This is a genomic window from Pseudoxanthomonas koreensis (assembly GCF_041890415.1).
Taxonomy (GTDB): Bacteria; Pseudomonadota; Gammaproteobacteria; order Xanthomonadales; family Xanthomonadaceae; genus Pseudoxanthomonas; species Pseudoxanthomonas koreensis_A.
Map to the genome: position 1 here is coordinate 1,460,961 of NZ_CP169056.1, position 225,687 is coordinate 1,686,647.

The 225,687-nt window shown below is 68.4% G+C and carries 198 protein-coding genes, 5 tRNA genes and 3 pseudogenes (2 of these 206 running past the window's edge); 113 read left to right on the forward strand and 93 right to left on the reverse strand.

The genetic code is table 11. The annotated features are described in order from the left end of the window. Nucleotides 1–342, reverse strand: the 5' portion of a protein-coding gene (locus tag ACEJ41_RS06650; RefSeq protein WP_374013994.1) for a cation transporter. Its footprint begins 279 nt before the window's first position; the window shows 342 of its 621 coding nt (coding positions 1–342); it begins with the start codon at nucleotides 340–342; its stop codon lies beyond the left edge, outside the window. An 87-nt stretch (nucleotides 343–429) separates the two neighbouring features. On the opposite strand from ACEJ41_RS06650, the gene ACEJ41_RS06655 reads away from it, so the two are divergent. Further along, nucleotides 430–825 (forward strand): helix-turn-helix domain-containing protein, encoded by a 396-nt coding sequence (locus ACEJ41_RS06655; protein ID WP_374013995.1) that lies wholly within the window; start codon nucleotides 430–432, stop codon nucleotides 823–825. Nucleotides 826–876: 51 nt separating this feature from the next. On the opposite strand, the gene ACEJ41_RS06660 is transcribed toward ACEJ41_RS06655, so the two are convergent. Genes ACEJ41_RS06660 through ACEJ41_RS06680 form a run of 5 tightly spaced genes read right to left on the reverse strand, consistent with a single transcriptional unit; the run spans nucleotide 877 to nucleotide 9,321 of the window. Then, nucleotides 877–3,372, reverse strand: a complete 2,496-nt coding sequence (locus ACEJ41_RS06660) for a heavy metal translocating P-type ATPase (RefSeq protein ID WP_374013996.1) — start codon at nucleotides 3,370–3,372, stop codon at nucleotides 877–879. A gap of 51 nt (nucleotides 3,373–3,423) precedes the next feature. After that, nucleotides 3,424–6,600, reverse strand: coding sequence for an efflux RND transporter permease subunit (locus ACEJ41_RS06665; protein ID WP_374014087.1), 3,177 nt, complete (start codon nucleotides 6,598–6,600; stop codon nucleotides 3,424–3,426). A 22-nt stretch (nucleotides 6,601–6,622) separates the two neighbouring features. Further along, a complete protein-coding gene (locus tag ACEJ41_RS06670; RefSeq protein ID WP_374013997.1) occupies nucleotides 6,623–7,597 on the reverse strand; it encodes an efflux RND transporter periplasmic adaptor subunit in 975 nt (324 codons plus the stop codon). Then, nucleotides 7,594–8,874, reverse strand: a complete 1,281-nt coding sequence (locus tag ACEJ41_RS06675; protein ID WP_374013998.1) for a TolC family protein — start codon at nucleotides 8,872–8,874, stop codon at nucleotides 7,594–7,596. Before ACEJ41_RS06675 ends, ACEJ41_RS06670 begins: the two co-directional genes overlap by 4 nt. A 54-nt stretch (nucleotides 8,875–8,928) precedes the next feature. Then, the gene (locus ACEJ41_RS06680) at nucleotides 8,929–9,321 is read right to left on the reverse strand and encodes a hypothetical protein (RefSeq protein ID WP_374013999.1); all 393 of its coding nucleotides are present in this window, start codon (nucleotides 9,319–9,321) and stop codon (nucleotides 8,929–8,931) included. 131 nt (nucleotides 9,322–9,452) lie between these two features. On the opposite strand from ACEJ41_RS06680, the gene ACEJ41_RS06685 reads away from it, so the two are divergent. The 20 genes from ACEJ41_RS06685 (at nucleotide 9,453) to ACEJ41_RS06780 (ending at nucleotide 30,046) form a co-directional block, all read left to right on the forward strand. Then, on the forward strand, nucleotides 9,453–9,878 hold the full coding sequence (locus tag ACEJ41_RS06685) for a CopL family metal-binding regulatory protein (protein WP_374014000.1): 426 nt from the start codon (nucleotides 9,453–9,455) through the stop codon (nucleotides 9,876–9,878). A 103-nt stretch (nucleotides 9,879–9,981) separates the two neighbouring features. Then, a complete protein-coding gene (locus tag ACEJ41_RS06690) occupies nucleotides 9,982–11,820 on the forward strand; it encodes a copper resistance system multicopper oxidase (RefSeq protein WP_374014001.1) in 1,839 nt (612 codons plus the stop codon). A gap of 5 nt (nucleotides 11,821–11,825) precedes the next feature. After that, entirely contained in the window at nucleotides 11,826–12,989 is a 1,164-nt protein-coding gene (locus ACEJ41_RS06695) for a copper resistance protein B (protein ID WP_374014002.1), read from the forward strand. A gap of 101 nt (nucleotides 12,990–13,090) precedes the next feature. After that, on the forward strand, nucleotides 13,091–13,597 hold the full coding sequence (locus tag ACEJ41_RS06700) for a nuclear transport factor 2 family protein (RefSeq protein WP_374014003.1): 507 nt from the start codon (nucleotides 13,091–13,093) through the stop codon (nucleotides 13,595–13,597). Nucleotides 13,598–13,611: 14 nt separating this feature from the next. Beyond that, nucleotides 13,612–14,136, forward strand: coding sequence for a DUF411 domain-containing protein (locus ACEJ41_RS06705; RefSeq protein ID WP_374014004.1), 525 nt, complete (start codon nucleotides 13,612–13,614; stop codon nucleotides 14,134–14,136). Between the two features lie 70 nt (nucleotides 14,137–14,206). Continuing rightward, the gene (locus ACEJ41_RS06710; RefSeq protein ID WP_374014005.1) at nucleotides 14,207–14,557 is read left to right on the forward strand and encodes a four-helix bundle copper-binding protein; all 351 of its coding nucleotides are present in this window, start codon (nucleotides 14,207–14,209) and stop codon (nucleotides 14,555–14,557) included. Nucleotides 14,558–14,719: 162 nt separating this feature from the next. Further along, complete coding sequence (gene copC / locus ACEJ41_RS06715; protein ID WP_374014006.1) at nucleotides 14,720–15,103, forward strand: copper homeostasis periplasmic binding protein CopC; 384 nt, start codon at nucleotides 14,720–14,722, stop codon at nucleotides 15,101–15,103. Between the two features lie 10 nt (nucleotides 15,104–15,113). Continuing rightward, nucleotides 15,114–16,043, forward strand: coding sequence for a copper homeostasis membrane protein CopD (gene copD / locus ACEJ41_RS06720; protein ID WP_374014008.1), 930 nt, complete (start codon nucleotides 15,114–15,116; stop codon nucleotides 16,041–16,043). 132 nt (nucleotides 16,044–16,175) lie between these two features. Beyond that, nucleotides 16,176–16,574 carry a heavy metal-responsive transcriptional regulator gene (locus ACEJ41_RS06725; RefSeq protein ID WP_024889948.1) on the forward strand — a complete coding sequence of 133 codons (399 nt, stop codon included), beginning with the start codon at nucleotides 16,176–16,178 and terminating at the stop codon, nucleotides 16,572–16,574. Next, nucleotides 16,571–19,024 carry a heavy metal translocating P-type ATPase gene (locus ACEJ41_RS06730; RefSeq protein ID WP_374014009.1) on the forward strand — a complete coding sequence of 818 codons (2,454 nt, stop codon included), beginning with the start codon at nucleotides 16,571–16,573 and terminating at the stop codon, nucleotides 19,022–19,024. Before ACEJ41_RS06725 ends, ACEJ41_RS06730 begins: the two co-directional genes overlap by 4 nt. 588 nt (nucleotides 19,025–19,612) lie before the next feature. Then, nucleotides 19,613–20,935 carry a TolC family protein gene (locus ACEJ41_RS06735; protein ID WP_374014010.1) on the forward strand — a complete coding sequence of 441 codons (1,323 nt, stop codon included), beginning with the start codon at nucleotides 19,613–19,615 and terminating at the stop codon, nucleotides 20,933–20,935. Then, nucleotides 20,932–22,344, forward strand: a complete 1,413-nt coding sequence (locus tag ACEJ41_RS06740; protein ID WP_374014011.1) for an efflux RND transporter periplasmic adaptor subunit — start codon at nucleotides 20,932–20,934, stop codon at nucleotides 22,342–22,344. The genes ACEJ41_RS06735 and ACEJ41_RS06740 overlap by 4 nt, the downstream gene beginning before the upstream one ends. 1 nt (nucleotide 22,345) lies before the next feature. Then, on the forward strand, nucleotides 22,346–25,498 hold the full coding sequence (locus tag ACEJ41_RS06745; protein WP_374014012.1) for an efflux RND transporter permease subunit: 3,153 nt from the start codon (nucleotides 22,346–22,348) through the stop codon (nucleotides 25,496–25,498). A gap of 172 nt (nucleotides 25,499–25,670) precedes the next feature. After that, nucleotides 25,671–26,177, forward strand: a complete 507-nt coding sequence (locus ACEJ41_RS06750) for a MerR family transcriptional regulator (RefSeq protein ID WP_066922005.1) — start codon at nucleotides 25,671–25,673, stop codon at nucleotides 26,175–26,177. Continuing rightward, nucleotides 26,174–26,479, forward strand: coding sequence for a DUF2933 domain-containing protein (locus ACEJ41_RS06755; RefSeq protein WP_374014013.1), 306 nt, complete (start codon nucleotides 26,174–26,176; stop codon nucleotides 26,477–26,479). Before ACEJ41_RS06750 ends, ACEJ41_RS06755 begins: the two co-directional genes overlap by 4 nt. A gap of 1 nt (nucleotide 26,480) precedes the next feature. Next, entirely contained in the window at nucleotides 26,481–27,146 is a 666-nt protein-coding gene (locus tag ACEJ41_RS06760) for an isoprenylcysteine carboxylmethyltransferase family protein (RefSeq protein WP_374014014.1), read from the forward strand. A gap of 80 nt (nucleotides 27,147–27,226) precedes the next feature. Next, entirely contained in the window at nucleotides 27,227–27,646 is a 420-nt protein-coding gene (locus ACEJ41_RS06765; RefSeq protein WP_066922009.1) for a hypothetical protein, read from the forward strand. Between the two features lie 81 nt (nucleotides 27,647–27,727). Then, complete coding sequence (locus ACEJ41_RS06770; protein ID WP_374014015.1) at nucleotides 27,728–29,113, forward strand: MBL fold metallo-hydrolase RNA specificity domain-containing protein; 1,386 nt, start codon at nucleotides 27,728–27,730, stop codon at nucleotides 29,111–29,113. Then, a complete protein-coding gene (locus tag ACEJ41_RS06775; RefSeq protein ID WP_374011543.1) occupies nucleotides 29,110–29,700 on the forward strand; it encodes a hypothetical protein in 591 nt (196 codons plus the stop codon). The genes ACEJ41_RS06770 and ACEJ41_RS06775 overlap by 4 nt, the downstream gene beginning before the upstream one ends. A gap of 46 nt (nucleotides 29,701–29,746) precedes the next feature. Continuing rightward, the gene (locus tag ACEJ41_RS06780) at nucleotides 29,747–30,046 is read left to right on the forward strand and encodes a hypothetical protein (protein ID WP_374011544.1); all 300 of its coding nucleotides are present in this window, start codon (nucleotides 29,747–29,749) and stop codon (nucleotides 30,044–30,046) included. Here ACEJ41_RS06780 and ACEJ41_RS06785 read toward each other — a convergent pair. The 4 genes and pseudogenes from ACEJ41_RS06785 to ACEJ41_RS06800 all read right to left on the reverse strand — a co-directional run bounded on the left by ACEJ41_RS06785 (nucleotide 30,036) and on the right by ACEJ41_RS06800 (nucleotide 33,405). Beyond that, on the reverse strand, nucleotides 30,036–31,148 hold the full coding sequence (locus tag ACEJ41_RS06785) for a hypothetical protein (RefSeq protein WP_374011545.1): 1,113 nt from the start codon (nucleotides 31,146–31,148) through the stop codon (nucleotides 30,036–30,038). The genes ACEJ41_RS06780 and ACEJ41_RS06785 overlap by 11 nt on opposite strands. 44 nt (nucleotides 31,149–31,192) lie before the next feature. Further along, the gene (locus ACEJ41_RS06790; RefSeq protein ID WP_374014088.1) at nucleotides 31,193–31,888 is read right to left on the reverse strand and encodes a carboxymuconolactone decarboxylase family protein; all 696 of its coding nucleotides are present in this window, start codon (nucleotides 31,886–31,888) and stop codon (nucleotides 31,193–31,195) included. Further along, a pseudogene (locus ACEJ41_RS06795) lies at nucleotides 31,877–32,329 on the reverse strand (cupin domain-containing protein); the annotation flags it as partial. The gene ACEJ41_RS06790 and the pseudogene ACEJ41_RS06795, both read right to left, overlap by 12 nt. Beyond that, complete coding sequence (locus ACEJ41_RS06800; protein ID WP_374011546.1) at nucleotides 32,326–33,405, reverse strand: alpha/beta hydrolase; 1,080 nt, start codon at nucleotides 33,403–33,405, stop codon at nucleotides 32,326–32,328. The gene ACEJ41_RS06800 and the pseudogene ACEJ41_RS06795, both read right to left, overlap by 4 nt. Before the next feature lie 102 nt (nucleotides 33,406–33,507). Here ACEJ41_RS06800 and ACEJ41_RS06805 point away from each other — a divergent pair, with 102 nt between their 5' ends. Further along, nucleotides 33,508–34,401 carry a LysR family transcriptional regulator gene (locus ACEJ41_RS06805; RefSeq protein WP_374011547.1) on the forward strand — a complete coding sequence of 298 codons (894 nt, stop codon included), beginning with the start codon at nucleotides 33,508–33,510 and terminating at the stop codon, nucleotides 34,399–34,401. A gap of 191 nt (nucleotides 34,402–34,592) precedes the next feature. On the opposite strand, the gene ACEJ41_RS06810 is transcribed toward ACEJ41_RS06805, so the two are convergent. The 6 genes from ACEJ41_RS06810 to ACEJ41_RS06835 form a co-directional block, all read right to left on the reverse strand. Next, nucleotides 34,593–35,195: an SCE4755 family polysaccharide monooxygenase-like protein gene (locus ACEJ41_RS06810; protein WP_374011548.1), complete on the reverse strand. Its 603-nt coding sequence runs from the start codon at nucleotides 35,193–35,195 to the stop codon at nucleotides 34,593–34,595. A 218-nt stretch (nucleotides 35,196–35,413) separates the two neighbouring features. After that, nucleotides 35,414–35,489 (reverse strand) — tRNA-Ala (locus tag ACEJ41_RS06815). Between the two features lie 50 nt (nucleotides 35,490–35,539). Beyond that, nucleotides 35,540–35,615, reverse strand: a tRNA-Glu gene (locus tag ACEJ41_RS06820). 31 nt (nucleotides 35,616–35,646) lie between these two features. Next, nucleotides 35,647–35,722: transfer RNA gene (locus tag ACEJ41_RS06825), tRNA-Ala, on the reverse strand. A gap of 21 nt (nucleotides 35,723–35,743) precedes the next feature. Further along, nucleotides 35,744–36,529, reverse strand: a complete 786-nt coding sequence (locus tag ACEJ41_RS06830) for a sulfurtransferase (RefSeq protein ID WP_374011549.1) — start codon at nucleotides 36,527–36,529, stop codon at nucleotides 35,744–35,746. 46 nt (nucleotides 36,530–36,575) lie between these two features. Next, nucleotides 36,576–36,920 carry a DUF6164 family protein gene (locus tag ACEJ41_RS06835; RefSeq protein WP_374011550.1) on the reverse strand — a complete coding sequence of 115 codons (345 nt, stop codon included), beginning with the start codon at nucleotides 36,918–36,920 and terminating at the stop codon, nucleotides 36,576–36,578. A 67-nt stretch (nucleotides 36,921–36,987) separates the two neighbouring features. Here ACEJ41_RS06835 and ACEJ41_RS06840 point away from each other — a divergent pair, with 67 nt between their 5' ends. Together ACEJ41_RS06840 and ACEJ41_RS06845 are read left to right on the forward strand one after the other, a co-directional pair. After that, the gene (locus ACEJ41_RS06840; protein ID WP_374011551.1) at nucleotides 36,988–37,446 is read left to right on the forward strand and encodes an FKBP-type peptidyl-prolyl cis-trans isomerase; all 459 of its coding nucleotides are present in this window, start codon (nucleotides 36,988–36,990) and stop codon (nucleotides 37,444–37,446) included. Between the two features lie 31 nt (nucleotides 37,447–37,477). Next, nucleotides 37,478–38,725 (forward strand): TIGR03862 family flavoprotein, encoded by a 1,248-nt coding sequence (locus tag ACEJ41_RS06845; protein WP_374011552.1) that lies wholly within the window; start codon nucleotides 37,478–37,480, stop codon nucleotides 38,723–38,725. Between the two features lie 22 nt (nucleotides 38,726–38,747). Here the strand turns inward: ACEJ41_RS06845 and ACEJ41_RS06850 are convergent, their stop codons facing one another. Beyond that, nucleotides 38,748–39,092, reverse strand: a complete 345-nt coding sequence (locus ACEJ41_RS06850) for a RidA family protein (protein ID WP_374011553.1) — start codon at nucleotides 39,090–39,092, stop codon at nucleotides 38,748–38,750. 142 nt (nucleotides 39,093–39,234) lie between these two features. Here ACEJ41_RS06850 and motA point away from each other — a divergent pair, with 142 nt between their 5' ends. From motA to ACEJ41_RS06870, 4 genes are all read left to right on the forward strand, one after another. Continuing rightward, a complete protein-coding gene (gene motA, locus ACEJ41_RS06855; RefSeq protein ID WP_374011554.1) occupies nucleotides 39,235–40,089 on the forward strand; it encodes a flagellar motor stator protein MotA in 855 nt (284 codons plus the stop codon). Nucleotides 40,090–40,092: 3 nt separating this feature from the next. Further along, nucleotides 40,093–41,085, forward strand: a complete 993-nt coding sequence (gene motB / locus ACEJ41_RS06860; protein WP_374011555.1) for a flagellar motor protein MotB — start codon at nucleotides 40,093–40,095, stop codon at nucleotides 41,083–41,085. Nucleotides 41,086–41,197: 112 nt separating this feature from the next. Then, nucleotides 41,198–41,443 carry an RNA-binding S4 domain-containing protein gene (locus tag ACEJ41_RS06865; protein WP_374011556.1) on the forward strand — a complete coding sequence of 82 codons (246 nt, stop codon included), beginning with the start codon at nucleotides 41,198–41,200 and terminating at the stop codon, nucleotides 41,441–41,443. 91 nt (nucleotides 41,444–41,534) lie between these two features. Next, nucleotides 41,535–42,155: a mechanosensitive ion channel domain-containing protein gene (locus tag ACEJ41_RS06870; protein ID WP_374011557.1), complete on the forward strand. Its 621-nt coding sequence runs from the start codon at nucleotides 41,535–41,537 to the stop codon at nucleotides 42,153–42,155. A 10-nt stretch (nucleotides 42,156–42,165) separates the two neighbouring features. Here ACEJ41_RS06870 and ACEJ41_RS06875 read toward each other — a convergent pair whose 3' ends face one another. The 5 genes from ACEJ41_RS06875 to ACEJ41_RS06895 form a co-directional block, all read right to left on the reverse strand. Next, the gene (locus ACEJ41_RS06875; protein WP_374011558.1) at nucleotides 42,166–42,429 is read right to left on the reverse strand and encodes a DksA/TraR family C4-type zinc finger protein; all 264 of its coding nucleotides are present in this window, start codon (nucleotides 42,427–42,429) and stop codon (nucleotides 42,166–42,168) included. 60 nt (nucleotides 42,430–42,489) lie between these two features. Then, nucleotides 42,490–42,828, reverse strand: coding sequence for a zinc ribbon domain-containing protein YjdM (locus ACEJ41_RS06880; protein ID WP_374011559.1), 339 nt, complete (start codon nucleotides 42,826–42,828; stop codon nucleotides 42,490–42,492). Between the two features lie 129 nt (nucleotides 42,829–42,957). Further along, nucleotides 42,958–43,563 (reverse strand): DUF6151 family protein, encoded by a 606-nt coding sequence (locus ACEJ41_RS06885; RefSeq protein WP_374011560.1) that lies wholly within the window; start codon nucleotides 43,561–43,563, stop codon nucleotides 42,958–42,960. 67 nt (nucleotides 43,564–43,630) lie between these two features. Beyond that, on the reverse strand, nucleotides 43,631–44,617 hold the full coding sequence (locus ACEJ41_RS06890; RefSeq protein WP_374011561.1) for an aldo/keto reductase: 987 nt from the start codon (nucleotides 44,615–44,617) through the stop codon (nucleotides 43,631–43,633). A 244-nt stretch (nucleotides 44,618–44,861) separates the two neighbouring features. Further along, on the reverse strand, nucleotides 44,862–45,629 hold the full coding sequence (locus ACEJ41_RS06895) for an NYN domain-containing protein (protein ID WP_374011562.1): 768 nt from the start codon (nucleotides 45,627–45,629) through the stop codon (nucleotides 44,862–44,864). Nucleotides 45,630–46,027: 398 nt separating this feature from the next. Here ACEJ41_RS06895 and sul2 point away from each other — a divergent pair, with 398 nt between their 5' ends. Further along, nucleotides 46,028–46,843, forward strand: a complete 816-nt coding sequence (gene sul2, locus ACEJ41_RS06900) for a sulfonamide-resistant dihydropteroate synthase Sul2 (protein ID WP_001043260.1) — start codon at nucleotides 46,028–46,030, stop codon at nucleotides 46,841–46,843. A gap of 86 nt (nucleotides 46,844–46,929) precedes the next feature. Further along, nucleotides 46,930–47,232, forward strand: coding sequence for a phosphoglucosamine mutase (locus ACEJ41_RS06905; RefSeq protein ID WP_000251875.1), 303 nt, complete (start codon nucleotides 46,930–46,932; stop codon nucleotides 47,230–47,232). Between the two features lie 175 nt (nucleotides 47,233–47,407). On the opposite strand, the gene ACEJ41_RS06910 is transcribed toward ACEJ41_RS06905, so the two are convergent. The 12 genes from ACEJ41_RS06910 to ndk form a co-directional block, all read right to left on the reverse strand. After that, nucleotides 47,408–48,901: an IS91-like element ISVsa3 family transposase gene (locus ACEJ41_RS06910; protein ID WP_001120888.1), complete on the reverse strand. Its 1,494-nt coding sequence runs from the start codon at nucleotides 48,899–48,901 to the stop codon at nucleotides 47,408–47,410. A 111-nt stretch (nucleotides 48,902–49,012) separates the two neighbouring features. Next, complete coding sequence (guaA, locus tag ACEJ41_RS06915; RefSeq protein WP_374011563.1) at nucleotides 49,013–50,632, reverse strand: glutamine-hydrolyzing GMP synthase; 1,620 nt, start codon at nucleotides 50,630–50,632, stop codon at nucleotides 49,013–49,015. Between the two features lie 65 nt (nucleotides 50,633–50,697). Then, nucleotides 50,698–52,158 (reverse strand): IMP dehydrogenase, encoded by a 1,461-nt coding sequence (gene guaB / locus ACEJ41_RS06920; RefSeq protein ID WP_374011564.1) that lies wholly within the window; start codon nucleotides 52,156–52,158, stop codon nucleotides 50,698–50,700. Between the two features lie 71 nt (nucleotides 52,159–52,229). Further along, nucleotides 52,230–53,093 carry a bifunctional methylenetetrahydrofolate dehydrogenase/methenyltetrahydrofolate cyclohydrolase FolD gene (gene folD, locus ACEJ41_RS06925; protein WP_374011565.1) on the reverse strand — a complete coding sequence of 288 codons (864 nt, stop codon included), beginning with the start codon at nucleotides 53,091–53,093 and terminating at the stop codon, nucleotides 52,230–52,232. A 148-nt stretch (nucleotides 53,094–53,241) separates the two neighbouring features. Further along, complete coding sequence (moeB, locus tag ACEJ41_RS06930; protein WP_374011566.1) at nucleotides 53,242–54,378, reverse strand: molybdopterin-synthase adenylyltransferase MoeB; 1,137 nt, start codon at nucleotides 54,376–54,378, stop codon at nucleotides 53,242–53,244. A 25-nt stretch (nucleotides 54,379–54,403) separates the two neighbouring features. After that, nucleotides 54,404–55,804, reverse strand: coding sequence for a ribosome biogenesis GTPase Der (gene der, locus ACEJ41_RS06935; protein ID WP_374011567.1), 1,401 nt, complete (start codon nucleotides 55,802–55,804; stop codon nucleotides 54,404–54,406). A gap of 24 nt (nucleotides 55,805–55,828) precedes the next feature. Then, nucleotides 55,829–57,025, reverse strand: a complete 1,197-nt coding sequence (gene bamB / locus ACEJ41_RS06940; RefSeq protein ID WP_374011568.1) for an outer membrane protein assembly factor BamB — start codon at nucleotides 57,023–57,025, stop codon at nucleotides 55,829–55,831. A 2-nt stretch (nucleotides 57,026–57,027) separates the two neighbouring features. After that, nucleotides 57,028–57,651 carry a YfgM family protein gene (locus ACEJ41_RS06945; protein WP_374011569.1) on the reverse strand — a complete coding sequence of 208 codons (624 nt, stop codon included), beginning with the start codon at nucleotides 57,649–57,651 and terminating at the stop codon, nucleotides 57,028–57,030. A 69-nt stretch (nucleotides 57,652–57,720) separates the two neighbouring features. Further along, nucleotides 57,721–58,566 carry a RodZ domain-containing protein gene (locus tag ACEJ41_RS06950; protein ID WP_374011570.1) on the reverse strand — a complete coding sequence of 282 codons (846 nt, stop codon included), beginning with the start codon at nucleotides 58,564–58,566 and terminating at the stop codon, nucleotides 57,721–57,723. Next, complete coding sequence (gene pilW / locus ACEJ41_RS06955) at nucleotides 58,563–59,378, reverse strand: type IV pilus biogenesis/stability protein PilW (protein WP_374011571.1); 816 nt, start codon at nucleotides 59,376–59,378, stop codon at nucleotides 58,563–58,565. Before pilW ends, ACEJ41_RS06950 begins: the two co-directional genes overlap by 4 nt. After that, nucleotides 59,365–60,534 (reverse strand): 23S rRNA (adenine(2503)-C(2))-methyltransferase RlmN, encoded by a 1,170-nt coding sequence (rlmN, locus tag ACEJ41_RS06960; RefSeq protein ID WP_374014089.1) that lies wholly within the window; start codon nucleotides 60,532–60,534, stop codon nucleotides 59,365–59,367. Before rlmN ends, pilW begins: the two co-directional genes overlap by 14 nt. A gap of 66 nt (nucleotides 60,535–60,600) precedes the next feature. After that, entirely contained in the window at nucleotides 60,601–61,026 is a 426-nt protein-coding gene (gene ndk / locus ACEJ41_RS06965; RefSeq protein WP_374011572.1) for a nucleoside-diphosphate kinase, read from the reverse strand. 226 nt (nucleotides 61,027–61,252) lie between these two features. On the opposite strand from ndk, the gene ACEJ41_RS06970 reads away from it, so the two are divergent. The 3 genes from ACEJ41_RS06970 to ACEJ41_RS06980 all read left to right on the forward strand — a co-directional run bounded on the left by ACEJ41_RS06970 (nucleotide 61,253) and on the right by ACEJ41_RS06980 (nucleotide 65,580). Next, nucleotides 61,253–61,882: a TetR/AcrR family transcriptional regulator gene (locus ACEJ41_RS06970; RefSeq protein WP_374011573.1), complete on the forward strand. Its 630-nt coding sequence runs from the start codon at nucleotides 61,253–61,255 to the stop codon at nucleotides 61,880–61,882. A gap of 24 nt (nucleotides 61,883–61,906) precedes the next feature. Beyond that, nucleotides 61,907–64,309: a 3-hydroxyacyl-CoA dehydrogenase/enoyl-CoA hydratase family protein gene (locus tag ACEJ41_RS06975; RefSeq protein ID WP_374011574.1), complete on the forward strand. Its 2,403-nt coding sequence runs from the start codon at nucleotides 61,907–61,909 to the stop codon at nucleotides 64,307–64,309. 65 nt (nucleotides 64,310–64,374) lie between these two features. Then, nucleotides 64,375–65,580 carry an acetyl-CoA C-acyltransferase gene (locus tag ACEJ41_RS06980; protein ID WP_374011575.1) on the forward strand — a complete coding sequence of 402 codons (1,206 nt, stop codon included), beginning with the start codon at nucleotides 64,375–64,377 and terminating at the stop codon, nucleotides 65,578–65,580. A 149-nt stretch (nucleotides 65,581–65,729) separates the two neighbouring features. Here the strand turns inward: ACEJ41_RS06980 and galU are convergent, their stop codons facing one another. The 8 genes from galU to cmk form a co-directional block, all read right to left on the reverse strand. Beyond that, nucleotides 65,730–66,635, reverse strand: coding sequence for a UTP--glucose-1-phosphate uridylyltransferase GalU (gene galU, locus ACEJ41_RS06985; protein WP_374011576.1), 906 nt, complete (start codon nucleotides 66,633–66,635; stop codon nucleotides 65,730–65,732). Beyond that, the gene (locus ACEJ41_RS06990; protein WP_374011577.1) at nucleotides 66,635–68,545 is read right to left on the reverse strand and encodes a polysaccharide biosynthesis protein; all 1,911 of its coding nucleotides are present in this window, start codon (nucleotides 68,543–68,545) and stop codon (nucleotides 66,635–66,637) included. The genes galU and ACEJ41_RS06990 overlap by 1 nt, the downstream gene beginning before the upstream one ends. A gap of 18 nt (nucleotides 68,546–68,563) precedes the next feature. Continuing rightward, the gene (locus ACEJ41_RS06995; RefSeq protein WP_374011578.1) at nucleotides 68,564–69,568 is read right to left on the reverse strand and encodes a glycosyltransferase family 4 protein; all 1,005 of its coding nucleotides are present in this window, start codon (nucleotides 69,566–69,568) and stop codon (nucleotides 68,564–68,566) included. Then, complete coding sequence (lapB, locus tag ACEJ41_RS07000; protein WP_374011579.1) at nucleotides 69,568–70,746, reverse strand: lipopolysaccharide assembly protein LapB; 1,179 nt, start codon at nucleotides 70,744–70,746, stop codon at nucleotides 69,568–69,570. The genes ACEJ41_RS06995 and lapB overlap by 1 nt, the downstream gene beginning before the upstream one ends. Before the next feature lie 5 nt (nucleotides 70,747–70,751). Further along, nucleotides 70,752–71,054, reverse strand: coding sequence for a hypothetical protein (locus tag ACEJ41_RS07005; protein ID WP_374011580.1), 303 nt, complete (start codon nucleotides 71,052–71,054; stop codon nucleotides 70,752–70,754). A gap of 67 nt (nucleotides 71,055–71,121) precedes the next feature. Then, nucleotides 71,122–71,436, reverse strand: coding sequence for an integration host factor subunit beta (locus tag ACEJ41_RS07010; protein WP_374011581.1), 315 nt, complete (start codon nucleotides 71,434–71,436; stop codon nucleotides 71,122–71,124). A gap of 80 nt (nucleotides 71,437–71,516) precedes the next feature. Further along, nucleotides 71,517–73,205 (reverse strand): 30S ribosomal protein S1, encoded by a 1,689-nt coding sequence (gene rpsA / locus ACEJ41_RS07015; RefSeq protein WP_374011582.1) that lies wholly within the window; start codon nucleotides 73,203–73,205, stop codon nucleotides 71,517–71,519. 193 nt (nucleotides 73,206–73,398) lie between these two features. Beyond that, complete coding sequence (gene cmk / locus ACEJ41_RS07020; RefSeq protein ID WP_374011583.1) at nucleotides 73,399–74,082, reverse strand: (d)CMP kinase; 684 nt, start codon at nucleotides 74,080–74,082, stop codon at nucleotides 73,399–73,401. Nucleotides 74,083–74,258: 176 nt separating this feature from the next. Between cmk and ykgO the strand changes: the two genes are divergently transcribed. The 20 genes and pseudogenes from ykgO to ACEJ41_RS07120 all read left to right on the forward strand — a co-directional run bounded on the left by ykgO (nucleotide 74,259) and on the right by ACEJ41_RS07120 (nucleotide 94,080). Beyond that, nucleotides 74,259–74,384 carry a type B 50S ribosomal protein L36 gene (gene ykgO / locus ACEJ41_RS07025; protein ID WP_010342887.1) on the forward strand — a complete coding sequence of 42 codons (126 nt, stop codon included), beginning with the start codon at nucleotides 74,259–74,261 and terminating at the stop codon, nucleotides 74,382–74,384. 227 nt (nucleotides 74,385–74,611) lie between these two features. Further along, nucleotides 74,612–74,938, forward strand: a complete 327-nt coding sequence (locus tag ACEJ41_RS07030) for a hypothetical protein (RefSeq protein WP_374011584.1) — start codon at nucleotides 74,612–74,614, stop codon at nucleotides 74,936–74,938. Between the two features lie 114 nt (nucleotides 74,939–75,052). Then, entirely contained in the window at nucleotides 75,053–76,099 is a 1,047-nt protein-coding gene (locus tag ACEJ41_RS07035) for an agmatine/peptidylarginine deiminase (RefSeq protein ID WP_374011585.1), read from the forward strand. A 143-nt stretch (nucleotides 76,100–76,242) separates the two neighbouring features. Continuing rightward, complete coding sequence (locus ACEJ41_RS07040) at nucleotides 76,243–77,127, forward strand: carbon-nitrogen hydrolase (protein ID WP_374011586.1); 885 nt, start codon at nucleotides 76,243–76,245, stop codon at nucleotides 77,125–77,127. Between the two features lie 7 nt (nucleotides 77,128–77,134). After that, a complete protein-coding gene (locus ACEJ41_RS07045) occupies nucleotides 77,135–78,355 on the forward strand; it encodes a TraB/GumN family protein (RefSeq protein WP_374011587.1) in 1,221 nt (406 codons plus the stop codon). 174 nt (nucleotides 78,356–78,529) lie between these two features. Continuing rightward, nucleotides 78,530–79,270: a flagellar motor protein gene (locus tag ACEJ41_RS07050; protein ID WP_374011588.1), complete on the forward strand. Its 741-nt coding sequence runs from the start codon at nucleotides 78,530–78,532 to the stop codon at nucleotides 79,268–79,270. A gap of 12 nt (nucleotides 79,271–79,282) precedes the next feature. Continuing rightward, nucleotides 79,283–80,236: a flagellar motor protein MotD gene (gene motD / locus ACEJ41_RS07055; RefSeq protein WP_374011589.1), complete on the forward strand. Its 954-nt coding sequence runs from the start codon at nucleotides 79,283–79,285 to the stop codon at nucleotides 80,234–80,236. Between the two features lie 15 nt (nucleotides 80,237–80,251). Beyond that, nucleotides 80,252–81,037, forward strand: coding sequence for a ParA family protein (locus ACEJ41_RS07060; protein WP_374011590.1), 786 nt, complete (start codon nucleotides 80,252–80,254; stop codon nucleotides 81,035–81,037). An 83-nt stretch (nucleotides 81,038–81,120) separates the two neighbouring features. Continuing rightward, nucleotides 81,121–81,810, forward strand: a pseudogene (locus ACEJ41_RS07065) (chemotaxis protein CheW); the annotation flags it as partial. A gap of 61 nt (nucleotides 81,811–81,871) precedes the next feature. Then, on the forward strand, nucleotides 81,872–82,183 hold the full coding sequence (locus ACEJ41_RS07070) for a lipid asymmetry maintenance protein MlaB (RefSeq protein WP_374011591.1): 312 nt from the start codon (nucleotides 81,872–81,874) through the stop codon (nucleotides 82,181–82,183). Continuing rightward, nucleotides 82,180–82,545 (forward strand): response regulator, encoded by a 366-nt coding sequence (locus ACEJ41_RS07075; protein WP_374011592.1) that lies wholly within the window; start codon nucleotides 82,180–82,182, stop codon nucleotides 82,543–82,545. The genes ACEJ41_RS07070 and ACEJ41_RS07075 overlap by 4 nt, the downstream gene beginning before the upstream one ends. Before the next feature lie 46 nt (nucleotides 82,546–82,591). Further along, entirely contained in the window at nucleotides 82,592–84,598 is a 2,007-nt protein-coding gene (locus ACEJ41_RS07080; RefSeq protein ID WP_374011593.1) for a chemotaxis protein CheA, read from the forward strand. 215 nt (nucleotides 84,599–84,813) lie between these two features. Continuing rightward, a complete protein-coding gene (locus ACEJ41_RS07085; protein WP_374011594.1) occupies nucleotides 84,814–85,557 on the forward strand; it encodes a flagellar brake protein in 744 nt (247 codons plus the stop codon). 82 nt (nucleotides 85,558–85,639) lie between these two features. Next, nucleotides 85,640–86,119: a chemotaxis protein CheW gene (locus ACEJ41_RS07090; RefSeq protein ID WP_374011595.1), complete on the forward strand. Its 480-nt coding sequence runs from the start codon at nucleotides 85,640–85,642 to the stop codon at nucleotides 86,117–86,119. A 90-nt stretch (nucleotides 86,120–86,209) separates the two neighbouring features. Beyond that, nucleotides 86,210–86,593, forward strand: coding sequence for a hypothetical protein (locus ACEJ41_RS07095; RefSeq protein ID WP_374011596.1), 384 nt, complete (start codon nucleotides 86,210–86,212; stop codon nucleotides 86,591–86,593). A 65-nt stretch (nucleotides 86,594–86,658) separates the two neighbouring features. Then, entirely contained in the window at nucleotides 86,659–89,052 is a 2,394-nt protein-coding gene (locus ACEJ41_RS07100; RefSeq protein WP_374011597.1) for a methyl-accepting chemotaxis protein, read from the forward strand. 155 nt (nucleotides 89,053–89,207) lie between these two features. Continuing rightward, a complete protein-coding gene (locus tag ACEJ41_RS07105; protein ID WP_374011598.1) occupies nucleotides 89,208–91,406 on the forward strand; it encodes a methyl-accepting chemotaxis protein in 2,199 nt (732 codons plus the stop codon). Between the two features lie 159 nt (nucleotides 91,407–91,565). Further along, nucleotides 91,566–92,426 carry a CheR family methyltransferase gene (locus tag ACEJ41_RS07110; RefSeq protein WP_374011599.1) on the forward strand — a complete coding sequence of 287 codons (861 nt, stop codon included), beginning with the start codon at nucleotides 91,566–91,568 and terminating at the stop codon, nucleotides 92,424–92,426. Beyond that, complete coding sequence (gene cheD / locus ACEJ41_RS07115; protein WP_374011600.1) at nucleotides 92,423–93,019, forward strand: chemoreceptor glutamine deamidase CheD; 597 nt, start codon at nucleotides 92,423–92,425, stop codon at nucleotides 93,017–93,019. Before ACEJ41_RS07110 ends, cheD begins: the two co-directional genes overlap by 4 nt. Further along, entirely contained in the window at nucleotides 93,019–94,080 is a 1,062-nt protein-coding gene (locus tag ACEJ41_RS07120) for a chemotaxis response regulator protein-glutamate methylesterase (protein WP_374011601.1), read from the forward strand. Before cheD ends, ACEJ41_RS07120 begins: the two co-directional genes overlap by 1 nt. Before the next feature lie 45 nt (nucleotides 94,081–94,125). On the opposite strand, the gene ACEJ41_RS07125 is transcribed toward ACEJ41_RS07120, so the two are convergent. From ACEJ41_RS07125 to ACEJ41_RS07140, 4 genes are all read right to left on the reverse strand, one after another. After that, a complete protein-coding gene (locus ACEJ41_RS07125) occupies nucleotides 94,126–95,055 on the reverse strand; it encodes a 5'-nucleotidase (protein WP_374011602.1) in 930 nt (309 codons plus the stop codon). A 54-nt stretch (nucleotides 95,056–95,109) separates the two neighbouring features. After that, nucleotides 95,110–95,601, reverse strand: a complete 492-nt coding sequence (locus ACEJ41_RS07130) for a hypothetical protein (RefSeq protein ID WP_374011603.1) — start codon at nucleotides 95,599–95,601, stop codon at nucleotides 95,110–95,112. 93 nt (nucleotides 95,602–95,694) lie between these two features. Then, nucleotides 95,695–96,465 (reverse strand): NAD kinase, encoded by a 771-nt coding sequence (locus ACEJ41_RS07135; protein WP_374011604.1) that lies wholly within the window; start codon nucleotides 96,463–96,465, stop codon nucleotides 95,695–95,697. A gap of 105 nt (nucleotides 96,466–96,570) precedes the next feature. Beyond that, entirely contained in the window at nucleotides 96,571–101,601 is a 5,031-nt protein-coding gene (locus ACEJ41_RS07140; protein WP_374011605.1) for an NAD-glutamate dehydrogenase, read from the reverse strand. Nucleotides 101,602–101,723: 122 nt separating this feature from the next. Between ACEJ41_RS07140 and ACEJ41_RS07145 the strand changes: the two genes are divergently transcribed. The 3 genes from ACEJ41_RS07145 to ACEJ41_RS07155 are packed head-to-tail and all read left to right on the forward strand — an operon-like array spanning nucleotide 101,724 to nucleotide 106,736. Further along, complete coding sequence (locus ACEJ41_RS07145; protein WP_374011606.1) at nucleotides 101,724–102,371, forward strand: TetR/AcrR family transcriptional regulator; 648 nt, start codon at nucleotides 101,724–101,726, stop codon at nucleotides 102,369–102,371. Between the two features lie 33 nt (nucleotides 102,372–102,404). Further along, nucleotides 102,405–103,580 carry an efflux RND transporter periplasmic adaptor subunit gene (locus ACEJ41_RS07150; RefSeq protein WP_374011607.1) on the forward strand — a complete coding sequence of 392 codons (1,176 nt, stop codon included), beginning with the start codon at nucleotides 102,405–102,407 and terminating at the stop codon, nucleotides 103,578–103,580. Between the two features lie 9 nt (nucleotides 103,581–103,589). Further along, nucleotides 103,590–106,736 (forward strand): multidrug efflux RND transporter permease subunit, encoded by a 3,147-nt coding sequence (locus tag ACEJ41_RS07155; RefSeq protein WP_374011608.1) that lies wholly within the window; start codon nucleotides 103,590–103,592, stop codon nucleotides 106,734–106,736. Nucleotides 106,737–107,030: 294 nt separating this feature from the next. On the opposite strand, the gene ACEJ41_RS07160 is transcribed toward ACEJ41_RS07155, so the two are convergent. After that, nucleotides 107,031–107,642 carry a superoxide dismutase gene (locus ACEJ41_RS07160; protein WP_374014090.1) on the reverse strand — a complete coding sequence of 204 codons (612 nt, stop codon included), beginning with the start codon at nucleotides 107,640–107,642 and terminating at the stop codon, nucleotides 107,031–107,033. Between the two features lie 227 nt (nucleotides 107,643–107,869). Between ACEJ41_RS07160 and ACEJ41_RS07165 the strand changes: the two genes are divergently transcribed. Beyond that, the gene (locus ACEJ41_RS07165; protein WP_374011609.1) at nucleotides 107,870–108,334 is read left to right on the forward strand and encodes a ribonuclease domain-containing protein; all 465 of its coding nucleotides are present in this window, start codon (nucleotides 107,870–107,872) and stop codon (nucleotides 108,332–108,334) included. Beyond that, on the forward strand, nucleotides 108,331–108,780 hold the full coding sequence (locus ACEJ41_RS07170; RefSeq protein ID WP_374011610.1) for a barstar family protein: 450 nt from the start codon (nucleotides 108,331–108,333) through the stop codon (nucleotides 108,778–108,780). Before ACEJ41_RS07165 ends, ACEJ41_RS07170 begins: the two co-directional genes overlap by 4 nt. A 100-nt stretch (nucleotides 108,781–108,880) precedes the next feature. Here the strand turns inward: ACEJ41_RS07170 and ACEJ41_RS07175 are convergent, their stop codons facing one another. Beyond that, entirely contained in the window at nucleotides 108,881–110,761 is a 1,881-nt protein-coding gene (locus tag ACEJ41_RS07175; protein WP_374011611.1) for an ATP-binding cassette domain-containing protein, read from the reverse strand. 53 nt (nucleotides 110,762–110,814) lie between these two features. Here ACEJ41_RS07175 and dbpA point away from each other — a divergent pair, with 53 nt between their 5' ends. Beyond that, nucleotides 110,815–112,191, forward strand: a complete 1,377-nt coding sequence (gene dbpA / locus ACEJ41_RS07180; RefSeq protein ID WP_374011612.1) for an ATP-dependent RNA helicase DbpA — start codon at nucleotides 110,815–110,817, stop codon at nucleotides 112,189–112,191. Nucleotides 112,192–112,236: 45 nt separating this feature from the next. Here dbpA and ACEJ41_RS07185 read toward each other — a convergent pair whose 3' ends face one another. From ACEJ41_RS07185 to ACEJ41_RS07205, 5 genes are all read right to left on the reverse strand, one after another. After that, entirely contained in the window at nucleotides 112,237–113,787 is a 1,551-nt protein-coding gene (locus ACEJ41_RS07185) for a YdiU family protein (RefSeq protein WP_374011613.1), read from the reverse strand. Between the two features lie 139 nt (nucleotides 113,788–113,926). Then, nucleotides 113,927–114,136: a cold-shock protein gene (locus ACEJ41_RS07190; RefSeq protein WP_374011614.1), complete on the reverse strand. Its 210-nt coding sequence runs from the start codon at nucleotides 114,134–114,136 to the stop codon at nucleotides 113,927–113,929. Between the two features lie 220 nt (nucleotides 114,137–114,356). After that, complete coding sequence (locus tag ACEJ41_RS07195) at nucleotides 114,357–115,361, reverse strand: LLM class flavin-dependent oxidoreductase (protein WP_374011615.1); 1,005 nt, start codon at nucleotides 115,359–115,361, stop codon at nucleotides 114,357–114,359. Between the two features lie 14 nt (nucleotides 115,362–115,375). Further along, the gene (locus tag ACEJ41_RS07200) at nucleotides 115,376–115,882 is read right to left on the reverse strand and encodes a DUF1249 domain-containing protein (protein WP_374011616.1); all 507 of its coding nucleotides are present in this window, start codon (nucleotides 115,880–115,882) and stop codon (nucleotides 115,376–115,378) included. 97 nt (nucleotides 115,883–115,979) lie between these two features. Then, entirely contained in the window at nucleotides 115,980–116,801 is an 822-nt protein-coding gene (locus ACEJ41_RS07205) for a pyruvate, water dikinase regulatory protein (RefSeq protein ID WP_374011617.1), read from the reverse strand. 139 nt (nucleotides 116,802–116,940) lie between these two features. Here ACEJ41_RS07205 and ppsA point away from each other — a divergent pair, with 139 nt between their 5' ends. After that, complete coding sequence (gene ppsA, locus ACEJ41_RS07210; protein WP_374011618.1) at nucleotides 116,941–119,334, forward strand: phosphoenolpyruvate synthase; 2,394 nt, start codon at nucleotides 116,941–116,943, stop codon at nucleotides 119,332–119,334. A 9-nt stretch (nucleotides 119,335–119,343) separates the two neighbouring features. Here ppsA and orn read toward each other — a convergent pair whose 3' ends face one another. After that, nucleotides 119,344–119,916 carry an oligoribonuclease gene (gene orn / locus ACEJ41_RS07215; RefSeq protein ID WP_374011619.1) on the reverse strand — a complete coding sequence of 191 codons (573 nt, stop codon included), beginning with the start codon at nucleotides 119,914–119,916 and terminating at the stop codon, nucleotides 119,344–119,346. Nucleotides 119,917–120,000: 84 nt separating this feature from the next. On the opposite strand from orn, the gene ACEJ41_RS07220 reads away from it, so the two are divergent. Beyond that, the gene (locus ACEJ41_RS07220; RefSeq protein WP_374011620.1) at nucleotides 120,001–120,459 is read left to right on the forward strand and encodes a DUF2721 domain-containing protein; all 459 of its coding nucleotides are present in this window, start codon (nucleotides 120,001–120,003) and stop codon (nucleotides 120,457–120,459) included. Nucleotides 120,460–120,475: 16 nt separating this feature from the next. Here the strand turns inward: ACEJ41_RS07220 and tadA are convergent, their stop codons facing one another. The 3 genes from tadA to ACEJ41_RS07235 form a co-directional block, all read right to left on the reverse strand. Continuing rightward, nucleotides 120,476–120,925, reverse strand: a complete 450-nt coding sequence (gene tadA / locus ACEJ41_RS07225; protein ID WP_374014091.1) for a tRNA adenosine(34) deaminase TadA — start codon at nucleotides 120,923–120,925, stop codon at nucleotides 120,476–120,478. Nucleotides 120,926–121,032: 107 nt separating this feature from the next. After that, nucleotides 121,033–121,953, reverse strand: coding sequence for an acyltransferase (locus ACEJ41_RS07230; RefSeq protein ID WP_374011621.1), 921 nt, complete (start codon nucleotides 121,951–121,953; stop codon nucleotides 121,033–121,035). Between the two features lie 126 nt (nucleotides 121,954–122,079). Further along, nucleotides 122,080–124,767 carry a glycoside hydrolase family 3 C-terminal domain-containing protein gene (locus ACEJ41_RS07235; protein ID WP_374011622.1) on the reverse strand — a complete coding sequence of 896 codons (2,688 nt, stop codon included), beginning with the start codon at nucleotides 124,765–124,767 and terminating at the stop codon, nucleotides 122,080–122,082. Between the two features lie 266 nt (nucleotides 124,768–125,033). Here ACEJ41_RS07235 and ACEJ41_RS07240 point away from each other — a divergent pair, with 266 nt between their 5' ends. The 6 genes from ACEJ41_RS07240 to ACEJ41_RS07265 all read left to right on the forward strand — a co-directional run bounded on the left by ACEJ41_RS07240 (nucleotide 125,034) and on the right by ACEJ41_RS07265 (nucleotide 130,580). Continuing rightward, nucleotides 125,034–125,993 carry an alpha/beta hydrolase gene (locus ACEJ41_RS07240; RefSeq protein ID WP_374011623.1) on the forward strand — a complete coding sequence of 320 codons (960 nt, stop codon included), beginning with the start codon at nucleotides 125,034–125,036 and terminating at the stop codon, nucleotides 125,991–125,993. Nucleotides 125,994–126,190: 197 nt separating this feature from the next. After that, complete coding sequence (locus ACEJ41_RS07245; protein ID WP_374011624.1) at nucleotides 126,191–126,322, forward strand: hypothetical protein; 132 nt, start codon at nucleotides 126,191–126,193, stop codon at nucleotides 126,320–126,322. A gap of 152 nt (nucleotides 126,323–126,474) precedes the next feature. Further along, on the forward strand, nucleotides 126,475–127,752 hold the full coding sequence (locus tag ACEJ41_RS07250) for an efflux RND transporter periplasmic adaptor subunit (protein ID WP_374011625.1): 1,278 nt from the start codon (nucleotides 126,475–126,477) through the stop codon (nucleotides 127,750–127,752). A gap of 3 nt (nucleotides 127,753–127,755) precedes the next feature. Further along, complete coding sequence (locus ACEJ41_RS07255; RefSeq protein WP_374011626.1) at nucleotides 127,756–128,955, forward strand: ABC transporter permease; 1,200 nt, start codon at nucleotides 127,756–127,758, stop codon at nucleotides 128,953–128,955. After that, nucleotides 128,948–129,673, forward strand: a complete 726-nt coding sequence (locus ACEJ41_RS07260; protein WP_374011627.1) for an ABC transporter ATP-binding protein — start codon at nucleotides 128,948–128,950, stop codon at nucleotides 129,671–129,673. Before ACEJ41_RS07255 ends, ACEJ41_RS07260 begins: the two co-directional genes overlap by 8 nt. 232 nt (nucleotides 129,674–129,905) lie before the next feature. Further along, on the forward strand, nucleotides 129,906–130,580 hold the full coding sequence (locus ACEJ41_RS07265; RefSeq protein WP_374011628.1) for a methyltransferase: 675 nt from the start codon (nucleotides 129,906–129,908) through the stop codon (nucleotides 130,578–130,580). Between the two features lie 272 nt (nucleotides 130,581–130,852). Here the strand turns inward: ACEJ41_RS07265 and ACEJ41_RS07270 are convergent. Both ACEJ41_RS07270 and ACEJ41_RS07275 read right to left on the reverse strand, forming a co-directional pair. Continuing rightward, nucleotides 130,853–131,788: pseudogene (locus ACEJ41_RS07270) on the reverse strand (SulP family inorganic anion transporter); the annotation flags it as partial. 765 nt (nucleotides 131,789–132,553) lie between these two features. Next, nucleotides 132,554–132,853, reverse strand: a complete 300-nt coding sequence (locus ACEJ41_RS07275) for a hypothetical protein (RefSeq protein ID WP_374011629.1) — start codon at nucleotides 132,851–132,853, stop codon at nucleotides 132,554–132,556. A gap of 156 nt (nucleotides 132,854–133,009) precedes the next feature. Between ACEJ41_RS07275 and ACEJ41_RS07280 the strand changes: the two genes are divergently transcribed. Continuing rightward, a complete protein-coding gene (locus ACEJ41_RS07280) occupies nucleotides 133,010–133,543 on the forward strand; it encodes a hemerythrin domain-containing protein (RefSeq protein WP_374011630.1) in 534 nt (177 codons plus the stop codon). An 18-nt stretch (nucleotides 133,544–133,561) separates the two neighbouring features. Here ACEJ41_RS07280 and ACEJ41_RS07285 read toward each other — a convergent pair whose 3' ends face one another. From ACEJ41_RS07285 to ACEJ41_RS07310, 6 genes are all read right to left on the reverse strand, one after another. Continuing rightward, nucleotides 133,562–135,028: a SulP family inorganic anion transporter gene (locus ACEJ41_RS07285; RefSeq protein WP_374011631.1), complete on the reverse strand. Its 1,467-nt coding sequence runs from the start codon at nucleotides 135,026–135,028 to the stop codon at nucleotides 133,562–133,564. A 198-nt stretch (nucleotides 135,029–135,226) separates the two neighbouring features. After that, nucleotides 135,227–136,297 carry an HDOD domain-containing protein gene (locus tag ACEJ41_RS07290; RefSeq protein WP_374011632.1) on the reverse strand — a complete coding sequence of 357 codons (1,071 nt, stop codon included), beginning with the start codon at nucleotides 136,295–136,297 and terminating at the stop codon, nucleotides 135,227–135,229. A 109-nt stretch (nucleotides 136,298–136,406) separates the two neighbouring features. Beyond that, nucleotides 136,407–136,922 carry a hypothetical protein gene (locus ACEJ41_RS07295; protein WP_374011633.1) on the reverse strand — a complete coding sequence of 172 codons (516 nt, stop codon included), beginning with the start codon at nucleotides 136,920–136,922 and terminating at the stop codon, nucleotides 136,407–136,409. Between the two features lie 25 nt (nucleotides 136,923–136,947). Further along, nucleotides 136,948–137,418, reverse strand: coding sequence for a DUF1456 family protein (locus ACEJ41_RS07300; RefSeq protein ID WP_374011634.1), 471 nt, complete (start codon nucleotides 137,416–137,418; stop codon nucleotides 136,948–136,950). Between the two features lie 67 nt (nucleotides 137,419–137,485). Beyond that, nucleotides 137,486–137,854 (reverse strand): YajD family HNH nuclease, encoded by a 369-nt coding sequence (locus ACEJ41_RS07305; protein WP_374011635.1) that lies wholly within the window; start codon nucleotides 137,852–137,854, stop codon nucleotides 137,486–137,488. Nucleotides 137,855–137,956: 102 nt separating this feature from the next. Next, nucleotides 137,957–139,198, reverse strand: coding sequence for an amidohydrolase (locus tag ACEJ41_RS07310; RefSeq protein ID WP_374011636.1), 1,242 nt, complete (start codon nucleotides 139,196–139,198; stop codon nucleotides 137,957–137,959). A 201-nt stretch (nucleotides 139,199–139,399) separates the two neighbouring features. On the opposite strand from ACEJ41_RS07310, the gene ACEJ41_RS07315 reads away from it, so the two are divergent. The 4 genes from ACEJ41_RS07315 to ACEJ41_RS07330 all read left to right on the forward strand — a co-directional run bounded on the left by ACEJ41_RS07315 (nucleotide 139,400) and on the right by ACEJ41_RS07330 (nucleotide 143,371). Then, nucleotides 139,400–140,296, forward strand: coding sequence for an acetoin reductase (locus ACEJ41_RS07315; RefSeq protein WP_374011637.1), 897 nt, complete (start codon nucleotides 139,400–139,402; stop codon nucleotides 140,294–140,296). A 336-nt stretch (nucleotides 140,297–140,632) separates the two neighbouring features. Next, entirely contained in the window at nucleotides 140,633–141,784 is a 1,152-nt protein-coding gene (locus tag ACEJ41_RS07320; RefSeq protein WP_374011638.1) for an SPFH domain-containing protein, read from the forward strand. Between the two features lie 19 nt (nucleotides 141,785–141,803). Beyond that, a complete protein-coding gene (locus ACEJ41_RS07325) occupies nucleotides 141,804–143,123 on the forward strand; it encodes a TFIIB-type zinc ribbon-containing protein (RefSeq protein ID WP_374011639.1) in 1,320 nt (439 codons plus the stop codon). After that, nucleotides 143,123–143,371, forward strand: a complete 249-nt coding sequence (locus ACEJ41_RS07330) for a hypothetical protein (protein ID WP_374011640.1) — start codon at nucleotides 143,123–143,125, stop codon at nucleotides 143,369–143,371. Before ACEJ41_RS07325 ends, ACEJ41_RS07330 begins: the two co-directional genes overlap by 1 nt. Before the next feature lie 116 nt (nucleotides 143,372–143,487). Here the strand turns inward: ACEJ41_RS07330 and ACEJ41_RS07335 are convergent, their stop codons facing one another. The 3 genes from ACEJ41_RS07335 to ACEJ41_RS07345 all read right to left on the reverse strand — a co-directional run bounded on the left by ACEJ41_RS07335 (nucleotide 143,488) and on the right by ACEJ41_RS07345 (nucleotide 146,737). Further along, nucleotides 143,488–144,021 carry a hypothetical protein gene (locus tag ACEJ41_RS07335; protein ID WP_374011641.1) on the reverse strand — a complete coding sequence of 178 codons (534 nt, stop codon included), beginning with the start codon at nucleotides 144,019–144,021 and terminating at the stop codon, nucleotides 143,488–143,490. A gap of 133 nt (nucleotides 144,022–144,154) precedes the next feature. Continuing rightward, nucleotides 144,155–145,186, reverse strand: coding sequence for a helix-turn-helix domain-containing protein (locus ACEJ41_RS07340; protein WP_374011642.1), 1,032 nt, complete (start codon nucleotides 145,184–145,186; stop codon nucleotides 144,155–144,157). 39 nt (nucleotides 145,187–145,225) lie between these two features. Continuing rightward, on the reverse strand, nucleotides 145,226–146,737 hold the full coding sequence (locus tag ACEJ41_RS07345; RefSeq protein ID WP_374011643.1) for an amino acid permease: 1,512 nt from the start codon (nucleotides 146,735–146,737) through the stop codon (nucleotides 145,226–145,228). 299 nt (nucleotides 146,738–147,036) lie between these two features. Between ACEJ41_RS07345 and ACEJ41_RS07350 the strand changes: the two genes are divergently transcribed. Both ACEJ41_RS07350 and ACEJ41_RS07355 read left to right on the forward strand, forming a co-directional pair. Then, a complete protein-coding gene (locus ACEJ41_RS07350; RefSeq protein ID WP_374011644.1) occupies nucleotides 147,037–148,137 on the forward strand; it encodes a Glu/Leu/Phe/Val dehydrogenase in 1,101 nt (366 codons plus the stop codon). Between the two features lie 145 nt (nucleotides 148,138–148,282). Further along, nucleotides 148,283–149,440 carry an acyl-CoA dehydrogenase family protein gene (locus ACEJ41_RS07355; RefSeq protein WP_374011645.1) on the forward strand — a complete coding sequence of 386 codons (1,158 nt, stop codon included), beginning with the start codon at nucleotides 148,283–148,285 and terminating at the stop codon, nucleotides 149,438–149,440. A 99-nt stretch (nucleotides 149,441–149,539) separates the two neighbouring features. Here ACEJ41_RS07355 and ACEJ41_RS07360 read toward each other — a convergent pair whose 3' ends face one another. Then, a complete protein-coding gene (locus ACEJ41_RS07360) occupies nucleotides 149,540–149,881 on the reverse strand; it encodes a hypothetical protein (protein WP_374011646.1) in 342 nt (113 codons plus the stop codon). Between the two features lie 125 nt (nucleotides 149,882–150,006). Beyond that, a complete protein-coding gene (locus ACEJ41_RS07365) occupies nucleotides 150,007–151,182 on the reverse strand; it encodes an acetyl-CoA C-acyltransferase (protein WP_374011647.1) in 1,176 nt (391 codons plus the stop codon). A gap of 170 nt (nucleotides 151,183–151,352) precedes the next feature. Here ACEJ41_RS07365 and ACEJ41_RS07370 point away from each other — a divergent pair, with 170 nt between their 5' ends. Further along, a complete protein-coding gene (locus ACEJ41_RS07370; protein WP_374011648.1) occupies nucleotides 151,353–154,328 on the forward strand; it encodes a S8 family serine peptidase in 2,976 nt (991 codons plus the stop codon). A gap of 357 nt (nucleotides 154,329–154,685) precedes the next feature. On the opposite strand, the gene ACEJ41_RS07375 is transcribed toward ACEJ41_RS07370, so the two are convergent. From ACEJ41_RS07375 to ACEJ41_RS07385, 3 genes are all read right to left on the reverse strand, one after another. Then, the gene (locus ACEJ41_RS07375; protein WP_374011649.1) at nucleotides 154,686–154,931 is read right to left on the reverse strand and encodes a GNAT family N-acetyltransferase; all 246 of its coding nucleotides are present in this window, start codon (nucleotides 154,929–154,931) and stop codon (nucleotides 154,686–154,688) included. A 182-nt stretch (nucleotides 154,932–155,113) separates the two neighbouring features. After that, nucleotides 155,114–157,012, reverse strand: coding sequence for an ATP-binding protein (locus tag ACEJ41_RS07380; RefSeq protein WP_374011650.1), 1,899 nt, complete (start codon nucleotides 157,010–157,012; stop codon nucleotides 155,114–155,116). Then, nucleotides 157,009–158,190, reverse strand: coding sequence for an SIR2 family protein (locus ACEJ41_RS07385; RefSeq protein WP_374011651.1), 1,182 nt, complete (start codon nucleotides 158,188–158,190; stop codon nucleotides 157,009–157,011). Before ACEJ41_RS07385 ends, ACEJ41_RS07380 begins: the two co-directional genes overlap by 4 nt. 304 nt (nucleotides 158,191–158,494) lie before the next feature. Here ACEJ41_RS07385 and ACEJ41_RS07390 point away from each other — a divergent pair, with 304 nt between their 5' ends. After that, a complete protein-coding gene (locus tag ACEJ41_RS07390) occupies nucleotides 158,495–159,406 on the forward strand; it encodes a hypothetical protein (protein ID WP_374011652.1) in 912 nt (303 codons plus the stop codon). A gap of 160 nt (nucleotides 159,407–159,566) precedes the next feature. On the opposite strand, the gene acnB is transcribed toward ACEJ41_RS07390, so the two are convergent. From acnB to ACEJ41_RS07405, 3 genes are all read right to left on the reverse strand, one after another. Then, nucleotides 159,567–162,173, reverse strand: coding sequence for a bifunctional aconitate hydratase 2/2-methylisocitrate dehydratase (gene acnB, locus ACEJ41_RS07395; protein WP_374011653.1), 2,607 nt, complete (start codon nucleotides 162,171–162,173; stop codon nucleotides 159,567–159,569). Between the two features lie 80 nt (nucleotides 162,174–162,253). Next, on the reverse strand, nucleotides 162,254–162,652 hold the full coding sequence (locus ACEJ41_RS07400) for a type II toxin-antitoxin system VapC family toxin (RefSeq protein WP_374011654.1): 399 nt from the start codon (nucleotides 162,650–162,652) through the stop codon (nucleotides 162,254–162,256). Further along, a complete protein-coding gene (locus tag ACEJ41_RS07405; RefSeq protein WP_374011655.1) occupies nucleotides 162,649–162,849 on the reverse strand; it encodes an AbrB/MazE/SpoVT family DNA-binding domain-containing protein in 201 nt (66 codons plus the stop codon). The genes ACEJ41_RS07400 and ACEJ41_RS07405 overlap by 4 nt, the downstream gene beginning before the upstream one ends. A gap of 211 nt (nucleotides 162,850–163,060) precedes the next feature. On the opposite strand from ACEJ41_RS07405, the gene acnA reads away from it, so the two are divergent. Then, entirely contained in the window at nucleotides 163,061–165,841 is a 2,781-nt protein-coding gene (gene acnA / locus ACEJ41_RS07410) for an aconitate hydratase AcnA (protein WP_374011656.1), read from the forward strand. Between the two features lie 118 nt (nucleotides 165,842–165,959). Here the strand turns inward: acnA and ACEJ41_RS07415 are convergent, their stop codons facing one another. After that, on the reverse strand, nucleotides 165,960–166,406 hold the full coding sequence (locus ACEJ41_RS07415) for a hypothetical protein (protein ID WP_374011657.1): 447 nt from the start codon (nucleotides 166,404–166,406) through the stop codon (nucleotides 165,960–165,962). 103 nt (nucleotides 166,407–166,509) lie between these two features. On the opposite strand from ACEJ41_RS07415, the gene ACEJ41_RS07420 reads away from it, so the two are divergent. The 11 genes from ACEJ41_RS07420 (at nucleotide 166,510) to ACEJ41_RS07470 (ending at nucleotide 180,755) form a co-directional block, all read left to right on the forward strand. After that, nucleotides 166,510–168,222, forward strand: a complete 1,713-nt coding sequence (locus tag ACEJ41_RS07420; RefSeq protein WP_374011658.1) for a long-chain fatty acid--CoA ligase — start codon at nucleotides 166,510–166,512, stop codon at nucleotides 168,220–168,222. A 76-nt stretch (nucleotides 168,223–168,298) separates the two neighbouring features. Then, nucleotides 168,299–169,669: an adenylosuccinate lyase gene (gene purB, locus ACEJ41_RS07425; protein WP_374011659.1), complete on the forward strand. Its 1,371-nt coding sequence runs from the start codon at nucleotides 168,299–168,301 to the stop codon at nucleotides 169,667–169,669. A gap of 48 nt (nucleotides 169,670–169,717) precedes the next feature. Beyond that, entirely contained in the window at nucleotides 169,718–170,653 is a 936-nt protein-coding gene (bla, locus tag ACEJ41_RS07430; protein ID WP_374011660.1) for a subclass B3 metallo-beta-lactamase, read from the forward strand. Nucleotides 170,654–170,767: 114 nt separating this feature from the next. Continuing rightward, nucleotides 170,768–172,003 (forward strand): JmjC domain-containing protein, encoded by a 1,236-nt coding sequence (locus ACEJ41_RS07435; RefSeq protein ID WP_374011661.1) that lies wholly within the window; start codon nucleotides 170,768–170,770, stop codon nucleotides 172,001–172,003. Then, nucleotides 172,000–172,902 (forward strand): GNAT family N-acetyltransferase, encoded by a 903-nt coding sequence (locus tag ACEJ41_RS07440; RefSeq protein ID WP_374011662.1) that lies wholly within the window; start codon nucleotides 172,000–172,002, stop codon nucleotides 172,900–172,902. The genes ACEJ41_RS07435 and ACEJ41_RS07440 overlap by 4 nt, the downstream gene beginning before the upstream one ends. A gap of 237 nt (nucleotides 172,903–173,139) precedes the next feature. Then, nucleotides 173,140–175,968 carry a 2-oxoglutarate dehydrogenase E1 component gene (locus ACEJ41_RS07445; RefSeq protein ID WP_374011663.1) on the forward strand — a complete coding sequence of 943 codons (2,829 nt, stop codon included), beginning with the start codon at nucleotides 173,140–173,142 and terminating at the stop codon, nucleotides 175,966–175,968. Between the two features lie 39 nt (nucleotides 175,969–176,007). Then, the gene (gene sucB / locus ACEJ41_RS07450; RefSeq protein WP_374011664.1) at nucleotides 176,008–177,210 is read left to right on the forward strand and encodes a dihydrolipoyllysine-residue succinyltransferase; all 1,203 of its coding nucleotides are present in this window, start codon (nucleotides 176,008–176,010) and stop codon (nucleotides 177,208–177,210) included. Nucleotides 177,211–177,372: 162 nt separating this feature from the next. Further along, complete coding sequence (gene lpdA / locus ACEJ41_RS07455; protein ID WP_374011665.1) at nucleotides 177,373–178,824, forward strand: dihydrolipoyl dehydrogenase; 1,452 nt, start codon at nucleotides 177,373–177,375, stop codon at nucleotides 178,822–178,824. A 29-nt stretch (nucleotides 178,825–178,853) separates the two neighbouring features. Further along, nucleotides 178,854–178,997: an MFS transporter gene (locus tag ACEJ41_RS07460; protein WP_374011666.1), complete on the forward strand. Its 144-nt coding sequence runs from the start codon at nucleotides 178,854–178,856 to the stop codon at nucleotides 178,995–178,997. A gap of 84 nt (nucleotides 178,998–179,081) precedes the next feature. Then, nucleotides 179,082–179,675 carry a TIGR00730 family Rossman fold protein gene (locus ACEJ41_RS07465; protein WP_374011667.1) on the forward strand — a complete coding sequence of 198 codons (594 nt, stop codon included), beginning with the start codon at nucleotides 179,082–179,084 and terminating at the stop codon, nucleotides 179,673–179,675. A gap of 81 nt (nucleotides 179,676–179,756) precedes the next feature. Further along, nucleotides 179,757–180,755, forward strand: coding sequence for a YhdH/YhfP family quinone oxidoreductase (locus ACEJ41_RS07470; RefSeq protein ID WP_374011668.1), 999 nt, complete (start codon nucleotides 179,757–179,759; stop codon nucleotides 180,753–180,755). On the opposite strand, the gene ACEJ41_RS07475 is transcribed toward ACEJ41_RS07470, so the two are convergent. Further along, the gene (locus ACEJ41_RS07475) at nucleotides 180,752–181,648 is read right to left on the reverse strand and encodes a family 16 glycosylhydrolase (RefSeq protein WP_374011669.1); all 897 of its coding nucleotides are present in this window, start codon (nucleotides 181,646–181,648) and stop codon (nucleotides 180,752–180,754) included. The two genes, ACEJ41_RS07470 and ACEJ41_RS07475, sit on opposite strands and share 4 nt — an antisense overlap. A gap of 234 nt (nucleotides 181,649–181,882) precedes the next feature. Between ACEJ41_RS07475 and pilH the strand changes: the two genes are divergently transcribed. Continuing rightward, on the forward strand, nucleotides 181,883–182,275 hold the full coding sequence (pilH, locus tag ACEJ41_RS07480) for a twitching motility response regulator PilH (protein ID WP_374011670.1): 393 nt from the start codon (nucleotides 181,883–181,885) through the stop codon (nucleotides 182,273–182,275). A 13-nt stretch (nucleotides 182,276–182,288) separates the two neighbouring features. Here pilH and ACEJ41_RS07485 read toward each other — a convergent pair whose 3' ends face one another. Both ACEJ41_RS07485 and ACEJ41_RS07490 read right to left on the reverse strand, forming a co-directional pair. Then, on the reverse strand, nucleotides 182,289–183,164 hold the full coding sequence (locus ACEJ41_RS07485; protein ID WP_374011671.1) for a DnaJ C-terminal domain-containing protein: 876 nt from the start codon (nucleotides 183,162–183,164) through the stop codon (nucleotides 182,289–182,291). A 134-nt stretch (nucleotides 183,165–183,298) separates the two neighbouring features. Then, entirely contained in the window at nucleotides 183,299–183,745 is a 447-nt protein-coding gene (locus ACEJ41_RS07490) for an Hsp20/alpha crystallin family protein (protein ID WP_374011672.1), read from the reverse strand. A gap of 167 nt (nucleotides 183,746–183,912) precedes the next feature. Here ACEJ41_RS07490 and ACEJ41_RS07495 point away from each other — a divergent pair, with 167 nt between their 5' ends. Then, the gene (locus ACEJ41_RS07495) at nucleotides 183,913–184,392 is read left to right on the forward strand and encodes a peroxiredoxin (protein ID WP_374011673.1); all 480 of its coding nucleotides are present in this window, start codon (nucleotides 183,913–183,915) and stop codon (nucleotides 184,390–184,392) included. Between the two features lie 22 nt (nucleotides 184,393–184,414). On the opposite strand, the gene pbpC is transcribed toward ACEJ41_RS07495, so the two are convergent. Then, nucleotides 184,415–186,835 carry a penicillin-binding protein 1C gene (gene pbpC / locus ACEJ41_RS07500; RefSeq protein WP_374011674.1) on the reverse strand — a complete coding sequence of 807 codons (2,421 nt, stop codon included), beginning with the start codon at nucleotides 186,833–186,835 and terminating at the stop codon, nucleotides 184,415–184,417. Nucleotides 186,836–187,199: 364 nt separating this feature from the next. Then, nucleotides 187,200–188,348: an acyl-CoA dehydrogenase family protein gene (locus ACEJ41_RS07505; protein ID WP_374011675.1), complete on the reverse strand. Its 1,149-nt coding sequence runs from the start codon at nucleotides 188,346–188,348 to the stop codon at nucleotides 187,200–187,202. A gap of 121 nt (nucleotides 188,349–188,469) precedes the next feature. On the opposite strand from ACEJ41_RS07505, the gene ACEJ41_RS07510 reads away from it, so the two are divergent. The 5 genes from ACEJ41_RS07510 (at nucleotide 188,470) to yeiP (ending at nucleotide 194,831) form a co-directional block, all read left to right on the forward strand. Continuing rightward, the gene (locus ACEJ41_RS07510) at nucleotides 188,470–189,399 is read left to right on the forward strand and encodes an ArsR/SmtB family transcription factor (protein ID WP_374011676.1); all 930 of its coding nucleotides are present in this window, start codon (nucleotides 188,470–188,472) and stop codon (nucleotides 189,397–189,399) included. Between the two features lie 47 nt (nucleotides 189,400–189,446). Then, nucleotides 189,447–190,547: a homocysteine S-methyltransferase family protein gene (locus ACEJ41_RS07515; RefSeq protein ID WP_374011677.1), complete on the forward strand. Its 1,101-nt coding sequence runs from the start codon at nucleotides 189,447–189,449 to the stop codon at nucleotides 190,545–190,547. A 37-nt stretch (nucleotides 190,548–190,584) separates the two neighbouring features. Further along, on the forward strand, nucleotides 190,585–193,278 hold the full coding sequence (gene metH / locus ACEJ41_RS07520) for a methionine synthase (RefSeq protein ID WP_374011678.1): 2,694 nt from the start codon (nucleotides 190,585–190,587) through the stop codon (nucleotides 193,276–193,278). Between the two features lie 63 nt (nucleotides 193,279–193,341). Further along, on the forward strand, nucleotides 193,342–194,127 hold the full coding sequence (locus ACEJ41_RS07525) for an SDR family NAD(P)-dependent oxidoreductase (protein ID WP_374011679.1): 786 nt from the start codon (nucleotides 193,342–193,344) through the stop codon (nucleotides 194,125–194,127). Between the two features lie 137 nt (nucleotides 194,128–194,264). Further along, complete coding sequence (gene yeiP, locus ACEJ41_RS07530) at nucleotides 194,265–194,831, forward strand: elongation factor P-like protein YeiP (RefSeq protein ID WP_374011680.1); 567 nt, start codon at nucleotides 194,265–194,267, stop codon at nucleotides 194,829–194,831. A gap of 44 nt (nucleotides 194,832–194,875) precedes the next feature. Here yeiP and ACEJ41_RS07535 read toward each other — a convergent pair whose 3' ends face one another. Continuing rightward, nucleotides 194,876–196,708 carry a DUF4105 domain-containing protein gene (locus ACEJ41_RS07535; protein WP_374011681.1) on the reverse strand — a complete coding sequence of 611 codons (1,833 nt, stop codon included), beginning with the start codon at nucleotides 196,706–196,708 and terminating at the stop codon, nucleotides 194,876–194,878. Then, nucleotides 196,705–197,034 (reverse strand): DUF2388 domain-containing protein, encoded by a 330-nt coding sequence (locus tag ACEJ41_RS07540; protein WP_374014092.1) that lies wholly within the window; start codon nucleotides 197,032–197,034, stop codon nucleotides 196,705–196,707. Before ACEJ41_RS07540 ends, ACEJ41_RS07535 begins: the two co-directional genes overlap by 4 nt. A gap of 300 nt (nucleotides 197,035–197,334) precedes the next feature. On the opposite strand from ACEJ41_RS07540, the gene serA reads away from it, so the two are divergent. The 6 genes from serA (at nucleotide 197,335) to mtnC (ending at nucleotide 203,780) form a co-directional block, all read left to right on the forward strand. Next, nucleotides 197,335–198,576: a phosphoglycerate dehydrogenase gene (gene serA / locus ACEJ41_RS07545; protein ID WP_374011682.1), complete on the forward strand. Its 1,242-nt coding sequence runs from the start codon at nucleotides 197,335–197,337 to the stop codon at nucleotides 198,574–198,576. Nucleotides 198,577–198,823: 247 nt separating this feature from the next. Beyond that, nucleotides 198,824–200,314 carry an amino acid permease gene (locus tag ACEJ41_RS07550; RefSeq protein ID WP_374011683.1) on the forward strand — a complete coding sequence of 497 codons (1,491 nt, stop codon included), beginning with the start codon at nucleotides 198,824–198,826 and terminating at the stop codon, nucleotides 200,312–200,314. A gap of 64 nt (nucleotides 200,315–200,378) precedes the next feature. Beyond that, on the forward strand, nucleotides 200,379–201,680 hold the full coding sequence (locus tag ACEJ41_RS07555; RefSeq protein ID WP_374011684.1) for an amino acid permease: 1,302 nt from the start codon (nucleotides 200,379–200,381) through the stop codon (nucleotides 201,678–201,680). Nucleotides 201,681–201,690: 10 nt separating this feature from the next. Then, entirely contained in the window at nucleotides 201,691–202,338 is a 648-nt protein-coding gene (locus ACEJ41_RS07560; RefSeq protein ID WP_374011685.1) for a methylthioribulose 1-phosphate dehydratase, read from the forward strand. Between the two features lie 121 nt (nucleotides 202,339–202,459). Further along, nucleotides 202,460–203,014, forward strand: coding sequence for an acireductone dioxygenase (locus ACEJ41_RS07565; RefSeq protein ID WP_374011686.1), 555 nt, complete (start codon nucleotides 202,460–202,462; stop codon nucleotides 203,012–203,014). 55 nt (nucleotides 203,015–203,069) lie between these two features. Then, on the forward strand, nucleotides 203,070–203,780 hold the full coding sequence (mtnC, locus tag ACEJ41_RS07570) for an acireductone synthase (protein ID WP_374011687.1): 711 nt from the start codon (nucleotides 203,070–203,072) through the stop codon (nucleotides 203,778–203,780). Between the two features lie 143 nt (nucleotides 203,781–203,923). On the opposite strand, the gene ACEJ41_RS07575 is transcribed toward mtnC, so the two are convergent. After that, nucleotides 203,924–204,748 (reverse strand): glycine zipper 2TM domain-containing protein, encoded by an 825-nt coding sequence (locus tag ACEJ41_RS07575; RefSeq protein WP_374011688.1) that lies wholly within the window; start codon nucleotides 204,746–204,748, stop codon nucleotides 203,924–203,926. A gap of 160 nt (nucleotides 204,749–204,908) precedes the next feature. On the opposite strand from ACEJ41_RS07575, the gene ACEJ41_RS07580 reads away from it, so the two are divergent. Together ACEJ41_RS07580 and ACEJ41_RS07585 are read left to right on the forward strand one after the other, a co-directional pair. Then, entirely contained in the window at nucleotides 204,909–205,142 is a 234-nt protein-coding gene (locus ACEJ41_RS07580) for a DUF6116 family protein (protein ID WP_374011689.1), read from the forward strand. Between the two features lie 6 nt (nucleotides 205,143–205,148). Beyond that, nucleotides 205,149–205,937 carry a TatD family hydrolase gene (locus tag ACEJ41_RS07585; protein ID WP_374011690.1) on the forward strand — a complete coding sequence of 263 codons (789 nt, stop codon included), beginning with the start codon at nucleotides 205,149–205,151 and terminating at the stop codon, nucleotides 205,935–205,937. A gap of 21 nt (nucleotides 205,938–205,958) precedes the next feature. On the opposite strand, the gene ACEJ41_RS07590 is transcribed toward ACEJ41_RS07585, so the two are convergent. From ACEJ41_RS07590 to ACEJ41_RS07610, 5 genes are all read right to left on the reverse strand, one after another. Then, the gene (locus tag ACEJ41_RS07590) at nucleotides 205,959–207,461 is read right to left on the reverse strand and encodes an ATP-binding protein (RefSeq protein WP_374011691.1); all 1,503 of its coding nucleotides are present in this window, start codon (nucleotides 207,459–207,461) and stop codon (nucleotides 205,959–205,961) included. A gap of 3 nt (nucleotides 207,462–207,464) precedes the next feature. Continuing rightward, nucleotides 207,465–207,908, reverse strand: coding sequence for a response regulator (locus tag ACEJ41_RS07595; RefSeq protein ID WP_374011692.1), 444 nt, complete (start codon nucleotides 207,906–207,908; stop codon nucleotides 207,465–207,467). After that, a complete protein-coding gene (locus tag ACEJ41_RS07600) occupies nucleotides 207,905–209,731 on the reverse strand; it encodes an ATP-binding protein (RefSeq protein WP_374011693.1) in 1,827 nt (608 codons plus the stop codon). The genes ACEJ41_RS07595 and ACEJ41_RS07600 overlap by 4 nt, the downstream gene beginning before the upstream one ends. A gap of 149 nt (nucleotides 209,732–209,880) precedes the next feature. Then, nucleotides 209,881–209,955: transfer RNA gene (locus ACEJ41_RS07605), tRNA-Val, on the reverse strand. Nucleotides 209,956–210,049: 94 nt separating this feature from the next. Further along, on the reverse strand, nucleotides 210,050–211,687 hold the full coding sequence (locus ACEJ41_RS07610; protein ID WP_374011694.1) for an FMN-binding glutamate synthase family protein: 1,638 nt from the start codon (nucleotides 211,685–211,687) through the stop codon (nucleotides 210,050–210,052). Nucleotides 211,688–212,211: 524 nt separating this feature from the next. On the opposite strand from ACEJ41_RS07610, the gene ACEJ41_RS07615 reads away from it, so the two are divergent. The 9 genes from ACEJ41_RS07615 (at nucleotide 212,212) to ACEJ41_RS07655 (ending at nucleotide 223,023) form a co-directional block, all read left to right on the forward strand. After that, nucleotides 212,212–213,222, forward strand: a complete 1,011-nt coding sequence (locus tag ACEJ41_RS07615) for a LacI family DNA-binding transcriptional regulator (RefSeq protein WP_374011695.1) — start codon at nucleotides 212,212–212,214, stop codon at nucleotides 213,220–213,222. A gap of 275 nt (nucleotides 213,223–213,497) precedes the next feature. Beyond that, nucleotides 213,498–213,571, forward strand: a tRNA-Cys gene (locus ACEJ41_RS07620). Between the two features lie 195 nt (nucleotides 213,572–213,766). Next, entirely contained in the window at nucleotides 213,767–214,180 is a 414-nt protein-coding gene (locus ACEJ41_RS07625; RefSeq protein WP_374011696.1) for a hypothetical protein, read from the forward strand. 191 nt (nucleotides 214,181–214,371) lie between these two features. Beyond that, nucleotides 214,372–215,979, forward strand: a complete 1,608-nt coding sequence (locus tag ACEJ41_RS07630; RefSeq protein ID WP_374011697.1) for a carboxyl transferase domain-containing protein — start codon at nucleotides 214,372–214,374, stop codon at nucleotides 215,977–215,979. An 18-nt stretch (nucleotides 215,980–215,997) separates the two neighbouring features. Beyond that, on the forward strand, nucleotides 215,998–216,750 hold the full coding sequence (locus ACEJ41_RS07635) for an SDR family oxidoreductase (protein WP_374011698.1): 753 nt from the start codon (nucleotides 215,998–216,000) through the stop codon (nucleotides 216,748–216,750). Between the two features lie 61 nt (nucleotides 216,751–216,811). After that, on the forward strand, nucleotides 216,812–218,128 hold the full coding sequence (locus ACEJ41_RS07640) for a glycosyl hydrolase family 8 (protein ID WP_374011699.1): 1,317 nt from the start codon (nucleotides 216,812–216,814) through the stop codon (nucleotides 218,126–218,128). 53 nt (nucleotides 218,129–218,181) lie between these two features. Further along, nucleotides 218,182–219,735, forward strand: coding sequence for a hypothetical protein (locus ACEJ41_RS07645; protein ID WP_374011700.1), 1,554 nt, complete (start codon nucleotides 218,182–218,184; stop codon nucleotides 219,733–219,735). 100 nt (nucleotides 219,736–219,835) lie between these two features. Then, the gene (locus ACEJ41_RS07650; protein ID WP_374011701.1) at nucleotides 219,836–221,527 is read left to right on the forward strand and encodes an Hsp70 family protein; all 1,692 of its coding nucleotides are present in this window, start codon (nucleotides 219,836–219,838) and stop codon (nucleotides 221,525–221,527) included. Then, nucleotides 221,524–223,023, forward strand: coding sequence for a J domain-containing protein (locus ACEJ41_RS07655; RefSeq protein ID WP_374011702.1), 1,500 nt, complete (start codon nucleotides 221,524–221,526; stop codon nucleotides 223,021–223,023). Before ACEJ41_RS07650 ends, ACEJ41_RS07655 begins: the two co-directional genes overlap by 4 nt. Before the next feature lie 12 nt (nucleotides 223,024–223,035). Here the strand turns inward: ACEJ41_RS07655 and ACEJ41_RS07660 are convergent, their stop codons facing one another. The 3 genes from ACEJ41_RS07660 to ACEJ41_RS07670 are packed head-to-tail and all read right to left on the reverse strand — an operon-like array spanning nucleotide 223,036 to nucleotide 225,458. Then, complete coding sequence (locus ACEJ41_RS07660; RefSeq protein WP_374011703.1) at nucleotides 223,036–223,269, reverse strand: DUF6587 family protein; 234 nt, start codon at nucleotides 223,267–223,269, stop codon at nucleotides 223,036–223,038. A gap of 21 nt (nucleotides 223,270–223,290) precedes the next feature. Further along, a complete protein-coding gene (locus ACEJ41_RS07665) occupies nucleotides 223,291–225,150 on the reverse strand; it encodes a ferrous iron transporter B (RefSeq protein WP_374011704.1) in 1,860 nt (619 codons plus the stop codon). Beyond that, nucleotides 225,147–225,458, reverse strand: a complete 312-nt coding sequence (locus tag ACEJ41_RS07670) for a ferrous iron transport protein A (protein WP_374011705.1) — start codon at nucleotides 225,456–225,458, stop codon at nucleotides 225,147–225,149. The genes ACEJ41_RS07665 and ACEJ41_RS07670 overlap by 4 nt, the downstream gene beginning before the upstream one ends. 148 nt (nucleotides 225,459–225,606) lie before the next feature. On the opposite strand from ACEJ41_RS07670, the gene ACEJ41_RS07675 reads away from it, so the two are divergent. After that, a protein-coding gene (locus tag ACEJ41_RS07675; RefSeq protein WP_374011706.1) for an enoyl-CoA hydratase-related protein crosses the window boundary here: on the forward strand, nucleotides 225,607–225,687 show its 5' portion. Its footprint extends 741 nt past the window's final position; only the first 81 of its 822 coding nucleotides appear in the window; its start codon is at nucleotides 225,607–225,609; the stop codon falls past the right edge of the window.

The following is a 225,687-nucleotide window of genomic DNA, read 5'->3' on the forward strand; positions in this document are numbered from 1 at the left end:
GGCCTCGAAGATCGGGACACCCGGGTGTGCGAGGCGCCAACCGATCTGAGCGGCCACAGCGATTGCTGCTCCCAGGATCAGCAGGCCCTTGACCACTGCAACCGCGGCCTTGGCGCGCAGGCTGGCACCGACCACCGCCAGGCTCAGCAGATAGGTGAGTGCGTCACCGAGGTTGTCGAGGCTGCCAGACAGCAACGAGGACGACCCGCTGTATAGCGCGGCGGTGATCATCATCGCGAAGGTGGCGATATTGATCGCCAAGACGATTATCAGCACCCGTCGCTGTCGCGCCTCCAGCGCGCCGACGTCCATGGCACCACCACAACCACACGAATCAGCCATGAGGATCTTCCGGAAAAGGGAGGACCGATTGCGGTCCACTCGAAGTCAGAGGATGCTAAAGCCTGTAGTCGCTACAGGGTCAAGCCCGTGAAGATCGGAGAGCTCGCAGCCCGCAGCGGATGCCATCCGGAGACAGTCAGGTACTACGAGCGGATCGGTCTGCTGCCTTCCCCGCCCCGCACCTCCGGCGGGTACCGCGATTACGCCCCGGAAGACGTGGCCCGGCTGCGTTTCGTAAGTCGGGGACGCGACTTGGGCTTCTCGCTGGAAGAGATCCGCAGCCTGTTGGGTTTAGCCGACGACGACGGATTGTCTTGCCAGGAGGTCGACCGTCTGGCCCGTGTACATCTGGCCGATATCCACACCCGCCTCGACGATCTGCAACGAATGGCCACTGAGCTTCAGCGGGTGATCGACAGCTGCAGCGGCAGCGAGCGCGGACAATGCACCATCCTCGATACGCTGCGCCGCCCACCGTCGTAGCTCCTGTCCTGACAGGGTCTCGTGTCCCGCGAGAAATCCGGTTCCTGGTTTTCAGGACGCAGCGTGACTACTGCGATCCTTGTAGCCGAGCAACCTGAGGGCGTTGAACACAACCAGCAACGTCGAACCTTCGTGGATCGCGACCGCCGGCCCGATTCCGAGGCCGAATATGGTCGCCGGCACGAGCAGGGCGACGATGCCGAGGCTGACGAACACGTTCTGCCGGATCACGCCGCGGGTATGCCGGCTGAGCCCGACCGCGAACGGCAGGTTGTGCAGATCGTCCGACATCAAGGCAACGTCGGCGGTTTCCAGCGCGACATCGGAGCTGGCTGCGCCCATCGCGATTCCCACGGTCGCGGTGGCCATTGCCGGTGCATCGTTGACGCCGTCTCCGACCATTGCAACCTTGTCCTGCTCCCGCAGCTTGCGGATGGATTCGACCTTGTCCTCCGGCATCAGGTCGCCCCAGGCCTCGTCCAGCCCCACGTCGCGCGCAATTGCATCGGCGACCTTCTGATGATCGCCGGAGATCATGATCATCCGGCCGATGCCTAGATCGCGCAGACGCTGCAGCGCCTCCCGGGCACCGGCGCGTGGTGTGTCGAGCAGGCCGATCGCGCCAAGATCACGCGTGCCACGTCGCACCACCATCGTCGTGCGTCCCGCGTCGCGCAGTTGCGCGATGGACGCAGCAGCCGCGTCACCGAGCGGCGCGATACCCTCAGTCCCGAACAATTCCGCCTTGCCGATCCAGACAGTGTCTTCGCCGAGCGTTGCGGTCACGCCGCGGCCAATGAGGTTCTCCAGGCCGCTGGCAGTTGGAATGGAGGCGCCTCCCAGCCGGTCTCGCCCATCACGCGCGATGGCCGCAGCCAGCGGATGGTCGCTCAGCGACTCCACCGCAACGGCGACCGCCAGCAGCTCTTCTTCCGACACACCATCGACTGGCAAGACGTCAGTGATGCGTGGCCGGCCCTCGGTCAGGGTGCCGGTCTTGTCGAACGCGATGGCATTCAGCGATCCCAGCTCCTCAAGGGGCGCCCCGCCCTTGATCAGCACACCGCCACGCGCTGCACGTGCGATTCCGGAAAGCACTGCACTCGGCGTGGCAATCGCCAGCGCACAGGGGCTGGCGGCCACCAGCACCGCCATCGCGCGATAGAAGCTGTCACGAAACGGCTCGTCCACCACCACCCATGCGAACAGCAGAAGAACGGCCAGCGCCAGCACCGCCGGCACGAAGACGCGCTCGAACTTGTCGGTGAAGCGCTGGGTTGGCGACTGCCGCGTTTCCGCTTCGCTGACCATCTTCACTACTCGCGCGAGCGCCGAGTCAACAGATCGCCGCGTGACCTCCATCTCGATGGCCCCGCTGCCGTTGATGGTGCCCGCGAACAGGCGCGATTCGGAATCGACTCCATCGGGGCGTGCGCGGGACGCAGCCGGATCGTCGACAGGGCGTTTGTCGACCGGAATGCTCTCGCCGGTCACCGGTGCCTGGTCAACGCTCGACGTGCCGAGCACGAGGAACCCATCGGCAGGCACGCGTTCGTTGGGCTTTACGAGCACGACGTCGCCGATGACGAGTTCTTCCACCGGAATCTCCCGTACCTCCCCGGTCCGCCGTACCGTCGCCCTCGCGGGGGCGAGCTCGGCCAGTGCCTCGATCGCGCGCTTGGCGCGCCCCATCGCGTAGTGCTCGAGCGCGTGGCCCAGGCTGAACAGGAACAGCAGCAGCGCGCCCTCAGCCCAGGATCCGAGCGCCGCGGCGCCAGCGGCGGCGACCAGCATGAGCGTGTCGATCGCGAAGCGCTTCATGCGCAGGTTGTCGATCGCCTCGCGCAGCGTGTAGAAGCCGCCGAAAAAATAGGCCACGACGTAGCACGCCAGCGGCAACCATGGCGGCGCACCTGGAGCCAGCCTCTCCATGGCGAAGCCGCCCACCAGGAACGCGCCGCAAAGCAGTGCAAAGATCAGCTCGGAGTTCCGCCCCAGAAGTCCGCCGTGCGCATGCGCGTCCTCGTCCTTGCCATGTACATGTCCGCCACCAGTACGGTGCACATGCTCCACAGTACGGCGATCGTGCTCGACCTCGCCTCCAGTCGGGAAGACGTCCATCCCAGCAAGCACAGCGAGGATGCGCTCCTCGCGAATCTCTGAACGGTCGTACTCGACGTGCACCGTCCCGGCGGCACTGGCTTCAGCTTCCAGGACTCCAGGAAGCGACTTGAGTCGCTCCCCCACAGTTCGCGCGCGTCGCTGGTGCCCAATGCCCTGCACTTCCCACAGAACATGCCCGTAGCGGTCGCTGATGGCTGCGCCGGCACCTTCCACCACTTCGCGGATGCGCGCGACCGACACTGTGTCCGCGTTGTAGTGGATGCAAATCTGAGCGGGCGAACCGCCGTCGCCCGCGCGAACATGCACAGACTCGATGCCGCCACGAGTCGCCAGGTTGTCGATCAATCGTCCGACACAGGCATCCGACTCGTCCGGAACTTGAGGCAGCAGGATCGGCAGGTCGATGCGTAGCTTCTCGGTCATTGTCTTCCAACCTTGAGGTTGTCGCTGCGGGTGTGGCGATTCATGTGCACGTCAGCGGGTCGCCTTTTGCAACCGCACGGCGTCGTTTCGATGCAAAAGGCTGTAGAGCGTGGGCAGCACCACCAGGGTCAGCAAGGTCGATGAAACGATGCCGCCAATGACAACCGTGGCCAGAGGGCGCTGCACCTCTGCACCGGTTCCAACATTGAACGCCATCGGGATAAAGCCAAGCGACGCCACCAACGCGGTCATCAACACGGGCCGCAATCGCCCGAGCGCACCATTGAATACCGCGTCATCCAAGTCATGGCCTTGCTCCTGCAGTTTGCGGATGAAGGCAATCATCACCAGACCGTTGAGCACGGCTACGCCAGACAACGCGATGAAGCCCACCCCCGCGCTGATCGACAGCGGGATGCCGCGCAACGCCAAGGCCACGACCCCACCTGTCAGCGCGAGCGGAACCCCGGTGAACACGATCACGGCATCCTTTGCCGAGCCGAAGGCCATGAACAGCAGGCCGAAGATGAGCACCAGGGTCACCGGGACCACGACCGCGAGGCGGCGACTGGCGGAGATGAGCTGCTCGAACGTACCGCCATAATCGATCCAGTAGCCCGCGGGCACCTCGACCTCCTGCGCGATGCGCTGCTGCAGCTCCGTTACGAAGCCCCCCAGATCCCGATCGCGCACGTTGGCAGTGACCACCACCCGGCGCTTTCCATTCTCGCGGTTGACCTGGTTGGGCCCCAGCAGGTTCTCGACGGTGGCCACCTCGCGCAAGGGAACCGTGCGCGCCGTCCCCCAACCAGGCTCAAGGCTGGAGCGGTCGGCATTGGCACCATCAGACAGCGGGATCGGGAGATCCATGAGTGCTGCCGGGTCGACCCGGATGTGCTCGGGAAGACGCACCACGATGTTGAACCGCCGGTCCCCTTCGAACAGCTGGCTGGCCACCTCGCCGCCGACCGCGGTGGCCACCGTGGCCTGCAGAGTTCCTGGATTCAGGCCAAAACGCGCCAGTGCCGCTTTGTCCGGCACCACGGTCAGCAGCGGCAAACCCGTTGCCTGTTCGGTCTTGACGTCAGCGGCTCCGGTGACCTGCCGGGCGACAGCCTCTACCTTCTCTGCCACGTCGACCAACGTGTCCAGGTCGTCGCCGAACACCTTCACGGCGACGTCGGCGCGGACGCCAGAAATCAACTCGTTGGTCCGCATTTCGATCGGTTGCGTGAACTCGTAGTTGTTGCCTGGAAGCGCCGCCACTGCCTGCTCGATCTCGTCGATGAGCACGTCCTTTGGCTTGCGCGGGTCCGGCCAGTCCTCGCGGAGCTTCATCATCAGGAACGTGTCGGCCACGTTGGGAGGCATCGGATCCGTGGCCACCTCGGCCGTGCCGATCTTGCTGAAGACCCGCTCCACCTCGGGAATCTGCATCAAGCGCTCTTCGACATCGAGTTGCATCTTCACCGACTGCTCCAGGCCGGTTCCCGGAATCCGGATCGCGTGCATGGCGATGTCGCCCTCGTCGAGGTTGGGAATGAACTCGCTGCCAAGACGGGTGGCAAGAAGAACCGACAGCGCCACTAGGGCAAGCGCGCCCCCGAGGACCCATGGACGCCTCCGGAGCGACCAGGCGAGCACGGGTGTATAGCGCCGTCGGGTCCATTGGATCAGGCGGTTCTCCTTTTCTTCGACGCGTCCACCGAGAAAGAGCGCGATCGACGCGGGCACGAAGGTGAGCGACAGGACCATGGCACCGGTCAGAGCCAGCACCACCGTGATTGCCATGGGGTGGAACATCTTCCCTTCGATCCCGGTCAGCGCGAAGATCGGCAGGTAGACGGCAGCGATGATGAACATACCGAACAGGCTTGGGCGGATCACCTCGACAGTGGCGGTCGCGGTGACGTCGTTGCGCTCTTCGCGGGTCATCACGCGACCGAGGCGATGCTGGACTTCGCCGAAGCGGCGCAGGCAGTTTTCGATGATGATCACTGCGCCGTCGACGATGAGGCCGAAATCGATCGCGCCCAGGCTCATCAGGTTTCCGGAGACGCCCCCCCGCACCATTCCGGTAATAGTGAACAGCATGGCCAGTGGGATGACGGCAGCGGTGATGAGCGCAGCGCGAAAGTTCCCAAGCAGTAGGAACAGCACGACGATGACCAGCAAGGCGCCTTCGATGAGGTTCTTGGAGATAGTCTGCATCGTGCGTTCGACCAGCCCGGTGCGGTCGTAGACGGCGGTCGCCGTGACGCCATCGGGGAGGCTTGCGTTGGCATCGCGCAGCTTGGCCGCGGACGCTTGGGCGACAGCGCGGCTGTTGGAGCCCACCAGCATCGAGACCGTACCCAGGACCACCTCTTCGCCATTCTGGGTCGCTGCGCCCGTGCGTAGTTCCGGGCCCTCCCCCACCTCGGCAACGTCCCGCACCCGGATCGGGAGACCATCGCGACGGTCGAGCACGATGTCGCGTATCTCATCGACCGCGCCGACCTGCCCTGGGACCCGGACCAGGTACTGTTGGCCGTTCCGCTCAATGTAGCCGGCGCCAACGTTCTGGTTGTTGGCGGCGACCGCCTCGACGATGTCATGCAGGGTGAATCCGAGGGCGACCAGCCTGGATGGGTCCGGCGTGATGTGGATCTGGCGCTCGAACCCGCCCATCGTATTGACCTCGGTCACGCCCGGCGTGTTTCGCATTTGCGGGCGGACGACCCAGTCCTGGAGCGTCCTCAGATCGGTCGCGGTCCAGGGTGTGCCGTCGGGTTTGCGGGCTTCAGGGGCCGCGTCGACCGTGTACATGAAGATCTCGCCCAGACCGGTCGAGATCGGCCCCATCTGTGGCTCGAGTCCGTCCGGGATCTGCGATCTGATCTGGAGGAGCCGTTCGGCGACCTGCTGGCGGGCGAAGTAAACGTCCGTCCCGTCTTCGAAGACGACCGTGACCTGCGACAGGCCGTAGCGTGACAACGACCGCGTGTAATCAAGCCTTGGCAGGCCAGCCAATGCCGTCTCGATCGGGTAGCTGACCCGCTGTTCGGACTCCAGGGGCGAGTAGCCAGGCGCCTCGGTGTTGATCTGCACCTGGACATTGGTGATGTCGGGCGTGGCGTCGATGGGCAGCCGGGTGAAGCTCCAGATGCCGAGGCCGATCAAGCCCAAGCTCAGCACCAGCATCAGCCAGCGATGCCGGATCGAGAAGCGGACCATGCTTTCCAGCATGCCGGCCTCGTGGACGACGGCGTCAGTGCTCATGCGCCGCGCCCTCCTTGCCGATGTCCGCCTTGAGCAAGTAACTCTGCTCGACTACGACCTCGTCGCCCTGGTTGATGCCCTCACGCACTTCCACCTGTCGGGCATCGCGTACGCCGAGCTGCACCGGTTGCGCCCGATAGCGTTCGCCCTCGCGCACGAAGACCACTTCGGCGCCGTCCATGGTCTGCAGGGCCGCCAATGGCACCAGCAGCGCGACAGGTTGCTGCGCGACCGTGATTCTTGCCTTGACCGCCGAACCCGGACGCCAGAGGCCGTCGGAGTTTTCGATGGTCGCCCTGGCCACAGTGCTCTGGCTGGAGGTGGACATCCCGGGCAGCACGCGTTCAAGCGTTGTCTGCGCCGTTTCGCCATCGCTCATGCGCGTCACCATCACCGGCACGCCTGGCTGGATGTGCTGTGCATCGGCGCCGAAAATGTGAAGGTCGACCCAGAGTTGGGAGAGGTCGGCGACTTCGAACAGGGGCGCGCCGTCTCCGGCCAACGCACCCACTGAGGCAGACCGCGAGGTGACGACGCCGGCAATGGGAGCGGTCACGTTGTAGTTGCTCAAGCTCAGGTTGCTTTCGATGGTGGCCAGAACCTGCCCAGCGCGGACACGGTCACCGACATTGGCCCGGGCCGAGCGGATGGGGCCGGGGAAGCGTGCCGTGACTTGGGCAACGCGCCCCTCCACCGGCGTTAGCAGGCCCTGGACTTCGTGCTCGTCGGCGATGACGCCCGGCCCGGCGGGTTGCGTCTTGATTCCAGTCTTCTCGGCAACCGCAGCCGGAATGACGGTGCTGGGAGATTCCTCGCCCTCGTCGTGGCCATGTCCGCCCTCGCCTTCATCGTGGCCGGCGCCTTCGTCCACATGTGAGACAGCGCCTGAAGCTGGCGCCTCGCCTTGGCAAGCCGCGAGCACGCAAGCAAGGGCGAGAACTGCGAGCAATTGGGGGAACTTCATGGTGTTACTCCTGCTTTGCCTTCAGCGGCTGTGTCGGCGACGAAGGCCTGGCCGGTCAGTCGTTGGATTTCGATCAAGGCACGCTGGGCCTCGAGCGCGGCCCTCAGCTGTTGGATGCGGGCCGCCGTGTGTTCGGCCTGCAAGCTCGCCCATTCCAGATGGCTGGCGGCTCCGGCCCGATATGCCGTAGCAGCCGCCGCTTCCGCCCGGGCAAGACGTGGAAGGACGTCTTCTTCCAGCCGCTGTGTTTCCAGGCGCGCCACTTCGAAGTGCCCATGTGCTTCGGCCAAGGTCGAATAGAGGGACAACCCTGCTGCCTCGCGCTCGATCTCCAGTCCAGCCAGCTCAGCCTGTGCAGCACGAATCCCGGGCTGGGCGCGGCCCCGTGTGCCGAACGGGATGGAAACGCTCCCGACCAGACCGAAATCGTTGTCGTCGGACATGCGACGCACACCGACCTGCCAATTCAGATCTGGGGTTGCCTCGCTGCGAGCAAACTGGAGCCGGGCCTCGCGCACACGCTGCTCGTCGACGAACTGGGCGAGTTCTGGTGTGCGCTGCAGCCAGGCAGCGAGCTCCGCAAAGTCCGCAATTTCGGGCAGCGCCAGGGGGTCTCCTCCTGCGACCTGGAACGTCGGGCTGCGTTCACCCCACAGTGCGGCCAGATGCTGGCGCGCGGCTATTTCGGCTTGCGCAGCGCGAGCCAGTTCGAGCCGCGCACGTGCCGCGGCCGCTTCGGCGGTCAGCACGACGGCCTCAGGCGAGGCTCCGGCCTCGTGACGACGTCGGGCCGCAGTGACGGTGCGGTCCCGCTGGTCAATGTCCATGCGGGCGATGGCGCCTTGGTGCTGCGCCGCCACGACCGCAAGATAGCGTCGGGCGACTTCCGCCAGGAGGTCCAGGCGCCGACCCTCGCGCTCCACCGCCAGGGTGTCGATCCGGCTCTGGGCAAGTACGCGGCGGGCGTCCAGCTTGCCCCCACGCTCCAGCACGGAAGCCAATGTCAGGGTGACCTCTGCGCCTGACACGCCGCTCGCGGCGCCGCTGCCAAGCACGTTCTCGACTTCGACGCCGCCGAACAGCGCGGGACGCAGGGACGCACGATCCAGCTCCGCTTCCAGGGCGTCGCGGCGGGGACCGAACAGCCGAAGTTCGGGATGGGTATCAGCTACGCGCTGGAAAGCGTCGCGTAGGGTCAGGGTGTCGCTCGCGTGCGTGGGAAAGGCCACGGCACAGGCGACGACGAACGCGGCCTTGGCCGCGAATCGAAAACTCATGGGTTGCTCCGAGCTAGGGGGACGACAACGGTCGGCGACTCGCCGACAGAGGGGTCACGCGTAGATCGGAGGCTTGAACGGGCTCGACAAGTGCGCCGACGGCAAAAGGACGGGCTTCGTGGCCATCAACTGACGCGCGGGGGATAGCGGGGGCAGTTGCGCTACCCCGGGCAGCAACGCTGCAGTGAAGCCGCAGCAATGCGCGCAGTGGACGAACATGTGCAGCGTTTCGGACTCCCCTTGACCCTGCTCGCCAGGCACGGCTTGCTCCCCATCGGAGATGCCGGTGCGCAGTTCATGCTGATGGGTCCCGGATGGGTCATGCGCAAGGGCGTGGATCTCGCCCACAGCTGCGATCACGGGCTGCAACAGGAGGCCAAACACTAGCAGCCCCAGGAGCACAGCCTGCGCGGCGATAGACGGCGAACGGAAGCGAAACCGGGACATTGCGCGGAAGCTACCCGATCTACCGCTTGTTACACAATCGCCCAAGGCGTTCCGAGGCTTCCCTGAGATAAGCCAACAGGCGTTGCCGCTGTATTCATCCGGCGTTTACTTCGGGACGTATACTCGGGCGCATGTCTTTCCGCGCGCTCCTGATGCGTCTGTTCCTGATCGTTGCCTTGCTGGCGAACGGTCCGGGCATCGCTGGCGCATCCATGCACATGGAGCACCTGCGCGACTTCGCGGGTCACGTCACCTACGTGACCGCGGCGCCGACAGCAGGCGAGGCCATGGCTGCCTGCCACGGGGCCGCGGCGGCTGCTCCGGTGGCCGATGATCACCATCACCCCCAGGCCGCTGACCAGGCCGGGGCTGTATCGCCGTTGGGCGACTGCTGTGAAGCGGGGAATTGCTGCCCCTGCATGCAGCATTGCTCCGCGGCACTCGTTGGGTCGGCACTCGCCGACTTCACCATCCGGTACCGGCAATCCGCCGAACCGTTCCTGTCGGTGCACGCGTCCGCTGCACTGACCAATCTCTTCCGACCTCCGATCGGCTAAGTGTCGCTATGCGCCTTTCAAGGCGCTGATGGACCCTGTTCGCTGCTCCGCACCGACAGGGTAACGCTCGCCTCGCGAGCCCTCGACCTTTCCCGGAGTTCCCATGTCATCCGATCTTTTCGGCCGCGCCGAGGGGCTGTCCGCCCCGTCGCGCCGCCACTTTGTCCAAGGCCTTGCCGCCGGAGGCGCCGTTGCAGCCCTCGGCCTATGGCCCCGCTCCAGCTGGGCCGTCAAGGCCGAAGGCGTACCCAACGTGCTCTCGGGCACCGACTTCGACCTGACCATCGGCGAGACCCCGATGAACTTCACCGGTGCCACGCGCCCGGCGATCACGGTCAACGGCTCGATTCCGGCGCCGCTGCTGCGCTGGCGCGAAGGCACCACCGTCAACCTGCGGGTCCGCAATGCCCTGCCCCCCGGCTCGATCCATGGCAACCAGACATCGATCCACTGGCACGGCATCCTGCTGCCGGCCAACATGGACGGCGTGCCCGGGCTGAGCTTCGACGGCATCAACCGCGGCGACACCTACCAGTACCGCTTCAACGTCGTGCAGGGCGGAACCTACTGGTACCACAGCCACTCCGGATTCCAGGAGCAGGCCGGCCTGTATGGGCCGCTGGTGATCGAGCCGCTCGAGCCCGAACCCTTCGCCTATGACCGCGACTACGTGGTCATGCTGTCGGACTGGACCGATCTCGATCCGCGCCACCTGTTCGCCAGGCTCAAGAAGCGGTCGGATTTCGACAACTACGCCAAGCAGACGGTCGGCGACTTCTTCGACGACGTGAAGCAGCGCGGCTGGGCCCCCACGGTCGAAGACCGCAAGATGTGGGCGGGCGCGAAGCGGATGACGCCGACCGACCTGTCGGACGTCAATGGCAACACCTACACCTTCCTCATGAACGGCACGACCTCGCTCGGCAACTGGACCGGCCTCTTCCGGTCTGGTGAGAAGGTCCGCCTTCGCTTCATCAACGGATCCGCGATGACGCACTTCGACGTGCGCATCCCGGGTCTGAAGATGACGGTGGTCGCGGCCGACGGCCAGTACGTGCATCCGGTCACGGTCGACGAGTTCCGCATTGCCACCGCCGAGACCTTCGACGTCATCGTCGAACCCACCGGGCAGGATGCGTTCACCATCTTCGCGCAGGACCTGGGGCGCAGCGGCTACATCAGCGGCACCCTCGCCGTCCGGGACGGCTTGCGTGCGCCTGTGCCCGACGTCGGTCCCAAGCCGCTCCTTACCATGGACGACATGGGCCACGGCGGAATGGGCGGCGGCGGTCACGACATGTCCTCGATGTCTAGCTCAATGGCTGGGATGGACCATAGCGGCCACGACATGTCGTCGATGGCCGGAAGCGCAATGGCCGGCGGAAGCATGGCGGGCATGGATCACGGCGCCGGCGGAATGCAGCAGCACCCGGCCACCGAAACCGGCAACCCCCTCGTCGACATGCAGACGATGACACCCGCGCCCAAGCTGGACGATCCGGGCATTGGCCTGCGCGACAACGGCCGACGCGTGCTGACCTACGCCGATCTGCGCAGCACGTTCCGCGACCCGGACGGCCGCGAACCCGGCCGCACGGTCGAGCTGCACCTGACCGGCCACATGGAGCGCTTCGCCTGGTCGTTCGACGGACTGAAGTTCGCCGACGCAGAGCCCCTGCGGCTGAACTATGGGGAGCGCATGCGGATCGTGCTGGTCAATGACACGATGATGTCGCACCCGATCCACCTCCACGGCCTGTGGAGCGACCTCGAGGACGAGTCCGGCAACTTCATGGTGCGCAAGCACACCATCGACATGCCGCCAGGCACCAAGCGCAGCTACCGGGTGCGCGCCGATGCGCTCGGCCGCTGGGCCTACCACTGCCACCTGCTCTACCACATGGAAGCCGGCATGTTCCGCGAAGTGCGGGTGGAGGAATGAACGCCATGACCCTATCCCGCCGCCACCCGCTCACCCTCGGCTTGGCCACCGCACTACTCCTCACTGCTGGTGTCGCGCCGGCGCGGGGCCAGGAGACAGATCACGCCTCGCACCATCCGGCAGCGAAGCCGACTGCCGCACAGTCGCCGGCCAAGCCGATTGACCCACGCCCCAGCGACCATGCGCATCACGCAACCCCGTCACAGCCGCCGGTGGCACCGATGGAACATGGAACGCAGGATCACGGATCCATGGACCACGGAAACATGGACCACGGCGCCATGAAACAGGGGGCGGCGGAGCCTGCCGGCAGCGATCACTCCACGATGGACCATTCCGGAATGGACCACTCCGGAATGGATGGATCGAACATGGACCACTCGGGCATGGACCACGCTTCCATGGGCCACCAGGCAGGTGCCAGCCAGGATCTCCCGGCCACGGCAGAACCACACGAGCCTATTCCTGTCGTCACGCCGGCTGATCGCGCCGCGGCGTTCCAGGACCTCGACGAGCACCTGATGCACGGCGAGTCGATCCACTCCTATTGGGCGCTTGATCGGCTTGAGGTGTGGGACGCGGATGAAGACGGCACCGGTGTGGCTTGGGAAGCGATGGGCTGGGTCGGCTCCGACTTGAACCGGCTCTGGCTGCGCAGCGAGGGCGAGCGCGTTGGTGGATCCACCGAGTCCGCCGACGTGGAGGTCCTGTACGGCCGCGCCATCGCCCGCTGGTGGGATGCGGTCGCCGGTGTCCGCCATGACCTTGGCTTTGGTGGCGGCCCGTCTCGCAGCTATGCGGCGCTCGGCGTGATCGGTCTGGCACCGTACATGTTCGAAGTCTCAGCCACGGCGTACCTGGGCGAGTCCGGTCAGGTCGGGATCGGGGCGGAAGCCGAGTACGAAATGTTGTTCACCAATCGACTGATCGGCCAGTGGCTGGTCGAAGGTGAGGCCTGGAGCAAGGACGATCCCGAGGTCGGAATTGGCAGTGGGCTGAGCACGGTCGAAGCCGGGTTCCGCCTGCGCTACGAGTTCCATCGTCAATTCGCTCCCTATGTCGGGGTGGTGTGGGAGCGTGCCTACGGGGGCACGGCGGACCAACGTCGCGCGCAGTCCGGCGACATTGACGACACCCGGATCGTCGCCGGCGTTCGAATCTGGTTCTGACAGCCACCATGACATTGAAACCCGACACACCCGAAGCGCGCCTGACTGATCGGCGCTTCCGCGGATCAAGCACACCATCACTGATTTCCTGGAATCCATGCATGAAAGCAACAGCAACCTCCTTCACCCTCGCCTTTGCACTGGCCGTCGCGTCGCCCGCGATGGCACAGGCAACACAGTCGCATGCACATCACGCCACCGCGGCATCCGCGGACGTGGACGTCCCAGCCGCCGCAGAGGCCGCGGTCGCCGTAGCGGAGCGCTTCAACACCGCCCTGTCCAGCGGCGACCTGGCCACGGTCGAAGCCCTGCTCGCTGCCGACGTTCTCATCCTCGAGTCCGGAGGTGCAGAACGCAGCCGCGAGGAATACATGGGCCATCACGCAGTCAGCGATGCGGCGTTCCTCAAGGGCGCCCATCGCCAGCTGCTCCGTCAGCGTGCACGAACCGCTGGCGAGTTCGCGTGGGTCGGAACCGAAAGCGAGCTGCACGCCCAGAAGGACGGCAAGCCACTGACCGTCCAGAGCACCGAAACGATGGTGCTGAAGCAGACCGCCGACGGCTGGCGGATCGTCCACATCCACTGGTCCTCGCGGACCAGGCGCTGAGCGGAGAACCGGAAATGAAAGCCTGCAGATTGAACCGACTGGCGTGGGCGGCTTTTGCGGTCGCCGGCCTGGGTGCCTGTACCCAGGCGGCGACACCCGCGCAGTCCACCATCGCGCCCGCTGTACAGGTCGTCCCGGAAACAGCCGACACCACTCCCGCTGCCCTGCCACGCATGACCGTCCACAAGACCCCGACCTGCGGGTGTTGCGGTAGCTGGGTTGACCACGTGCAGAAGGCGGGCTTCACCGTGGATGTGCACGACATGGATGACCTGGGTCCGGTCAAGGAACGGCTGGGTGTCCCCTATGCAAAGGGCTCCTGCCACACGGCCGAGATCGGTGGATACCTCATCGAAGGCCATGTCCCGGCCGCGGACATCAAGCGCCTCCTCGAAGCGAAGCCGGACGCACGCGGCCTGGTCCTGCCGGGAATGCCGCTCGGCTCGCCGGGCATGGAGGTCCCTGCCGGGCGACAACAGCCGTACACGGTCGAGCTGGTCCGTCACGACGGAACCACTGAACCGTTCGCACAGCACTGATCCGGTGCAGGAACAGGGGGCGGTGTTGCGGGCGCGCCGATTCTCGCCCGCAAGGAAGAAGGAGAACCACATGACTCACCATTCCGCCGCACACCGGTCCCAGGCCATGAACGAGTGCATCGACAACTGCACGCAATGCCATGCGATCTGCCTGGAGACCATCAACTACTGCCTGACCAAAGGAGGTGCTCACGCGGCCCCGGAGCACATCGCCCTGTTGGCGACGTGTGCCGATATCTGCGCAACCAGTGCCGACGCGATGCTGCGCGGTGCCAGCGCTCACGACGTGGTTTGCGGTGCCTGCGCGGAGATCTGCCGCCAGTGCGCCGATGCATGCGACGCCATGAACGACCCGGAGATGGCGCGCTGCGCCGAAGTTTGTCGCCGTTGCGCGGAAAGCTGCAGCGCCATGGCGGCTTGACGCGTCGAGGATCCCGCCTGAGCGGCGGGATCCTCATCTCAAATATCAAAAGCCGACCAACCGTGGTTTCGGTGACAGCCCGACACCTAACGCTTGTCGGATCCAACACAGCACGGCGCCGAACGGGGCTTTGCATCACATTCGCAATGAGGATTTATCCCTATGAAATCATCAAACGTCCTTCGGTCCTTCGCGCTCGTCCTCGCGATTGCGGCTGGGCAGTTCTCCCTGCAGATCGCGCACGCCCACGCCGCGCTGCAGCAGTCCACACCGGCGGCAAATGCGGTGGTGGCTTCGCCGGGCCAGATCGATCTCGTGTTCAACGAAACATTGATTCCGCGGGCGTCGCGTCTCAAGTTGCTCATGAAGCACGGCAGTTCCACCATGCCGATCGAGAATTTCACGACCGAGATCGTCAACAACGGCAAGACCCTGCGTGCCAAGTTGCCTGGACCGCTGGCTCCGGGCGTCTATACCGTGGAATACCGCGCCGTCGGCGGTGACAACCACCCCGTGCCGGGCAGCTTCAGCTTCACGGTGCGTTGAGGAGTCGCGAATGTTCGACCTGTCGGCTTATGCACTGAGATTCCTCGAGTACCTGGTTCTCATGGTTCTTTTCGGGGTTCCACTGTTCGGTTGGTACGGGTTGCGACGACCGGCACTCGCCGGCGCTCTGGCCGGGTGGCCATTCATGGGCGTTCTGTTGGTGAGTGCCGCCGTCGGGCTCGTGCTCACCGGGGCCGATGTCGTCTTCAAGACCGCCGACATCATGGGAATGCCGGTGGCGGACGTTGATCGCGGATCGCTTGGCTGGTACCTGCTCGAGACGTCCGCGGGCCGGGCAGCGATGGCGAGAGGCGCGCTGCTCGTCGCCCTGATGTTTGTGCTCGGATGGCATCGTCGCCGCGGGAAGGTGGAACCCGCCTTTCGGCTGGCCGCGACGCTGGCGGGCGGCGCACTTGCTTCGCTGGCATGGAACGGACACGCGGCCGCTGGCGAGGGCGTGGCAGGCGCGGTCCGGCTCGCTGCGGGCCTCGTCCATCTTCTTGCGGCAGGCGGCTGGATCGCAGCGGTCCTGATGTTCCTGGGTATGCTCCTGCGCGGCAAGGAGGCCTCCGACAGCGGGCGTCTGCGATCCACGCATGACTTGCTGCATGGATTTTCGACGCTGGGAACGATTTTCGTTGCTGCGCTCATCGTGTCCGGCATCGCTCACTACGGTGATCTCACGGCGTGGTCATTGTCGACGCTGGTCCAGAGCACCTACGGAAACCTGCTGCTGTTCAAGCTTGCCCTGTTCGGTGGAATGCTGGGCCTGGGAGCGCTGCACCGATGGACGCTGGTGCCGCGCCTGGGACGGGCGCTGGCCAGCGGGGATCCTGCGCAGGAGGTGCACGCCTTGCGACAGAGCGTGGCGGCAGAGGCCGTACTGGCCATCTTGATCCTGATTGTTGTTTCAGTGCTCGGGACGCTCAGTCCTGTGTAGCGGTTGCAATCCATACGGCAGCTCGAGGCTGGCACCGAAGGCAACGGGCATCAGCGCGAGGGCCACCACCACTTGACTCTGGACCATGGTCAAGGGCACACACTCGGAATCTGGTCTAGCGGAGCGCCCACCATGCAGATAGGTCAACTCGCCAAGCGGACACACGTGCCCATCGACACGATCCGCTACTACGAGAGCCACGGCATCCTGCCCGCCCCTGCCCGTCGCAATTCGGGATATCGATCCTACGGCGACGCCGACGTGGCGCGCCTGCATTTCGTGCGTCGCGCCAAGGCGCTCGGCTTCACGCTGCGCGAGATCAGCGAGCTGCTGCAGCTCTCCGGGCGGTCGGGCGAGGACATGGCGGCGGTGCGCGCGTCGGCGGCGGCACGCCTCGCCGACGTCGAGCGCAAGCTGGATGAACTCACACGCATTCGCGATGGGCTACGCCAACTGGTCACTGCCTGCCCGGGTCACGGCGGCATCCAGGACTGCCCGATCCTGGGTGCCTTGTCGAAGGAAGACGCATGAACACGCACACACATCAGCAGGCACACGGACATGGCGGCAGCACTGCCGGGCACGCGCCTGAAGGCGGTCCGCCCTCCGCGCCTCCCGGAACGGTGAAGGATCCGGTCTGCGGCATGAACGTCGATCCGAAGACCTCGCCCCACCACGCCGTAAACGCCGGCACGACGTACCACTTCTGCTCGGCCGGTTGCCGCACGAAGTTCGTTGCCGACCCCGGGAAGTACCTCGCACCTGGGCCGATCGAGCCTGCGGCCGCGGTTCCGGGCGCCATGTACATCTGCCCGATGCATCCCGAAGTCCGCCAGGACCACCCCGGTACCTGCCCGCTCTGCGGCATGGCTCTGGAACCGGAGATGCCCGGGCTTGACGACGAGGAGAACCCGGAGCTCGTCGACTTCAGTCGGCGCTTCTGGTGGACGCTTCCGCTGACGGCGGTGACGCTCGTGCTGGCCATGTTCGGCCAGCACCTCCCACGTGTCGTGCTGGGCGGCGTGCAGATCCTGCCGCTGTCGATCCACGCGCAGACCTGGGTCGAGCTGGTGCTGACCACGCCGGTCGTGCTGTGGGCCGGCTGGCCGTTCTTCGAACGCTGTGTGCAGTCGATCCGCAATCTCCACCCGAACATGTTCACGCTCATCGGGATCGGCGTCGCGGCCGCCTTTGGCTACAGCCTGGTCGCTACCCTGGCACCCGGGCTGTTCCCGGCCTCGTTCAACGAGCACGGCCGCGTCGGCGTGTACTACGAGGCGGCGGCGGTGATCGTTTCGCTGACCCTGCTCGGCCAGATGCTGGAACTGCGGGCGCGCTCGAAAACATCCGCGGCGATCAAGGGCCTGCTCGGCCTGGCGCCGAAGGAAGCCCGGCGGCTCAATCCCGACGGCACCGAGGAGGACATCCCGCTGACCCACGTGCACGTAGGCGACCACCTGCGCGTGCGTCCCGGCGAGAAGGTGCCGGTGGATGGCGAAGTGGTGGAAGGCCGCTCCAGCGTAGACGAGTCGATGCTCACGGGCGAACCGATCCCGGTCGAGAAGACCGCGGGCGACCGGGTTATCGGAGCAACCCAGAACGGTACCGGTGCGCTGGTGATCCGCGCCGCCAGGGTGGGGTCCGATACCGTGCTGTCGCAGATCGTGCAGCTGGTCGCGCAGGCGCAGCGCTCCCGTGCGCCGATGCAGCGGATGGCGGACACCGTCGCGTACTGGTTCGTGCTCGCGGTGCTGGCGATCGCGGTCGCGACCTTTTTCATCTGGGGATTCTTCGGCCCGGACCCGTCCTGGACCTATGCCATCCTGAACGCGGTTTCGGTGCTGATCATCGCCTGCCCCTGCGCGCTGGGCCTGGCGACGCCGATGTCGATCATGGTCGCCACCGGCAAGGCGGCACAGGTGGGCGTGCTGTTCCGCGATGCCGAGGCCATCGAACACATGCGCCGCATCGACACCCTGATCGTCGACAAGACCGGCACGCTCACCGAAGGGCGCCCGGCCTTCAGTGAAGTGGTGGCCTTCGAGGGCTTCGACGCCGACCAGGTGTTGCACCTTGCGGCCAGCCTGGACCAGGGCAGCGAGCACCCGCTGGCCGACGCCATCGTCGCCGAGGCCCGGCGCCGGAACTTCGAGTTCGACCGCGTGGAGGACTTCGACTCGGTGACCGGCATGGGTGTGCGCGGGACCGTGGCGGGCCACGAACTGGCGCTGGGCAATACCGCACTCATGGAGGATCTTCGCGCGAACCCTGGCACGCATGTGGACGTGGCGGAGCGCATGCGCCGCGAGGGTGCGAGCGCCATGTTCCTCGCCGTCGACGGGCGCCTGGCCGGACTGGTCGCGGTCGCCGACCCGATCAAGCCCTCGGCCGCGGCCGCCGTCAACGAGCTGCACGCGGCCGGGCTGCGCATCATCATGGCCACCGGCGACGGGCTCACCACCGCACGCGCCGTGGCCACCGAGCTGGGCCTGGACGAGGTGCATGGCGAGGTCCGCCCGGAGGACAAGGCCGAACTGGTGCAGCGCCTCAAGCGCGAAGGCCGGCGGGTGGCGATGGCGGGCGACGGCATCAACGATGCGCCGGCGCTGGCCGCGGCCGACGTCGGGATCGCCATGGGCACGGGCACCGACGTCGCGATGTCGAGCGCCCAGATCACCCTGGTCAAGGGCGACCTGCGCGGCATCCTGCGCGCACGGAAGATCTCCCAGGCCACCGTGGCCAACATGAAGCAGAACCTCACTTTCGCGTTCATCTATAACGCGCTGGGGGTTCCGGTCGCGGCCGGGGTGCTCTATCCCGCGTTCGGGATCCTGCTGAGCCCGATGGTCGCGGCGCTTGCGATGAGCCTGAGCTCGGTGTCGGTGGTGGCCAATGCGCTTCGCCTGGCCAAGTCGGCCACAGGTCCGGCGACGCCGAAGGCGACCCCACCGGTCCAAGCGCGTGGTCTGGCCCGGGATTGACCTGGGTCAGTTGCATCGGACCGGACAAGGGGTAAGCTCAAGTCATGATCCGCCGTCGCCACCGTAGCTGGTTCCAACGCACCGTCCTCCTGGCGATGGCGGCGCTGCTCTGGTCCCAGTTCGCTTTGGCCGGCCATGGCGAGTGCCTGGATCTCCCAGGTACGCCGGCGGCTTTTGTCGCTGCCGCCAGCGACACCGGTCACGACCATGGCCACGGTTGCGATGCCGAGCTCCCCCCGGCGAGCAAGGCCCTGTGCGACGCGCACTGCACCGAGGGTGACATCTCGGCGGACAGTGGGCGCATCCCTTCGATTCCGCCGCTCCTTGTCGGAGCATGGTTCTCTTGGTTCGCAGTCGCCGAGAGTGGGGATGGTGCGCCGGGTGTCACGTCCACATGGGTGGATTCGCCACCCAGGCCTTCCTGGCACCGCCCAACCGCCCATCCCGCGGCCCTCCTGCTGATCTGATGCCCGAGCGCTGACTGCTCCGCACGCCTGTGCGGTGCTGTGCGTTCGTGCCGTGCGCGTCGCGGCATGTGTTCCTGCCTCGTCCGAACGACCTGCGTCGTGTCGGCCCAAGGACACTGATATGGCATCCCTGTTCGACCGACTGCAGGCCAGGCGCCTGCACCCTCGTCCGCTGTTCCGCCGTCGGCCACCGCTCCGGCACCTGTTTGTATACGTGCTCGCCGGCACCTGGTTAGCACTGGCGCTGCCCGTGGCCGCAACCGAACCCATCCCGGGGCACAGCCTCGAGTCGATCCGCGCCTGGGTTCTCGAACACAACCCCGAGCTGCAGGCCATGGACTTCGAGGCCCAGGCCGCCGAAGCACGGATCCAGCCGGCAGGCGCCCTGCCGGACCCGACCGCCTCCCTTGGATTCCGTGGCCTCGATCCGGACAAGCCCTGGCGCAGCGCCGGTGCCGACCGCGAAGTCGACTACGCGCTGCGCCAGCGCTTCCCGCTCTGGGGCAAGCGTGGCCTGGCGCGGACCGCGGCCAGCCAGGACGCCGTCGCGGCCGGGCTCGCTCGTCTCACCACTTCGCGAGACCTGCTGTCCGATGCCGAGGTGGCCTACGCACGCTACTGGCATGCCGACCAGGCGGTGGCCGTGCTCGATCGCCGCATCGCCCTGCTCCGCCAGGTCGAAGAGATGGCCGGCGTACGCTACGCCCTGGGCCGCGCGGCGCAGCAGGATGCCATCCGCGCCCAGGTCGAGCAGACCAGCCTCCAGCGCGAGCGAATCGAACGCCTCGCGACCAAGCAGGAGGCGGTCGCCACCTTGAACGCGGTGCTGGGGCGCCGGTTCGATGCACCGCTGGCGACTCCCGACGAGGCGCCGCGCCTCGCCGTCCACAGCGCTTCGCTTGCCGAGGCACTGGATGGCGCCGATGCGCATCCCGCGGTGCGCTCGCAGCAGGCCCGTGCCGAGGCGGCGCGCACAAACGTCGAGCTGCAGCGTCGCAACCGCTTTCCCGACATCACCGTGGGCGTCGGTGTGATGCAGCTCGGCAACGGTATCGAGAGCACCGAACTGATGCTGGAGGTGGAGATCCCGTTCCAGCAGCGTGCACGCCGCGAACGCGAGCGCGAATCGCGCCTGCTCGAAGAAGCAGCGCTCGCCCGCAGGGACGCCACGCTGCGGGCCGTGGAGGAACGCGGCGCCTCCGCCTGGTCGCAATGGACCAGCGCACGCGAACGTCGCGAGCTGATCGAGAACACGCTGCTGCCGCAGGCCGACGCCACCTGGCAATCCGCCCTGGCCAGCTACCAGGTCGGCGAAGTCGACTTCGGGACGCTGCTCGAAGCACTCAATGAATGGCAGGGCGCCGACCTCGCACGGGTCGATGCACTGCGTGACGAACTGTTGGGCGCCGCCGCCGTGCGCGCCATCGAAGGAGAGATCCGATGACCCGTGTCCAGACCCTGTCGCTCGCCATCGGCGTCGCACTCGCCGCCCTCGCCGTCGGCTGGATGGCCGGCCGTGCCACGAACCATTCCCCGACCGCGGGCACGTCGGTTGAGGCGCCCGCCGGCGAACGCAAGGTGCTCTATTACCGCAATCCCATGGGCCTGCCCGACACCTCGCCGGTGCCCAAGAAGGACCCGATGGGCATGGACTACGTGCCGGTCTATGCCGACGACGCACCGCCGGCGGAGCCGGGCACGGTGGTGATGCCGCCCGACAAGGTGCAGGCGCTGGGCGTGCGCACCGAAGCGGTCAAGCGCGGCGCCCTGTCCGCCACCGTGCGCACCAGCGGCACGGTCGAAGTCGACGAGACCCGGCAGTACGCGATCGCGCCGCGCTTCGAAGGCTGGGTGGAGCGGCTGTACGCGAACCAGACCGGCATGCGGGTCCGCGCCGGGCAGCCGCTGCTTTCCGTCTACAGCCCGCAGCTGGCCGCGGCGCAGCAGGAATACCGGCTGGCCGACGAGACGGCTCGCAGGCTGGCGGCCTCCGACCCCGCCAGCGCGGCGTCGATGATCCGGCTGCGCGATGCCGCACGCACCCGCCTGCGCAACTGGGAAATCAGCGACGCGCAGCTGGGCAAGACGGGCCTGGTGCTCACCGCACCCGCGGACGCGGTCGTGATCGAGAAGCCGGTGGTCCAGGGCGCGCGATTCGAGCCCGGCGAGACCATCCTGCGCCTGGCCGACCTGTCGACGGTGTGGGTGATCGCCAAGGTGCCGGCAGCGCAGGCCGCGGGCATCCAGCCCGGCCAGCCGGCCCGGTTTGAAACCGTGGCCCTGCCCGGCCAGGTGGCCGAGGGCGAGGTCACCTTCGTGCAGCCCGTCATCGATGCGATGACGCGCACCGTGGACGTGCGCATCGCCCTGCCCAACCCCGCTGGCGACCTGCGGCCGGGACTCTACGGCACCGTGCTGCTCGAGGAGCCGGGGGCCGGGCCGGTCCTGACCGTTCCGCGTTCGGCCGTGCTCGACAGCGGCACGCGCCAGGTGGTGCTGGTCGAGACCGGTCCCGGCCGTTTTGCTCCGCGCGATGTCACCCTGGGTCGGCGCGGCGGTGACCGGATCGAGATCCTCGACGGCTTGGCCGAGGGCGAACAGGTCGTGGTCTCCGCCAACTTCCTGATCGACGCCGAAAGCAACCTGCAGTCGGCACTCGAGGGACTTGAGGGACACGCAGGACACGGGGTGCCCTCGGGCACCGGCGAGGATCCGCAGCCCGGGTCCGGTGATGGCGCCTCCGACCCGCACGCAGGCCATGGTGACGAAGCCGCTGATCCGCACGCGGGTCATTCGATGCCGGCCACCCCGGAGGAGGCTCCGCCCTCCGCCACCGGCCACGAGGGGCACTGACATGCTTGGTCGCCTCATCGAGTGGTCGGTACGCAACGTCTTCCTGGTCCTGGTGATGACGCTGGCAATCGTCGCCGGTGGCATCTATGCGCTGATGAACACGCCGCTGGACGCACAGCCGGACCTGTCGGACGTGCAGGTGATCGTGTTCACCGAGTACCCGGGGCAGGCACCCCAGGTGGTCGAGGACCAGGTCACCTATCCACTGACCAGCGCCTTGCTCGCGACGCCGAAGTCGAAGGACGTCCGCGGGTTCTCGTTCTTCGGCGCCTCCTTCATCTACGTCATCTTCGAGGAAGGCACGGACCTGTACTGGGCGCGCTCGCGCGTGCTCGAAAACCTCAACGTGGCGTCGAAGAACCTGCCGGCCGGCGTGGCACCTGCGCTGGGACCCGATGCCTCGGGCGTGGGCTGGGTCTACCAGTACGTGCTGCAGAGCGACCGCCATTCGCTGGACGAGCTGCGCGCCATGCAGGACTGGTACCTGCGTTACCAGCTCACCACCGCGCCTGGCGTGGCCGAGGTCGCCAGCGTCGGCGGCTTCGTGCGGCAATACTCGATCACCGTCGACCCCGTGCGCCTGCGCGAGTTCGACATCCCGATTTCGCGGGTGTCCGAGGTGATCGCCGCGAGCAACCGCGACGTCGGCGGCCGCGTGATCGAAATGGCCGAGACCGAGTACATGGTCCGGGGACGTGGCTACCTGCGCGGCATCGAGGACATCGAGAGCCTGGTGCTGCGCGCCGAAGGCGGCGCACCGGTGCTGATCGGCGACGTCGCCCGGGTCGAACTGGTGCCCGACGAGCGCCGTGGCATCGCCGACCTGGACGGCGAAGGCGACGTCGTGGCGGGGATCGTCATTGCGCGGTTCGGCGAGAACGCCCTGGCCGTGATCGGCGGGGTAAAGGACAAGATCGCGGAACTTGCACGCGGCTTGCCCGAAGGCGTCAGCGTCCAGGCGGTCTACGACCGGTCAGATCTCATCGTGCGTGCGATCAAGACGCTGCGCACGACCTTGCTCGAGGAGAGCCTGATCGTCGCGCTGGTTTGCCTGCTGTTCCTGTTCCATGCGCGCAGCGCGCTGGTCGCGATCGTCATGCTACCGGTCGGCGTGCTGATCGCAGTCATCGCGATGCGTGCGCTCGGCATGAACTCCAACATCATGAGCTTGGGCGGCATCGCGATCTCGATCGGCGTGATGGTCGATGCGGCGATCGTGATGATCGAGAACGCGCACAAGCACATCGAGCGCTCCGACGGCTCCCGAAGCCGAGCCCAGCTGATCATCGACGCCTGCCGGGAGGTCGGGCCGGCGCTGTTCTTCAGCCTGATGATCATCACCGTCTCGTTCCTTCCGGTGTTCGCCCTGGAGGCGCAGGAAGGCCGCCTGTTCAAGCCGCTGGCCTTCACCAAGACCTTCGCCATGGCCGGTGGTGCGCTGCTTTCGGTGACCTTGGTGCCGGTGCTCATGCTCCTGTTCGTGCGCGGCAAGATCATGCCCGAGCAGAAGAACCCGGTGAACCGGTTCCTGGTCGCGGCCTATCGGCCCGTGATCGACGTCGTGCTGCGGTACCGCATGGCCACGATCGCGATCGCGCTGGTCGCCCTGTTCGCCAGCCTGTGGCCGGCGTCACGCCTGGGCAGCGAGTTCATGCCCACGCTCAACGAGGGCACCCTCCTGTACATGCCAGCGTCGCTGCCGGGCATGTCGGTGACCAAGGCGTCGGAGCTGCTGCAGCAGCAGGACCGGATCATCAAGGGCTTCCCGGAGGTGGAGTCGGTGTTCGGCAAGGCGGGCCGCGCCCTGACCGCCACCGATCCTGCACCTTTGGAGATGTTCGAAACCGTCATCAACCTCAAGCCCGAGGACGAGTGGCGGGACGGCATGACCACCGACAAGTTGATCGCGGAGATGGACGAGGCGCTGAAGTTCCCGGGCGTGGCCAACTCCTGGACGATGCCGATCAAGGCCCGCACCGACATGCTGGCCACCGGCATCCGCACGCCCGTGGGCATCAAGTTGTTCGGCACGGATCTTGAGCAACTCGACGCGCTGGCCACCGAGATCGAAGCCGTTGTGCGCGAAGTGCCGGGGACGACCAGCGCGTTCGCCGAGCGCCTGACCGGCGCCTACTACCTCGACATCACCCCCGACCTTGGCAGCCTGGCCCAGTACGGCGTGACCCTGGGCGAGGTGCAGGACGTGGTGGCGGCCGCGCTGGGCGGCGAGATCGTCACCACCATCCTGCAGGGCCGCGAACGCTTCAGCGCGATCGTGCGCTATCCACGCGAGCTGCGAGACAACCCGCACCGTATCGGCAGCCAAGTCCTGGTGCCCGTGCCCGGCGGCGCGCAGGTGCCCCTCGGCGAGTTGGCGCGGATCGAGGTCAGGAAAGGGGCGCCGAGCATCCGCACCGAGAACGCGATGCTGGCGGCCTACATCTACGTCGATACGCGTCAGAGCGATTTGGGCCGCTACGTGAAGGCGGCGCAGGAAGCGGTCACCGAACAGGTGCAGTTCCCACCGGGCTACTACGTGACCTGGAGCGGTCAATACGAGTACATGCAGCGTGCCGCCGAAAAGATGCGCGTCGTCGTCCCGGTGACGTTGGCGCTGATCTTCCTGCTGCTGTACCTCAACTTCCGCCGCGTCACTGAGTCGTTGATCGTGATGTTGTCGGTGCCGTTCGCGCTGGTCGGCGGTGTGTGGCTGATGTGGCTGCTCAACTACAACGTCAGCGTCGCCGTGATCGTCGGCTTCATCGCGCTGGCCGGCGTCGCCGCGGAAACCGGCGTGGTGATGCTGATCTATCTCGACCACGCGCTGGAGGCTCGCGCCGCGCAGCGCCAAGCCGAAGGCCGCTCGCTGGATGCCGGCGACCTGCGCGAGGCGATCATCGAAGGCGCGGTCGACCGCGTGCGCCCGAAGATGATGACCGTGGTCGCGATCATGGCCGGCCTGCTGCCGATCATGTGGAGCAGCGGCACAGGCTCGGAGGTCATGCGCCGCATCGCCGCGCCGATGGTGGGCGGCATGGTCTCGTCCACGGTGCTGACGCTGGTGGTCATCCCGGCGCTGTACTCGTTGATCAAGCAGCGGCAGCTGGCCAGGAAGCGGCCAACACCTGCTGCGCTGCCGGCGGACGTGTCGTGATGTGGCCGACCTTCAACGCGCCAGGGCAAAGGCGGTCCGCGTGTGCGTTGACCCAAGATTATCGCTGCGGGAGCACTCGATGCCTTGGTGTGGATGGAGGCGTGTCAGCCGAGCTTGACCTGTGTGCGGGACACAGGTCTAGCGTGATCACCATCTTTCCTGGAGCGCGCCAATGATGGGCAAAGACGAAGCAGCGCCGCCGCTGATGACGGTACGCCAGCTGGCACAGCAGGGCGACGTCACGGTGCATGTGGTCCGCAACTATCTGCGGCGCGGCCTCCTACAGGCGGCCACGCACACCGAGGGCGGGTATCAGCTCTTCTCGGCTTCGGAGCTCCAGCGCCTGCACTTCATTCGCACGGCACAGCAGCTTGGTTTCACGCTGGCCGAAATCGAGGAAATCATCCGCCACAGCCTGCAGCGGCATAGTCCCTGCCCGCTTGTGCGGGACATCATCCGGCGCAGGCTTGACGACACCCGCCAACAACTGGACAGGCTGCTCGCCATGCACGAGCGGATGGAGCGTGCCATCCACGCCTGGGCGAAGCTTCCGGACTCCATTCCGACTGGCAATGACGTCTGCGCATTGATCGAAGCCGTTGCCGCGACAGAAGGCGGCAAGTTCGTCAGGTCCACCCCGCGACGCCTTCTCGGACGCCTCACTCAGGATTTGCCATGACTGCCCCCCGCTCTCCAACCACGTCGGGGTCCGGACGTTGGGTCTTCTGGATTTTCCTTGCGCTCGCCGTCTTCTATCTTGGCGTCGAGCATCGCGCCCACCTTGCTGGAACACTCCGCTGGTTGCCATTGGCCATCCTGCTGTTGTGCCCCCTCATGCATGTGTTCATGCACAAAGGACATGGCGGACATGGAGGACATGGACAAGGCGGCAATGCCGTCGACTCATCCAATGGGGGCCATGGCGGCAGCAAGCGGGCGCTGACCGACGAAACGTCCGACACATCGAACGGAGGGCAATGACATGCACGCATCTGACGCTGGCTACGGTCTCTGGCTCCTCGCCGCCATCAACGCCGCCTTCTTCATCTTCTTCGCCTGGAGCTTCTACAAGCCGTTGACGCGGTGGGACTGGCGGGGGTTCGGGATGTTCTCCGCATTCGTCGTGGCCCTGTTCGCGGAAATGTATGGCTTCCCGCTGACGCTGTACGTCCTGGGCGGGTGGCTCAGCGCCAACTATCCGCAGGTCAACTGGCTCAGCCACGACGCCGGCCATCTGCTGGAGATGTGGTTCGGCTGGCGCGCCAATCCGCATTTCGGTCCATTCCACATCGCGAGTTTCGTGTTTATCGGCGGAGGGTTCTGGTTGTTGTCGACCGCCTGGCCCGTGCTGTATCGGGCACAGCGAGAGGGTCGGCTTGCCCGTGAGGGCGTGTATGCGCGCATGCGCCACCCGCAGTACGTTGCCTTCGTGCTGGTGCTGACCGGCTTCCTGCTGCAGTGGCCCACGCTGCTCACGCTCGTCAGCTATCCGGTGCTGGTGTGGGCCTATGCCCGCCTCGCGCGTCGTGAGGAGAGGGATTGTCTGAGCCGCTTCGGCGAGGACTACGTGAGCTATATGCAGGAGGTGCCGGCCTTCATACCGCGACGCCGGCGCGGTCCTGTCCGATCGGCGGGGGAAGCCCGATGAAGGCCGACCGTCGTGTTCCATCCCTTCGTGCTCTAGCAGTCTCGCTGTTTCGCCTCACATCCATGCAAGGAGTCCACACAATGAACAACGTCACACATGCCGCCTGTTTTTCTGGCCCACGCACCAATCCCAATCGCTGGTTCGCCGCGCTGGCGCTGGCGGGCGCCTTCGCCTTCTCCTTCGCACTGCCGGGGGTTGCTTCCGCGGGCGAAGGCGGGTTCCGCCACAACGTGTTGATGCGCGGCCAGGTTCTGGAGACGCAGGACGACACACTGGTGGTCTGCGTCGGCAAGGCCGACGGAGCCCAGGTCGACCAGGTGCTGGATGTGATCCGGCACAAGCGCCGTAACCGCGGTCCTCGGGATATCGGGCCGCGCTTTCGCCGGGAAGCCGTCGGTCAGGTGCGCATCACCGGGCTGTTCGACGACCACTACGCAGACGCTGAAGTGATCTCCGGAACGCCCAAGGTCAATGACATCGTCGAGCTGATTCGACCGTGAGCAAGCCACGCGTCCGGCGCAATCTGCGCCGGACGTGCGCCCGCTGTCCGCCCTCACTTCCTGCCAGAACCGGAGCTCATCATGACCTCGACTTCCCGCCCGACGCTGCAGTTCCTCGGTGCCGCCGGCACCGTCACCGGATCGCGCTACCTGGTCGAGGCCAACGGTCAGCGCGTGCTCGTGGACTGCGGCCTGTTCCAGGGCTACAAGCAATTGCGCGACCGCAACTGGGCTCCGTTTCCCGTCGAGCCGTCATCAATCGACGCGGTGGTCCTGACCCACGCCCACCTGGACCATTCTGGCTACTTGCCCGCACTGGTCAAACAAGGGTTCCGCGGCCGGATCCACTGCACCCATGGCAGCGTGGCCCTGTGCGGCCTGCTGCTTCCCGACAGCGGACACCTGCTCGAAGAGGAGGCCAAGTACGCGGCCCGCAAGGGGTACTCCAAGCACAAGGAACCACGACCGCTTTATACCGAGGATGACGCCCGCCGCAGCCTGAAGCAGCTCAAGGGGCATGACTATGGTCGCGACATCGAGGTCACATCAGGCGTCACGATCCGCTTCCATCCTGCCGGCCACATCCTGGGCGCTGCCCATGTCAGCCTGGACGTCCAGGGCCAGCGCCTGCACTTCAGTGGCGACCTGGGACGGCAGCAAGAGTCGCTGATGAATCCGCCGACGCCCCTGCCCGCCTGTGACGTACTGGTCTGCGAATCCACATATGGCAATCGGGAACACGTTCCGATCGACCAGGAGGCGGAGCTGGCCCCCATCATCCGCCGCGTCGCTGCCCGTGGGGGCGTAATCGTCATTCCGGCCTTTGCCATCGGTCGCGCCCAGGCGCTCATGCTGCATATCGCCCGGTTGCGCGAGCGCAAGGACATCCCTCGCGTGCCGCTCTACCTCAACAGCCCGATGGCAATCAACGCGACCCGGCACTACCACGCCCACCATTCCGAGCACCACGTGTCCGAAGAGGACTGCCAGCGGATGTTCGACGTGGCCACCTTCGTCAACACTGTAGAAGAGTCGAAGGCGCTCAACCGCCAGCGCGGGCCGATGATCATCATCTCGGCCAGCGGCATGATCACCGGCGGGCGCGTGTTGCACCACATCGAGGCGTTCGGCCCCGATGACTGCAACGCGATCCTGCTCGCGGGCTACCAGGCCGGAGGAACACGCGGTGCCGCGCTGGCGGCAGGCAAGCGCACGTTGCGCATGTTCGGCCGCGAGGTCCCCATCCGCGCTGAAGTGGTGCAGCTGGAAGGCTTCTCCGGCCACGCCGACGCCGGGGAGTTGCTGGACTGGATGCGCACCGCGCCGTCCGCGCCGCGCGTGGTGTACCTCACCCATGGCGAGCCCGATGCAGCCGACACACTGCGCGCGCGCGTGCAGCGTGAACTGGGCTGGCGTGCGCGCGTGCCGGAGCACCTGGAGCAAGTCGGATTGGAGGATGCGAGATGACCACGCAGGCCCCGGGCCACACCCGCCTGCGCGTCACCCGTGCCGGCATCGACACCTACCAGCAGCCGGTGGTCTATATGCACCGTGACTGCGAAGTCTGCCGCTCGGAAGGCTTTGCCGCGATGACGCGCGTGAGGCTGGACGTCGGCGCGCGCACGCTGGTGGCGACGCTGAACGTGGTCGTCGACGATCGGCTCGGCCTCGACGAGGTGGCGCTGTCGGAGGCCGCGTGGACGCTCCTCGATCCCATGCGCGATGCCCTCGCCCGGGTGCGGCATGCGGAACCCGCGTCGTCGGCAGGCGCGCTCCGCGCCAAGGTGTTCGGGGCACGGCTGGACGACGCGCAGTACCTCGCCCTGGTGCAGGACGTGATGGAAAGCAGGCTGTCGGACCTGGAGCTTGCCGCTTTCGTCACGGCCAGCGCGGGCGACCGCCTCGACAACGCCGAGACGACCTCGCTGACACGGGCCATGATCGCCGTTGGCCAGCGCCTGGATTGGGGCGATGGGCCGGTGCTGGACAAGCATCGCGTCGGCGGCCTGCAAATCGGCCGGCAAGTCGCGCATCAGCGCCAGCTGTCTTGCTAGTGCTTCAGCCTTGGCCTGCTGGATTTCAGCCTGCCGCTGGGCCTCCATGGCGTTGGCGTTGCTTTGCTCCAGAACGCACGAGTTGCGCTTTCTGGACCGCTGCCTGCTTCTTTTGAAGGTCCGCAAGACGGCTTTGGAACTCCCTGCTCTACTGCCGGGCGCGATCGACTTCGGCATGGGCCCGGTCCTCGGTCGCCTGGATATGCTTCGCCAGTGTTTCCCGTTCGGCCTGGGCAGTGTCTTGGAGCGCCTGCAGGCGTCGATCGGCTGCTTGTCGCGCGGTTTCGGCGTTCGCCGCTTGCTCCAGCGCAACGTCGCGCTGTTGCGCCAATTCGTCAGAACCTAGCGCCGCCATTCTTCGTGCTGATCCAATAGAGAATCAGGTCTGCGATCTGCAGATTGTTGGTGTCCATCATGAGCATGTGACTGTTGCCCCGCAGCCCGGCCTCGGTCGTGGTCATGAGACGTACGTCGCCCCCTGCCGCATCCACGCGCTTCTTGAACTGCTCGCAGTCGTCAAAGCGAGCCTTCCAGTTCGGGGCAGGCAGCCGGGTGTCCGCGGCGAGGTAATCGCCAAACACGATCAGGGTCGGAATCCTTGCCAGGGATTCGATCTCCGCGTCGGAGTGCGTCGCGGCACCGCAAGTGCCGGGTTCGATCATGACGATCGCGCGGATCCCGTGTGGGTCGATGATCGCCGATTTCAGCGGATACGGTCCGGACTGCGAGTGACTGAGCAGGACTGCCCCGTCGAGTTCTCGCGCCAGCGCTGCGAGCGCCTTCCAGTTGGGGTTTGCAGCACGCGAGGCGCCAAGCAGGTCGGGAACGCCTTGCTTGGAGAACTCTGCAGCCGCCTCGACCGGAAACTTCGTCTCCGGGAAGGCACTGTCCGGCTCGGGGCCGATGCGGAAATTGGTCCACGCGCCAAACCGATCACCCAGCCTGAGCACGGCCGGTGGCGCATCCGGCGCGAGATCCTTGGCACGCGCGGAGTTGAAGACCGAGGCATCGAACCCCGAGCGCCCGCGACCGATCTGGTCGACGACGTAGGTGGGATGGCCGTTGCGGACAAAGTACTCGTACCAGCCCATGCGACCGTCCGGCGTTGTGTCGTAGGACTTTCCGGTCAGCGTGGCGCCGTGAACCAGAACTACCGGCACCTTGTCCGCGCCGTCGGCCACCATGTAGTCGACGTACATCTGGTTGATCGTGATCCGGTCTGCAGGACCGAAACCGCCGAGCTCGACGGCCGACCTCTCGACCTGCTCGCCTCCGATGAAGAAGCTGCCGCGCGCCTTGAGAACGAGCGGGCTCTGGGCCGGCTGGACATCATTCAACGCCTGGGCGGCAACGGGGCCCTGCGCGGCTATCGCGCAACCAAGCAGTGCCGTGGCGACCGCCGAACGCAGCGCTCGAGGCGCCCCGCCTCGGGTTGGGGAAGAAGACATGCTTGCACTCCTTGGGTGATGTGATTCGGATCCCGTCATCTGGATCACGGCGTTGCCGGCGGCGCCAGCGCCTGGGCCAGTGCGTCACTGGCGCGCCGGGCTGCCGCCTGGTCGCCGCTTTCGGCCAGCAGCGCGACCAGATGCTGGAGCTGCCCGGCGGACAGCCCGACCCGCAGGCTCGCGCGCATGTGCGACCGCAGCTGTGCCTCGACACCGGGCATGGCCGCCAATGCGCCCACCGTGGCCAGCTCACGACTCTTCCAGTCGAGGTTGTCGCGCTCGAAGATGTCTCCGAACAGGTGGGCCTGCAGGAACTGGTTGATGACGGGCGCAAAGTCCATCACCGGGCCTTCGACTGGCGCCCCGGCGATCCGGGTCTGGTTGGCCTTGCCCGCCGCCAGCAGTGCCTCCCCGGTGGGCACCGCCCGGCCGGGTTCACGGCCCGCCGCGTCCTGGATGCCTCGTTGCCTGCGCTCTTCGACCACGTTCATCAACGTCCCCAGCGCATTGAGGCTGCGCGGAAAGCCGACGTAGGCGTAAAGCTGCACGAGGATCTCCCTTGACTCGCTGACGCTCAGGCCAGCATCGAGACCTCGGCTCAGTGCGCTTTCGAGTCCGGGCATGTCGCTGGTGGCCATGGCGGCTGCGATCAACGGGATCGCCTGCTCCCTGTCGGAGAGCGGTTGGTCGGCAGGCGGATCGAAGGACGCGCCCTGCGGGTCTGCTTCCACCTTTTCCATCCACTGCACGGACTTTCCATCGGGCACGCGGCTGATGGCCAGATGGGTCATGGGCGCGGTCGGCCCGGCACCATGCCAATGCTTGACCCCCGGCGGGCAGATGACCACATCGCCCGGGTGGATCTGCTGGATGGGCTTGCCCCATTCCTGCGTCAGCCCGGACCCGGATACGACCACCAGACGCTGCCCGGCGGGATGGATGTGCCAGGCCGAGCGCGCGCCCGGTTCGAAGGTGACGTACGCGGCCGACACCGGAATGTCGGCATCGGCGACAAAGAGCGGCTCGACGCGGACCGCTCCCGTGAAGCGATCCGACGGACCGAACGCGATTTCCTGTGTTCCGGCCCGGATCACCTGCTGACCGACCGGCGGCTCGTTCGCATCGACGACGCCCGCCAATGAGGCCGCGGCGCAGGCTGAAAGCAGCCAAACCTTCTTCATTCCCGTTCTCCCGATGCGAGCGTTCCGGCGTAGAACGGCGCCAGTTTGCCCATCGCCGATTCCACGTATTCGGGCACCCAGTAGGTCTCGATGTGCGTCGCACCCTCGATCATGAACAGCTCCTTGCGCGTCGTGCCGGTGGCCAGCGGGATTGCCTCTTCGGACATGTACAGGCTGTCGGCCTCGGCGCCCGCGATCATCAGCAGCGGCTGGTCGATCAGCTCCAGCTGATCCGTGGCATCGAAGCGCATCAGGTCGAGCAGACTGCTCATCGTGTATTTGCTGGACGCATTCGGGTGGGCGTGGGTCCGACCGTAGTACATCAGTCCCTGGCGATACAGCTCGAACGGCAGGGCGGCGATCTGTTCATCGGTCAGCTGCACATCGTTGGCATAGGCCACCTGTCCGCCGGCTGCTTCCGCAGCGCGGGCATCGGAGGCCTGGCGGAGGCGCGCCGGGATGGTGTCCAGCTGCGAGTCCATGTAGCCATTCCGGCGCACTCGTCCCGAGTTGAACATGCTCAGGGTGGCCACCGCCTTGAAGCGCTTGTCGGTCTGCGCGGCCTTCAGGGCGTACCCGCCCCCGCCGCAGATGCCGAGCAGGCCCAGGCGGTCGGCATCCACGCCCGGGAAGCCCGAGATGAAGTCGGCCATGCCGTGGATGTCTTCGACCCGATGGGTCGGCGTGTCGATGTAGCGCGGCTCGCCGCCGCTGCCGCCCTGGTAGGCGGCGTCCGCCGCAATCGCGATGTAGCCCCGCTCGGCCAGGCGCTGGGCGTACAGGCCCGCGACCTGTTCCTTGACGCCGCCATTGGGATGCGCCACGACGACGGCGGGGTAGTTCTTTCCGGGATCGTAGCTGGCGGGCAGATAGACATTGGCGGCGATGCGCACGCCATCGAGCTCGTAGTCCACCGGGCGGAGGTTGACCCGGCCCGGGAGGTTCCCGGTGATCGCACCGTCGTAGGCCAGCGTGAACGGATTGGCCCGGTAGTCGGCGGCCCCGGCGTCCTGTGCCGAGACCGCGAACAGCGCTGCCATCACGGCGGCCTTGGTGCGGGTGAGCTTCAGCGGCACGGGGTTTTTCCTCGGCAGTACCTGGCAAGGCGCCATGATCGCCCGAGCTTTGATGCTGAAAAAGTAGTAAAACGAGAATGGGTCTATATCAAGGATTCATCAATGGAGCGGCACGACCTGCCCGACCTCGTGGCGTTCCTGACCGTGGCCGAGGAGCGAAGCTTCACCAGGGCCGCGGCGAAGCTGGGAACGTCGCAATCGTCGGTCAGCCACACCATCCGTCGGCTTGAAAGCCGACTGGGAGTACGACTCCTGATGCGAAGCACACGCAGCGTCTCGCCCACTGTAGCGGGGGAAGAGCTCATCGCGACGCTGAAGCCGGCACTGGCGGACATTGACGCCAAGCTCGGGATGCTGGGGGAGCTGCGGGACAAGCCTGCCGGCACGATTCGAATATCCACCAGTCGCCATGCGGCTCAACGGGTGCTCGTACCGGTCCTCACGGCTCTATTGGCAAAGTTCCCTGACATCCATGTCGAGCTGTCGACCGACGGCACCCTGGTCGACATCGTGGCCGACCGCTTCGACGCCGGCGTGCGCCTGGGCGAGCAGGTCGCCAAGGACATGATCGCGGTGCCGATCAGCCCTGATCTGCGTTTGGCGGTGGTCGGCTCACCCAGCTATTTCGATCGGCACGACAGACCGGCACACCCAGACGACCTCACCACACATCGATGCATCAACCTTCGCATGCCGACGCACGGGGCGATCTACAACTGGGAGTTCTCGCAAGCCGGCCGCGAGCTGCAGGTCCGGGTCGACGGCCAAGTGACTGTGAACGACTCCATCGTGGCGGTGGACGCCGCGATCGGCGGGATGGGCCTTGCCTGCCTGATGGAGGATCTCGTCGCTCCGGCCGTGGCCGATGGCCGTCTGGTCAGGGTGCTGGAGGAATGGTGCGAGCCGTTTGCCGGATACCACCTGTACTACCCGAGCCGACGTCAGCCATCCCAGGCCTTCTCACTGGTCCTCGAGGCACTCAGGTACCGGCCCTGATCAATTCCGCAGGCGACGTCCACGATTACGCCTGCTACCCATGATAAACATCCCTAATTGTGATCTCTCAGTAGGTTGTTCACCGGGCGCAACCACGGCGGCGGAATTGCAGCGGCGCCCGCGACCAGCATTCATCGGTCATCGGCGTAGTGAGCTCACCAATTCCGGAGCCCTCCACGAGGGCTCCGGTCTCACGCGCCCGCGCCAGCGCTTTCGCTGCTCAGCCTCAGGTCGATGCACTGGTAGTAGAGGTCATCGGCATCCTGCGCAGACGGGTCATACGGCGCTTTCCCCTGCTCGGTCATCAGCTGGATGATCTGCAGGGTGCAGTTGTCGCATTCCACATCGGGCAGCTTGACGTCGACCGAGTAGCGCTTGCCGTGCGGTGAATCGTCGTGGCGGCCGAAGTCGTCGATCAGGACGGTGTCGTTGTTGTGGAAATCGTCCTTGCCGCAGTTGGGCTCCCCTGCACTGCAGGTGCGCCCCGCCGGGATGATGCTCGCAGGGTTGACGAAGCCGTCGTCGCCGTCGTTGTCGAATGCGATGCGGTAATAGCCGGGGTGCCCGACGTATTCGATCCATGACACGTTGATCGTCTCGCCGGGCGAGTACGTGTAGACATTGTCGCTGCGGGTGCCGTCAGGGCGGCCGCAGGGTGCGTTCTTGATCTCGCCGGGGCCATAGCGCGAGACGTGGGTATCACTCATGTCCACGCTGAAGTGGGCACTGGCACTTGCCGGGTACATGCCCAGCATGATCAGCAGCAAAGCTGAAATTCCGAGACGCAGGTGCATCGCAAGGCTCCTTGAACCGGTATGGCCTTGCGGCTCCCGGGGGTCCCCGGCAGGTTACCAGCGCCAGCAGCGCGCGTCGTGGTCCAGGCGGCCGAGGCATCGGCGGCCTGGTGGTTGCGGTATGCGGCCGCCAGGTGCGCCGGTCTCTTGCGCGCAGTCGGCAGCGACGACAACGGCGTGTGCGCCGAAGGTGGCTGGCCGGACCGATGACGGGGTGATGGTGGAGCCAGGCGGGATCGAACCGCCGACCTCCTGCATGCCATGCAGGCGCTCTCCCAGCTGAGCTATGGCCCCGGATGTTCCGGAAAGAACCGCCGCGCGATCACCGCGCGGCGTTGCTGGAGTGGCGTCCCCACGGGGATTCGAACCCCGGTCGCTACCGTGAAAGGGTAGTGTCCTAGGCCTCTAGACGATGGGGACTGAATCGTCGCTTCGCCCGGCATTGCCGGATTGGTGGAGCCAGGCGGGATCGAACCGCCGACCTCCTGCATGCCATGCAGGCGCTCTCCCAGCTGAGCTATGGCCCCACGAAGCTGAGGGCGCGAATATTAGCCAGTCGCCCCCGGGCACGCAAGTATTTCGTGTGCCGGTGCGTCGTCGGACAGTGGCTGCAACTGCGGGTCGAGCGCGGTGCGGGCGTCGAACACGAAGCACCGCCCCTCGTAGCCCAGGCCGCCCACCTGTTCGAAATAGCCCAGGATCCCGCCATCCAGTTGCAGCACGTTGTCCATGCCCTGTTGCTGCATCCACAGGGCGGCCTTCTCGCAGCGGATGCCGCCGGTGCAGAAGCTGACCACGGTGGCGTCCTCCAGCGCTGCGCGGTGCGGCGCCAGGGCGTCGGGCAACTGGGTGAACCGGGTGATCGGCAGGGTCAGTGCGCCGGCAAAGGTGCCGTACTCGACCTCCTGCGCATTGCGCGTGTCCAGCATCACCACCGGGCGGCCGGCGTCATCGCGCCCGCCCTGGGCCAGCCAGCGCGCCAGCGTCGGCGGGTCGACGGTCGGGGCGCGCTGCCCGGTGGCCAATGGCGTGGCCTGCGGATGGCGGAAGCTGATGATCTCCGGCTTGAGCTTCACCTTCAGCCGCTCGAATGGCTGGTGCCGGCTGTGGCTGTACTTCACCTGCAGGTCGTCGAATCCGGGGCGCTGGCGCAACTGGGCCAGGACCTCGCGCAGGGCGGGCGCGGCGCCGGCCAGGAACAGGTTAACGCCCTCGCCGGCCACCAGCACCGTGCCAAGCAGTCCGGCCGCAACGGCACGCTGCCGCAGCCAGTCGGCCAGCGCGGGCGGGTCGGCGATTTCCACGAAATGGTAGGCGGCGGCGTTGAGGATCATGCGCACATTGTACGAGCCGCCGGGCCGCGCCCGCGGTTGCAGGGCGTCAACGCAGCAGCAGCCAGGGCAGCACCAGGGTCAGCACGATCAGGGCCAGGATGGCCGCCAGCCGCGACAGCACGAACCATGGCCGCTGCCGCAGCAGGTCCTGGAAGCTGGTCTGGTCACCGGCTGCCTGCGCCTGTTCGCGGCGCTGCTGCTGGTACTCGTCCAGCAGGTGGCGTGCGCGCGGGTAGTCGTCGTTGTCGCGCAGCCACAGGCCGGCGGCCGATATCCCCCACGGCCCCGGGCTGGTCTCGTACCAGTCCAGCGCGTGGGCGGTGAGCAGCGCACGCACCTCGTCGGCTTCGTCGTCGGGTACGTTGCGCAGGTCGAACAGACGCTTGGCCATCGCCGCATCATAGCCCGCGTCCGGGCATGGGTTAACCTTGCGCCCCGCGCCAACGACGTCCCGTGCCATGCATCGCAAGCTCCGCACCCTCGCCTCCCTGCTGGCCTTCGCACTGTGCGCGCTCAGCGCCTGCCAGGCCGATCCGGGCCCGCCGCCGGGCGGCAGCGTGGCGGCACTGGAACTGGTGGAGGTGCACCCGGGCGATCCGGACGGCCCGGTGGCCACGGTCCGCAGCCGGGTCACCGTGCACTACACCGGCTGGCTCTACGACGAGCGCGCGCCCGCAAAGCGTGGCGAGCAGTTCGACAGCTCCCGCGACCGCGGCGAACCCTTCACCTTCGTGCTCGGCGCCGGCCAGGTGATCCGCGGCTGGGATGACGGTGTGCTGGGCATGCATGTCGGCGGCCGGCGCACGCTTCTGGTGCCGTCCGGGCTGGCCTACGGGCGTCGCGGCGCCGGCGGGGTGATTCCACCGCATGCCTCGCTGGTGTTCGACGTGGAGCTGCTGGACGTGCGTCCCGACTGACATGCCCACTGACTCGACTGACATGGCCGCCATGTCCCCTGCCCTCCAGCTACCCGGCCTGGCGGTGGTCGGTGGTGGCCCGGCCGGGCTGATGGCGGCCGAGGCCGCACGCGCAGCCGGTGTGGAAGTGGACCTGTTCGAGGCCAAGGGTTCGGTCGGGCGCAAGTTCCTGATCGCCGGCAAGGGCGGACTCAACCTCACCCATGCCGAGCCGATGCCCGGCTTCGCGCTGCGTTACGGGCCCCGCGCCGAGCCGGTTGCGGCATGGCTGCGCGACTTCGGCCCCGACGAGTTGCGTGCATGGGCACGCGGGCTGGGTGTGGACACCTACATCGGCAGCTCGCGACGGGTATTTCCGCTGGACCGCAAGGCCGCGCCATTGCTGCGCGGCTGGGTACGCCGGCTCAAGGACCAGGGCGTGCGCTTCCATGTACACCACCGCTGGACCGGCTGGGATGGCGACGGCGCGCTGCGCATGGCCACGCCCGACGGCGAGCGCCGCGTGCGCGCGGCCGCATGCGTGCTGGCGCTTGGCGGCGGCAGTTGGCCGCAACTGGGCTCGGATGGCGCCTGGACCGATGCCGTGGCCGCGCGCGGCATCGGGGTGGCACCGCTGGTTCCGGGCAACTGCGGCTTCGACGTGGGCTGGAGCACGCACCTTGCCCAGCGCCATGCGGGCGCACCGCTCAAGCCGGTGGTTGCCCACTGGCGTGATGCCGGGGGCACCGGGCATGCGCTGCAGGGCGAATGCGTGATCACCGCCACCGGCCTGGAAGGCAGCCTGATCTATGCGCTGTCGGTGCCACTGCGCGAGGCCATCGCACGTGACGGCCACGCCCTGCTGTGGCTGGACCTGGTACCGGGCCGCACCCCGGAGCGCCTGCAGCGCGATCTGGCCCGCCCGCGCAACGGGCGCAGCCTGAGCGAGCACTTGCGCCGCCAGGCCAACGTGGACGGAGTCAGGGCCGCGCTGCTGCGCGAGGTGCTGGACGCCGAGGCACTGGTCGACATGGGCAAGGTGGCCGTCGCACTCAAGCGGCTGCCGCTGGTCCTGCAACGGCCGCGCCCCATCGTCGAGGCGATCAGCAGTGGCGGCGGCGTGCGCCTGGAGGCGCTGGACGACGACCTGATGGCCCGTGCCCTGCCCCGCACCTGGTTTGCCGGCGAGATGCTGGACTGGGAGGCGCCCACCGGCGGCTACCTGCTGACGGCCAGCATGGCCAGCGGACTGCGGGCCGGGCGTGCGGCCGCGCGCCAGCTGCTGGCCAGCGGCGGCTGAGCGCAGCCCGGCGCCGGGTGGCTTACGCCGCCGCGGTCACCACGATCTCGACCTTCCACTCCGGCTTGACCAGCCTGGCCTGTGCGGTGGCGCGTGCCGGCGTGTGCCCGGGCACCACCCAGGCTTCCCAGGCCTGGTTCATGCCGTCGAAATCGGCCATGTCGGCCAGGAAGATCTCGGCGCGCAGGATCCGGGACTTGTCCGAACCGGCCTGGGCCAGCAATGCATCGATCGCCGCCAGCACCTGGCGGGTCTGGCCGACGATGTCCTGCGAGGTGTCTTCGGGCACCTGGCCGGCGAGATAGGCCACGCCGTTGTGGACGGCAAGCTCGGACATGCGCGGGCCGACTTCGAAACGCTGGATCATGCGGACGATTCCTTGGGGATGAGGGACCGCCGGACGCGGCGGCGGCGCAGGATACACCCGCCCGGTGCACCTGCGGGAGCGGGCGGGCTCAATTTCCGCCGCGGCGTGCCGATAGCGGAATGACTCCGGGCAACCCATCCCCATGCTCATCCTGATCGGCTTCGTCGTCGTCGTACTCAGTGTGGCCGGCGGTTACGTCATGGCCCACGGCAAGCTCGGCGCGCTGTGGCAGCCCTACGAGTTGCTGATCATCGGCGGCGCCGCCACCGGCGCGTTCCTGGCCGCCAACCCGGCCAAGGTGGTCAAGGCGGTGATGCGCGGCGTGCCCGACCTGTTCCGCGGCGCACGCTACAAGCGCGAGGACTACGTGGACATCCTGTCGATGGTCTACGACATCCTGATCAAGGCGCGCAAGGAAGGGTTGATCGGGATCGAGAAGGACGCCGATGACCCGGGCTCCTCGACCATCTTTACGCGCTATCCGAAGTTGCTGGCCGACCATCACCTGATCGAGTTCACCACCGACTGCCTGCGGCTGATGGTCAGCGGCAACATCGAACCGCACGAGCTGGAGCAACTGCTCGAGATCGAGGTCGAGACCCACCACCAGGAGGCGGCCGAGCCGGCCCATGCGCTGCAGGTGCTGGCCGACTCCCTGCCCGGCTTCGGCATCGTGGCCGCGGTGCTTGGCATCGTCATCACCATGGGCGCCATCGACGGTGAGCCAAGCGAGATCGGCATGCACGTGGCCGGCGCGCTGGTCGGCACCTTCCTCGGTATCCTGCTGGGCTACGGCTTCGTCGGCCCGTTGGCCGCTTCGATGCAGCACCGGGTGCACGCGGAAGGCAAGGCGTTCGAGGTCATCAAGATGGCGCTGGTCTCCAGCCTGCGCGGCTACCCGCCGGCGGTGGCGGTGGAGTTCGCGCGCAAGCTGCTGTTCACCGACGTGCGCCCGGCCTTCGCCGACCTGGAAACCCACCTGCGCGGCAACCGCTGAGCCATGGACAAGCCTGCGCCGATCATCGTCCGCCGGGTCAGGAAGGTCGCAGGCGGCCACCATGGCGGCGCCTGGAAGGTGGCCTACGCCGATTTCGTCACCGCGATGATGGCCTTCTTCCTGGTGATGTGGCTGGTGGGCGTGGCCAGCAAGGAACAGAAGGCGGCGGTATCGGAGTATTTCAACAACCCCAGCGTGGTCGAAGGCCTGGCGGCAATCCCGGGCAGCGGCTCCACCGGGCCGGGCGGAGCCTCCGACCGGCTGATCCCGACCACCAGCGCGCTGTCGGTGCCCGGCGGCATCGGCCCGCGCCCGGGTGACCCCCAACGCGCACGCCAGGCCCGTGCGCCGGTGACCGACACGCTGATCGCGGCCGACGCGCGGATCGAGGACCGGCGCCAGCTGGACGAACTGCGCCACGAGCTGGAGGCGGCCATCGAAAACAGCCAGGCGCTGGCGCCGTTCAAGGACCAGTTGCTGATCGATCTGGCGCCCGAAGGCTTGCGCATCCAGATCGTGGACCGCCTGAGCCGGCCGATGTTCGACCTGGGCAGCTCGCGGATGAAGGATTACACCATCGAGCTGATGCACGAGCTGGGCCTGCTGCTGGCCGACTCGCCGCACCGCATCGCCCTGGCCGGGCATACCGACGAGACCCCGTTCCAGGGCCCGCACGGCTACGGCAACTGGGAGCTGTCCAGCGACCGCGCCAATGCCGCGCGTCGTGCCCTGCTGGAGGGTGGGCTGGGCGAGGAACGGATTGCGCGGGTGGTGGGGCTGGCCGCCTCGATCCCGTTCGACCAGCACGAGCCGCGCGCACCGATCAACCGCCGGATCAGCATCGTGGTGCTCAACCGCGTGGGCAACGGCCCCGATGGCGCCCTGGCATCGCCCATCGCATCCACCAGCGCCGATGCCACCATCACCGCCGCCGCCGCCGCCGCGGTCGCCCCCTCCCGCGGCGCGCTGGGCGACCTGGCCGAATCCAGCCATTGAAGCGCAGCGGCCCGGCAGTGCCGGGCCATGCTGCATCGCACTGTTGCATACTCCCCTGCCGCAAGCCGGCGCCCGCGTGAGCGCCGGCCAGGCCGTCCCACCGAGACCTGCAATGGACGACATGGAATTCGAGCTCGACCGCGATTACGTGGAACTCAACCAACTGCTCAAGCTGGCCGGCTTGTGCGACAGCGGTGGCGCCGGCAAGGCGCTGGTCGCCAGCGGGTGCGTGCACGTGGACGGCGCGCCGGAACTGCGCAAGACGCGCAAGATCCGCGCGGGGGAAACGGTGAGCGTGGATGCGGTGAGCATCCGGGTGGTCGCATCCGGGCAGGCGGCGCCGGAGGCGGCGCAATGACCGCGACGGCCCGCACGGCGGCCATGGCCGGCCGGCCAGCGCCAGGGTTCATCCAGGCCCGCGTCACCACCGCCACCGATCGGATGCGCGCATGAGCTGGCAGGTGCCCGGATGGATGCAGGGCTGGCTGGACACGGTGCTGCCGATCGGCCAGATCCTGCTGGTGCTGCTGGCCGCGTGGCTGCTGCAGCGCCTGGTACGCGGCCTGGTGCGACGGCTGGTGCTGCGGCGCGGCCTGCCGCCGGAAATGGCAACGGTGCTGCGCAGGGTATCGGCCACCCTGGTCGCGATGGCGGCCACCTTGCTGGTACTGGAGCGGCTGGGCGTGTCCGGCACCGTGCTGTGGACCGCGTTCACCAGCTTCGCTGCAGTGGGCGCGGTGGCGTTTTTCGCGGCCTGGAGCGTGTTGTCCAACATCTTCTGCTCGGTGCTGATCTTCACCACCCGGCCGTTCCGCCGCCACGACCATATCGAGATCCTGGAAAACGGCGAGAAGCCCGGCCTGAAGGGCCGGGTCCTGGACCTGAACCTGATCTACACCACCCTGCAGGAAATCGACACCGGCGCGGAAGGCGAAAGCAGCGTGCTGCAGGTGCCCAACAGCCTGTTCTTCCAGCGTGCGGTGCGCCGCTGGCGCGGGCCGGGCGTGCCTTCGCCGTGGCTGGCCGCCGCGCCCGCCGGCGAAACCGCGAGCGCAGAGCCGCCACGCTGAGGCCGCGCGATCAGCGCAGTTGGCTGTCCTTGCTGCCGCGGCGGTTGTAGCCGCTGAAGGAGGCTTGCTCGTCGCGCGCTGCCTGGCAGTCCACGCACAGGCACACCCCCGGCACCGCACGCCGGCGCGCAGCCGGGATCGGCGCATCGCACTCCTCGCAGCGCTCGCGTCCCGGGCCGGCCGGCAGCTGTCGCCGCGCCCGCTCCACCGCATCCTTCACCGTGGCGTCGATCTGCTCGTGGACCGCGTCGTCGCCTGCCCATCCGGTCGCCATTCCGCTTCCTCCGGCGTCAGCCGTGGCTCCGGGCCGGGCCTGTGCCGACCCGCCGCGCGCTCACGCCTTGCGCAGGAACTGGGTCTTGAGCACCAGCCCCTTGATCTTGTCCGAGTTGCCTTCGATGTTCTCCGGGTCACCATCGACCAGGCGGATGTTGCGGATCACCGAGCCTTGCTTGAGCGGAATCGAGGAGCCCTTGACCTTCAGGTCCTTGATCACCACCACGGTGTCGCCGGCAGCCAGCGGGTTGCCGTTGCTGTCCCGCACCACCGCCTCGGCCGCGCCCTGGGCCGCCTCCTGGCCGGTCCATTCATGGCCGCAATCGGCGCACACCTGCACGGCGCCGTCGGGATAGACGTTGGCCTGGCTGCACTGCGGGCACGTGGAATCGCTCATGTCGTGGGAATCTCACTGCGTCGAAACAGCCTTCATTCTAGCCAGCGGCGCCCACGGCCGCCGAGGAGGTGCAACGCAACGTTCAGTTGGCCCCGCCGCGTCGGCCGGGTCACGCCCACCACATGCGCACTATCGGGCGGCGTCGGGGTCGCGTTCGAGCTGTGCACGCTGCTGCATGGACGGCACCTCCGGCGCGCGCGACGGCCGACCGTCCGGATCGAAGAACGGGGCGCCAACGCAACGGCCGCGCAGCCGTGCGACCAGCGCATGCAACCCGATCCTTGCCACCACCCCGGGCAGGCGCAGCCGCGTGGCCCTCACCGGCGCGGTTGCCGAGTCCGGCGCGAACACGATCCGCCCCGGCGGCCCGAGAGTGGCGTCCAGCGCCTGCGCCGGCGCATCCAGGCAGGCCACCGGCACACTGGCGTAGTACATCCGCGCATTGCGCGACATGCTGGCCAGAGGAGTGCGACAGCAGCCGGCGTACCAGCGCAGCAATCCCCGCGGTCCCAGCGACATGCAGGCGAGCTGGTCCACCCCCGCGTCGATGTGCAGTGCACCGGGAGCCATCGCAACGACATCGGTGCCGCCGGCCGCATCCAGCAGGCCGGGCCGGGCAAGGTATCGGGCGTAGGCGCGGCAGTCCCGGCAGTAGCAGGTGGCCCGGGCGTGGATCCCGGCCGGGTCGATCCGGCCCTGCACCTGGCCGCAGCGGCACCTCAAGGCGATCGTCATGGCCCGTCTCCCGGCGGATATTGCGCCGGCCAACGATACCGCGCCGGCCACCGGCGCGGAGGCGCGCTCACCAGCGCTGGTGGACGTGCGGGCGGATCAGGCGCGCATAGACCTCGGCCGCTGCGGCCATGGTCGATTCCGGCAGCGCCGGCAACTGCGCGGCGCCGATGTTGGCCAGCGCCTGCTGCGGAGTGCGCGCGCCCGGGATGACCACGGTGACGGCCTCGTGCATGAGGATCCAGCGCAGTGCCAGCTGGGCCAGGGTGGCACCCTGGGGGACCAGCGGGCGCAGCGCCTCCACCGCTTCCAGGCCAACTTCGTATGGCACGCCGGAGAAGGTCTCGCCCACGTCGAAGGCCTCGCCCTTGCGGTTGAACTGGCGGTGGTCGTCGGCCTGGAAGCGGGTATCGGGACCGAACTTGCCGCTGAGCAGGCCGCTGGCCAGCGGCACCCGTGCGATCACCGCGACCTGCCGGCGCCGGGCCTGCTCGAAGAACAGCTCGGCCGGGCGCAGCCGGAACATGTTGAAGATGATCTGGACGCTGGCCACGGCCGGATATTCGATCGCCTTGAGCGCTTCCTCCACCCGCTCGACGCTGACGCCGTAATGGGCCACCTTGCCGCGCTCGACCAGCCGTTCCATCCGCTCGAACACCTCCGGGTGGTAGTAGGCGTCGGTCGGCGGGCAGTGCAACTGGAGCAGGTCCAGTTGCTCGACCTCCAGGTTGCGCAGGCTGCGGTCGATCCAGTCTTCCAGGTTCTGCGCGCTGTAGCCGTCCACGGTCTGCTGCGGCAGCCGGCGGCCGGCCTTGGTCGCCACGAACGGGCGCGGGCCGCCACGCTCCTTGAGCACGCGCGCGATCAGGCGCTCGGAATGGCCATCGCCATACACATCGGCGGTGTCGATGAAATCCAGGCCGGCATCCAGCGCGGCGTGCAGCGCGGCCACCGATTCCGAATCATCCACCGCGCCCCACGCGGCACCGATCGCCCAGGCGCCGAAACCGATCTGGCTGACATTGCGGCCGGTACGGCCGAAAGGGCTGGAACGCATGAATAAGCCTCGCTCGGGATTCAACCAAGTGCGCGCAAGTTTGGCACAAGCCCATGGGGTTGCGGATAGCCGCCGCACTGCCGTTCCTCCCCCAGCCGAGTAATCGCGGGACGCCGCACGGGCAATGCAACGAGATCCGAACCTTCCATGGACGCGGCCGCGCGATCGCTCTGGCATCCACGACGAATCCCCCGTCGCACCCGCGCCTCGATGGGTGATCGGCTAGCTGAGTCAGAAAGTCATTTCATGCCAAGGAAGGCTTGCCAGTGAGCGGATTCACCGACATCTGCCCGATCCTTTCCTGATTCAGCGTGACCGCCCAATGACCCCCAACCTCCTGATGAAGCGTCAACAGGTCATAGGTGCGCAGCATGTCAAGCATGCCGGAGTGCCCGTATGCCTTCGGCGTGAAGGATGGGTCGGTACGCCGGATGTAGTTGCCGAGCGCACCCAGATCGACCTTCCCCTCGGGCGTATCACCGGCAAGCATGGCTACCGCCCTGACCACGAGCATTGGCCGTTGCTTGACCATCGAGCGCAAGGAATCGGCGGACCTTCCGTTTGCTGTTTCGCTATCGGCAGATTTCGCCACCTCGCCGGGCGCACCATCCGCAGCCGGTTCCCACTCGGAAAAATGGTCGCTGGCATTACGCAATGCTGAAGGCGTCTTGGCCTCTCCAACGATGCAGACCAGAGCCCCACGCTCCCGCAATTTCCGACTCAGGTGTGCGAAATCGGAATCGCTGGTGACAATGCAGAAAGTATCGACGATCTCATCGAACAGCAGCTCCATGGCATCCAGCGCAAGGGCTATATCGGCTGTGTTCTTGCCACTCGCGTACTGATACTGCAGGCAGGGAGTGAACGCGAGCCCGGTCAACTTCTCTTGCCAGCGACCTCCACTCAACGTGCCACTGTTGCCGTACCCGCGCCGCGACACCACTCGCCCGAACTGGGCGACGAAATGCAGCGCATGATCAAGGATGGCTGGCTGCACATTGTCGCAGTCCACCAGAACAGCTATTCGCGACTCACTGGAATCTAACTTCCCAGCCATACCCGCTCCGAATCAATCCATGGAAACCGTCGGATCTCGAGAAGTCTCACTCCCACTCTATTGTAAACAAGACATTTTTATCTTTTATATTCAATGGCTTATTTTCCTGCTAATTGGTAATACCATGAAAAATACCATGCTCAGAAAAGGCTTAACAATATTTTGAAAAATTGCCTACTGAGCGCTGCCGCACAGCTCCATAGGCCGCTTTCCTGGCTTTGCTTCCAGATGTATGCTCTTCTGCTCCTGCAGCTAATGGATCACCGCAAACAGGTTACTCGCCTGGGGATTCCCTTTCGACCCGAGCATCCGTATGAGACTCATGCTCGATTATTATTATTATAGAAGCCCCCATGAATAAATCGCTCATCATTTTCGGCATCGTCAACATAACCTCGGACAGTTTCTCCGATGGAGGCCGGTATCTGGCGCCAGACGCAGCCATTGCGCAGGCGCGTAAGCTGATGGCCGAGGGGGCAGATGTGATCGACCTCGGTCCGGCATCCAGCAATCCCGACGCCGCGCCTGTTTCGTCCGACACAGAAATCGCGCGTATCGCGCCGGTGCTGGACGCGCTCAAGGCAGATGGCATTCCCGTCTCGCTCGACAGTTATCAACCCGCGACGCAAGCCTATGCCTTGTCGCGTGGTGTGGCCTATCTCAATGATATTCGCGGTTTTCCAGACGCTGCGTTCTATCCGCAATTGGCGAAATCATCTGCCAAACTCGTCGTTATGCATTCGGTGCAAGACGGGCAGGCAGATCGGCGCGAGGCACCCGCTGGCGACATCATGGATCACATTGCGGCGTTCTTTGACGCGCGCATCGCGGCGCTGACGGGTGCCGGTATCAAACGCAACCGCCTTGTCCTTGATCCCGGCATGGGGTTTTTTCTGGGGGCTGCTCCCGAAACCTCGCTCTCGGTGCTGGCGCGGTTCGATGAATTGCGGCTGCGCTTCGATTTGCCGGTGCTTCTGTCTGTTTCGCGCAAATCCTTTCTGCGCGCGCTCACAGGCCGTGGTCCGGGGGATGTCGGGGCCGCGACACTCGCTGCAGAGCTTGCCGCCGCCGCAGGTGGAGCTGACTTCATCCGCACACACGAGCCGCGCCCCTTGCGCGACGGGCTGGCGGTATTGGCGGCGCTGAAAGAAACCGCAAGAATTCGTTAACTGCACATTCGGGATATTTCTCTATATTCGCGGTTCAGCAGGCATGTCCCCTTTGAGGGCGACCCGACGACAGGATAATCGACCTTATGGTGCGCAAATATTTCGGCACAGACGGTATTCGTGGCAAAGCCAACGAAGGCGCGATGACGGCGGAAACCGCCTTGCGCGTCGGCATGGCGGCTGGCCGTGTCTTTCGTCGCGGTGACCACCGCCATCGTGTCGTGATCGGCAAGGATACGCGCCTGTCGGGCTATATGCTTGAACCCGCGCTCACAGCCGGTTTCACCTCGATGGGCATGGACGTATTCCTTTTTGGCCCGCTGCCGACAACGTATAGGAAGAATAAACGCCCTTTTCACCCAAGTCCAACAGCTTTGGACCGCAGTTGACTCTTTCGACACCCCTGCGATGCAACCCAATCCGGCTGACGGGGAGCCAGCAACGCTGAAAATTTACCCTCCTCTTTCCCACTAGCGGCTCCTTTTCCGACAACCAGCACGGCGGATCCCTGCCGCGGCGCTGTGAACGCAGCATTTTGATTGGTATCGTTGGCCTTCAGGCTCGTCAGTCAAACAGACCCAGGAGCAGCTCAGCCGGTGGCGCCCGGCTTTCGGGTAACGCCCTGGTCCCGCTGGTTTCGGCTTTGTGCTTCAGGTGATCAAGGATCTGCTTGATCACTATAGGGTCTTCAATGCAGGCGATGACTTTCATGGCGCCGCCGCAGCCGCTGCAGGTCTCGATGTCGATATTGAAAACACGCTTGAGCCGTTGCGCCCATGTCATCGACGCTCGCCGTTGTGCTGGTGTTGCCGGTTCATCAGCCACCCTGACCTTGTTGCCCCTGCCCCGTTTTGCCGGCGTGACCAACGCCCGGTGCCGACTGTTGGGTGCGAACACCCCGTGGAAGCGGGTTAGGTTGACTCTGGGCTTCGGTACCAGGGCGGCCAGCCTTGCAATGAAATCCAATGGTTCGAAAATGACGTGCGTGGTGCCGTCCCGGTACGGCGTCTTGAGCTGGTAGCGCACGTTGCCGCCTCGTGTTAACGACAGCCGCTTCTCGGATACCGCCGGGCGGCTGATGTACCGGCACAGCCGTTCGAGCTTCTTGCGTTCATCGGCCCTGGCCGCCACGCCGGCGTGCAGGCTGGACCCGGCTACCTTGCCAATCCCGTCACCGAACGGATCACCACTGGTCGGCAGAGTTTGCAAAGTGAACACCTTTCGCCCCGCCTGTGAACCGACAGCGATACGGTAAGTGATCGAGTGCCCCAGCAGGGGTGTCATCGGGTCGTCATCCACCGCATCCGAGGCCAGATAGCTGTTTTCGACATCCCGTTCCAGCAGGCCTTGCCGTTCCAGATAGCGACCCACCCGGTGGGCGATGGTGTGCGTCAGCTGGGTGAGCTCTGGGCTGGTCGGCGCCTTGACCCAGCGGAAACGCGCTGAGCCGTGGGATTGCTCGACATACACACCGTCGAGAAACAGCATGTGGAAGTGAACATTCAGATTGAGCGCCGATCCAAAACGCTGGATCAGGGTGACCGCGCCCGTCTTGGCCACTTGGTGGGTATGGCCCGCTTTCTTGACCAGGTGCGTGGCAATGACGCGGTAAACGATGCCCAGCACCCACCCCATGATCTCGGGCCGGCTGGCAAACAGGAAACGCAGCTGAAACGGGAAGCTCAACACCCACTGACGCATGGGTTGTTCAGGCAGTACTTCATCAACCAGCAAGGCGGCACTTTCGGCCATCCGCCGCGCCCCACAGCTCGGGCAGAAACCGCGACGCTTACAGCTGAAAGCGACCAGGTGCTCGGCGTGGCAAGACTCGCAGCGAACCCGTAGAAAGCCATGCTCCAGCCGCCCGCATTGGAGAAATTCTTCAAATTCCCGTTGCACATAGCCCGGCAATTCCTTTCCCTGCTCTGCCATAAGCGCAGCGAATGCCGGGTAATACTCGTCAACGATCTGATAGAGAAGGGTTTGCTCGGGTCGGTGGCTCTGGTAACGACCAGTATCCCGATCCCGGCTGGCCGTCCTGGCCGCCACATGAGGCATGTTCCGCGTCCTTGCAATACTGTGTTTACATACAGTCTATCGCTTAGCGGAAAGTTCTTTTACCCTCAGCCGAAATGCCTGCCGTTGCTAGACATTGCCAGCCAGTGCCCGTCACTCCCACTCGATCGTGGCTGGCGGCTTGCCGCTGATGTCGTAGACCACGCGCGATACGCCGCGCACTTCGTTGATGATGCGGCTGGATACCTTGCCCAGGAAGTCGTACGGCAGGTGTGCCCAGTGCGCGGTCATGAAGTCCACCGTCTCCACCGCGCGCAGCGCGATCACCCACTCGTAGGCACGCGCATCGCCGACCACGCCTACCGACTTGACCGGCAGGAACACGGCGAAGGCCTGCGAGGTCTTGTCGTACAGGTCGGCCTTGCGCAGTTCGTCGATGAAGATGGCGTCGGCACGGGCCAGCAGCTCGGCGTACTCGGCCTTGACCTCGCCCAGGATGCGCACGCCCAGGCCCGGACCCGGGAACGGATGGCGGTAGACCATCTCGCGCGGCAGGCCGAGCTCGACGCCGAGGCGACGCACCTCATCCTTGAACAGCTCGCGCAGCGGCTCGATCAGGCCCAGCTTCATGTGCTCGGGCAGGCCGCCGACATTGTGGTGGCTCTTGATGACGTGGGCCTTGCCGGTCTTGCTGCCGGCCGACTCGATCACGTCCGGATAGATGGTGCCCTGGGCCAGCCAGCGCGCATTGGTCAACCTGGCCGATTCTTCCTCGAAGATCTCCACGAACAGGTTGCCGATGATCTTGCGCTTGGCTTCCGGGTCGGTGACGCCCTGCAGTGCCTTGAAGTAGCGCGCCGCGGCATCGACCCGGACCACTTTCACGCCCAGGCCATGCGTGTCCGAAGCGCCGGCAAAGGTGGCCATCACCTGGTCGCCCTCCTGCCAGCGCAGCAGGCCGGTATCGACGAACACGCAGGTGAGCTGGTCGCCGATGGCCTTGTGCAGCAGCGCTGCCACCACCGAGGAATCCACGCCACCGGACAGCCCCAGGATCACCTCGTCCTGGCCGACCAGCGCACGCACCCGCGCGACCTGGTCCTCGATGATCTGCGCGGGCGTCCACAGCGTGCGGCAGCCGCAGATATCGACCACGAAACGCCGCAGCAGCGCCTGGCCCTGCTTGGTGTGGGTGACTTCCGGATGGAACTGCACGCCATACCAGCGGCGCGCATCGTCGGCGAAGGCGGCAACCGGGATGCGGTCGGTGCGGGCGGTGACGGTGAAGCCCGGCGGCGCGACCGACACGTGGTCGCCGTGGCTCATCCACACGTCCAGCCGCGGCGGTGCACCCGGGTGGTCCTTGAGCCCGTCGAACAGCCGGTCGGCGGCCACCAGTGCCACCGCCGCATGCCCGAACTCGCGCTGGTCGGCCGCTTCGGTTTCGCCGCCAAGCTGCCTGGCCATGGTCTGCATGCCGTAGCAGATGCCCAGGAGCGGCAGGCCGGCGTCGAACACCTCCTGCGGCGCACGCGGCGAGCCCTCGACCGTGGTCGATTCGGGGCCGCCGGACAGGATGATGCCCTTGGGCGCGAAGGCGGCGATGTCGGCCGGGTCGTGGTCCCAGGCCCAGATCTCGCAGTAGACGCCGAGCTCGCGGATCCTGCGGGCGATCAGCTGGGTGTACTGCGCACCGAAATCGAGGATCAGGATCTTGTCGTCGTGCAGCCGGGACGCAGGGTTGCCGTCCACTGATTCGCTATTGCCCGCCATGTCGTTCGCTCTGTTCCCAGCCTTGTGGAACCACCCATCCCCGGTCACGCAGTCGCGCGCGGGCCTCAGCCCATCCGGTAGTTCGGCGGTTCCTTGGTGATCTGCACGTCGTGGACGTGGCTCTCGCGTTGGCCTGCGCCGGTGATCACCACGAACTTCGGCTTGCTGCGCATCTGCTCGATGTCCGCACAGCCCACGTAGCCCATGGTCGCGCGCAGGCCGCCGATCAGCTGGTGGACCACGCCGGCCAGCGGGCCACGCACCGGAACCCTGCCCTCGATGCCTTCCGGCACCAGCTTGTCGGCGTCGGAGGCGTCCTGGAAATAGCGGTCCTTGGAGCCCTTCTCCATCGCACCCAGGCTGCCCATGCCGCGGTAGCTCTTGTAGGTGCGGCCCTGGAACAGCTCCACCTCGCCGGGCGATTCGTCGGTGCCGGCGAACAACCCGCCGATCATCACCGTGGAGGCACCGGCGGCGATGGCCTTGCCGATGTCGCCGGAATAGCGCACGCCGCCATCGGCAATCAGCGGGATACGCTCCTGCAGTGCCTCGGCCACCATGTCGATCGCCGTGATCTGGGGCACGCCCACGCCTGCGACCACGCGGGTGGTGCAGATCGAGCCCGGGCCCACGCCGACCTTCACCGCGTCGGCACCGACGTCGTACAGGGCCAGCGCGGCGTCGCCGGTGACGATGTTGCCGCCCACCACCTGCACATGCGGGAAATTCTTCTTGACCCAGGCCACGCGGTCCACCACCGCCTGCGAATGGCCGTGCGCGGTGTCGACCACCACCACGTCCACGCCGGCGGCCACCAGCGCCTCGACGCGCTGCTCGGTGTCGCCGGCCACGCCCACTGCGGCGCCGACCAGCAACTGCGATGCATTGTCCTTGGCGGCGTTGGGGTTGTCGGTCTTCTTCTGGATGTCCTTGACCGTGATCAGGCCACGCAGCGCGTAGTCGCCGTTGACCACCAGCACCTTCTCGATCCGGTGCTTGTGCAGCAGGCGCAGCACCTCCTCGTCGCTGGCGCCCTCGCCCACCGTCACCAGCCGGTCCTTCTTGGTCATGATGTGCCGGACCGGATCGTCCAACTCGGTCTCGAAGCGCATGTCGCGGCGGGTGACGATGCCGCTGAGCTGGCCAGCCTCGTCCACCACCGGCACGCCGGAGATGTTGCGCGCACGGGTCAGCGCCAGCACCTCGCGGATCGTGGTGTCCGGGCGCACGGTGATCGGGTCGCGGATGACGCCGGACTCGAACTTCTTGACCTTGGCCACCTCGGCCGCCTGCTGCTCGGCGCTCATGTTCTTGTGCATGATGCCGATGCCGCCCAGCTGCGCCAACGCCACGGCGAGGCGGGCCTCGGTGACGGTGTCCATCGCCGCCGAGACGATCGGCAGGTTGATGCGCAGGTCGCGGGTGAACCGGGTCGCCAGGGACACGTCCCGCGGCAGCACGGTGGAATGGGCGGGGACGAGCGAGACGTCGTCGTAGGTGAGTGCTTCGGCCTGGATGCGCAGCATCGGCATACCCGGAGGTGGGGAAGCGCGCCATTATACCCGGGTTCGGGGCGCTCACGCCTGCCCGGTGCCGCTCAGCCGGCCTCCAGGGCCTCGGCCGCCTCCAGCGTGTTCTGCATCAGGGTGGCCACGGTCATCGGGCCGACCCCACCGGGCACCGGGGTGATCCAGCTGGCGCGTTGCGCAGCGGCTTCGTAGCCCACATCGCCCACCAGCCGCCCGTCCTCGGTGCGGTTGATGCCCACATCCACCACCACCGCGCCCGGCTTGACCCACTCGCCCGGCACGATGCCCGGCCGCCCCACCGCCACCACCAGGATGTCGGCGTCGCGCACGCGCGCTTCGAGCACCTCGGCCGGGGTGAACTTGTGGCAGCAGGTCACGGTGCAGCCGGCGATCAGCAGTTCCAGCGCCATCGGCCGGCCGACATGGTTGCTCACCCCGACGATGGTGGCGTTGCGCCCGCGCACCGGGCGGTCGGTGTGCGCCAGCAGGGTGGTCACCCCGCGCGGCGTGCACGGACGCAGGCCGAACTGGCGCAGCACCAGGCGCCCCACGTTCTCCGGGTGGAAGCCGTCCACGTCCTTGCGCGGGTCGATCCGCTGGATCAGCCCGGACGCATCGGGGATGCCCGGCAACGGCAACTGCACCAGGATGCCGTGGATCCTGGGGTCGGCGTTGAGCCGGTCGATCAGGTCGAGGATGTCGGCTTCGGCGGTTCCCGCCGGCAGGTCGTAATCGAAGGCTTCGATGCCGACCTTCTCCGCAGCCAGGCGCTTGTTGCGCACGTACACCGCCGAGGCCGGATCCTCGCCCACCAGCACCACGGCCAGCCCCGGACGCGGGCGCCCGGCGGCGACCCGGGCATCGACCCGGGCCTTGAGTTGATCGAGCAGGGCGTCTGCGACGCGGCGGCCATCGAGGATGCGGGCGGTCATCGGAATGCTTGGGTAGCGGGCACGGGACCGATGCATTGTCCCCGATTCGGCGGTGCCGAGATAGCACGAAGGACTCGTGCATGTGGCCGACGGCGTTGGCGCCGCATGCCGGCGCACGCACCGTGCAGCGACGCGCGCGCCGGCCCGCTCAGCCGGCCGCGCAGAAGCGCACGTAATCGATGTAGCCGGGGAACGGGCGGCCGGGTGCGCACAGCGGGCAATCCGGGTCCGGTGCAAGCCCGGTCTCGCGGAAGTGCATGGCCAGGGCGTCGAACCGCAACAGGCGCCCGGCCAGCGGCTGGCCGATGTCCAGCAGCAGCTTGACCACCTCGTTGGCCTGCAGCAGGCCGACGATGCCCGGCAACAGGCCCAGGACTCCCGCATCGGAACAGTTGGGGGCGAACTGCGGCGGCGGCGGCTCCGGGAACAGGCAGCGGTAGCAGGGGCAGATTCCGCGCTGGCGGCCGGCGTCGAACACGCTGACCTGGCCCTCGAAGCGTTGCACCGCGCCGTAGACCAGCGGCTTGGCCAGCTTCACGCAGGCGTCGTTGAGCAGGTAGCGCAACGGGAAGTTGTCCGAGCCGTCCATGACCACGTCCATGCCGTCCAGCAACGCATCGACGTTGGCCGAGGTGACCCGCTCGGCCACCGTGTCCACCTGCACCCGTGGATTGAGCGCGGCCAGGCGCTCGCGCGCGGAATCGACCTTGGGCGCGCCGATCGACGCTTCGGTGTGCAGGATCTGGCGCTGCAGGTTGCTGCGCTCGACCACGTCGTCGTCCACCAGGCGCAGGTGGCCCACGCCGGCGGCCGCCAGGTAGAAGGCGGCCGGCGAACCCAGCCCGCCCGCGCCCACCAGCAGCACCCGGGAGCGCTCGAGCCTGCGCTGACCCTCCATCCCGACCTGCGGCAGGCGCAGGTGGCGCGAGTAGCGTTCGAGGAAGTCGGCCTGGTCGGCCTCCAGCGCCGGACGCACCAGCGGCAGGCCATCCCCGGCCCAGCGCGAGGTGCCGCCGCTCACTGACAGCACCCGCCCATACCCGGCTGCGCGCAAGGCCTGCGCCGCCAGCAGCGAGCGTTGGCCCAACTGGCAGATCAGCAGGATCTCGGCATCGGCGCCAGGCAGGTGGCGGGCCGGTTCGGCCTCCAGCGCGGCGCGCTCGATGGCCAGCGCACCCTCGGCCTGGCCGGACACGCGCTCGTGCGCCTGGCGGATGTCGATCAGCAGCGCGCCCCGACGCTGGCGCTCGCGCGCCTGGGCCGGCGTGATCTCGAACGTGTCCATGCCGGGATTATCGCCCGCCCGGCGATCACTTGCCGCGCTTGACGTGGCGGATCAGCCGCCGCTTGCGCGCGACCTGGCGCTCGCTCAGCTCGTTCTTCTTGCCTTCGTAGGGGTTGGCACCCTCGCGGAACAGCATCCGCACCGGCGTGCCGACCAGCTTGAAACGCTTGCGGAAGAAATTCTCCAGGTAGCGCCGGTAGGAGTCCGGGAGCGCCTTGAGCCGGGTGCCGTGGATGACGAAGGTCGGCGGGTTCTCGCCACCCGGGTGCACATACCGCAGCTTGGCGGCGTGGCCGCGCACCGACGGCGGCGGGTTGGCCTCCACCGCCATCTCCAGCGCCTTGTTGACCTCGCTGGTCCCGAAGCTGCGGACGGCCGAGGCGTGGGCGCGATGCACGGCCCGGAACAGTTCACGCAGGCCCGAGCCGTGCTTGGCCGAGATCCGCACCGCCTCGGCCCAGGGCACGAAGCCCAGCTTGCGGTCGAGCAGCGCCTCGGCCTGCTGGCGCTGGTAGTCGCTGAGCCCGTCCCACTTGTTCACCGCCACCACCAGCGCGCGGCCGGCGTCGAGCACCGCACCCAGCACGGTGGCGTCCTGGTCGGTCACGCCCTCGGTGGCATCGAGCATCAGCACGGCGACCTGGCAGCGCTCGATCGCCTGCATGGTCTTGACCACGCTGAACTTCTCCACCGCCTCCTCGACCTTGCCGCGGCGGCGGATGCCAGCGGTGTCGACCAGCCGGTACAGGCGGCCGTCGCGTTCCAGGTCTGCGGCGATCGAATCGCGGGTGGTGCCCGGCACCTCCGAGGCGATCATCCGCTCCTCGCCAAGCAGGCGGTTGACCAGGGTCGACTTGCCCACGTTGGGGCGGCCGACGAAGGCCACGCGCAGGCGCTCGGGATCGTTGTCCGGATCCTCGCCGCTGCCCTCCCCGGGCAGGCGCTGCAGGATCTCCTCGTGCAGGTCGTCCAGGCCCTGGCGGTGCGCCGCCGAGACCGTGAGCATCTCGCCGAAGCCGTAGCGGGCGAACTCCGCGCGCACCGCGTCCTCGTTGGTGCCATCGATCTTGTTGATCACCAGCACGGTGGGCCGTGCCAGCTTGCGCAGCCAGGCGAGGATCTCGTCGTCCAGCGAGGAGCTGCCGTCGCGGGCGTCGACCACGAACAGCACCAGGTCGGCCTCGTCCGCCGCCGCCCGCGCCTGGCGCGCGGTGGCACCGGCCAGGCCTTCCTCCTCGCCAGCAATGCCGCCGGTATCCACCAGCAGGAACGGGCGGTCCGGATCCAGCCGGCACACGCCGTAGTGGCGGTCGCGGGTGACCCCGGGCTGGTCATGGACCAGCGCGTCGCGGCTGCGGGTGAACAGGTTGAACAGCGTGGACTTGCCGACGTTGGGTCGGCCCACCAGTGCGACCAGCGGCAGCATTGCGTTCCCCTGCCTGTGCGCCGGTCAGTCCAGGCGGAAGGCGGTGAGCTCGCCTTGCACCGTCTGCACCAGCAGGATGCCATCGGCCACTACCGGCTGCGCCTTGATCGGCTTGCGTCCGGCGCGCGTGCGCGCGGCGAACTGGCCATTGTCCAGGCGCATCCAGTGCAGGTAGCCGTCGAAGTCGCCGACCACGGCGTAATCGCCGTGCACCGCAGGGCCGGTCAGCGAGCGCCGGGCCAGCGCCGGCTGCGACCAGGTTGCGGTGCCGTTGGTCTTGTCCACGGCATACACGCTGCCAGCGGCGGTCGATACCAGCAGGCTGGAGGAGGTCACGCCGATGCCGCCGGCGCCGCCATGGTCGCTTTGCCACAGCGCGCGCCCGGTCGGCCCGTCGATCGCCACGGTGCGGCTCTTGAAGCTGCTGGCATACAGGGTGGTGCCTTCCAGCACCGGCGCGCCGTCGACGTCGGCCATGCGCTCCAGCTCGCTGCGGCCTTCCGGCTGGCCAATGGCGACCTCCCAGATCTGGCGGCCGTCCTGCATGGTCAGCGCGACCAGGGTGCCGTCATCGTTGCCGGAGAACAGCAGGCCCGGGCCGACGGTCAGCGGCGCGTTGCCGCGCACGGTCAGGGTCGGCAGTTCGAACTCGAAGAACCAGCGACGCTCGCCGGTGGCCGCGTCGAAGGCGGTGATGCGGCCATCGTTGCTGCGCACGAAGACCTGGCCCTGGGCCACGGCCGGCGCGGTGATCACCTCGCTGCTGACCTGCGCGCGCCAGCGCTCGGTCCCGTTGGCCGCATCCAGCGCGATCACGTCGCCGCCCAGGCTGCCCACCACCACCAGGCCGTCGCCCGTGCCCGGGCCGCCGGACAGGCGCAGGCGCTCGTCCTTGGCGGTCTTGTGGCTCCACACTTCCTTGCCGGTCTGCAGGTCCAGTGCGAGGACAACGCCTTCGGAGGCGGCCGCATACACACGACCGTCAGCCACTGCCGGACCCTGGCGCGCGCCCATCCGGCGCTCGCCATCGCCCAGGCCGACCGACCACAGCTTCACCGGGCGCAGGGTTGCCTCGAAGTCGACCAGTTCGGCCGGCTCGGCCGCCTTCTTGGCCGCCGCATCCTTGCCCCCAAACCAGCCCTTGATCGTGCTGCAACCGGCCAGGGCCAACACCAGGACGGCCAGGATCGCCGCGCGCTTCATCATCGTGGTACGTCCCATCGTCAGGTCGGCTCCGCCGGGTCGGACACGCGGCCACCGGCATCCTGCAGCTTCAGTTCCAGCCGCCGCCGCGAAGGCGCGGCCACGTCCAGCGCGGTCAGCGCCTTGTTGTATTCCTCGCGCGCCTGCTCGCGCTGGCCGGTCGCCAGCAGCGCGTCGCCGCGCAGTTCGAGCCCGGCGCTGTCGGTCTGGCCATCCAGCAGCTTCAATGCCTCATCGGCCTTGTCGGTGGCAATGAGCAACTGCGCCAGGCGCTGGGTGACCACCGGCTGCAAGGTCGGGTCGGCCTCGACACCGCGCAGGGTGGCGATCGCCTCGTCGGCCTTGCCGGCTTCGACCTGGATCTTGGCCACGCGCAGCGCGGCCAAGGTTGCGTAGGCACCCTGCTGGCCAGCCAGCACGGCACCGGCGTCCGCAGTGCCGGCCTCGGCCTGGCGGATGGCCTGTTCGTAGGTGGCGTGCATCTGGTGGCTCTGGGTGAGCCTGTGCTCGCCCCACCAGCGCCAGCCATAGATCACGGCCAGGCCCAGCAGTACGCCGCCCACCAGGGTAAGCGCGTTGCTGCGCAGCCAGTTGCGGACGCGTTCGCCCTGTTCGTGCTCGTCCAGAAGGTCGTCGATTGCCATGCAAGATCCTGCCCGCGCCGTCGCCGGCGGAGGTCGTATGTAGCGATGGAGTGCCGGGGCGTGGACCGGCTATTGGGCCGGCGCCACTGATCCGTCAGAGGATACCGCAAAGCGGGCCACGTTCGCCCGCTGGTACGGTGTCAGATCGACCTTACTGCCGTCTTGCTGAACGCGTACCGCCGATGCGTTGCCGAGCACGATGCCCGTCACCTCGCCAGCCTTGAAGCTGCGCTCCTGGCCGCTGCGCATCAGCCCCTGCTCCAGGACCCGGCCATTGTCGCCGGTCACCTGCATCCAGCTGTCACCCTCGAACACCAGCGACAGCGCCGGCGACGCAGCCGTGCTCTGGCTGCGGCCCACCGGTGGCGCCAGCGAGGCCACGTAGGGCGAGCGATCGTTGACCCGCGCGGCCACGGGCGGCGCGGGAAGCCTGACCGCTTCGTGCTGCACCTGGTGCGGGGCACCGGCCGACGGCACTGCGTCCAGCGAGGCGGTGGCCGGCTGCTCGGCGAAATGGGTCCGGGTGGCGAACCACACCGGCACGGCGATGGCTGCGGTGATCACCACGTAGACCGCGCGACGGGCGATGCTCTCCATCGCGCGCCGCCACGGCGCCACGTGCGAATGGCTGACCAGTTCCACCGGTGCCACCGGCGCGACCTCGGCCTCCAGCAGCGGCCCCAGGTCCACCTGCAGCAACTTGGCATAACTGCGCAGCTGGCCGCGCACGAAGACCGGGGCGCCGGTGGCCTGGCCCTTGCCGTGTTTCTCCAGCGACTCCACCACCCGCACCGGCATGTGCAGGCGCGCGGCCACGTCCTGCAGGTCCAGTCCGGCGGCCAGCCGTGCTTCGCGCAGCCGCTCCCCACAACCCCGAGCGTCACCGCCGACGTTCGCGTTGGATTCTTGGATCACTGTGGATCTTCCCCGGAATTCGAAGTGACGGATTGCGGAAACTCCGCCCGCAACCGCTGTTGGTATCGGCTGGCGGCCACCCTGTCGCCGAGCCTGTCCTCGATCTTGACCGCGAGTTGTAACACGGATGGGTCGGCGGGTGCAGCCGCCAGCCGGCGCTGGTTGAATGCCCGCGCCTGCAGGTAGCGGCCGTGCTGGAACTCCAGGCGGGCCATGCTGGCCAGCGCATAGGCGTTGGTCGGCTCCAGGGCCAGCGCATGGCCCAGGTCGCGCTGGGCGCGTTCGACCTGGCCGCTGTCCAGGGCGCAGCCGCCGGCATTGGCCAGCGCTGCGGCCGGGGTGGCATAACCCGGCGCGAGCAGGGCCCGGTCGAACCACACCAGCGCCTCGGCGGCATGGCCGTTGGCGCACAGCCAGGCACCGTAGTTGTTGAGGGCGTCACCGCGATCAGGCGCGATCTCCGCGGCGCGGCGGTAACGCTCGCCGGCGGCCTGCGCCTCGCCGCGCGCCGAGTGCACCGCGGCCAGCAGGGAAAGCGCGTCCACGGCCGAGGGGTCCAGCTTGAGCGCCTTCAGCGCCAGCTCCTGCGTCTGGTCCAGTTCGCCAAGGGCATAGCGCTGCGCCGCCCGGGCCTGGAGGTCGGAAACCTGCACCCGGCGTTTGACTTCGGCACTGTCTTCCAGGTGGTAGACCGGCGCGATGCGCTCGCTGCCCCGGAGCTTCGGAGGCTTGATCGTGGCCTGCTGCGCGATGCATGCCGTCAGCAGCAGCACGCAGCATGTCATCAGCAGCGGCAGCTCAAACCGCCGCATGGCCCCCCGCCTGCCCGGGATCGGCCAGGCCACGCCGGAACTCGGCCTGGCGCCGGGTGCGGTCCATAACCTGGCCCTTGAGCTGGCCGCAGGCCGCGTCGATGTCGTCGCCGCGGGTGCGGCGGACCATGGCCAGCACTTGCGAATCGAGCAGGATCTTCTGGAACGCGCGGATCCCCGCCTCGTCGGAACGCTCGTAGCGGGTGCCGGGGAACGGATTGAACGGAATCAGGTTGACCTTGCCCGAATCGCGCGCCTGCACCGCGTTGTCGAACCGGCGCATCAGCGCCGCAAGCTGGCGGGCGTGCTCGGGCTGGTCGTTGATGCCCTTCATCAGGGTGTATTCGAACGTGACCGAATCGCGCTTCCGGTTGGCGCGCAGGTAGCGGGCGCAGGAGTCCATCAACTCGGCGATCGGATACTTCTTGTTGAGCGGGACCAGGGTCTCGCGCAGTTCGTCGGTGGGCGCATGCAGGGACACGGCCAGGGACACGTCGCTCTCGGTCGAGAGCCGGTCGATCATCGGCACCAGGCCGGAGGTGGACAGGGTCACCCGCTTGTTGGCCAGGCCGTAGCCCAGGTCGTCGCGCATCACGCTCATGGCGCGCACGACGTTGTCGAAATTCATCAACGGCTCGCCCATGCCCATCATCACCACGTTGGTGAGGCGGCGCTGCTGGTGCGGCACGTTGCCCAGGTGGCGGGCGGCGACCCAGACCTGGCCGATGATCTCGGCGGTGGTCAGGTTGCGGTTGAAGCCCTGGGTGGCGGTCGAGCAGAACGTGCAGTTCAGCGCACAGCCGACCTGCGAGGACACGCACAGGGTGCCGCGGCCCTTGTCGGGGATGTACACCGCCTCGATGGCGTTCTTGCCATCGTCGCCCATCGCCAGCAGCCACTTGTGGGTGCCATCGCTGGAGGGCTTGTCGAACACGATGTTCGGGACCACGACCTCGGCGTGCTGCTGCAGCTTGGCGCGCAACGCCTTGCCCAGGTCGGTCATCTGCTCGAAGTCGGTGACGTAGCGGTGGTGGATCCACTTCATCACCTGGTGGGCGCGGTAGCGCTTCTCGCCGAGGGTGTCCTCGAAGAAGCGCTCCAGCCCGGTACGGTCCAGGTCAAGCAGGTTCTGGCGGCCGCCCTCCCCGGCAGGCATCGGCCCGCCGGTGAGGGTCACGCTTGGAATCGGCTGCAAACCGGACACGTGCCTGCGTTCCCGGACTCAGCGCGAAACGACGTCGGTGGCGGCAAAGAAGTACGCCACCTCGATGGCGGCGTTCTCCACCGAATCGGAGCCGTGCGCGGCGTTGGCGTCGATCGACTCGGCGAAATCGGCGCGGATGGTGCCCGGCGCGGCGTCCTTCGGGTTGGTGGCACCGAGCAGGTCGCGATGCTTGAGCACGGCGTTCTCGCCTTCCAGCACCTGGATCATCACCGGGCCGGAGATCATGAACTCCACCAGCGCGTTGAAGAACGGGCGCTCGCGATGCACGGCATAGAAGCCCTCGGCCTCGCGGCGCGACAACTGCTTGTACCGGGCGGCCACGACCTTCAGGCCGGCCTTCTCGAAGCGGGAATAGATTTCGCCGATGACGTTCTTGGCGACGGCATCGGGCTTGACGATCGAAAGGGTGCGCTCCAGCGCCATGGGGGCAATCTCTTGTTTCTTGTGGACGGAAGACCATCCCGGACCAGGTGGCCCGGAGACAGGGACAGAAAAACCCACGTCTGGACGCGGGCTTAGCATGGAATGCGTAGCGGGATTCTAGCATGTGGCCGCGCGCCTGCCCGAGCACGCACGATGCTGCACCGCAAAATGACCGGGCCGGATGCCGGGCCTAGAATAAAACAATCGTTTGAATGATTCGGATGGCATGGGCAAGCCGGCACACTTCTCAACCAAGGAGCGGATCTTGGGCGCGGCCGAGGAACTGTTCGCCCAGCATGGCTTCGCCGGCACCTCGCTGCGCCAGGTCACCGGCCTGGCCGCGGTCAACATCGCCGCGGTCAATTACCACTTCGGCTCCAAGGAAAACCTGGTCAACGAGGTGTTCCGCCGGCGCATGGACGTGATGACGGCGCAGCGCCTGCAGCAGCTGGAAACAGCCCTGCACGAGCAGCCCGGGCAACTGGAACCTGTGCTGGCCGCCTTCATCGAGCCCGCACTTGCGCTGGCGCAGGATCGCAATGGCGGCACTGCATTCGTGCGGGTCATCGCCCGCGCCTACGCCGAACACAACGAAAGCCTGCGCAAGTTCCTGTCCGACCACTACGGCCATGTCCTGCGCGAGTTCGGCAAGGCCTTGTCGGCCTGCCTGCCCGGCCTGGACAAGGAAACCTTGTACTGGCGCCTGGACTTCCTGGCCGGGGCGCTGACCTATGCGATGTCCGACTTCGGCCTGATCAAGCGCCCGGCCGGTGCCAGCGAATCCGGCCACCGCGTGCGGGCCGCGCGCGAACTCATCCGCTTTGCCGCAGCGGGCCTTCAGGCCCCGGCAAAATAATTCCAAATCAACAGGTTGCAAAACATGTCCAAGAAAATACTTGTACGTCGTGCCGCGGTTCTCGGTGCCGGTGTCATGGGCGCCCAGATCGCCGCCCACCTGACCAACGCCGGCGTGGACACGGTGCTGTTCGACCTGCCCGCCAAGGATGGTCCGGCCGACGGCGTGGTACTCAAGGCCATCGCCAACCTGGCCAAGCTCAGCCCTGCCCCGCTGGCCAGCAGGTCGCTGGCCCAGGCCATCACCCCGGCCAACTACGACACCGGGCTGGAGCAACTGCGCGGGTGCGACCTGGTGATCGAGGCGATCGCCGAGCGGATGGACTGGAAACAGGACCTGTACCGCAAGATCGCCCCGTTCGTGGCCGACCACGCGGTGCTGGCTTCCAACACCTCCGGCCTGGGCATCAATGCGCTGGCCGCAGTGCTGCCCGAGCAGCTGCGCCACCGCTTCTGCGGCGTGCACTTCTTCAACCCGCCGCGCTACATGCACCTGGCCGAGCTGATCCCCGCCGACACCACCGACGCGGCGGTGCTGGAAGGCCTGGAAACCTTCCTGACCACGCAACTGGGCAAGGGCGTGGTGTACGCAAGGGATACCCCCAACTTCATCGGCAACCGGATCGGCGTGTTCTCGATCCTGTCGGTGATCCACCACACCCACAAGTTCGGTCTGGGCTTCGACGAGGTCGATGCGCTGACCGGCCCGCTGGTCGGGCGGCCCAAGTCGGCCACCTACCGCACCTCCGACGTGGTCGGCCTGGACACCATGGCCCATGTCATCAAGACCATGGCCGACACCCTTCCGGACGACCCGTGGCACCAGTATTTCCAGGCGCCCGACTGGCTGCAGGCACTGATCGCCAAGGGTGCGCTGGGCCAGAAGGCCGGCGCCGGCATCTTCCGCAAGGTCGGCAAGGACATCACCGTGCTGGACCTGGACAAAAGTCTGGCCAGGGATGCGGAGCAATCCGCAGACCCCTACCGCGCCGCCGACCGCAAGGCCGCCGACGAGGTGGTCGGGATCCTCAAGCTGAAGAATCCGGCCGAGAAGTTCGGCAAGCTGCGCGAAAGCCAGCACCCGCAGGCGCAGTTCCTGTGGGCCGCGTTCCGCGACCTGTTCCATTACAGCGCCTACCACCTGGCCGACATCGCCCGTACCGCGCGCGACGTGGACCTGGCCATCCGCTGGGGCTATGGCTGGTCGCTGGGCCCGTTCGAGACCTGGCAGGCCGCCGGCTGGAAGCAGGTGGCGCAGTGGATCGCCGACGACATCGCCGCGGGCAAGGCCATGAGCGATGCGCCGCTGCCGGCCTGGGTGCTGGACGGGCGCGAGGGCGTGCACATGGCGCAGGGCAGCTACAGCCCGGCGGAAAACACGCTGGTGCCGCGCTCGGCACTGCCGGTGTACCAGCGCCAGCGCTTCCCTGATCCGCTGCTGGGCGAGAAGTTCGATCCCGGCACCACGGTCTACGAGAACGAAGGCGTGCGCATGTGGCACGACGGCGACGGCATTGCCGTGGTCTCGTTCAAGACCAAGATGAACACCGTGTCCGACCACGTGCTCGACGGGCTGCAGGAGGCGATCGCCATCGCCGAACGCGACTTCCAGGGCCTGGTCATCTGGCAGCACCGCGATCCCTTCTCCGCCGGTGCCGACCTGGCCGGCGCGCTGGGCCTGCTGCAGGAAGGCAAGGTCGCCCAGTTCGAGGCGATGGTCGCCAACTTCCAGCGCACCAGCCAGCGGATCAAGTACGCGCTGGTGCCGGTGGTGGCGGCGGTGCGTGGCCTGGCCTTGGGCGGCGGTTGCGAATTCCAGATGCACAGCGCCCGCACCGTGGCCCACCTGGAAAGCTACATCGGCCTGGTCGAGGCCGGCGTCGGCCTGTTGCCGGCCGGTGGTGGCCTCAAGGAGCTGGCCGTGCGCGCCGCGCGTGCGGTGGGCCCCGGCGGGGATGTGTTTGCCGAGCTGAAGAAGACCTTCGAGACCGTGGCCATGGCCAAGGTCTCGACCTCGGCCATCGAGGCCCAGGAGCTGGGCCTGATGCGCCCGGACGACAGGATCGTGCTGCACGCCCACGAGCTGCTGCACGTGGCCAAGGCCGAGGCCCGCGCCCTGGCCGAGGGCGGCTACCGCCCACCGCTGCCGGCGCGCAGCATCCAGGTCGCCGGCGACGTCGGCATCGCCACCTTCCGCATGCTGCTGGTCAACATGCTGGAGGGCCGCTTCATCAGCGAGTACGACGACCAGATCGCCACCCGCATCGCCACCGTGGTCTGCGGCGGCCAGGTCGACCGTGGCGCGCTGGTGGACGAGGACTGGCTGCTCGAGCTGGAGCGCCGCCATTTCGTCGAGCTGGCCCAGCAGGACAAGACCCAGGACCGCATCGGCCACATGCTCAAGACGGGCAAGCCCCTGCGCAACTGAGCGCAGCCGACGGCGCGCCAGGCGCGCGCCTGGCGCTGCGCCCACCACAGATTCCGGAGATTCCCATGAGCAAGCAGATCCAGGACGCCTACATCGTTGCCGCCACCCGAACCCCGGTCGGCAAGGCGCCCAAGGGCGTGTTCCGCAACACCCGACCGGACGACATGCTCGCCCACGTGCTCAAGGCCGTGGTCGCGCAGGCGCCGGGCATCGATGTGGGCCGCATCGACGACGCCATCATCGGCTGCGCCATGCCCGAGGGCGAGCAAGGCATGAACGTGGCGCGCATCGGCGTGCTGCTGGCCGGGCTGCCCGACACCATCGCCGCGCAGACCATCAACCGCTTCTGCTCTTCCGGCCTGCAGGCCGTGGCCCTGGCCGCCAATGAGATCCGCCTGGGCAACGCCGAGCTGATGCTGGCCGGCGGCACCGAGTCGATGTCGATGGTGCCGATGATGGGCAACAAGGTCGCGCTGTCGCCGTCGGTGTTCAACGACGACCACGTGGCCATCGCCTATGGCATGGGCATCACCGCCGAGAAGGTGGCCGAGGAGTGGAAGGTCTCGCGCGGCGACCAGGACGCGTTCGCCCTCGCCTCCCACCAGAAGGCGCTTGCGGCCATCGCCGCCGGCGAGTTTGCCGACGAGATCACGCCCTACGAGGTGCTCTCGCACCAGCCCGACCTTGCCGGCAACACCATCCAGCTGAAGAAGCGCCTGGTCGACACCGACGAAGGCCCGCGCCCGGACACCTCGCTGGAAGGCCTGGGCCGGCTGCGCCCGGTATTCCGCAATGGCCAGTTCGGCGGCAGCGTCACCGCCGGCAACTCCTCGCAGATGAGCGATGGCGCCGGTGCGGTGCTGCTGGCCTCGGCGCAGGCGATCAAGGACTACGGGCTGACGCCACTGGCGCGCTTGGTGAGCTTCTCCGTGGCCGGCGTGCGTCCGGAAGTGATGGGCATCGGGCCGATCGCCGCGATCCCCAAGGCGCTCAGGCAGGCCGGCCTGCGCAAGGATCAGCTGGACTGGATCGAGCTCAACGAGGCCTTCGCCGCGCAGGCGCTGGCGGTGATCCGCGACAGCGAACTGGATCCGGCCAAGGTCAATCCGCTCGGCGGCGCGATCGCCCTGGGCCATCCGCTTGGCGCCACCGGCGCGGTCCGCACCGCGACCATCGTCCATGGCCTGCGCCGCCGCCAGCAGAAGTACGGGATGGTGACCATGTGCATTGGTACCGGCATGGGTGCGGCGGGCATCTTCGAAGCACTCTGACGAGCCGGCCATTCCGAAAACCCGAACGGCGCCCGAGGGCGCCGTTCGCGGCTGGACCATGACACCGAGCCTGGCGGGCGCCCTGCCCGGCCAGCGACGGAGCATCGACAGGCGCCGGCATCGCATCCGGCCCCGGAAGCGACACGGCCTCAGCCGTTGTCGGTGACGCCCAGGTCGTCCAGCGCCTTCTGCATGCTGATCCGTGCCGGCGCGCTCAGCTTCTCGTGGTCCAGCGCAAACCGGATGGTCGCCTCGATCAGGCCGATGTGGGTGCCGCAATCGAAGCGGGTGCCACGAAAGCGGTAGGCGTCATACAGGCTGCCCGAGCCCAGCATCGATGCGATCGCGTCGGTGAGCTGGATCTCGCCGCCGGCACCGCGGCCGGTGGATTCAAGCGCGGCGAAGATGCCCGGCGGCAACACGTAGCGGCCCACGACCGCCAGGGTGCTGGGCGCGTCGGCCGGCGCCGGCTTCTCGACCATCGCCTCGATCCGGCCGGCGCGGCCCTCGAACTGGCCGGTGGCGGCGATGCCGTAGCTGGAGGTCTTTTCGCGCGGGACGTCCTGCACCGCGATCACGCCACCGCCGGAACGCTCGGCATGGTCGGCCATCTGCTTGAGCGCACCGTCGTTGCCGCGGTTCCAGATCAGGTCGTCCGGCAGCAGCACCGCGAAGGGCTCGTCGCCGATCACTTCCTTCGCGCACAGCACCGCATGCCCGAGCCCGAGTGCTTCCTGCTGGGTCACGAAGATGGTGCGCACATGCGCCGGCAACGGATTGCGCACCTGCTCGAGCAGGTCCAGCTTGCCGGCACGCTCGAGCTTCTGCTCCAGTTCGTAGGCCTTGTCGAAATAATCGGCCACCGCGTGCTTGTAGCGGTTGGTGATGAACACCAGGGTGTCGCAACCGGCCTCGATGGCCTCGTCCACGGCGTACTGGATCAGCGGCCGGTCGATGATCGGCAGCATCTCCTTGGGTACGGTCTTGGTCGCCGGGAGAAAACGGGTGCCCAGTCCGGCGACGGGGAATACGGCCTTGCGAATCCTCTTGCTCATCAGATCCTTCTGGCCTCTCGGGCCGGAAACGGCACGACGACGGCGCTGGAAACCTGCGGCCGGGTCGCATCCATGGGAGTGAATTCGGGAATGACCTCGCACAGCACCTGGCTCAGCGCGACCTCGTCGTAACGGGCCACGGCATCGCGCATGCGCTCCACGCCGGTGCGCACCAGTTCGGTCGGGCATTGCCGCGGCCCGGCCTCGAGGATCTTGGAGTGCGACGTGGGGCGGTACTGCTCGTCGGCGTAGAACAGCGTCTCGTGCAGCTTCTCGCCCGGGCGCAGGCCGGTGTAGACGATGGCCACGTCGCGGCCCGGCTGCTTGCCGGCCAGGCGGATCATCTGCTCTGCCAGCAGCCGGATCGGCACCGGCTCGCCCATGTCCAGGGTGTAGATCGCCGCGTGCGAGGCCGAGGCGGCAGCCTGCACGATCAGCTGGCAGGCCTCGGGAATGGTCATGAAGTAGCGGCTGACCTCCGGGTCGGTCACCGTCACCGGGCCGCCCTGGCGGATCTGCTCGCGGAACAGCGGCACCACGCTGCCGGCCGAATCGAGCACGTTGCCGAAGCGCACGGTGACATAGCGGGTGCCTTCGACCTTGGCATCCAGCGACTGGGCGATCATCTCGGCAAAGCGCTTGGTCGCGCCCAGCACGTTGGCCGGGTCGACCGCCTTGTCGGTGGAGATGAACACGAAGGTGCCCACGCCCATGTCGCGGCACAGCCCGGCGACCGTCTCGGTGGCAAGCACGTTGTTGCGCACCGCCTCGCGCAGTTGCCGCTCCAGCAGCGGGACCTGCTTGTAGGCGGCGGCATGGAACACGGCGTCGGGCTGGGCCAGGCGCAAGGCATGCGCGGTGACCGCCGGGTCGCCACAATCGCCCAGCACCGCCTCCACCTCCAGGTCGGGGAAGGCGCGCATCAGCTCGGTGTGGATGGTGGTCAGGGCCAGCTCGTCCACCTCCAGCAGCGCGATCTTGCGCGCGCCGTGGCGGGCGCACTGGCGGCACAGCTCCGAACCGATCGAGCCGCCGGCACCGGTGACCATCACCGTGCGGCCGCCCAGCCAGGCGCGGATCAGCTTCCAGTCCGGGGTCACCGGCTTGCGGCCGAGCAGGTCCTCGATCGCCACTTCCTTCAACTCGCCCGGCAGCGCCTGCCCTTCCAGCACGTCGGTCAGGCGCGGCACGGTGCGGAACGGCAGCCCGGTGCGTTCGCAGATGGACACCGCGCGCTGCATCCCGGCCGCGTCCAGCGACGGCATGGCGATGACCAGCATCCCGGCGGCAACTTCGCGGGACACGCACGGCGCGTCTTCCAGGCGCCCGAGGATCGGCAGGCCCTGCAGGAACGACCCCTTGAGCTGCGGTGCATCATCGAGGAAGCCGACCGGCTGGTAGGCACCGGAACGCCGCAGGTCGCGGACCAGGGCCTCGCCAGCGCGGCCGGCACCCATGATCAGCACCCGGCGCACGACGAAGTCGCCGCGGCCCACGTGGTAGTCCTTCCACACCCGGTACAGCAGGCGCGGCACGCCCAGCAGCACGGTCAGGGCCAGTGGATACAGCACCAGCACCGTGCGCGGGACCGACTCGAGCCGGTTGTAGATGGCCAGGCCCAGGACGATGGCGACCAGCCCCAGCAGGCTGGCCTTGAGGATGTTCCACAGGTCCGGGACGCTGGCAAAGCGCCACAGGCCGCGGTACAGGCCCACACGCCAGAACACCAGCGCCTGTGCGATCAGCACGATGGCAAGGCTGGGGGCGAAATCGTTCCAGTCGTAGCGCTCGTGACGGGTGGCGTAGCGCAACACGTGCAGCAGCTGCCAGCCCACCAGGACCATCGTCAGGTCATGGATCACGATTGCGGCGCGGGGGAACAGCGTCGAAAGCTTGTCCCGGGTGTTCATCCTGCGTAGACGTTCCTGTCAATGCGTTGCGGCCCTGCGCAGCAGGAACCACGTGAGGGCTGCCAGCAGCAGCCAGCAAACCGTCGCCACCCCTGCGAGCCACGGTCCAGCCTGATTCGAAGCGAACTGATTCAAGGCAAGCTGATTCAAAACGAGCGCAAGAATACCAGCCACCAGGCTGAACGCGGCGTAGACGAGGGTCACGGCCACATGCCGGTGCCCGGCCCGGACCATGCGCTGGTACAGGTGGGACACGTGCGCAAGCCACCAGCGCTCGCCGGCCAGGACGCGCCCGGCCAGGGTCAATGATGCGTCGACCAGGAACGCCGACAGGGGCAGCAGCACGCATACGGCAGCCACGCCAGCCCCCGGGCGCGCAGCGGCAAGCACCGCAATCACGGCCAGTGCATAGCCCAGCGCGCCACTGCCCACGTCGCCCAGGAAGATGCGTGCGCGCGGGAAATTGAACGGCAGGAAACCCGCGCACCCTGCCACCAGCACCCAGCCCAGCGCACCGGCCTGGGCCGGCGCCAGCAGCGCCAGGGTGCCCCCGGCAAGCAGGGCCTGGGTGGTGGCCAGGCCGTCGATGCCGTCCATGAAGTTCCACACGTTGACCAGCACCGGGACCGCGGCAAAGGCCACCAGCGCCCAGCCCCAGCGGCCATCGATCCCGAACAGGCCCAGCGCCACCACCACCCCGGCCAGGCATTGCACGAGCAGGCGCAGTGCCGGCGAAAGCGGGCGATGGTCGTCGACCCAGCCAATCCCGGCCACCAGGACCAGGCCGACGGCGAAGGCCAGCGCCGCCCGGCCGCCGAGCATGCCGCCGGCAGCCGCCACCGCGCAGCCCAGCAGCAGGGCCACCGCGATGCCCAGGCCACCGCCGCGCGGCGTCGGCAGCACATGGCTGCGTCGTTCGCCGGGCTGGTCGATCAGGCGCCGCCGGCGTGCATAGTGCAGGCTCGCCCAGGTCGCGAGCACGGCGACGGCCCACAGCGCGGGCAGCCAGGTCCAGGCCGGCATCAGACCACCGCGTAGTTGAGCAGCGGCTTGACCGTCCCCCACTCCTTGCAGCTGGGGCACTGCCAGTGGTGGGTGCGGGCGCCGAAGCCGCAGCGGCTGCAGCGGTAGCTCGGGTTGCGCACCAGCAACTGGTCGGTGATGTGCTTGAGGTCGTGCAGGGTGGCGGTGCTGTCGGCGCCAACGGCCAGGGTCAGGTCGATCAGGGCCGCCTCGCCGCGCACCGAGGGCCGGTCCTTGAGCTGGCGGCCCAGGTAATCACGCGCGGCCTGGGTGCCCTCCTGGGCTTCGATGAGGCGGGTCAGCGCCAGCACCGGGGCGATGCCGCGGTAGTGCTCGCTCATCTCGGCCAGGAACGCCCGTGCACCGGCGTTGTCGCCCACCTGCGCGTAGCAGGCCAGCAGGTTGGGCAGCAGCTCGGGCAGGTAGTCCGGGTCGTGGCGGGCGGCGCGCTCGAAGGCGCGGATCGCCGCTTCCGGGTGGCCGTCGTCGGCCTCGATCCGGCCTTCGAGGATGCCGGCGCGCACACTGGTCGCATCGGCCTGGTAAGCGCGCCCGATCGCCGCGCGCGCTGCATCCAGCTGGCTGTTGGCGCGGTGGCGCTCGGCCATCTCGCATTCGAACTGGGCCACCAGCTTGCCCATGGGCTCGCCGGTCACTTCCTCATAGCGGCTAGCGTTGTCGATTGCCCGTTCCCAGTCGCGTTCGGCCTGGTAGATGCCGATCAGGTGCTTGAGTGCCTGCGGAGCGCGCTGGTCGATCCTGGCCAGGTCGGTGAACACGGTCTCGGCGCGGTCCAGCAGGCCGGACTTCATGTAGTCCTCGCCCAGCGCCAGCAGTGCAAGAACCCGCTGCGCGTCACTGAGGTCGTTGCGCTGCACCAGGCCCTGGTGCAGGCGGATGGCGCGGTCGACCTCGCCACGCCGGCGGAACAGGTGGCCCAGCGCGACCTGGGTCTCGAAGGTTTCCTTGTCGAGCTCGGCGATGTGCAGGAACAGCTCGATCGCCTTGTCCGGCTGTTCGTTTAGCAGGTAGTTCAGGCCGCGGAAGTAGGTGCTGGACAGGCGGCTGACCTGGGTGTCGCCATGGCGCTGGCCACCACGCCGGCCCACCACCCAGCCGCTGAGCGCGGCCAGTGGCAGGAACAGGAAGAACCAGAACCACTCGGTCAGGAATTCCATGTGCTTCAGTCACCTTCCCGGTAGGGGACCGGAGGCCGGATGTCGTCGGCCTCGGGCATGGGGGCCGGCGCCGCCGGCACGCGACTTGCGCGGCGCAGGCGCGCATGCAGCGGGATCACCGTGGTTGCCACCACCAGCCCGCCGCCCAGCAACACACCGGCCAGCAAGGCGACCACGATTGCGATGCCCGTGGTGGTGACCACCTCGGTCACGCCGAAATTGAGCAGGATGCGCTGCGAATTGAGCGATCCAACGACCAGCCCGGCGACCAGGAAGGCCAGCAGGACCAGCAGACGAAGAATATTCATGACCCGCTATCTCCCGGGACGGTCGCGCCCAAGCTTAGCCGAGGCGGGGACGGATCGCGGGACGCGATCAGGGGCTTTCCTGCGGTTCGGCCGGCGCGGGCATCACCCCGCTGACCTTCTCGCGCAGTTCCTTGCCCGGCTTGAAGTGCGGCACGTGCTTGCCCGGCAACGCCACCGCCTCGCCGGTCTTGGGGTTGCGGCCCATGCGCGGCGGCCGGTAGTGCAGCGAAAAACTGCCGAATCCACGGATCTCGATGCGCTCGCCGGAGGCAAGCGAGCCAGCCATCATCTCCAGCAGCGACTTGACGGCAAGGTCCACGTCCTCGGCCTTCAGGTGCGACTGGCGGCGTGCCAGGATCTCGATCAGTTCGGACTTGGTCATCGATTGGGCGGGAAGCGGGTACATACGCCGCGGCGGCCCGGGGTTTCCGGGCCGCCGCGGAGCCAATCACACGTACTGCATCACTCCGGCTTGCCGCCCAGCTGCGCACGCAGCAGCGCGCCCAGGCTGGTGGTGCCGGCAGCGGCCTCGGCAGCGGTCTTGTTGTACTCGGCCATCGCCTCGGCGGTTTCCGCCTCGTCCTTGGCCTTGATCGACAGCTGCAGGCTGCGGCCCTTGCGGTCCATGCCCACGAACTTGGCCTCGACGGTGTCGCCGACCTTCAGGTGCTGGCTGGCGTCGTCCACGCGGTCGTAGCTGATGTCGCGCGCGGCCACGTAGCCCTCGATGCCATCGGCCAGGTCGATCGTGGCGCCCTTGGCGTCCACTTCCCGGACCGTGCCCTCGACCTTGGTGCCCTTGGGATGGGCCGCCATGTACTGGCCGAACGGATCCTGCTCCATCTGCTTCAGGCCCAGGCTGATGCGCTCGCGCTCCGGGTCAACTGCAAGCACGACGGCCTCGAGGGTGTCGCCCTTCTTGTAGTTGCGCAGGATGTCCTCGCCAGTGGTGTTCCAGCTGATGTCGGACAGGTGGACCAGGCCATCGATGCCGCCGTCCAGGCCGATGAAGATGCCGAAGTCGGTGATCGACTTGATCTGGCCCGACACCTTGTCGTTCTTCTTGTGGATGGCGGCGAAGGTCTCCCACGGATTGGCGGCGACCTGCTTCATGCCCAGCGAGATGCGGCGACGCTCCTCGTCCACGTCCAGGACCATGACCTCGACCTCGTCACCGACCTGCACCACCTTGGACGGGTTGACGTTCTTGTTGGTCCAGTCCATCTCGGACACGTGCACCAGGCCTTCCACGCCCGGCTCGATCTCGACGAACGCGCCGTAATCGGTGACGTTGGAGACCTTGCCGTACACGCGGCTGTTGGCCGGGTAACGGCGGGCGATGTTGTCCCACGGATCCTCGCCCAGCTGCTTCAGGCCCAGCGAGACGCGGTTGCGCTCGCGGTCGAACTTCAGCACGCGCACTTCCAGCTCGGCGCCCACTTCCACCACCTCGGACGGATGGCGCACGCGCTTCCAGGCCATGTCGGTGATGTGCAGCAGGCCATCGATGCCGCCCAGGTCCACGAACGCGCCGTAGTCGGTGAGGTTCTTGACCACGCCCTTGAGCACGGCGCCCTCGACCAGCTTCTCCATCAGCTGCTCGCGCTCTTCCGAATGCTCGCTCTCGACCACCGCACGGCGGGAGACGACCACGTTGTTGCGCTTGCGATCCAGCTTGATGAGCTTGAACTCGAGCTCCTTGCCCTCCAGGTAGGCCGGGTCGCGCACGGGGCGCACATCGACCAGCGAACCAGGCAGGAAGGCGCGCACGTCCTTGATGTCGACGGTGAAGCCGCCCTTCACCTTGCCGCTGATGCGACCGGTGATGGTTTCGTTCTTCTCCAGGGCTTCTTCCAGCTCGTCCCACACCATCGCGCGCTTGGCCTTCTCGCGCGAGAGCACGGTCTCGCCAAAGCCATTCTCGATGGAGTCCAGGGCGACCTTGACCAGGTCGCCTTCGGCCACGTCGATCTCGCCGGCGTCATTACGGAACTGCTCGATCGGCACGATGCCTTCGGACTTCAGGCCGGCGTTGATCACCACCACGTCGCCGCGGACTTCCACGACGGTACCGGTGACGATGGAGCCAGGCTTCAGCTTGGCCAGGTTGGTCTGGCTTTGTTCGAACAGTTCGGCGAAAGATTCGGTCATTAGGTGAATACTCGGTTGAACACACGGACGGCGAAACACACGGCATCGGCCGCGCCACCGTCCCCCTGTCAGGCCCGTGCAGGCGCCTTGTGTGGTTGGATTGAAAAAACCGCCGAGGACGTCCACGGCGGCGCCTTGGCGCTTGCGCGCCCCTGCATGCGTGGCATCCCGGATTTGCGGCGCTGGACGACGATCAGGCGGTGCGGCCCGGCAACAGGGCCAGTACGCATTCGACGACCGCCTCGATGGACAGGCCGGTGGTATCGATGAGGACGGCGTCATCAGCCGGCCTCAGCGGTGCCACCGCGCGCTGGGCATCGCGGGCGTCGCGGGCAAGGATTTCCCGCAGCAGGTCGGCGAATGTAACCGAAACCCCTTTGTCCTTCAACTGGTTATGTCGCCTGAGGGCACGCTCTTCGGCACTGGCGGTCAGGAACACCTTGGCCGTGGCGTCGGGGAAGATGACCGTGCCCATGTCGCGGCCGTCGGCGACCAGGCCCGGCGCCCGCCGGAAGGCGCGCTGGCGCTCCGTCAGCGCTGCCCGGACCTCGGGAATGGCGGCGATCGCCGAGGCCAGGGCGCCGGTGGTTTCCAGCCGCAGTTCGTCGGTGGCGTCGGTACCGTTGACCAGTACCCGCAGCCCTGCCCCGCCCTCGCCTTCACGGAAATCGATGGAGGTATCGCGGGTGCAGCGCACCAGCGCGGCCGGGTCGGACAGGTCCAGGTCCGCCCAGCTGGCCGCCACCCCGACCGCCCGGTACAGTGCGCCCGAATCCAGGTAGTGCCAGCCCAGGCGCGCGGCCACGATCCGGCTCACGGTACCCTTGCCCGCGCCCGAAGGGCCGTCGATGGTGAGGACGGGGGCGGGAGCAGTCATGGCGTTTCCGGACAGCGTGCGGGGGCCGGATTGTAGCGTGGCGCCTGCCCCGTACCGCAGCCGGCAGCGCAAACGCTTGAAACCACAACGGAATCGCCGCTAGAATGGCGGGCTTGTTTCCGTGCCCCGGCCATTGTGGCCCTGGCTCCCCAACCGTCGTCCTCCCGAGGTGTGTCATGAAAGTCCTGTCCTCCCTGAAGTCGGCGAAGGCCCGTCACCGCGACTGCAAGGTGGTCCGCCGCCGCGGAAAGGTCTTCGTGATCTGCAAGTCCAACCCGCGTTTCAAGGCGCGCCAGCGCTGAGCCCGGTGGCAGGTTCGCCTGCCACGACGCGCAACGGAAGGCCGCAGCGATGCGGCCTTCCGCGTTTCCGGGTGGTGCGCCACCGGCCCGGCGCCGCCTGTGTGCCCTGCGGCAGACGGTGGCCACGGCACGCGTGCCAGCGCATTGCGGCCGGTTCTGCTTACAATCGCCGCCTGAGCACGCACACCACCGCCAGCCGGCGGCGGTCAAACCGGGGAGACACCGCGATGAAGCACCGCCTGTACATCCTGCCGTTGCTGGCCCTGCTGGGCCTGCCCGCCGCCGCCCAGGCCGAGACCCTGCTGGTCGAACGCACCCAGCAGCCCGTGGCCAATGCACCCGCGCGCGGCCTGTCCATGGCCGAGGTGGAGGCCCGCTTCGGCGCCCCGCAGCAGAAGCTGGACCCGCGCGGCGGGCAGAAGCGCCAGTGGCCCACCATCAACCGCTGGGTCTACGCCGACTACGTGGTCTACTTCGAGAAGAGCCGGGTGATCGACGTGGTGGCACACCAGGCCAGCCCCAACGAGATCGGGCCCAAGCCGCCGATCCGCTGAGCGGGCCCGGGCCGGGCCCGGAGCAACCGCCCGCAAGCCCCGCACCCCGGTGCGGGAATCCGATTGAATCGATGAGCCGGGCATGCCCCGGCGTGGCGGAGCCTTTTTGCAAAAATGAACGACAGCCTGCGCTTCCCGGCGGAGTGGGAACCCCAGTCCGCGATCCTGCTTGCGTGGCCGCATGCCGGCACCGATTGGGCCGAGCGCCTGGGCGACGTCGAGGACACCTACATCGCCCTGGTCGCGGCCATCACCCGCTTCCAGCAGGCATGGATCTGCGTGGCCGACGACGACCTGCAGACCTATGCCGAGGCCCGCCTGCGCTCGGCCCGGGTCGACATGTCGAAGGTGCGCTTCATCGCGTTCGACTACGACGACACCTGGCTGCGCGATTCGGGCCCGATCGTGCTGCGCGAGGGCGGCGGCTTGCGCGTGCTGGATTTCCGCTTCACCGCGTGGGGCGGCAAGTTCGAGGCCGGGCGCGACGACCGCCTGGTGGAAGCGCTGGCCGCACAGGGCCTGTTCGGCGCCGCGCCGCGGCAGCGCATCGACTTCGCGCTGGAAGGCGGCGGCATCGAGACCGATGGCGCCGGCACCCTGCTGACCACCTGGCAGTGCCTGCACGAGCGCCACCCGCAGGCCAGCCGCGAGGAACTGGACGCGCAGTTGCGCCAGTGGCTGGCCCAGGACCGGGTGCTGTGGCTGGAGCACGGCGCGCTCGAAGGCGACGACACAGACGCCCACATCGACACCCTGGCGCGTTTTTCCGCCACCGATGCGATCGTCTTCCAGGCCTGCGACGACCCGTCCGACAGCCATTACCCGGGGCTGCAGGCCATGGCGGCCGAACTGGCCAGCCTGCGCACCGCCGACGGCCGGCCGTACCGGCTGTTCCCGCTGCCGTGGCCCGCACCGGTGCTGGACCAGGGCCGACGCCTGGCCGCGTCGTATGCCAACTTCCTGATCGTCAACGGCGCGGTGCTGATGCCGGCCTACGGCGGCACGCCCGACGCGCGACAAACCGATGACCGCGCCGCCGCAGTGCTGGCCCGGGCTTTCCCGGACCGCGAGATCGTGCAGGTGCCCTGCCGCCCGCTGATCTGGCAGAACGGCAGCCTGCACTGCATCACCATGCAACTACCTGCTGGCCTGGGCCGCTGATCGCGCAGCCCGGACGCCACGGGATACGTGCCTGGCACCGGCGGCCGCGGCCTGCATGTCGTGGGCGTTACGCGCGCGTTTCAGGTCCCGTGCGCATGGCCCGGGTTACCATTCCCACATCCACGTTGAACCCACGGAAAGAGATGACCCGCAAGACCCTCTCCGTCGCCCTGGTCCAGGAGCGCAACCACGGCGATGCCGTCGCCAACCTGGCGGTGATCGAGGCGCGCGTGGCCGAGGCTGCGGCGCAGGGCGCGCAATTGGTGCTGCTGCAGGAGCTGCACAACGGCGCCTATTTCTGCCAGCACGAATCGGTGGATGAATTCGACCTGGCCGAGCCGATCCCCGGCCCGAGCACGGCGCGCCTGGGCGCGCTGGCCAGGCAGCACGGCGTGGTCATCGTCGGCTCGCTGTTCGAACGACGCGCGGCCGGCCTGTACCACAACACCGCGGTGGTGCTGGAGAAGGACGGCAGCCTGCTGGGCAAGTACCGCAAGATGCACATCCCCGACGACCCGGGCTTCTACGAGAAGTTCTACTTCACTCCGGGCGACATGGGCTTCACCCCGGTGGACACCTCGGTCGGGCGCCTTGGCGTGCTGGTGTGCTGGGACCAGTGGTACCCGGAAGCGGCGCGCCTGATGGCACTGGCCGGTGCCGAACTGCTGCTCTACCCCACCGCGATCGGCTGGGACCCCGAGGACACGCAGGACGAGAAGGACCGCCAGCGCGACGCCTGGATCCTGAGCCACCGCGGCCACGCCGTGGCCAACGGCCTACCGGTGCTCTCGTGCAACCGGGTGGGCCATGAATCCTCGCCGCTGGGCGCATCGGGCGTCGATTTCTGGGGCCACAGCCACGTGCTCGGCCCGCAGGGCGAGTTCATCGCCCAGACCGGCACCGACCCCACCGTGCTGGTCTGCGACGTCGACCTGGAGCGCAGCGAGCATGTGCGCCGGATCTGGCCGTTCCTGCGCGACCGCCGGATCGACGCCTACGACGGCCTGCTCAAGCGCTACATCGACTGAGCGGCACATGAGCGCAGAAACCTCCGCGGCCCCCGTGGCCGACCCTCTGCACGACCAGCCCCATCGCATCGTCGAGCGCGAAGGCGTGCGCTACACGCTGCTCGGCACGGCCCACATTTCCCGCGCCAGCGTCGAGGCGGTGCGCGCGGCCGTCGCCAGCGGTGCCTATGACGCGGTGGCGGTGGAACTGGACCCCGGCCGGCTGCAGTCACTGACCGATCCGTCCGCGCTGGCGCGGCTGGACATCGTGCGCGTGCTGCGCGAGGGCAAGGCCCACCTGTTCGTGGCCAACCTGGCCCTGTCGGCGTACCAGCGCCGGCTTGCCGAGCAACTGGACGTGGAGCCCGGTGCGGAACTCAAGGCGGCGGTGGCCGATGCGCGCGCGCTCGGCCTGCCGGTACAACTGATCGACCGCGAAGTCGGCCTGACCTTCCGCCGCGCGATGCAGTCGCTGGGCTGGTGGGCACGGGCCAGGACCGGCGCCGGCATCCTGGTGGCCATGTTCGGCGACGAGGACGTGGGCGACGAGGAGATCGAGAAGCTCAAGCAGGGCGACATGCTGGAGGCCAGCTTCGGCGAGTTCGCCTCGCACAGCCCTGCCCTGTACGAAGCGGTGATCGCCGAACGCGACCGCTACATGGCCGCGCGCCTGCGCCAGGAAGCCGGGGCTCCGCGCAACGTGCTGGCGGTGGTGGGCGCCGGCCACCTGGCGGGCCTGGCGCGCCACCTGGCCGAGGACAGTGCGGCCCCGGCCGAACTGCTGCAGGAGCTGGAAACCGTCAGGCAGAAGTCGCGGTTCCCGTGGATGGAGGTGCTGATCGCGGCGTTCCTGCTGGGCGGCTTCGCCTGGGGGTTTGCCAGCGGCGGGTTCGAGGTCGGCGCCGACCTGATGCTGTACTGGGTGCTGTGGACCGGCGGCCTGGGCGCCCTGGGCTGCCTGGTCGCCGGCGGCCATCCGCTGAGCATCCTGGGCGCTTTCGTGTCCTCGCCGTTCACGCCGCTGCACCCGGCGCTGGCGTCGGGCACGGTCAGCGCCTTGATCGAAGCCTGGGTGCGCAAGCCCACCCACGCCGATTTCATGGCCCTGCGCGACGACGTCAACACGTTCAGTGGCTGGTGGCGCAACCGGGTCGCGCGCGTGCTGCTGAACTTCTTCCTGACCTCGCTGGGGACCGCAATCGGGGTGTGGACCGGCGGTGCACGGATGCTTGCACGGCTGTTCGGCTGAACCGCACGCGGGCAATCCCTTCGGCAACGGCCGCAGCGCCGCTGCCGCAGGCGTGCCGGTGATTGCGCGACGCATGCCGCCCAAACCTTGACCTGCGTCTCATCGGCGCGTGGCTGGCAGCCGTCGCCACACCGCCCGCTCAAGTCTTCATGACTGCGCGCCGATACGGACCACATGGACATCCTCAGCCTTGTCGGCCTGCTACTGGCAGTGGTCGCACTGATCGGCGGCAGCATCCTCAAGGGAGCCGGCCTCGGCTCGCTGTGGTCATCGGCCGCATTCGTGATCGTGATCCTGGGGACGATCGCGGCGATCCTGGTGCATACGCCGCCGGCAGTCTTCCGCCGCGCGTTCGGCATCGTGGGCTGGATCCTGCGCCCGCCCGCCGCCGACCGCGAGGCGCTGATGGGGCAGATCATCGAGTGGAGCAACATCGCCCGCCGCCAGGGCCTGCTGGGCCTGGAGCAGCAGGTGTCCGAGCAGGCCGATCCGTTCCTGCGCAAGGGCCTGCAGATGCTGGTGGACGGGGTGGAGCCGGAACAGATCCGGCACATGCTGGAGATCGACCTGGGCAGCCAGGAACACCACGACCTGGCCGCAGCCAAGGTATTCGAGGGCATGGGCATCTACGCGCCCACCCTGGGCATCATCGGCGCGGTGTTCGGCCTGATCGCGGTGATGAAGAACCTGGCCGACCCGAGCAAGCTGGGCCACGGCATCGCCGCGGCGTTTACCGCCACCATCTACGGCATCGCCTCGGCCAACCTGTTCTTCCTGCCCATCGCCGCCAAGCTCAAGAGCGTGATCGCACGCCGCACCGGCGAGCGGGAGATGATCATCGAGGGCCTGATCGCGATCGCCCAGGGCGAAAACCCGCGCAACATCGAATCGAAGCTGGCCGGCTTCCTGCACTGAGGCCCGCAGACGATGGCGCGCAGGAAAAAACACGAAGAGCATCTGAACCACGAGGCCTGGGCCATCCCCTACGCCGACCTGATGACGCTGCTGCTGGCGTTCTTCGTGGTCATGTACGCCATCTCGACCGTCAACGAGGGCAAGTACCGGGTGATGGCCGACGCGCTGACCGCCGCCTTCGGCGGGGCGCCGCGCACGATCAATCCGGTCCAGGTGGGCAACCATCAACTGCAGGGCGCGGACTTCGACCGGCCCTCGCCGATCAAGTCCGGCGCCAAGCAGGGCCCGTCGGCGCCCTCGCCCGCGCCCAATCCCACCCTGCTGCCGGCGCTGGCCTCGCACATGCGCACCGGCACGCCCATGGATGTGACCAGCCGCCAGGCGGTCCAGCGCGCCCAGCGCCAGCTCGGCGACATCGCCGCGCGCCTGGAGGACGCACTGGCGCCGCTGGTGGACGCGCGCCTGATCACGATCAAGCGCGCCGACCTGTGGCTGGAGGTGGAGATCAACAGCGACATCCTGTTCGGCACCGGGTCGGCCTCGCTGGACCTGTCCGCGCGCGCGGTCCTGTCCAAGCTGGCGGGAGTGCTGAGCGACGTGCCCAATCCGGTGCGGGTGGAAGGCTACACCGACAACATCCCGATCAATACCGTGCAGTTCCCGTCCAACTGGGAGCTGTCGGCGTCCCGTGCCGCCAGCGTGGTGCACCTGTTCGTCTCCCAGGGCGTGACCCCGCAGCGCCTGGCCATGGTCGGCTACGGCGAGTACCGTCCACGTGCGGACAACCTCACCCAGGAGGGGCGCAACCGCAACCGCCGGGTCGTGCTGATCGTGCTGGCCAACCCGGACGATGCCACGGCATCGAACACGACGGTCAAGCCACAGGCTTCGACGCCGATATCGGTACAGGGAGCGCCGGCAACCGCCTCGGGCGGGGCCAGCGGACCGGCCAACGCCACCCCCTGAAGGAGGATCCATCCGATGCGTGTGTGGGCGATCGCAAACCAGAAGGGCGGCGTGGGCAAGACCACGACCACGCTCGCCCTCGGCCGCGGGCTGGCCCTGCGCGGCCACCGCGTACTGCTGGTCGACCTGGACCCGCATGCGTCGCTCACCCGCGCCTTCGGCGTCCCCGCCGACCCGCCGCCCGAAGGCGTGCTCGAACTGTTCTCGGCGCCGCCGCAGACCCTGGCAGAACTGGCCCGGCCAGGCGCCATCGAGCACCTGTCCTTTGTCTGCGCGCAGCCGGCCCTGGCCACCCTGGAACGACGCAGCGCCAACCAGCCGGGCCTGGGCCTGGCCCTGAGCCAGGCCCTGACCCGGCACAGCGGCCAGCACGACTACGTGCTGCTGGACTGCTCACCCACCCTGGGCCTGTTGATGATCAACGCGCTGGCCGCGGCCGACCGCGTGATCATCCCCACCCAGACCGAACCGCTTGCACTGCACGGCCTGGCCGGCATGTGCCGGACCGTGGAGATGGTGGAGCGCTCGCGCCAGCGTCCGCTGCCGGCGTCGGTGCTGCCCACCCTGTACGACCGCCGCACCCGCGCCGGCCAGGACGCACTGAAGAAAATGCAGGACGACCACGGCGCGCTGGTCTGGGAAGACGCCATTCCGGTGGACACGCGGATCAGCAACACCGAACTGCTGGTGCAGGCGCCAGGCGAGGACAGCGGCTACCCGGGCCGGGCGCTGTCCGCCTACAAGCGCGCGCTGGAGTGGATCCTGGCCGAGGACCAGCAACTGCTGGAGCGTGCGGCATGAACGCGGTCGCCGCCCTGGACGAATACCTGGACGGCCTGCTCGGTGCCGGCAACCAGGCAGCGGCGCCAGCCCCCTCGCCTGCCCCGGCAGTACCGGCATCCACGCCCGCCCCAGCCGAGCCGGTCGCTGCAGCGGCCGAGGCTGAGGCGCCTGTTCCTGCGGCACCTGTTCCTGCGGCGCCTGTGGCCGCCCCGCCACGGGTGCCGGCACCCCCCCGCGCTGCGGCTCCGGCGCCAAGGCCTGCGCCACCACCGACGCCCGCACCCGCGCCCCGCCCCGCAGCGACCGATGAGGTTGGCGACGACGTCCCTCCCGGATCACACCGTCGCGCCGCCGACCGCAGCTCGCGCTGGCTGCGCCTGCGCTGCGCCAGCCAGGCCTACGGGCTGGAACTGCTGAAGGTGCAGGAAGTGGTGCTGCCCACGCCGCTGCTGCCGCTGCGCGGCACCCAGCGCGAGATGCTCGGAGTGATGAACCTGCGCGGCCAGGTGGTGCCGGTGATGGACCTGGGCATGCACCTGGGCCAGGCCCCGCTGGTGGACACCACCGCCACCCGGATCGTGGTGCTGGAGGAGGATGGCGAAACCCTGGGCCTGCGCGTGTCGGCGGTGGAGGACGTGATCAGCCTGACCGACCCGCAGATCGAACCTCCGGCCACGTCCCGCGGCGGCCGCCTGCACAGCGCGCTGTTCCGCGGCATCGCCCGGCAATCGGCCGAGCTGATGATCCTGCTGGATGCCTCCTGCCTGCTGGCCCCGGCCGACACCGGCTAAAGGTCCGTTGCCGGTGGCCGCTATCCAATCGAACCTCAAATCCAGATCGGGCGGAGATGCGATGAACACCGTGCCCCTTGGCGAAGACCTCGGCATCGAGGCCAGCGCCGGGCTGAAGGACCGCCTGGCGGCGCATTTGGACGAACCTGCACTGGCACTGGATGCCGGTGCGGTTCAGCGGGTACACACCGCCGCGCTGCAGGTGCTGTGCGCGTTCTTCAATTGCCGCGCCAAGCAGGGCCACCGCACCGAACTGGCGGACTGCAGCGACACCCTGCGCGACGCGGCACGCCTGCTCGGGCTGTCCGGCCAGCTCGGGCTGGTCGGGAACCAACCGGACAACATGAAACAACCCGTGGAGAACGCCGCATGAGCGCACGCATTCTGGTAGTGGACGATTCGGCCTCGATGCGCCAGATGGTGTCCTTCGCCCTGACCTCCGCGGGCTTTGCGGTGGAAGAAGCCGAGGATGGCCAGGTTGCACTGGGCCGCGCCCAGGGCGAGCGTTTCAACGCCGTGGTGACCGACGTCAACATGCCGAACATGGACGGGATCTCGCTGATCCGCGCCCTGCGCGGCCTGCCGGACTACAAGTTCACCCCGCTGTTGATGCTCACCACCGAATCGGCCGCCGACAAGAAGGCCGAGGGCCGGGCCGCCGGCGCCACCGGCTGGCTGGTCAAGCCATTCAACCCGGAACAACTGGTCGCCACGGTCCAGAAGGTCCTGGGCTGACCGCCGCCCCGCCCCGCATTCCCGTTTACCGCACGAGCCGCGCCCCATGAGCATGGACCTGCAACGTTTCCACGCCACCTACTTCGAGGAAAGCCGCGAGGGCCTGGACGCGATGGAGGCCGGCTTGCTGGCGCTGGAAGGCGGCAGCCTGGACCCGGAAGTGGTCAACTCGGTGTTCCGCGCCGCGCATTCGATCAAGGGTGGCGCGGCGACCTTCGGGTTCGACAAGATGGCGGCGCTGACCCACGTCCTGGAGACCCTGCTGGACGAGATCCGGGCCGGCAAGCGCGCGCTGGCAGCCAGCGCCCTGGACGCGATGCTGGGCTCGGTGGACGTGCTGCGCGCGCTGCTGGCCGAGGCCGAGCATGGCAAGCCTTCCGATCCGTCCGCGGTGGCCGCCGTCCACGCCCGCCTCGAAGCCGAACTGAACGGCACCGCCGAGGAAGCCGCCGCGCCCGCCAAGGCACCGGCCGAAGCGGAGCCGGAGGGCTGGAGGATCGCGTTCGCGCCGTCGCCCTCGTTGTTCATGAGCGGCAACGACCCGCTGCGCATCCTGCGCGAGCTCGAACACCTGGGCGAGCTGGATGTGGATGCCAGGCTCGATCGCCTGCCCGCCTTCGCCCAGCTCGACCCGCTGGAAGCCTGCATTGCATGGGACATGGGCCTGCGCGCCAAGGTCCCGCGCAGCGCCATCGACGACGTGTTCGCCTGGGTGGTGGACGACTGCGAGCTGGACATCCAGCCGCAGCAGCCCGCCGCGGCCGATGCGGTTGCCGCCGCCGAGGCCGCGGCACCCGCCGCCGGGCCGGGGCCGGCCGCGCCACCGGCAGCCGCGCCGGCCGGGCCGGTCGCCGTCCCCGCCAGCGGCCATGCCGGCGAGGCCGAAAGCTCGATCCGGGTCAGCGTCGACAAGGTCGATGCGCTGATCAACCTGGTCGGCGAACTGGTCATCACCCAGGCCATGCTCAAGCAGGTCAGCGGCGGCATGGACCCGGCCCAGGCCGAGCGCCTGTTCGCCGGCCTGGAGCTGCTGGAGCGCAACACCCGCGACCTGCAGGAAGCGGTGATCGGCGTGCGCATGCTGCCGGTTGACGCGGTGTTCCGCCGCTTCCCGCGCCTGGTGCGCGACCTGTCCAGCCGCCTGGGCAAGCAGGTGCGCCTGCGCACGATCGGCGAGGGCACCGAACTGGACAAGGGCCTGATCGAGAAGATCGCCGATCCGCTGGTGCACCTGGTCCGCAACTCCATCGACCACGGCCTGGAAATGCCGGACGACCGCAAGGCCGCCGGCAAGGACGAGGCCGGCACCATCACCCTGGGCGCCTCGCACCAGGGCGGGCACATCGTGATCGAGGTCGCCGACGACGGCCGCGGGCTCAACCGCGACAAGATCCTGGCCAAGGCCCTCGAACGCGGCCTGCAGGTGCCGGACAACCCCAGCGATGCCCAGGTCTGGGACCTGATCTTCCAGCCCGGCTTCTCCACCGCCGACGCGGTCACCGACCTGTCCGGCCGTGGCGTGGGCATGGACGTGGTGCGCAAGAACATCCAGGCCCTGGGCGGCGAAGTCCAGCTGGAAAGCCGCGACGGCCACGGCACCCGGGTGGTGATCCGGTTGCCGCTGACCCTGGCGATCCTCGATGGCATGGTGGTGTCGGCAGGCGGCGAAGTCGTGATCCTGCCGCTCAGCCACGTGCTCGAGGCGCTGCAGCCACAGCCCGACGACATCCGCACCGTCGCCGGCGAAGGCCGCGTGCTGCGCGTGCGTGGCGAATACCTGCCCATGCTGTCGCTGGCCGACCACTACGGCTACCACGGCGGGCAGCGCGAGTCGCTGGTGGTGGTGGTCGAGGGCGAAGGCCGGAAACTGGCGCTGGAAGTGGAAGAACTGGTGGGCCAGCAGCAGGTGGTGGTCAAGAACCTGGAGCGCAACTACCGCCGGGTGCCGGGCATTTCCGGCGCCACCATCCTCGGCGACGGCCGCGTGGCCCTGATCGTCGACGTGGGCGGGCTGGTGCGGCTGCGCCAGCAGTCCCTGCCGCAAGCCGCCTGAGCCGCCGCGCTCCCTGCATCGCGCAGCCGTGTACCGCAGTCCGGCCCGGGATGGCACCATGGGCTGGCCACGCGCGGCGTTCGCGGTGGCACGGCCCCGTCGGCGCCGATGCGTGCGGTCAACTTCCGCGCTGGCATGCCGATAGGCCCTAGAGGCCCTACCCCGATCCGTTCGCCCTGACGATGCCGGCTGCCCACAAAACCCTGGCGGAACCGATGGAGCTCGAGGATGCACGCTATACGCTGCACGATCCTCGCGAAATCGCGCGTGTATTGCAGGCACTGATCGACAACCGCGCATTGATCAGCGCGTACATCATGCCCGGCGGGCTGCCCTGCCCGACCGCACTGCTGGAGCTGGACGAGAACGGCGTCCTGCTGATCGACGGCAGCCAGCAGGAAGTGCTGAACCAGCGCGTCGCCGACGCCCACCACCTGACCTGCATCTCGCAGCTGGACCGGGTCCGCATCCAGTTCCGGCTGGCCGGCCTGGTCCGGGTCCAGGTGGAAGGCCGCGCCGCCTTTTCCACCCAGATGCCGGACGCGCTGCTCAAGCTGCAGCGGCGCGAGCTGTACCGGCTGGCGCTGATCCCCGGCCCGGTGGTCACCCTGCAACTGGCCCCCACGCCGGCCGAAGTCGAAGCCGGGGCACCGCCGCTGCAGCTGCGGGTGGCCGACCTCAGCGGCGGCGGCCTGGCCTTGTCGGTGCGCGACGAGGACCAATCGCGGTTCCAGCCCCGCGCCGAGCTGGCGGGCTGCCTGCTGCACCTGCCGGACAGCGAACCGATCCCGGTACGCCTGCAGGTGGCCTGGATGGCGCCGCACGAAACCCCTGCCGGCACCAGCCTGCGGGTGGGCTGCCGTTACCTGGACCTGCCCGGCGCCGCCGAGAAGCAGATCCTGCGATACATCTTCCAGGTCGAGCGCCAGCGCAACGCGCGCGAGCGCCGGGCGGTGTAGCCGGCGCCTAAAGTTATGGCCGCGCGGGCCGATGTCCCGGGTAACCACCGCGCCGGGCGCGGTCACTCCCAGGAGCGCGTTCATGAGCAGCACCCCGGCCCCGAACACCGGCGAATACCTCACCTTCACCCTTGGCGACGAGCACTACGGGGTGGACATCCTCAAGGTGCAGGAGATCCGCGGCTACGATTCGGTGACCCGCGTCCCGGATGCGCCCGAGTACATCAAGGGCGTCATCAACCTGCGCGGCACCATCGTGCCGGTGATCGACCTGCGCCTGAAGCTGCGCCTGAAGGACGTGCGCTACGACAGCTTCACCGTGATGATCGTGCTCAACGTGGAAGACCGGGTGGTGGGCATCGTCGTGGACGGCGTGTCCGATGTGGTGCCGCTGGGCGAGGACCAGGTCCGGCCCACGCCCGAGTTCGGAGCCGCGGTCGATACCCGCTTCATCTCGGGCATCGGCACCGTGGACGAGCAGATGCTGATCCTGCTGGACATCGAAACCCTGCTCGACAGCGCCGACCTGGGACCTGAAGCGCTGCTTGAAGTCGCAGCCTGATTTCTAAAGTCCGGGGGCCACGCGCCGATAGCGAAGGTACAGGGCCCTGCAGAGGCCCGAAATCCTCACCGTTGCCATTGGAGTCCCGAGATGAACCCTACTGCCAAGCTGCTGTCCACGGCCGCCGCGCTGCTGGCACTGTCGCCGCTGGCCGTGTCTGCGCAGGAAGCGATCCCCGCCGAGCAGGCGGTACGCCACGTTGGCAAGGACGGCATGGTCTGCGGAAAGGTGGAGAAGACCCGCTACGCGCAGAACTCCGAGGGCGAGCCGACCTTCCTCTACATGGGCGGCAGCTTCCCGCGCCATACCTTCTCGGCACGCATTCCCGGCAGCCAGCGCGACAAGTTCAAGCCCACCCCGGAAGAACTGGAGGGCCGCGACGTGTGCATCATCGGCACCATCAAGCGTGATGCAAGCCGTGCCGAGGTCGAGGTGACCTCGCCATCCAACATCAAGCTGGCCACCCTCAAGTAACCGAACTGCAGTGCCCGGCCGGACAGCTCCGGCCGGCTCCGCCCGAAGCCCAGGGGACTCCCTCCATGCATTGGCTCAACAACATCAAGCTCACCCCCAAGCTCATGCTGGCCTTTGGCGTGGTGCTGGCCTTGATGGTCGTCCAGGGCGTCGGCGCCTACCTCGGCCTGGCCTCGCTCAACCGCTCGACCACGCACCTGGCCGGCAACAGCATCGATACCGTGTCCACCGCCGCCGAGCTGCGGGCCCTGGTCAACGAGTACCGCATCGTCTCCTACCGCGGCCTGGTCCGCGCCAGCGATACGGCCAAGGCCAACGCACGCAAGCGCGCCGTCGAACTGGCCGGTGCCATCGAGGAGGCCAGCGCCTCCTACGACAAGCTGGTGACCACCCCGGCCGAGCGCAAGCTGTACGACGAGTTCGTCGAGGCCTGGGGCCAGACCCACGCCTCCTACGAGTCGGTCAACGAGATGATCGACCTGGAGCTGCCCGACGACGCCCTGGATACCTTCCTGGGCGAGACCCAGGACCTGCACGACAGCACCACCAGCGCGATTGTCGGCCTGGTTGCCGAGGCCGATCGCCAGGCCGCCCAGGCCGGTTCCAACGCGCGCAGCGCCTATGCCTTCTCCGGCACCCTGATCGTGGTCATCATGCTGGCCGGCATCGCCGGCGGCCTGGCCATTGCCTGGTTCCTGGCCGGCAGCGTGGCCCGGGCCACGCGCGACGCGGTGAACGTGGCCAACGACGTGGCCGGCGGCAAGCTGGACAGCACCATCGACAGCAGCCGCGCCGACGAGATCGGCGACCTGCTCAAGGCCATGCAGCGCATGCAGCACGACCTGCGCGAGCGCACCGAGCGCGACCAGGCCGCTGCCAACGAGAACCTGCGCATCCGTACCGCGCTGGAGAGTTCCTCGATCGGCCTGATCATCACCGACCGCGACATGGAAGTGGTCTACACCAACCCGGCGCTGACCCGGATGGTGGAAGGCCATGCCGAAGAGATCACCTCCACCCTGCCCGGGCTGGACCTGGAACAGCCGCTGGCCGGGCAATCGCTGGCGGTGTTCGAACAGGGTGGCGAAGTGGACCCGGCCTTCGTCGCGCAACTGGAGAAGGACGGCCGCGCCCAGCGCGAGATGCGCTACGGCGAAGCCTGCTTTGCCCAGAACGTGTCGGTGATCTTCAACGAGGCCGGCGAGAGCGTGGGCACCGTGTGCGAATGGCGCGACCGCACCGTCGAGGTGCAGGTTGAGCAGGAAGTCGCCCGGATCGTCGCGGCCGCCGCCGCCGGCGACCTGACCGGCCGCGTCGGCACCGACGACAAGCACGGCTTCCTGCTGCAGCTGGCGCAGCAGCTCAATACCCTGCTGGAAGCCAACGAGACCAGCCTGGCCGAGGTGTCCGGCCTGCTGACCGCATTGTCCGAAGGCGACCTGACCACCCGCATGGAAGGCGATTTCGCCGGCGTGTTCGCCCGCATGCGCGACGACGCCAACACCACCGTGGACCAGCTGACCTCCATCGTGTCGCGGATCCAGGCCGCTTCCACCGCCATCAGCACCGCCTCGGTGGAGATTGCCTCGGGCAACAACGACCTGTCGCGCCGCACCGAGCAGCAGGCGGCCAACCTGGAGGAAACCGCAGCCTCGATGGAGGAGCTCACCTCCACCGTCAAGCAGAACGCCGACCACGCGCGCCAGGCCAACCAGCTGGCCGTGGGCGCGGCCGCCGTCGCCTCGCAGGGCGGCCAGGTCGTCGACCAGGTCGTGACCACCATGGCCGACATCCAGGCATCCTCGCGCAAGATCGCCGACATCATCTCGGTCATCGACGGCATCGCCTTCCAGACCAACATCCTGGCACTCAATGCCGCCGTGGAAGCCGCACGCGCCGGCGAACAGGGCCGCGGGTTCGCGGTGGTCGCCACCGAGGTGCGCTCGCTGGCCCAGCGCAGCGCCACGGCGGCCAAGGAGATCAAGGCCCTGATCGAGGACTCCACCAACAAGGTGTCCAATGGCTCGTCGCTGGCCGACCAGGCCGGCAAGACCATGGGCGAGATCGTGGCCTCGGTGCAGCGGGTGACCGACATCATGGCCGAGATCTCGGCCGCCTCGCAGGAACAGGCGTCGGGGATCGAGCAGGTCAACCAGACCATCGTGCAGATGGACGAGACCACCCAGCAGAACGCCGCCCTGGTCGAGGAAGCCTCCGCCGCCGCACGCGCCATGGAGGAACAGGCGGCCGCACTGTCCCAGGAAATCGCGGTGTTCCGCATTGCCGCCGGCACCGCTGCACCGGCAGCGGCACCCGCGCCCAAGGCCGGAGCAGCCACCGCCCCTGCGGTTGCCAAGCGCCCCGTCACGCGCAAGGCCGCGCCTGCCCGCGCCGCCACGCCACGCGCGGCCGAGATCGCAGCCACGGTCATCAACGAGGCGGACTGGGCCGAGTTCTAGCCCCTGGCCCACCACCGCTGCACCGTGCGATGGCCCGGCAACCGCCGGGCCATCGCCGTTTCCGGCATGGCCGCGGGCATCGACGCGGCGTGACCAAAAGATTCCGTGCCGGCAGCCGATAACGGCTTGGCAACCTATCGTCCGGGAACGAATCCATGAATCCAACGCGCGCGATCCACCGGCTGCTCTCGCGGATGCCGATGAAGCGCAAGTTCCTGATGCAGAGCACCTGCGTGGCCGCCGGCATCATCATCCTGGCGGTGGTGGCCGCACGCCTGCAGTACGTGGACCTGAACCAGACCCGCAAGAACGGGGTGAACGGGCGGGTGGAAATGGCGATGAACGTGGTGGAGGACTACGCGCGCCAGGCCGAGGCAGGCGAACTGGACGAGGCCGCCGCGCAGGCAGCCGCGCTGGACGCCCTGGCCCGGATGCAGGCCGCGGGCGGGGTGGACTATTTCTTCGTCACCGACAAGGAACCGCGGATGCTGATGCATCCCTCGCGCCCGGACCTGATCGGCAAACCCATCGCCGACGTGCTCAGCGCCGACGGCAAGCGCATCTTCCCCGAATTCGTGCGCGTGGCGCAGGCGGGCGGTGGCTTCGTCGACTACGCCTGGGCCAAGCCCGGCAAAAACTCGCCCCAGCCCAAGACATCCTATGCCGCGCTGCACGCGCCATGGGGCTGGGTGATCGGCACCGGCGTGTACCTGGACGACACCCGGGCGCAGGCGCTGAAGTTCACCGGCATCATGACCCTGGCTGGCGGCCTGCTGGTGCTGCTGAACATGGCCATCGGCTGGGCCATCGGCGGGGGGATCCTGGATTCGGTCGGGCGTGCGCTGGCCTCCGTGCGTGGCGTCTCCCGCGGCGACCTGAGTGTCCGCACCGGCGAGCACGGCCATGACGAGGTCGGACAGATGCTGCAGGCCACCGACGGCATGGTGCAGATGCTGGAGCGCTTCTCGGCACAGACCCGGCACATGATCGAGCAGCATGCCGGGCCGGACATCGCCCATCGCATGCCCGAGGACTTCCCCGGCATCTATGGCGAACTGGCCGTCGGCATCAACACCATGATGTTCGAGCACCTGGACGCGATCGCCGACGCCACCGACGTCCTCCAGGACTATGCCCGTGGCGACCTGTCGCGCGACGCACGCCGGCTGCCCGGCACCCGGGCCTCGCTGCACGAATCCATGGACGCGGCCAAGGCCAGCCTGCTGGCCATCAACGGCGAGATCAAGCGCCTGGCAGCGGCAGCGGCCAACGGCGATTTCAGCCAACGCGGCGATGCGCAGGCCTTCCAGTACGACTTCAAGGACATGATCCAGGGCCTGAACGCCATGACCGAGGCGTCCGACCGCAGCCTGGCCGGGTTGTCGTCCCTGCTGCGCTCGATCGCCGAAGGCGACCTGACCACACGCATGGAAGGCCAGTTCCACGGCGTGTTCGCCCGCATGCGCGATGACGCCAACACCACCGTGGACCAGCTGACCTCCATCGTGTCGCGGATCCAGGCCGCCTCCACCGCCATCAGCACCGCCTCGGTGGAGATTGCCTCGGGCAACAACGACCTGTCGCGCCGCACCGAGCAGCAGGCGGCCAACCTGGAGGAAACCGCAGCCTCGATGGAGGAGCTCACCTCCACCGTCAAGCAGAACGCCGACCACGCGCGCCAGGCCAACCAGCTGGCCGTGGGCGCGGCCGCCGTCGCCTCGCAGGGCGGCCAGGTCGTCGACCAGGTCGTGACCACCATGGCCGACATCCAGGCGTCCTCGCGCAAGATCGCCGACATCATCTCGGTCATCGACGGCATCGCCTTCCAGACCAACATCCTGGCACTCAATGCCGCCGTGGAAGCCGCACGCGCCGGCGAACAGGGCCGCGGGTTCGCGGTGGTCGCCACCGAGGTGCGCTCGCTGGCCCAGCGCAGCGCCACCGCGGCCAAGGAGATCAAGGCGCTGATCGAGGACTCCACCAACAAGGTGTCCAATGGCTCGTCGCTGGCCGACCAGGCCGGCAAGACCATGGGCGAGATCGTGGCCTCGGTGCAGCGGGTGACCGACATCATGGCCGAGATCTCCACCGCATCGCAGGAGCAGGCGTCTGGGATCGAACAGGTCAACCAGACCATCGCGCAGATGGACGAGACCACCCAGCAGAACGCCGCCCTGGTCGAGGAAGCGTCCGCCGCCGCCCGCACGATGGAGGAACAGGCCACCGAACTGTCCGCGGAGATCGCCGTGTTCCGCATCGCCGCCACCGACGCACCGGCAGCCGCGCACGCGCTGGCCGACGCGCAGGACGATGCGCAGCCCGTGCCGCGCCAGGCCCTGCCCCCGGCGGCCTGAGGTGGGCGCCGCCAGCACCGCCCTGGCTGCCAGGGCCCGAAGCCGGCGGCGGCCGGACGCCGTGCGCGCCACCCTGCACGGGTCAACTTCGCCGGCGCCGCGCCGATATCTGCTGGTGCAGTCTCCCCCGTCCCTTCGTCCCGAGCCCGCCGACCCGAGATGAGCGCCCAACTGCCGCACCCTCCGGACCAGCGCGAATTCACGTTCGCCGAGCGCGATTTCCGCCGGGTCTGCCAGATGATCCACATGCGCGCCGGCATTGCCCTGGCGCCGGCCAAGCGCGACATGGTCTACGGGCGGCTCTCGCGGCGCCTGCGCAGCCTGGGCGTGGACAGCTTCAGCCAGTACCTGGACATGCTCGACGCCGACCCGGACGCGCCGGAGTGGCAGTCGTTCACCAACGCGCTCACCACCAACCTGACCGCGTTTTTCCGCGAACCGCACCATTTCGAGCGCCTGCGCGCGCAACTGACCGCGGTGGGCCGCGGCAAGAGCATCCGCCTGTGGTCGTGCGCGGCCTCCACCGGCGAGGAACCCTATTCGATGGCGATCACTGCCTGCGAGGCCTTCGGCACGCTCACCCCGCCGGTGCGCATCCTGGCAACCGACATCGACACCCAGGTGCTGGCCACCGCCCAGCGCGGGGTCTATCCGCTGGACCGCATCGCCGACCTGGACGATGACCTGCGCCGGCGCTATTTCCAGCGCGGCACCGGGCCCAACGAGGGCCGCTGCCGGGTCAGCCCCGCGCTGCGCGCGCTGGTGGAGTTCCGCCAGCTCAACCTGCAGGAACCGCGTTACGAGGTGGGTGGGACCTTTACCGCGCTGTTCTGCCGGAACGTCATGATCTATTTCGACAAGGCGACGCAGCGCACGATCCTGTCCCGGCTGATCACCCACATGGACGAACACAGCCTGCTCTACACCGGCCATTCGGAGAACTACCTGCACGCGGTCGACCTGATCCAGTCGTGCGGGCGCACCGTGTACCGGCGCCATGGCGCGGCGGTGCGCACATGAGCATTGCCGCACTCGAAGCGGGCGAGATCCTGCGCTACCGCGACCCGCAGTTCCAGGTGCCTGCGGCCAAGCTGCTGCCCACCCAGTACCTGGTCGTGGACGACGGGACCGCGCTGGTCACCGTGCTTGGCTCGTGCGTGGCCGCGTGCATCCGCGACCCGCTGCTCAACATCGGCGGCATGAACCACTTCCTGCTGCCCGAGGGCAACAGCGGCGACGGCGCGCCGGCCCGCTACGGCAGCTACGCGATGGAAGTGCTGATCAACGAACTGCTCAAGCGCGGCGGCAGCCGCAAGCGCCTCGAGGCCAAGGTGTTTGGCGGGGCCAACGTGCTGAAGGGCTTCACCAGCAACCCGGTGGGCACGCGCAATGCCGAGTTCGTGCGCACCTACCTGGATGCCGAGCAGATCCCGGTGATCGCCGAGGACCTGTGCGGCATCCATCCACGCAAGGTCTGGTTCTTCCCCGATACCGGCAAGGTGATGGTGCACCGCCTGCCGCACGCGCATGGCGCCGAAGTGGCCGCTGCCGAGTCCGTCGTGCGTGCACGCCTGTCGCGCAGCCCGGTCAGCGGCGGAGTGGAGCTGTTCTGATGCCGATCAAGGTACTGGTGGTCGACGACTCGGCCGTGGTTCGCCAACTCATGACCGAACTGCTCTCGCGCGACCGCCAGATCGAGGTGGTCGGTACGGCCGCCGACCCGCTGCTGGCGCGCGAGCAGATCAAGCGCCTGAACCCGGACGTGCTGACCCTGGACGTGGAGATGCCACGCATGGACGGCCTGGCATTCCTCGAGAACCTCATGCGCCTGCGGCCGATGCCGGTGGTGATGGTGTCCTCGCTGACCGAACGCGGCGCCGACATCACCCTGCAGGCGCTGGCCCTGGGTGCCGTGGACTTCGTCACCAAGCCCAGGATCGGCGTGGCCCAGGGGCTGCAGGAATACGCCGACGAGATCGTGGCCAAGGTCAAGGCGGCCGCGCGCGCGCGGGTCCAGGCGCTGCCACGGGCGATGCAGCGGCTGGAGCCGAGCCGGACGCCGCCACGGCCGCTGGCCGCGCGCTTCCGCACCACCGACCGGTTGATCGCCATCGGCGCCTCGGCCGGAGGCACCGAGGCCATCCGCGTGGTCCTCGAACAGATGCCGGCGGACGCACCGGCCATCGTCCTCACCCAGCACATCCCGGGCAGCTTCAGCCGTGCCTTCGTCGAGCGCCTGGACCGGCATTCGGCCATGCTGGTACGCGAGGCCAGCGACGGCGAGGCGATCCTGCCTGGCCATGCCTACCTGCCGCCTGCCGACCATCACCTGCGCGTGATCCGCGACGGCGCGCGCTGGCGCTGCCGGATCGACGCCGGCCTGCCGGTCAACCGGCATCGCCCGGCGGTGGACGTGCTGTTCCATTCGGTTGCACGCAGCGCCGGTGCCAACGCGGTGGCCGCGGTGCTGACCGGGATGGGCGACGATGGCGCCCGCGGCCTGCTGGAACTGCGCAACGCCGGGGCGGCAACCCTGGCCCAGGACGAGGCCACCAGCGTGGTCTGGGGCATGCCCGGGGCGGCGGTCAGACTCGGCGCAGCGCAGGAAGTGCTGCCGTTGCATCGCATCCCCGCACGCCTGCTGGAACTGGCCGGCGCGCACGACCCGGCGTAGAGGTAGCGGCCGCGGAGTGCCTGCGGCAGGCCGCCCTGCTCCGGCCTACTCGGGATTGGCGACGCCGTGCGGCACGTGGCCAGCAGCCACGTGGAAGCGCGCACTGTCGATGTTGTGCGCCGAATCGTCGAAGAAGATGTCGGCACCGAACGCGGCCAGGAACGGCCCCTTGGGCCGCCCCCCCAGGAACAGCGCCTCGTCCAGGCGCACGCCCCATTCGCGCAGGGTGCGGATCACCCGTTCGTGCGCCGGCGCCGAGCGCGCGGTGACCAGCGCAGTGCGGATCGGCGCACCCTCGCCCGCCGGGAACGCGGCCTGCAGGTCGTGCAGCGCGGAGAGGAAACCGCGGAACGGCCCGCCCGACAGCGGCTCGCGCGCGCGCTGGCGCTCGTGCAGGCCGAACGCCTCCACCCCCTGCTCGCGCGAGATGCGCTCGCTCTCGTCGCCGAAGATCACCGCATCACCGTCGAAGGCGATGCGCAACTGGTCGCGGTACTCGGTGACCGCATGCGAAGGCAGGATGGTCGCCGCGGCCACGCCGTGCTGCAGCGAGCGGCGCACCGACTCCTGGTTGGCCGACAGGAACAGGTTGGTGCCGAACGGCGCCACGTAGGGCCAGGTCGGCTCGCCGGCGGTGAACACCGCGCGCACGATGCCAAGCCCGTGGTGCTGGATGGAATTGAAGATGCGCAGCCCGGTGTCGGCGGAATTGCGCGACAGCAGGATCACCTCGACCTTGGGCGCATGTGCCGGCAACTGCTGGTTCAGCGCCAGCAGCTTGCGCACCACCGGAAACGCCATGCCCGGCTCCAGCACATGGTCCTCATGCTGGCGCTGGTACTCCAGGTAGGCTTCCAGGCCCTCGCGCTCGAACAGCGCGTGGCTTTCCTCCAGGTCGAACAGGGCACGCGACGTCACCGCGACGGTGAGCACCCGCGGGGCGTTGTCATCGAGCAGGCCGGGCGTCTGCAACATGGGCCGATTATCGCCGTCCCGGGCGGAAAAGGCCCGCGCTGCCGGCCGCCAGCCTCAGCTGCCCGGCGCGGCGACGACCTGCACCATCATCGGCGGCCCGCGCCGCCGGTCCGGGGTCACCGCGCGCACTTCCAGCAGCAGGTTCAGGGCCTGCTGCTGGGCCGGCGTGCCATCCAGCCAGGTGATCAGGTGCTCGGCCTTGCGCCCGCTGGACGGCGAGGTCATCGGCGTGGACGGCACCAGCCCCTCCGGCGCAGAACCCTGGACCAGGCGATATTCGAAGCCGATCTCGTCCAGGTCGAAGCGGCTGCCGCGCGGCCAGCGCAGCTTCACCGACATGAAGCCCATCTGGTCGCAACTGGCACCGCCATTGAGACCGCGGGTGACATCCAGGCTTTCCAGCTCTGGCGCAGGCAGGCTGGGATCGTCCGCCAGTTGCGCGATGCCGGGCTCGAACACCGAAAGATTGCCGCTGAACACGCACGCGGCAGCCGCCTGCTGCGCCGGCCAGACGCAGCAAACCAGAATCAGATACCAGAACTTCACGGGATCCCCCCCTCTACAGCCTTGCCAGTCGTGCGGCCGACGGGCACGCCGCCAGTGGCCGCATGCGCCCCCGTATTGGCGGGCACACCCCCGTCATACCATGAATTGCTCGCTGAGGATACGTTCCTCCAGGTTGTGTTCGGGGTCGAACAGCAGGGTCACGGTGCGGTCGGCCGACTCGCGGATCACCACTTCCACCACGTCGCGGGTCTCGTGCGAATCGGCGGTGACGCTGACCGGGCGCTTGTACGGATCCAGCACTTCGAAGCGGATTTCGGTGTTGGCCTTGAGGATGGCGCCGCGCCAGCGCCGTGGGCGGAATGCCGCGATCGGGGTCAGGGCGATGGTGTGCGAGCCCAGCGGCAGGATCGGCCCATGCGCGGAGAAGTTGTAGGCGGTGCTGCCGGCGGGCGTGGAGACCATCACCCCGTCGCAGATCAGCTCGTCCAACCGGGTCTGGCCGTTGAGGTCGATGCGCACGTGCGCGGCCTGGCGGGTCTGGCGCAGCAGCGAGACCTCGTTGTAGGCCAGTGAGGTGACGCTGCCGCCGGACTCGGTCTGGGCCTGCATTTCCAGCGGCCGCAGCTTGGCCGGCTCGGCCGTGGCGATGCGTTCGAGCAGGTCCTCGTGGTGATGGTGGTTCATCAGGAAGCCGACCGTGCCCAGCTTCATCCCGTACACCGGCTTGCCCAGCGCCCCGTGGCGGTGCAGCGTCTGCAGCATGAAGCCATCGCCGCCCAGCGCGCAGATCACGTCCGCCTGTTCCAGTTCGCACTGGCCGTGGCAGGCGACCAGCTCGGCCAGGGCCTGCTGGGCGTTGGGCGCAGCGCTGGCCAGGAAGGTGATGCAGGGGCGGGGATTCATCGCGGTCTCCATCCGGACGGTGCACGTCCGCCGGGAAGGATACCCGTCCACGCATGCAGATGCCCCCGCGGCCGCCCGGCGTCCATCGCCGCGACAGGGGCCATCTCAGCCCTGTGCCGCCAACTGCCCCAGCTTCTGCACCGCCACCGACAGGGTCGGATAATCCAGGGTCTTCTGCGCCGACAGCTCCGACAGCATGTTCAAGGTGAAGCGCAGGCGCACGTCGTCGCGCTGCAGCCACTGCGCGATCTTGGCGTCCGCATTCGCGCCCGGCTGCGCCATGGCCTGCGCGGCCAGGCTGCGCTGGTGTGCCGCCAGCTCGTCGCGCATCACCCCGCGCGCCACCGCGTGCCAGCGCCCGTCCACCTGCAGCGCGTCGATCTGCTCGAACAGCCACGGCAGCCGCAACGCGTCGCCCAGGCGGAAGTGCACGCGCGACACGTCCACCGGCTTGAGCCGGTGCGCGCGCGCCAGCTCGATGATGTCGAACGCCGGCTCGAGGTAGCGCAGCTCGGACAACTGCCGCGCCAGCGCCGCCGGCAGGCCCTTGTCCTTCCACTCCTGCAGCGAGGCCTCGTAGCCCGGGCGCTGCGCGTCCGGCAGCACCCCGGATGCGGAACGGATGTCGTTGAACGGGTCACGGTAGCGCTCCACCGCCTCGGTGATGCCGGGCACCGGGCCGGGCCGATGCAACAGCCAGCGCACGAACGAGCGCTGCAGGTTCCAGATCACCTGCAACGCGTCGATCTGCGCCGACTCGGGCAGGGTGCCGTCCAGCGCGTCGATCTGCTCCCACAGCCGGCGCGCATCCAGGGTTTCGCGGCTGATGGTGTAGGCCTTGGCCACCTCGGCCGGGCTGCGCCCGGTGTCCTCCTGCATGCGCAGCAGGAAGGTGGCCCCCATGCGGTTGATGGTGGCGTTGGTGACCGCCGTGGCGATGATCTCGCGCTTGAGCGGGTGCTGCTGCATGTACTGCGCGTATTTCTTCTGCAGCGGCGCGGGGAAGTAGCGCTGCAGCTCCCGCGACAGGTACGGATCCTCCGGAATATCCGAGTCCAGCAGTTGCTGGTAGGCCACCAGCTTGGAGTAGGACAGCAGCACCGCCAGTTCCGGCCGCGGCATCCCCTGCCCGCGCGCCTTGCGTGCCGACAGCTCCGCATCGGTCGGCAGGAACTCGATCTGCCGGTCCAGCAGGCCCTGCGCCTCCAGGGTGCGGATGAAGTGCTGTTTGGAGCCCAGCCGGCGCGCGCTCATCCGCTCCATCAGGCTGATGGCCTGGTTCTGGCGGTAGTTGTCCAGCAGCACCAGGCGCGCGACCTCGTCGGTCATCGAGGCCAGCAGGCGGTCGCGCGCCGGGAGCTTGAGCTCGCCCGCGCGCATCGCCGCACCCAGCAGGATCTTGATGTTCACCTCGTGGTCGGAGGTGTCCACGCCGGCGGAGTTGTCGATGAAATCGGTGTTGAGCAGCACGCCGTTGTGCGCCGCCTCGATCCGGCCAAGCTGGGTCATGCCCAGGTTGCCGCCCTCGCCGACGACGCGGCAGCGCAGCTGCCCGCCATCCACGCGCACCGCGTTGTTGGCCCGATCGCCGACATCGGCATGCTGCTCGGATGCGGCCTTCACGTAGGTGCCGATGCCGCCGTTCCACAGCAGGTCCACCGGCGCCCGCAGGATCGCGCTGACCAGCGCGTGCGGCGCCAGCGTGCGCACGTCCTCGTCCAGGCCCAGCGCCGCGCGCACCTGTGGGGTGATGGTGATCGACTTGGCACTGCGCGGGTGCACGCCGCCGCCCTTGCTGATCAGTGCCGGGTCGTAGTCGGCCCAGCTGGATCCGGGCAGCTTGAACAGGCGCTGGCGCTCGGCAAAGGATGCGGCCGCGTCCGGATCCGGATCAAGGAACACGTGGCGGTGGTCGAACGCGGCCAGCAGGCGGACATGGCGCGAGAGCAGCATGCCGTTGCCGAACACGTCACCGGACATGTCGCCGATGCCCACGCAGGTGAACGCTTCGCTCTGGCAGTCGCGCCCGAGGGCGCGGAAGTGGCGCTTGACCGACTCCCACCCGCCGCGCGCGGTGATCCCCATGCCCTTGTGGTCATAGCCGGCCGAACCGCCGGAGGCGAACGCATCGCCCAGCCAGAACCCGTGGGCGATGGCCAGGCCATTGGCGATGTCGGAAAAGCGCGCGGTGCCCTTGTCGGCGGCCACCACCAGGTAGGGATCGTCGCCATCGTGGCGGACCACGTCACGCGGCGGCACGACCATCCCGTCGACGATGTTGTCGGTGATGTCGAGCAGGCCCTGGATGAACAGCCGGTAGCAGGCCACGCCCTCGGCATGCAGCGCTTCGTGATCGGCCGTTGCCGGTGGCCGCTTGACGAAGAAGCCGCCCTTGGCGCCGACCGGCACGATCACCGAGTTCTTCACCATCTGCGCCTTGACCAGGCCCAGCACCTCGGTGCGGAAGTCCTCGCGCCGGTCCGACCAGCGCAACCCGCCGCGGGCAACCGGGCCGAAGCGCAGGTGGGTGCCTTCCACCCGCGGCCCGTAGACGAAGATCTCGCGGTAGGGGCGCGGCCGCGGCAGGTCGGGCACCAGCGCCGGGTCGAACTTGAGGCTGACCGTTTCGGCCGGCTGGCCATCGGCACCGGCCTGGAAATAGCTGGTGCGCAGGGTCGCGTCGATCACTCCGATGAAGCTGCGCAGGATGCGGTCGTCATCCAGGCTGGCCACGCCGTCCAGCAGCTTGTGCAAGGCCTGCCGCACCGCATCGACATGGGCTTGCCGCTCGCCGTCGCGGGTGTCGGCCACGGCCTGCAGGAGACGATGCTCGGCTGCATCGCCACTGCCCAGGGCCAGCAGGCCATCCGCCAGGTGCTGGCGCCCATCGCGCGCCTGCGCGGCGCTCGGGCGCCCGGTGGCAGGCCGGAAACGCGCCTGGAAGAACTCCACCAGCAGGCGCGCCAGCAGCGGATGGCGCCCCAGGGTCTGCTCGACCGCACCCTGCGAAAACGGCACGCCCGTCTGCAGCAGGTACTTCCAGTAGCCGCGCAGCAGCGCGACCTGGCGCCAGTCCAGGCCGGCGCCCAGCACCAGCCGGTTGAGTGCGTCGTTCTCGGCGCGCCCGTGCCACACCGCGGCGAATGCGTCCTCGAACGCCGGCGCCACGGCACCGGCATCACCCTCGCCGACGGTGCGCTCGATCTCGAAGTCCTGGATGTAGACCACCTGGCTGGCGCCGCCCGGCAGCGCGACCTGCAGGCGGTAGGGATGCTCGGAGATCACCCGCAGGCCCATGTTCTCCATCAACGGCATCACGTCGGACAGGGGGATGTCCTCGTTCTGGCGATAGAGTTTCAGGCGCACGCCCGCCGGGCCCTCGTGGGTGACCGGCTGCAGGCTCAGGCGCAGGTCGTCGGGCCCGGTGAGGGCGGCCAGGCGTTCGACGTCGTTGGCCGCCAGTTCCGGCGAGACGTCTTCGATGTAGCCGGCCGGCAATGCCCGCCCGCAGCCGTTGGCCAGGCGCAGGCCTTCGGTTTCGCCATGGCGGGCGATCAGCAACTCGCGCAGGTCGTCGCGCCAGTTGCGCAGCAGGTGGGCCAGGCGCTGCTCCAGCGCCGGGATGTCCACGTGCGCCGGCGCACCGGCGCGCGGGCGCACGACCAGGTGCAACTGCGCCAGCGGCGATTCGCCCAGGACCACGCTTGCATCCACGTGCTCGCCATCGAGCACGTCCTTGAGCAGTGCCTCGATGCGCAGCCGCGCGTCGGTGTTGAAGCGCTCGCGCGGGATATAGACCAGTGCGGAGAAGAAGCGGCCGTAGCGGTCACGGCGCAGGAACAGGCGGCTGCGCACCCGCTCCTGCAGGCCGAGCACGCCGGTGGCGGTACGGAACAGTTCTTCCTGGCTGGACTGGAACAGCTCCTCCCGCGGCAGGGTCTGCACGATATGGCGCAGGGCCTTGCCGCTGTGGCTGTCCGCTGCCAGGCCGGAGCGGCGCATCACGTAGTCGTAGCGCCCGCGCACCAGCGGGATCTCCCACGGCGATGCGCTGTAGGCACTGGAGGTGTACAGCCCCAGGAAGCGCTGCTCGCCGATGATGCGGCCGCCCGCGTCGAACGCGAGTACTCCCAGGTAGTCCATGTAGCCGCTGCGGTGCACGCGCGAACGGGCGTTGGTCCGGGTCAGGATCAGCGGTTCGCCGACCCCGGACTCGTTGAGCGCCTGTGCGGCCAGGTCGCGCACCGGCCGCGGGCTGTTGCTGTCGTTGCCGCGCATCAGGCCCAGGCCCGAGCCCTGCACCGGCACCAGCACGTCCCCGCCCGCCCGGCGCAGCACCCGGTACTCGCGGTAACCGAACAGGATGAAATGGTCGTCGGCGGCCCACTGCAGGAACTGGCGTGCCTCGCTGCGGGCGGCATCGTCCACCGGCAACGGCCGGCTTGCCAGGTCGTCGGCCAGCGCCTGCATGCGCTCGCGCATCGGCTGCCAGTCGGCCACCACCGCGCGCACCTGGGCCAGGACATCGCCGATCCGGCGCTCGATCTGCGCCATCGCCTCGCTCGGCTGGCGGTCAAGCTCGATCAGCATCAACGATTCGGCCTGCCCCTGGCCGACCTTCAGCAGGCGCCCGCCGCGGTCGCGTTGCATCCGCACCAGCGGATGGCCCAGCACGTGCACGCCCACGCCCATGTCGGCCAGGGCCATGCTCACCGAATCGACCAGGAACGGCATGTCGTCGTTGACGATCTGGAGCACGGTGAACGGTGATTCCCACCCATTGGCCTGCCGGTCCGGGTTGAATACCCGGACGTTGGCCGTGCCCGGCTTGCGCCGGCGCGCGAACTCCAGCATGTCCAGGCCGATGGCGGCCCACGCGGCCGGCGCGTGCTGCGGATACTCATCCGCTTCCAGCCGCTGGTAGAACGCCGCCAGGAACTCGCGTGCCTGCGCCTGGCCCGCCGCCGGGACCAGCCTGCGCACAGCAGCCAATACCGGCGCCAGGTCCAGCACCTGCTCGCCCGCGGGCACGGTGGACCCGGTTGCCCGTCCCCCGGCGTCCTTCCGCCCGCGGCTGCCGGAAACGGGACTGGACGCGCGCTTGGCGGGGCGGCCCGCACCGGATCGGGAGTTCATCGCATGCTCGCCGTCAGGAAAGTTGCATCCGATTGTAGTCCGGGGCCAAGCAAAAACCGTGCTGCAGAACGGCAGAATCGCCTCTTCCCAAATAGTGAACTGGACGGTATAGTCCAACCCCGATGCCGCCCCTCCCCACACCCTCCCCCATCGTGCCGGCCCGCGCGCGACGCAAGGATGATGCCCGCCACCGGCGGGTGTGCGACGCCGTGCGCGCCCTGGTGGCCGAGCAGGGCGTGCATGTGAGCATGGATGCGGTGGCCGCGCGCGCCGGCTGCTCGAAGCAGACCCTGTATGCGCGCTACGGCTCCCGGCAGGCGCTGATGGCCCAGGTGGCACTGGACGGCATGGCCCTGGCGCGACTGCCGGCCATGCCCACCGCCCCGACCCTGCGCCCGGCACTGCTGGCCTTCGCCCAGCAGCACCTGGACCACCTGTGCCGGCCGTCCACCATCGGCGCCGCCCGCCTGCTCACTGCCCAGGCGCAGCAGTTTCCGCAGGAAGTGGCCGAGCTGTTCGTCGGCTGGGCCGGCACCCTGCAGGGGCAACTGGCCGCCTGGCTGCAGCAGGCCATGCGCCGCGGCCTGCTGAAACATGACGATCCGCACTGCGCGGCGGAGCTGTTGCTGGGCATGATCGTCGGTCTGGATTTCGATCGGCAGCGGCACCTGGCACCGCACCGCAGCGCACCGTCGGAGCGTGCCCAGTGGGCCAGTTTCGCGGTTGACAGCTTCCTGCGCGCCTTCGCGCCGCCCTGCCCCCTTCCTTGACATAGTCCAACATTGCACCGGAGCCCCTCCCCCATGACCACCCATCGTCACCTGCTCCTGGCCTGCGGCCTGCTGGCCCTGGCGGCCTGCTCGCCGGAACAGCCCCCCGTGCCACAGCCGCCGAAGGTGGGGGTGATCGAGGTGCAGCCGCAGACCGTGCCGCTGCAGCGCGACCTGGTCGGCCGGCTGTCGCCGTACCGCTCCGCCGACGTGCGCGCGCGGATCCCGGGAGTCCTGCTCAAGCGCGTCTATGAGGAAGGCAGCGACGTGAGCGAGGGCCAGGTCCTGTTCCAGATCGACCCGGCACCGATGCAGGCACAACTGGGCATCGCCCAGGGCCAACTGGCCCAGGCCGAGGCCAATTACGCCAACGCCCGCACCGCGGCCGAGCGGGCCCGCCAGCTGGCACCGCAGAAGTTCGTCTCCCAGAACGATCTGGACAACGCCATCGCCGCCGAACGCAGTGCCTCGGCGGCCGCGCAAGCCGCACGCGCCAGCGTGCGCAATGCGCAGATCGACCTGGGTTATGCCCGGGTCACTGCGCCCATCTCCGGCCGCGCCGGCAAGCAGCAGGTGACCGAGGGCGCACTGGTCGGCCAGGGCGAGGCCACCCTGCTGGCCACGGTCGACCAACTCGACCCGCTGTACGCCAATTTCTCCATCAGCTCGACCGAGCTGGAGCGCCTGCGCGGCGCCGCCAACGTGGCCCTGTCCGGCGCGGGCGAATCCACCGTGCAGGTGTTGCTGTCCGGTGGCCGTGCCTATGCCCACACCGGCACCCTGGACTTCTCCGCCACCACGGTGGACCCGTCCACCGGCACCGTCTCGCTGCGCGCAGTGGTGCCCAACCCCGACAAGGCCCTGCTGCCCGGCAGCTTCGTCACCCTGAAAGCCAACCTGGGCGAACTGCACGACGTGTTCCTCGTGCCGCAGCCGGCGGTGCTGCGCGATGCCGGCGGCGCATACCTGTACACGGTCGGCGAGGACGGCAAGGTCGCGCGCAAGCCGCTGACCGCCGAGACCGCCGCCGACGGCCAGTGGCTGGTGACCTCCGGCCTGGACGCGGGCGACCGGGTGATCGTGGCCGGCGTGCAGAAGGTGCAGGAAGGCGCGCAGGTGCGGCCGGCGCCGTGGCAGCCCGAACAGCCGGCCGCCGACGCGCCTGCGCCGGGGCCCGATGCCGGCGCGGACGCGCAGCCGGCCGAGTAAGGACGACCCATGCCCAAGTTCTTCATCAACCACCCGGTCTTCGCCTGGGTCGTGGCGATCCTGATCTCGCTCTCGGGCGTGATCGCGATCCTCGGCCTGGGTGTGGAGTCCTACCCCAACATCGCCCCACCGCAGGTCACCGTCAGCGCCAGCTACCCCGGCGCCAGTGCGGCCACGGTGGAGACGGCGGTCACCCAGGTGATCGAGCAGCAGCTCACCGGCATCGATCACCTGCTCTACTTCAGTTCCTCATCCAGCGCCACCGGCCGGGCCAGCATCACCCTGACCTTCGAGACCGGCACCGACGCCGACATCGCCCAGGTCCAGGTACAGAACAAGGTGGCCCTGGCCACCCCGCGCCTGCCCTCCGAGGTGACCCAGCAGGGCGTGGTGGTGGCCAAGGCCAATGCCGGCTTCCTCATGGTGATCGGCCTGATCTCCGACAACCCGGCGGTGGACCGCAACGCGCTCAACGACCTCAACGGCTCGCGGGTGATCGACCAGGTCTCGCGCATTCCCGGCGTCGGCAGCGTCCAGCAGTTCGGCGCCGAGTACGCGATGAACATCTGGCTCAACCCGGAGAAGCTGCAGGGCTATGGCCTGTCGGCCACCCAGGTGCTGGCCGCGGTGCGCGCCCAGAACGTGCAGTTCGCCGCCGGTTCGGTCGGTGCCGATCCGGCGCCGGAAGGGACCGCCTTCACCGCCACGGTGTCGGCCGAGGGCCGTTTCAGCTCGCCGGAGGAATTCGAGAACATCATCCTGCGCGCCGACGCCGACGGCACCACGGTGCGCCTGAAGGACGTGGCGCGGGTGGCGTTCGGTCCCGGCGCCTACGGCTTCGACACCCAGTTCGACGGCAAGCCGGTGGGCGGCTTCGCGATCCAGTTGCTGCCGGGCGCCAACGCGCTGAACGTGGCCGAGGCCGTGCGCGCGAAGATGAACGAGCTGCAGGCCACCTTCCCGCCGGGGGTGACCTGGATGTCGCCCTACGACAGCACCACCTTCGTGCGCATCTCGATCAAGGAAGTGGTCAAGACCCTGGCCGAGGCCGTGGTCCTGGTGTTCCTGGTGATGCTGATCTTCCTGCAGAACCTGCGCGCCACCATCATCCCCACCCTGGTCATCCCGGTGGCGCTGCTGGGCACGTTCCTGGGGCTGTCGATCATTGGTTTTACGATCAACCAGCTCACCCTGTTCGCGATGGTGCTGTCGATCGGCATCGTGGTGGACGATGCGATCGTGGTGATCGAAAACGTCGAACGGATCATGACCGAGGAAGGCCTGCCGCCCTACGAGGCCACGGTCAAGGCGATGGGCCAGATCACCGGCGCGGTGGTGGCCATCACCGTGGTCCTGGCGGCGGTGTTCATCCCCAGCGCCCTGCAGGGTGGCGCGGCCGGCGAGATCTACAAGCAGTTCGCGCTGACCATTGCCATTGCCATGGCGTTTTCCGCGTTCCTGGCGCTGGGCTTCACCCCGGCGCTGTGTGCGACCTTCCTCAAGCCCAGCCACCACGCCAACTCCAACGTGGTGTTCCGCACCTTCAACAAGTACTACGACCGGGTCAGGCACACCTACGTGGGCCACATCGGCAGTGCCGTCAAGCATGCGCCGCGCTGGATGGCGGTGTTCGCGATGCTGGCGGTGCTGTGCGGATTCCTGTTCACGCGCATGCCCGGCAGCTTCCTGCCCGAGGAAGACCAGGGCTACGCCATGGCGATCGTGCAGTTGCCGCCGGGCGCGACCCTGCAGCGCACCCAGGATGTGTTCGCGCAGATGCACCAGCGCCTGGAGCAGGTGGAAGGCTTCGAGAGCATGATGCAGGTTGCCGGCTTCAGCTTCGTGGGGTCGGGCGAGAACGTGGGCATGGCCTTCATCAAGCTCAAGTCGTGGGAGGACCGCAAGCTCACCGCGCCCGAGTTCATCCAGCAGGCCAACGGCGCCCTGTTTGGAATCAAGGAAGCGTCCATCTTCGTGGTCAACCTGCCGACCGTGCAGGGCCTGGGCCAGTTCGGCGGCTTCGACATGTGGCTGCAGGATCGCACCGGCCAGGGCCAGGAGGCGCTGACCCAGGCCCGCAACACGCTGCTGGGCAAGGCCGCGCAGGATGCTTCGCTGGCCGGTGTGCGCCCCAACGGCCTGGAGGACGCCCCGCAGCTGCAGTTGCATGTGGACCGCGTGCAGGCGCAGTCGATGGGCCTGCAGGTGGGTGACATCTACAACGCGATCGGCCTGATGCTGGCCCCGGTCTATGCCAACGACTTCTTCTACGAGGGACGGATCAAGCGCGTGAACCTGCGCGCCGACGCACCCTACCGGCTGGGATCGGAGTCGCTGGGCAGCTACTACACGCCCGGACCCGATGGCACCGGGATGGTGCCGCTGTCCACCGTGGTCGATACCGAGTGGATCACCAGTGCGCCCTCGCTCAACCGCTACAACGGCTACGCGGCCGTGAACATCGTCGGTTCCCCGGCGCCGGGCGCCAGCTCGGGCCAGGCGATGGCGGGCATGGAGAGGATCGTCATGGATGATCTTCCGGCCGGCTTCGGCTTCGACTGGTCAGGCATGTCCTACCAGGAGATCCTGGCAGGCAACACCGCCACCTTGCTGCTGGTGCTGTCGATCGTGGTGGTGTTCCTGTGCCTGGCCGCGCTGTACGAGAGCTGGTCGATTCCGGTGGCGGTGCTGCTGGTGGTGCCGCTGGGCATGCTCGGGGCGGTGATCTTCAGCATGGCCCGCGGCCTGCCCAACGACATCTTCTTCAAGATCGGCCTGATCACCATCATCGGCCTGGCAGCCAAGAACGCGATCCTGATCGTGGAGTTCGCGGTGGAGCAGCGGCTGGCGGGCAAGACCCTGCGCGAGGCGACCATCGAGGCCGCGCGCCTGCGCTTCCGCCCGATCCTGATGACCTCGTTCGCCTTCATCATGGGCGTGATGCCGATGGCCATTTCCAGTGGCGCCGGCGCCAACTCGCGCCACGCCATCGGCACCGGCGTGATCGGCGGCATGGTATTTGCCACCTTCCTGGGCCTGCTGCTGATCCCGGTGTTCTTCATCGTGGTCAGGCGCATGCTCGGCGACAAGCTGGACGAGCCATCGAAGGAGTACCTGGACCGGCAGCAGCGCGACAACGCCGCCATCCAGCACTGACCGCCATTCCCCTTGCAGGAGCCGGCCTCGCCGGCTCCTGCATGTGGGGGGCGATGAACGTTGGACGGTGCGGTGCGATGCCTGCTGACGGGAAGTCAAGGAGGAGGCTGCGTCCGCAGGGCGCAGCCGGGGGACATGAGCGGCAGCAGGCATCGCGCCGCACCGCCGCGACACCCCCTCCCCCCACTGCTTCCGGCAGCGAGGCCCCGCTCTTTCCCGCTCTTGGAAGAAGAACCAAAAAAAAGCGCCCCGGCAATGCCGGGGCGCCTGGTCATGCCTGAATCCGGGAACCGCTTACTTCACAGCTTCCTGGTAGCGGCGCTCCACCTCGTCCCAGTCGACCACGTTGTAGAACGCGCCGATGTAGTCCGGGCGACGGTTCTGGTACTTGAGGTAATAGGCGTGCTCCCACACGTCCAGGCCCAGGATCGGCGTGTTGCCGTCCATCAGCGGGTTGTCCTGGTTGGCGCTGCTCTCGACCACCACCTTCTTGTCCGCGGTCACGCTCAGCCACGCCCAGCCGCTGCCGAACCGGGTCAGCGCCGCCTTGGTGAAGGCTTCCTTGAACTTGTCGAAACCACCCAGGTCACGATCGATCGCCTTGGCCACGTCGCCCTTCGGCTCGCCACCACCCTTGGGTGACATCACCTTCCAGAACAGGCTGTGGTTGGCATGGCCACCACCGTTGTTGCGCACCGGGCCCTGCAGGTTTTCCGGCAGCGACCTGGTCTTCTTCACCAGCTCGTCCACCGGCAGGTCGGCGAACTCGGTGCCTTCCAGCGCCGCGTTGACGTTGTTGATGTAGGTCTGGTGGTGCTTGGTGTGGTGGATCTTCATCGTTTCCGCATCGATGTGCGGCTCCAGCGCGTCGTATGCATACGGCAACTCGGGGAGGGTATAGGCCACGGTCTTCTCCTTGATGTTCATGCCCGGACGGTTCCGGGGCGGCACTCGCTAGTGTAGGGACGCAGGCCTGCGCAACCAAGATGGTGGCGGGGAATGCTGCGTCCCGGGCCAGGTGCCGCGTGCGGACGGCGAGCATGGCGCGGCGCGGGTTCCAGCAGCGTGAAGCCGGCGCCGGCCGGCATGCGTTCAAGCAGCCGCCGCAGCGCTCGCGCATACTTGACCCATCCATGACGCCCCCTCGCACCAACGCATCGCGCGCCGCGCGCCTGCTCATCACCCTGCTCGTGCTGGCAGCGGCCGCGTGGCTGGTGCGCCAGCAGCTGCCCGCGCCGGCGTTGCAGGCGGGTGCGCCACCGGCCACCCACCAGCAGGAAGCGGCGCCCGCGCGCGCGGCCGGCGCCCTGCCCGCGTTCCTGCCGCCGGAAGCGGCAGCGGTGATCGAACGCATCCACCGCGGTGCACCGCACCCGCACCGCCAGGACGGCAGCGTGTTCGGCAACCGCGAGCGCCGCCTGCCGCAGCAACCACACGGTTACTACCGCGAGTACACCGTGCCTACCCCGGGGCTGTCGCATCGCGGCGCGCGGCGCATCGTCACCGGCGGCCAGCCGCCCGTGCGCTGGTACTACACCGATGACCACTACGACAGCTTCCGCGCCTTCCAGCCCCCACCCATGCAGGCACCGCAATGAGCGAATCGGGATTCGAACTCGGCCTGGATGATCCGGCCGAGGCCGGCCTCTACGAGACCGACGCCGCCAACCTGCCGGCGCTGGCCGTGGCCGCGCGCGATGCCGGGCTGATGGTGCGCAGCATCGACCTGGACGGTTGTCGCGACAAGGCCACCCTGCTGCTGCGCCTGGCCTCGGTGCTGGACCTGCCTGCCGGCTTCGGCCGCAACTGGGATGCTCTGTCCGATGCGCTGCGCGACCTGAGCTGGCTGCCGGCATCGGGCTATGCGCTGCTGCTGGAGGAAGCCGGGCAACTGCGTGCGGCCTGCCCGCGCGAATACGACACGCTGCTGGACGTGCTGCACGAAGCCTCGCAGGGCTGGGCGGCGATGGAGGTGCCGTTCTGGGTGTTCCTGGCGGTCGAGGACGAGGAACACGGGGTGGCCGGATCGGCCCTGCTGCACTGAGCAGCACCGTCACCGCCACTGGCGCAGGGCGACGCGCGCACCGGCCCCTGCACTGGCCCGATACCGCGCCAACCACGGCCCGCGGCCGCCAACCCCCGGCTTAGCCGTCCAGCTCGGCCCAGCGCGCGTAGGCTGCGTCCAGCTCGGCCTGGGCCCCGGTCATGCGCTGGGCGTGTCCAGCCACGGCCGCGGCCTCCTGCTGGTAGAACGCCGGGTCCGACATCGCTTCGGCCATCGCCGCCAGCTCGCCCTCCAGCGCCTCGATCCGCGCCGGCAACTGCTCCAGTTCGCGCGCGTCCTTGTAACTGAGCTTGCGCTTGCCGGCCGGCACGGCGGCGGCCGCTGCAGCTGGTGCCGGCCGCGGGTCTGGCCGCGATACCGACGCCGGTACGGTCGCCGGTGCGCTGCGCTGCCGTTGCCAGTCGGCGTAGCCACCCACGTACTCGCCCACCCGGCCCTCGCCCTCCATCACCAGGGTGGAGGTGACCACGTTGTCGAGGAAGTCGCGGTCATGGCTGACCAGCAGCAGGGTGCCGGCGTAGTCGGCCAGCAGTTCCTCCAGCAGTTCCAGGGTCTCAACGTCCAGGTCGTTGGTCGGCTCGTCCATCACCAGCAGGTTGGATGGCTGCGCGAACAGGCGCGCCAGCAGCAGCCGGTTGCGCTCGCCGCCGGACAGCCGGGTGATCGGTGCGCGGGCGCGCTCGGCGGTGAACAGGAAATCCTGCAGGTAGGACAGCACATGCTTGCGGTTGCCGCCGACCTCGACGAAGTCCTGGCCACCGGCCACGTTTTCCATCGCGCTCCAGTCCTCGCGCAAGGTGGCGCGGTACTGGTCGAAGTACGCCACCTGCAGGCTGGTGCCCAGCTTCACCTCGCCCTGCTGCGGCTGCAACTGGCCAAGCAGCAGCTTGAGCAGAGTGGTCTTGCCGCTGCCGTTGGGGCCGACCAGGCCGATCCGGTCGCCGCGTAATACCGTGGTGGAAAAACCATCCACCATCATCAGCGGGCCGTGCGCGAACACCAGGTCGCGCACCTCGATCACCTTCTTGCCCGAGGTCGTGCCCTGCCCGGCTTCCATGCGCACGTTGCCCGCCAGCTCGCGCCGTTGCGCGCGCTCCACGCGCATGCTCTCGAGCCGGCGCACGCGGCCCTCGTCGCGGGTGCGGCGGGCCTTGATGCCCTGCCGGATCCAGATCTCTTCCTGCGCCAGCAGCTTGTCGAAGCGGGCGTTCTCCTGCGCCTGGGCATGCAGCCGCTCGGCGCGCCGCCGCTGATAGTTGTCCCAGTCGCCCGGCCAGTCGCTCACCTGGCCGCGGTCGATCTCGACGATGCGGGTGGCCAGCGCACGCAGGAAGCGGCGGTCATGGGTGACGAACACCACGCTGCCCTTCCATTCGCGCAGGAACGCCTCCAGCCAGTCGATCGCCTCGATGTCCAGGTGGTTGGTCGGCTCGTCCAGCAGCAACACGTCCGGTGGGCCGACCAGCGCGCGGGCCAGCAGCACGCGTCGTTTCATCCCGCCGGACAGGCGCGCGAAGTCGGCATCGCCATCCAGTTGCAGGCGGCTGAGCACCTCGGCCACGCGCTGGTCCAGGGCCCAGCCGTCGACGCCATCGATGCGCCCCTGCACCCGCGCCAGGGCCGCCGGGTCGAACTCCCGGGCGTGGCTTAGCCGATGGAACTCGGCCAGCCAGGTGCCCAGCTCGCCCAGGCCACCGGCGACCACGTCGAACACGCTGCCGCCGGTGCCTTGCGGTACTTCCTGCTCCAGCCGGGCCACGCGTACCCCGGCCTGGCGCCGCACCTGGCCATCGTCGGGTTGCAATTGGCCGTCCAGCAGCTTGAGCAAGGTGGACTTGCCGGCGCCGTTGCGGCCGATCAGGGCGATGCGTTCGCCCGGCTCGATCGCCAGGGTGGCCTTTTCCAGCAACAAGGGGCCGCCGACGCTGTAGTCGACGTTCTGCAGGGCAATCAGGGGCATGCGTGCATTGTACGGACTCCCCGGCAACCCGCCGCGACCTGCGAGAATGGCGCATGACCGATTTCGCCTCGCTGCCGCTGTCCCCAGCCCTGCGCCCGGGCCTGGATGCCCAGGGCTACACCACCGCCACGCCGATCCAGGCCATGGCACTGCCCACGATCCTCGCCGGTGGCGACCTGATCGCGCAGGCCCCGACCGGCAGCGGCAAGACCGCCGCCTTCGGCCTGGGCCTGCTGCAGCGGCTGGATCCGGCCACCAGCCGCTGCCAGGCGCTGGTGCTGTGCCCCACCCGCGAGCTGGCCGACCAGGTCGGCCAGCAACTGCGGCGCCTGGCCATCGGCATCCCCAACCTCAAGCTGAGCGTGCTCACCGGCGGGGTGGCGCTTGATCCGCAGATCGCATCGCTGCAGGCGCATGACCCGCAGGTGGTGGTGGGCACGCCCGGCCGGGTGCAGGAGCTGGCGCGCAAGCGGGTGCTGCACCTTGGCGCGGTGCGCACCCTGGTCCTGGACGAGGCCGACCGGATGCTGGACATGGGCTTCGAGGAGCCGGTGCGCGAAATCGCCAACCGCTGCCACGGCCAGCGCCAGACCCTGCTGTTCTCGGCCACCTTCCCCGATGCGATCCGCGCACTGGCGCGCCAGCTGTTGCGCGATCCGACCGAGGTGGCCGTGCAAGGCGAGGCCTCCGCGCCGGACATCGAGCAACGCTTCTTCGATGTCGATCCGCAGCACCGGCAGAAGGCCGTGGCCGGGCTGCTGCTGCGCTACCGGCCCGAGTCGGCGGTGGTGTTCTGCAATACCCGCAAGGACGTGGACGAGGTGGCTAGCTCGCTGTGCCAGTTCGGCTTCTCGGCGTTGGCCCTGCACGGGGACATGGAGCAGCGCGACCGCGACGAAGTGCTGCTGCAGCTGGCCAACCGCAGCTGCAACGTACTGGTGGCCAGCGACGTGGCTGCGCGCGGCATCGATGTGGAGGACCTGGCCGTGGTGCTCAATTACGAACTGCCCACCGACGTGGATGCCTACCGCCACCGCATCGGCCGCACCGGCCGCGCCGGGCTCCGCGGGCTGGCGCTGAGCCTGGTGGCCGCGCGCGAGAACGCGCGCGCGCAGATGATCGCCCAGGCCCAGGACCGCCCGCCGTCGCGCGAGGCTTCACCGCTGGCAACCGGCCGCCCGGCGCAACCGGCACAGGCGCTGATGACCACCCTGCGCATCGATGGCGGCAAGACCGACAAGCTGCGCGCCGGTGACATCCTCGGTGCGCTGACCGGCGAGGCGGGATTGCCGGCGGCGGCCATCGGCCGGATCAGCATCCATGCCACCCGCTCCTATGTGGCCATCGCCCGCGAACATGCCGCGCGCGCGCTGTCGCGGCTGGAAGCAGGCAGGATCAAGGGCCGGCGCTTCCGCGTGCGTCCGCTCTGAACCCGGCGGGTCACGGCCCGGCCTGCGCCACCGGCCGGGCCAGGCTCAGGAACTGCACGACAGCATCGAGCACCCGGCGCGGTCGCGCGCCCATTCCGGCCTGCGGCTGGCGAAGTGTTCGCGTCCGGGCTGTTCCTCGCAGGGCCGCCGCATCACCTCCAGCAACTCACCGATGCCGCTGGCATCGCCCGCCTCGGCGCGGTCGATGACTTCCTGCACCAGCCAGTTGCGTGGCACGTAGCAGGGATTGGCCAGTTCCATCCGCGTGCGGCGCTGCGGCAACGCGAGCGGATCATCGGCCAGGCGCGCGGCGTAGCGCTGCAGCCACTGGCCCAGGGCATCGGCAACGCGCCGGTGGGCCGGCGCATCGTAGGACGCAGCGGCGAACGTGTCCGCATCGGCGGCCTGCGGATCAATCCGGCCCAGGGTGCGGAAGAACAGGGTGAAGTCGAACTGGCCATCGCGCAGCAGGCCGAGCAGGTCGGTGAACAGCGCCATGTCCGCGTCCCTGCAGTGAGCCAGGCCCAGCTTGCGCGCAGCCAGGTCGCGCTCGGCCTCATTCCAGGCGCTGGCAAAGCGCTGCAACCCCGCCTCCAGGGGCGCCGGATCGGAGAACAGCGGCGCCAGTGCCTGGGCCAGCCGCGACAGGTTCCAGAACGCGACTTGCGGCTGGGTGCCGTAGCGGTAGCGGCGGCCATGCGCGTCGGTGGTATTGGGCGTCCAGTCCGGGTCGTAGTCCTCGATCCAGCCATAGGGCCCGTAGTCCAGGGTGAGGCCGAGGATGGACATGTTGTCGGTGTTCATCACCCCGTGGACGAAGCCCACCCGCATCCAGCCGGCCACCATCCAGGCGGTGCGCTCGCACACCCGGGCGAACCACTCCGCGTCGCCGGCCGCACCGTGCCCTGCCAGGTCCGGGAAATGGTGGCGCTGCACATGGTCGGTCAGCGCCCGCAGCAGGGCGATGTCGCCGCGCATGGCGGGCAGTTGCCAGCTGCCGAAGCGCAGGAAGCTGGGTGCCATGCGGCATACCACCGCGCCGGGCTCCTCGCCCGGACGGCCGTCGTAGAACATGTCGCGCAGCACCGGCTCGCCGGTGGCCACCAGGGACAGCGCACGCGTGGTCGGGATGCCCAGGTGATGCATCGCCTCGCTGCACAGGAATTCGCGGATCGAGGAGCGCAGCACTGCGCGGCCATCGGCAAACCGCGAGTACGGGGTGCGCCCGGCGCCCTTGAGTTGCAGTTCCCAACGGCCGCCGCTACCGATGGCCTCGCCCAGGGAGATCGCACGGCCATCGCCGAGTTGCCCTGCCCAGTGGCCGAACTGGTGGCCGCCATAGTTGGCCGCCCAAGGCTGCATGCCGGGCAGCACCGCGTTGCCCGCCAGCACCCGGGTGAACAGCGGATCGGCCGCATCGGATGCATCCAGCCCGACCAGCGCCGCCGCTTCCGGCGACCAGGCCAGCAGGCGCGGCGCAGGCGCCGGTTCCGGATCGACCCGTGACCAGGCCGCATCCACCTCGCGCACCCGCGGCCCGGCTTCCGGGTCGCCCGGCAACTCGCGCAGGACCGTGTTGTCGAATTCGATGTGCATGCGGGCAAGGATGCTACCGCCCTGCACCCTGGCGGGACGTCACGGCGGGCGCCATGACCGAAGCGCCACAACGAAAAACGCCGGAGGCTTGCGCCCCCGGCGTTCGTCTACCCGCCGGACCAGCCGGCAGGCGCGCGGATTACAGCGCCTGGACCTGGTCGGCCTGCAGGCCCTTCTGGCCCTGCACGACGACGAAGGAAACCTTCTGGCCTTCGGCCAGCGACTTGAAGCCGGCACCCTGGATGGAACGGAAGTGCACGAACAGGTCGGCACCGCTCTCCGGGGTGATGAAGCCGAAGCCCTTGGCGTCGTTGAACCACTTGACGGTGCCGGTCTGACGATCGGACATAATTGCTAACTCCTCAAAAACAGTCTTGAAATGGAAACCGGCCACGGCTCGTCCGTGGTGGTACTGGATTGCAGGTGTTAGGCAAAGCGGAACGATGCAGCGGATCGTCGGATCGACTCCATCAGGCCACGAACCACGGTGACCCAGGCAACACAGTGGGCGCACAATACCCGTATTCGCGACGGAACGCGAGTACCGGTCATCCGGGGGTAGCGGCCGTTCACTCCGGGGCCGGCAGCCCCCAGGCCTGCGCGGCGATCCGGTAGGAGTCCTTGCGGGCCTGGTGGTCATGCAGGTTGGCCACCACGATCAACTCGTCCGGGCGATGCCGGTCGGCGAAGTCGGCCAGGCCCCTGGCCACCGCCTGCGGCCCGCCCACCACGCTGCAGGCCAGCGCCCGCTCCACCCCGGCCTTCTCCTCCGCGGTCCAGCAGGCCTCGATGTCGTCCACCGGCGGCGGGATCAGCCCGGACCGGCCACGGCGCAGGTTGACGAAGGCCTGCTGCGGGGTGGTGAACAGGCGCCGGGCCTGGGCGTCGGTGTCGGCGGCCACCACGTTCACCGCCAGCATCACGTATGGATGCGGGCACTGCGCCGAGGGCTGGAACTGGCGGTGGTAGAGCAGCAAGGCCTGCTCCATCGCATCCGGGGCGAAGTGCGAGGCAAACGCATACGGCAGCCCCAGCGCGGCAGCCAGTTGCGCACCGAACAGGCTCGAGCCGAGGATCCACACCGGCACCTCCAGCCCAGCCCCCGGCACCGCCCGTACCGCCTGCCCGGGCACCGCCGCGCGGAACCAGGACAGCAGCTCCTGCACATCGTCGGGAAACCGGTCGGCACCTTCGAAGTAGCGCCGCAGGGCGCGTGCGGTGGCCTGGTCGGTGCCGGGCGCACGCCCCACCCCCAGGTCGATGCGGCCCGGATGCAGCGCGGCCAGGGTGCCGAACTGTTCGGCCACCTGCAGCGGCGAATGGTTGGGCAGCATGATCCCGCCTGCACCCACCCGGATCCGGGAGGTGCCCGCGGCCACATGCGCGATCAGCACCGCGGTGGCCGCCGATGCGATGCCCGGCATGTTGTGGTGCTCGGCCAGCCAGAAGCGGCGGTAGCCCAGCGCCTCGACGTGGCGCGCCAGGTCCAGGCAATTGCCCAGCGCGGTGCCGACGTCGCTGCCCTCGCACACCGGGGCCAGGTCCAGGACCGACAACGGGATGGGGGACGTCATCGGGGCCTGCTCCGCTAGGGTTGCAGCGGCAGTTGCTGCGGCTGGGGCAAGCGCACCGGGCCGGCCGGACGCAGGGTGGCCACGCCATGGCCGCAATCGGCCAGGTATTCGAGCCACTTGCCGAGGAAGGTGTTCATGCGCAGGCGGTGGTCCACCAGCTCGGCCGGCGGCGGGAACATGCCCATCACGTCCTGCCAGCGCCGGCCCACGTAGCAGTGGGTAGTCTCCACCTGGCGTGCATCCTGGTACAGGCGCAGGTAGGCCGACGGGTCCGGCTCGCCGGTAAGCGGGTCGAGCAGGTCGTAGGTCAGGCGCAGCTCCAGGGTGTAGCGGTGGCGCTCGAGTACATCCAGCCGCACGCCCAGGCCGTCACCGACCGATGAGACGTGGCTGCCCACCGCCAGCCCGCCCGGGGCGAACAGCCGCACCAGCCGCCCGTGGTTCTCCGCGTACAGCGCCATCAGCCAACCGAAGCGGCCAAGCCTGGGAACGCGGGTGTCGGGAGAGGTGACCTGTTGCATGCAATCGATGCTACACGGTGGCGCACGCCGGTGGCAGCATTGATTCGCGCGCCAATCGCCCATACCTTGGCGGGGTCCGCAGTGCATGGTGGCGCATTCAGAACATCACCCGCTGCAGGCCCAGCACGGACAACACCCGGCTGGCGATCTCCTCGATCGACGCATGGGTGGTGCTCAGCACCGGTACCCGCTCCACGCCGAAGATCGCCTCGGCCGCCTGCACTTCGCGGCGACACGTTTCCAGGCGCGCATAGCGTGAATCCGGCTGCCGCTCCTGGCGGATCTGGTGTAGCCGCTGCGGATCGATGGTCAGCCCGAACAGCTTGCGCCGACATGCCGCCAGCCGCGGCGGCAGGCGCTCGCCGTCCAGGTCGCCATCGGTCAGTGGGTAGTTGGCCGCCTTCAGCCCGTGATGCAGCGCCAGGTACACGCAGGTTGGCGTCTTGCCCGCGCGCGACACCCCCACCAGCACGACATCGGCCTCGGCGTAGTCCAGCCCCACCCCATCGTCGTGGGCCAGGGTGTAGTTCATCGCCTCGATGCGGCGGTGGTAGGCATCGAAGTCGACCATGCCGTGGGCGCGGCCCACGTGCGCCTGGCGCGGCTGGCCCAATGCGTGCTCCAGCGGGCCGATGAATGGCGCGAACACATCCAGCATCAACGCGCCGCTGTCGCCGAGGATGGTACTCAGGCGCGCGTCCACGCACGAATTGACCACGATCGGCTGCACCCCGTACTGCTCGCCGGCCGTGCGGATGCGGGCGGCGGCGGCACGCGCCTTGTCCGGATCATCGACGAAGGCGATGCGGTCGGTGAGGAAACTGAAGCCGCTGAACTGGGTGAGCAGGCTGTGGCCGATGGTCTCGGCGGTGATACCGGTACCATCGGAGACATAGAACACCGGTCGCACCTGGGCCATGTAAGCGCTTCCTGTCGAGGAACGGAATTCACGCGGCTTTCCGGCTTGCGGCGCCGCGCGGGCGCACAGCATCATAGCGGCCCCACACCTCGGGCACGGCTGTCGCCCTGCCGGGCGATGGCTCCCAGGAGCATCGCGCTTGGACCGCAACATCCTGTGGCTGCATGAGCTGCGCCTGGCCGACCTGGCCCGCGTTGGCGGCAAGAACTCCTCCCTCGGCGAGATGATCGGCCACCTCGCCGGCCTCGGGGTATCGGTGCCCGGCGGCTTCGCCACCACCGCCGCGGCGTTCCGCGATTTCATCGCCCACAACCACTTGCACCAGCGCATCCAGGACCGGCTGGCGACGCTGGACGTGGAGGATGTGCCGGCCCTCACCGCCGCCGGCAGGGAGATCCGCGGCTGGGTGACCGCTGCGCCACTGCCGCAACCGTTCGACGCCGCCATCCGTGATGCCTACGCCAGGCTGTGCGCGGACAACGGCGGTGGCCAGGTCGCGGTCGCCGTGCGCTCCTCGGCCACTGCCGAGGACCTGCCGGATGCATCGTTCGCCGGGCAGCAGGAAACCTTCCTCAATGTCATCGGTGCCGACCAGGTGGTGGACAAGGTCAGGGAGGTGTTTGCCAGCCTCTACAACGACCGCGCCATCGCCTACCGCGTGCATCACGGCTTCAGGCACGAGGACGTGTTCCTGTCCGCAGGCGTGCAGCTGATGGTGCGCTCGGACGTGGGTGCCTCCGGCGTGCTGTTCACCCTGGACACCGAGTCCGGCTTCCGTGACGTGGTGTTCATCACTTCCAGCTACGGCCTGGGCGAGATGGTGGTGCAGGGCGCGGTCAACCCGGACGAGTTCTACGTCTACAAGCCCACGCTGAAGCAGGGCAAGCCGGCGATCCTGCGCCGCGCCCTGGGCAGCAAGGCGCTGCGCATGGTCTATTCGTCCACGCCCGGCGAGCGCGTGCGTACCGAGGACACCCCAAACGAGCTGCGCTCGAAGTTCTCCATCACCGACGCCGACGTGCAGGAGCTGTCCAGGCAGGCGCTGGTGATCGAGCAGCATTACGGGCGGCCGATGGACGTGGAATGGGCCAAGGACGGCGTGAGCGGCAAGCTGTTCGTGGTCCAGGCGCGGCCGGAGACGGTGAAATCGCGGGCCAAGGCCACCCAGATCGAACGCTATGCGCTGGAACAGCGTGGCGAGGTGATCGCCGAGGGTCGCGCCATCGGCCAGAAGATCGGCACAGGCGTGGCGCGCGTGGTGCGCTCGCTGCAGGACATGGAGCACGTGCAGCCCGGCGACGTGCTGGTCGCCGACATGACCGACCCGGACTGGGAGCCGGTGATGAAGCGCGCCAGCGCCATCGTCACCAACCGCGGCGGCCGCACCTGCCACGCGGCGATCATCGCCCGCGAGCTGGGCGTGCCGGCGGTGGTCGGCACCGGCAACGCGCTGGAGAAGATCAGCGACGGCCAGGAAGTGACGGTCAGCTGCGCCGAAGGCGACACCGGCTTCATCTACGCCGGCACCCTGCCCTTCGAGCGCACCTCCACCGACCTGGGCAACATGCCCCCGGCGCCGCTGAAGATCATGATGAACGTGGCCAACCCCGAGCGCGCGTTCGACTTCGGCCAGTTGCCCAATGCCGGCATTGGTCTTGCGCGGCTGGAGATGATCATCGCCAGCCACATCGGCGTGCACCCGAAGGCCCTGCTTGAATACGCGAAGCAGGATGCGGAAACGAAGAAGAAGATCGACGCGCGCATCGCCGGCTATTCCGACCCGGTGGGCTTCTACGTCGAGCGCCTGGCCGAGGGCATCGCCACGCTCACCGCCTCGGTCGCGCCGAACCCGGTGATCGTGCGCCTGTCGGATTTCAAGTCCAACGAGTACGCCAACCTGATCGGCGGCCACCGCTACGAGCCGCAGGAAGAGAACCCGATGATCGGCTTCCGCGGCGCAAGCCGCTACGTCGATCCGTCCTTCGCCGACGCGTTCGCGCTGGAATGCCAGGCCGTGCTCAAGGTTCGCAACGAGATGGGCCTGGACAACCTGTGGGTGATGATCCCGTTCGTGCGCACGCTGGACGAGGGCCGCAAGGTCATCGAGGTGCTGCGCCAGAATGGCCTGGTCCAGGGCCCCGGTGCCGATGGAAAGCCGGGCCTGAAGATCATCATGATGTGCGAGGTACCGTCCAACGCGCTGCTGGCCGACGAGTTCCTGGACATCTTCGACGGCTTCTCGATCGGCTCCAACGACCTGACCCAGCTGACCCTGGGCCTGGACCGCGACTCGTCGATCGTGGCCGGCCTGTTCGACGAGCGCGATCCTGCGGTCAAGCGGCTGCTGTCGATGGCCATCCAGGCCGCGCGCGCACGCGGCAAGTACGTGGGCATCTGCGGCCAGGGCCCGTCCGATCACCCGGACCTGGCCGAATGGCTGATGCACGAAGGCATCGAATCGATGTCGTTGAACCCGGATACCGTGGTCGACACCTGGCTGCGGCTGGCGCGCAGCCAGGCGCAGCCGGACTGAGCGGCCCGGCTACGCCGCCGGCGCTGCCAGCGCCGCCAGGTGCCGGCGGTAGAAGCGCAGTTCCTCGATGGAATCGTGCACGTCGCTCAGCGCGGTGTGTGCGGCCTGCTTGTGCACGCCCGCCAGCACCTCCGGCGCCCAGCGCCGTGCCAGCTCCTTGAGCGTGCTCACGTCCAGGTTGCGGTAGTGGAAGTACTTCTCCAGGCGCGGCATCAGCCGGTGCATGAAGCGCCGGTCCTGGCAGATCGAATTGCCGCACATCGGCGAGGCCCCGGCTGGCACCCACTGCTGCAGGAACGCCACGGTCAGCGCCTCTGCCTGGGCAATGCCGACCTGGCTGTCGAGCACGCGCTGCCACAGCCCCGAGCGTCCGTGCTGGTTGCGGTTCCAGTCGTCCATCGCCTCGAGCACCGGCAACGGATGGGCGATCGCCAGTTCCGGGCCCTCGGCGAGGATGTTGAGCTGCGAATCGGTGACCACCGTGGCGATTTCCAGGATCGAATCGGCATCGGTATCCAGGCCGGTCATCTCCAGGTCGATCCAGATCAGGCGGTCCTGCCCGGCCACTGCGCTGCTGCCCATGCTCGATGCTTCTCCTGGCGGTTGCGCGCTTGCCTGGCGCGTGCGGGGTGGCATGATAACGCACGACTTCCGCACTGGCCGCCCATGTACGTCACCGACACCCATGCAGTACTCGCCGCGATGCTGGCCCCGGCGTTCTTCCTGACCGCCACCGCCTCGCTGCTGCTGTCGGCCAACAACCGCCTGGCCCGGATCATCGACCGCGCCCGCACCCTGCTGCGCGAACTGACCCAGATCGAGGACGATGCCGAGCGCGCGCTGTACGAAAAGCGCATCGCCCTGCAGCGCCTGCGCAGCCTGACCATCCTGCGGGTGGGGCAGTTGCTGTACACCGCGATCAGCTTCTTCGTCGGCACCAGCCTGGCAGTGGCGGTGGACACCTTCACCGACCACCGGCTGGGGTCGCTGCCGCTGTGGCTGGCATCCTTCGGCGTGATCGCGATGCTGGCCGCCAGCCTCATGCTGGCGCGCGAGTCGACCCTGGCGGTGACCGCGATCAACGAGGAAATGGACCACCGCCCGATGCAGCGCCGCGCCGGCTAGGCCCGGCCATCGATGCCTACAACGGCGGCTTGCCGCGCTTGGCGCGGAAATAATTGCTGAGCCGGCGCCCGGCTTCCTCGCCCAGCACCCCGCCGCGCACCTGCACCCGGTGGTTGTGGCGCGGATCGGCAACCAGGTCGACCATTCCACCGCAGGCACCGGTCTTGGGGTCGGAAGCGCCATAGACCAGCCGCGCCACGCGTGCATGGATGATGGCCATGGCGCACATCGCGCACGGCTCCAGGGTCACGTACAGGGTGGACCCGAGCAGACGGTGGTTGCCCGCGGCCGCGCCGGCCTGGCGCAACGCCACGATCTCGGCATGCGCGCTGGGATCATGCTCGGCGATGTTGCGGTTCCAGCCCTCGCCCTGCAGCTGCCCGTCCGCGCCCACCAGCACCGCGCCCACCGGGATCTCGTCGAATTCACGCTGGGCCCGCTCGGCCAGCGCGAATGCGTGGCGCATCCAGCGCTCGTCCGGATCGGCCAGTGGATCGGCGCCGGGCGGCGTGCCGGGTACGGGGACGGGCTGGTCGACCATGCTCGTGATTGTTGGGCAGTGCGCAGCCGGCCTCAAGCCGGGCCGGCCGGCGACGATGGCGCCGCACCGCCCTCCAGGATCCGTGCAAGGTCGGCATCCTTTTCGTCCCAGATCCCGTTCATCCATTGCTGGAAGCGGGCCCGGAACGCACGGTCCTCCTGGTAGCGGCCATTGACCATCTCCGCCGGAATCACCCGCTGCCGCACCTGTACCCGCACCTCGGGCACGCGGTTGGCGATCAGGTCGATCATGGTCGGGCGCCCGCCGGGATAGGCGATGGTCACATCCAGCAATGCGTGCAGCCCCTGCCCCATCGCGTCGAGCACGAACGCCACGCCGCCGGACTTGGGCTTGAGCAGGTGCAGGTAGGGCGAGGCCTGGCTGGCGTGCTTGGCATCGGTGAAGCGGGTGCCTTCGACGAAGTTCATCACCGACACCGGCATGTCGCGGAACTTCGCACAGGCACGGCGGATCGCCTCCATGTCACGCTGGCCCAGCTCCGGATTGCGCGCCACCTGGCGGTGGGTGTAGCGGCCCATGAACGGGAAATCCAACGCCCACCAGGCCAGCCCCAGCACCGGCACCCAGAACAGTTGCCGCTTGAGGAAGAAACGCAGCAGCGGGATGCGCCGGTTGAACACCTTCTGCAGGATCAGGATGTCCACCCAGCTCTGGTGGTTGGCCAGGACCAGGTAGTGGCCATCGCGCTGCAGCCCGGCATCCTGTTCGACCGTGACCCGGGTGCCGGTGAAGGCCCCGAGCATCGCGCTGTTGACCGCAATCCAGCTCTCGGCCAACCCGGTCAGCACCGGGTTGCAGGCGCGACGCACCGCGCGCAGCGGCAGCAGCGCCTTGAATACGCCGACTACCAGCAGCGGCAGCGCGTGCACCAGGGTGTTGAGCACGACCAGCGGCAGGATCAGGGCGACGCGCACCCACGACAGGACAGACACCGGCGACCCCAGGCAAAGAAGGTCGCAAAGCCTACCAAAAGCCGGTGCCGATAAAGCACCCGGCTGCTGCAGCAACCCGCCCCGCTGCGCGTCCGGCCGCTGCCTGGACGCGCCGCATCGCCAGCCTCAGCGCTCGATCGGGCGGACCTGGTCGACCTTGAAGCGGGCTTCGCGCCCGGCCACGCCGGTGCCCGGCTGGCCACTGCCCACGAACACGCGGTAGTTGCCCTTCATCACCTGGCGCTCGCCTTCGGCGGTCACCGCGCTCAGGTCACGCGGGTCGAGGTCGAACTCCAGCACGCGGCTCTCGCCCGGGGCCAGGTGCACGCGCTGGAAGCCGCGCAAGGCAATTCGCGGCAGGCCCTTGATGTCGGGGAAATCCAGGTACAGCTGCGCGACCTCGTCACCGGCGCGCTTGCCGGTATTGCGCAGCTCGGTGGTGACCTTGAGGCCCTCGTGGGTGCCACCGGCCGCCGCCGCCAGCTTCAGCGGCGCGTAGGCAAAGCTGGTGTAGCTCAGGCCGTGGCCGAACGGATAGACCGGGGTGCCGGTGAAATAGCGGTAGGTGCGCCCGCGCATGTCGTAATCGTCGAACGACGGCAGGTCGTCCACCGATCGGTAGAAGGTCAGCGGCAGGCGCCCGGCCGGGTTGACGTGGCCGGCGATCACGTTGCCGATCGCCAGGCCGCCGGACTGGCCCGGGTACCAGGCCTCGATGATCGCGGCGGCATGCTGCCGGGCCCAGGCCAGGTTGACCTGGCTGCCATTCATCACCACCACCACCAGCGGCTTGCCGGTGGCCCGGGCCGCCTCCAGCAGTGCCTGCTGGTCGGCCAGCAGGTCCAGGCTGGTCTTGTCGCCGCCCTTGAAGCCGGGCACCTCGACCGGCGCTTCTTCGGCCTCCAGGTCCGAGGTCAGGCCGACCACCGCGACCACCACGTCGCTGTCGGCCGCGGCCGCGCGCATCTGCCCGACCGGGTCGTCGCTCACCCGCTTCCACAGCAGGCCGATGCCGGCCAGCACCCGCGCCTCGGTGACCACCTTGATCGGATAGCGCTTGCCCGCTTCCAGCTGCACAGTCTTCAGGGTGGGCAGGCTGTTCCAGGACGCGCCCTCCAGGTCGACCAGCGGCTTGCCATCAAACTCCATGTGGCCGTTGAAACCACCCAGGCCCAGGCGCCAGGTGCCCGACTCCGGCGCAACCAGGTGCCCGGTCCACTCCACGCGATGGATGTCGTACACCTGCGACAGGTCCAGGCTGCGCGTGTTCACGTCAGGCTCGATGCGGGTGACCACCGGCTTGGCCTGATAGCCCACGCGCGCAAGCCACTTGCCCATTTCGTCCGGGGCAAAGCGGGCCGGCGGCTTGCGCACGGTGTTGTAGTAGCGCGCCACCAGCCCCGGCTCGCCATCGGGCGTGAACAGCGCCGAAGGTGGAACCGGGTCGCCATCGGTATAGGTTTCGCCGAACGGCACGTGGCGCACCTGCGCCTCGGGCATGGCCTGGCGCAGGCCGTCGAGCACCGACACCGGCGGTGCGGACTGCGGCGAGGAATAATTGCCGCGCAGTACGCGGGTGGCATCGGCCAGCGGGCCGACCAGCGCCACCCGGGCCTGCGTACGCAGCGGCAGCACGCCGTTGTTCTTCAGCAGCACCAGGCTCTTTTCGGCCGCCTCCAGCGCCAGCGCCGCATGCTCCGGCGTGCCGATGTCATCGGGCGAGGCGGTGGCGGTGGACAGCGGGCGCAGGCCCGGCAGGTCGCCGGTGCGGTAACGGGCGGCGAACAGCCGCACCAGCGCACGGTCCACGTCGGCCATCGAGAGCAGGCCGCGTGCCAGCGCATCACGGTACGGCTGGGCCAGGCCGGCGGTATCGGTCAGGGTGGCGCCATTGCACTCGCTGTCCACCCCGGCGCGCATCGCCGCGGTCACCGCCGTGGCCGGGTCCGGCGCGTAGTCGTGGTGCTTGCGGATGTCGGTGACCGCGTCGCAATCGGATACCACGTACCCCTGGAACGACCAGGCGTGGCGCAGGTAGTCCTTCAACAGCATGTCGCTGGCGCAGGCCGGCTGGCCGTTGACGCGGTTGTAGGCGCACATGATCGAACCGGCGCCGCCCTCCACCATCGCCGCGCGGAATGCCGGCAGGTAGGTGTCCTCCAGGTCATGCCTGGAGACGTAGACGTTGGCCTCGTGGCGGGTGGACTCCGGGCCGCTGTGCACCGCGTAGTGCTTGGGCGTGGCGACGATGTCGTAGAAGTGCGGGTGGTCGCCCTGCACGCCCTTGACGTAGGCCACGCCCATGCGCGCGGCCAGGAAGGGATCCTCGCCGTAGGTTTCCTGGCCACGGCCCCAGCGCGGGTCGCGGAAGATGTTGATGTTCGGCGACCAGGTGTTGAGGCCGGTACCCATGCGCCCGGTACGGCCGGTCTGGCGTGCCAGTGCATGCAGGCCACGCACCTCGGCGGCGATGACCTGGCCCACGCGACGTACCAGCGCATCGTCGAAGGTGGCGGCCAGGCCGATCGGCTCGGCGAAGTTGGTCGTGGGCAGGGTGCCCATCGCGCCATGCAGCGACTCGGTCCACCAGTTGTAATGCGGCACGCCCAGGCGCGGGATCGCGGGCGCGGCGTTGAGCAACTGGTCCAGCTTCTCGTCGGTGGTCATGCGCGCGACCAGCCGGGTGGCCATGGCCTCGGCTTCCTGCACCGGATCGGTTTGCGCCTGCTCGGCCTGGGCCGCCACCACCGGGATGATGGTGGCCAGCGTGAGTGCCAGCAGGATCGCGCCGCCGCGCCGCAGTGGTTGCTTCATCCCCGTGCTCATGACCGTTCCGATGGTGTGTGGAGGCAAGCGCCGAGGGTATCCGGTCGCGTCGTGGCAAGTGATTCCAAAAGGATTATGCCTCCCATCTATTTTCGGATATCGGTGCGGGCGGCCAATTTTCCTGACGTATGCTCGGCCCGCTCCGCATTCAGGCGCTGCGTACACGGGAAATCGGCATTCATTGCCGCAGCGGGATCCCGAACGTGGCGGCTGCGATGCCCATGCCCTGCGCTTCCCCGAACGGAGAAACACGAATGACCCGGAAGACACGTTTCATGCGCGCATTCGGCCGCGGCACCGCGCCCGTGGCCCTTGCGCTGGCCCTGTTCTGTACCGGCATGGCGCCGGCGTTCGCCCAGAACGACAAGATGACGCCCATCGCCACGCCCGACCAGCCGACCGCGATCGCGCTCGACACCGGTCCGCTGCCGGATGCAAAGAATGCCGAGGCCTGGCACAGCCAGTACGGCAGCGTGTTCGCACGCAACGTGACCGAGGCCACGCTGACCCCGTTCCTGCCCGACCCGGCCAAGGCGACCGGCTCGGCGGTGATCGTCACGCCGGGTGGCGGCTTCCGTTCGCTGTCGATGCAGAACGAAGGCTGGGACGTGGCCAAGGCGCTGGCCGACCGCGGCGTGGCCGCGTTCGTGCTCAAGTACCGTCTCAACCAGACCCCGGCCGACCTGGAGGGCTTCAGCGAGTCGATCCGGCAGATGCTGTCGGGCCCGCGCCCGCCGCGTGACCCGGGTGCGTTCGATGCGGCGAAGATGCTGGCCCCGCAGCTGGCCGACTCGCGTGCCGCCTTCGCCCTGGTGCGCAGCCGGGCCAAGGAGTGGAACGTGGACCCGGATCGCATCGGCATGATCGGCTTCTCCGCCGGCGCCATGCTGACCCTGACCACCGCCCTGCACGGCGAGGAGGCAAAGCCGGCCTTCATCGGCAACGTCTATGGCCCGATCACCACGTCCGAGAATGTCCCGGCCGACGCCCCGCCGATGTTCGTGGCCCTGGCCGCCGACGACGGGCTGTTCAACAACCAGGGCTTCGGCCTGGTCGAAAGCTGGCAGAAGGCCGGCCGCCCGGTGGAGTTCCACTACTACGAGCGTGGTGGCCACGGCTTCGGCATGTACCAGAAGGACACCACCAGCACCGGCTGGTTCGAGGCATGGGTTTCGTGGCTGAAGATGCACGGCATGCTGGACAAGAAGAAGTAAGACACCTTGCCTGGCCCCGCGGCGATCCAGTGATCGCCGCGGGCCTGGCCTGCTGGCGCACTGCCAGCCCTCGGGCCACGACTGGGGCCCTTTGTCGACCCCTCCATCGATACGCGCGCCGGGCCTTGCACCGGGCGAACGATGCGGGCCGGCGCCTGGCTGTTTACACTGGGCATTCCTCCATATGGTGATCCTCCATGGCGAAGCCCAATTATTCGTTCGAAAAGCGACAACGCGAGTTGGCCAAGAAGAAGAAGCAGGACGAGAAGGAAGCCAAGAAGCGCGCCAACCGCGAACCGGCCAAGCCTGACGCACCGCCGCAGGAGTGAGCGCAAGCGCGCCGCCGGCAACATCCCCGATCCCGCAGGATGCCGACGACTGGCTGGCACGACCCCGCTGAAAGACTCCGGACGGCAAGCGTCCGCTCCGGTGGCCAGCGCATCCGCGGCCACGTTGCCGCCTTCACCGTGGCCGGGCGAAGATGAGCCCCTCCCCAAGCCGCGTGCCCACCATGCCCAAGCCCTCGCGGTGGAAATGGATGATCCCGCTGGCGGTTGTTGCACTGGCCCTGTTCGCATGGGCGGTGCTGCACTGGCGCGGCCCGGCCCTGCCCGGTTATGCGATCAGCAGCGGACCATTGGTGCACAACGTCGTGGCCACCGGACGGGTCGCCGCACTCTCGCGCGTACAGGTCGGCGCCGAAATCGCCGGCGTGGTACTGGAACGGCGGGTGATGGAAGGCGACCGGGTCGCGGCCGGCGACCTGCTGGTGGTACTGCGCGCACGTGACCTGGAAGCCCGCCGTGACGAAGCCCGCGCGGCACTGACTGCCCTTCGCCAGGCCGAGCGGCCCGATACGGAAGAACGGCTGCGCCAGGCCAGCGCCCAGTTGGCCCAGGCGCAGCGCGAACACACCCGGCGCCGGGAACTGGGCGAACGCCAGCTGGTGGCACGCGAAAGCGTGGAACAGGCCGCGCAGGCCGTGGTCGCCGCGCGTGCCGCGGCCGAGCAGGCACGGCTGGCGCTGTCCGCGCTGTCCGCCGGTGGCGCACTCGAGGCCCAGGCCATGCAGCGCCTGGACGCCGCCCAGGCCGAGCTCGACCGCGCCCGCATCCACGCGCCGGTGGCCGGCACGGTGCTGATCCGTGCGGTCGAACCCGGCGACACCGTCAGCCCCGGCCAGGTACTGCTGGAAATCGCCCGCGACGCCCCCGGCGAAGTGCTGCTGGCCCTGGACGAGAAGAACCTGGCGCTGCTGGAACAGGGCCAGGCCGCCACCTGCATCGCCGATGCCTATCCGGACCGGCCCTTCGCAGCCGTCGTGCACCACATCGCCCCGGCCATCGACCCGGCGCGCGGCACGGTCGATGTGCGCCTGCGGATCGAGCCGGAGGTGGACTTCGTGCGCGAGGACATGACCGTCACCGCGACCATCCTCACCGGCCAGCGCGAGGACGCGCTGACGGTGGCCAACGATGCCCTGCTCGACGTCGGCGCCGATGGTCGCGCCCGCGTGCTGCGCGTGCGCGGCGGCCGCGTGCACAGCGTGCCGGTGCGGCTGGGCCTGCGCGGCCTGGCCATGAGCGAAGTCCTGCACGGGCTGGCCGCCGGCGACACCGTGGTGGCCGCAGCTGCGCTCGGCGCGGACGGCCTGCCGACCGATGGCGACCGGATCCGCATCCGGCAGCAGCCCGTGCCCGAATCCGGCCACGACGGCCGCGCCGCACGCCACGGCGAGCTGCCGATGCCGCTGGACTGACCGATGTGGATCGAATCCAGCATCGCCCTGCGCTTCCTGCGCCAGGGCCGCGCCCAGACGATGCTGATCCTGGTCGGGATCTCGGTTGGCGTGTCGGTGATCGTGTTCGTCACCGCGCTGATCTCCGGCCTGCAGGCCAACGTCATCGACCGCACGCTCGGCACCCAGGCGCATGTGCGGGTGGAAGCCCCGCGCGAGATCAACCGCATCGCGCCGGCCGCCGACGGCGTGCTGCAACTGGTGCTGGAGGACCCGCGCCCGCAATCGCTGCGCCCGATCGACAACTGGCTTGAGGTCCGCGATGTGCTCGACCGGCTGCCGGGCATCACCGCGGTCTCGCCGCTGGTGTCCGGCCCGGCGTTCGGCCGGCGCGGCGAGGCGGTCGAGTCGGTGGCCCTGGTCGGCATCGACCCGCCGCGCTACCTGCGCGTGATCCCGCTCGACGAACACATCGTCCAAGGACGGCTCAGCGTGGGCTCGGGCAACGCCGTGGTCGGCCGCAAGCTTGCCGAAGACCTGGGCCTGCGCCTGGGCGGCAAGCTGCGCCTGCAGGCCGGCGACGGGCGCGATGCCATCGTCACCGTGGCCGGCATCTTCGAACTGGGCGTGCGCGAGCTCGATTCGCGCTACGTCTACGTCGACCTCAAGCAGGCGCAATCGCTGCTGGCACTGCCCGGCGGCGTCACCGTGATCGACCTCACTGTCGAGGAGCTGTTCGCCGCCGACCGCGTGGCCGCACGGGTGCGCGGCCTGACCGGCCTGCAGGCCGAAAGCTGGATGGAAAGCAATGCGCAGCTGATGAATGCGCTCAGCTCGCAAAGCCTGTCCACGCGCATGATCAGTTTCTTCGTGGCGATGTCGGTGGCGTTGGGCATCGCCAGCGTGCTGGCGGTGAGCGTGGCCCAGCGCATCCGCGAAATCGGCATCCTGCGCGCCATGGGTACACGCCGGCGGCAGATGCTGCAGGTGTTCCTGGTGCAGGGCGCGGTGCTTGGCCTGGCCGGCTCGGGCATCGGCGCACTCGCCGGCCTTGGCCTGGTGGCCGCGTTCAACACCTTCGGGCCCAAGCTGTTCACCATTCCGCTGCCGCCGGCCCTGGTACCGGCGGCGATGGCGATCGCCACCCTGGCCGGCATGGGCGCGGCGCTGGTGCCGGCGTGGCGCGCATCGCGCCTGGACCCGGTGGAGGCCATCCGTGGCTGAAACGCGCGAGGTGCTGCGCCTGGAGGGCGTACGCAAGTCCTACAACGTCGGCCAGCCGACTGAAGTGGAGGTGCTGCACGGCATCGACCTGCACCTGGACAGCGCCGACTTCGCCGCGCTGGTCGGCCCCTCCGGCTCGGGCAAGAGCACCCTGCTCAACCTGATCGGCCTGCTCGACAGCCCCACCGGCGGCGAGCTGTACCTGCGCGGCGAAGCCACCGCGCGCATGGACGACGAGGCACGCACCGCGCTGCGCGGTCGCCACCTGGGCTTCGTGTTCCAGTTCCATCACCTGATCGGCGCGTTCACCGCACTGGAGAACGTGATGATGCCGTGGATGGTCGCCAACGGCCGCCCGACTCCGCAGATCCTGGACACCGCGCGCGGCCTGCTGGCCGACGTTGGCCTGGAAAAGTTCAGCGACCGCCTGCCCGACCAGCTCTCCGGCGGCCAGCAGCAGCGCGTGGCCATTGCCCGCGCCCTGGTCACCCGCCCGGCGTTGCTGCTGGCCGACGAGCCCACCGGCAACCTCGATACCAGAACTGCCGCCGACGTGTTCCAGCTGCTGCGCCGCTTCAACGCCGACTACGGCTGCGCGGTCCTGGTGGTCACCCACGATCCGCGCCTGTCGGACACCTGCGATCGCACCATCACCCTGGTGGACGGCAGCATCGTCTCCGACGAACGCAACGCGGCGCACACCGGCGGCAGGTACTGAATCTCCACGTTGCGGTGGCTCCGGATCCGGGCCGAAACCGGCGCCATCCCGTCGAGCCTGAACATGTTTCCAGCCTGTATTCAGCCTGGCGCATGAGGCGCGGCCGTTTCGCCTAGCATGGCGCTGCGGGCTAGCGCCCGCTTCGCGCGCTCCGGGCGGCAGCCATCGCCCGCATCGATCCCTTTCTTGTGTCGTCGTCCGGCCTTGCCGGGCGGTGCCTTACGGGGGTTCCATGCCAGGCTTCAACACCCGCAACCTCACCGTCCACGTCGGCGGCCATGCGTTCAAGCTGCGCGTCCTCAGCGACCGCCAGCAGTTCGCCGACCCCGATGGCCATGGTGAACGCCTGGGCATTTCGTCGGCGCAATGGAGCCTGTTCGGCCAGTTGTGGCCATCGGGCCAGTTGCTGGCACAGGCCATGGACCGCGCCGACGTGGCCGGCAAGCGCGTGCTGGAAGTCGGCTGCGGCATCGGCCTGGCCAGCCTGGTGCTGCAGCGGCGCGGCGTGGACGTGGTCGCGTCGGACATGCACCCGCTGGCCGAGCCGTTCCTGGCCTACAACGCCGCGCTCAACGCGCTGCCCGCCGTCCACTTCCGGCACCTGCGCTGGGCACAGCCGCTGCCCACCCTAGGCCAGTTCGACCTGCTGATCGCCAGCGACGTGCTGTACGAACGCGGCCATGCCGAGCTGCTCGCCGGCGTGGTCGAGCGCCATGTGCGCGGCACCGGCGAAGTGATGATCACCGACCCTGGCCGCGGCCATAGCGGTGGATTCACCCGGCTGCTCGAGGCCCAGGGATTCGCCCTCACCCACACGCGCTGCGCGATGGACCACGCCGGCCAGGCCGAACACGGCAGCCTGCTGCATTATCGACGCGGCCTGGTGCCCGCCACGGACATGCCATGAAGGTCGGCGCGGGCGCATACTGCCCGCGCCCACTGCAACCGCAGTCAGCGCCGAGGGGCGCGGGAGGATCCAATGGCCAAGGGCCTGAACCAGAAGAAAGAGCAGAAGAAGAAGCCGGCGAAGACCATGAAGGAAAAGCGCGCCGAGAAGCGCGACAAGGGTGCCGCCAAGCCGTTCGCGCCGGCCTGACATGGAGCCACGCCGGCACGCGATTCACGACGCAGCAACGCGCAGGGCCATGCCGGCCCTGCCTTGCCGGAAAGCCGGCCCGCTCAGGCCCGATGCGTGCCCAGTTGCTCGACCAGCGACTCGCTCGCCTCGTTGAGGCCGATCACCTCGACCTGCGCCCCGTGCCGGCGCAGCTTCAGCACCACCCGGTCCAGTGCGGCCACCGCACTGGTATCCCAGAAGTGCGCGCCACGCAGGTCGATCGACACCTTCGGCGGTGTGTGCAGATAGTCGAAGCTGTTGGCAAACTGCACCGCGGACGCGAAGAACACCTGCCCCTGCACGCGATAGCTGCGCACGCCCGGCACGCTGTCGTCGGCGGTGACGGCCAGCAGCGCGCTCACCCGGCGGGTGAACGACAACGCGGTCAGCAGCACGCCGGTCAGCACGCCCATCGCCAGGTCGCGGGTGGCGACGGTGACCACCACCGTGCCCAGCATGATGAGGTTGGCGGTCTTCGGATGGGTGCGGATTTCGCGGAAGCTCTTCCAGTGGAAGGTGCCGATGCTGACCATGATCATCACCGCCACCAGCGCGGCCATCGGGATCAGCGACACCCACTCCGAGGCGTAGACCACCAGCACCAGCAACACCACGCCGGCGACCAGGCACGACAGCCGCCCGCGCCCGCCGGAGCTGACGTTGATCACCGACTGCCCGATCATCGCGCAGCCGGCCATGCCGCCGAAGAAACCGGTGACCACGTTGGCCAAGCCCTGGCCGGCGGATTCGCGGCGGCGGTCGGTGGGCGTGTCGGTCATGTCTTCGACGATCTGCGCGGTCATCAGCGATTCCAGAAGGCCCACCACGGCCAGCGTGGCCGACACCGGCAGCAGGATGCGCAGCGTGTCCCAGTTCCACGGGATATCGGGGACGGAGAACGCGGGCAGGCTGTCGGGCATCTGGCCCATGTCGCCGACGGTGCGGATATCCAGGCCCAGCGCGATCACCGCCACGGTCAGCACCACGATGGCCACCAGCACCTGGCCACCCTGGGCGATGCGCAGCGGCCAATAGGTGAAGCGGTCGCTTTCGTCGCGCGGACCGACGATGTAGCCCGGACGGATGATGCTCACGCGCTGGCCGAACTGCCGCCACGCTTCCGCTTCGCTCAGCGCCTTGAGCGGACCGTAGAGGGCCTCGATGTCGGCGACCAGGGTCTTGCGGGTCTCGGCCATCGCATCCGTGCCGCGATAGGGCGCCAGCGCCGCGTCCTCGGTGATCCCCGGCCTGGCGCCGTCGGCATAGACCGAGATGGTCGAGATGAAGATGTACTGGCCGACCGCGTCCTTCAGCACCGCGCCGGCATCCCGGACCCAGGAAGGCAGCGATGTCGGGTTGTCGATGCACACGTCCCAGCGGCGCCCGCGCAGCGCGCCGAGCTCGCCGCTGTCGCGGTCGCCATGCAGCTGTTCCACCTCGCCGGGCCACTCGGGCGACGGGCGACGCCCGCGGTTGAACAGGGTTACGCGGTGGCCGCGTGCCAGCGCGTACTGCACCTGGAAGGGCCCGGTGAAGCCGGTGCCGCCCAGGATCAGGATGTCGAGCGGCCTGGCCGCATGCGCGACGGGCGTGGCCGCGCGCACGGCAACAGGCATGGCGGCGGAAGCGGCCGCGAGCGCGCCGAACTTGAGCAGGTCGCGGCGTGTGGAAGGCATGGCAGGTCCCGGCAATGGCGTGGTGCCATGCCAGCACCCCCCCGGCGCCGGCGCCCCCTGCCGGAAGTCGCAGTGCATTCCGGCAGGTCAGCCCGGGTCCCGGGCGCGCGCCTGGTCCACCCTGCGGGCACGTTCCCGTAGCAGGCGCCAGGCGTCGTGGAACGCATATACCCCCATGCCTGCGGTACACAGCGCGCCAACCGCGAACAGCGCGCGGCCGAACGCCTGGTTCCAGGCGTCGGGGAGCAGAGGAAGGCCGCCGGTGAGCCGCCCGCCAGACACCACGATGAATATCGCCGTTGCCGCCAGCCCGCAGCAGGCCAGGCCCGCGACGACTGCCGCGGCGACGCTCCGGTTGCGGCGTGGACCCATCCGGATACGGATCATCGAACCTCCGGGCCTGGCGAGACCCGCCATCGCCGGCAATCCTAGACGACCGGTCCGCCCGACGACAAACGTACAGGGTGGCCGGTCCAAGCGATCACGTCGCCACCACGATCGGTGCCGCATCGTCGCGCTGTCCATCCGAAGAAGGAACCGACCATGGCGACGCGCGACATCCTCAAGACCCTCAGGGCCGAGCACGACGAGCTGCGCGGGCTGTTCGAGGAGATGGAATCCACCACCGACCGCGCCGGCAAGAAGCGTGCCGACCTGCTGGCCAGGATCAAGGCCAACCTGTTGCCGCATGCGAAGTGGGAGGAGACCGTGTTCTACCCCATGTTCGCCGAGCGCGCCGACCGCGATGGCCTCAAGACCCACGCCGAAGCGGTGCAGGAACACCGCGCGGTGGAGAAGACCGTGCTGCCGGACGTGCATGCGGCCGACTTCACCACGCCGCAGTTCGCCGGCCGGGTCAAGGTGTTCGGCGAGCTGATCGACCACCACGCCAGCGAGGAGGAGTCCACCATGTTCTCGATGGCGCGCAAGCTGTTCACCCCGAAGGAGCGGGCCGAACTGGACGTGGCCTACGAGGAGTGGAAGGCATCGCCCGCCGCGGCCGGCCTGGCGGCGATGGCCGAGGTCAAGACCGGCGCGAAGGCGGCGGTACGCAAGGTGACCCGCCGCGCGCAATAACGACCGCCGGCACCGGCCCTACTTCGCCGCCACCGGCGCCCGGTGGGTCTCGAGTCGTTCGACCAGCAGCTCGCTGGCCTCGTTGAGCCCGATCACCTCGACGTTCGCGCCGTGGCGGCGCAGCTTCAGCACCACGCGGTCGAGCGCGGCCACCGCGCTGGTATCCCAGAAGTGCGCGTCGCGCAGGTCGATCACCACCTTCGACGGCGCGTGCAGGTAGTCGAAGCTGTTGGCAAACTGCACCGCGGACGCGAAGAACACCTGCCCCTGCACGCGATAGCTGCGCACGCCCGGCACGCTGTCGTCGGCGGTGACGGCCAGCAGCGCGCTCACCCGGCGGGTGAACGACAACGCGGTCAGCAGCACGCCGGTCAGCACGCCCATCGCCAGGTCGCGGGTGGCGACGGTGACCACCACCGTGCCCAGCATGATGAGGTTGGCGGTCTTCGGATGGGTGCGGATTTCGCGGAAGCTCTTCCAGTGGAAGGTGCCGATGCTGACCATGATCATCACCGCCACCAGCGCGGCCATCGGGATCAGCGACACCCACTCCGAGGCGTAGACCACCAGCACCAGCAACACCACGCCGGCGACCAGGCACGACAGCCGTCCGCGCCCGCCGGAGCTGACGTTGATCACCGACTGCCCGATCATCGCGCAGCCGGCCATGCCGCCGAAGAAACCGGTGACCACGTTGGCCAGGCCCTGGCCGGCCGATTCCCGGCGGCGGTCGGTGGGCGTGTCGGTCATGTCCTCGACGATCTGCGCGGTCATCAGCGATTCCAGCAGGCCCACCACCGCCAGCGTGGCCGAGACCGGCAGCAGGATGCGCAGCGTCTCCCAGTTCCACGGGATATCCGGGACGAAGAACGCGGGCAGGCTGTCGGGCATCTGGCCCATGTCGCCGACGGTGCGGATATCCAAGCCCAGCACGATCACGGCCACGGTCAGCACCACGATGGCCACCAGCGCCGAAGGCACGACGCGCGTGAGGCGCGGCAGCAGGTAGATGATGGCCAGGCCCGCGGCGCACACCGCATACACCGTCCACGGCATGCCGATCAGCTCGGGCAGCTGGGCCAGGAAGATCAGGATCGCCAGCGCGTTGACGAAACCGATCACCACCGAGCGCGACACGAAGCGCATCAGCGTGTTGAGCCGCAGCGCGGCGGCCAGCAGCTGCAGCAGGCCGGCCAGGATGGTGGCGGCGAACAGGTACTGCAGGCCGTGGTCGCGCACCAGGTTCACCATCACCAGGGCCATCGCGCCGGTGGCGGCGGAGATCATGCCGGGGCGGCCGCCGGCGATCGAGGTGACCACCGCGATGCAGAACGAGGCATACAGCCCCACCTTGGGATCGACCCCGGCGATGATCGAGAACGCGATCGCCTCGGGAATCAGCGCCAGTGCGACCAGCACGCCCGACAGCACGTCGCCGCGCACGTTGCCCAGCCACTGCTCGCGCAGCGGATAGATTGCAGACATCAGGATCACTCCAGCCACGCCGTGGACGGCGCGCGATTTACGGATGGGAGCAGCATGACCCGCATGACGCCGTGGATGCAGTGCGCACGAACGACGATGCGGCGCCATGGCGGAATCATGCGCAACGCGGGCGTGCGCGAGCCGGCATTCTATTGCAATGCAGCATGACGCTCAACGCGCAGGCGCGCTGGCCATCGGTCAGGCGGTGGCCGGCGCCGGCTCGGCCATGTCGAGCATCTCGTCGGCGGCCTGCATGCGGCTGATGCGCAACGCGCGGCCCAGGCTTCCCAGCGCCTCCCACTGGCTGTCGCCGGCCAGTTCCGCGAGCGCCTGTTGCACCCGCTCCGACAATCCCCACTCGGCCGCGATGGCACGCGCGCAGCGCACCGACCAGGTATCGAGCAGGGACACCAGGGCCTCCGGGTCCGGGCCGCCTCCGCCGTTCCGGCTCCAGCAATCGCGCAGCACCTGCACCACCATTACCGAGCCCAGCCCGTAGAGCAGGGCCAGCAGTTGCGCCGCATGCAGGTCATCGCGGCGCGCCCCCCTGGCCGGACGCATCGCGATGTCCGCCGACAGCAGGGTGTGCTCCCAGAGCAGCGCCGCACAGCGCGCAAACACGCTGCCATCGTCGCTGATCACCGGCTGCAGCAGCGCGGCCATCACGATCTGGCGCAGGCCCTCGGTGCCGAGCATGGTCACCGCCCGCTCCAGGTGCTCGACCGACGCCCCCTGCCGACGGTAGATGGCACTGTTGGCAATGCGCAGCAGGTTGCCGGCCAGCGCCGGGTCCTGGCCCAGGATCGCCGCGATGGAATGGGCATCGGCGTCCGGGTCGTTGATGGCACGGGACAACTGCGGCAACAGGTGCGGGCGCCGTGGCGTATAGCGCGGGTGCGCCCGGATCCCGGCCAGGGTCTGCACTGCGGCCGCCTCTGCGGCGGCGGCGGCGCGCGCACCATCCGATCCTGCAGCCGGCACCGCGGTCATGCCCGCGAGCGTGTGCGCACACAGCCGCTGCAGGATCACCCGCTCCGGCTCCGGCATGGCGCTGTCCAGCGCTGGCGCCAGGTCGTCATCGTCGCCAGGGGTTTCCGGGGCCTCATCGTCATCGGCCGGCAGCACGTCGTCACCGGAACCGGCGTCGGGTGCCGCCATCACGGAGGCGCCCTGCCCGGCATTGCCATCGTGACGCCCGCGTGCGCGCAGCCAGGCAGCGGCGGCCAGCGCCAGCACGGCAGCGGAGAGTGCTATCCACAACGTCGGCATGCGCGTCGTCAACCGGGGTTGCCGGGATCCTTCCCCGGCCGCGGTGCCTATTCAAGCACACATGCGCCGGCCTCGGCCCGGTGCCGCCGCTGCAAGCGGCGCGTCGGCGTCAGGCCCGCCCGCGCTCGCGCGCCAGCCGTTCCTGGGCCAGCCTTTCCCGAGCCAGCTGCAGGCTGGCCTGCCGCAGCAGGCCCGCGGAAGGCTGCTGCGGATCGGGCACGAACACCATGGCCCACAGGTTGCGCATGATCTGCACCGGCGTCACCAGTACGCCCAAGGGCAGGCTCCACCAGCCCAACACCGTGCTGTACACCAGGCCGCGCAGTTGCGCCTTGAACCCGCACCTGCGGCATGAGATCTGGCTGCGGGTGCTGAAGTGGGTGAACACCACGATCGACCACACCCGATAGGACAAGCGCAGTTCCACCGGCCCCCGTCCCTCGCACGCCGGGCACCGGCCGCCGTGGATCTGCAGCGCCTTCAGGCGCACGTCGGCCTTCGGCAGTTGCGTGGAAAGCGGGAAAATCGGCCCGTCCCGGGCGCAGGTGTCGCAACAGTATTGGTAGTCGCCGTCGCGTATGCCACCCGGCAGAATCCAGAAGTTGCAGGCGTGGCAGCGCCTCATGGTCGCTCCTTGCGGTCCATCCGGGTCAAGCAGTGCGCACGCGCAGCGTCAATCCCTTGAGGAACGCCCGCAGCAGCTGGTCGCCGCAGGCGCGGTAGTTCTTGTGCCCCGGCTGCCGGAACAATGCGGAGAGCTCCGGCTTGGATACCGGGAAGCCCGCCTCGGCAAATACCTGGTGCATGTCGTCGTCCTTGAGCTGGAACGCCACCCGCAGCTTCTTCAGCACCAGGTTGTTGGTGATGCGCTTTTCCACCGGCCGCGGCGGCAGGCTCTCGTCCCGGCCGCGCAGGTGCACGATCAGGCCATCCAGGACACGGGCCAGGACCGCGTCGCTGCAAGCCAGGTATCCGGGCTCATCCTCCTTCAACAGGAAGGCGCGCACATCGTCCTTGTCGAGGACGAGTGCCGGGTCGGACAACTGCGCGATCGCGACCACCTTGCTGTCGCCGAGGTCGAGCATGTAGCGGATGCTGCGAAGGACATCGTTGTTGATCATCGACCGGATGCATGACTGACGGAGGCCGCCAAGTCTACCGGCTGGCCAGCGCGCCTGCGCCCTGGCCTCAGCGCTTGCGCTCCAGTAGCGCCTTGAGGTCGGAGAACGGCGTGGCCTTGGCCGCGACCGTCACGTCCTCCGCAGCCAGTGCACTGACCCCCGTGTAATCGACCTGGCGCGAATGCTCGTTGTCATGGCAATACACGCACAGCAGCTCCCAGTTGCTGCCATCGGGCGGGTTGTCGTCGTGGTTGTGGTTGCGGTGGTGGACCGTCAGCTCCTGCAGGTTGGCGCGGGTGAAATCACGGGCGCAACGGCCGCAGGTCCACGGGTACATCTTCAAGGCGCGCTCGCGGTAGCCCTTGGCGCGCTGCTCCTCGCTGCGACGGGCCTCGGCAACGATGCGGTCCAGTCGTGCGTTTTCGGGCGTTGGCATGGTCGCGAAGTCAGATGGGAACGGCGGGAAAAGCGTAGCACCGCCCGGTGCCCGCAACGGCGCCCTGCCCCGGATGGCAGATCACAGGTTGTGGGCCGGGATTCAGGCCGATGGCGCAGCGGCGCACAACCAGGCCGATGCGGCGGTGAGCATGGCCTGCAACCCGGTCTTGAGCGTCGGGTCGAGGACCGGTGCGAAGCGCGGCGAATGGTTGCTCGGGATGTCGCGGATCCTGCCCGCGGCGCGCGCGGCCTCCCAGGTGGCCGGATCGGTGCCCCCCACGAACCAGAACACGGATGGCGCGCCCCAGGCCCGGCCGAACTCGCTGAAATCCTCGCTGGCGGCGGACGGCTGACGCTGGTACGCAGCGTCGCCGAACTGCGCGGAGAAGGCTTCGGCCACCCGCGCCGTCGCCGCCGGGTCGTTGAGGGTGAGCGGATAGCGGCTCAGCGTGGCGAACTCCGGCGGCCGCGGCGCGCCCGAGGCATCGGCCTCGGCACAGCAGATGCGCCGCACCGCCCCGAGTATGTGTTCGCGCACCCCGTCGTCGTAGGTGCGCAGGTTGAGCTTGAGGACCGCCTGCTCGGGGATGATGTTTTCCCGCGTGCCGGCCTGCAGCGAACCCACCGTCAACACGGCGCTGTCGAACGGCGAGACTTCGCGCGCAACGATGGTCTGCAGGCGCAGCACCGTGGAGGCCGCCATCACCACCGGGTCGACCGAGGTGTGCGGCTCGGAACCATGCGAGCCGCGACCGAACAGCGTCACCTGCAAGCTGTCACCAGCCGACAGCATCACGCCGGTCCGGTAGCTGACGGTTCCGGCCGCGCCCACCATCACGTGCTGCCCGAGCACCACGTCGGCACGGGGCAGCCCGGCACCATCCCAGTCGGCAACCATCGCCGCCGCACCCTGGGCCACCTCCTCGCCCGGCTGGAACACCACCACCGCCGTACCGCGCCAGGCATCGCGCGCCTCGGCCAACACCTGCGCCGCGCCCATCAGCCAGGCCATGTGCAGGTCGTGGCCGCAGGAATGCGCTACACCGGGCACCCGGCTGGCATAGGGCAAACCGGTGTCCTCGTCCATCGGCAACGCGTCCATGTCCGCGCGCAGCATCACCGTTGCGCCTTCGCCGTTGCGAAGCACGCCCACCACGCCGGTCAACCCGACCTCACGGGTCACCTCATACCCCAGCTTGCCGATGTAATCGGCCGCGATGCCGGCGCTGCGGTGCTCCTGCATGGACAGCTCTGGATGCCGGTGCAGGTCCCGGTAGATTGCCAGCAGCTCCGGCGCCATTGCGTCAAACCGCGTTTCCAGAGCTTGGGTGAGCGGATTCATGCAGATCCCGGTGAGGCTGGTGGGTGGACCGCGATCATCGTGATGGCCGCAGCATACGTGATGCGGCAGAACTCCATTCATGGCGTGCAGCCATGTCGCCGGCCCCTGGCCAGGGCCCTGTTCGAAGACGGCAGGACAGGCCGGTTTACCGGGTCCGGCGAGCAGCCGGCACCACGTGCGCTTCACCCCGGTCGGCGCACCGTGGATGTCCATTCCGACAAGGACACCCTCATGGCCACCCAGGACCACGCTGCAACCGATGCCCATGGCGGCGCCCGGGCCGGACACCGGGCCGTTTCCAAGGCCAACCGTACCCGCCCCGACACCCGGCGCGTGGCCGTCGTCACCGGCGGTGCCGCCGGCCTGGGCAATGGCATCGCCCACCGCCTGGCCAACGACGGCCTGGCGGTCATGATTTCCGACATCGACGAAGACAAGCTTGCCCAGGCGCGCAAGGCTTTCGCCGCCGCCGGCCACGAGGTGCAGACCTTCAAGGGCGACGTCTCCAGGCGCGAGGACCAGCAGGCGCTGGTGGCCAAGGCGGTCGAGGCGTTCGGACGGCTCGACGTGTTCATCAACAACGCCGGCATCGAGCAGGTCAAGCCGCTGGACGATGTTGGTCCCGACGACCTGGACCTGATCTTCCGCATCAACTGCCACGGCGTGCTCTACGGCATGCAGGCCGCAGCCGCCCAGATGCGCAGGCAGGACGAGGGCATCGGCAAGATCATCAACGCCTGCTCCATCGCCGGGCACGAATCCTACGAGATGCTGGGCATCTACTCCGCCACCAAGCACGTGGTGCGCTCGCTCACCCACACCGGCGCCAAGGAGTACGCCAAGGACGGCATCACCGTGAACGCCTACTGCCCCGGCGTGGCCGGCACCTCGATGTGGGACCGCATCGACGAGGCCATGGGCCGCTACATGGGCACCCGGCCCGGCGAAGCATTCCAGAAATTCTCCGAAGGCATTCTCCTGGGCCGCACCCAGGAACCGGAGGACGTGGCCAACCTGGTGTCCTTCCTTGCCTCCACCGACTCGGACTACATCACCGGCCAGGCCATCATCACCGACGGCGGCATGGTGTTCCGCTAGGGCTGCCTTGATGCCAGCGGGCCTCGGCGACACCGGGCTCCGAGGCCGATGCGGCGAGCTACCGGCTGTATCGCCTGTTCGACTTCCGCCAACGCCCGCGGCTGTTCAGCCTGCCCGGCGCGATTGCAGGGCATTGCCAACTGGATGCGGTCTCGTATCTGGCACGGCTGGCTGGATAGGGCGTCCTGCGCCCGCGCTTGACCCGTCCGCGCCCCACCCCGCCCCGACGTCGGCGGCCGGCCAGGCCACCTGGCCCGGACCGGATGATTGCCGGGATGTATAGTCTGGCGCGCGCAGGGCCGGTACCCCGCTGGCCGCGACGAATGGAGAAGTGTCATGGGTCTTGTGCAGGCGGTGGCGGGTGCGGTGGGTGGCGTGCTGGCCGACCAGTGGAAGGACTTCTACACGGTGCCGGCCGGTCTGCCGGCGACGGCTGCGCTGTTTGCCGCCGTGCCGCATGGCCCCAATGCCGGGCGCGGATCGAACACGCAGGCCTCGTCCAACATCATCACCAACGGGTCGAAGATCGTCGTGCCCGAGGGCTACGGGCTGCTGCTGCTCCAGGACGGCGCCGTCACCGGCTTCGCCGCCGAACCGGGCGGCTACGAGTGGCGCTCGGACGACATCAACTCCAAGTCGGTGTTCGCCGGCGACGGCCTGGTGTCCTCGCTGATCACGCAAAGCTGGGAGCGCTTCAAGTTCGGCGGCCAGCCGGGCGGCCAGCAGCTTGCGTTCTTCGTCTCGCTGAAGGAACTGCCGGACAACCGCTTCGGCACCCAGTCGGAAATCTACTGGGACGATGGCTTTCTCAACACCCAGGTCGGCGCGGTCACGCGCGGCTCGTACACGCTGAAAATCATCGACCCGATCCTGTTCGTGAAGAACTTCGTGCCGGCCAGGTATCTGCAGCCCGGCCAGGTGTTCGATTTCACCGACATCGACAACGCCGCAGCGAGCCAGCTGTTCAATGAGGTGGTCGGGTCGCTGGCGCCGGCCTTCAGCCTGTATACGAACGACCCGGGCAAGGGCAACCGGATCACCAGGCTGCAGCAGGATTCGGTGGGCTTTGCCCAGAGCCTGGCGGCGGCGGTGGAGCACGCCTACCAGTGGAGGTCGGACCGCGGCCTGGCCATCGTCAAGACCGCCATCATTTCCATCGAGTACGACCCGAACACGCGCGAACTGCTCAAGACCGTGCAGCGCGCCGATGCGCTGGCCGGCGCCCGCGGCAACTCCAACCTGCAGGCCAGCGTGGCTGCCGGCGTGCAGTCTGCCGGCGAGACCGGGGGTGCGGCGGGCCTGGTCGGCGTGGGCATGGCGACGGGCATGCTTGGCGGCGTCGGCACCCTGCAGCAGCCAGTGGCACCGGCGGCACCGGCGGCCGATGACCCGATCGCCAAGCTCACCAAGGCCAAGCAGATGCTCGACCTGGGCCTGATCACGCAGGGCGACTACGACGCGCTCAAGACCAAGACCCTGGGCCTGTAAGGCAGGGCGGGCTTCGACGATGTCCCAGCACACGGGCACCCCGCCACCGCCACCGCCGTTGCCGCCGGCCATCGGCCCCGGTTCGCCGCAGGACGTGCCGCCGTCACCCGGGAGTTTCCCGGTGGACCCGGCCACCCTGCCCGGCCCGATCCGCGACGAGATCCTGGCGCCCGACCCGGTCGCCATCGACACCGCCTCCGAGGCGCTCAAGGACGGGCAGAACCACTGCCCGAAATGCGGTGCCACCGACATCCGGCAGCGGCCCGGCACCGACAGGCTGATCTGCCTGTACTGCCGCAATGAATGGCATGGCGAGGGCGTGGAAGAGGCCTTCGGACTCGGCGTGGGCCTCGACGAACTGGAGGGCACCATCATCGCCTCCGGCGCGCAGGCCATCGCGGCCGACGCCGCCAGCCTCATGAGCTTCAAGTGCGCCGGCTGCGGCGCGGAAGTCACCGTGAACACGGAAAGCTCGATGACCGCGCGCTGCCACTGGTGCCGGCACGTGTTCGGCGTGAACGAACAGGTCTCCAACGGCGCCGTGCCCGACGCCGTGTTGCCGTTCCACATCAACAAGCAGGACGCGGTGGCGCGCATCCGCCAGTTCGTGGACAAGCGGCGGATGTTTGCGCTGAAGGCCTTCAAGGAGGAGTTCACGCCCGAGAACGTGGTGGGCGTCTACCTGCCGTACATGATCGTGGACGGCAAGGCCAGTGCAAGCGTGGCCGGCCAGGGCGAGATCGAAACCCGGCGCTACACCCGCGGCAGCGGCGACAAGAAGAAGACCTACTACGACGCCGACGTGTACCAGGTGGAACGGCACGTGGATTTCACCGTGGACGACCTGCCGCTGGAATCCTCGCGCGAACGCGGAACGCTGGACACCAGCGTGAACACCAACAACATCATCAACACCATCCTGCCCTTCGACACCAAGAACGCGGTGAAGTGGAACGCGTCCTACCTGGTGGGCTTCACCTCGGAGAAGCGCGACAGCGACGTCGAGCACCTGCGCCCGCGCCTGGAAGACCAGCTGCTTTCGATCGCCCGGCGCCAGGTCGAGCCGTCGGTGAGCCGTTTCAATCGGGGCGTGCGCTGGGAGGAGGAACGCCTGGACGTGCATGGCACCCGCTGGGTGGCGATGTACCTGCCGGTATGGCTGTACTCCTACCACCAGCCGGGCGCCAACGGCGGCATGCTGCACTACATCGCGGTGAACGGCCGCACCGGCGAAACCATGGGCAGCGTCCCGGTGCAGCAGTGGAAGCTGCTGCTGGCCGCGCTCACCACCGGCACGATCCTGGAGATCGTCGCCCTCATCATCATAGGGATGCAGTAATGGGCGACGACAGTGGACTGTGGCTGCTGGCCCTTGGCCCGGCCGGTGCCGCCGCGCTGTACTGGGCCTTGTACCGGTACTACCGCAATACCGACAAGTCGCATGCCTTCGAGCACGAGACGACCGTGGATGCCAAGCCCGTGACGGGCGCGGAAGGCAAGGTCGGGCAAGTGACGGGGACGCAGGCACCTCGGATCGGCGGCGACAACGTGAAGGCGTACCGGCACAGGGTCAGGCGGGTTGCCTGATCCGATCCGTCGCCGCGGCCGGGCGGGCCGGTACGAAGTGCCGGTGGTACCTGCCGCCAATCCCCCGCCGCCGGGCCACCGGCAGGACCTGCCCGGCAGGCGGGAGACGCCCCGGATCAGCGCAGCGGCGGCGGGCCAACGCGGCCATCGTGGGGCGGCTGGGCAACACCCGGCTGGGCCACGCCGGGCTGCGGAACCCCGGGCTGGCCGGCGCCCGGCTGGGCAACACCCGGCTGGCCATAACCGGGCTGCGCAAAGCCGGGCTGGCCGACGCCGGCCTGGTCACGCGCGCGCGCCTTGACCGACCGGCCGAACCTCGCGATCAGGATCATGTTGAGGAAGTGCATCAGGCCAAGCACCAGCAGGCTGATGCCCACGCGGGAGCCGACCTCGGGCACCAGGTAGACCGTCTCCACCTCCCAGTTGCCCAGCCGGTAGCTGATGAAGCCGAGGTTGACCAGGTAGAAGCCGATGACCAGCAGCCGATTGGTGGAGGTGGCCAGCTCGGTGTCCTGGCCGAAGCTGCGCAGCAGGAAGACCTCGCCATTGCTGGACAGCGCGCGCGCCACCCAGATGGTCATCCCGATGGAAATGGTGAGGTAGAGGGCGTAGGCAAGGTGGGTCATGACGAAGTCTCCGAGTTCAAGCATGGATGTCGCTCCGGGTTGGGAGTGACGCCACGGTGCCCCCGGGTGCCCGTCACGGACCTCCGGAAAGATCATTCCGGAACAGATCGCCTACCGGACCCAAGCAGGATCAATGACTTGTCGATGTCCGGAATGATCATTCCGGAAGGTCGGCCGCGCCCCGGCCAGCCAGCATCCGCTGCCGGTACGCCCCGGGCACCTCGCCCACCTGCTCCTTGAACGCCACGTAGAAGCTGGACTGCGAGTTGAACCCCGAGGCCATGCCCACCGACAGCACCGAGGCGCGCGGCTCCTCCACCAGCATCCGCTGCGCTGTCTCCACCCGGTACCGGCGCACCAGCCGGGGGAAGCCCATGCCGAACTCGGTGTTGACCAGTTCCGACAACTGGTGCGTGCTCAGGCCCAGCAGATCGGCCACGGTGGCAAGGCCCAGGGACTCGGCCCGATGCACCTGGTCGACCTCGAACACATGCCGCAGCCGCGCGGCCATCGCCTCGCGGTCCACCCGGGTGAGCGTGGACTGCGCGTAGGCCACCGCCACCGCCTCGCGCGCCTTCGGCACCAGGTCCGGGACGGCCAGCAGCAGCCAGCCGACCAGGCCGAACCCGGACGTGATCAGGAGGGTGTACGTCCACGCATAGGCATCCCAGCCCACCCCGTAGGGCGCCAGCAGGCCAGTGGCCGCCACCGCCAGCGCCATCACCGCAAACAGCACCAGCACCTTCAGCTCCAGCGCAAACCAGCGCCGCAACGCGCGCAAGCGGTAGACCAGCACGGACAGGTGCACGGCCAAGGCGGTGCCCATGAGCAGCGCCACCGGAATGGCCCATGCCAGCGGCACCACCAGTGCGACCGCCAATACCAGCACCGGCAGCGCCCATTCCAGCCGGCGCCACGCACCCTCCGGACGCAGTACCCCCAGCAACAGCCAGTAGAACCCCAGCGATTGCAGGAACACGACCACCACATAGCGGCGCGCAGGCAGCCCATCACCGGCCTGGGTGGCCATCTCCAGGTGCCCCCACTGGGTCAGCGCAAGGCCCGCCAGCATCACGAAGCCCGCCAGCCGGGCCGGCCACGGCAACGGCGCGCTGCGGTAGCCGGTCGCCAGGGCGCCCGCCAGCAGCAGCGCCATGCCGATCGAGAAGCCCACCATCATCTGCAGCATCGGATCCCCGTCTTTTGCGATCGCGTCGACCAGCAAGCCTTACCCCGCCGGCGATGCCCCTACCCGCGCATGGCGCCGCCCGTAGGCGAAATAGACCGCGGTGCCGACCAGCAGCCACACCACGAACCGGACCCAGGTCAGCGTGGTCAGGTTGAGCATCAGGTAGAAGCACAGCAGCGCCGAGACGATCGGCAGCACCGGCGCAAACGGCACGCGGTAGGCGCGCGGCAGGTCCGGACGGGTGCGTCGCAGCACCACCACCGCCAGGCTCACCAGCACGAACGCCGACAGCGTGCCGATGTTGATCATCTCCTCCAGGATCTCCACCCGGGTGAAGCCCGCCAGCAGCGCCACCGCTGCGCCGGTGATCAGCTGCAGCCGTACCGGCGTCTTGCGCGTGGCCGAGGTGACGCTGAGCCAGCGCGGCAACAGGCCGTCGCGACTCATCGCCAGCAGCACCCGCGACAACCCCATCAGCAGCACCATGATCACCGTGGTCAGGCCGACCAGGATGCCCACCGAGATCACCTGCGCCGCCCAGCCCGCACCCACCGCAACGAAGGCGGTGGCCAGCGACGGGTTCTCGGCTTCGGCCAGCAGCGTGTACGGCACCATGCCGGTGAGCGCGAGCGCCACGCCGATGTACAGCAAGGTCACCAGCGCCAGCCCGCCGAAGATGCCCAGCGGCAGCGTGCGCTGCGGATTCTTGACCTCCTCGGCCGAGGTCGCCACCACGTCGAAGCCGATGAAGGCGAAGAACACCAGCGCCGCACCGGACAGCACCCCGGCCAGGCCGTACTTCGCCGGTGCCGCACCGGTCGCCCAGGACAGCAGCGACTGCCCCCAGACATCCCCCTCGCCACCGCCTGTCGGCACGGCCGGCGGCACGAAGGGCTTGAGGTTGGCCGGATCGAAATAGGTGAACCCCACCACGATCACGAACACCACGATCCCCACCTTGATCAGGGTGAACACGTTGTTGACCCGCGCCGACATCTTGGTGCCCAGGATCAGCAGCGCGGTGAAAACCGCAACGATGACCAGCGGCCCCCAGTCCACGCCAACGCCGAGGACGTCGATGGTTGCGGGTATCTGGATATCGAACAGCGCGAACACCATCGCCAGGTAGATGCCCCAGTACTTGGCGATCACCGCGCCGGCGGTCAGCAGCTCCAGGATCAGGTCCCAGCCGATGATCCAGGCCAGAAACTCGCCCAGGGTGGCGTAGGTGTAGGTGTAGGCGCTGCCGGCAACGGGAATGCTGGAGGCGAACTCCGCGTAGCACATGATCGCCAGCGCGCAGGCCAGCGCCGCCAGCACGAACGACAGCGTGACCGCCGGCCCGGCAAAACTGCCCGCCGCCCGCGCCCCCACCGAAAAGATACCGGCACCGACCGCCACCGCCACGCCGAGGATCATCAGGTCCCAGGCGGTGAGCGACCGCTTGAGTTCACGCCCCGGCTCGGCGGCATCGGCAATGGTCTGCTCGATCGATTTGGTGCGCAACAGGCTGCGCAGCAGGCTGGCCTTGGGGACGGCGGGACGGTGCATTCGGCAACTCGCAGGGGCGACGGGAAGTGCTGCGTGGGCCGAAGGCCACCGACCCAGGCATCGGCGAAGGCTACGCTTGCAACGGGTACTGGAACAATGCCCCGGGCGACACCTGGTTTCCGCGGCCGGCAGAACGGGGCCTTCACATGCCCGGCACGCGGATCGGCAGGGCAGGAGTAGAATGCGCACCGCGACCTGTGCCACCCCCGGCCTGTGTCGCTTTTTTGTCTGCAAACGCCAGCCCGTGCCACCCGACCTTCGCGGCTGGCCCATGCACGCGACACGATGCGGAGCCCGACATGCTTCTTGAAACCCTCACCACGTCCGGCCACGAGCAGGTGGTTTTCTGCAACAACCCCGACGCCGGGCTGAAGGCGATCATCGCCGTGCACAACACCGTGCTGGGCCCGGCGCTGGGAGGGGTGCGCATGCGTCCCTACGTCAACGAGGCCGATGCGGTGCGCGACGTCCTGCGCCTGAGCCGGACGATGACCTACAAGAACGCGCTGGCCGGGCTCAACATCGGCGGCGGCAAGGCGGTGATCCTGGGCAACCCGAAGACGGACAAGACCGAGGCGCTGATGCGCGCTTTCGGCCGCGCGGTGGAGGCGCTGGGCGGGCGCTACATCACCGCCGAGGACGTGGGCACCGACGTCACCGACATGGAGCTGCTGTACCTGGAAACCGAGTACGTGGCCGGCGTGCACCAGGTGCACGGCGGCTCCGGCGACCCTGCCCCGTTCACCGCCTACGGCACCTTGCAGGGGCTGATGGCCTCGCTGCAGCGCAAGTTCGGGCACGAGGAGGTGGGCAAGGTGTCCATCGCGGTGCAGGGCCTGGGCCACATCGGCATGGAGCTGGCCAAGCTGCTCAAGGAGCGCGGCGCCAAGCTGTTCGTGGCCGACCTGGACCCGGCCAAGGTCGAGCGCGCGGTGGCCGAGTTCGGCGCCGAGGCGGTGGGCTGCGAGGAGATCTACGAAGTGGCCGCCGACGTGTTCGCGCCCTGCGCCATGGAAGGCGGCATCGGCGAGGATACCGTGGAACGGCTCAAGGCCAAGGTGGTGTGCGGCTCGGCCAACAACCAGCTTGCCAGCCATGCGGTGGGCGACGAACTGCATCGCCGCGGGATCCTGTATGCGCCGGACTATGCGGTCAATGCCGGCGGGGTGATGAACGTGTCGCTGGAGATCGACGGCTACAACCGCGAGCGGGCCATGCGCCTGATCCGCAGCATCTACCACAACGTTTCGACGATCTACGACCTGTCCGAGCGCGAGGGCATCAGCCCGCAATACGCGGCAGACCGCATCGCCGAGGCGCGCCTGGACGCGATCGGCCGGCTCAAGCTGCCGATGGGTCGCGCCACCCCGCGCATGCGCCACCTGCGCGGCGAGCACTGAGCGCCGCGGGCGACCGCCCCGTGCATGCGCGGCGCGGCGGGGAGACAGCCGGTAGGGCACCCGTCCATTGCTGCACCCGCACGTGTGCCGGGCCGGGCACGCCCCTACACTGAAACAAATGAAACCATCCGGGTGGAGGGACCCGATGCGCACGTTCCAGCTGGGAGAGGACATCGATGCCCTGCGCGAGGCCGTGCACCGCTTCGCCGAGGCCGAGATCGCGCCGCGCGCCGCGCGCATCGACGAGGAAAACGCCTTTCCCCAGGACCTGTGGCCCAAGCTGGGCGAACTGGGGCTGCTCGGGATCACCGTCGCGCCCGAGTACGGCGGCAGCGGCCTGGGCTACCTGGCCCACCTGGTGGCAATGGAGGAGTTGTCGCGCGCATCCGGTTCGGTGGGCCTGAGCTACGGCGCGCACTCCAACCTGTGCGTATCCAACCTCTACCTCAACGGCAACGACGCGCAGCGCGCGCGGTACCTGCCGAAACTGTGCAGCGGCGAATGGAAAGGCGCACTGGCCATGAGCGAGCCGGGCGCAGGCTCGGACGTGGTCGGCTCGATGGCCTGCCGCGCCGAATGGCGCGACGACGCGTGGATCGCCAACGGCAGCAAGATGTGGATCACCAACGGCCCCGAAGCCGACGTGCTGATCGTGTACATGCGCACCGCGGGCCGCGAGGCCGGCAGCCGCTGCATGACCGCCTTCATTGTCGAGCGCGACATGCCCGGGTTCTCCACCGCGCAGAAGCTGGACAAGCTGGGCATGCGCGGCTCCAACACCTGCGAGCTGGTGTTCAAGGACTGCGCGATTCCCGCCGGCAACGTGCTGGGCGAGGTCAACCACGGCGTGCACGTGCTGATGAGCGGGCTCAACACCGAGCGCCTGGTGCTCAGCGGTGGCCCCCTCGGGCTGATGCAGGCGGCGCTGGACATCGCCCTGCCCTACGTGCGCGAGCGGCGCCAGTTCGACGCGCCGGTGGGCAGCTTCGGGCTGATGCAGGGCAAGCTGGCCGATATGTACACCGCGCTGCAATCCTCGCGCGCGTTCGCCTACCAGGTGGCGCGCGATTTCGACGCCCGCCATGCCTCGCGCGCGGCGGCCGCCGCGTGCCTGCTGCATGCCTCCGAGGCCGCGGTGCAGGTGGCGCTGGAGGCGATCCAGGCGCTGGGCGGCAACGGCTACATCAACGAGTTCGCCACCGGGCGCCTGCTGCGCGATGCCAAGCTCTATGCCATCGGCGCGGGTACCAACGAGATCCGGCGCATGCTCATCGGCCGCGAGCTGTTCGAGGGCCGCGGCTGAACCAGGCGGTTGCGGCCGGCCCTGGCGGCCCCGCACCGGGCACAAAAAAGGACCGCCGGTTTCCCGGCGGCCCTTTCAGGTGCAACTGAAGCGGAAGGATTACTCCTTGGCCTCTTCAGCAGCGTCCTTGGCCTGCTCGGCCACGTCCTCGGCAGCCTCGGCGGCGTCGGCGGCAGCGTCGGCGGCAGCGTCGGTCGCGGCGCCAGCGGTAGCGGCAGCAGCGTCGGCGGCGGTGTCGGCAGCCGCAGCAGCGGCGTCGGCGGCAACCTGGGCGGCATCGGCGGTCTCGGCGCCTTCGGCGGCGGCGGCGTCAGCGGCAGCCTGGGCCTCGGTGGCAGCGGCGTCAGCGGAAGCGGCAGCATCCTGCGCCTGATCCTGCTTCGAGCACGCAGCCAGGGCCAGGCCCAGGGCCAGTGCGATCAGCAGCTTGTTGATGCTCATGTTGGGTAATCCTCGTCGTTAAGTTTGGGCAACGCGCCAATGCGCGCCGGCAACATGATGACAAGCCCATAGTCGCTGTCAAGCAGCGATTTGTGGGTATTTCGTAAAAGGGTCGTGAAAAACGATTACAGCACTTCCAGCGCGATGGCCGTGGCTTCGCCGCCGCCAATGCAGAGCGCGGCCACGCCCTTCTTCAGCCCCCGCTTGCGCAAGGCATTGATCAGGGTGACCACCAGGCGGGCGCCGGAAGCACCGATGGGATGGCCCAGGGCACAGGCCCCGCCGTTGACGTTGACCTTGTCGTGCGAGATGCCCAACTCCTTGATCGGGGCCATCGCCACCACCGCGAAGGCCTCGTTGATCTCGAACAGGTCCACCTCTTCCGCCTTCCAGCCCACCTTGTCCAGCAGGCTGGCGATGGCGCCCACCGGCGCGGTGGTGAACCACTCCGGCTGGTGCGCCCAGGTCTGGTGGCCGACGATCCGCGCCAGCGGCTTCAGCCCACGGCGGGCGGCCTCATCGGCCGACAGCAGCACGGTGGCGGCGGCGCCGTCGGAAATGGACGAGGAACTGGCGGCGGTGACCGTGCCGTCCTTCCTGAAGGCCGGACGCAGGGTCGGGATCTTGGCCACGTCGGACTTGCCGGGCTGCTCGTCGCTGGCGAACTCCAGCTCGCCCTTGCGGGTGCTGACCTTGACCGCGGCGATCTCGCCGTCGAATGCGCCGGACGCCTGCGCAGCCTGGGCGCGCTTGACCGACTCGATCGCGAACGCATCCTGGTCCTCGCGGCTGAAGCCGTACTTCTCCACCGTGCTTTCGGCGAACACGCCCATCGACTGGCCGTCATACGGATTGGTCAGGCCGTCCCACGCCATGTGGTCCACCGCCTGGAAGTTGCCGTAGCGGTTGCCGCTGCGCGAGTTGGGGATCATGTGCGGCGCGTTGCTCATGGACTCCATGCCGCCAGCCACCACGACCGTGGCCGATCCGGCCTTGATCAGGTCGTGGCCGAACATGATCGCCTTCATGCCCGAGCCGCACACCTTGTTGATGGTGGTGGCACCGGCAGAGGTGGGCAGCCCTGCGGCCAGCGCGGCCTGGCGCGCGGGCGCCTGGCCCAGGTTGGCCGGCAGCACGCAGCCCATGATGACCTCGGACACGTCCTGGGCGGGAATGCCGGACTGCTCCAGCGCGGCCGCGATGGCGGTGGCGCCCAGGGTCGGCGTGGGCACGCCATTGAACTGGCCCAGGAAGGAACCGATGGCGGTGCGCTTGGCGGCTGCGATGACAATGTCGGACATAAGGTAGGTCTGCCTGCATGGGAGGGGTGCCGGATGCCGGCGTCGGTGGCATTATCGACTCCCGGGAACGGATTGACCAAATGTGGCGGCCAGGTGTGGCGGCCGGCACCTGTGGCAGCCTGCAACGGATAGCGGTACATCACCAACCAAAGGAATGGAGGACGCACCCCATGAAGCGGAAAGCGCTTGCCCTGGCCATTGTCTCGATCCTCGCCACCAGCCTGGCGGCCTGCGGCGGTGGCGGCGGTGGCGGCGGCAACAGCCGGCCCACGCCACCTTCGTCCACGCCGGTGACCGGCGGCGGTCAGACAACCCCGACGCCCACCCCTGCACCGGATCCGGCACCCGAGCCGACACCAGTGCCGGAGCCGACGCCGGACCCGACCCCCGCTCCGCCGCCCGGCCCGGAAAACAAGCAACCGCCAGTCGATGCGCACCTGGCGATGATCCGCGCCGACGTGGCCCAGTCCCTGGGTTACACCGGCAAGGGCGTGACCATCGGCCTGCTCGACAGCGGCGTGCGCCGCAACCATCCCACCCTGGACGGCAGGGTCGATGCCAGCTTCGTCCATATCGGCGCCAACAACGACCTGTCGGTGGACGACAAGGTCGGCCATGGCACCTCCGTGGCCCAGTTGGCCGCCGGCTCCCCGCTCGGCCTGTGGCCGGGCGGTGTGGCCCAGGAGGCACGCATCGTCTCCTCGCGCATCATCGCCGACGACTCGCCGGACGATGACGGCTCGGGCCAGGGCAACCAGGTGACCGAAGGCCAGGGCTACGGCGCCTACTTCAAGCAACTCAACAACGAGCTGGCCGATGCCGGCGCGCGCATCATCAACAATTCCTGGGGCGGGCTGTACTGGACCTCGCCACGGGTCACCCTGGAGTTCGTCGACGCCTACGAGGAGTTTGTCATCGACCGTGGCGGCCTGGTGGTGTTCGCCACCGGCAACGAGGGCCAGGACCCGCGCTATCGCGCCAATCCGGGCGACAACGCCGCGCTTCCCAGCAAGACGTTTGCCGGCGACCTGGAACGCGGCTGGCTGGCCGTGGCCGCACTCAACCCGACCGAGCTCACCCCCACCCTGACCGACTATTCGCAGGCGTGCGGCGTGGCCAAGAACTACTGCCTGACCGCACCGGGCAACGTGATCTACACCGGGCTGGACGCCACCACCGGGGACCCTGCCTACATGTGGGGCACCGGCACATCGTTCGCCGCACCGCTGGTGTCGGGTGCTGCTGCACTGGTGTGGGAGGCCTTCCCCTACTTCGACAACGACCTGGTCCGCCAGACCCTGCTGGGCACCGCCACCGACATCGGCGCACCCGGCCCGGACGAGGAGTTCGGCTATGGCCTGCTCAACGTGGGCAAGGCGGTGGACGGCCCGGCACGGTTCGACTGGGGCAACGTGACGGTCACTTTCGATGACATCGACTCGATCTGGTACAACGATATCGAAGGCGCCGGCGGCCTGACCAAGAATGGCACCGGCAGCCTGGTGCTGGCCGGGCATGGCGGCTATGCAGGCGCCACCACGGTCAACGACGGCGTGTTCGCCGCATTGGCGGGCCTGTCCGGCAACGGGGTCGACATCAAGGACGGCGCCGTTTTCCTGGGCGTGGGCGACATTGCCGGGAACGTGGACAATACCGGCTGGATGATTGCCGGCAACGGCACCGATGGCATGCGCATCCTCGGCAACTTCACGTCCAACGGCTTCCCGTTCAACCAGGACTGGGGAATCGTCTCGGTCTGGCTGGGCGCGCCCCTGCAGGTGGAAGGCCGGGCGAGCCTGGGAAGCCGGGGATCCTCGTACAGGGCCGGCCTCTACATCGAGGGCGTGCGCAAGGGCTACACCGCCACCCGCAAGGAGGTCGTCGTGCACGCCGCCGGCGGCCTGTTCGGCGAGTTCCGTGAGGTGGTGCTGTCCGAGCCGGAGGTCGTGCTGGTGGACTACAGCCTCGACTACGACGCCAACAACGCCTACCTGCTGACCACGCGCGTGGACGTGGCGGTGGCAGCAGCCACCTGGGGCCTGCCGCAGTCCACGCTCGCGGCCGCCGGGCGGATGGAAACGGCGATGCGTGCGATCGACGGGCAACTGTCACTGGCCCAGGCCGGCGACGGGATCGATCCTGCGTTCATCGATGCGGCCGGGCGCTTCCAGCACGCGCCGAACGCCGAAGCGGCGGCCCTGTCCCTGCGCAGCCTTTCCGGGCAGTTGCACGGTGCGGCGGCGGCGATGACCTTCGAGAGCATCGATGCCAGCCGCCGCGCAGCCAGCGGCCGTTTCGACCGCTTGCGCGACGGCAGCCAAGCGGCAGGCAGCTGGGCCACCGATATCACCCGCGATGGCGGGCTCTCGCTGGCCGGCTTCGATGCAGTCGGCATCTCCACCCGTGGCGAGGCGGTCGGCCATGACCTGGCGACCGGGCACAACACGCTGCTGGGCGTGGCGGTGAGCCGCCAGCAGCAGAATGGCTGGGTGTCGGCGCTGGGCGACCGGGTCCAGGGACACCAGTTCGAGAGCCAGCTGTACGCGGGCTGGCTGGACGGCAACCGCTACGTCCAGGGTCGCGTGGGCGTGGGCAAGTTCGACCGGCAGATGCAGCGCAACCTGCGCCTGGGCAACACGATGGACGGAGTGGGCGCGCAGCTGTCGGGCAGCTACTCCACGGTCAATGTCGAGACCGGCCACGGGCTGACCCTGGCCGGCGCCATGCTGACCCCGTACCTGGGCGTGGACCACACCCGGATGCAGGACGACGGATTCCGCGAAGCCGGAGCCGGCGGCCTGGGCCTGCAGGCGGCCGCCCGCGACAGCAGCCGCACCCAGGGCTACATGGGCCTGCGCGGCGAACGCCAGTGGCAGCTCGGCCACGGCGTGGCGCTGTCGGTGGATGCCGGTGGTGAATGGCAGCGCCAGCTGCATTCGGAAGGCGAAATGTTCGACGCCAGCTTCGTCGGCATCGAGCAGTGGCAGCCGCTGTACGGCATCGGCCTGGCCGAACGCAGCCGCCTGTATCACCTGGGCGTTGGCGCATCGCACACCCGCCACCGCCTGCGGATGGGCTACGACCACCGCATCAGCGACCGCTTCAACGACCGCCAGGTGAACCTGCAGTACCGCCTGCAGTTCTGAGCGGGCAGGCCCTGCGGCATGCCGCAGGGCGGCGGCCCGGATGCGGGACGCATCGCATCCGGGCCATCGACGCGGGCTGCAGGACCGGCGGCTTCGGGCCTGCGGCTGATCAGAGCCGGGCGACGTATTTCTTCTCGCCCGCCAGCACGGCCAGCCGCTGCACCCGACCGTCCACCCCCTTCCACGCAAGCCGGTTGCCGGCCGGCGGCAAGGGGCAGGTGGCGTAATCGGTCGAAGAGCCGGTCCCTGTCGATCTCGGTGACGTGGATATCGGCATGGCCTACGGGGTTCTCGCGCAGGAACCGGCGATAGCCCGCCGCAGTCATGGCCAGGGACTTCAACGCAGGCGTCCGGCTTTCAGGCAGGAACCCGCAACGCTCGAATGGCTTTGAGCGAACGCACGTTGTCCGGGTGGATCCGGGCGACGAGCTTCTCGGCGCGCATGCCCAGAAAGGCGATCTTCATGCCCTCGCGGATCGCCGCCGCCCCGAGCCGGCGCCCCCAGTTGTTGCGGTCGCCGATCACCAGGACCATCTCGCACTCCGCTCCGGTCCTGACCAGGCGGACGAAATCCACCCGCGCGTCATGCCGGTCGTAGGCCATGAAAAACCGGCCGCCCTAGTTGAAAAGCGGGGTCAGGATCGGCGACTGCACCCGACTGACGGCTTGGCCGACAAAGACATCCTTCAGGATTTCGTGACTCAGGCTTGATGCTGATTGTGTGAAAACCTTGTGTTATCTCACTCTGCTATCGGTCCGACAGGGATGCCTTTACTACGGCGCCCTCAGAACGGTATTTCACTCTCTTTCGCCTGGGGTAGAGAAGCGCTCACCACTGGTTTCGATTCAGCCATACGATCAGAAACCGTCGAAATTTCAGCGGCACTAAGCCCTGAGCTCGACCACCCCTCGGCAAACGAGACAGTGTTTGATCGCGGGAGCTGCTCTGATTTCAGGTCTCTAATTCGGACTCTGGCGGGGATAGCCGAACCTTCGCCGACAAATAGTGCCTCCTGTTGCGCAAGTGCAGGTAACGCTTTCGTCATGCCAGCCAAGGAGTCAGGTAGGAATCGCGCCACATGGGCCTGGTCCGCAGAATTGGTGAGTCTCAGAACGAGCCAGGTTCCGCATTGAGCGATCACTGTGCTCTCAATATCCGAGGGGCGCTGGCTCACCAACATCAATCCAAGCCCATATTTGCGCCCCTCCCGTGCTATTCGACGAACCGCCGTTTGGGCTGCCGCATACTCGGCCTCCCCTCGGTCTGGGACGTAACGGTGGGCCTCTTCGCAGACAATCAGAACGGGATCGCGGGAACGTTCGCTCTGTGTTTGATAAAGCTTGTACTGGAACAATAGCCTAGCGAGCATCGCTGCCAGAGGTCCAGCGACCTCATTGGGCAAGCCGGATATATCTATTATGCGGATATCCCTCTTATGACCCTCAATCTGGCCCACAAGCTGTTCAATTACTCTGGACAAGGTTGGAGAGGAAGGGCCATGCTCCTCCATCATGAATCTGATTCGCGGATCGAGCTGGAGAACTCTCAACTTGTCCAGAATAGATTTAAACTTGTCTGAGAACTCTGTCGCTGTAACTTGCTCTGTCTTTCCACTCTTTTCTCTTGCTGCTTGAAGGTAGATGATGTGATTCATCACTTCAGTCAGCGAGAAAGGAACCGGCTTATCTCGATCAAAGTTCAGAATCGCTGATTCGGATGCTCCGGCAGTTGGGCGCGGCTCGTCTATTGCCTTTCCGTCAGTAGGTGCCGGTCCACCGTATGAAGTAGGTGCAGATGCAACCAATCCTTTTGTGACCATTCGTGCATGAGTAAGGGCCTTGTATATGACGTTGTGCTGCGAAGTTGCTTCACGCTCGGTCTTTCCAATCACCAAGCCGCGAAACTCTTCCGCAGACATTAGCCAATATGGGAGACGGATCGTCTCTCCCGGAGCATCATCGGTGCCGATTGGATCATAAGCGCGGTAGATCTTTGCCCTGTCTCCAAATGCTGCCCCATATTCGCCATGCGGATCAATAACAATAATTCTCGGCCTGTATTCCTTTTCCTCATTGGGCTGATGGTCAAGTACGCTATGCAGCAATGCAGCAACGGCACCCGACTTGCCGGAGCCTGTCGACCCTAACACTGCGCAGTGCATGCCAAACATCTTGTCTATGTTCGCGCGGCACTTCGTTGAGTCCGCGCCAAGGTACGTGGCGAAAGGGACCAGAGGATCCGCAGTCTCATTGCGCTGCCCCTCGGCAGACTCATAGAGAATTGTCGCCTCTTCTCGCGTCAACAGATAAACCCCTTGCCTCGGGAGGGGGTAGGTGCCCACGCCGCGGCGATAACTGAGCTTATTGAGCGACTGATTCCAACTGCCTTCTGAAAAGAGCTCGACCTCCATTAGGCGCTGATCTGCATCCGGCGGGACGGGAACTCCATCAGCTGCCAACTCTTCGGAGCGCATGCGTAAAAGCGTAACGAAACCAAAAATCAATCTCCGTCCGAAATGAATCTTAACTACGCCTCCAATCTGACCGATCGGGTATACGCGCCCAGCGTAGGTTCTAGTCAACTCTTGGACGTCGCCAGCAAGTTCGACTTTAAGGTTGGTACTTGCGACCTCGACTATGTTGCCGATGCGCAAATCCTGGATTGGTTCAAATACTGTCGTCACAGCGCCCCCGCAGAGCCGTTCATAAGAACTTTGGTTACACCATCAAATGTCCACCAGTGAAGTTCTCCTTCGCTAGGGACCACTTTTGGCGGCCCATTTCCTACGTAGAGCCCCTTATTCGATGCAACATAGACGCGGCTACCCCAAGACGAGGTTCTCCATTCATCCAGACAGCTAGGAATTTTTCCGTCGGCCTCGAAGCAGAAGGCAACAAGAGTCGTTTTGCTGTCTGGACGAGCTAGCGCCATTTCCAGTTCTTGATTGATGTGGTCATCGCCAAAGCTGTACCCGCAAACCGCGATCGTGCTATCCACGCCGGTCATAAGGGCGCGCCGAAAGAGCTCAAATTGAGCGGAGAATGGATCCCGCTGAGCAGCGATGTATTTTGTGGCCTGGGGGTAGATCAGAACCCTCTGCTTGGCCGCAGGGTAGGTATCACCGTACCTGACCTTATAGACGCGGCCGTCGTCATCGTTTAGGTGCCAGTCAATGGAGCCGTGGAGCTTTATGACGTGCGCTGCATAACCAGGCGGCGGATCTCCATCCCCTAAGCGGTATGCCTTATAGGCGACCGCGCCACCCTCAAAACCATCCCAATATTTCGTCCTACTAAGGGAGAGCGCATCCTCTAATAGGGTGTCGTAGTTCGTCGTAAAGAACTTTACTGCGCCTCTGCGCTCATTCAATCCGGCCCGGGCTGATTTAAAGCATGCCGCAACAAATTCGCGATGGGGTCTTACGTCTGTGATCGACTGGCCTTGGGTGCCAATTAGCTCGGGCTTGGCTCCGTCTTTCTCGGCAGCCGCATACCCCCAACGAATAGTGTCAGCAATTGCGTTCACAATTTCGCCATGCACCGAGTCTATGTCAGCGCAGGTTACTGCGCTTCCACCAATGGTAATTTCTTTCGTTTTCGCCCTATCTGCGAGCGCTGCATAGTCGCCAAAGTGGCTAAGCAGGTGCTCAACATGGCACCTATCGTCAATCTCCGATATCACCGTGTTGATCAAGTCGATGTATTTGCTCTTCTGCTCCTTGAGAAGAAACAGAACCCGATCAGTTAGCGGATACATCAATGGGATGTTTGCATTTCTGCTGATGCCCGCGCCTAGCAGCCACGAAATATTCGGAGAGCAAAGGTGTCCGTCGAGTTGCTCAAGAAGATCGGAAGTTTCCACGTGCCATTCCCCTGATTCTTGCCTCTCTTACTGGTGAGGCGTCAGTCTGCCGACAAACCTATTCTAGAAGCATGACGCTTACCTCTAGACCTAAGTACGGTCGCGTCGAGCTTCTTTCTACGGTCAATCCTAGCAAAGGACTGGAGTGACCAAGGATCCGTAGGCACCAACGGCATTATCTTTGTGCACAGCTTGTCGCAACCCAAGTCCTAGGCCATGAGACAAGCGGGGCGTAAGGTCCCGACGGCGATTGACCCCAGAACTAAGGAACCGCAGGAATATGGGTAGCCAGCCTACTTCACCAGTGAACAACGCCGCCGCTATGCCTGATGATGGCGGCTGGGAGCGATGGCGAGCCTTGGCAACCGACGCTTACGCGCGCTTCCACGTCAAGCTCCTTGCCTGTCGGCCGCTCTTTCCCCAGCTGGCGTCTTTCGATTCTGCTGATCGGGCCAACGCAACGCGCGGAACTTTTGCCTGGTGGTGGGGTTCGGACGGAGAGGTGCGAGAGACTATCAATACGATCAATGCTTGGGCCGTCCGACTTCATGAGTGGGGGGCATGGAACTTGGTCATCGACAGTTACGAGAGCGATGACGACAAGTGGGAGGTGCTCTATCACTTCGTTGAGCCGCTCGCCTTCTACTGCATGCTTCAGCCTAGCAGTTTGGCCGACCGCATCACGGTCGCAGCCGAAACGCTCGTGCATCAGGCCAATCGGTTTATCTTCCCCGATCAGCGCGATCACCTGGATCAGGATGACCTTCCTCCGGGTAAAACACTGCGACGCTTGGATCGACGAAAGCAACTAGATCGCCTAGGTAGGCATTGGGCGGAGTTTTGTGCGTTCCGCAAAGCGCTGAATGCTATGGACGGAAAGGACTACCAGAAGACGACTCGCAACTTCCGAAACTTGTCGGCGCACTCCTTCGCGCCAAGACTCATGGTTGGCCAGGTCGTGCGAGCAATCCGTTCCATTGTCCCGAAGACCGAGATGGTGCAGCAACCTTGCGGGGGCTACCTACCCGTAGAAAACCCGACGCAAAAGTGCGTGCAGTATGCAGCGCAAGCCTTACCGCCTCTCGACCTCAATGCCACACGCGCGGCGAACTTGGCCGAGTATCAGAAGGCCCTGACGGCGATGAGGACCTTCTCATCGCTCATCGAAGAACTTTGCGACTGCATGGACGCCGTGCCAAACAAAGGCGCCCCCTGATCCGGTGAGCTGGCGAACATTGATTCTTTTTGAGGAATGGCTGATTCGGGTCGAAACCAGACGCTCGCTCGGCATCTGAAAGCCCTCGCAATCCTCCCGAGCCGAAAACCAGAACGCCCGGCATTGCCGGGCGTTCTGCCTACTACGTTGCCGGCGCCGCTCAGGCCGCCACAGTCTTCGCCACGTCCTGGTATTCCTGGATCTGGTCGAAGTTCATGTAGCGGTAGATCTCTTCGCCCTTCTCGTTGATCACGCCGATGTCGGCCATGTACTCGGCCTTGGTCGGGATCCGGCCCAGGCGGGAGCAGATCGCGGCCAGTTCGGCCGAGCCCAGGTACACGTTGGAGTTGCGGCCCAGGCGGTTGGGGAAGTTGCGGGTGGAGGTGGAGAACACCGTGGCGCCCTCGCGCACCTGGGCCTGGTTGCCCATGCACAGCGAGCAGCCGGGCATTTCCATGCGCGCGCCGGCGGTGCCGAAGGTGCCGTACACGCCTTCCTTGGTCAGTTCGCTGGCGTCCATCTTGGTCGGCGGCGCGACCCACAGGCGCGTGGGGATGTCGCGCTTGCCTTCCAGCAGTTTGGCCGCGGCGCGGAAGTGGCCGATGTTGGTCATGCACGAGCCGATGAAGACTTCATCGATGGTCGCCCCGGCCACGTCGGACAGGGTCTTCACGTCGTCCGGGTCGTTCGGGCAGGCCACGATCGGCTCGTGCACGTCGGCCAGGTCGATCTCGATCACCGCAGCGTACTCGGCGTCGGCGTCGGGTTCGAGCAACTGCGGGCTGGCCAGCCAGGCTTCCATCTTGGCGATGCGGCGGGCCAGCGAGCGGGCGTCGGCGTAGCCTTCGGCGATCATCCACTTCAACAGGGTGATGTTGCTGGTGAGGTATTCGATGATCGGCTCCTTGTCCAGGCGCACGGTGCAGCCGGCGGCGGAGCGCTCGGCCGATGCGTCGGACAGCTCGAACGCCTGCTCCACCTTCAGCTTCGGCAGGCCTTCGATCTCCAGGATGCGGCCGGAGAAGATGTTCTTCTTGCCGGCCTTGGCCACGGTCAGCAGGCCGGCCTTGATCGCGTACAGCGGGATCGCGTTGACCAGGTCGCGCAGGGTCACGCCCGGCTGCATCTGGCCCTTGAAGCGCACCAGCACGCTCTCGGGCATGTCCAGCGGCATGACGCCGGTGGCTGCGGCAAAGGCGACCAGACCGGAACCTGCCGGGAACGAGATGCCCACCGGGAAGCGGGTGTGCGAGTCGCCGCCGGTGCCGACGGTGTCGGGCAGCAGCATGCGGTTGAGCCAGCTGTGGATCACGCCGTCGCCCGGGCGCAGGGAGATGCCGCCGCGGGTGGAGATGAACTCCGGCAGGGTGTGGTGGGTCTTGACGTCCACCGGCTTCGGGTACGCCGCGGTGTGGCAGAACGACTGCATCACCAGGTCGGCGCTGAAGCCCAGGCAGGCCAGGTCCTTGAGCTCGTCGCGGGTCATCGGGCCGGTGGTGTCCTGGGAACCGACCGAGGTCATCTTCGGCTCGCAGTAGGCACCGGGGCGCACGCCCTGCCCTTCAGGCAGGCCGCAGGCGCGGCCAACCATCTTCTGCGCCAGCGAATAGCCCTTGCCGGTATCGGCCGGCTGCTGCGGCTGGCGGAACAGGTCAGTGGCCGGCAGGCCCAGCGACTCGCGCGCCTTGGCGGTCAGGCCGCGACCGATGATCAGCGGGATGCGGCCACCGGCGCGCACTTCGTCGAACAGCACCTCGGACTTGACCTGGAACTGCGCGATCACCACGCCGTCCTTCAGCGCCTTACCCTCGTACGGGCGCAGCTCGACCACGTCGCCGTGGTGCATCTGCGACACGTCCAGCTCGATCGGCAGCGCGCCGGCATCTTCCATGGTGTTGTAGAAGATCGGGGCGATCTTGCCGCCCAGGCACACGCCGCCGGCACGCTTGTTGGGGATGTACGGGATGTCGTCGCCGGTCCACCACAGCACCGAGTTGGTGGCGGACTTGCGCGAGGAACCGGTGCCGACCACGTCGCCGACGTAGGCCACCTGGTGGCCGTCGCGTCCATCGGCACCGTTCTTGAGCGAGAGGATGTCCTGGATCGGCCCGCGCTTGCCGTCTTCCTCGGGCACGAACGGCGCGTCGTCGCGCTTGTTCTTGAGCATCGCCAGGGCATGCAGCGGGATGTCTGGGCGGGTGGTGGCGTCCGGGGCCGGCGACAGGTCGTCGGTATTGGTCTCGCCGGGCACCTTGAACACGGTGATGGTCAGCGATTGCGGCACTTCCGGCTTGCCGGTGAACCACTCGGCATCGGCCCAGCTGTGCAGCACGGCGCGCGCATTGGCATTGCCGGCGCGGGCCTTCTCCTCCACGTCGTGGAAGGCATCGAACACCAGCAGGGTGGTCTTCAGCGCATCGGCGGCGATGGCGCCCAGCTCGGCATCATCCAGCAGCTCGACCAGCGGGGCCACGTTGTAGCCGCCGAGCATGGTGCCCAGCAGTTCGGTGGCGCGCGCGCGGCTGATCAGCGGGTTGGCCTCGCTGCCGAAGGCCAGGGCGGCCAGGTACGACGCCTTGACCTTGGCCGCATCGTCCACGCCGGCGGGCACGCGCTGGCTGAGCAGCTCGACCAGGAACTGTTCCTCGCCGGCCGGCGGGTTCTTCAGCAGTTCGATCAGGTCGGCGGTCTGCTGCGCGTTCAGCGGCAGCGGCGGGATGCCGAGGGCGGCGCGTTCGGCGGCGTGTTGGCGGTAGGCTTCCAGCATGGGGGGGGTCTCCAGGAGAATCGGAAAAAAGGCGGACGAAACAGGGGGAGGCAATTGGGGGCCGGCAAGGAGTGAGCAGGTCAGGCCCTGGGCACGATGAGCTTCAGGCCCTTGAAGTAGTCGCGGTGGAAGGCGGTGTCGAAGGTGACCAGGCCGTCGCACTGGAGCATGGCGTGGGCGCCGACCAGGAAGTCGGCGATCGGGCGCCCGGCCTCGCTGCGCTGCCGGTGGCGGCGCAGCATTTCGCCGGCACGCAGCGCCGACTTGGGCTCCACGGCATTGAAATGCACGCCCATCTCCTCCAGCGCGGCCAGGGCCTCGGCCCCGTCGTGCAGGCTCGCGCTCACTTGGGCCAGGGCCACGTCGCACACCACCACGCGGCCACCGCCCAGGCACTGGCGCAGGCTGGCCTCGACCGCGTCCGCGCGCGGACCGTCGACCAGCAGCTCGACCAGGACAGGTGCTTCGACCGCGATCATCGACGCGGCGTGCCGGTGCCGGCGTCGAGCGCGAACTTGCCGCGCACCCGCGAGATGGCATCGTCCACGTGCTTGCTCAGCACGATGCGGCTGCCGTCCAGCTCGACCTTGAGCACGCTGCCCTTGGTCAGGCCCAGGGCATCGCGCACCGCCTTGGGCAGGGTGATCTGGCCACGCTCGGCGACGGTGGCTTCCATGGGAGCCTCCAGGGGATCGGGTATGCGTAAATGATACATACCTTCCCATGCATACTCAATCCGGCATGGGCAAATGGGGCGACAATGGCGGCCGGACCGCACCGTCCCGCGCAAGTACCGGGCACGCCGGCCTCATCCGCCGCCGTGGATAATGCGGCACCCCCTTCGGCGCCGCCGGGACTGGCGGCGCACCAGCCACAGGAGCCGCCCCATGCGTGATTCCTTCGCCACCCGCAGCCGCCTGGACGTCGGCGGCAAGACCTACACCTACGCCAGCCTGCCCAGGCTGGCCGAGCGCCTCGATCCCGGCGCCGGGCCCGGGCAAGGGCTGGCCCGCCTGCCCTACTCGATGAAGATCCTGCTGGAGAACCTGCTGCGCAACGAGGACGGGGTGAGCGTGCTGCCCGCGCATATCGAGGCGGTGGCCAAGTGGGACCCGGGCGCCGAGTCGGACACTGAAATCGCCTTCATGCCCGCGCGCGTGGTCCTGCAGGATTTCACCGGCGTGCCCTGCGTGGTCGACCTGGCGGCGATGCGCGATGCGGTGGTCAAGCTGGGCGGCCGGCCGGAGCAGATCAACCCGCAGATCCCCTCGGAGCTGGTGATCGACCATTCGGTGCAGGTCGATGCGTTCGGCCGCACCGAGGCGCTGGACATCAACGGCCGCATCGAGTTCGAGCGCAACAAGGAGCGTTACGGCTTCCTGCGCTGGGGGCAGAACGCATTGCAGGATTTCAAGGTCGTACCGCCCAACACCGGCATCGTGCACCAGGTGAACCTGGAGCACTTGGCGCGGGTGGTGATGACCGGCGACAGGGACGGCGAGGCCTGGGCTTACCCGGACACCGTGTTCGGCACCGACTCGCACACCACCATGATCAATGGCATCGGCGTGCTGGGCTGGGGCGTGGGCGGCATCGAGGCCGAGGCGGCCATGCTCGGCCAGCCGTCGTCGATGCTGATCCCGCAGGTGGTCGGCTTCAAGCTGAGCGGAAAACTGCCCGAGGGCGCCACCGCCACCGACCTGGTGCTCACCGTCACCCAGATGCTGCGCACGCACGGGGTGGTGGGCAAGTTCGTCGAGTTCTTCGGCGAAGGCCTGCTGCACCTGCCGCTGGCCGACCGCGCCACCATCGGCAACATGTCGCCCGAGTACGGCGCCACCTGCGGCATCTTCCCGATCGACGCCGAAGCGGTGCGCTACCTGCGCCTGTCCGGGCGCAGCGAGGAGCAGATCGCCCTGGTCGAGGCCTATGCGAAGGCGCAGGGCCTGTGGCACGAGCCGGGCACGCCGCAGGCCAGCTATTCGTCCGTGCTTGAACTGGACATGGGCACGGTGCAGCCGTCGCTGGCCGGCCCGCGCCGCCCGCAGGACCGGGTCCTGCTGGCGGACATGAAGCAGAACTTCCACGACAACGTCGGCCCGCTGATCGCGCGCCGCCAGGACGGGCGCGACCGCCAGGTCAGCCGCTTCGAGAAGGACGGCGGCGACCAGCCGCAGGCTGCGCGCCTGGCGGCCAAGCCGGCGTCCACCATCTGCCTGGACGATTGCCAGCACCAGATCCATGACGGGTCGGTGGTGATCGCGGCGATCACCTCCTGCACCAACACCTCCAACCCGGCGGTGATGATCGGTGCCGGCCTGGTGGCCCGCAATGCGGCGGCGCGGGGGCTCAAGGCCGCGCCGTGGGTCAAGACCTCGCTCGCGCCGGGCTCGCTGGTGGTCACCGACTACCTGGAGAAGGCCGGGCTGATGGGCGAGCTGGAGAAGCTGGGCTTCTACCTGGTCGGCTATGGCTGCACCACCTGCATCGGCAACTCCGGCCCGCTGCTGTCGGCGGTGTCCAAGGGCATCGCCGAGAACGACCTGGCGGTGGCCTCGGTGCTGTCGGGCAACCGCAACTTCGAGGGCCGCATCCATCCCGAAGTGAAGATGAACTACCTGGCATCGCCGCCGCTGGTGGTGGCCTACGCCATCGCCGGCACGGTCGACATCGACCTGACCCGCGAGCCGCTGGGCAAGGACCGCGACGGCAAGGACGTGTTCCTGCGCGACATCTGGCCGAGCAACAAGGAGATCGGCGACCTCATCGCTTCCACCGTGGGCCCGGAACTGTTCAAGCAGAACTACGCCGACGTGTTCACCGGCGATGAGCGCTGGAACGCGATGGAATCGCCCGACAGCCAGCTCTACCCCTGGAGCGGGTCCTCCACCTACATCAAGAACCCGCCCTACTTCGAGGGCATGACCATGGATGTGGGCAGCATCAGCGACGTCACCGGCGCGCGGGTGCTGGGCCTGTTCGGCGACTCGATCACCACCGACCACATCTCGCCTGCAGGTGCGATCAAGGCCGACTCGCCCGCCGGCCGCTTCCTGCAGTCACGCGGCGTGCAGCCGGCGGACTTCAACAGCTACGGCAGCCGCCGCGGCAACGACGACGTGATGGTGCGCGGCACCTTTGCCAACATCCGGATCAAGAACCTGTTCTTCGGTGGCGAGGAAGGCGGCAACACGCTGTACTTCGGCAGCAACCCTCCGGAGAAGATGTCGATCTACGACGCGGCCATGAAGTACAAGGCCGCGGGCGTGCCGCTGGTGGTCATCGCCGGGCACGAATACGGCACCGGTTCCTCGCGCGACTGGGCCGCCAAGGGCACCTTGCTGATGGGAGTCAAGGCGGTCATCGCGGCCAGCTTCGAGCGCATCCATCGCTCCAACCTGGTGGGCATGGGCGTGTTGCCGTTGCAGTTCAAGGATGGCCAGAACGCGCAGAGCCTGGGCCTGGACGGCACCGAGACCTACGACATCACCGGCCTGGACGATGGCGCGGCCAAGTCCGCCACCGTCACCGCGCGCCGCGGCGACGGGAGCAAGGTCGAGTTCCAGGTCAGCGTGATGCTGCTCACGCCCAAGGAAGTGGAGTACTTCCGCCACGGTGGCCTGCTGCAGTACGTGCTGCGGCAGCTCGCCGCGAGGAAAGCCGCGTAACTTCCAGATCGGGCGGAAGCCCGGCCCCGCGCATCGCGCGGGGTTCGGGCGCATGTGCAGGAGCCGGCCTTGCCGGCGAAGGGGCACGGAGGTCGGCGATGGCGATGCGGCGGATGGCTCAGCGGCGTTTCCAGTCCGCGTAGTACAGGCGCCACTGTCCGTCCTCGTCGCGCCAGCCGCTGGTGATCTCCCATGCACCCGCCTGGTCGGGCACGAAGCGCCCGCTGCCGCCGGTGGACACGGCGCTGAAGCGCACGCTGGCGCGGTCGCCCTGGAACTGCACGTCGGCCGGCCCCAGGGTCACGCCGATGCTCGCGTTGGCCAGCACCTGCGCACGCACCAGCTGCTGCAACGCAGCACGATCCATTCCGCCGTTGCCGCTGAAGTCCTCGGCCACGCCCTCCATAAAGCTGCGCGCATCGCGCTGCTCCAGGGCCGCCTGCATCTGCGACAGTTGCTCGCGCAGCCGCTGCTCGGGCGGCGTCCGCGCGCAGGCCATGGCCAGCACTGCCACGGCCATCGCCACCACGGCCGCAAACCGGCCTCGCCTCCATCCCGTTGCCATCGGCTGCCCTCCTGCGTCTTTCGCCTTTCCCATCCGTAACGGTATGCTCGCATCGACACGGCCGCACCGCGACGATGCGGCAACGACCCCCTGGAGATGCGCTATGAGTACGGATCGTCCCTGGCTGCAGAGCTATCCGCAAGGCGTGCCCGCGACCATCGACCCGGACGAGTACCGCTCGGTGGCAGCGGTGTTCGCCGCCTCGGCGTCGCGCCATGCGCAGCGTCCGGCGTACCGCAACTTCGGCAAGACCCTGACCTACGCGCAGGTGGATGCGCTGAGCACGCAGTTCGCCGCCTACCTGCTGGGCGAGCTGGGCCTGAAAAAGGGCGACCGCGTCGCCTTGATGATGCCCAACTGCCTGCAGTACCCGATCGCCATCTTCGGCGCCCTGCGCGCCGGCCTGACCGTGGTCAACGTCAACCCGCTGTACACCGCGCGCGAGCTCAAGCACCAGCTGGTCGATTCCGGTGCCGCGGCCATCGTGGTGGTCGACAACTTCGGCCGCACCGTGCAGGAAGTGCTGCCGCACACGCCGCTGCGCCAGGTCATCACCACCGGCCTGGGCGACATGCTCGGCTTCCCCAAGGGGCCAATCGTCAACTTCGTGCTGCGTTACGTGAAGAAGATGGTGCCCGACTACGACATCCCCGGCGCGGTGCGCTTCGCCGATGCGCTGGCGGCCGGCAAGCGCCACCCGCTGCCGGAGGTGGACATCGACCCGGGCGACATCGCCTTCCTGCAGTACACCGGCGGCACCACCGGCGTGGCCAAGGGCGCCATGCTCACCCACCGCAACCTGGTGGCGAACATGCAGCAGGCGTCGGCCTGGCTCAGTGCCAACGACCTCAAGCGCGGCGAGGAAGTGATCATCACCGCGCTGCCGCTGTACCACATCTTCGCGCTGACGGCGAACGGGCTGGTGTTCATGGAGCTGGGTGGCCTCAACCACCTCATCACCAACCCGCGCGACATGCGCGGCTTCGTCAAGGAACTCAAGGGCACGCGCTTCACCGCCATCACCGGGGTCAACACGCTGTTCAACGGGCTGCTCAACGCGCCCGGCTTCGACGAGGTGGATTTCTCCGCGCTCAAGATCACCCTGGGCGGCGGCATGGCGGTGCAGCGGGCGGTGGCCGAGCGCTGGAAGCAGGTGACCGGGGTGACCCTGGTGGAAGCCTACGGCCTGACCGAGACCTCGCCTGCGGTGTGCATCAACCCGCTGGACATCAAGGAGTTCAACGGCTCCATCGGCCTGCCCATCCCCTCCACCGACGTGTGCGTGAAGGACGACGACGGCAAGCTGCTGGACAACTGCGAAATCGGCGAGCTGTGCGTGAAGGGCCCGCAGGTGATGAAGGGCTACTGGCAGCGGCCGGAGGAAACGGCCAAGACGATCGATGCCGAAGGCTGGCTGCATACCGGCGACATGGCCAGGATCGACGAGAAGGGCTTCGTCTACATCGTCGACCGCAAGAAGGACATGATCCTGGTGTCGGGCTTCAACGTGTACCCCAACGAGGTCGAGGACGTGGTCGCGGCGATGCCCGGGGTGCTGGAGGTTGCCGCGGTGGGCGTGCCGGACGAGCGCTCGGGCGAGGCGGTCAAGCTGTTCGTGGTGCGCAAGGATCCGTCGCTCACCGCCGAGCAGGTCAAGACCTATTGCCGCGAAGCGCTGACCGGCTACAAGCAGCCGCGCCACATCGAGTTCCGCGACGAGCTGCCCAAGAGCAATGTCGGCAAGATCCTGCGCAAGGAGTTGCGCGACGCGCCAGCGCCGGCGCAGGCGTCCGCGCCCACCCCGGCCAAGCACTGACGCCGGCAGCGGGCCGGGCGTCGGGACGGAGAACCGCCTAAACTAGGCGGCTCCGTTCACCAGCCAGTTGCCCGCCATGCCGGATTCCGCCCTGCTCGCCCTGTCCCCGCTCGACGGCCGCTACGCCGCCAAGGTCGATGCCCTGCGCCCGATCTTCTCCGAGTACGGCCTGATCCGGGCCCGGGTCAAGGTGGAGGTCGAATGGCTGCTGGCCCTGGCCGCAGAGCCGGGCATTGCCGAGCTGGCCGCGTTCTCCGCCGACGCGCAGCAGCGCCTGCGCGCGCTGGCCGACGGGTTCTCGGCTGCCGACGCGGCCCGGGTCAAGCAGATCGAGCGCACCACCAACCACGACGTCAAGGCGGTGGAGTACTTCATCAAGGAGCAGCTCAAGGACGACGCCGGCCTCGGCCCGGCGCTGGAGTTCGTCCACTTCGCCTGCACCAGCGAGGACATCAACAACCTGTCCTACGCGCTGATGCTGCGCCAGGCGCGCGACGAGGTGCTGCTGCCGACCCTGGACAACGTGGCTGCGACCCTGCGCCAGCTGGCCCACACCCAGGCCGGCCAGCCGATGCTCTCGCGCACCCATGGCCAGACCGCCTCGCCCACCACCCTGGGCAAGGAGATCGCCAACGTGGTCGCGCGCCTGGAACGCCAGCGCCGGCAGATCGCCGCGGTCGAGCTGACCGGCAAGATCAACGGCGCGGTCGGCAACTACAACGCCCACGCCGTGAGCTACCCGGACGTGGACTGGCCGGCGTTCGCGCAGCGCTTCGTCGAGTCGCTGGGCTTGCCGTTCAACCCCTACACCACCCAGATCGAGCCGCACGACAACGTGGCCGAACTTGGCGATGCGGTGCGCCGCGCCAACACCGTGCTCATCGACCTGGCCCGCGACGTCTGGGGCTACATCTCGCTGGGCTACTTCAAGCAGAAGCTCAAGGAAGGCGAGATCGGCTCCTCGACCATGCCGCACAAGGTCAACCCGATCGACTTCGAGAACGCGGAAGGCAACTTCGGCATCGCCAACGCCCTGTTCGAGCATTTCAGCGCCAAGCTGCCGATCAGCCGCTGGCAGCGCGACCTCACCGATTCCACCGTGCTGCGCGCGTTGGGCACCGCCTTCGGCCACACCCAGGTGGCGCTGGATTCGCTGGCCAAGGGCCTGGGCAAGCTGGAAGTGAACCCGCAGCGCCTGGATGCCGACCTGGACGCTGCCTGGGAAGTGCTGGCCGAAGCCGTGCAGACGGTGATGCGCCGCCACGGCCTGCCCAACCCCTACGAACAGCTCAAGGCCCTGACCCGTGGCCGCGATGGCATCGACGCGCAGGCCATGGGCGCCTTCATCGCCTCGCTCGACCTTCCGGCGGATGCACGCGCGCGCCTGGCCGCGCTCACGCCGGCCGGCTACACCGGCCTGGCCGAAACCCTGGCGCGGGCCATCTGAACCACCGCTGCCGTCGCCAGCCCCCCCCCCCCTGCCTGCGGATCACCCATGCGCACATTCCACGCCCTGCTGTCGTGCCTGCTGACCGGCGTGTTCCTGCTGCCGGGCTTCGGCACCGGCGCGGCGCAGGCAGCCACCGTCCCGGGTGCCGAGCCCTGCCCGGCCGATGCCGGCTGGGATACGCCGTCGGCGCCCCACCACATCCACGGCAGCACCTGGTACGTGGGCACCTGCGGCATCACCGCGCTGCTGGTGACCTCGCCGCAGGGTCACATCCTGCTGGATGGCGGCACCACTGCCGGCGGCCGCCTGATCGAGGCCAACATCCGCGCACTCGGCTTCAGGATGGAGGACGTGCGCTTCATCGGCAGTTCGCACGAGCATCACGACCACGTTGCCGGCATCGCCCACCTGCAGCAGGCCAGCGGCGCGACCGTGGTCGCGCGCACCCCGGCGGCCGAAGTGCTGTGGCGCGGCAACGGAAGCCGCGAAGACCCGCAGTTCGAAATGCTGGAAGCGTTTGCCCCGGTCACGGGCGGGATCCGCCTGATTGGCCACGGCCAGGTGCTGGCGCTGGGGCCACTGCAACTGACCGCCCATGCCACGCCTGCGCATGCGCCGGGAGGCACCAGCTGGACCTGGCGCTCCTGCGCCGATGATGGCGTTTGCGTCGACCTGGCCTATGTCGACAGCCTCACCACCATCTCCGATGACAGCTGGCGCTTCAGCGACGAGGCAGCCCATCCGGGATACGTGGATACGGTGCTGAACGCGCTGGACGTGGTCGCCGGCCTGCCCTGCGACATCCTGGTCACCCCGCATCCTGCCGCCAGCGACCTGTGGGCCCGGATCGGCCCGGCCGCCAACCGGCCACTGGCGGCCCCCGGCGCGTGCCGGGCCTATGCCGAACAGGCACGCCAGCGCCTGCAGCGGCGGCTGGCAAGCGAACAGGCGGACCAGCCGACCGACCCGGCCGGCCACTGACCGGGCCGCGGTTCGCGGCACGCGCACGCCTGGTGCAGCATGCTGGGCGTGCATGGCCGGGCCACGCGGCCGGGCATGCGCGACAATGAGCGCCCGTCCGTCCGCCCCGCCCCGATGAACACCAAGACGTCCGCAGCCGCCCTGCCATTCGAGATCCGGGCCACCGGCGCGCAGCCGCTGGGCATGTCGGCGCAGGCGTTCCTGCGCGATTACTGGCACAAGCGCCCGTTGCTGGTGCGCGGCGCGTTTCCCGGTTTCCAGGCCCCGCTGATGCCCGAGGACCTGGCCGGCCTGGCCTGCGAGGAAGGCACCCTGGCCCGCCTGGTCAGCCACGACCGCAGCACCGGCGCCTGGGATGTACGCACCGGCCCGTTCCAGGAAGAGGACTTCCCCGGCCTGCCCGACCATGACTGGACCCTGCTGGTGCAGGACGTGGACAAATGGGACCCGGACGTGGCCGCACTGCTGGAACATTTCCGTTTCCTGCCCAGCTGGCGCATCGACGATGTGATGGTCAGCTTCGCCGCCACCGGCGGCTCGGTGGGCGCCCACGTCGACCACTACGACGTGTTCCTGCTGCAGGGCCTGGGGCACCGCCGCTGGCAGATCGACGCCAGCGTGGCGCTGGGCCGGCCGGCACCCGACCTGGGCTTCCACGAGGACGTGGCAATCAAGCTGCTGCGGCACTTCCAGCCAACCCATGACTGGGTGCTGGGGCCGGGCGACATGCTGTACCTGCCGCCGCTGGTTCCGCACCACGGCGTGGCCGAGGATCCCTGCCTGACGTTTTCGATCGGTACGCGCGCACCGTCGGCATCGGAGCTGATGGGCGACTGGCTGGACGACGTGCTGCTCGACGCCGACGAATCCGTGCGCTACCACGACGAGGACCTGGCCGTGCCCGCCGACCCGCACGAGATCGACGTGGCGGCGATGCAGCGGGTGGTCGAGGCGCTCAATGCCATCCGCATGAACGATCCGGACCGGCTGGGCGACTGGTTCGGCCGCTTCATCACCACCTATCGCGCCGCCGGCGAGGTGATGCCCTGCGGCGCCGAACTGCCGCGCCAGGCAGTGGAGGAACTGCTGGCCCAGGGCGCCACCCTGCGCCGCCACCCCTGGTCGCGGATGGCGTGGCGGCGCAGGCGCCGTGGTGCAAGCCTGTATTGCAGCGGGCATGCCATGCCGTTGCCGCTGGCCGACGCGCGCCGGATTGCCGGCGCGGCCGCGATCGATGCGGCCGCCTGGGCCACGCTCTCGGCAGCCGGGCACGAGGCGGTGCTGGCCCTGCACCAGGCCGGCCACTACGCCATCCAGCACGATGACGACAGCGAGGGAGAGGACCCATGACCCCCGACTACACCATCGTCGCGGCCGACTACGCACGCGACCGGGAGCGGCTGCACGCACTGCGCGAGGCGGTTTTCGTCCACGAACAGCAGGTCCCGCCCGCGCTTGAGGACGACGGACTGGACGCCGACAGCCACCACGTCCTGGCCCTGGCCGCCGATGGCACCCTGCTGGGGACCGCGCGGCTGACGGCCGGGCAACGGATCGGGCGCATGGCCGTGCTTGCCGACGCGCGCGGGCGCGGCATCGGCAGTGCCCTGCTGGACGCGCTGCTGGCCGAAGCCGCACGCCGCGACTGGGCCGAAGTGTCGCTGCACGCGCAGGCCCACGCGCTGCCGTTCTATGCGCGCGCCGGCTTCGTGCCGTTCGGCCCGGCATTCCAGGAAGCCGGGATCGATCACCGCGACATGCGCCGGAGCGTGCGCGGCCCGACCCATTTCTCCGATGCCGACGGCGCCGCCGCAACGCTGCTGGCGCTGGCCGCCGGCGCGCGCAGCGACGTGGGGATCTTCAGCCATCATCTGGACCCGGGCCTGCTGGACCGTGCCGACGTGCTGCAGGCGCTGCGCCGGTTCGCGGTCCGCTCCGGGGAGCGGCGCGTGCGCATCCTGCTGCAGGATGCGGGCACGCCGCAACGCGACGACGCGCCGCTGCTTCCCCTGGCCCAGCGCCTGCCAAGCACGTTCGCCTTCCGCGAGGTCGAGGATCCGGTGGATATCGGCTACCGCTCCGCCTACGCGTTCAACGACACCGGCGGCATGTGCTTCCGCCCGCTGGGTGATCGTTTCCTGGGCGAAGGCGGCCCGCGGGTGCCGGTGCTCGCGCGGCGCCTGCAGCGCGAGTTCGACCGCGCGTGGGAACGTTCGCGCCCCTGCCTCGAGTACCGGGCGCTGCGCTGAGCCGGCGCGCGGGCGGGCAGGCCCGGATGCGCAGGTGCCTGGCTGGCCGGGCCAACGCCTCCCGGCCACGGCGCAGGAGTGTGAACCAAGCCCTGACACGGAGCCCGGATCCGGCTCCAGCGCCCCTTCCTGCAAGCCCTGCGAGCGGCATTGGGGGTTATACTTTTGAGGCTGTCGAGCCCGCTTCGCTGGGCAAGGGCCATGCAGGCCCGTCCTCCACCCAGACCCGACCTCATCGTGGACAACTCAATCAAGCAGTTTGCGCAGTCTTCGCAACTCGGCAGCAATGCCACCTACATCGAGGACCTGTACGAGCAGTACCTGGTCTCCCCCGACAGCGTCGATCCCAAGTGGAAGTCCTACTTCGACGGTTTCAAGGGCCGCGAAGCCGGTGACGTGCCGCATTCGGCGGTCATCGCCCATGTCGCCGAGGCCGCGCGCCAGGCTGCCAACAACGGCCATGCCGCCACCGGCGCCGGCGACGAGCGCGAGCGCAACGTCGGCCGCCTGATCACCGCCTACCGCTCGCGCGGGCACCTGGGCGCCAAGGTCGACCCGCTGGCCCTGACCCCTTCGATGAACCCGCCGGACCTGGGCCTGGATTACCACGCCCTGTCCGAGCGCGACCTGGACAGCGAGTTCAGCACCGGCGGCCTGGCCGGCCAGCCGCGGATGAAGCTGCGCGACCTGCTCGCCCGGCTCAAGGCGACCTACGCCGGCTCCATCGGCGCAGAGTTCATGCACATTTCCGAAGTCACCCAGCGCCAGTGGCTGTACCAGCGCCTGGAAGCGGCCGGCGGTGACTACGGCCTCAACGTGGAGACCCGCAAGCGCGTGCTGGAGCGGCTGACCGCCGCCGAAGGCCTGGAGCGCTACCTGCACACCAAGTACGTCGGCCAGAAGCGGTTCTCGCTGGAGGGCGGCGATTCGCTGATCCCGCTGCTGGACACGGTGGTCCGCCATTCCGGGATGGACAAGGTCAAGGACATCGTGATCGGCATGGCCCACCGCGGCCGCCTCAACGTGCTGGTCAACACCCTGGGTAAGAACCCGCGCAAGCTGTTCGACGAATTCGAGGGCAAGTTCGAGCAGGACGAGCGCGCCCACGCCGGCGACGTGAAGTACCACATGGGCTTTTCCGCCGATATCGCCACACCTGGCGCGCCGGTGCACCTGGCCCTGGCCTTCAATCCGTCGCACCTGGAGATCGTCAATCCGGTGGTTGCCGGATCGGTGCGTTCGCGCCAGGAGCGCCGCGGCGACAACGAGCGCAAGCGCGTGCTGCCGATCCTGATCCACGGCGACGCGGCCTTCGCTGGCCAGGGCGTGGTGATGGAGTTGCTGCAGATGTCGCAGGCGCGCGGCTTTGCCGTGGGCGGCACGGTGCACGTGGTAGTCAACAACCAGATCGGCTTCACCACCAGCGCCCGCGACGATGCCCGGTCCACGCTGTACTGCACCGACGTGGCCAAGATGGTCGGCGCGCCCGTGTTCCACGTGAACGGCGACGATCCCGAAGCGGTGGTGTTCGTGGCCAAGCTGGCCTACGAGTTCCGCCAGCAGTTCAAGAAGGACGTGGTCATCGACCTGGTGTGCTACCGCCGCCACGGCCACAACGAGGCCGACGAGCCGGCGGCGACCCAGCCGCTGATGTACCAGACCATCCGCAAGCACCCGACCACCCGCGAGCTGTATGCCGCCAGGCTCGAAGAAGCCGGCGTGATCAGCGCCGACGATGCCAGGGCGCTGGTGGAGGGCTACCGCGCCAAGCTCGATGCGGGCGAAGTGACCACCGAACTGGCCGGCTCCAAGCCGGAGGACTACGAGCTGACCATCGACTGGTCGCAGTACCTGTCCGGCAGCCTCTCCGATGCGGTGGACACGCGGGTCAAGAAGGCCACGCTGTCGCAGCTGGCCAGGATCATCAACACCGTCCCGCAAGGCGTGGTGCTGCACCCGCGCGTGGCCAAGATCTACGAGGACCGCGCCAGGATGGTGGCCGGGACGATCCCGGGCGACTGGGGCTTCGCCGAGAACCTGGCCTACGCCACCCTGCTGGCCGAGGGCCACGGCCTGCGCCTGGTCGGGCAGGATTCGGGTCGCGGCACGTTCTTCCACCGCCACGCCATCCTCCACGACCAGAAGACCGACAGCTACTACATGCCGCTGCGGCAGCTGGTGGAAACCCCGGAGCAGTGCACCATCATCGACTCGCTGCTGAGCGAGGAGGCGGTGATGGCATTCGAGTACGGGTTCTCGACCACCGATCCCAATTCGCTGGACATCTGGGAAGGCCAGTTCGGCGACTTCGCCAACGGCGCCCAGGTGGTGATCGACCAGTTCATCGCTTCGGGCGAGGCCAAGTGGGGCCGCATCTCCGGCCTGACCCTGCTGCTGCCGCATGGCTACGAAGGCCAGGGCCCGGAGCACAGCTCGGCCCGGCTTGAGCGCTTCCTGCAGCTGTGCGCGCTGGACAACATGCTGGTATGCGTGCCCACCACCCCGGCCCAGTGCTTCCACATGCTGCGCCGGCAGATGAAGATGAGCACGCGCAAGCCGCTGATCGTGATGTCGCCCAAGTCGCTGCTGCGCCACAAGCTGGCCGTGTCGACCCTGGACGAACTGGCCAACGGCCAGTTCCAGCACCTGATCCCGGACGCGGCCGCCACGCCGAAGAAGGTCAAGCGCGTGGTGCTGTGCTCGGGCAAGGTCTACTACGACCTGCTGGAAGATGCGCGCAAGCGCGAGCAGGACGACGTGGCCATTGTCCGCATCGAACAGCTCTACCCGTTCCCGCGCGAGCTGCTGGCCGCCGAGCTGAAGAAGTATCCCAAGGCCACCGAGGTGGTCTGGTGCCAGGAGGAGCCGCAGAACCAGGGCACCTGGTACCAGATCAAGCACCACCTGCAGGCCTGCCTGGCCAAGGGCCAGGCCCTGAGCTATGCCGGCCGCAGCCGCTCGCCCTCCCCGGCCGTCGGCCACTTCGCCCAGCACGTGTCCGAGCAGCAGCAACTGGTCGCCGACGCCCTGGTCAACCCGCCCGGCAACCAGTTCGTCGCCGAGTAACCCCATTTCGCTCCACGACCCACGCATCAAGGACGCCCCATGGCCACCGAAGTCAAAGTTCCGGTCCTTCCCGAATCCGTCTCCGACGCCACCATCGCCGGCTGGCACAAGAAAGCCGGCGACGCGGTCAAGCGCGATGAGAACCTGGTGGACCTGGAAACCGACAAGGTCGTGCTTGAAGTCCCCTCGCCGGTGGACGGCGTGCTCAAGGAAATCAAGTTCGCCGAAGGCGACACGGTGACCAGCCAGCAGATCCTGGCGATCATCGAGGAAGGCGCCGTCGCCGAGGCCGCCCCGGCCAAGGAAAAGAAGGCCGAGGAAAAGAAGGCCGACGCCCCGAAGGCGGAGGCCCCGGCCAAGGCCGCCGCGCCGGCCGCTGCCAGCACCTCCGGCGCTGCGCTGCCGCCGGGCGCGCGCTTCGCCGCCGCCAGGGAAGGCATCGACCCGTCGCAGGTCGAAGGCACCGGCCGCCGCGGCGCGGTGACCAAGCAGGACATCCTCGAGTACGCCCGCAGCGGTGGCGTCGGCAAGGCCGGCGGCGCACGGCCGGAAGAGCGCGTGCCGATGACCCGCATCCGCAAGCGCATCGCCGAGCGCCTGATGCAGTCCAAGGACTCCATCGCCATGCTGACCTCGTTCAACGAGGTCAACCTGGCCCAGGTGGCGGCCACCCGCAAGGAATTGCAGGAGGACTTCCAGAAGGCCCATGGCATCAAGCTGGGCTTCATGAGCTTCTTCGTGAAGGCGGCGGCCAATGCGCTGCAGCGCTTCCCGGCGGTCAACGCCTCGGTGGATGGCGACGACATCATCTACCACGGCTATGCCGACATCTCGATCGCGGTGTCCACCGAGCGCGGCCTGGTGACGCCGGTGCTGCGCAATGCCGAGCGCATGAGCTTTGCCGACGTCGAAAAGGGCGTGGCCGAGTACGCCAAGAAGGCGCGCGACGGCAAGCTCAGCCTGGAAGACCTGCAGGGCGGCACCTTCACCATCACCAACGGCGGCACCTTCGGCTCGCTGATGTCCACGCCGATCGTCAACCCGCCGCAGAGCGCGATCCTGGGCATGCACACCATCAAGGAGCGCCCGATTGCCGAGAACGGCCAGGTCGTGGTCGCGCCGATGATGTACATCGCCCTGTCCTACGACCATCGCATCATCGACGGCAAGGACGCGGTGCAGTTCCTGGTGGACATCAAGAACCAGCTGGAAAACCCGAGCCGGATCCTGTTCGACCTGTAAGCACTCCCGGACCCCTCTCCGCACGGGGAGGGGTTTTCGTCAGGGCCTGGCGGACCACCCGCAGCACCCGGTTCCGCCACCCCTGCCGCACTTCTTCCGCCCCCTCGGGGCAGCTTCGGCAAGGCCTGCACGGCCGCGAAGCGAACGGCAAAGGAACTGGAAATGGCTGAACAATTCGACGTCGTCGTCATCGGTGCCGGCCCGGCCGGCTATCACGCCGCGATCCGTGCCGCGCAGCTGGGCCTGAAGACCGCGTGCATCGACGCCGCACTTGGCAAGGACGGCAAGCCCGCCCTTGGCGGCACCTGCCTGCGCGTGGGTTGCGTGCCCTCCAAGGCGCTGCTGGACTCGACCCACCAGTACGAGAACATGCTGCACAAGTTCGACCAGCACGGCATCAGCTTCAAGGATGCGGCGATCGACGTGGAAAAGATGGTCGCCCGCAAGGACGGCATCGTGAAGCAGTTCACCGGCGGCATCGCCATGCTGTTCAAGGCCAACAAGGTCACCGCGTACTACGGCTTCGGGCAGCTGCAGCCGGGCAACGTGGTGAAGGTGAAGCAACACGACGGCAGCGAGGTCGAGCTCAAGGGCACCAACGTCATCATCGCCGCTGGTTCGGATTCGATCGAGCTGCCGTTCGCCAAGTTCGACGGCGAGAACATCGTCGACAACGTCGGCGCGCTGGACTTCACCGACGTGCCCAAGCGCCTGGCGGTGATCGGCGCCGGCGTGATCGGCCTGGAACTGGGCAGCGTGTGGCGCCGCCTGGGCGCCGAGGTGACCATCCTTGAGGCGATGCCCGACTTCCTGCCGGCCGCCGACGCCGAGGTGGCCAAGCTGGCCGCGCGCGAGTTCAAGAAGGAAGGCCTGGACATCAAGCTCGGCGCCAAGGTCTCCAAGGCCGAAGTCGTGGCTGCCAAGGGCGCGGGCAAGGGCAAGAAGAAGGAAGTGTCCATCGCCTACAGCGATGCCAAGGGCGAGCAGGCGCTGGTCGTGGACAGGCTGCTGGTGGCGGTGGGCCGCCGCGCCGCGAGCAAGGGCCTGCTGGCCGAGGGCACCGGCGTGCAGCTCAACGAGCGTGGCCAGATCGTGGTGGACGAGCACTGCCACACCGGCGTGGACGGCGTGTGGGCGGTGGGCGACTGCGTGCGCGGGCCGATGCTGGCGCACAAGGGCTTCGAGGAAGGCATCGCGGTGGCCGAACTGATCGCCGGGCTGCCGGGCCACGTCAACCTGGACACCATTCCCTACGTCATCTACACCTCGCCGGAGATCGCCTGGGTCGGCAAGACCGAGCAGCAGCTCAAGGACGAGGGCGTGCCGTACAAGACCGGCAGCTTCCCGTTTGCCGCGGTGGGCCGCGCGGTGGCCATGGCCGAGCCGGTGGGCTTCGCCAAGGTGATCGCGCATGCCGAGACCGACCGCGTGCTGGGCCTGCACATCATCGGCGCCAATGCCTCGGAGCTGGTGCACGAGGGCGTGCTGACCATGGAATTCAGCGGCTCGGCCGACGACCTGGCGCGCATCTGCCACGCCCACCCGACCCTGTCGGAGGCGATCCACGACGCGGCCATGGCGGTGGACAAGCGCGCCATCCACAAGGCCAACTGAGGTTGGCCTTGCGCGGGCTTCCTCCCCACGTGACTGCGGCGCTGTATGCCGGCGCCGGCATCCTCTTCATCATTGGTGCCATCCAGGGCGGCCGGCCGGGTTTCAGCACCGTCGGCGTGGCCTTCATCGTGCTGGGCTTTGCGATCTGGCGACGCAACCGCAAGCCGGACTGAGGCGAGGCTGCACCCGGGCTGCCCGATGAGCAGGATCGCCCACGCCCGCAGCAGGCGGGCGCCATGCACTGACACGGAGCTGGAATGCGCTCGATCTGCGTCTATTGCGGCTCCAACGCCGGCAGCAAGCCGGCCTATGCCGAACGCGCCATCGCCCTGGGCGACCGCATCGCCCGCGACGGCCTGCGCCTGGTGTATGGCGGCGGCAGCATCGGGCTGATGGGTACCGTGGCCAACGCGGTACTGGAGGCCGGCGGCCAGGTCACCGGGGTGATCCCCAAGCAGCTGGCCGACTGGGAAGTGGCGCACAAGGGCCTGACCGAGCTGGAGATCGTCGGCTCCATGCACGAGCGCAAGATGCGCATGTTCGAGCTGTCCGACGCGTTCGTCGCCCTGCCCGGCGGGTTCGGCACCATGGAGGAGATCTTCGAGATGCTCACCTGGCGCCAGCTCGGCATCGGCAGCAAGCCTTGCGCCTTCCTCGACATCGAGGATTTCTACGCGCCCCTGATCGGGATGATCGACCGCATGGTCGAAGAGCGCTTCCTGCATCCGGACCAGCGCGCGGACCTCTGGTACGGCCGCGATATCGACCGGATGCTGGCGTGGATGCGCGGGTACACGCCAGTGCAGGTGGGCAAGGCGATCAATGAAGCGCACCGCAACGTGATGCGCTGAACCGGCCCATCCCCGCCCTGTCCGGCGGCAGGCGCGGGAAGCGCATGGGACAATCGATGCATCGCATCACAGGACGCCGCCATGGTCATTCCCGCCACGTTTCCCGCATTCCGCATCCACAACGATGCCGCCGGCTACCGCAGCGGCGTGGAGCAGGTCTCACTGGACGACCTGGCCCCCGGCGAGGTGGTGATCCGCGCCGAATGGTCCTCGGTCAACTACAAGGATGCGCTGGCCGGCACCGGCAAGGGCAAGATCCTGCGCCGCTTCCCGCTGGTCGGCGGCATCGACGTGGCCGGCCACGTGGTGGCATCCACCGATGCGAAGTTCCGCGAGGGAGATCCGGTGCTGGTCACCGGCTGCGGGCTGAGCGAATCGCGCGACGGCGGCTATTCGACCTATGCGCGCCTGCCCGCCGAGTGGGTGGTGGCGCTGCCGCGCGGGATGGACCTGCGCCAGAGCATGATCCTGGGCACCGCCGGCTTCACCGCCGCGCTGGCGCTGTACCGCCTGCGCGAGAACCGGCAACACCCGGACATGGGGCCGCTGGCGGTGACTGGCGCCACCGGTGGCGTCGGCTCGATGGCGGTGTCGATTTTCAGCAAGGCCGGCTACGAGGTGCACGCCATCAGCGGCAAACCCGAACAGGCTGACTACCTGCGCGCACTGGGCGCCAGCCAGGTCCTCGGCCGTGAGGTGCTGGGCACGGCACGGCCACTGGAATCAGCGCGCTTCGGTGGCGGCCTGGACAACGCCGGCGGGCCGATGCTGGTCAGCCTGCTGGCCCAGACCATCCCCTACGGCAACGTGGCATCCGCCGGCCTGGCGGGGTCGGCCAGCCTGGACGCGCTGACCGTGATGCCCTTCATCCTGCGCGGCGTGTCACTGCTGGGCATCGGCTCGGCCGGCACTGCCCGCGACATCCGCGACGCCATCTGGGCGCTGCTCGCCGACGCGTGGAAGCCGGCGCAACTGGACCAGATCTGCACCCGCGAGGCCACCCTGCACGACCTGCCCGACATCTTCGAGCGGATGCTCGCCGGCGGCGCGCTGGGGCGCACGGTGATCCGGCTGGATTAAGGCCGCGCATCCGGGTCTGGCGCGTTCTCCAGCGGATACACGCGCACGTAGTCCACCTCCATCCAAATCGGGAAGGCGGATTCGTCCACACCCTTGGCGCCGCCCCAGTCGCCGCCGACGGCCAGGTTCATCAGCAGATGGAAGCGCTGGTCGAAAGGCCATGCGTCCACACCGGTGCCTTCATTGGCAAACGCGAACACCGGCTCATCGTCGATGAAGCCGTGGATATGGTCCGGGGTCCAGTCCACCCGGTAGCGGTGGAAATGGGTGTTGAGCGTCTCCATCCGCTTCTGCGCGGCACGCTGGGTGCCGATGCGGTGGTTGTACGCCTGGGTGTGCACCGTCTGGTGGACCACGCCGGGATCGAACCCCACGTGCTCCATGATGTCGATCTCGCCCGAGCGCGGCCAGTGCCCGTAACGATCATCGCTTGGCAGCATCCACAGCGCGGGCCAGCTGCCGCGGGCGACCGGCAAGCGCGCGCGGATTTCGATGCGGCCGTAGAGGAAGTCACCCTTGCCGCGCGTGACCAGCCGCGCCGAACTGAAGCGGCGCTTCCCCGCGCGCTGCCGGTGGGCGACGATGGTCAGCAGGCCGTCGCTGACGAAGGCATTGGCCGGGCGGTCGGTGTAGTACTGCAGCTCGTTGTTGTACCAGCCGTCGCCGCCGACATCATGGCTCCAGCGCGCAGGATCTGGCATGCCCTCGTAGTCGAACTCGTCCTGCCAGGCCGGCGTGTCGGCGAAGACCCATGACGTTGCCGTGGCGTCCGCCGCCGCAGCGGTATCACCTGCAGCAGCATCACCTGCATGGGCATGGCACGCCACCAGGGCCACCAGCGCCAGCAGCGCCTGCGCACCCCGGGCCCGGCTCCGGCCGTCGGATCCACCCATATTCCTCTCCCTTCGACGCCGCCGATGCGCAGCGCAGCGATTCTAGGCCGGCCCACGGATGCGAGGATGCTGCGCCGCAACGGGAACCGCGGCGACGACGCCACGCCGGCACCGCACGACACCCCGGATGGCACGCGTGTCCGGCCGCCACGCGCCGGGCTTGCGAAAGGCTTCCGGCCGCCGCGGGCGACCGCTACACTCCGCGGTCAGGCAAGACACCCGGGGGACATCCACATGGCACGCATCCTCATCGTCGACGACTCGCCGTCGCAGTTGCTCGGCATCCAGCGCATCATCGAGAAGCTGGGCCATGAGACCCTCACCGCCGAGGACGGGGCGGCCGGCGTGGAAGTGGCCAAGGCCGAGCTCCCCGACCTGATCCTGATGGACGTGGTGATGCCCAACCTCAATGGCTTCCAGGCCACGCGCACGCTCAGCCGCGAAAGCACCACCCGCTCCATCCCGGTGGTCCTGGTCACCACCAAGGACCAGGACACCGACCGCATGTGGGGCATGCGCCAGGGTGCGCGCGCCTACCTGACCAAGCCGTTCGCCGAGTCCGACCTGTCCGAACTCATCGACCGCCTGCTCAGCGAAGGCGACGAGCCGCCACCCACCGCGGCCTGAGCCGCATCCGCGGCTACTCGCCGAAGGCCCGCGCCAGCTCGCGGTAGGCCTGGCGCTGCGCGTCGGTGGCCGGGGATGGGGCCTGCACCTCCAGTTCCACGATCTGGTCACCGGCCGGCTCGCTGGCCGGACCTGGCAGGCCGCGCCCGCGCAGCCGCAGCCGGCGCCCGGAATCGGACTGGGCGGGGATCTTCAACTCCACCGCGCCACCCAGGGTGGGCACGCTCAGGGTGGCACCCAGCGCCGCCTGCCACGGCTGCACCGGCAGGGTGTGGAGGATGTTGCGACCGTCCACCTCGAACTGTGGATGGGCCAGGTATTCGATCTCCAGCAGCAGGTTGCCGCCGCCGTTGCCCTGCCCGGCAAGGCGGATCGCCTGTCCGGCGCGGATGCCCTTGGGCACCTTCACTTCCAGTTGCCGCCCATTGAGGGTGATGCGCACGCTGTCGCCGCGATACACCACCTCCAGCGGTACCGCCAGCCGGGCCCGGGTGTCGCCGCGCGGCTGCGGGCCACGCGGGCCGGCACCACGTTGGCGCGCAAAGATGCTCTCGAAGAAATCACTGAACCCACCGCCGCCACGGCCACCGGCCTCGCCGAACACCTCGTCGAAATCGAAACCGGCACCGTCGAACCCACCCGGCGGGGGATGGAATTCCTGCCCCGGCCGGTAGCCGCGCGCGCGCAACTGGTCATAGGCCGCACGCTTGGCCGGGTCGCGCAACGCCTCGTAGGCCTCGCCCACCGCCTTGAACCTGTCCTCGGCGTCGGGCTCCTTGCTCACGTCCGGGTGGTACTTGCGCGCCAGGCGCCGGTAGGCCGACTTGATCTCGGCTTCGCCTGCGCCAGGCTCCACGCCCAGGATCGCGTAGTAATCCTTGAATTCCATCCGCTCATCATCCCTCGGAAAAAGGCCGCGCGACATGGGTGCGCGGCGCAGGAACCGCAACGGCCCGTGACGCGGGCGCCACGGGCCGTGATTCTAAAGGCTCCGTTCCTGGAGGCTCCGCCGGACGGTGCGACCTACTGCACCTGGATCCGGCGCGGCGTGGCCTGCGGGCGCTTGGGGATGTCGATCCGCAGCACGCCATGGCGGCCGCTGGCGGTTACGCCATCCGGGTCGGCGCTGTCGGGCAGGGCGAAGCGGCGGTAGAAGCTGCCCCAGGCGCGCTCACGCCTCGAGACCTGGGCACCCTCATCCTGTTCGCTGGCGCGCTCGCCCTTGAGGCTGAGGATGCCCTTGTCCATCTGCACCTCGATGTCCTTCGGATCCACGCCGGGGATGTCGGCCAGGATCACGAAGCGATCGGCCTCCTCGCGGATGTCCACGCGCGGCGCCCACTGGCTGGTCACCACGTCGGACTGGTCGCCGGCGGCGTCGCCGAAGAAGCGTTCGAACACCTGCGTGACCTGTTCCTGCAGATTGCGCCCCGGGATGTTTCCCAACGTGTTGTAACGGACGATGGTCATGTCTGGATTCTCCTGAGTGACCGGCCGCCGATGTCGCGGCCATGAACGCCAGATTGGGCGTGCACCGGCCGCTTTCAACGGCCACCACGCCACCGCGATGCGAGTGCGGCTAGACTGCATTCAGCCTCCGGTCCGCGACCGGCCTCCCCCCTCCCGAGGATTCCGCAATGACCATCCAGATCGGCGACCGCGTCCCCGAAGTCGTGCTCAAGTGCATCCGCAAGGGCGTGGAAAGCGTGGATACGCGCACCCTGTTCGACGGCCGCAAGGCCGTGCTGTTCGCGGTGCCCGGCGCCTTCACCCCGACCTGCTCGGAAAAGCACCTGCCCGGGTTCATCGCCCATTTCGACGACTTCCGCAGCCGCGGCGTCGACGTGGTGTGCATGGCGGTCAACGACCCGTTCGTGATGCAGGCCTGGGGCAAGACCCTGGATACTCCCGATGGCCTGCAACTGGTCTCCGACGGCAACGCCGAACTGACCCGTGCGCTGGGCCTGGAAATGGACGCCAGCGGTTACGGCATGGGCGTGCGTGCGCGCCGATTCGCCCTGTATATCGACGACGGCGTGGTCCGCCAGCTGTTCATCGAGGCACCCGGCGAGTTCACTGTGTCCTCGGCCGAAAACGTGCTGCGCAACCTGCCCTGAGGGCGACGCCGGCAGGCGGCAATCAGGGTGTGCCCGGCACCGCCGCCACGCCGGTACGGGCCACGCCGAAGCGCACCTGGGTCCATGCGCCGGTATCGGCCAGTGCAGTGAGCACATGGGTGCCCGGGCCGGCCAGCGCATAGTCGTACTCGAAGCTGCGCGTGCCCTCGGTCTGCGCGATCCAGCGCCCGTCCAGCAGCCATTGCACCGGCCCGGTCGCACCCAGCGCCTGCGCGCGCAGTTGCAGCCCGCGGGTGCTGCCCGGCGGCGCGGCGATGGTGGAGCGGTCGGCAATGCCTTCGATCCGCAGTGACTGCACCGCGTCGCGCCCATCCGCGGCGCAGTCGGGCGACAGCGGCGGCAGCGACGAAGCGCGGCGCTCGCCGGCGGCCAGCCAGGGCGACACCAGCGCCGGCCAGCGTGCGATTTCCGCCGCGCGCGCCTGGTGCGGGCTGGCGCAATCGGCCGACAAGCGCAATCCGCTGACGGCATCGACCTCGAACTGCATGCGCCCGGCGCTCCACAGCCGCGCATCGCGCTCGGCAAACGTGGGCGGCGTGGCCGCATCCAGGCGCCAGGCCTCGCGCCGCCGCTGGCACAGCGCGGGCGGGGTGTCGGCAGCGGTGCGTCCCAATGGCCAACAGATCTCGGCCTGGTCGACCGAGCCGGGCCGTGGCAGCGGGTCCGCATCGCCAGGCGCACGCGGCAAGCTGTCCAGCACCTCGAACATCAGCGGCAGCGCGGTGATCGCCCCGTACTGGCCCGGCAGCGGGGTGCCGTCCGGACGTCCCACCCACACCCCCACCGTATGCCGGCGCGTGCCGCCCACCGCCCAGGCATCGCGAAAGCCGTAGCTGGTGCCGGTCTTCCAGGCCACCGGCGGACGCGCGCTGGTGTCGAAGGCGGTGGCATGGCCCGGCCGCGGATTGGACTGCAGGATCTCGCGCACGATCCAGGCCGCGCCGGGCGACAGCAGGCGGCGCTCGACCAGTGGCTGGCCGGGCCGGTAACGCACCTGCGCGGCCAGCCCACCGCGCTGGAACGCGGCGAACGCACCGACCAGTTCTTCCAGCCGCGCGCCGGTGCCGCCAAGAATGAGGGTCAGGTTCGGGCGCGCCCCGCGCGGGAAGCGCAGGGCGACGCCGGCATGGTCCAGGCGCGCGGCAAAACGCGCCGGGCCCACCCGCTCGAGCAGGTCCACCGCCGGCACGTTCAACGACAGCCGCAAGGCGGTGGCCGCGCTCACCGGCCCGTTGAAGGTCTCGCCGAAATTGCCCGGGCGATAGCCGCCGAAATCCTGCGGCGCATCCACCAGCAGGCTCTCGGAATGGATCAGGCCATCGTCCAGGGCCATGCCGTACAGGAAGGGCTTGAGGGTGGAGCCGGGCGAGCGCCAGGCGCGCACCATGTCCACGTGGCCCTGCCGCTCGTGGTCGCCGAAGGTCACCGAGCCGACATAGGCACGCGCCTGCATGGTCGCGTTGTCCACCACCAGCAGCGCGGCCGAGGTGCGCGGCGGCAGCGCGGAGAAGTAGGCGGTGACCCGTTCCTCCAGCGCACGCTGCAGGTCGGCATCGATGGTGGTGGTGATGCTTGCCGCGCGCCGATCGGCCTGCTTCAACCGCCGCGCCAGCAGCGCCGCATGCATCGGCACCCGCAGCGACCGCGCCACCACCGGCTCGACCAGGGCGTCCTCCACCTGTGCCCCGGTCCACACGCCCAGCGTGCGCATCCGCGCCAGCACCTTGTCGCGCGCCGCGCGCGCCGCATCGGGATGGCGGTCCGGCCGCAGGCGGCTGGGCGCCTGCGGGAGCACCGCCAGCAATGCGGCCTCGGCGTGCGACAGGCGCGCGGAGGGCTTGCCCAGGTAGGCCCAGCTGGCCGCCTCCACACCCTCGATGGTGCCGCCGAACGGCGCCCGCTCCAGGTACAGCTGCAGGATCTGGCGCTTGGACAGGTGCGCCTCCAGTTGCAGCGCGCGCGCCATCTGGCGCAACTTCCCGCCGACGCTGCGGGTGTCGTGGCCATCGAGGATGCGTGCCACCTGCATGCTCAGGGTGGAGCCGCCGGACACGATGCCGCCACTGCGCAGCCACTGCCATCCCGCACGCGCCAGCGCCAGCGGGTTCACGCCGGGATGCCGGTGGAACCAGCGGTCCTCGTAGTTGAGCAGTGCTTCCAGGTACAGCGGCGACACCGTGTCCGCGGTGGCCGGATGCCGCCAGATGCCGTGCGCATCGGCAAACGCGCGCAACGGCGTGCCGTCGCGCGCGGTGACCACCGTCGCGGTGCCCTCGCCATCGCGCGGCAGTGGCGGCGGAAATGCCAGGTCCAGGGCCAGCACCGCGACCAGCACGGCCACGGCGCTCCAGCGCAGCCAGGGCAACAGCCGGCGCCACGCCGCACGCCAGCCTGTTCGCTCACCTGCTGCCAAACGGGTCATCCCGTCCCGCCCCTCGCCGTTGCCTGCTCCCCGCCATTTGAAGCGATCGGGAGGACGGGCGGAAGCCTTGGCCGGTTGCCCCGCCCCCTGTAGGAGCCGGCCTTGCCGGCGACCGCCCTGGCGGATGCGTGTGCGTCTGCAGGTGGTGGGATGCCTGCGGTTTGCGCGGTGGCCGGCAAGTCCGTGACATGGATCGCGCGTGGCTGACCGACACCAGCTGTTGTAGGAGCCGGTCTTGCCGGCGACCCGGTGGCCGATGACATCGCCGGTTGCCCGGATTCTGCGCGGTCGCCGGCAAGGCCGGCTCCTTCAGGTGAGGCAAAGCCGCCACGTCCCTCGTGCACGGGGACGACGACCCCCCGCCTCAGCGCAGGCCGGTCTCGCTGCGCGCGATCACCAGGCGCTGGATTTCCGAGGTGCCTTCGTAGATCTCGGTGATCTTGGCATCGCGGAAATACCGCTCCAGCGGCATCTCCCTGGAATAGCCCATGCCACCGTGGATCTGCACCGCCTGGTGGGTGATCCACATGGCCGACTCGGACGCGGTGAGCTTGGCGATCGCCGCCTCGGCGGTGAACGGCCGGCCCTGCGCCTTCACCCACGCCGCGCGCAGGGTGAGCAGCAATGCCGCGTCCAGCCGGCACTTCATGTCGGCGATCTTGGCCTGGGTCATCTGGAAAGTGCCGATGGCCGCGCCGAAAGCCTTGCGCTCCTTCACGTACTGGCGGGTCTGCTCGTAGGCCGCGCGGGCGATGCCGACCGCCTGAGCGGCAATGCCAATGCGCCCGGAGTCCAGCACGCCCATCGCGATCCCGAAGCCTTTGCCCTCGGTGCCCAGCACGTCGGCCGGCTGCGCCACGTAATCGACGAACTCGATCTCGCAGGTGGCCGAGGCGCGGATGCCCAGCTTGGGCTCGGTCTTGCCGCGGTGGAAGCCGGCGCGGGTGGTGTCCACGATGAAGGCGGTAATCCCGCGCGCACCCTGCCCCGGGTCGGTGATCGCGAACAGCACGATGTACCGGGCCACCGGGCCGGAGGTGATCCAGCTTTTCTTGCCGTTGATGACGAAACTGCCGTCGTCCTGCTTGACGGCCCGGCAGCGCATGGCCGTGGCGTCGGAGCCGGACTGCGGTTCGGTCAGGGCGAAGGCGCCGATCTCCCGGCCCTCCGCGATCGCCCGCACGATGGACTGCTTCTGCTGCTCGCTGCCATGGGCGAGGATGCCGCTGCAGAACAGCGAGTTGTTGACCGACATGATGGTCGAATGGGCCGCATCCGCGGCGGCCACCTCGACCATCGCCAGCACATAGCCGACCGGGTCCATGCCGGCGCCGCCGTACTCGGCCGGCACCTCGATGCCCATCAGCCCGTTCTCGCCAAGCAGGCGGATGTTGTCCAGCGGGAACTCGCCGACCTGGTCGAAGTGCGCGGCACTGGGCGCGATCACGTCCTGGGCGATGCGGCGCGCCACGTCCTGCAGCATGAGCTGTTCTTCGGTGAAGCTGAAATCCACGGGGACCTCTCCACTGGGTCGATGGTCCCGATTGTAACCACCGACATTCGCGAGCGTATGCAGTTGACCTCCCCGGGACGCGGTAAGACAATCATCTCTATATCGCGATAGGAAGATATTCATGGACCTGGAAGACTGGTCGGTCCGGCTGAAGGTCTTCGCCGACGCCACCCGGGTACGCCTGCTGGCGCTGCTGGAGCTGGAAGAGCTGACCGTGGCCGAGCTGTCCTCGATCACCCGCCTGGCCCAGCCGCGGGTATCGACCCACCTGGCCAAGCTCAAGGATGCCGGGCTGGTGCGCGACCGCCGCGCCGGGGTGTCTGCCTATTACCGCTTCGACGAGGACGCGCTGGACCCGGCCCAGCGGGCGCTGTGGCAGACCCTGAGCACCGGCAGCGACGACCCGCTGCTGCGCCAGGACGCCGAACGCCTGCCCGGGGTGCTGGCCGCGCGCGCCGCCGGCCAGAACTGGGCCGACAGCGTGGCCGGCGACATGGAGCGCCACTATTCCCCCGGCCGCACCTGGGAAGCGCTGGCACGCAGCGCCCTGCCCCTGCTGGAAACCGGCGACGTGCTGGACATCGCCTCCGGCGACGGGGTGCTGGCCGAGCTGCTGGCCCCGCACTCGCGCCGCTATGTCTGCATCGATACCAGTGCGCGGGTGGTGGCCGCCGCGGCCGAGCGCCTGCGCCGGCTGCGCAACGTGGAAGTGCGCGAAGCGGACATGCATGCCCTGCCCTTTGCCGACGGCAGCTTCGACCTGGTGGTGCTGATGCATGCCCTGACCTACTCCTCCCAGCCGGCGCAGGCCGTGGCCGAGGCCGCACGCGTGCTGCGCCACGGCGGTCGCCTGCTGCTGACCAGCCTGGCCCGGCACGAGCACCGCGCCGTGGTCGAGGCCTATGGCCACGTCAACCTGGGATTTCCCGCCAAGGAGCTGCGCCGTTTCGTCGAGAAGGCCGGGCTGGAAACCGCCAGCCTGGAAACGGTCACCCGCGAGCGCCGCCCACCGCACTTCGAAGTGCTTTCGCTGATCGGGAGCAAGCCCTGAACACCCACGACTCCACCCTTGGCCGACGCTGGCTGCACCCGCAACGCGTGGCCACCCTGGAAGCGGCCCTGCGCGAGCGCATCCTGATCATCGACGGCGCCATGGGCACCATGATCCAGCAGCACGGGCTGGAGGAGGCCGACTACCGTGGCGAGCGCTTCGCCGCCGGCTACGACCTGCACGCGGCTGCGGCCACGGCACCCGACGGCGCGGCCGCCAACGGCCACGCCCACCATGCCGGCTGCGACCACGCGCCGCAGGGCCACGACCTGAAGGGCAACAACGACCTGCTGCTGCTCAGCCGCCCGGAGTTGATCGCCGGCATCCACCGCGCCTACCTTGAGGCCGGCGCCGACCTGGTGGAAACCAATACCTTCAACGCCACCGCGATCAGCCAGGCCGACTACCACCTGCAGCACCTGGTGTACGAGCTGAACAAGGCCGGCGCCCAGGTCGCGCGCCAGGCATGCGACGAAGCCCAGGCCGCCACCGGCGTGCCGCGCTTCGTGATCGGCGTGCTTGGCCCGACCAGCCGCACCGCCTCGATCAGTCCCGACGTCAACGACCCGGGCTTCCGCAACACCAGCTTCGACGAGTTGCGCGGCACCTACGCCGAGGCGGTGGAAGGCCTGATCGATGGCGGCGCCGACACGCTCATGGTCGAGACCATCTTCGACACGCTCAACGCCAAGGCCGCGCTGTATGCCATCGAGGACGTGTTCGATGCGCGCGGCGGGCGCCTGCCGGTGATGATCTCCGGCACCATCACCGATGCTTCCGGCCGCACCCTGTCCGGGCAGACCGCCGAAGCCTTCCATACCTCGCTGGCGCACGCGCGGCCGCTGTCGATCGGGCTGAACTGCGCGCTGGGCGCACAGGAGCTGAGGCCGCACGTTGAAGCGCTGTCGGCGCTGTCGCCGTATTACGTCAGCGCCCATCCCAACGCCGGCCTGCCCAACGCATTCGGCGGCTACGACCAGACCCCGGAGGAGATGGCGGCCATGCTCCAGGAGTTCGCCCGCTCCGGCCTGCTCAACCTGGTTGGCGGCTGCTGCGGCACCACGCCCGCGCACATCCGCGCGATCGCCGACGCCGTGCGCGGGCTGCCGCCGCGCGTGCCGCGCAACCCGCTGGAACAGGCGGCCTGACCGCCGCCGCCACGCGCTCACACTGATTACGGACGCCATGCCTGCCACCGCACCCCGCCATACCCGCCTGTCCGGCCTGGAGCCGCTGGTCATCACGCCAGAGCTGCTGTTCGTCAACGTCGGCGAGCGCACCAACGTCACCGGCAGCGCGCAGTTCCGCAAGCTGATCAAGGACGGCCGCTATGCCGAAGCGGTGGACGTCGCGCGCCAGCAGGTGGAAAGCGGCGCGCAGATCCTCGACGTGAACATGGACGAGGGCATGATCGACTCGGCCAAGGCGATGGTGAAGTTCCTCAACCTCATCGCCTCCGAACCGGACATCGCCAGGATCCCGGTGATGGTCGACTCCTCCAGGTGGGATGTGATCGAAGCCGGGCTCAAGTGCCTGCAGGGCAAGGGCGTGGTCAACTCGATCTCGCTCAAGGAAGGCAAGGAGCAGTTCGTCGAGCAGGCACGCAAGATCCTGCGCTACGGCGCGGCCACGGTGGTGATGGCATTCGACGAACAGGGCCAGGCCGACACCTGCGCGCGCAAGGTCGAGATCTGCACCCGTGCCTACCGGATCCTGGTGGACGAAGTCGGCTTCCCGCCCGAAGACATCATCTTCGACCCCAACATCTTCGCCATCGCCACCGGCATCGAGGAGCACGACAACTACGCGGTGGACTTCATCCAGGCCACCCGCATCATCAAGGACACCCTGCCGCACTGCCATGTCTCCGGCGGCGTATCCAACGTGTCGTTCTCGTTCCGCGGCAACGAGACCGTGCGCGCGGCGATCCACTCGGTGTTCCTGTACCACGCGATCAAGGCCGGCATGGACATGGGCATCGTCAATGCCGGTGCCCTGCCGGTGTACGACCAGCTGGACCCGGAGCTGCGCGAGCGGGTGGAGGACGTGGTCCTCAACCGCCATCCCGACGGTACCGAGCGGCTGCTGGAGATCGCCGAGCGCTACAAGGGCAGGAAGGGCGAGAAGAAGGTCGAGGACCTGGCCTGGCGCGACAAGCCGGTGCGCGAGCGCCTGGCCCATGCGCTGGTGCAGGGCATCGATACCTTCGCCGAGGTCGACGCCGAGGAGGCCAGGCTGCAGTCCAGCCGCCCGCTGGACGTGATCGAAGGCCCGCTGATGGACGGCATGAACATCGTCGGCGACCTGTTCGGCGCCGGCAAGATGTTCCTGCCGCAGGTGGTCAAGTCGGCGCGGGTGATGAAGAAGGCGGTGGCCTACCTGCTGCCCTTCATCGAAGCCGAGAAGCTGCGCACCGGAGACACCGGCAAGAACAACGGCAAGATCGTGATGGCCACGGTCAAGGGCGACGTGCACGACATCGGCAAGAACATCGTCGGGGTGGTGCTGGCCTGCAACAACTTCGAGGTGGTCGACCTGGGCGTGATGGTGCCGGCGCAGAAGATCATCGACACCGCGATCGCCGAGAAGGCCGACCTGGTCGGAGTGTCTGGCCTGATCACCCCGTCGCTGGAGGAGATGGGCCACGTCGCCCGCGAGATGCAGCGCCAGGGCCTGACCATCCCGCTGATGATCGGCGGGGCGACCACCTCGCGCGCGCACACGGCACTGAAGATCGACCCGTTCTACAAGTCGCCCACGATCTGGGTGAAGGACGCTTCGCGCGCGGTGGGCGTGGCCCAGTCGCTGATCAGCCCGGAACTGCGCGCCGCATTCGTGGCGGCCAACGAGGCCGACTACGCCCAGATCCGCACCCGCCACCGCAACCGCGGCGACGCCAAGCGCCTGGTCTCCCTGGAAAAGGCCCGCGCCCAGCGGTTCGACGGCGGCTGGGACAGCTACCGTCCGCCGCAGCCGGCCAAGCCGGGGATCACCGTGTTCGACGACTATCCGCTGGCCGAGCTGGTGGACACCATCGACTGGACGCCGTTCTTCCAGGCCTGGGAGCTGGCCGGCCGCTACCCGGCAATCCTCACCGACCCGGTGGTGGGCCCTTCGGCCAGCGAGCTCTACCGCGACGCACGCGCGATGCTGGACACGATCATCGCGGAGAAGTGGCTGACCGCCAAGGCGGTGTTCGGCCTGTTCCCGGCCTGCAGCATCGGCGATGACGTCGAGCTGGAAGTCGCGCCGGGGCAGACCATCGTCGTGCCATTCCTGCGCCAGCAGGTCGACAAGCCGGTCGAGCGCCCCGACCAGTGCCTGGCCGATTTCATCGCGCCCAGGCAGACCGGGCTGAAGGACTGGATGGGCATGTTCGCCGTCACCGCCGGCATCGGCATCGAGCCGCACCTGGAACGCTTTCGCGCCGAGCACGACGACTACCGCAGCATCCTGCTCAAGGCCCTGGCCGACCGCCTGGCCGAAGCCCTGGCCGAGCACCTGCACCAGCGCGTGCGCACCGGGTACTGGGGCTACGCGGCCGACGAAGCGCTGGACAACGAGGCCCTGATCGCCGAGGCCTACCGCGGCATCCGTCCCGCCCCGGGTTACCCGGCCTGCCCGGACCACAGCCCCAAGGAACAGCTGTTCCAGGTGCTGGATGCCACCGGCAACGCCGGCATGGAGCTGACCCACGGCTTTGCGATGCTGCCCACCGCCGCGGTGTCCGGCTATTACTTCAGCCATCCGGACAGCAAGTACTTCGTGGTCGGACGGCTGGGCAAGGACCAGATGATCGACTACGCCAGGCGTCGCGGCGTGCCGCTGGCCCAGGCCGAGGGCTGGCTGGCGTCCAACCTGGACTACGACCCGGAGTAGCCCCGGCGCGGCCACCGCCACGGCCGCCCCGTACAATGGCGCCTTTCGTTGGCGGAGCCGCCCATGCAGCCCGATACCGTCCGCGCCGTCGTCACCGGCGGCGTCTCAGGCCTCGGCCTGGCCGTGGCCCGGCGCCTGGTCGCCGATGGCGGCAAGGTCGCCCTGCTCGACATCGACGACGCCAAGGGCGCGGCGGCCGTGGCGGCGCTTGGCCCGGCACACGCGCACTACGTGCGTACCGATGTGCGCGACGAGGCCGGCGTGAGCGCGAGCCTGGATGCGGCGCACGCCTTCCTCGGCGGCCTCAATGCGGCGGTCAATTGCGCCGGCATCCTCGGCGCGGGCCGGGTGCTGGGCAAGGATGCGTCCGGCCGCAGCGTGCCGATGCCACTGGAGGGCTTCACCGGCACGGTGATGGTCAACCTGGTCGGCAGCTTCAACGTGGCCAAGGCCGCCGCTGCACTGATCCAGCACAACGCGCCGGGCGAGGATGGCGAGCGCGGGGTGATCGTCAACACCGCCTCGGTGGCCGCCTATGAGGGCCAGATCGGCCAGGCCGCCTACGCGGCGTCCAAGGGCGGCGTGGTCGGCATGACCCTGCCGATGGCGCGCGAACTGGCCCGCTTCGGCATCCGGGTGATGACCATCGCGCCGGGCGTGTTCTGGACGCCGATGGTCGATGGCATGCCGCAGTCCGTGCAGGATTCGCTGGCGGCGACCATCCCGTTCCCGGCCCGCCTCGGCCAGCCGGAGGAGTTTGCCGACACGGTGGCCTTCATCCTGCGTACCCGCTATCTCAATGGCGGCACCATCCGCCTGGACGGCGCCACCCGGCTCGCCCCCAGGTGAGCGCCCGTGCGATGCAACCCGCCGCCGGCACGCTGCGCCGCGGCATGCGCCCGCGGCCCAAGCCACCGCCGTGGCACGCCCGCCATGCCCGCATTCCCCACCGATTCCAGTACCCCTGATTCCTACCGGTCGATCCAATGAAAGCCAGCGATATCAAGAAAGGCAACGTCGTCGAATACAACAACGGCGTGTACCAGATCCGCGACATCGAGCGCAGCTCGCCGCAGGGCCGCGGCGGCAACGTGCGTTTCCGTTTCATCATGTACTCGGTGCCGGGCGGCTCCAAGCTCGACGCCAGCTTCGACGCCGACGACACCCTGGTCGAGGTCGAGCTGCTGCGCCGCATGGCCAGCTTCTCGTACAAGGACGGCGATGCGTTCGTGTTCCTGGACGACGAGGACTACACGCCCTACACGCTTGACCCGGGCGCCATCGGCGACGCCGCCGGCTATATCACCGACGGCCTCGGCGGGATCCACGTGCAGGTGATCGACGACCAGCCCGTGGGCATCCAGTTGCCGCAGTACGTGACCCTGGACGTGGTGGAGACGCCGCCGGAACTGAAGGGCGGCACGGCGACCAAGCGGCCCAAGCCGGCCACGCTCAGCACCGGCATCGAGATCATGGTGCCCGAGTACATCGGCAGCGGCGAACGGATCCTGGTCAACACCGCCACCGGCGAATTCGGCGGCCGCGCCGACTGAAGCACGCCCGGGTCCGGTGCAGCGCAGGCCGCGCCGGACCGGTTTCAGGGCGGTGCCGGTTGCCCGGCATCCTGCGCCAGCCGGCGCAGGCGTTCGCCCAGCAGTTCCAGGTTGGCGCGGGTCCCCGCCAGTGCCTGGCGGCGCGCGGGCGACAGCCGCTGCTCCAGCGCCGCCTCCAGGGCCTGTGCGTCCGCCACCCGGCGCTGCGCATCGGCGCCGGCGCGGGCCAGCAGCACGTTGCGCTCGCGCGCCTGCGGCAGGCCATAGCCGGGTATGCCGTCCAGCCACACGGCCGGCCGGCTGAAGGCACCGGCCCGTTGCAGGTAATCGTGCAACGGCCCGGCAATGTCGGCATCGGTGGCGTTGCCGGATGCGCGTGCGCGCCGCAACCAGCGCCGTTTCAGTTCATCGCGCGCGCGGGCGTGCTCGCGCCGCATCGCGGCCGATTCCAGCACCAGCAGCGCCGCGGCAGCACGCAGGCCGGCCTGGCCCAGCGCGGGCATGCGCCGCTCCGGTGCCAGCGCCATCCATGCCCTCGCATCGGCCGGCGCCAGCGCCAGGGCCTGGCGCGCAACCGCATACATCGCCTCGTGGTGCGCGCTGGCCGATTCGAAATGGAACCCCAGCCGCACCTGCTCGGCCGCATCGCCGGGGATCGCCGCGGTATCCACCACTGCATGGCGCTGCAGCCGCCGCAGCAGGCCTTCGGGCGTGACCGAGCGCAGCGGCAGTGCGGCCAGGCGCGGGACCGCATCGTGCAGCAGCTTCCAGGTTTCCACCGCGCAATTGTTGCTGATGAAGAAATAGCGGCCGTCGTAGCTCCAATGCAGTTGCGCGGCCCGGGTGGCGACCGCAGCGATCTCCGCGTGCGACAGCGCCAGCGGCAGCGCCCGCAGGTCGCGCAACTCGACCCTGGCGTACTCGTCCACCACCTGGGCCAGCGGCAACGCAAACAGGCGCGAGGGATAAGACCCGGTCAGCCCGGCCCAGCCGGAGATCTGCAGGTCGTCGACGAAGGCGCGGAAGGACAGCACCAGGTGGTGCTGCAGGTCCAGCCGGCAATCGGGGCCGTGCGGCCGCCCGGGCGCGCACACCACCAGCCGCAGCATGGCGTGGCCCCACCGGCTCATCGGCTCGGCGTCGCCCTCGGCCAGCAGGTAGTCGATGGCGAAGATCCGCTCCGGATCGAGCAGGCGTACCGGATCGCTCCCGTCCATGGCGTCCTGGACGAAGACCAGGCCGGTGCCGCAGCCGGCCGCGTCCGTTGCCGGCTGGCGCAAGTGCGCATCGAACAGCGCCGCCAGCAGCGGGCGCCGGCAGCGGTATTCCGGGTCCAGCAGATAGTGTTCCAGGTTGACCGCCACGTACTCGCGCGGCGAGTGCAACTCATAGGGGTCCGGGCTGCGGTCGCGGAAATCGTTGCGGCCGCGCCGCCCCGCCCGCAGCGGCGCGACCTGCCAGCCGGCCAGGTCGAGCAGGCGCGGGTCGGCCGACAGCCTGCCTGCCGGGGTGCGGTCATACAGGTGCGCCAGTTCGTGGACCACCGCGGCCAGCGCCGCGCGAGCGCCCGGGTCATCGGATGCGCCGCGGTCGCGTGCCATCCAGCCGTCGAGCAGGCCGTGGTCGAACTGCAAGTGCCAATGGCGCGCGCGCCCGTGCACGCCGGCCGGCAGGTCGTCGCGCCACTCCACCGCGATCGGCCGCGCCAGTGCCGGCAGCATGGCGGGCGGCAGCCGTTGCACCGCATGCTCCAGCAGTTCGCTGCTGGCCTGCGCCTGCGCAGGGGGCAGCGCCGGCCGCAGCTCGAAGACCGGCGCCGATGCCTGCGCCTGCGCCCCGGCCAGCAGCAACATGGCCAGGGCGATGCGGCCGATCATCCCCCGGCCGGCACGCCGGCCAGGATCCGCCGCGCCAGTTCCAGATCGCTGGCCTGGCGCGCATCCGGGTCCTGCTCGCGCAGCATGCGCAGTGCCGCCTCCAGCTGCGCGCTGCGCACCCGTCCATCGCTGGCCAGGAAGCCCGCCGCGTCCTCGCGCGCCTGCAGCACGCGCTTGTCATCGCCGGAAGTACTGCCGGACGAACCGGAACTGCCGGCCGAGGACGCACCTGCCGAGGTACCGGCAAAGCTGGCCGCATCGACGGCGGGCGCGGCAAGCAGCAGGCCGGCCAGCAGCAGGCCGGCCAGGAGTAGCGGGCGGTGGATCGGAGCCATCATCACGTCTGCCGGTTGCGGGAAGGATCGGCGAAGCCTAACCGGCACCACGCCGGCGCGCATGGGGTTTTGCTGAATGTTGGGCTGCCGGCGCGCGCGCCAGGCACACCTGCGCAGCGGGCCTTCGGCCGCCCCCGTTTCAAAGGCAACTTTCGTTGCGCGGCCATTGCCCCGGATCGCCGCACACGGTGTTCCGCAAACCGCACGAAAACACCATGCCGCACTGCGGCAAAAGGCCCCGGCATCTGGCATAGTTATCGGCTCCTACGCAGCCACCGGAAGCCGACGCGAATGTCTCCCAAGAAGACCTCTTTCCCGAAACAGGACATCCGCGTCCTGCTGCTCGAGGGCGTCAGCCAGACCGCGGTGCAGACCTTCCAGGCCGCCGGCTACACCCAGATCGAATACCACGAGAAGTCGCTGCCCGAGGACGAGCTCAAGGCCCGCATCGCCGAGGCCCACATCATCGGCATCCGCTCGCGCAGCTACCTCACCGCCGACGTGCTGGCCGAGGCCAAGCGCCTGATCGCCATCGGCTGCTTCTGCATCGGCACCAACCAGGTGGACCTGGATGCGGCCGAGCTGGCCGGCATCCCGGTGTTCAACGCCCCCTATTCCAATACCCGCTCGGTGGCCGAGCTGGTGGTGGCGCAGGCGGTGCTGCTGATGCGCGGCATCCCGCAGAAGAACGCCCAGTGCCACCGCGGCGGCTGGAGCAAGTCGGCCACCGGCAGCCACGAGGTGCGCGGCAAGACCCTGGGCATCATCGGCTACGGCCACATCGGCACCCAGGTGGGCGTGCTGGCCGAGGCCATGGGCATGCAGGTGATCTTCCATGACATCGAGGCCAAGCTCTCGCTGGGCAATGCGCGCGCCGCGCAGAGCCTGAGCGACCTGCTGGGGCGTTCGGACGTGGTCACCCTGCACGTGCCCGAAACCCCCTCCACCCGCAACATGTTCGGCGCCGACCAGATCGGCGCGATGAAGCCGGGCGCGCATCTGATCAATGCCTCGCGCGGCACCGTGGTCGACATCGATGCGCTGGCCGCGGCACTGCAGTCGGGCCACATCGCCGGCGCGGCGGTGGACGTGTTCCCGGCCGAGCCCAAGGGCAATGCCGAGCCCTTCGTCTCGCCGCTGATCCCGTTCGACAACGTGATCCTGACCCCGCACATCGGCGGCTCCACGCTCGAGGCGCAGGAAAACATCGGCGTCGAGGTGGCGGCCAAGCTGGTGCGCTACAGCGACAACGGCAGCACCCTGTCGGCGGTCAACTTCCCCGAAGTCACCCTGCCCGAGCACGAGGACAGCCTGCGCCTGCTGCACATCCACCGCAACGTGCCCGGCGTGCTGTCGCAGGTCAACGACATCTTCAGCCGCCATGCGCTCAACATCGACGGCCAGTTCCTGCGCACCAATGCCAAGGTCGGCTACGTGGTGATCGACGTGGCCGCAGACGAGGCCCAGGTCGCGGCGCTGAAGGGCGAGCTGTCGGCGATCCCGGGCACCCTGCGCACCCGCGTCCTGTACTAGGCGCCGCGGCGGGCATGTGGCCCGCCCGTCAATCGGCCGATCACGGGCCGGCTCCGCAAGGGGCCGGCCCGTGTTGCATCCACGCCCCGGCCACCGCCGCCATGGGCCGAATCGTGCGCGGTTGCGGCGGCAACTTGTGGTCGACCGATCCGTTTGGCAAGGTACGGCGCTTACCTGGTCGCCGCACAGGCGGCCATCCTTTGGGATACAGCACCGGCGCCTGACGGCCACTCACGGGGAACCTCGCATGCTCAAACGTCTTTTCAGCGTCAAGCCGGTCGAGCCTGCCCCGCGCGTTGACGCAGGCGAGCCGGTCGAAGGTTCGCTCCAGGGCGAGGCGACGCTGCGCCGCACCCTTACCGCACGCCACCTGGTGCTGCTGGGCGTGGGCGCGGTCATCGGTGCGGGCATCTTCGTGCTGACCGGCCAGGCGGCGGCCATGCATGCCGGGCCGGCGATCATGCTCAGCTTCGTCCTGGCCGGGTTCGCCTGCGCCATGGCCGGCCTGTGCTACGCCGAATTCGCCTCGATGATGCCGGTATCCGGCAGCGCGTATTCCTACGCCTACGCGACCCTGGGCGAGGGCGTGGCCTGGTTCATCGGCTGGTGCCTGGTGCTGGAATACCTGTTCGCATCGGCCACGGTGGCGGTGGGCTGGTCCGGCTACCTGGTCAGTTTCCTGACATCCACCCTGGGGCTGCACTTCCCCGCCGAACTCGCCTCCGCGCCGTTGGCATGGGTCGATGGCGGGTTCGTGCACACCGACTACATCATCAACCTGCCCGCGGTGCTGATCGTGGCCGCGGTCAGCGGCCTGTGCTACCTGGGCATCACCCAGTCGGCCTTCGTCAACGCCATCATCGTTGCGATCAAGGTGGCCGTGATCGCCGCGTTCCTGGGCTTCGGCATCCAGTACGTGGACCCGGCCAACTGGACTCCGTTCATTCCCGACAGCACCGGGCCGGGCCAGTTCGGCTGGGACGGGGTGTTCCGCGCGGCCACCATCGTGTTCTTCGCCTACATCGGTTTCGATGCGGTCTCCACCGCTGCCGGCGAGGCCAGGAACCCGCAGCGCGACATGCCCATCGGCATCCTCGGTTCGCTGGTGGCGTGCACCATCATCTACATCGCCATGTGCGCGGTGCTCACCGGCATGACCCACTACTCGCTGCTCAACACCGCCAAGCCGGTGGCCACGGCACTGGAAGAGGTGATCAAGGCCGATCCAACCGCGAACATCACATGGCTCAAGACCGCCGTGGAGATCGGCGCGATTGCCGGGCTGTCCTCGGTGATCCTGGTGATGCTGATGGCGCAGCCGCGCATCTTCTATTCCATGTCCCGCGACGGCTTGCTGCCGCGCATTCTCGGCAAGGTGCATCCGCGCTTCCACACCCCGTACATCGGCACGATCCTGGTCGGCGTGGCCGCGTGCCTGCTGGCCGGCTTCATGCCGCTGAACGTGCTGGGCGAGCTGGTGTCGATGGGCACCCTGCTGGCATTCGCCACGGTCTGCCTGGGCGTGTTCGTGCTGCGCTATACCCGTCCGGACCTGGCCCGTCCGTTCCGGGTGCCGCTGTTCTGGTTGATCTGCCCGCTGGGCGTGGTCGCCTGCCTGTTCCTGTTCATGCAGTCGTTCCTGGAGCATTGGGGCGTGTTCGTGGCCTGGACCGTCCTGGGCCAGCTGATCTATTTCGGCTTCGGCTTCCGCCACAGCAAGCTGCGCGGCGCGGCCTGACCGCGCCCTCGCCGCGACGGCCGGCCGCACGCCGGCCGCCGCATGTCACTTCCGGAGCAGGCGCATGAGCGCGATGGCCCCCCGCAAGATCGGCCCGGTGCTGGCGACCTTCGTGGTCGCCAACAACATGATCGGCTCGGGATTCTTCCTGCTGCCGTCCACCCTGGCCCGGTCCGGCGGCGTGACCGCGCTGAGCTGGCTGCTGTGCACCCTGCTGGCGGTGATGCTCGGCGGTGCGTTCGCGCGCCTGGCCCGGCACCATCCGGGCCTGGAATCGCCGGACGACTACGTGCGGCCATCGCTGGGGCGCGACGTCAGCTTCCTGGCCACCACCCTGTACTGGATCTCGTCGTGGATCGGCAACAACGCCATCGCGGTGGCTGCGTTCGGCTACCTGGTGATCCTGCTGCCGATCAACGACACCCCTGGCGTGCGCCTGGCCGGCCAGGTGCTGCTGATCTGGCTGATGTTCGCGCTCAACCTGATGGGCCCGCGGCCGATCGCGCGCTTCCAGTCGCTGTGCGTGGTCCTGGGGCTGTTGCCGGTGGCGGTGGTGCTGACCGCAGGCTGGGCGTATTTCGACACCGGGGTGTACCGCGCGGCGTGGAACGTGTCCGGGACCTCGGACCTGTCGGTGGTGCTGGGTTCGCTGGCGCCGATCTTCTGGGCGTTCATCGGCCTGGAAACCGGCGCGATGGTGGCCGGCGTGGTCGAGGACCCGGACCGCAACGTGCCGCGCGCCACCCTGGGCGGCATCGTCATCGCCGGCCTGGTCTACCTGGTGTCCTCGGTGCTGATGATGGGCATCGTGCCGGCCTCGGAACTGGCCGCCTCCGGCGCTCCGTTCGCGCTGGTGGCCGGGCAGATGTTCGGTGCCTGGGCGGTGCCGGTGATCGCCGCGGCCGCCGCGCTGAAGGCCACCGGCACCCTGGGCGGCTGGATGCTGGTAACCGGCGAGTCAGGCGCGCGCGCGGCGCAACGCGGTTTCCTGCCGGCACTGTTCGGGCGGCTGCGCAGCAATGGTTCGGCCGGCACCGGGCTGTTCGTCATCGCCCTGTCGATGTCCGCGCTGGCCACCCTGACCCTCTCGCCCACCGTGGCCGAGCAATTCGAAACCCTGATCGAGATGGTGGTGATCCTGGTGGTGATGGCCTACGCGGCGGCCGGCCTGAGCCTGCTGCTGGGCACGCGGCAGCGCTCGCCGACCCAGCGCGAGCGCGTGCTCGGCATGGGCGCGCTGGTGGCCTGCGGGCTGCTGGTCTATTCCACGCCGGGCAAGACCCTGGTCGGGGGCCTGGTGATCGCGCTGCTGGCACTGGCTGCATACCGCGGCTTCGGCCGCCGGCCGCCACCTGCCGCAGGCTAAACTGCACGGCATGACCGACCAGCCCCTGCCCTACGACCCGGCCGCGCTGCAAGCGTGTGCCAGTGCGCTCATCAGCAACGTGCGTGAACTCGCCCAGGCCGGATGGACCCCGGCCACCAGCAGCAACTTCTCCCTGCGCCTGGACCAGGCCCATGCCGCCATTACCGTCTCCGGGCGCGACAAGGGCCGCCTGGTCGAAGACGACATCATGGTGGTGGACCTGGATGGCCGCGCCGTGGGCCGCCCGCTCAAGCCCTCGGCCGAGACCCTGCTGCACACCCAGCTGTACCGGCGCTTCCCCGGGGTGGGTTGCGTGCTGCACACCCATTCGCGCACCCAGACCGTGGCTTCGCGGCTGTATGCACCGCAGGGCAACCTGCGCCTGGAAGGCTACGAGCTGCTGAAGGCATTCGAGGGCAACACCACCCACGAAACGGCGATCGACGTGCCGGTGTTCGCCAACACCCAGGACATGGGCGTGCTGTCGGCGCAGGTGGACGCGCTGCTGGACCGCCAGCCGCTGTGGGGCTACCTGATCGACGGCCACGGCCTGTACGCCTGGGGCCGGGACATGGCCCAGGCACGCCGGCACCTGGAGGCGTTCGAGTTCCTGCTGGGCTGCGAGCTGGAGCTGCGCCGGCTCGGCGCGGGCGCCTGACCGGCGGCGCACCGCACGCACCCGGGCCGGGCAATGCGCGGGACGCGCGCCGGCAACTGGTAATCTTGCAGCTTCATCTGGCGCCGCTTGCACGCGCCATTGCATTGGAGGTGACACATTCATGAGCCGACTGCGCATCTTCGACGTGGACAACCCCGGCCAGCCGCTGTTCGACAGCCGTGACGGACAGGCCATCGCCGCCGAACTGGCCCGGATCGGCGTGACCTTCGAACGCTGGCAGGCCAGCGCCCCGATCGCACCGGGCGCCACCTCCGAGGAAGTGATGCAGGCCTACCGCGCCGACATCGACCGCCTGGTGGCCGAGCGCGGCTTCAAGACCGTGGACGTGGTGAGCATCGCCCCGGACAACCCGAACCGCGCGCAGATGCGCGAGAAGTTCCTCGACGAGCACTTCCACAAGGAGGACGAAGTGCGCTTCTTCGTCGCCGGCTCCGGGCTGTTCACCCTGCACGTGGACGGCAAGGTGTACGAAGTTGAATGCGTGAAGGACGACCTGATCGCCGTGCCCGACGGCACCAGGCACTGGTTCGACATGGGCCAGTCCCCGAGCTTCGTGGCGATCCGCTTCTTCACCGAGCCGGACGGCTGGGTCGGGCATTTCACCGGCACCGACATCGCGCAGAAATTCCCGCGCTACACCCCGGAAACCGCCTGAGCGCACCACCATCGATTGCCCCTCCCTCACGCAGGGGCGCATTGCCAGGCCTGCCATGACCCGCGCCATCCTCACCGACATCGAAGGCACCACCAGCAGCATCTCGTTCGTGCGCGACGTGCTGTTTCCCTACGCGCGCCGCGCCCTGCCCCGCTTCGTGGACGCGCACGCCCACGACCCGGAGGTGCGCCGCTGGCTGGACGCGGTTGCAGTGGAGGCCGGCGGCCTGTGCCAGGACGCGATGATCGTGGAGACGCTGCAGGGCTGGATCGACCAGGATCGCAAGCACACCGCGCTCAAGGCCCTGCAGGGCCTGGTGTGGGAGGCCGGCTACCGCAACGCCGACTTCACCGCGCCGATCTATCCCGACGCCGCCCAGACCCTGCACCGCTGGCACGCCCTGGGCCTGCCGCTGCACGTGTATTCGTCCGGATCGGTGCCGGCGCAGAAACTGTTCTTCGGCCACAGCGACGCCGGCGACCTCACCGCGCTGTTCACCGGCTGGTACGACACCGAAATGGGCGGCAAGCGCGAGGCCGACAGCTATGCCCGCATCGCCCAGGCAATGGGCGAGGCCCCGAACGCGATCCTGTTCCTGTCAGACGTGGTCGAGGAACTGGACGCGGCCCGCGCCGCCGGCCTCCACACCGTGCTGGTGGACCGCCGCGAGGACTACCCGCAACCCCGCCAGGGTGACGCCGCCCACGGCCACACCCGCGTGGCCAGCTTCCTGGACATCGAACTGCCGCTGCCGTCGCGCAGCTGAGGTGTGTTGCGCGGCCCCTCGTGCTTGCCGTGAAAGGTGGCACCAGGGCAGCAACACTGTCCGGTACATCAGACCCGGGGACGCTGCCACGCAAAAGGCCGGCACTGGGCCGGCCTTTTGCGGGTCACGATGGCGTGCGCCGACTACTGGCGCGTGGTGGACTGCGGGACTTCCACCACCGCGGTGGAGGTGACGATCTTGCCGTCGACCACGGGCAGGCGGTCGCTCTCGGGCTTGTCGTCCAGGCGCAGGGTGCCGTCCTGGTCGTTGTAGCGGTAGGTCACCTGGTAGCCAACGACCTTGTCGGCGTTGCCCATCGCCACCCGGGTGCCGGGCTTGGAGGCCATGCGCATGGTGCCGGTGGTGCCATCGGCGTTGCGATAGGTGACGTTGTAGCCGGTCACCCGGGTCGATTCGGACACGGCGTGTTCGGTGTGGCACTGGCGCTCGGTGCGGGTCACGACCTTGCCGCCGACATGGCGCTGGTCGGCCTTGTTGCCGATCACGCCGCCGGCGATCGCACCGGCCGCGGTGGCCGCCTTCTTGCCGCTGCCGCCGCCAACCTGGTTGCCGATCAGCCCGCCGATCACCGCGCCGGCCACGGTGCCGCCGACGTTGCCGTCCTTCTCCGGCAGGCGCTCCTGCACCACCACGTCCTCGCACACCTCGTGCGGCACGCTGGTCTGGGTGGTCTCGCGCACCGGCTCGGTACCGATCACGGTGGCGTAGACCTTTTCCTTTTCGGTCAGCGGCTCGACCTTGAGCACCTGCGCATACTCCAGGCCGGCGGTCTGCAGCAGGTCGTCCACGGCCGTATCGTCGCCGCGCTGCGCATCGGCCAGCGAGGCCTCGACCGGGGGTGCCTGCGGATCTGGCTGGCGATCACGGTTGTGCATGAATGCGGCGGTGGCGATGCCGCCGACCAGCAGGGCGCCGACCGCGATCAGCACGGTGGAAGCTTGCTTCATGACTCGGACTCCTGGCAGGCGATTCCTGCGAATCGGATGCGGGCATTGCATCACGGACAAGCTGAACCGCAGCCGGAAGACAAGCGCGCGTGAACGCGCATCCACACCCGGCCCGGCGTGCTAGCTTCTTCACCATGCTCACCCTGGAACCGAGCCCGCCATGACCAATCCGCTGACCCTGCCCTTCATGGAGTGGGCGCGCCGCCTGCGCTTCCCCACCCTGTTCAAGCTCACTGCGGCGGCGTTCGCCGTGAGCCTGCTGTGGCCGTTCGACCCGATCCCGTTCATCGACGAGATCGTGCTTGGGCTGGGCACCCTGCTGCTGGCCAACTGGAAGCATCGCAAGCAGCCGCCGGCGCTGCCCGGACGGCCGCACGGCACGCCACCGCGCTGACGCGCGATGGACCTGGTCGACAGCCACTGCCACCTGGACGCGGATGAGTTCGACCCGGACCGCGCGCAGGTGGTGCAGCGGGCGCGCGCGGCCGGCGTGCGCCGGCAGGTGGTGCCGGCGGTAACCGCGGCAAGCTGGCCCAGGCTGCGCCGGGTATGCATGGACGAGGAGGGGCTGTATCCGGCCTATGGGCTGCACCCGCTGTTCCTGCCCGAGCACCGGCCTGCGCACCTTGAGGAACTGCACGCCTGGGTGCACCGCGAGCGGCCACTGGCCATCGGTGAATGCGGGCTGGATTTTTTCGTCCCCGGCCTGGACCAGGCAACCCAGGCCGGGTACTTCGACGCCCAGTTGCGCCTTGCGTGCGACACCGGCCTGCCGGTGATCGTGCATGCGCGCCGCGCGGTGGATGCGGTGATCGCCGCGATCAGGCGCATCGGCGCAGCGTCGGGCGCGCCTTCGGCACTGCGCGGGGTGGTGCACAGTTTTTCCGGCAGCCCGGAGCAGGCCGGCCAGTTGTGGAAGCTGGGTTTCCTCATCGGCCTGGGTGGCCCGGTGACCTACGCGCGCGCCCAGCGCCTGCACCGGCTGGTGGCCGGCATGCCGCTGGAGTACCTGTTGCTGGAAACCGACGCGCCGGACCAGCCCGATGCGCAGATCCGTGGCCAGCGCAACGAGCCGGCGCGGTTGCGCACCGTGCTGCAGGCTATCGCCGACCTGCGCGACCAGGCTCCGGCCGAGATCGCCGCGGCCACCACCGCCAATGCCGAACGCCTGTTCGCGCTGCCGCCGTGACGCGCTGACGCCGCGTGCGGCTCAGGCCGGTACGGCCAGCACTTGCGCCACCACCTCGAACAGCCGGTGCATGTCCACCGGCTGCTGCAGGCGATGCAGCGGCATCGATGCGGGCACCTGCGCCGGATCGAACGGCGTCTCCCGGTCCTCGATCACGATCGCCGGCCCGGCATAGCCGGACTCGTGCATGGTCGACAGCAGCGCGGCGGCCGGGAACATGGCGATGCCGCTGTCGACGATCACCAGGTCCGGCGCACCGGACTCGGCCCAGCGCCGCAGTGCGGCGGCGCCGTCGCCGGCCCGGTCCGGGACGTAACCCTGGCTGGCCAGCGCATTGCCGATCAACGACTGGCGCGCGGCCTCATGGAACACCAGCAGGATCCGCTGGCCATGGCCGGCGACCACCGCCGGCAGGCCTTCGTCGGCCTCCTCCGCCAGCAACGGCAGCCACAGCACGAAGCGCGTGCCCTGCCCGGGCTGGCTGGACACCTCCATGCGCCCGCCCATGCCCGCCACGATCCGCTTGCACGACACCAGCCCCAGCCCGGTGCCATCGGCCTTGGTGGTGAAAAACGGGGTGAACAGCTGGCGCAGGATCTGCTCGTCCATGCCCTTGCCGGTGTCGGACACCTCCAGGCGCACCCCGCCATCGGCGGCCTCGGCGGCCAGTTCCAGCTGGCCACCGGAGGGCATGGCCTGGATGGCATTGAGCGACAGGTTGAGCAGGCACTGCTGCAGCTCGGTGTAATTGGCATCCAGTGACAGCTCCGGGTCGGGCAGGCGCACGTCCAGGCGCACTCCGGCCGGCATGCTGCCCTTGAGCAGCAACTGCACCGCATGGAACAGGTCGGCCGCGCGGAAGCGCTCGCTGGCGCGACGCGAGCCGCGCACGAACGACAACATCGACTCGGCCATCTCGTGCCCGCGGCGGCCGCATTCGGCCACCACCGCGGCCAGCTGGTGCAGGCGCGGGTCATCGCTGCGCTGGGCGATCAGGTCCGGCACGATCAGCAGCGGCTGCAGGATGTTGCGCAGGTCGTGGCTGAGCCCGGCGGCGAGCAGCGACATGCTCTCCAGGCGCTGGCTGCGCATCAGCTCGGCCTCCACCCGCTGGCGCTCGGCCTCGATCCGGGCCTCGCGCAGCGCGCGATCCACCGCCACCGGCAGGCGCGCGCTGCTGTGCTTGAGGATGTAGTCGTTGGCGCCCTCGCGCAGCGCCGCCACCGCCACCTCCTCGCCCATCGTGCCGGACACGAAGATGAAGGGCAGCATCGGCGAGTGGGCCCGCACGATGGCCAGCGCATCATGCCCGGAGAACCCGGGCATGCTCAGGTCGGACAGGACGATGTCCGGCACGAAGGAATCCAGGGCCGCGCGCAGGCCGGCCGCATCGTCCACGCACAGGTACTCGGCACGCAGGTGCGCGTCTTCCAGCTGCATCTGGATCAGTTCGGCGTCCTCGGCCGAGTCCTCCACGAACAACACCCGCACCGGCGCGTCGCGGCTGATGGCATACAGCGGCACGGGTCAGCCCTCGCCCTCGGCCGTGGTGTTGATCACGGCCCAGAACTTGCCCAGGGTCTTCACCGCGGCGAAGAACTGGTCCACGTCCACCGGCTTGACCACGTAGGCGTTCACGCCCAGGTCCCAGCTCCGGGCCAGGTCGCTCTCCTCGCGCGAGGAGGAAAGGATCACCACCGGCAGGCGCCGCAGGCGATCGTGCGCACGGATCCGGCGCAGCACTTCCAGCCCGTCCATGCGCGGCATCTTGATGTCCAGCAGCATGACCGCCGGATCCTCGTCGCCACGGCCGGCGAAGCGGCCCTTGCGCTCCAGGTACTCGATGGCTTCCACGCCGTCCTCGACATGGACGATGGGATTGGCCAGGTTGGCCTCGCGCAGCGCGTCGATGGCCATTTCGGCATCGGCCGGGCTGTCCTCGACCAGCAGGATCGTGCGGATGGCGCTCATGCGTTGGTGGTTCCTTGTGGGGTGACGGAATCCTGCCCCGATGGCAGGACGAAATGGAAGGTGGCACCGCGGTCGGGCTCGGCCTCGGCCCAGATGCGGCCGCCGTGGCGGCTCAGGACCCGGCGCACGCTGGCCAGGCCGATGCCGGTGCCCGGGTACTCGCTGGCCTTGTGCAGCCGCTGGAACACGCCGAACAGGCTGCCGGCGTATTCCATGTCGAAGCCCACGCCGTTGTCGCGGACGCGGAAATGGTGGCCACCGTCGGCGGCCGGTTCGTACTCGACCTCGATGACCGCCCGCTCGCGCTGGGCCGAGTACTTGACCGCATTGCCAAGCAGGTTGAGCCAGAGCTGGCGCATCATGTTCTCGTCGGCGATCACCACGGGCAGCGGCGCCAGGCGCCACTCCACCCGATGCGACGGCTGGTCCAGGTCGGCCGCGTCGGCCGCCAGGTTGGCATCCAGCACCGCGCGGGTCTCCTCGGCCAGCGATTGCATGTCCACCGGCTGCAGTTTCAGCGCGCTGCGGCCCAGGCGCGAATACACCAGCAGGTCGTCGATCAGGCTGGACATCCGCCGCGCGGAGTTGCCGATCACTCCCAGGTAGTGCCTGGCCTTTTCGTCGACCCCCTCGCCCAGATGCCGCGACAGCTTGTCGGCGAATCCTGCCACATGGCGCAGCGGCGCACGCAGGTCGTGCGAGACCGAATAACTGAACGCTTCAAGCTCCCGGTTGACCTCAGAGACCTGTTCGACCTTGCCCTCCAGCTGGCGGTTGAGGTCGGCGATGCGTTGCTGCGCCGCCTTCTGCGCACTGATGTCGCTGACCGTCACCAGCACCACGTCGTCGTCGCGGTCGGGCAACTGCATGCGCCGGGCGTTGACCAGCATGGTCCGGGTCTGCCCGTCCATGGTGACCTGGGCATGCTCGAAGTCCCACAGCTCGCGGTCGCGGACCAGCACGTCGGACAGGCGCTGGCGGATCACCGGGTCGGCCCAGGCACCGTCGCCCACGTCTTCGAGCCGCTCGTGGCGCTCGTCTTCACCGTCGGCATACAGCTCGGAGAACGCGGTGTTGTGCATCAGCACGCGCAACTGCCCGTCCAGCAGGACGATGGGCTCGCGCACCGTCTGCAGCACCGCCAGCGCGCGCGCACTGGCGCGCCGCAATTCGATTTCGGAACTGGTCTGGCGTCGCTCGGAGCGTTGCAGCAGCCACACCATGATGCCGGCCAGGACCAGCTGCCCGCCCAGCGCCAGCAGGCTGACCCAGCGCACGCGCAGACGCTGCACCTCGGCGTAGTCGGCGCGTTCGGCCATCAGCGCCTGCTCGGTCTGGGCGAACTGGAGGAACAGGTCGCGCACCTGGTAGCGCCCGTACATCTCGTCCACCAGGGCCGCATAATCGGCCGGCGCGACGCCCCCCTCCAGTTCCCGCATGATCTCGATGCGGCGGGCAATGACCACCTGCATGCGGCCGACCAGGCGCTGCTGGTTGGGATTGTCCCGGGTGAGGTCGACCAGGCGCTCCAGGGAAGGCTCCAGCGCACCGAGCGTGAGGTCCAGGCGCTCGCGCAGGTAGGGCCCGCCGCTGCCGGCACCCAGGGCGATGGCCAATGCCTCGCCCTCCCGGATCGTCGCCTGCAGGCGCTGCGCTTCTGCCTCCACGCGCAGGGTGTGGGCCACCCAGGCATCCGCACCACGGCTGTACTCGGTCCACTGGCGCACCAGCAGGAACGGCACCAGCAGGATCAGCACCAGCACCGACAGCAGGATCGGCAACCGCCAGCGCGGGAAGGAGCGTTCGAGCAGGCTTTCAGGCATGCGTCTGGACCCTCGTTGCGGTGAGGACGCAGGCCCGCGCCCAACCGTGCAGGATGATGCCGGTAAAGTGGCACCCTGTTAAGTGCAGCGCACGCGATGCCCGGACACGACAAAGGCCGGTGCTGGCACCGGCCTTTGCGTGGAATCCATGGTGGGCGGTGCAGGGATCGAACCTGCGACCCTTGCCGTGTGAAGGCAATGCTCTACCGCTGAGCTAACCGCCCGAGCCACACCTGCCGGTGCGGGCTGCGAATGGTAATGGGGCGTGAGGACGCGGTCAACGGCGGCGCGGGTCCGGCATGCTCCGGGGGGCCGCCCTCAGCTGCACTTGCTGCGGCGCAGGGCGTCCACCCGCGCCGGCGGGCTGAACGCATCGGAGCGGGCCTCGGCCCAGAAATCGCGGAACACGGCATGGTCGGGAATGCCACGCAGCAGTTCGCCCGGGCGCAGGTAGCGGTACAGCGCGGCCAGCGAACGGATCTCCACCGGCGACACCCGACGCAGGATGTGTTCGGGCCCCAGTTCCGACGGATGCTCCAGCCCGGCCGCGCACAGCAGGTCGCGCAGCGCGCGCAGGGTGTTGTCGTGGAACTGGTGCACCCGGGTGGCCTTGTCGGCCGGGTCCAGGTGCTTCCAGCGGCGCGGATCCTGGGTGGCGATGCCGGTGGGGCAGCGGTCGGTGTGGCAACTGAGCGCCTGGATGCAACCCAGCGCGAACATGAAGCCGCGCCCGGCGTTGCACCAGTCCGCGCCCATGGCCAGCGTGCGGGCGATGTCGAAGGCGCTGGTGATCTTGCCGGCCGCCGCCACCCGCACCCGGTCGCGCAGGTCCAGCCCGACCAGGGTGTTGTGCACCAGCAGCAGCGCCTCGTGCATCGGCAGCCCGATGTGGTCCATGAACTCGGCTGGGGCCGCGCCGGTGCCGCCCTCGGCGCCATCGACGACGATGAAATCCGGCAGCAGTTCCGGTGCCTGCCCGGCCGCCTCGCTCATCGCCTTGGCGATGCCGAACCATTCCCAGGGATGGCCGATGGCCAGCTTGAAGCCCACCGGCTTGCCGCCCGACAGCGCACGCAGCCTGGCCACGAAACGCAGCAGGCCAAGCGGGGTGTCGAACACCGAGTGCCGCGCCGGCGAGACGCAATCCAGGCCCATCGCCACGCCGCGGGTGGCCGCGATCTCGGCACTGACCTTGGCGGCCGGCAGCACCCCGCCGTGCCCGGGCTTGGCGCCCTGGGACAGCTTGATCTCGATCATCTTCACCTGCGGGCGGGTGGCCTGGGCGGCGAAGCGCGCCTCGTCGAAGCGCCCGTCGGCATCGCGACAGCCGAAGTAGCCCGAGCCGATTTCCCAGACCAGGTCGCCGCCATGTTCCATGTGGTACGCGGAAATCGAACCCTCGCCAGTGTCGTGGTAGAAGCCGCCGCGACGCGCGCCTTCGTTGAGCGCACGCACGGCGTTGGCCGACAGCGAACCGAAACTCATCGCCGAGATGTTGAACACGCTGGCCGCATAGGGCTGGGCGGTACCGGCGCCGACCACCACCCTGAAGTCATGGCTGTCCACCTCGGTTGGCGCAAGCGAATGGTTGATCCATTCGTAGTCCACCGCGTAGATGTCCTGCAGCGTGCCGAACGGGACCACATCCATCACGCCCTTGGCGCGGCGGTACACCAGCGAGCGCTGCTGGCGCGAGAACGGGGCCTCGGCGGTGTCGCTTTCGATGAAGTACTGGCGTACTTCCGGGCCCACCGATTCCAGCCCGTAACGGAAATGCGCCAGGATCGGATAGTTGCGCCGCAAGGTGCTGCGCCGCTGCAACATGTCCCACGTTCCCACGACCACCAGCGCGCCGGCCACCGCAGCGAGCCAGCCCCACTGCGGCCAGCGGCCGGCCAGCAGCAGCGAACAGGCCAGCACCAGCCAGCTGGCAACGTAGGCGAGGTAACGGCTCATGGATCCTCCCGGACCAGGTATGCCGGGCAGTCTAGCCGGGGTCGGGGCACCGGCTTCCGGCCGCGCTGCCGGCAGGCCATGCCGGAGTGCGGGAAACGCGCTGGGTTGGTGCCCGAGGCCGGACTCGAACCGGCATGCCTTGCGGCGAGGGATTTTCTTGCCACTTCGGCTTTCGCCGCCGCCCGGTGCCGCCTGGGCGTTCGTGGTCTGGAGCACGCCTTCACCATGGCCTTGCAGCCGAAGGTGCCCGCCGTCTGCTCTCTACACCTTCCCGGGCCGTGGGCCGGGCTTGGCTCGGCGTTGGCGCGGATGCCGCAGCATCCAGGGCGTTCGCCGACTTTGACGGGGTTCACTCCGGGCGTTTCCCCCCGGAGGCTCAAATTGTTCAAGTCCCTTGTGTCTACCGGTTTCACCACTCGGGCGGTGCCGGGCCATTGTGCCACCAGTGCGCCTGCGGTCGCACACGCCGCGTTGCTAGAATGCCGGCGGCCCGGGGGCATACGGCCGGCAGGGAGAATCCAGCCATGCGCGCCAGAATCGAGGACGTCGCCGCGGCGGCGGGGGTGTCGATCAAGACCGTCTCGCGCGTGTTCAACCGCGAGCCCAACGTGCGCGAGGAAACCCGCGACAAGGTCGAGGAAGCCGCGCGCCAGCTCAAGTACCGGCCCAATTCCTCGGCCCGCAGCCTGGCCGGCCGCCGCTCGTACCTGGTCTCGCTGCTGTACGACAACCCGTCCCCGAACTACGTCATGGAAGTGATCGAGGGCGTGCTCTCGGCCTGCGAAACCGCCCATTACGGGCTGACCCTGCGACCAATCGACTTCAGCCACCGCGGCCACGTCGAGTCGATCGAGGCGCTGATCGCCCAGTACCGCCCCGACGGCCTGGTGCTGACCCCGCCGCTGACCGACGACGGGCCGCTGCTGCGACGCCTGCGCGAGTTGTCCGTGCGCCATGCCACCATTTCGGCCAAGCGCGACAACGCGGGCATCGGCGCCACCCTGGACGAGCGGGCGGCAGCGGCCGACATCACCGCCCACGTGGCCTCGCTGGGCCACCGGCGCATCGGCCACATCACCGGCCACCGCAGCCATGCCGCGCGCGTCTGGCGCCTGGCCGGCTACCTGGATGGATTGCGCCGGGCCGGGATCGTGGCCGATCCGGACCTGGTGGTCGAAGGCGAATTCTCGTTCGAGTCCGGCATCACCGGCGCACGCCGGCTGCTGGACATGGACGACCCGCCCACCGCGATCTTCGGTGCCAACGACGACACCGCCTGCGGCGTGCTGTATGAAGCGGCCGCACGCGACCTGGACGTCCCCGGGCAACTGTCCGTGTTCGGCTTCGACGACACCCCGATGTCGCGCCAGGTGTGGCCCAGCTTGAGCACGGTGCGCCAACCCAGCCGCGAGATGGGGCGCATCGCCGCCCAGCAACTGCTCAACGCCCTGGGCGGCCACGAGCCCGCACACATGGTGCGTGTGGCCTACCAGTTGCAGATCCGCCACTCGACCGGACCGGCACCCGCCCGCTGAAATCTCCGTGCACTGGATCAACCCGCGGGCAACGCGCTCCGCGGCCGCCCGCTGCCTGGGCAACGTGGCAAATCATTGAATGCGCAACAAAACGGATATTGTCAGCGCCAGCGTCAGTGGGCCATAATGCCCGCCACTGCAGGTGTCGCACCGTCCTGGAGACGGCGTGGCCCTGGTGCCACCGGCCAGACCCGGGCATGGCACCGCAGTCACACAGCCCCGGCAGCGGGGCTTTGTTTTGCCGGACCAGGCGCCTTGCGCCCCGGCGGGTCACCGGCCTGGTGGCAGAGTGGTTATGCAGCGGACTGCAAATCCGCGTACGCCGGTTCAATTCCGACCCAGGCCTCCATCCCCGACACGCCTGCACGACGCATGGCCGCCCTCAGGCGTTCCCGTGCGCACGGGTGCTGCGTGGCCCAGGCGCGGTGCTTCATGTCCCCCGGCGACGGCCGCACGGCCGGCTTCACGGCACGCTGAACACCCGCCGTGGATGCTTGGCGCACGCCTGCATGGGCGCCTTCCCGTCACGATCCGGAGCATTGCCATGAACCGCTTCCCTCTTGTGCTTGCCACCGCGCTGGTCCTGCCGCTGCTGACCGCCTGCAACCGCCCTGCCGGCGAACAGGCCAAACAGGAAGCCGCGGCGGCTGCCGAGCATGCGGCGGCTGCCGCCGACCACACGGCAGCGGCCACCGAACGCGCCGCCGCCTCGGCCGTGGATGCGGCGCGCGAGGCCGGTGACGCTGCCCAGGCGCAGGCCCAGGTTGCCGCCGCCGAGGGCGAACGCGCCCTGGACCGCGCCGCCGAGGCCAGCCGTGATGCGGCCGAGCGCGCAGGCGACGCCAGCCGCGATGCCGCCGCGCGGGCGGCCGATGCCACCGCCGATGCGGCCGAAACCACCGCCGAACAGGCGCGCGAGATGGCCGAAAGGGCCGAGCGCAACGCCCGCAACGACTGACCGGCGCGCGCTGATCGCAGGCGCTGATCGCAGGCGCCGGCCTTCGCAGGCACAGGTCCCCGCCCCGATGCGCCGTGCACCGTGACGGCGCATCTTTTCGAGGTGCGATGGCGCGACCCTGATGCACCGCCCGGCGTGCACCGGCGCGCATCTGCCGTATGCTCGACCGGCCGACGCACGCCGGGAGCACCATGCCTGCCCTACGCAGCCAGATCGATACCCGTTCGACCGAATTCGCGGCCCACGCCGAGCATCACCGTGCACTGGCCGCGGAGTTGCAGCGGCGCCTGCGCCGCGCTGCCGATGGCGGTGGCGACAAGGCCCGCGACCGTCACGTCGCCCGCGGCAAGCTGCTGCCGCGCGAGCGCATCGATGCCCTGCTCGACCCCGGTTCGCCGTTCCTGGAAATCGCGCCGCTGGCGGCCGAGGACATGTACGACGGCGCCGCACCGGCGGCAGGCCTGGTGTGCGGGATCGGATCGGTGTGCGGCCAGCAGGTGGTCGTGGTGGCCAACGACGCCACGGTCAAGGGCGGCACCTACTTCCCGATGACGGTGAAAAAACACCTGCGTGCACAGGAAATCGCGCGCGAAAACCACCTGCCCTGCATCTACCTGGTCGACTCCGGTGGCGCGTTCCTGCCGCTGCAGGACGAGGTGTTCCCGGACCGCGACCACTTCGGCCGGATCTTCTACAACCAGGCACGGATGAGCGCGGACAACATCCCGCAGGTCGCGGTGGTCATGGGCAGCTGCACCGCCGGCGGCGCCTACGTGCCGGCGATGTGCGACGAGAGCATCATCGTGCGCGAGCACGGCACCATCTTCCTGGGCGGCCCGCCGCTGGTGAAGGCGGCCACCGGCGAGGTGGTGGATGCGCAGGCGCTGGGCGGCGCCGACGTGCATACCGCCGTATCCGGCGTGGCCGACCACTACGCAGAGGATGACGCGCATGCGTTGCGGATCGCGCGCGGCATCGTCGGCCACCTCAACCGCAGCAAGTCCGTGGCGGTGGCCACGCGCGCGCCGGCCGAGCCGCTGTACCCGGCGCAGGACCTGTACGGAATCATCCCGCCCGACACGCGCCGGCCGTACGACGTGCGCGAGGTGATCGCGCGCCTGGTCGACGGCAGCGAGTTCGACGAGTTCAAGGCGCGCTACGGCAAGACCCTGGTCACCGGCTTCGCCCACCTGCACGGCTACCCGGTGGGCATCGTCGCCAACAACGGCATCCTGTTCTCGGAGAGTGCGCTCAAGGGCGCGCACTTCATCCAGCTGTGCAACCAGCGCGGAATCCCGCTGCTGTTCCTGCAGAACATCACCGGCTTCATGGTCGGCCGCCGGTACGAGAACGCGGGCATCGCCAAGGACGGGGCGAAGATGGTCACCGCCGTGGCCTGCTCGTCGGTGCCCAAGTTCACCGTGGTGATCGGCGGCAGCTTCGGCGCCGGCAACTACGCCATGTGCGGGCGTGCCTACGGGGCCCGCTTCCTGTGGATGTGGCCGAACGCACGGATCAGCGTGATGGGCGGCGAGCAGGCCGCCAGCGTGCTGGCGACGGTGCGGCGCGATGCCATCGAGGCGGCCGGCGGGCAGTGGAACACGGACGAGGAAGATGCGTTCAAGGCCCCGGTGCGCGAACAGTACGAACACCAGGGCAGTCCGTGGTACGCCACCGCGCGGCTGTGGGACGACGGCATCATCGACCCGGCCGACACCCGGCGGGTGCTTGGACTGGCCTTGTCGGCCTCGCTCAATGCACCGCTCGAGCCGGCACGCTTCGGCGTGTTCCGGATGTAGCCGGGCAAGGAGATGCAGATGGATACGGGACGCGTGCTGCTGGTCACCGGCGCCAGCCGCGGTATCGGGGCGGCCACGGCCAGGCTGGCGGCCGCGCGCGGCTATGCGGTCGTGCTCAACTACCGGTCCGATGCAGCCGCCGTGCAGGCCGTGGCGGCCGACATCGCGACCGCCGGGGGCATGGTCGTGGCGGTACAGGCCGATGTCTCCAGCCCGGCGGAGGTGGCCGCGCTGTTCGGCGCGGTCGACCAGCGTTTCGGCCGCCTTGATGCACTGGTCAACAATGCCGGCGTGCTCGAGACCCAGATGCGCCTGGAGGACATGGACCCGGCGCGGGTGCAGCGGGTCTTCGCCACCAACCTGCTCGGCCCGCTGCTGTGTTGCCAGCAGGCGGTGCGCCGCATGTCCACGCGCCATGGCGGGGCCGGCGGAGCCATCGTCAATGTCTCGTCCGTTGCGGCGCGGACCGGCTCGCCGGGCGAGTACGTGGACTACGCCGCCTCCAAGGGCGCGCTGGACACGCTCACGATCGGGCTGGCCTCCGAGGTGGCCCAGGAAGGCATCCGGGTCAACGGCGTGCGCCCGGGCTTCATCCACACCGGCATGCATGCCAGCGGCGGCGAACCGGGCCGGGTGGACCGGGTCAAGGCCACGGTCCCCATGCGCCGCGGCGGCCATGCCGAGGAAGTGGCGCGCGCCATCCTGTGGCTGCTTTCGGATGAAGCCTCGTTCACCACCGGCAGCCTGCTGGACGTGGCAGGCGGGCGCTAGCCAAAACCGGCGCCGCTTCTGCTAACGTCCCCCGGCTCAGGTCAAACGTTGCAGGAAATCCATGTCGCACGGTCGTTTGCGTTTCCTCCCCGGCATCCTGGTCGCCCTGGCCGTCGTGTGTGGCTGCAGCGCCACGACGCCGCCGGCCGATGCGGCGGCAACCACCGAAGCGGCCGCCGAGGCCATCGGCGCCGTGGCCAGCGGGGTCTATCCGGACCTGTTCGCCGAGGCTGGCCTCGCGCCTGCGGACGTGCAGGCCAAGGTCGAGGGTGCGTTCCAGCAGCTGTTCCACGGTGATCCCGACGACCAGACGGTCTATTACGTCTCGGGCAGCAACCAGTACGGCCCGATGGCCTACATCCACGACGTCAACAGCAACGACGTGCGCTCCGAAGGCATGTCCTACGGGATGATGATCGCGGTGCAACTGGACCGGAAGGCGGAGTTCGACGCCATCTGGAACTGGGCCATGACCCACATGTACCACCAGGATCCAACGCATCCGGCGCACGGCTACTTCGCGTGGTCGGTGAAGACCGACGGCACCGCCATCGACCAGATGCCGGCTCCGGACGGCGAGGAGTACTTCATCACCGCGCTGTACTTCGCCTCCGCGCGCTGGGGCGATGGCGAGGGCATCTACGCGTACAAGGCACATGCCGACCGCATCCTCACCGACATCCTGCACCGCGAGCAGATCACCGGTGCAACGGTGAGCGCGGCCGACGCCACCGCGGTGAACCTGTTCGACCGCGACGCGAAGATGATCCGCTTCACCCCGGACCTGCCCAACGCCGCGCACACCGACGCCTCCTACCACCTGCCCGCCTTCTACGAGGTGTGGGCGCGGGTGGGGCCGCAGGCCGACCGCGCGTTCTGGCGGGAGGCCGCACAGGTCAGCCGCGACTACTTCGTGCGTGCCACGCACCCGCACACCGGGCTGACGCCGGACTACGGCAACTTCGACGGCACTGCGTGGGCGGCGCCGTGGCGCCCGGAATCGGCCGACTTCCGCTACGACGCCTGGCGCACCGCGATGAACTGGTCGATGGACTGGTCGTGGTGGCGCGCCGACCCGCGCCAGGTGGAGTTGAGCAACCGCATCCAGGCGTTCTTCCAGGACCAGGGCCTGGATGACTACGTCAGCCTGTACACCCTGGATGGCAAGCCGCTGGGTGGCGGCCAGACCACCGGCCTGGTGTCGATGAACGCGGTCGCCTCGCTGGCCGCCGATCATCCGCGACGCCTGGAGTTCGTGCGCGCGTTGTGGGAGCAGCCGGTGCCGGAAGGCCACCACCGCTATTACGACGGCATGCTGTACATGATGGCCCTGCTCCACTGCAGCGGGCAGTACAAGGTGTGGTTGCCCCCACAGTGAACCCGCACCGATAGGAGCGGCGGACATCCACCGGGAACCGGCAGGATCGCTGGATGGACGAAGGCATAGATCGCGGCAGCATCCACATGGACGACCCGTTTGAATGGCTTGGCCTTGGCCCGGAGGCCACCGAAGCCGAGGTCCGGCGCGCCTACGCGGCGCGATTGCGGCACACGCGCCCGGACGACGACCCGGTCGGCTTCCAGCGCCTGAACGAGGTCTACCGGATCGCGCTGCAGCGCTGCCGGTTGCACGGGGCGGAAGTCCGGTCCGTGCAGGCAGCAGACGGGGGCCGGCCCAGCCGTACGCCCGCACCTGCCGGCCACGCGCCTGCGCAGCCCGGTCACGACACCCCCGGCGCAGGAGGAAGCACTCCGGTGCCGACGCCTCCCGCTGCCATCTGTTCCCTCCCGCCACCGCCCCCGGAACCGGAAAGCCCTGCAACGACCCTCGAACTCATTCTGGAACAGGCCGACTGCTACGGCATCGATCTGGAGCACCTGTTCCCGATCCAGGCGCAGATACTGGGCGAATGGCTGGAAATGCACGAGCCTCTATATCTGATCAGCCATAAACAGGAGGTCGCCACGCTGCTGGCATCGCGTTTTGAAGGGGATCATGAGCTGAGCATTCCGGCACCTTGCCTGGATGTGCTGTGCAGCTTCTTCGACATACGGGACGTCGACCGCCTGCAGCGCATCGTGCAGGCCAGGTGGGCGATCAAGCATGAGTGCACCTCAGCCTATGGCGAACCCCACCCCAGCCTGATCCGGCAATTGAAGCGCCGCCCCGGCCCGCGCAGCGTGCTGCTGGCCAGCATCCCAGGGCTGCCCGGGCGTGCGCAGCGACTGGGAATGAGGCTGCAACACGCGCTCGGCCATTGGCCCACCGCTCTGGACGCCGGGCAGATGAGCCTGCTTTGCAGGCTGGCGCGGCCGGACTACTGGGGACGGTGGCGGTGGGCCACGCTTGCCGTGCAGGTGGGAGTGGCGGGACTGGCAGTGTTCGCGCTGTCCTCCTTGGCCACCGGCCACCATAGATACGGGTACCTGCTGCCTGCCGCGACGTCCCTGTTCATACCTGCCAGCCTCTTCCTTGCCTGGCATGTTTTCGCATGGCTGCAGCACCTCGTCAGGATCGGCCAGTCCCAGGGCCGCAGCTGGCTGGCGCAACTGCCGGCGGAACTGGCGGCGGCGGCACTTCTGCTCGAGCCCGTCGCCGGTGCCGGCAACCCGGTGTCGATCGCGCTGGCAGTGGTCGGATGCCTCCTGGTCTGGCGCCGGGCCTTCATCGCATCCTGCTTCGGGGCCAGCGCATACATGCTCCACTCCCATTACGCGGGCGGCCCACTCCTGTCGTCATTGGTGGCCGGCGCAGCCGCTGCGCCGATCGCACTGCTGGCCTTGGACATCCTCAGCGCCCGGGCAAGGTGCATCCCGGTAGCCGCGGCAGCCAGCCTTCCTTCCCCGGCAGCCTTGGTGGTTGCCTGCGCGGCGCTGGTGTTCAGCTTTGCCGTCGTCGACCTCGACGCCCACGCCCCCATCGTCGCCATCGCCGTCATGGCGGGTTTGGCCCGGCTTGCCCTGCCTGGCCTGAGGGCTCTGTGAACCGCTCGCCAGGCGCCGCGACGGCTGCAGGCATGGTTGCCCCTGCAAAGGATGCACGCGGCTAGAATCGCGTTGGGGACACAACCGGCCGGAGCGCTGGATGATCGCGGGAATCGATCTGGGCACCACCCATTCGCTGGTGGGCCTCTATGCCAAGGAAGGTCCGGTACTGGCGGCCAACGCCCTGGGCGAGCTGCTCACTCCCAGCGTAGTGGCCGTGGACGATGACGGCACCATCCTGGTCGGCCGCGCCGCCGCCGACCGCCTGGTGGCACGGCCCGAGACGGGTGTGGCCGGCTTCAAGCGCTGGATGGGCACCGACCGGGTGACCCGGCTAGGCAACCATGCGTTCCGCCCCGAGGAGCTGTCGGCGCTGGTCCTGCGCTCACTGCTGGCCGATGCCGAGAACCACTTCGGCAGCAAGGTCGAGGAGGCAGTGATCAGCGTGCCGGCCTATTTCGGCGACGCCCAGCGCAAGGCCACCCGGATCGCCGGCGAGCTGGCCGGCATCCGGGTCGAACGCCTGGTCAACGAGCCCACCGCCGCGGCGCTGGCCTACGGCCTGCAGCAGCGCGAGCGTGGTGGCCGCTTCCTGGTGTTCGACCTGGGCGGCGGGACCTTCGACGTGTCCATCCTGGAGATGTTCGAGGGCGTGATGGAGGTCCATGCCAGCGCTGGCGACAACTACCTGGGTGGCGATGATTTCCTGGAGGTGCTGGTCAACTGTTGCCTGCACGAGCTCAGCATCACCGCACGCGACCTGGCGCCGACCGAGTCGGCCCAACTGCGACGGCGCCTGGAACTTCTCAAGCGCGAGTTGTCCCAGGCCGGGGGCGAGGCCCGCATGCGGCTGCAGCTCGGCGGTCACGAGCACGAATGGGCCATCGACGAGGCCCGCTTCGCCCGGGCCTGCGAGCCCTTGGTGCAGCGCTTGCGCGCACCGCTGGAGCGGGCGATGCGCGACGCGCGGCTCATGCCCGAGCAACTGGACGAGATCGTGCTGGTCGGTGGCGCCTCGCGCATGCCGCTGGCCGCGCGGCTGGTCTCGCGCATGTTCGGCCGGCTGCCACTGCGGCATATCAACCCGGACGAGACCGTGGCCCTGGGCGCGGTGGTGGCCTCGGGGATGAAGGCGCGCGACCAGACACTGGAGGAGATCATCCTCACCGACGTGTGCCCGCACACGCTGGGCGTGGGCACCGGCGAGCAACTGGAGGACGGCACGATCGTGCACGGGGTCTTTTCCCCGATCATCGAGCGCAATTCCACCGTCCCGGTCAGCCGCGTGCGCCGCTACCAGCCGCTGCGCGACTACCAGCAGGACGTGACCTTCCACATCTACCAGGGCGAGAGTCCGCGGGTAGAGCACAACGTCCACCTCGGCCGCATCACGGTCAAGGTGCCGCGGCTGAAGTCGGACGAGAACCCGGTCGATATCCGCTTTACCTACGACATCAACGGCCTGCTGCAGGTCGAGGCGCTGGTGGTGACCAACGGCCTTCTCCAGGAACTGGTGCTGGAACAGAACCCGGGCGTGCTCGATCCGGCGCAGGTGCGCGAACGGCTGGCCGCCCTCGCCGCACTGAAGGTGCACCCGCGCGACCAGCAGGAGAACGTGGCCCTGCTGGCCCGCGCCGAGCGGCTTTACGCCGAGGTACTGTGGGCCCGCCAGGATCTGCAGCAGGCGCTGCTGCGCTTCCGCCAGGTACTGGAAAGCCAGGAACCGTCCCTGATCCGAGAGCACCGGACCGGTTTCACCGAGATGCTCGACCGGATCGAAGCGCAGGCATGATCAGTCCGTTCGCTCTGCTCGGCCTGGACGGGGACGCCGACGAGGCCCAGGTCAAACGCGCCTATGCCAAACAGCTGCGTGCCACCCGCCCGGATGACGATCCCGCCAGCTTCCAGCGATTGAACGAGGCATACCAGGCGGCACTGCATTTCTGCCGGCTACGTGCCGATCTGGCGGGATCGCCGGAAGTCCTCGACCCCTTGAATGCGGAATCCGAGGCAGAAGTCGGGCCGGCGAGCGTCGGCCCGCGGGACGTTCCGTCGCAATCGCAGGTGCAACCCGCACCGCTTGCCGCCGGTGCGCCGACACAGGTGCCGGCGGCACCACCTCTGATCCATGAGGACCCGGCAGACACGCTCGACACGATCCTGCGGACACTCCCGTCCCTGCAGGCCCCCACATCCTGGTTGCGGACCTATGAGCCGCTGTATTCGCTGGCCCACCAACGGGCGGTGGCCAGACTGCTGGTATCGCGGCTGGAAACCGACGACACGATCACACTGCCTAACCACTGCCTGGATGCCCTGTTCGCGTTCTTCGACATCCGGCAAGGGATGCATTTCCAGCAGAAGATCGAGGCAAGAAACGCGATTCGACGCGGGAACACCACCGCTTTTGGCGAGCACAATCCCCTGCTGATCCAGCAATTCAAGCGCAAGCTGGGACCACGGAGCTTGCTACTGGCCTGCGTACCATGCATCCCAGAACGCGCCACTAGGCTCGGCATGCGCCTGCAGCATGGACTGGGCTATTGGCCCGCCGAGCTGGATGCTGCACAGATGCGACTCTTCACCTCGCTGGCACGCCCGGACTACTGGGGTGTCTGGCGCTGGGCGACCGTCGCGCTGGCAGCGCTGACGATGGGCCTTGCCTGGGGAGCGCCCCTGGCCCTGCTCAGCCTCGGCGATACTTCATGGCAGCTATACCTGCTGGTCCCCGCCGTCACCACGGGCGCACTTTTGGCCTGGCACGGATACGGCTGGTTGCAATACCTGATACGACGCGGCCAGGAATCCAATCGCTGGTTCCTGTCCCAGCTCCCGGCGAGCCTGGCTCTGGTCAGCCTGCTTCTGGGCCCCAGCATGGCTCGGGCCAGCCAGCTTCATGGCTCCGGTCTGACGGGAAACGTGGCCGCTCCCTTGGTGGCGGCCATTTCCATCACCGCGGCGTTGCTGGTCTGGCGGCTGAAGTTCACCGCGGTGCGCTTCGTCCTGGGTGGGTTCATGATCCACTCCGGGCTGCACTTGGATGGATACATCCTGTCGCCCTACGTGTTCGGTCCAGCGATGGGCCCACTCGGCCTGCTGCTGTTCGATGCCCTGTATGCCCGGACGCAGCGTATCCCGCTGGTGGCAGCAAGCGGCAACCGCTTGACCCAGGCTGCCTCGTATGTGGCGCTGTTGTGCGGCTTCGGGGCCGTGGCCGGTTCCTACAAGGTGTTCCTCGGCGCTTTGATGATTGGCTCCATCGCCATCCTGGTCTCCCGGCAGCGCTGATCACAGCGTCCGCTAGTTGCAGCCGTTGCATCCGCCGCACGACGAACCACCACCGCTACCCGGCGGTGCGATGCGTCGCGCCAGCGCACGCATCCAGGCCGGGCGGCCGTCGCGCACCAGCGGCGTGGCCACGGCCATGCGTAACCGGCGCAGGCTACCCGGGAACTGCTTGCGGACGAATACCCACAGCGCCAGCGCCACAACCAGGCCCACCAGCAGATACTGCAACCACAGGGGCAAGTGCATGGCCGCCGCCTCCATCGCGCCCTAGTCCGCGCCCAGGCGCACCGCGACCTGGTAGGTCAGCAGCGAGGCCAGGTAGGCCAGCACGAACAGGTAACCGGCGGCGATGGCCATGGTCTTCCACGAGCCGGTCTCGCGCTTGATTGCCGCCCAGGTGGCGATGCACTGCGGCGCGTAGATGAACCACACCAGCAGCGACAGGCCGGTGGCCAGCGACCAACCGTCCGAGATCAGCGGGGTGAGCGCCTGGGTGGCGGCCTCGTCGTCGACGGCCGACAGCGCGTACACGGTGGCCAGCGAGGACACGGCCACTTCGCGCGCGGCCAGGCCCGGGATCAGCGCGATGCAGATCTGCCAGTTGAAACCCAGCGGCGCGAACAGGGCCGTCATGGAGTGGCCGATGCGCCCGGCCAGGCTGTAGTCGATCGCCGGCATCGTCGCATCCGGCGGCGCGGCCGGAAACGACAGCAGCACCCACAGCAGCACCGTCAGCGCGAAGATGATCCCGCCCACGCGCTTGAGGAAGATCATGCCGCGCTCGCCCAGGCCGATCAGCAGGTCGCGCGGGTGCGGCACGCGGTAGGACGGCAGTTCCAGCATCAGCGGATGCTCGCCCTTGTCGCGGCGCCACTTCTTCATCACCCACGACACCGCCAGCGCGCTGAGGATGCCGGCCATGTACAGGCCGAACAGCACCAGCCCCTGCAGGTTGAAGCCCAGCGCGACCTCGCGTGCGGGGATGAATGCACCGATCAGCAGCGCGTACACCGGCAGCCGCGCCGAGCAGGTCATCAGCGGCGCCACCAGGATGGTGGCCAGACGGTCGCGCGGGTCCTGGATGCTGCGGGTGGCCATGATCCCCGGGATGGCGCAGGCGAAGCTGGACAGCAGCGGGATGAACGAGCGGCCGGACAGGCCGGCGCCGGCCATCATCCGGTCCAGCAGGAACGCCGCGCGCGGCAGGTAGCCCGATTCCTCCAGCGCCAGGATGAAGGCGAACAGGATCAGGATCTGCGGCAGGAACACGATGACCCCGCCCAGGCCGGCGATGATGCCATCCACCAGCAGGCTGGCCAGCGGGCCCTCGGACAGGCTGCCGCCCACCCACTCGCCCAGCGCACCGGTGCCGGCTTCGATCAGGTCCATCACCGGAGTGGCCCAGGCATAGACCGCCTGGAAGATCAGGAACATCACCAGCGCCAGGGTCAGCAACCCGAACAGCGGATGCAGCAGCCAGCGGTCCAGCAGGTCATCGATGTGCGCGGTGCGCGCCGGCATGCGCACCGCGGCATCCAGCAGGCGCCGGGTCTCGGCGTGGAGGTCGGCGCCCTCGGCCAGCGTGACCTGCGGCAGGCGCGGCTGCGCGGCCAGTTCGTCGATGCGCTCGACCAGTGCACGGGCGCCGTGGTGGCGCACCGCCACCGTCTCCACCACCGACACGCCCAGCTCGCGTTCAAGTGCAGCGCGGTCGATCTGGATGCCGCGCCGGCGCGCCGCGTCGCTCATGTTCAGGGCCACGATCACCGGCTTGCCCATCTGCAGCACTTCCAGCAAGAAGCGCAGGTGCAGGCGCAGGTTGGTGGCATCCACCACGCACACCAGCAGGTCCGGTGCGGCTTCGCCCGGATAGAAGCCGCGGCACAGGTCGCGGGTGATCGCCTCGTCCAGGCTGGCCGGGCTGAGGCTGTAGGCACCGGGGAGATCGAGCACCGCGTACTGGCGCCCGGATGGACCGCGCAGGCGGCCTTCCTTGCGCTCCACCGTCACCCCGGCGTAGTTGGCCACCTTCTGGCGGCTGCCGGTGAGCTGGTTGAACAGCGCGGTCTTGCCGCAATTGGGATTGCCCAGCAGGGCCAGGCGCAGCGGTTCGGCGCGTGCGTTCATGCCGATACCTCCCGCTCCTCCACCGGTGCCGGCGCGTGATCCTGCACCGGGACCGATGGCTGCGCCGCCGGCTGCACCGGGGTGACCAGGACCCGCGCAGCCTCCGCCCGGCGCAGCGCGAAACGGGTGTAGCCCACCTGCACCAGCAGCGGCTCGGCACCGAACGGCCCGCGGGCCACGATCCTCACTTCCTCGCCGGCAACGAAGCCCAGTTCACGCAGGCGTCGGGCGATGGGGTCGCCGGGGTGGGCGTCCTCCACGGACAGGACCAGCACGGGGGTGCGCGGCGGAGAGTCGGTCAGCGTCACGGCGATCTATTATCAAGAATTGTTCTCAATTGTAGCATCGCGCCCACCGCCCGGCCCGGCTCCGGCCAGGTGCAACGCCGCGTTGCGTCATGGTCGCAGGCTGGGCCGCGGCTATGATCGACGCACCTACCCCTTGCCCGGGTGCCCCATGCCGGAACCGCTGCTGATCGAACGCGCAGGCGCCGTCCTGCACCTGCGGATGAACCGCCCGCAGGTGCACAACGCGTTC

What these genes read in the sequence shown, in the direction of transcription:
- ACEJ41_RS06660 (WP_374013996.1), bottom strand. Translation starts at nt 3,372, where the DNA reads ATGACCGAGAAGCTACGCATCGACCTGCCGATCCTGCTGCCTCAAGTT.
- ACEJ41_RS06665 (WP_374014087.1), bottom strand. Translation starts at nt 6,600, where the DNA reads ATGCTGGAAAGCATGGTCCGCTTCTCGATCCGGCATCGCTGGCTGATG.
- ACEJ41_RS06670 (WP_374013997.1), bottom strand. Translation starts at nt 7,597, where the DNA reads ATGAAGTTCCCCCAATTGCTCGCAGTTCTCGCCCTTGCTTGCGTGCTC.
- ACEJ41_RS06675 (WP_374013998.1), bottom strand. Translation starts at nt 8,874, where the DNA reads ATGAGTTTTCGATTCGCGGCCAAGGCCGCGTTCGTCGTCGCCTGTGCC.
- ACEJ41_RS06680 (WP_374013999.1), bottom strand. Translation starts at nt 9,321, where the DNA reads ATGTCCCGGTTTCGCTTCCGTTCGCCGTCTATCGCCGCGCAGGCTGTG.
- ACEJ41_RS06685 (WP_374014000.1), top strand. Translation starts at nt 9,453, where the DNA reads ATGTCTTTCCGCGCGCTCCTGATGCGTCTGTTCCTGATCGTTGCCTTG.
- ACEJ41_RS06690 (WP_374014001.1), top strand. Translation starts at nt 9,982, where the DNA reads ATGTCATCCGATCTTTTCGGCCGCGCCGAGGGGCTGTCCGCCCCGTCG.
- ACEJ41_RS06695 (WP_374014002.1), top strand. Translation starts at nt 11,826, where the DNA reads ATGACCCTATCCCGCCGCCACCCGCTCACCCTCGGCTTGGCCACCGCA.
- ACEJ41_RS06700 (WP_374014003.1), top strand. Translation starts at nt 13,091, where the DNA reads ATGAAAGCAACAGCAACCTCCTTCACCCTCGCCTTTGCACTGGCCGTC.
- ACEJ41_RS06705 (WP_374014004.1), top strand. Translation starts at nt 13,612, where the DNA reads ATGAAAGCCTGCAGATTGAACCGACTGGCGTGGGCGGCTTTTGCGGTC.
- ACEJ41_RS06710 (WP_374014005.1), top strand. Translation starts at nt 14,207, where the DNA reads ATGACTCACCATTCCGCCGCACACCGGTCCCAGGCCATGAACGAGTGC.
- copC (WP_374014006.1), top strand. Translation starts at nt 14,720, where the DNA reads ATGAAATCATCAAACGTCCTTCGGTCCTTCGCGCTCGTCCTCGCGATT.
- copD (WP_374014008.1), top strand. Translation starts at nt 15,114, where the DNA reads ATGTTCGACCTGTCGGCTTATGCACTGAGATTCCTCGAGTACCTGGTT.
- ACEJ41_RS06725 (WP_024889948.1), top strand. Translation starts at nt 16,176, where the DNA reads ATGCAGATAGGTCAACTCGCCAAGCGGACACACGTGCCCATCGACACG.
- ACEJ41_RS06730 (WP_374014009.1), top strand. Translation starts at nt 16,571, where the DNA reads ATGAACACGCACACACATCAGCAGGCACACGGACATGGCGGCAGCACT.
- ACEJ41_RS06735 (WP_374014010.1), top strand. Translation starts at nt 19,613, where the DNA reads ATGGCATCCCTGTTCGACCGACTGCAGGCCAGGCGCCTGCACCCTCGT.
- ACEJ41_RS06740 (WP_374014011.1), top strand. Translation starts at nt 20,932, where the DNA reads ATGACCCGTGTCCAGACCCTGTCGCTCGCCATCGGCGTCGCACTCGCC.
- ACEJ41_RS06745 (WP_374014012.1), top strand. Translation starts at nt 22,346, where the DNA reads ATGCTTGGTCGCCTCATCGAGTGGTCGGTACGCAACGTCTTCCTGGTC.
- ACEJ41_RS06750 (WP_066922005.1), top strand. Translation starts at nt 25,671, where the DNA reads ATGATGGGCAAAGACGAAGCAGCGCCGCCGCTGATGACGGTACGCCAG.
- ACEJ41_RS06755 (WP_374014013.1), top strand. Translation starts at nt 26,174, where the DNA reads ATGACTGCCCCCCGCTCTCCAACCACGTCGGGGTCCGGACGTTGGGTC.
- ACEJ41_RS06760 (WP_374014014.1), top strand. Translation starts at nt 26,481, where the DNA reads ATGCACGCATCTGACGCTGGCTACGGTCTCTGGCTCCTCGCCGCCATC.
- ACEJ41_RS06765 (WP_066922009.1), top strand. Translation starts at nt 27,227, where the DNA reads ATGAACAACGTCACACATGCCGCCTGTTTTTCTGGCCCACGCACCAAT.
- ACEJ41_RS06770 (WP_374014015.1), top strand. Translation starts at nt 27,728, where the DNA reads ATGACCTCGACTTCCCGCCCGACGCTGCAGTTCCTCGGTGCCGCCGGC.
- ACEJ41_RS06775 (WP_374011543.1), top strand. Translation starts at nt 29,110, where the DNA reads ATGACCACGCAGGCCCCGGGCCACACCCGCCTGCGCGTCACCCGTGCC.
- ACEJ41_RS06780 (WP_374011544.1), top strand. Translation starts at nt 29,747, where the DNA reads ATGGCGTTGGCGTTGCTTTGCTCCAGAACGCACGAGTTGCGCTTTCTG.
- ACEJ41_RS06785 (WP_374011545.1), bottom strand. Translation starts at nt 31,148, where the DNA reads ATGTCTTCTTCCCCAACCCGAGGCGGGGCGCCTCGAGCGCTGCGTTCG.
- ACEJ41_RS06790 (WP_374014088.1), bottom strand. Translation starts at nt 31,888, where the DNA reads ATGGAAAAGGTGGAAGCAGACCCGCAGGGCGCGTCCTTCGATCCGCCT.
- ACEJ41_RS06805 (WP_374011547.1), top strand. Translation starts at nt 33,508, where the DNA reads ATGGAGCGGCACGACCTGCCCGACCTCGTGGCGTTCCTGACCGTGGCC.
- ACEJ41_RS06810 (WP_374011548.1), bottom strand. Translation starts at nt 35,195, where the DNA reads ATGCACCTGCGTCTCGGAATTTCAGCTTTGCTGCTGATCATGCTGGGC.
- ACEJ41_RS06830 (WP_374011549.1), bottom strand. Translation starts at nt 36,529, where the DNA reads ATGATCCTCAACGCCGCCGCCTACCATTTCGTGGAAATCGCCGACCCG.
- ACEJ41_RS06835 (WP_374011550.1), bottom strand. Translation starts at nt 36,920, where the DNA reads ATGGCCAAGCGTCTGTTCGACCTGCGCAACGTACCCGACGACGAAGCC.
- ACEJ41_RS06840 (WP_374011551.1), top strand. Translation starts at nt 36,988, where the DNA reads ATGCATCGCAAGCTCCGCACCCTCGCCTCCCTGCTGGCCTTCGCACTG.
- ACEJ41_RS06845 (WP_374011552.1), top strand. Translation starts at nt 37,478, where the DNA reads ATGTCCCCTGCCCTCCAGCTACCCGGCCTGGCGGTGGTCGGTGGTGGC.
- ACEJ41_RS06850 (WP_374011553.1), bottom strand. Translation starts at nt 39,092, where the DNA reads ATGATCCAGCGTTTCGAAGTCGGCCCGCGCATGTCCGAGCTTGCCGTC.
- motA (WP_374011554.1), top strand. Translation starts at nt 39,235, where the DNA reads ATGCTCATCCTGATCGGCTTCGTCGTCGTCGTACTCAGTGTGGCCGGC.
- motB (WP_374011555.1), top strand. Translation starts at nt 40,093, where the DNA reads ATGGACAAGCCTGCGCCGATCATCGTCCGCCGGGTCAGGAAGGTCGCA.
- ACEJ41_RS06865 (WP_374011556.1), top strand. Translation starts at nt 41,198, where the DNA reads ATGGACGACATGGAATTCGAGCTCGACCGCGATTACGTGGAACTCAAC.
- ACEJ41_RS06870 (WP_374011557.1), top strand. Translation starts at nt 41,535, where the DNA reads ATGAGCTGGCAGGTGCCCGGATGGATGCAGGGCTGGCTGGACACGGTG.
- ACEJ41_RS06875 (WP_374011558.1), bottom strand. Translation starts at nt 42,429, where the DNA reads ATGGCGACCGGATGGGCAGGCGACGACGCGGTCCACGAGCAGATCGAC.
- ACEJ41_RS06880 (WP_374011559.1), bottom strand. Translation starts at nt 42,828, where the DNA reads ATGAGCGATTCCACGTGCCCGCAGTGCAGCCAGGCCAACGTCTATCCC.
- ACEJ41_RS06885 (WP_374011560.1), bottom strand. Translation starts at nt 43,563, where the DNA reads ATGACGATCGCCTTGAGGTGCCGCTGCGGCCAGGTGCAGGGCCGGATC.
- ACEJ41_RS06890 (WP_374011561.1), bottom strand. Translation starts at nt 44,617, where the DNA reads ATGCGTTCCAGCCCTTTCGGCCGTACCGGCCGCAATGTCAGCCAGATC.
- sul2 (WP_001043260.1), top strand. Translation starts at nt 46,028, where the DNA reads ATGAATAAATCGCTCATCATTTTCGGCATCGTCAACATAACCTCGGAC.
- ACEJ41_RS06905 (WP_000251875.1), top strand. Translation starts at nt 46,930, where the DNA reads ATGGTGCGCAAATATTTCGGCACAGACGGTATTCGTGGCAAAGCCAAC.
- ACEJ41_RS06910 (WP_001120888.1), bottom strand. Translation starts at nt 48,901, where the DNA reads ATGCCTCATGTGGCGGCCAGGACGGCCAGCCGGGATCGGGATACTGGT.
- guaA (WP_374011563.1), bottom strand. Translation starts at nt 50,632, where the DNA reads ATGGCGGGCAATAGCGAATCAGTGGACGGCAACCCTGCGTCCCGGCTG.
- guaB (WP_374011564.1), bottom strand. Translation starts at nt 52,158, where the DNA reads ATGCTGCGCATCCAGGCCGAAGCACTCACCTACGACGACGTCTCGCTC.
- folD (WP_374011565.1), bottom strand. Translation starts at nt 53,093, where the DNA reads ATGACCGCCCGCATCCTCGATGGCCGCCGCGTCGCAGACGCCCTGCTC.
- moeB (WP_374011566.1), bottom strand. Translation starts at nt 54,378, where the DNA reads ATGGACACGTTCGAGATCACGCCGGCCCAGGCGCGCGAGCGCCAGCGT.
- der (WP_374011567.1), bottom strand. Translation starts at nt 55,804, where the DNA reads ATGCTGCCGCTGGTCGCACTGGTGGGCCGACCCAACGTCGGCAAGTCC.
- bamB (WP_374011568.1), bottom strand. Translation starts at nt 57,025, where the DNA reads ATGGGACGTACCACGATGATGAAGCGCGCGGCGATCCTGGCCGTCCTG.
- ACEJ41_RS06945 (WP_374011569.1), bottom strand. Translation starts at nt 57,651, where the DNA reads ATGGCAATCGACGACCTTCTGGACGAGCACGAACAGGGCGAACGCGTC.
- pilW (WP_374011571.1), bottom strand. Translation starts at nt 59,378, where the DNA reads ATGCGGCGGTTTGAGCTGCCGCTGCTGATGACATGCTGCGTGCTGCTG.
- rlmN (WP_374014089.1), bottom strand. Translation starts at nt 60,534, where the DNA reads ATGCCTGCCGGGGAGGGCGGCCGCCAGAACCTGCTTGACCTGGACCGT.
- ndk (WP_374011572.1), bottom strand. Translation starts at nt 61,026, where the DNA reads ATGGCGCTGGAGCGCACCCTTTCGATCGTCAAGCCCGATGCCGTCGCC.
- ACEJ41_RS06970 (WP_374011573.1), top strand. Translation starts at nt 61,253, where the DNA reads ATGGGCAAGCCGGCACACTTCTCAACCAAGGAGCGGATCTTGGGCGCG.
- ACEJ41_RS06975 (WP_374011574.1), top strand. Translation starts at nt 61,907, where the DNA reads ATGTCCAAGAAAATACTTGTACGTCGTGCCGCGGTTCTCGGTGCCGGT.
- ACEJ41_RS06980 (WP_374011575.1), top strand. Translation starts at nt 64,375, where the DNA reads ATGAGCAAGCAGATCCAGGACGCCTACATCGTTGCCGCCACCCGAACC.
- galU (WP_374011576.1), bottom strand. Translation starts at nt 66,635, where the DNA reads ATGAGCAAGAGGATTCGCAAGGCCGTATTCCCCGTCGCCGGACTGGGC.
- ACEJ41_RS06990 (WP_374011577.1), bottom strand. Translation starts at nt 68,545, where the DNA reads ATGAACACCCGGGACAAGCTTTCGACGCTGTTCCCCCGCGCCGCAATC.
- ACEJ41_RS06995 (WP_374011578.1), bottom strand. Translation starts at nt 69,568, where the DNA reads ATGCCGGCCTGGACCTGGCTGCCCGCGCTGTGGGCCGTCGCCGTGCTC.
- lapB (WP_374011579.1), bottom strand. Translation starts at nt 70,746, where the DNA reads ATGGAATTCCTGACCGAGTGGTTCTGGTTCTTCCTGTTCCTGCCACTG.
- ACEJ41_RS07005 (WP_374011580.1), bottom strand. Translation starts at nt 71,054, where the DNA reads ATGAATATTCTTCGTCTGCTGGTCCTGCTGGCCTTCCTGGTCGCCGGG.
- ACEJ41_RS07010 (WP_374011581.1), bottom strand. Translation starts at nt 71,436, where the DNA reads ATGACCAAGTCCGAACTGATCGAGATCCTGGCACGCCGCCAGTCGCAC.
- rpsA (WP_374011582.1), bottom strand. Translation starts at nt 73,205, where the DNA reads ATGACCGAATCTTTCGCCGAACTGTTCGAACAAAGCCAGACCAACCTG.
- cmk (WP_374011583.1), bottom strand. Translation starts at nt 74,082, where the DNA reads ATGACTGCTCCCGCCCCCGTCCTCACCATCGACGGCCCTTCGGGCGCG.
- ykgO (WP_010342887.1), top strand. Translation starts at nt 74,259, where the DNA reads ATGAAAGTCCTGTCCTCCCTGAAGTCGGCGAAGGCCCGTCACCGCGAC.
- ACEJ41_RS07030 (WP_374011584.1), top strand. Translation starts at nt 74,612, where the DNA reads ATGAAGCACCGCCTGTACATCCTGCCGTTGCTGGCCCTGCTGGGCCTG.
- ACEJ41_RS07035 (WP_374011585.1), top strand. Translation starts at nt 75,053, where the DNA reads ATGAACGACAGCCTGCGCTTCCCGGCGGAGTGGGAACCCCAGTCCGCG.
- ACEJ41_RS07040 (WP_374011586.1), top strand. Translation starts at nt 76,243, where the DNA reads ATGACCCGCAAGACCCTCTCCGTCGCCCTGGTCCAGGAGCGCAACCAC.
- ACEJ41_RS07045 (WP_374011587.1), top strand. Translation starts at nt 77,135, where the DNA reads ATGAGCGCAGAAACCTCCGCGGCCCCCGTGGCCGACCCTCTGCACGAC.
- ACEJ41_RS07050 (WP_374011588.1), top strand. Translation starts at nt 78,530, where the DNA reads ATGGACATCCTCAGCCTTGTCGGCCTGCTACTGGCAGTGGTCGCACTG.
- motD (WP_374011589.1), top strand. Translation starts at nt 79,283, where the DNA reads ATGGCGCGCAGGAAAAAACACGAAGAGCATCTGAACCACGAGGCCTGG.
- ACEJ41_RS07060 (WP_374011590.1), top strand. Translation starts at nt 80,252, where the DNA reads ATGCGTGTGTGGGCGATCGCAAACCAGAAGGGCGGCGTGGGCAAGACC.
- ACEJ41_RS07070 (WP_374011591.1), top strand. Translation starts at nt 81,872, where the DNA reads ATGAACACCGTGCCCCTTGGCGAAGACCTCGGCATCGAGGCCAGCGCC.
- ACEJ41_RS07075 (WP_374011592.1), top strand. Translation starts at nt 82,180, where the DNA reads ATGAGCGCACGCATTCTGGTAGTGGACGATTCGGCCTCGATGCGCCAG.
- ACEJ41_RS07080 (WP_374011593.1), top strand. Translation starts at nt 82,592, where the DNA reads ATGAGCATGGACCTGCAACGTTTCCACGCCACCTACTTCGAGGAAAGC.
- ACEJ41_RS07085 (WP_374011594.1), top strand. Translation starts at nt 84,814, where the DNA reads ATGGAGCTCGAGGATGCACGCTATACGCTGCACGATCCTCGCGAAATC.
- ACEJ41_RS07090 (WP_374011595.1), top strand. Translation starts at nt 85,640, where the DNA reads ATGAGCAGCACCCCGGCCCCGAACACCGGCGAATACCTCACCTTCACC.
- ACEJ41_RS07095 (WP_374011596.1), top strand. Translation starts at nt 86,210, where the DNA reads ATGAACCCTACTGCCAAGCTGCTGTCCACGGCCGCCGCGCTGCTGGCA.
- ACEJ41_RS07100 (WP_374011597.1), top strand. Translation starts at nt 86,659, where the DNA reads ATGCATTGGCTCAACAACATCAAGCTCACCCCCAAGCTCATGCTGGCC.
- ACEJ41_RS07105 (WP_374011598.1), top strand. Translation starts at nt 89,208, where the DNA reads ATGAATCCAACGCGCGCGATCCACCGGCTGCTCTCGCGGATGCCGATG.
- ACEJ41_RS07110 (WP_374011599.1), top strand. Translation starts at nt 91,566, where the DNA reads ATGAGCGCCCAACTGCCGCACCCTCCGGACCAGCGCGAATTCACGTTC.
- cheD (WP_374011600.1), top strand. Translation starts at nt 92,423, where the DNA reads ATGAGCATTGCCGCACTCGAAGCGGGCGAGATCCTGCGCTACCGCGAC.
- ACEJ41_RS07120 (WP_374011601.1), top strand. Translation starts at nt 93,019, where the DNA reads ATGCCGATCAAGGTACTGGTGGTCGACGACTCGGCCGTGGTTCGCCAA.
- ACEJ41_RS07125 (WP_374011602.1), bottom strand. Translation starts at nt 95,055, where the DNA reads ATGTTGCAGACGCCCGGCCTGCTCGATGACAACGCCCCGCGGGTGCTC.
- ACEJ41_RS07135 (WP_374011604.1), bottom strand. Translation starts at nt 96,465, where the DNA reads ATGAATCCCCGCCCCTGCATCACCTTCCTGGCCAGCGCTGCGCCCAAC.
- ACEJ41_RS07140 (WP_374011605.1), bottom strand. Translation starts at nt 101,601, where the DNA reads ATGAACTCCCGATCCGGTGCGGGCCGCCCCGCCAAGCGCGCGTCCAGT.
- ACEJ41_RS07145 (WP_374011606.1), top strand. Translation starts at nt 101,724, where the DNA reads ATGCCGCCCCTCCCCACACCCTCCCCCATCGTGCCGGCCCGCGCGCGA.
- ACEJ41_RS07150 (WP_374011607.1), top strand. Translation starts at nt 102,405, where the DNA reads ATGACCACCCATCGTCACCTGCTCCTGGCCTGCGGCCTGCTGGCCCTG.
- ACEJ41_RS07155 (WP_374011608.1), top strand. Translation starts at nt 103,590, where the DNA reads ATGCCCAAGTTCTTCATCAACCACCCGGTCTTCGCCTGGGTCGTGGCG.
- ACEJ41_RS07165 (WP_374011609.1), top strand. Translation starts at nt 107,870, where the DNA reads ATGACGCCCCCTCGCACCAACGCATCGCGCGCCGCGCGCCTGCTCATC.
- ACEJ41_RS07170 (WP_374011610.1), top strand. Translation starts at nt 108,331, where the DNA reads ATGAGCGAATCGGGATTCGAACTCGGCCTGGATGATCCGGCCGAGGCC.
- ACEJ41_RS07175 (WP_374011611.1), bottom strand. Translation starts at nt 110,761, where the DNA reads ATGCCCCTGATTGCCCTGCAGAACGTCGACTACAGCGTCGGCGGCCCC.
- dbpA (WP_374011612.1), top strand. Translation starts at nt 110,815, where the DNA reads ATGACCGATTTCGCCTCGCTGCCGCTGTCCCCAGCCCTGCGCCCGGGC.
- ACEJ41_RS07185 (WP_374011613.1), bottom strand. Translation starts at nt 113,787, where the DNA reads ATGCACATCGAATTCGACAACACGGTCCTGCGCGAGTTGCCGGGCGAC.
- ACEJ41_RS07190 (WP_374011614.1), bottom strand. Translation starts at nt 114,136, where the DNA reads ATGTCCGATCGTCAGACCGGCACCGTCAAGTGGTTCAACGACGCCAAG.
- ACEJ41_RS07195 (WP_374011615.1), bottom strand. Translation starts at nt 115,361, where the DNA reads ATGACGTCCCCCATCCCGTTGTCGGTCCTGGACCTGGCCCCGGTGTGC.
- ACEJ41_RS07200 (WP_374011616.1), bottom strand. Translation starts at nt 115,882, where the DNA reads ATGCAACAGGTCACCTCTCCCGACACCCGCGTTCCCAGGCTTGGCCGC.
- ACEJ41_RS07205 (WP_374011617.1), bottom strand. Translation starts at nt 116,801, where the DNA reads ATGGCCCAGGTGCGACCGGTGTTCTATGTCTCCGATGGTACCGGTATC.
- orn (WP_374011619.1), bottom strand. Translation starts at nt 119,916, where the DNA reads ATGGGCAGCAGCGCAGTGGCCGGGCAGGACCGCCTGATCTGGATCGAC.
- ACEJ41_RS07220 (WP_374011620.1), top strand. Translation starts at nt 120,001, where the DNA reads ATGTACGTCACCGACACCCATGCAGTACTCGCCGCGATGCTGGCCCCG.
- tadA (WP_374014091.1), bottom strand. Translation starts at nt 120,925, where the DNA reads ATGCGCCACGCATTCGCGCTGGCCGAGCGGGCCCAGCGTGAATTCGAC.
- ACEJ41_RS07235 (WP_374011622.1), bottom strand. Translation starts at nt 124,767, where the DNA reads ATGAAGCAACCACTGCGGCGCGGCGGCGCGATCCTGCTGGCACTCACG.
- ACEJ41_RS07240 (WP_374011623.1), top strand. Translation starts at nt 125,034, where the DNA reads ATGACCCGGAAGACACGTTTCATGCGCGCATTCGGCCGCGGCACCGCG.
- ACEJ41_RS07245 (WP_374011624.1), top strand. Translation starts at nt 126,191, where the DNA reads ATGGCGAAGCCCAATTATTCGTTCGAAAAGCGACAACGCGAGTTGGCC.
- ACEJ41_RS07250 (WP_374011625.1), top strand. Translation starts at nt 126,475, where the DNA reads ATGAGCCCCTCCCCAAGCCGCGTGCCCACCATGCCCAAGCCCTCGCGG.
- ACEJ41_RS07255 (WP_374011626.1), top strand. Translation starts at nt 127,756, where the DNA reads ATGTGGATCGAATCCAGCATCGCCCTGCGCTTCCTGCGCCAGGGCCGC.
- ACEJ41_RS07265 (WP_374011628.1), top strand. Translation starts at nt 129,906, where the DNA reads ATGCCAGGCTTCAACACCCGCAACCTCACCGTCCACGTCGGCGGCCAT.
- ACEJ41_RS07275 (WP_374011629.1), bottom strand. Translation starts at nt 132,853, where the DNA reads ATGATCCGTATCCGGATGGGTCCACGCCGCAACCGGAGCGTCGCCGCG.
- ACEJ41_RS07280 (WP_374011630.1), top strand. Translation starts at nt 133,010, where the DNA reads ATGGCGACGCGCGACATCCTCAAGACCCTCAGGGCCGAGCACGACGAG.
- ACEJ41_RS07285 (WP_374011631.1), bottom strand. Translation starts at nt 135,028, where the DNA reads ATGTCTGCAATCTATCCGCTGCGCGAGCAGTGGCTGGGCAACGTGCGC.
- ACEJ41_RS07290 (WP_374011632.1), bottom strand. Translation starts at nt 136,297, where the DNA reads ATGCCGACGTTGTGGATAGCACTCTCCGCTGCCGTGCTGGCGCTGGCC.
- ACEJ41_RS07295 (WP_374011633.1), bottom strand. Translation starts at nt 136,922, where the DNA reads ATGAGGCGCTGCCACGCCTGCAACTTCTGGATTCTGCCGGGTGGCATA.
- ACEJ41_RS07300 (WP_374011634.1), bottom strand. Translation starts at nt 137,418, where the DNA reads ATGATCAACAACGATGTCCTTCGCAGCATCCGCTACATGCTCGACCTC.
- ACEJ41_RS07305 (WP_374011635.1), bottom strand. Translation starts at nt 137,854, where the DNA reads ATGCCAACGCCCGAAAACGCACGACTGGACCGCATCGTTGCCGAGGCC.
- ACEJ41_RS07310 (WP_374011636.1), bottom strand. Translation starts at nt 139,198, where the DNA reads ATGAATCCGCTCACCCAAGCTCTGGAAACGCGGTTTGACGCAATGGCG.
- ACEJ41_RS07320 (WP_374011638.1), top strand. Translation starts at nt 140,633, where the DNA reads ATGGGTCTTGTGCAGGCGGTGGCGGGTGCGGTGGGTGGCGTGCTGGCC.
- ACEJ41_RS07325 (WP_374011639.1), top strand. Translation starts at nt 141,804, where the DNA reads ATGTCCCAGCACACGGGCACCCCGCCACCGCCACCGCCGTTGCCGCCG.
- ACEJ41_RS07330 (WP_374011640.1), top strand. Translation starts at nt 143,123, where the DNA reads ATGGGCGACGACAGTGGACTGTGGCTGCTGGCCCTTGGCCCGGCCGGT.
- ACEJ41_RS07335 (WP_374011641.1), bottom strand. Translation starts at nt 144,021, where the DNA reads ATGCTTGAACTCGGAGACTTCGTCATGACCCACCTTGCCTACGCCCTC.
- ACEJ41_RS07340 (WP_374011642.1), bottom strand. Translation starts at nt 145,186, where the DNA reads ATGCTGCAGATGATGGTGGGCTTCTCGATCGGCATGGCGCTGCTGCTG.
- ACEJ41_RS07345 (WP_374011643.1), bottom strand. Translation starts at nt 146,737, where the DNA reads ATGCACCGTCCCGCCGTCCCCAAGGCCAGCCTGCTGCGCAGCCTGTTG.
- ACEJ41_RS07350 (WP_374011644.1), top strand. Translation starts at nt 147,037, where the DNA reads ATGCTTCTTGAAACCCTCACCACGTCCGGCCACGAGCAGGTGGTTTTC.
- ACEJ41_RS07355 (WP_374011645.1), top strand. Translation starts at nt 148,283, where the DNA reads ATGCGCACGTTCCAGCTGGGAGAGGACATCGATGCCCTGCGCGAGGCC.
- ACEJ41_RS07360 (WP_374011646.1), bottom strand. Translation starts at nt 149,881, where the DNA reads ATGAGCATCAACAAGCTGCTGATCGCACTGGCCCTGGGCCTGGCCCTG.
- ACEJ41_RS07365 (WP_374011647.1), bottom strand. Translation starts at nt 151,182, where the DNA reads ATGTCCGACATTGTCATCGCAGCCGCCAAGCGCACCGCCATCGGTTCC.
- ACEJ41_RS07370 (WP_374011648.1), top strand. Translation starts at nt 151,353, where the DNA reads ATGAAGCGGAAAGCGCTTGCCCTGGCCATTGTCTCGATCCTCGCCACC.
- ACEJ41_RS07375 (WP_374011649.1), bottom strand. Translation starts at nt 154,931, where the DNA reads ATGGCCTACGACCGGCATGACGCGCGGGTGGATTTCGTCCGCCTGGTC.
- acnB (WP_374011653.1), bottom strand. Translation starts at nt 162,173, where the DNA reads ATGCTGGAAGCCTACCGCCAACACGCCGCCGAACGCGCCGCCCTCGGC.
- ACEJ41_RS07400 (WP_374011654.1), bottom strand. Translation starts at nt 162,652, where the DNA reads ATGATCGCGGTCGAAGCACCTGTCCTGGTCGAGCTGCTGGTCGACGGT.
- ACEJ41_RS07405 (WP_374011655.1), bottom strand. Translation starts at nt 162,849, where the DNA reads ATGGAAGCCACCGTCGCCGAGCGTGGCCAGATCACCCTGCCCAAGGCG.
- acnA (WP_374011656.1), top strand. Translation starts at nt 163,061, where the DNA reads ATGCGTGATTCCTTCGCCACCCGCAGCCGCCTGGACGTCGGCGGCAAG.
- ACEJ41_RS07415 (WP_374011657.1), bottom strand. Translation starts at nt 166,406, where the DNA reads ATGGCAACGGGATGGAGGCGAGGCCGGTTTGCGGCCGTGGTGGCGATG.
- ACEJ41_RS07420 (WP_374011658.1), top strand. Translation starts at nt 166,510, where the DNA reads ATGAGTACGGATCGTCCCTGGCTGCAGAGCTATCCGCAAGGCGTGCCC.
- purB (WP_374011659.1), top strand. Translation starts at nt 168,299, where the DNA reads ATGCCGGATTCCGCCCTGCTCGCCCTGTCCCCGCTCGACGGCCGCTAC.
- bla (WP_374011660.1), top strand. Translation starts at nt 169,718, where the DNA reads ATGCGCACATTCCACGCCCTGCTGTCGTGCCTGCTGACCGGCGTGTTC.
- ACEJ41_RS07435 (WP_374011661.1), top strand. Translation starts at nt 170,768, where the DNA reads ATGAACACCAAGACGTCCGCAGCCGCCCTGCCATTCGAGATCCGGGCC.
- ACEJ41_RS07440 (WP_374011662.1), top strand. Translation starts at nt 172,000, where the DNA reads ATGACCCCCGACTACACCATCGTCGCGGCCGACTACGCACGCGACCGG.
- sucB (WP_374011664.1), top strand. Translation starts at nt 176,008, where the DNA reads ATGGCCACCGAAGTCAAAGTTCCGGTCCTTCCCGAATCCGTCTCCGAC.
- lpdA (WP_374011665.1), top strand. Translation starts at nt 177,373, where the DNA reads ATGGCTGAACAATTCGACGTCGTCGTCATCGGTGCCGGCCCGGCCGGC.
- ACEJ41_RS07465 (WP_374011667.1), top strand. Translation starts at nt 179,082, where the DNA reads ATGCGCTCGATCTGCGTCTATTGCGGCTCCAACGCCGGCAGCAAGCCG.
- ACEJ41_RS07470 (WP_374011668.1), top strand. Translation starts at nt 179,757, where the DNA reads ATGGTCATTCCCGCCACGTTTCCCGCATTCCGCATCCACAACGATGCC.
- ACEJ41_RS07475 (WP_374011669.1), bottom strand. Translation starts at nt 181,648, where the DNA reads ATGGGTGGATCCGACGGCCGGAGCCGGGCCCGGGGTGCGCAGGCGCTG.
- pilH (WP_374011670.1), top strand. Translation starts at nt 181,883, where the DNA reads ATGGCACGCATCCTCATCGTCGACGACTCGCCGTCGCAGTTGCTCGGC.
- ACEJ41_RS07485 (WP_374011671.1), bottom strand. Translation starts at nt 183,164, where the DNA reads ATGGAATTCAAGGATTACTACGCGATCCTGGGCGTGGAGCCTGGCGCA.
- ACEJ41_RS07490 (WP_374011672.1), bottom strand. Translation starts at nt 183,745, where the DNA reads ATGACCATCGTCCGTTACAACACGTTGGGAAACATCCCGGGGCGCAAT.
- ACEJ41_RS07495 (WP_374011673.1), top strand. Translation starts at nt 183,913, where the DNA reads ATGACCATCCAGATCGGCGACCGCGTCCCCGAAGTCGTGCTCAAGTGC.
- pbpC (WP_374011674.1), bottom strand. Translation starts at nt 186,835, where the DNA reads ATGACCCGTTTGGCAGCAGGTGAGCGAACAGGCTGGCGTGCGGCGTGG.
- ACEJ41_RS07510 (WP_374011676.1), top strand. Translation starts at nt 188,470, where the DNA reads ATGGACCTGGAAGACTGGTCGGTCCGGCTGAAGGTCTTCGCCGACGCC.
- metH (WP_374011678.1), top strand. Translation starts at nt 190,585, where the DNA reads ATGCCTGCCACCGCACCCCGCCATACCCGCCTGTCCGGCCTGGAGCCG.
- ACEJ41_RS07525 (WP_374011679.1), top strand. Translation starts at nt 193,342, where the DNA reads ATGCAGCCCGATACCGTCCGCGCCGTCGTCACCGGCGGCGTCTCAGGC.
- yeiP (WP_374011680.1), top strand. Translation starts at nt 194,265, where the DNA reads ATGAAAGCCAGCGATATCAAGAAAGGCAACGTCGTCGAATACAACAAC.
- ACEJ41_RS07535 (WP_374011681.1), bottom strand. Translation starts at nt 196,708, where the DNA reads ATGATCGGCCGCATCGCCCTGGCCATGTTGCTGCTGGCCGGGGCGCAG.
- serA (WP_374011682.1), top strand. Translation starts at nt 197,335, where the DNA reads ATGTCTCCCAAGAAGACCTCTTTCCCGAAACAGGACATCCGCGTCCTG.
- ACEJ41_RS07550 (WP_374011683.1), top strand. Translation starts at nt 198,824, where the DNA reads ATGCTCAAACGTCTTTTCAGCGTCAAGCCGGTCGAGCCTGCCCCGCGC.
- ACEJ41_RS07555 (WP_374011684.1), top strand. Translation starts at nt 200,379, where the DNA reads ATGAGCGCGATGGCCCCCCGCAAGATCGGCCCGGTGCTGGCGACCTTC.
- ACEJ41_RS07560 (WP_374011685.1), top strand. Translation starts at nt 201,691, where the DNA reads ATGACCGACCAGCCCCTGCCCTACGACCCGGCCGCGCTGCAAGCGTGT.
- ACEJ41_RS07565 (WP_374011686.1), top strand. Translation starts at nt 202,460, where the DNA reads ATGAGCCGACTGCGCATCTTCGACGTGGACAACCCCGGCCAGCCGCTG.
- mtnC (WP_374011687.1), top strand. Translation starts at nt 203,070, where the DNA reads ATGACCCGCGCCATCCTCACCGACATCGAAGGCACCACCAGCAGCATC.
- ACEJ41_RS07575 (WP_374011688.1), bottom strand. Translation starts at nt 204,748, where the DNA reads ATGAAGCAAGCTTCCACCGTGCTGATCGCGGTCGGCGCCCTGCTGGTC.
- ACEJ41_RS07580 (WP_374011689.1), top strand. Translation starts at nt 204,909, where the DNA reads ATGACCAATCCGCTGACCCTGCCCTTCATGGAGTGGGCGCGCCGCCTG.
- ACEJ41_RS07585 (WP_374011690.1), top strand. Translation starts at nt 205,149, where the DNA reads ATGGACCTGGTCGACAGCCACTGCCACCTGGACGCGGATGAGTTCGAC.
- ACEJ41_RS07595 (WP_374011692.1), bottom strand. Translation starts at nt 207,908, where the DNA reads ATGAGCGCCATCCGCACGATCCTGCTGGTCGAGGACAGCCCGGCCGAT.
- ACEJ41_RS07600 (WP_374011693.1), bottom strand. Translation starts at nt 209,731, where the DNA reads ATGCCTGAAAGCCTGCTCGAACGCTCCTTCCCGCGCTGGCGGTTGCCG.
- ACEJ41_RS07610 (WP_374011694.1), bottom strand. Translation starts at nt 211,687, where the DNA reads ATGAGCCGTTACCTCGCCTACGTTGCCAGCTGGCTGGTGCTGGCCTGT.
- ACEJ41_RS07615 (WP_374011695.1), top strand. Translation starts at nt 212,212, where the DNA reads ATGCGCGCCAGAATCGAGGACGTCGCCGCGGCGGCGGGGGTGTCGATC.
- ACEJ41_RS07625 (WP_374011696.1), top strand. Translation starts at nt 213,767, where the DNA reads ATGAACCGCTTCCCTCTTGTGCTTGCCACCGCGCTGGTCCTGCCGCTG.
- ACEJ41_RS07630 (WP_374011697.1), top strand. Translation starts at nt 214,372, where the DNA reads ATGCCTGCCCTACGCAGCCAGATCGATACCCGTTCGACCGAATTCGCG.
- ACEJ41_RS07635 (WP_374011698.1), top strand. Translation starts at nt 215,998, where the DNA reads ATGGATACGGGACGCGTGCTGCTGGTCACCGGCGCCAGCCGCGGTATC.
- ACEJ41_RS07640 (WP_374011699.1), top strand. Translation starts at nt 216,812, where the DNA reads ATGTCGCACGGTCGTTTGCGTTTCCTCCCCGGCATCCTGGTCGCCCTG.
- ACEJ41_RS07645 (WP_374011700.1), top strand. Translation starts at nt 218,182, where the DNA reads ATGGACGAAGGCATAGATCGCGGCAGCATCCACATGGACGACCCGTTT.
- ACEJ41_RS07650 (WP_374011701.1), top strand. Translation starts at nt 219,836, where the DNA reads ATGATCGCGGGAATCGATCTGGGCACCACCCATTCGCTGGTGGGCCTC.
- ACEJ41_RS07655 (WP_374011702.1), top strand. Translation starts at nt 221,524, where the DNA reads ATGATCAGTCCGTTCGCTCTGCTCGGCCTGGACGGGGACGCCGACGAG.
- ACEJ41_RS07660 (WP_374011703.1), bottom strand. Translation starts at nt 223,269, where the DNA reads ATGCACTTGCCCCTGTGGTTGCAGTATCTGCTGGTGGGCCTGGTTGTG.
- ACEJ41_RS07665 (WP_374011704.1), bottom strand. Translation starts at nt 225,150, where the DNA reads ATGAACGCACGCGCCGAACCGCTGCGCCTGGCCCTGCTGGGCAATCCC.